This is a genomic window from Peribacillus frigoritolerans (assembly GCF_004358755.1).
Lineage (GTDB): Bacteria > Bacillota > Bacilli > Bacillales > Bacillaceae > Bacillus_P.
Map to the genome: position 1 here is coordinate 172,435 of NZ_SMZY01000002.1, position 230,686 is coordinate 403,120.

General features: G+C 41.7%; 231 protein-coding genes, 1 other RNA gene, 2 pseudogenes and 5 riboswitches (2 of these 239 running past the window's edge). Of the genes and pseudogenes, 69 read left to right on the forward strand and 165 right to left on the reverse strand.

All coding sequences use genetic code 11. From position 1 onward, the window contains the following. From lpdA to E2R53_RS08395, 5 genes are all read right to left on the reverse strand, one after another. A protein-coding gene (lpdA, locus tag E2R53_RS08375; protein WP_133311338.1) for a dihydrolipoyl dehydrogenase crosses the window boundary here: on the reverse strand, positions 1-46 show its 5' portion. The gene continues 1,367 nt to the left of window position 1, outside the view; only the first 46 of its 1,413 coding nucleotides appear in the window; it begins with the start codon at positions 44-46; the stop codon falls past the left edge of the window. Between the two features lie 3 nt (positions 47-49). Further along, a complete protein-coding gene (locus tag E2R53_RS08380; RefSeq protein WP_133311339.1) occupies positions 50-1,417 on the reverse strand; it encodes a dihydrolipoamide acetyltransferase family protein in 1,368 nt (455 codons plus the stop codon). A gap of 171 nt (positions 1,418-1,588) precedes the next feature. Further along, positions 1,589-2,566: an alpha-ketoacid dehydrogenase subunit beta gene (locus E2R53_RS08385; RefSeq protein ID WP_133311340.1), complete on the reverse strand. Its 978-nt coding sequence runs from the start codon at positions 2,564-2,566 to the stop codon at positions 1,589-1,591. Positions 2,567-2,569: 3 nt separating this feature from the next. Then, the gene (pdhA, locus tag E2R53_RS08390) at positions 2,570-3,685 is read right to left on the reverse strand and encodes a pyruvate dehydrogenase (acetyl-transferring) E1 component subunit alpha (protein ID WP_133311341.1); all 1,116 of its coding nucleotides are present in this window, start codon (positions 3,683-3,685) and stop codon (positions 2,570-2,572) included. Positions 3,686-4,193: 508 nt separating this feature from the next. Then, positions 4,194-4,871: a YkyA family protein gene (locus tag E2R53_RS08395; RefSeq protein WP_133312224.1), complete on the reverse strand. Its 678-nt coding sequence runs from the start codon at positions 4,869-4,871 to the stop codon at positions 4,194-4,196. Between the two features lie 438 nt (positions 4,872-5,309). On the opposite strand from E2R53_RS08395, the gene E2R53_RS08400 reads away from it, so the two are divergent. Continuing rightward, on the forward strand, positions 5,310-5,435 hold the full coding sequence (locus E2R53_RS08400) for a YjcZ family sporulation protein (protein WP_133311342.1): 126 nt from the start codon (positions 5,310-5,312) through the stop codon (positions 5,433-5,435). Positions 5,436-5,700: 265 nt separating this feature from the next. Then, positions 5,701-6,255 carry a peptide deformylase gene (gene def / locus E2R53_RS08405; RefSeq protein WP_133311343.1) on the forward strand — a complete coding sequence of 185 codons (555 nt, stop codon included), beginning with the start codon at positions 5,701-5,703 and terminating at the stop codon, positions 6,253-6,255. 77 nt (positions 6,256-6,332) lie between these two features. On the opposite strand, the gene E2R53_RS08410 is transcribed toward def, so the two are convergent. Then, positions 6,333-7,103: a Cof-type HAD-IIB family hydrolase gene (locus tag E2R53_RS08410; protein ID WP_133311344.1), complete on the reverse strand. Its 771-nt coding sequence runs from the start codon at positions 7,101-7,103 to the stop codon at positions 6,333-6,335. Between the two features lie 444 nt (positions 7,104-7,547). Here E2R53_RS08410 and E2R53_RS08415 point away from each other — a divergent pair, with 444 nt between their 5' ends. The 3 genes from E2R53_RS08415 to E2R53_RS23175 all read left to right on the forward strand — a co-directional run bounded on the left by E2R53_RS08415 (position 7,548) and on the right by E2R53_RS23175 (position 9,736). After that, entirely contained in the window at positions 7,548-7,757 is a 210-nt protein-coding gene (locus tag E2R53_RS08415; protein WP_133311345.1) for a DNA-dependent RNA polymerase subunit epsilon, read from the forward strand. A 5-nt stretch (positions 7,758-7,762) separates the two neighbouring features. Beyond that, positions 7,763-9,430, forward strand: a complete 1,668-nt coding sequence (gene rnjA / locus E2R53_RS08420; protein ID WP_133311346.1) for a ribonuclease J1 — start codon at positions 7,763-7,765, stop codon at positions 9,428-9,430. A 156-nt stretch (positions 9,431-9,586) separates the two neighbouring features. Next, complete coding sequence (locus E2R53_RS23175; protein ID WP_165970927.1) at positions 9,587-9,736, forward strand: hypothetical protein; 150 nt, start codon at positions 9,587-9,589, stop codon at positions 9,734-9,736. A 79-nt stretch (positions 9,737-9,815) separates the two neighbouring features. Here the strand turns inward: E2R53_RS23175 and ade are convergent, their stop codons facing one another. The 8 genes from ade to E2R53_RS08460 all read right to left on the reverse strand — a co-directional run bounded on the left by ade (position 9,816) and on the right by E2R53_RS08460 (position 19,113). Further along, the gene (gene ade, locus E2R53_RS08425) at positions 9,816-11,543 is read right to left on the reverse strand and encodes an adenine deaminase (RefSeq protein WP_133311347.1); all 1,728 of its coding nucleotides are present in this window, start codon (positions 11,541-11,543) and stop codon (positions 9,816-9,818) included. 55 nt (positions 11,544-11,598) lie between these two features. Next, positions 11,599-11,700, reverse strand: a riboswitch (purine riboswitch). Positions 11,701-12,172: 472 nt separating this feature from the next. Beyond that, positions 12,173-12,835 (reverse strand): potassium channel family protein, encoded by a 663-nt coding sequence (locus tag E2R53_RS08430; protein WP_070878984.1) that lies wholly within the window; start codon positions 12,833-12,835, stop codon positions 12,173-12,175. A 77-nt stretch (positions 12,836-12,912) separates the two neighbouring features. Next, on the reverse strand, positions 12,913-13,926 hold the full coding sequence (locus tag E2R53_RS08435) for a cytochrome d ubiquinol oxidase subunit II (protein WP_133311348.1): 1,014 nt from the start codon (positions 13,924-13,926) through the stop codon (positions 12,913-12,915). Between the two features lie 15 nt (positions 13,927-13,941). Continuing rightward, on the reverse strand, positions 13,942-15,270 hold the full coding sequence (locus E2R53_RS08440; RefSeq protein ID WP_286166113.1) for a cytochrome ubiquinol oxidase subunit I: 1,329 nt from the start codon (positions 15,268-15,270) through the stop codon (positions 13,942-13,944). A gap of 132 nt (positions 15,271-15,402) precedes the next feature. Further along, positions 15,403-16,263, reverse strand: coding sequence for a gamma-glutamylcyclotransferase (locus tag E2R53_RS08445; protein ID WP_133311349.1), 861 nt, complete (start codon positions 16,261-16,263; stop codon positions 15,403-15,405). A gap of 15 nt (positions 16,264-16,278) precedes the next feature. After that, on the reverse strand, positions 16,279-17,586 hold the full coding sequence (locus tag E2R53_RS08450) for an ATP-binding protein (protein ID WP_133311350.1): 1,308 nt from the start codon (positions 17,584-17,586) through the stop codon (positions 16,279-16,281). 82 nt (positions 17,587-17,668) lie between these two features. Then, positions 17,669-18,121 carry a DUF6884 domain-containing protein gene (locus E2R53_RS08455; protein ID WP_133311351.1) on the reverse strand — a complete coding sequence of 151 codons (453 nt, stop codon included), beginning with the start codon at positions 18,119-18,121 and terminating at the stop codon, positions 17,669-17,671. Between the two features lie 476 nt (positions 18,122-18,597). After that, positions 18,598-19,113 (reverse strand): acyl-CoA thioesterase, encoded by a 516-nt coding sequence (locus E2R53_RS08460; RefSeq protein ID WP_133312226.1) that lies wholly within the window; start codon positions 19,111-19,113, stop codon positions 18,598-18,600. 150 nt (positions 19,114-19,263) lie between these two features. On the opposite strand from E2R53_RS08460, the gene mreBH reads away from it, so the two are divergent. Both mreBH and E2R53_RS08470 read left to right on the forward strand, forming a co-directional pair. Next, the gene (gene mreBH / locus E2R53_RS08465; protein ID WP_070878977.1) at positions 19,264-20,271 is read left to right on the forward strand and encodes a rod-share determining protein MreBH; all 1,008 of its coding nucleotides are present in this window, start codon (positions 19,264-19,266) and stop codon (positions 20,269-20,271) included. Between the two features lie 285 nt (positions 20,272-20,556). Continuing rightward, a complete protein-coding gene (locus E2R53_RS08470) occupies positions 20,557-21,414 on the forward strand; it encodes a VanW family protein (protein ID WP_133311352.1) in 858 nt (285 codons plus the stop codon). 143 nt (positions 21,415-21,557) lie between these two features. On the opposite strand, the gene abc-f is transcribed toward E2R53_RS08470, so the two are convergent. From abc-f to E2R53_RS08485, 3 genes are all read right to left on the reverse strand, one after another. After that, positions 21,558-23,318: a ribosomal protection-like ABC-F family protein gene (gene abc-f, locus E2R53_RS08475; protein ID WP_133311353.1), complete on the reverse strand. Its 1,761-nt coding sequence runs from the start codon at positions 23,316-23,318 to the stop codon at positions 21,558-21,560. Positions 23,319-23,604: 286 nt separating this feature from the next. After that, positions 23,605-24,483, reverse strand: a complete 879-nt coding sequence (locus tag E2R53_RS08480) for an aminoglycoside phosphotransferase family protein (protein WP_133311354.1) — start codon at positions 24,481-24,483, stop codon at positions 23,605-23,607. Further along, positions 24,480-25,652, reverse strand: a complete 1,173-nt coding sequence (locus tag E2R53_RS08485; protein WP_206197369.1) for an acyl-CoA dehydrogenase family protein — start codon at positions 25,650-25,652, stop codon at positions 24,480-24,482. Before E2R53_RS08485 ends, E2R53_RS08480 begins: the two co-directional genes overlap by 4 nt. A gap of 161 nt (positions 25,653-25,813) precedes the next feature. Here E2R53_RS08485 and E2R53_RS08490 point away from each other — a divergent pair, with 161 nt between their 5' ends. Further along, positions 25,814-27,043, forward strand: coding sequence for an aminopeptidase (locus E2R53_RS08490; RefSeq protein WP_133311355.1), 1,230 nt, complete (start codon positions 25,814-25,816; stop codon positions 27,041-27,043). Positions 27,044-27,091: 48 nt separating this feature from the next. On the opposite strand, the gene E2R53_RS08495 is transcribed toward E2R53_RS08490, so the two are convergent. Continuing rightward, positions 27,092-27,949: a DegV family protein gene (locus E2R53_RS08495; protein WP_165970928.1), complete on the reverse strand. Its 858-nt coding sequence runs from the start codon at positions 27,947-27,949 to the stop codon at positions 27,092-27,094. A 279-nt stretch (positions 27,950-28,228) separates the two neighbouring features. Here E2R53_RS08495 and E2R53_RS08500 point away from each other — a divergent pair, with 279 nt between their 5' ends. Beyond that, entirely contained in the window at positions 28,229-29,140 is a 912-nt protein-coding gene (locus E2R53_RS08500) for a CobW family GTP-binding protein (protein ID WP_133311357.1), read from the forward strand. Between the two features lie 383 nt (positions 29,141-29,523). On the opposite strand, the gene E2R53_RS08505 is transcribed toward E2R53_RS08500, so the two are convergent. The 3 genes from E2R53_RS08505 to E2R53_RS08515 form a co-directional block, all read right to left on the reverse strand. Continuing rightward, positions 29,524-30,459 (reverse strand): ketopantoate reductase family protein, encoded by a 936-nt coding sequence (locus E2R53_RS08505; RefSeq protein WP_133311358.1) that lies wholly within the window; start codon positions 30,457-30,459, stop codon positions 29,524-29,526. Positions 30,460-30,547: 88 nt separating this feature from the next. After that, a complete protein-coding gene (locus tag E2R53_RS08510) occupies positions 30,548-31,390 on the reverse strand; it encodes an ABC transporter permease (protein WP_133311359.1) in 843 nt (280 codons plus the stop codon). Continuing rightward, positions 31,383-32,588 carry a quaternary amine ABC transporter ATP-binding protein gene (locus E2R53_RS08515; protein ID WP_133311360.1) on the reverse strand — a complete coding sequence of 402 codons (1,206 nt, stop codon included), beginning with the start codon at positions 32,586-32,588 and terminating at the stop codon, positions 31,383-31,385. The genes E2R53_RS08510 and E2R53_RS08515 overlap by 8 nt, the downstream gene beginning before the upstream one ends. 227 nt (positions 32,589-32,815) lie before the next feature. On the opposite strand from E2R53_RS08515, the gene E2R53_RS08520 reads away from it, so the two are divergent. After that, positions 32,816-33,688, forward strand: coding sequence for a glycine betaine ABC transporter substrate-binding protein (locus E2R53_RS08520; protein WP_133311361.1), 873 nt, complete (start codon positions 32,816-32,818; stop codon positions 33,686-33,688). Between the two features lie 54 nt (positions 33,689-33,742). Here E2R53_RS08520 and E2R53_RS08525 read toward each other — a convergent pair whose 3' ends face one another. After that, entirely contained in the window at positions 33,743-35,362 is a 1,620-nt protein-coding gene (locus tag E2R53_RS08525; protein ID WP_133311362.1) for an ABC-F family ATP-binding cassette domain-containing protein, read from the reverse strand. A gap of 195 nt (positions 35,363-35,557) precedes the next feature. Between E2R53_RS08525 and E2R53_RS08530 the strand changes: the two genes are divergently transcribed. Beyond that, positions 35,558-35,818 (forward strand): hypothetical protein, encoded by a 261-nt coding sequence (locus E2R53_RS08530; RefSeq protein WP_133311363.1) that lies wholly within the window; start codon positions 35,558-35,560, stop codon positions 35,816-35,818. Positions 35,819-35,961: 143 nt separating this feature from the next. On the opposite strand, the gene E2R53_RS08535 is transcribed toward E2R53_RS08530, so the two are convergent. The 3 genes from E2R53_RS08535 to lepB all read right to left on the reverse strand — a co-directional run bounded on the left by E2R53_RS08535 (position 35,962) and on the right by lepB (position 37,968). Then, entirely contained in the window at positions 35,962-36,357 is a 396-nt protein-coding gene (locus E2R53_RS08535) for a DUF1499 domain-containing protein (protein ID WP_133311364.1), read from the reverse strand. Positions 36,358-36,414: 57 nt separating this feature from the next. Beyond that, positions 36,415-37,353, reverse strand: a complete 939-nt coding sequence (locus tag E2R53_RS08540) for a DUF4349 domain-containing protein (protein WP_286166117.1) — start codon at positions 37,351-37,353, stop codon at positions 36,415-36,417. A gap of 69 nt (positions 37,354-37,422) precedes the next feature. Beyond that, positions 37,423-37,968 carry a signal peptidase I gene (lepB, locus tag E2R53_RS08545; RefSeq protein WP_133311365.1) on the reverse strand — a complete coding sequence of 182 codons (546 nt, stop codon included), beginning with the start codon at positions 37,966-37,968 and terminating at the stop codon, positions 37,423-37,425. 206 nt (positions 37,969-38,174) lie between these two features. Here lepB and E2R53_RS08550 point away from each other — a divergent pair, with 206 nt between their 5' ends. Further along, on the forward strand, positions 38,175-38,813 hold the full coding sequence (locus E2R53_RS08550; RefSeq protein ID WP_133311366.1) for a LysE family transporter: 639 nt from the start codon (positions 38,175-38,177) through the stop codon (positions 38,811-38,813). On the opposite strand, the gene E2R53_RS08555 is transcribed toward E2R53_RS08550, so the two are convergent. The 11 genes from E2R53_RS08555 to E2R53_RS08605 all read right to left on the reverse strand — a co-directional run bounded on the left by E2R53_RS08555 (position 38,781) and on the right by E2R53_RS08605 (position 50,332). Continuing rightward, positions 38,781-40,085 carry an alanine/glycine:cation symporter family protein gene (locus E2R53_RS08555; RefSeq protein WP_165970929.1) on the reverse strand — a complete coding sequence of 435 codons (1,305 nt, stop codon included), beginning with the start codon at positions 40,083-40,085 and terminating at the stop codon, positions 38,781-38,783. The genes E2R53_RS08550 and E2R53_RS08555 overlap by 33 nt on opposite strands. A gap of 161 nt (positions 40,086-40,246) precedes the next feature. Continuing rightward, entirely contained in the window at positions 40,247-40,855 is a 609-nt protein-coding gene (locus E2R53_RS08560; protein WP_133311368.1) for a YdcF family protein, read from the reverse strand. A gap of 244 nt (positions 40,856-41,099) precedes the next feature. Continuing rightward, the gene (locus E2R53_RS08565; RefSeq protein ID WP_133311369.1) at positions 41,100-42,293 is read right to left on the reverse strand and encodes an ABC transporter permease; all 1,194 of its coding nucleotides are present in this window, start codon (positions 42,291-42,293) and stop codon (positions 41,100-41,102) included. Beyond that, complete coding sequence (locus E2R53_RS08570) at positions 42,290-42,976, reverse strand: ABC transporter ATP-binding protein (RefSeq protein ID WP_133311370.1); 687 nt, start codon at positions 42,974-42,976, stop codon at positions 42,290-42,292. The genes E2R53_RS08565 and E2R53_RS08570 overlap by 4 nt, the downstream gene beginning before the upstream one ends. Next, the gene (locus E2R53_RS08575; protein ID WP_133311371.1) at positions 42,973-44,100 is read right to left on the reverse strand and encodes an efflux RND transporter periplasmic adaptor subunit; all 1,128 of its coding nucleotides are present in this window, start codon (positions 44,098-44,100) and stop codon (positions 42,973-42,975) included. Before E2R53_RS08575 ends, E2R53_RS08570 begins: the two co-directional genes overlap by 4 nt. Further along, a complete protein-coding gene (locus tag E2R53_RS08580) occupies positions 44,097-44,786 on the reverse strand; it encodes a Yip1 family protein (RefSeq protein ID WP_133311372.1) in 690 nt (229 codons plus the stop codon). The genes E2R53_RS08575 and E2R53_RS08580 overlap by 4 nt, the downstream gene beginning before the upstream one ends. 425 nt (positions 44,787-45,211) lie before the next feature. After that, positions 45,212-47,032 carry an ABC transporter ATP-binding protein gene (locus E2R53_RS08585; RefSeq protein ID WP_133311373.1) on the reverse strand — a complete coding sequence of 607 codons (1,821 nt, stop codon included), beginning with the start codon at positions 47,030-47,032 and terminating at the stop codon, positions 45,212-45,214. 9 nt (positions 47,033-47,041) lie between these two features. Then, a complete protein-coding gene (locus tag E2R53_RS08590; RefSeq protein WP_133311374.1) occupies positions 47,042-48,796 on the reverse strand; it encodes an ABC transporter ATP-binding protein in 1,755 nt (584 codons plus the stop codon). Between the two features lie 226 nt (positions 48,797-49,022). Continuing rightward, positions 49,023-49,571: a flavodoxin family protein gene (locus E2R53_RS08595; RefSeq protein ID WP_133311375.1), complete on the reverse strand. Its 549-nt coding sequence runs from the start codon at positions 49,569-49,571 to the stop codon at positions 49,023-49,025. A gap of 13 nt (positions 49,572-49,584) precedes the next feature. Next, positions 49,585-50,172, reverse strand: coding sequence for a GrpB family protein (locus E2R53_RS08600; RefSeq protein ID WP_165970930.1), 588 nt, complete (start codon positions 50,170-50,172; stop codon positions 49,585-49,587). After that, complete coding sequence (locus E2R53_RS08605) at positions 50,162-50,332, reverse strand: DUF6440 family protein (RefSeq protein WP_133311377.1); 171 nt, start codon at positions 50,330-50,332, stop codon at positions 50,162-50,164. Before E2R53_RS08605 ends, E2R53_RS08600 begins: the two co-directional genes overlap by 11 nt. Positions 50,333-50,582: 250 nt before the next feature. Between E2R53_RS08605 and E2R53_RS08610 the strand changes: the two genes are divergently transcribed. The 4 genes from E2R53_RS08610 to E2R53_RS08625 all read left to right on the forward strand — a co-directional run bounded on the left by E2R53_RS08610 (position 50,583) and on the right by E2R53_RS08625 (position 52,101). Next, positions 50,583-50,798 (forward strand): hypothetical protein, encoded by a 216-nt coding sequence (locus tag E2R53_RS08610; RefSeq protein ID WP_133311378.1) that lies wholly within the window; start codon positions 50,583-50,585, stop codon positions 50,796-50,798. After that, the gene (locus E2R53_RS08615; RefSeq protein ID WP_165970931.1) at positions 50,798-51,058 is read left to right on the forward strand and encodes an Hsp20/alpha crystallin family protein; all 261 of its coding nucleotides are present in this window, start codon (positions 50,798-50,800) and stop codon (positions 51,056-51,058) included. Before E2R53_RS08610 ends, E2R53_RS08615 begins: the two co-directional genes overlap by 1 nt. Positions 51,059-51,099: 41 nt before the next feature. Next, the gene (locus E2R53_RS08620; RefSeq protein WP_133311380.1) at positions 51,100-51,507 is read left to right on the forward strand and encodes a hypothetical protein; all 408 of its coding nucleotides are present in this window, start codon (positions 51,100-51,102) and stop codon (positions 51,505-51,507) included. 183 nt (positions 51,508-51,690) lie between these two features. Next, positions 51,691-52,101: a VOC family protein gene (locus tag E2R53_RS08625; protein ID WP_133311381.1), complete on the forward strand. Its 411-nt coding sequence runs from the start codon at positions 51,691-51,693 to the stop codon at positions 52,099-52,101. Positions 52,102-52,131: 30 nt separating this feature from the next. Here the strand turns inward: E2R53_RS08625 and E2R53_RS08630 are convergent, their stop codons facing one another. The 10 genes from E2R53_RS08630 to E2R53_RS08675 all read right to left on the reverse strand — a co-directional run bounded on the left by E2R53_RS08630 (position 52,132) and on the right by E2R53_RS08675 (position 64,687). Beyond that, complete coding sequence (locus tag E2R53_RS08630; RefSeq protein WP_133311382.1) at positions 52,132-52,692, reverse strand: maltose acetyltransferase domain-containing protein; 561 nt, start codon at positions 52,690-52,692, stop codon at positions 52,132-52,134. 101 nt (positions 52,693-52,793) lie between these two features. Beyond that, on the reverse strand, positions 52,794-54,158 hold the full coding sequence (locus tag E2R53_RS08635; RefSeq protein WP_133311383.1) for an aspartate aminotransferase family protein: 1,365 nt from the start codon (positions 54,156-54,158) through the stop codon (positions 52,794-52,796). A gap of 18 nt (positions 54,159-54,176) precedes the next feature. Next, complete coding sequence (locus E2R53_RS08640; RefSeq protein ID WP_133311384.1) at positions 54,177-55,637, reverse strand: CoA-acylating methylmalonate-semialdehyde dehydrogenase; 1,461 nt, start codon at positions 55,635-55,637, stop codon at positions 54,177-54,179. A gap of 359 nt (positions 55,638-55,996) precedes the next feature. Next, complete coding sequence (locus tag E2R53_RS08645) at positions 55,997-57,619, reverse strand: PucR family transcriptional regulator (protein WP_133311385.1); 1,623 nt, start codon at positions 57,617-57,619, stop codon at positions 55,997-55,999. A gap of 127 nt (positions 57,620-57,746) precedes the next feature. Further along, positions 57,747-57,962, reverse strand: a complete 216-nt coding sequence (locus E2R53_RS08650; protein WP_133311386.1) for a hypothetical protein — start codon at positions 57,960-57,962, stop codon at positions 57,747-57,749. Between the two features lie 14 nt (positions 57,963-57,976). Continuing rightward, positions 57,977-59,452 (reverse strand): NCS1 family transporter, encoded by a 1,476-nt coding sequence (locus E2R53_RS08655; RefSeq protein WP_133311387.1) that lies wholly within the window; start codon positions 59,450-59,452, stop codon positions 57,977-57,979. Positions 59,453-59,494: 42 nt separating this feature from the next. Further along, positions 59,495-60,913, reverse strand: a complete 1,419-nt coding sequence (gene hydA / locus E2R53_RS08660) for a dihydropyrimidinase (protein WP_133311388.1) — start codon at positions 60,911-60,913, stop codon at positions 59,495-59,497. Between the two features lie 17 nt (positions 60,914-60,930). Then, on the reverse strand, positions 60,931-62,217 hold the full coding sequence (preA, locus tag E2R53_RS08665) for an NAD-dependent dihydropyrimidine dehydrogenase subunit PreA (protein ID WP_133311389.1): 1,287 nt from the start codon (positions 62,215-62,217) through the stop codon (positions 60,931-60,933). 196 nt (positions 62,218-62,413) lie between these two features. Beyond that, the gene (locus E2R53_RS08670; protein WP_133312229.1) at positions 62,414-63,730 is read right to left on the reverse strand and encodes an NAD(P)-dependent oxidoreductase; all 1,317 of its coding nucleotides are present in this window, start codon (positions 63,728-63,730) and stop codon (positions 62,414-62,416) included. Positions 63,731-63,796: 66 nt separating this feature from the next. Next, a complete protein-coding gene (locus tag E2R53_RS08675; protein ID WP_133311390.1) occupies positions 63,797-64,687 on the reverse strand; it encodes a nitrilase-related carbon-nitrogen hydrolase in 891 nt (296 codons plus the stop codon). 273 nt (positions 64,688-64,960) lie between these two features. Between E2R53_RS08675 and E2R53_RS08680 the strand changes: the two genes are divergently transcribed. Continuing rightward, the gene (locus E2R53_RS08680; protein WP_309191351.1) at positions 64,961-65,251 is read left to right on the forward strand and encodes a DUF6509 family protein; all 291 of its coding nucleotides are present in this window, start codon (positions 64,961-64,963) and stop codon (positions 65,249-65,251) included. Between the two features lie 171 nt (positions 65,252-65,422). Here the strand turns inward: E2R53_RS08680 and E2R53_RS08685 are convergent, their stop codons facing one another. The 5 genes from E2R53_RS08685 to E2R53_RS08705 all read right to left on the reverse strand — a co-directional run bounded on the left by E2R53_RS08685 (position 65,423) and on the right by E2R53_RS08705 (position 68,794). Further along, positions 65,423-65,818 carry a cytosolic protein gene (locus E2R53_RS08685; RefSeq protein WP_133311392.1) on the reverse strand — a complete coding sequence of 132 codons (396 nt, stop codon included), beginning with the start codon at positions 65,816-65,818 and terminating at the stop codon, positions 65,423-65,425. A 96-nt stretch (positions 65,819-65,914) separates the two neighbouring features. After that, the gene (locus E2R53_RS08690; RefSeq protein ID WP_133311393.1) at positions 65,915-66,532 is read right to left on the reverse strand and encodes an acetate uptake transporter; all 618 of its coding nucleotides are present in this window, start codon (positions 66,530-66,532) and stop codon (positions 65,915-65,917) included. Positions 66,533-66,684: 152 nt separating this feature from the next. Then, a complete protein-coding gene (gene cspD / locus E2R53_RS08695) occupies positions 66,685-66,888 on the reverse strand; it encodes a cold-shock protein CspD (protein ID WP_070878053.1) in 204 nt (67 codons plus the stop codon). Positions 66,889-67,587: 699 nt separating this feature from the next. Next, positions 67,588-68,046 carry a TlpA disulfide reductase family protein gene (locus E2R53_RS08700; protein ID WP_133311394.1) on the reverse strand — a complete coding sequence of 153 codons (459 nt, stop codon included), beginning with the start codon at positions 68,044-68,046 and terminating at the stop codon, positions 67,588-67,590. Between the two features lie 205 nt (positions 68,047-68,251). Beyond that, positions 68,252-68,794 carry a peroxiredoxin gene (locus E2R53_RS08705; protein WP_133311395.1) on the reverse strand — a complete coding sequence of 181 codons (543 nt, stop codon included), beginning with the start codon at positions 68,792-68,794 and terminating at the stop codon, positions 68,252-68,254. Between the two features lie 330 nt (positions 68,795-69,124). Here E2R53_RS08705 and E2R53_RS08710 point away from each other — a divergent pair, with 330 nt between their 5' ends. Beyond that, complete coding sequence (locus E2R53_RS08710) at positions 69,125-69,982, forward strand: mechanosensitive ion channel family protein (RefSeq protein WP_133311396.1); 858 nt, start codon at positions 69,125-69,127, stop codon at positions 69,980-69,982. Between the two features lie 144 nt (positions 69,983-70,126). On the opposite strand, the gene E2R53_RS08715 is transcribed toward E2R53_RS08710, so the two are convergent. The 7 genes and pseudogenes from E2R53_RS08715 to E2R53_RS08745 form a co-directional block, all read right to left on the reverse strand. Beyond that, positions 70,127-70,369, reverse strand: coding sequence for a YkuS family protein (locus E2R53_RS08715; RefSeq protein WP_133311397.1), 243 nt, complete (start codon positions 70,367-70,369; stop codon positions 70,127-70,129). A gap of 55 nt (positions 70,370-70,424) precedes the next feature. Then, positions 70,425-71,552, reverse strand: coding sequence for an N-acetyldiaminopimelate deacetylase (locus E2R53_RS08720; RefSeq protein WP_133311398.1), 1,128 nt, complete (start codon positions 71,550-71,552; stop codon positions 70,425-70,427). A 72-nt stretch (positions 71,553-71,624) separates the two neighbouring features. Next, positions 71,625-72,335 carry a 2,3,4,5-tetrahydropyridine-2,6-dicarboxylate N-acetyltransferase gene (gene dapD / locus E2R53_RS08725; RefSeq protein WP_070878041.1) on the reverse strand — a complete coding sequence of 237 codons (711 nt, stop codon included), beginning with the start codon at positions 72,333-72,335 and terminating at the stop codon, positions 71,625-71,627. Between the two features lie 79 nt (positions 72,336-72,414). Then, on the reverse strand, positions 72,415-72,873 hold the full coding sequence (locus E2R53_RS08730) for a flavodoxin (RefSeq protein WP_133311399.1): 459 nt from the start codon (positions 72,871-72,873) through the stop codon (positions 72,415-72,417). 17 nt (positions 72,874-72,890) lie between these two features. Beyond that, a complete protein-coding gene (locus E2R53_RS08735; protein WP_133311400.1) occupies positions 72,891-73,787 on the reverse strand; it encodes an exo-alpha-sialidase in 897 nt (298 codons plus the stop codon). Positions 73,788-73,905: 118 nt separating this feature from the next. Beyond that, positions 73,906-74,222: pseudogene (locus E2R53_RS08740) on the reverse strand (flavodoxin domain-containing protein); the annotation flags it as partial. A gap of 254 nt (positions 74,223-74,476) precedes the next feature. Then, the gene (locus E2R53_RS08745) at positions 74,477-75,355 is read right to left on the reverse strand and encodes a LysR family transcriptional regulator (protein ID WP_133311401.1); all 879 of its coding nucleotides are present in this window, start codon (positions 75,353-75,355) and stop codon (positions 74,477-74,479) included. 121 nt (positions 75,356-75,476) lie between these two features. On the opposite strand from E2R53_RS08745, the gene E2R53_RS08750 reads away from it, so the two are divergent. Then, positions 75,477-76,208: a sulfite exporter TauE/SafE family protein gene (locus tag E2R53_RS08750; RefSeq protein ID WP_133311402.1), complete on the forward strand. Its 732-nt coding sequence runs from the start codon at positions 75,477-75,479 to the stop codon at positions 76,206-76,208. Between the two features lie 12 nt (positions 76,209-76,220). Beyond that, positions 76,221-76,586 carry a VOC family protein gene (locus tag E2R53_RS08755; RefSeq protein WP_133311403.1) on the forward strand — a complete coding sequence of 122 codons (366 nt, stop codon included), beginning with the start codon at positions 76,221-76,223 and terminating at the stop codon, positions 76,584-76,586. Positions 76,587-76,627: 41 nt separating this feature from the next. Here the strand turns inward: E2R53_RS08755 and E2R53_RS08760 are convergent, their stop codons facing one another. From E2R53_RS08760 to E2R53_RS08780, 6 genes are all read right to left on the reverse strand, one after another. Continuing rightward, positions 76,628-78,142 (reverse strand): MDR family MFS transporter, encoded by a 1,515-nt coding sequence (locus E2R53_RS08760; RefSeq protein WP_133311404.1) that lies wholly within the window; start codon positions 78,140-78,142, stop codon positions 76,628-76,630. A gap of 177 nt (positions 78,143-78,319) precedes the next feature. After that, on the reverse strand, positions 78,320-78,766 hold the full coding sequence (cbpB, locus tag E2R53_RS08765) for a cyclic-di-AMP-binding protein CbpB (RefSeq protein WP_206197370.1): 447 nt from the start codon (positions 78,764-78,766) through the stop codon (positions 78,320-78,322). A gap of 348 nt (positions 78,767-79,114) precedes the next feature. Then, the gene (abbA, locus tag E2R53_RS08770; RefSeq protein ID WP_070878022.1) at positions 79,115-79,306 is read right to left on the reverse strand and encodes an antirepressor AbbA; all 192 of its coding nucleotides are present in this window, start codon (positions 79,304-79,306) and stop codon (positions 79,115-79,117) included. A 74-nt stretch (positions 79,307-79,380) separates the two neighbouring features. Further along, positions 79,381-79,899, reverse strand: a complete 519-nt coding sequence (locus E2R53_RS08775) for a ribonuclease H-like YkuK family protein (protein WP_133311405.1) — start codon at positions 79,897-79,899, stop codon at positions 79,381-79,383. 385 nt (positions 79,900-80,284) lie between these two features. Then, positions 80,285-80,434, reverse strand: a complete 150-nt coding sequence (locus E2R53_RS23180) for a hypothetical protein (RefSeq protein ID WP_165970932.1) — start codon at positions 80,432-80,434, stop codon at positions 80,285-80,287. A gap of 13 nt (positions 80,435-80,447) precedes the next feature. Further along, positions 80,448-80,684 carry a YkuJ family protein gene (locus tag E2R53_RS08780; RefSeq protein WP_101564785.1) on the reverse strand — a complete coding sequence of 79 codons (237 nt, stop codon included), beginning with the start codon at positions 80,682-80,684 and terminating at the stop codon, positions 80,448-80,450. A 203-nt stretch (positions 80,685-80,887) separates the two neighbouring features. Here E2R53_RS08780 and E2R53_RS08785 point away from each other — a divergent pair, with 203 nt between their 5' ends. Together E2R53_RS08785 and E2R53_RS08790 are read left to right on the forward strand one after the other, a co-directional pair. Beyond that, positions 80,888-81,871 carry an MBL fold metallo-hydrolase gene (locus E2R53_RS08785; protein WP_133311406.1) on the forward strand — a complete coding sequence of 328 codons (984 nt, stop codon included), beginning with the start codon at positions 80,888-80,890 and terminating at the stop codon, positions 81,869-81,871. 104 nt (positions 81,872-81,975) lie between these two features. Further along, entirely contained in the window at positions 81,976-82,221 is a 246-nt protein-coding gene (locus E2R53_RS08790; protein WP_133311407.1) for a glutaredoxin domain-containing protein, read from the forward strand. A 37-nt stretch (positions 82,222-82,258) separates the two neighbouring features. Here the strand turns inward: E2R53_RS08790 and E2R53_RS08795 are convergent. The 5 genes and pseudogenes from E2R53_RS08795 to fadH form a co-directional block, all read right to left on the reverse strand. Then, positions 82,259-82,798 (reverse strand): annotated as a pseudogene (locus E2R53_RS08795) (manganese catalase family protein); the annotation flags it as partial. A 60-nt stretch (positions 82,799-82,858) separates the two neighbouring features. Further along, positions 82,859-83,548: a DUF3993 domain-containing protein gene (locus E2R53_RS08800; protein ID WP_133311408.1), complete on the reverse strand. Its 690-nt coding sequence runs from the start codon at positions 83,546-83,548 to the stop codon at positions 82,859-82,861. A gap of 203 nt (positions 83,549-83,751) precedes the next feature. Further along, positions 83,752-83,991 (reverse strand): hypothetical protein, encoded by a 240-nt coding sequence (locus E2R53_RS08805; RefSeq protein WP_133311409.1) that lies wholly within the window; start codon positions 83,989-83,991, stop codon positions 83,752-83,754. A 152-nt stretch (positions 83,992-84,143) separates the two neighbouring features. Then, positions 84,144-85,370, reverse strand: a complete 1,227-nt coding sequence (locus E2R53_RS08810) for an EAL-associated domain-containing protein (protein WP_286166123.1) — start codon at positions 85,368-85,370, stop codon at positions 84,144-84,146. A 112-nt stretch (positions 85,371-85,482) separates the two neighbouring features. Further along, positions 85,483-86,247: a 2,4-dienoyl-CoA reductase gene (fadH, locus tag E2R53_RS08815; RefSeq protein ID WP_070878009.1), complete on the reverse strand. Its 765-nt coding sequence runs from the start codon at positions 86,245-86,247 to the stop codon at positions 85,483-85,485. Positions 86,248-86,466: 219 nt separating this feature from the next. Here fadH and E2R53_RS08820 point away from each other — a divergent pair, with 219 nt between their 5' ends. Beyond that, positions 86,467-87,276, forward strand: coding sequence for a metallophosphoesterase (locus E2R53_RS08820; protein WP_133312231.1), 810 nt, complete (start codon positions 86,467-86,469; stop codon positions 87,274-87,276). Between the two features lie 11 nt (positions 87,277-87,287). Here E2R53_RS08820 and E2R53_RS08825 read toward each other — a convergent pair whose 3' ends face one another. From E2R53_RS08825 to ppx, 3 genes are all read right to left on the reverse strand, one after another. Then, positions 87,288-89,387, reverse strand: coding sequence for a sensor domain-containing protein (locus tag E2R53_RS08825; protein ID WP_133311411.1), 2,100 nt, complete (start codon positions 89,385-89,387; stop codon positions 87,288-87,290). A 113-nt stretch (positions 89,388-89,500) separates the two neighbouring features. Continuing rightward, complete coding sequence (locus E2R53_RS08830) at positions 89,501-91,612, reverse strand: RNA degradosome polyphosphate kinase (RefSeq protein ID WP_133311412.1); 2,112 nt, start codon at positions 91,610-91,612, stop codon at positions 89,501-89,503. A gap of 205 nt (positions 91,613-91,817) precedes the next feature. Continuing rightward, on the reverse strand, positions 91,818-93,347 hold the full coding sequence (gene ppx, locus E2R53_RS08835) for an exopolyphosphatase (RefSeq protein WP_133311413.1): 1,530 nt from the start codon (positions 93,345-93,347) through the stop codon (positions 91,818-91,820). A gap of 142 nt (positions 93,348-93,489) precedes the next feature. Here ppx and E2R53_RS08840 point away from each other — a divergent pair, with 142 nt between their 5' ends. The 4 genes from E2R53_RS08840 (at position 93,490) to E2R53_RS08855 (ending at position 97,763) form a co-directional block, all read left to right on the forward strand. Then, a complete protein-coding gene (locus E2R53_RS08840) occupies positions 93,490-93,987 on the forward strand; it encodes a L,D-transpeptidase family protein (RefSeq protein WP_133311414.1) in 498 nt (165 codons plus the stop codon). Between the two features lie 99 nt (positions 93,988-94,086). Next, complete coding sequence (locus tag E2R53_RS08845; RefSeq protein ID WP_133311415.1) at positions 94,087-95,382, forward strand: MFS transporter; 1,296 nt, start codon at positions 94,087-94,089, stop codon at positions 95,380-95,382. 246 nt (positions 95,383-95,628) lie between these two features. Further along, the gene (locus tag E2R53_RS08850) at positions 95,629-97,137 is read left to right on the forward strand and encodes an HD domain-containing phosphohydrolase (protein WP_133311416.1); all 1,509 of its coding nucleotides are present in this window, start codon (positions 95,629-95,631) and stop codon (positions 97,135-97,137) included. 155 nt (positions 97,138-97,292) lie between these two features. After that, the gene (locus tag E2R53_RS08855; protein WP_133311417.1) at positions 97,293-97,763 is read left to right on the forward strand and encodes a YkyB family protein; all 471 of its coding nucleotides are present in this window, start codon (positions 97,293-97,295) and stop codon (positions 97,761-97,763) included. Positions 97,764-97,829: 66 nt separating this feature from the next. Here E2R53_RS08855 and E2R53_RS08860 read toward each other — a convergent pair whose 3' ends face one another. From E2R53_RS08860 to E2R53_RS08870, 3 genes are all read right to left on the reverse strand, one after another. After that, positions 97,830-98,378, reverse strand: a complete 549-nt coding sequence (locus E2R53_RS08860; RefSeq protein ID WP_133311418.1) for an HD domain-containing protein — start codon at positions 98,376-98,378, stop codon at positions 97,830-97,832. An 18-nt stretch (positions 98,379-98,396) separates the two neighbouring features. Continuing rightward, positions 98,397-99,299, reverse strand: a complete 903-nt coding sequence (locus E2R53_RS08865) for a chemotaxis protein (protein ID WP_133311419.1) — start codon at positions 99,297-99,299, stop codon at positions 98,397-98,399. 253 nt (positions 99,300-99,552) lie between these two features. Further along, positions 99,553-100,872: an MFS transporter gene (locus E2R53_RS08870; RefSeq protein ID WP_133311420.1), complete on the reverse strand. Its 1,320-nt coding sequence runs from the start codon at positions 100,870-100,872 to the stop codon at positions 99,553-99,555. 230 nt (positions 100,873-101,102) lie between these two features. Between E2R53_RS08870 and E2R53_RS08875 the strand changes: the two genes are divergently transcribed. Then, positions 101,103-102,386 carry an NCS2 family permease gene (locus E2R53_RS08875; protein ID WP_206197371.1) on the forward strand — a complete coding sequence of 428 codons (1,284 nt, stop codon included), beginning with the start codon at positions 101,103-101,105 and terminating at the stop codon, positions 102,384-102,386. Positions 102,387-102,541: 155 nt separating this feature from the next. Here the strand turns inward: E2R53_RS08875 and E2R53_RS08880 are convergent, their stop codons facing one another. After that, the gene (locus tag E2R53_RS08880) at positions 102,542-103,021 is read right to left on the reverse strand and encodes a DinB family protein (RefSeq protein ID WP_133311421.1); all 480 of its coding nucleotides are present in this window, start codon (positions 103,019-103,021) and stop codon (positions 102,542-102,544) included. A 50-nt stretch (positions 103,022-103,071) separates the two neighbouring features. After that, positions 103,072-104,319 (reverse strand): ATP-binding protein, encoded by a 1,248-nt coding sequence (locus E2R53_RS08885; protein ID WP_133311422.1) that lies wholly within the window; start codon positions 104,317-104,319, stop codon positions 103,072-103,074. 220 nt (positions 104,320-104,539) lie between these two features. On the opposite strand from E2R53_RS08885, the gene E2R53_RS08890 reads away from it, so the two are divergent. The 4 genes from E2R53_RS08890 (at position 104,540) to E2R53_RS08905 (ending at position 107,143) form a co-directional block, all read left to right on the forward strand. Continuing rightward, on the forward strand, positions 104,540-105,097 hold the full coding sequence (locus E2R53_RS08890; RefSeq protein ID WP_165970933.1) for a PadR family transcriptional regulator: 558 nt from the start codon (positions 104,540-104,542) through the stop codon (positions 105,095-105,097). Continuing rightward, positions 105,087-105,551 carry a GNAT family N-acetyltransferase gene (locus tag E2R53_RS08895; protein ID WP_165970934.1) on the forward strand — a complete coding sequence of 155 codons (465 nt, stop codon included), beginning with the start codon at positions 105,087-105,089 and terminating at the stop codon, positions 105,549-105,551. The genes E2R53_RS08890 and E2R53_RS08895 overlap by 11 nt, the downstream gene beginning before the upstream one ends. Positions 105,552-105,684: 133 nt before the next feature. Beyond that, positions 105,685-105,882 (forward strand): hypothetical protein, encoded by a 198-nt coding sequence (locus tag E2R53_RS08900; RefSeq protein ID WP_070877110.1) that lies wholly within the window; start codon positions 105,685-105,687, stop codon positions 105,880-105,882. Between the two features lie 844 nt (positions 105,883-106,726). Continuing rightward, the gene (locus E2R53_RS08905) at positions 106,727-107,143 is read left to right on the forward strand and encodes a collagen-like protein (RefSeq protein ID WP_133312233.1); all 417 of its coding nucleotides are present in this window, start codon (positions 106,727-106,729) and stop codon (positions 107,141-107,143) included. Between the two features lie 207 nt (positions 107,144-107,350). On the opposite strand, the gene E2R53_RS08910 is transcribed toward E2R53_RS08905, so the two are convergent. The 3 genes from E2R53_RS08910 to corA form a co-directional block, all read right to left on the reverse strand. After that, complete coding sequence (locus tag E2R53_RS08910) at positions 107,351-107,968, reverse strand: TIGR00725 family protein (protein ID WP_286166124.1); 618 nt, start codon at positions 107,966-107,968, stop codon at positions 107,351-107,353. Between the two features lie 12 nt (positions 107,969-107,980). Then, positions 107,981-108,181 (reverse strand): hypothetical protein, encoded by a 201-nt coding sequence (locus E2R53_RS08915; RefSeq protein ID WP_133311425.1) that lies wholly within the window; start codon positions 108,179-108,181, stop codon positions 107,981-107,983. Between the two features lie 70 nt (positions 108,182-108,251). Then, positions 108,252-109,223 (reverse strand): magnesium/cobalt transporter CorA, encoded by a 972-nt coding sequence (corA, locus tag E2R53_RS08920; protein WP_133311426.1) that lies wholly within the window; start codon positions 109,221-109,223, stop codon positions 108,252-108,254. A gap of 144 nt (positions 109,224-109,367) precedes the next feature. Here corA and E2R53_RS08925 point away from each other — a divergent pair, with 144 nt between their 5' ends. After that, the gene (locus E2R53_RS08925; protein ID WP_133311427.1) at positions 109,368-110,519 is read left to right on the forward strand and encodes an aminotransferase A; all 1,152 of its coding nucleotides are present in this window, start codon (positions 109,368-109,370) and stop codon (positions 110,517-110,519) included. Positions 110,520-110,574: 55 nt separating this feature from the next. Here the strand turns inward: E2R53_RS08925 and E2R53_RS08930 are convergent, their stop codons facing one another. The 4 genes from E2R53_RS08930 to E2R53_RS08940 all read right to left on the reverse strand — a co-directional run bounded on the left by E2R53_RS08930 (position 110,575) and on the right by E2R53_RS08940 (position 115,779). Next, positions 110,575-112,404, reverse strand: coding sequence for a PAS domain S-box protein (locus E2R53_RS08930; protein WP_133311428.1), 1,830 nt, complete (start codon positions 112,402-112,404; stop codon positions 110,575-110,577). A gap of 267 nt (positions 112,405-112,671) precedes the next feature. After that, positions 112,672-112,845 carry a hypothetical protein gene (locus E2R53_RS23185; RefSeq protein WP_165970935.1) on the reverse strand — a complete coding sequence of 58 codons (174 nt, stop codon included), beginning with the start codon at positions 112,843-112,845 and terminating at the stop codon, positions 112,672-112,674. A gap of 53 nt (positions 112,846-112,898) precedes the next feature. After that, positions 112,899-113,558, reverse strand: a complete 660-nt coding sequence (locus E2R53_RS08935; protein ID WP_133311429.1) for a carboxymuconolactone decarboxylase family protein — start codon at positions 113,556-113,558, stop codon at positions 112,899-112,901. 103 nt (positions 113,559-113,661) lie between these two features. Next, the gene (locus E2R53_RS08940) at positions 113,662-115,779 is read right to left on the reverse strand and encodes a peptidoglycan D,D-transpeptidase FtsI family protein (protein WP_133311430.1); all 2,118 of its coding nucleotides are present in this window, start codon (positions 115,777-115,779) and stop codon (positions 113,662-113,664) included. A 385-nt stretch (positions 115,780-116,164) separates the two neighbouring features. On the opposite strand from E2R53_RS08940, the gene E2R53_RS08945 reads away from it, so the two are divergent. Further along, entirely contained in the window at positions 116,165-116,923 is a 759-nt protein-coding gene (locus E2R53_RS08945) for a CAP domain-containing protein (RefSeq protein ID WP_133311431.1), read from the forward strand. An 86-nt stretch (positions 116,924-117,009) separates the two neighbouring features. Here E2R53_RS08945 and E2R53_RS08950 read toward each other — a convergent pair whose 3' ends face one another. The 13 genes from E2R53_RS08950 to E2R53_RS09010 all read right to left on the reverse strand — a co-directional run bounded on the left by E2R53_RS08950 (position 117,010) and on the right by E2R53_RS09010 (position 128,674). Then, a complete protein-coding gene (locus E2R53_RS08950) occupies positions 117,010-117,492 on the reverse strand; it encodes a GNAT family N-acetyltransferase (protein ID WP_133311432.1) in 483 nt (160 codons plus the stop codon). Beyond that, positions 117,480-118,355: an NAD(P)-dependent oxidoreductase gene (locus tag E2R53_RS08955; protein ID WP_133311433.1), complete on the reverse strand. Its 876-nt coding sequence runs from the start codon at positions 118,353-118,355 to the stop codon at positions 117,480-117,482. The genes E2R53_RS08950 and E2R53_RS08955 overlap by 13 nt, the downstream gene beginning before the upstream one ends. A gap of 26 nt (positions 118,356-118,381) precedes the next feature. Continuing rightward, complete coding sequence (locus E2R53_RS08960) at positions 118,382-118,882, reverse strand: hypothetical protein (RefSeq protein WP_133311434.1); 501 nt, start codon at positions 118,880-118,882, stop codon at positions 118,382-118,384. Next, complete coding sequence (locus E2R53_RS08965; protein ID WP_133311435.1) at positions 118,879-119,352, reverse strand: hypothetical protein; 474 nt, start codon at positions 119,350-119,352, stop codon at positions 118,879-118,881. Before E2R53_RS08965 ends, E2R53_RS08960 begins: the two co-directional genes overlap by 4 nt. Before the next feature lie 76 nt (positions 119,353-119,428). After that, a complete protein-coding gene (locus E2R53_RS08970; RefSeq protein WP_133311436.1) occupies positions 119,429-120,214 on the reverse strand; it encodes an SDR family oxidoreductase in 786 nt (261 codons plus the stop codon). A gap of 112 nt (positions 120,215-120,326) precedes the next feature. Then, the gene (splB, locus tag E2R53_RS08975) at positions 120,327-121,355 is read right to left on the reverse strand and encodes a spore photoproduct lyase (protein ID WP_133311437.1); all 1,029 of its coding nucleotides are present in this window, start codon (positions 121,353-121,355) and stop codon (positions 120,327-120,329) included. A 746-nt stretch (positions 121,356-122,101) separates the two neighbouring features. Further along, positions 122,102-122,344 (reverse strand): transcriptional regulator SplA domain-containing protein, encoded by a 243-nt coding sequence (locus E2R53_RS08980; RefSeq protein ID WP_133311438.1) that lies wholly within the window; start codon positions 122,342-122,344, stop codon positions 122,102-122,104. Between the two features lie 38 nt (positions 122,345-122,382). Beyond that, entirely contained in the window at positions 122,383-122,712 is a 330-nt protein-coding gene (locus E2R53_RS08985; protein ID WP_286166125.1) for a sensor histidine kinase, read from the reverse strand. 32 nt (positions 122,713-122,744) lie between these two features. After that, on the reverse strand, positions 122,745-124,460 hold the full coding sequence (gene ptsP / locus E2R53_RS08990) for a phosphoenolpyruvate--protein phosphotransferase (protein WP_133311440.1): 1,716 nt from the start codon (positions 124,458-124,460) through the stop codon (positions 122,745-122,747). Continuing rightward, entirely contained in the window at positions 124,460-124,726 is a 267-nt protein-coding gene (locus E2R53_RS08995) for a phosphocarrier protein HPr (protein WP_133311441.1), read from the reverse strand. Before E2R53_RS08995 ends, ptsP begins: the two co-directional genes overlap by 1 nt. 99 nt (positions 124,727-124,825) lie before the next feature. Further along, on the reverse strand, positions 124,826-126,922 hold the full coding sequence (ptsG, locus tag E2R53_RS09000; RefSeq protein ID WP_133311442.1) for a glucose-specific PTS transporter subunit IIBC: 2,097 nt from the start codon (positions 126,920-126,922) through the stop codon (positions 124,826-124,828). A 224-nt stretch (positions 126,923-127,146) separates the two neighbouring features. Next, positions 127,147-127,989, reverse strand: coding sequence for a glucose PTS transporter transcription antiterminator GlcT (gene glcT / locus E2R53_RS09005; protein WP_133311443.1), 843 nt, complete (start codon positions 127,987-127,989; stop codon positions 127,147-127,149). Positions 127,990-128,284: 295 nt separating this feature from the next. Then, positions 128,285-128,674, reverse strand: coding sequence for a DUF6843 domain-containing protein (locus E2R53_RS09010; RefSeq protein WP_133311444.1), 390 nt, complete (start codon positions 128,672-128,674; stop codon positions 128,285-128,287). Positions 128,675-128,810: 136 nt separating this feature from the next. On the opposite strand from E2R53_RS09010, the gene E2R53_RS09015 reads away from it, so the two are divergent. Beyond that, a complete protein-coding gene (locus E2R53_RS09015; protein ID WP_133311445.1) occupies positions 128,811-129,230 on the forward strand; it encodes a hypothetical protein in 420 nt (139 codons plus the stop codon). 173 nt (positions 129,231-129,403) lie between these two features. After that, entirely contained in the window at positions 129,404-130,213 is an 810-nt protein-coding gene (locus tag E2R53_RS09020; RefSeq protein WP_133311446.1) for an HAD family hydrolase, read from the forward strand. A 52-nt stretch (positions 130,214-130,265) separates the two neighbouring features. On the opposite strand, the gene E2R53_RS09025 is transcribed toward E2R53_RS09020, so the two are convergent. Then, positions 130,266-132,665: a putative bifunctional diguanylate cyclase/phosphodiesterase gene (locus E2R53_RS09025; RefSeq protein WP_133311447.1), complete on the reverse strand. Its 2,400-nt coding sequence runs from the start codon at positions 132,663-132,665 to the stop codon at positions 130,266-130,268. Between the two features lie 177 nt (positions 132,666-132,842). On the opposite strand from E2R53_RS09025, the gene E2R53_RS23190 reads away from it, so the two are divergent. Continuing rightward, positions 132,843-132,980 carry a hypothetical protein gene (locus E2R53_RS23190; RefSeq protein ID WP_165970936.1) on the forward strand — a complete coding sequence of 46 codons (138 nt, stop codon included), beginning with the start codon at positions 132,843-132,845 and terminating at the stop codon, positions 132,978-132,980. A gap of 240 nt (positions 132,981-133,220) precedes the next feature. Here E2R53_RS23190 and E2R53_RS23760 read toward each other — a convergent pair whose 3' ends face one another. The 6 genes from E2R53_RS23760 to E2R53_RS09050 all read right to left on the reverse strand — a co-directional run bounded on the left by E2R53_RS23760 (position 133,221) and on the right by E2R53_RS09050 (position 135,498). Beyond that, positions 133,221-133,304, reverse strand: coding sequence for a putative holin-like toxin (locus E2R53_RS23760; RefSeq protein ID WP_223443286.1), 84 nt, complete (start codon positions 133,302-133,304; stop codon positions 133,221-133,223). Positions 133,305-133,466: 162 nt separating this feature from the next. Further along, a complete protein-coding gene (locus E2R53_RS09030; protein WP_070876755.1) occupies positions 133,467-133,721 on the reverse strand; it encodes a hypothetical protein in 255 nt (84 codons plus the stop codon). 142 nt (positions 133,722-133,863) lie between these two features. After that, positions 133,864-134,727, reverse strand: coding sequence for a cation diffusion facilitator family transporter (locus E2R53_RS09035; RefSeq protein ID WP_133311448.1), 864 nt, complete (start codon positions 134,725-134,727; stop codon positions 133,864-133,866). A gap of 60 nt (positions 134,728-134,787) precedes the next feature. Next, positions 134,788-134,925 carry a YvrJ family protein gene (locus E2R53_RS09040; protein ID WP_070876757.1) on the reverse strand — a complete coding sequence of 46 codons (138 nt, stop codon included), beginning with the start codon at positions 134,923-134,925 and terminating at the stop codon, positions 134,788-134,790. Between the two features lie 99 nt (positions 134,926-135,024). Further along, positions 135,025-135,243: a DUF2922 domain-containing protein gene (locus E2R53_RS09045; RefSeq protein WP_133311449.1), complete on the reverse strand. Its 219-nt coding sequence runs from the start codon at positions 135,241-135,243 to the stop codon at positions 135,025-135,027. A gap of 36 nt (positions 135,244-135,279) precedes the next feature. Further along, on the reverse strand, positions 135,280-135,498 hold the full coding sequence (locus E2R53_RS09050) for a DUF1659 domain-containing protein (RefSeq protein WP_133311450.1): 219 nt from the start codon (positions 135,496-135,498) through the stop codon (positions 135,280-135,282). A gap of 182 nt (positions 135,499-135,680) precedes the next feature. Between E2R53_RS09050 and E2R53_RS09055 the strand changes: the two genes are divergently transcribed. Together E2R53_RS09055 and E2R53_RS09060 are read left to right on the forward strand one after the other, a co-directional pair. Further along, entirely contained in the window at positions 135,681-136,151 is a 471-nt protein-coding gene (locus E2R53_RS09055) for a hypothetical protein (RefSeq protein WP_435796786.1), read from the forward strand. Positions 136,152-136,482: 331 nt separating this feature from the next. Further along, entirely contained in the window at positions 136,483-137,559 is a 1,077-nt protein-coding gene (locus E2R53_RS09060) for an FAD-dependent oxidoreductase (RefSeq protein ID WP_165970937.1), read from the forward strand. 105 nt (positions 137,560-137,664) lie between these two features. Here the strand turns inward: E2R53_RS09060 and E2R53_RS09065 are convergent, their stop codons facing one another. The 8 genes from E2R53_RS09065 to E2R53_RS09100 all read right to left on the reverse strand — a co-directional run bounded on the left by E2R53_RS09065 (position 137,665) and on the right by E2R53_RS09100 (position 146,127). After that, a complete protein-coding gene (locus E2R53_RS09065) occupies positions 137,665-139,089 on the reverse strand; it encodes a dihydrolipoyl dehydrogenase family protein (RefSeq protein WP_133311453.1) in 1,425 nt (474 codons plus the stop codon). A 12-nt stretch (positions 139,090-139,101) separates the two neighbouring features. Further along, positions 139,102-139,683, reverse strand: coding sequence for a CDP-alcohol phosphatidyltransferase family protein (locus tag E2R53_RS09070; protein WP_133311454.1), 582 nt, complete (start codon positions 139,681-139,683; stop codon positions 139,102-139,104). Positions 139,684-139,692: 9 nt separating this feature from the next. Further along, positions 139,693-140,346, reverse strand: a complete 654-nt coding sequence (locus tag E2R53_RS09075) for a TVP38/TMEM64 family protein (RefSeq protein ID WP_133311455.1) — start codon at positions 140,344-140,346, stop codon at positions 139,693-139,695. Then, positions 140,343-141,329, reverse strand: coding sequence for an ABC transporter ATP-binding protein (locus E2R53_RS09080; protein WP_133311456.1), 987 nt, complete (start codon positions 141,327-141,329; stop codon positions 140,343-140,345). Before E2R53_RS09080 ends, E2R53_RS09075 begins: the two co-directional genes overlap by 4 nt. Positions 141,330-141,336: 7 nt before the next feature. Continuing rightward, positions 141,337-142,998 (reverse strand): ABC transporter permease subunit, encoded by a 1,662-nt coding sequence (locus E2R53_RS09085; RefSeq protein ID WP_133311457.1) that lies wholly within the window; start codon positions 142,996-142,998, stop codon positions 141,337-141,339. After that, positions 142,976-144,205: an ABC transporter substrate-binding protein gene (locus tag E2R53_RS09090; RefSeq protein WP_133311458.1), complete on the reverse strand. Its 1,230-nt coding sequence runs from the start codon at positions 144,203-144,205 to the stop codon at positions 142,976-142,978. The genes E2R53_RS09085 and E2R53_RS09090 overlap by 23 nt, the downstream gene beginning before the upstream one ends. Positions 144,206-144,415: 210 nt before the next feature. Continuing rightward, positions 144,416-144,604 carry a hypothetical protein gene (locus E2R53_RS09095; protein WP_133311459.1) on the reverse strand — a complete coding sequence of 63 codons (189 nt, stop codon included), beginning with the start codon at positions 144,602-144,604 and terminating at the stop codon, positions 144,416-144,418. Between the two features lie 8 nt (positions 144,605-144,612). Further along, positions 144,613-146,127, reverse strand: coding sequence for a methyl-accepting chemotaxis protein (locus tag E2R53_RS09100; protein WP_165970938.1), 1,515 nt, complete (start codon positions 146,125-146,127; stop codon positions 144,613-144,615). A gap of 157 nt (positions 146,128-146,284) precedes the next feature. Here E2R53_RS09100 and E2R53_RS09105 point away from each other — a divergent pair, with 157 nt between their 5' ends. Next, positions 146,285-147,304: an EAL domain-containing protein gene (locus tag E2R53_RS09105; protein ID WP_286166126.1), complete on the forward strand. Its 1,020-nt coding sequence runs from the start codon at positions 146,285-146,287 to the stop codon at positions 147,302-147,304. A gap of 24 nt (positions 147,305-147,328) precedes the next feature. Here the strand turns inward: E2R53_RS09105 and E2R53_RS09110 are convergent, their stop codons facing one another. The 4 genes from E2R53_RS09110 to E2R53_RS09125 form a co-directional block, all read right to left on the reverse strand. Beyond that, complete coding sequence (locus tag E2R53_RS09110; RefSeq protein ID WP_286166127.1) at positions 147,329-148,204, reverse strand: thermonuclease family protein; 876 nt, start codon at positions 148,202-148,204, stop codon at positions 147,329-147,331. A gap of 88 nt (positions 148,205-148,292) precedes the next feature. After that, positions 148,293-149,396, reverse strand: a complete 1,104-nt coding sequence (locus E2R53_RS09115) for a M24 family metallopeptidase (RefSeq protein WP_133311461.1) — start codon at positions 149,394-149,396, stop codon at positions 148,293-148,295. A gap of 36 nt (positions 149,397-149,432) precedes the next feature. Further along, positions 149,433-149,975, reverse strand: coding sequence for a glycosyl-4,4'-diaponeurosporenoate acyltransferase (locus E2R53_RS09120; RefSeq protein WP_133311462.1), 543 nt, complete (start codon positions 149,973-149,975; stop codon positions 149,433-149,435). Then, entirely contained in the window at positions 149,975-151,075 is a 1,101-nt protein-coding gene (locus E2R53_RS09125; RefSeq protein WP_165970939.1) for a glycosyltransferase, read from the reverse strand. The genes E2R53_RS09120 and E2R53_RS09125 overlap by 1 nt, the downstream gene beginning before the upstream one ends. A gap of 144 nt (positions 151,076-151,219) precedes the next feature. Between E2R53_RS09125 and E2R53_RS09130 the strand changes: the two genes are divergently transcribed. The 3 genes from E2R53_RS09130 to E2R53_RS09140 all read left to right on the forward strand — a co-directional run bounded on the left by E2R53_RS09130 (position 151,220) and on the right by E2R53_RS09140 (position 154,417). Beyond that, positions 151,220-152,740, forward strand: coding sequence for a phytoene desaturase family protein (locus E2R53_RS09130; RefSeq protein WP_133311464.1), 1,521 nt, complete (start codon positions 151,220-151,222; stop codon positions 152,738-152,740). A 130-nt stretch (positions 152,741-152,870) separates the two neighbouring features. Further along, positions 152,871-153,983, forward strand: coding sequence for a glycosyltransferase (locus tag E2R53_RS09135; RefSeq protein ID WP_133311465.1), 1,113 nt, complete (start codon positions 152,871-152,873; stop codon positions 153,981-153,983). Positions 153,984-154,081: 98 nt separating this feature from the next. Then, positions 154,082-154,417: a DUF3243 domain-containing protein gene (locus E2R53_RS09140; protein WP_133311466.1), complete on the forward strand. Its 336-nt coding sequence runs from the start codon at positions 154,082-154,084 to the stop codon at positions 154,415-154,417. Between the two features lie 54 nt (positions 154,418-154,471). Here the strand turns inward: E2R53_RS09140 and E2R53_RS09145 are convergent, their stop codons facing one another. Beyond that, positions 154,472-156,625 (reverse strand): GDYXXLXY domain-containing protein, encoded by a 2,154-nt coding sequence (locus E2R53_RS09145; protein ID WP_133311467.1) that lies wholly within the window; start codon positions 156,623-156,625, stop codon positions 154,472-154,474. A 154-nt stretch (positions 156,626-156,779) separates the two neighbouring features. Here E2R53_RS09145 and E2R53_RS09150 point away from each other — a divergent pair, with 154 nt between their 5' ends. Further along, on the forward strand, positions 156,780-158,102 hold the full coding sequence (locus E2R53_RS09150) for a short-chain fatty acid transporter (RefSeq protein WP_133311468.1): 1,323 nt from the start codon (positions 156,780-156,782) through the stop codon (positions 158,100-158,102). A 216-nt stretch (positions 158,103-158,318) separates the two neighbouring features. Then, complete coding sequence (locus E2R53_RS09155; RefSeq protein ID WP_133311469.1) at positions 158,319-158,522, forward strand: hypothetical protein; 204 nt, start codon at positions 158,319-158,321, stop codon at positions 158,520-158,522. 35 nt (positions 158,523-158,557) lie between these two features. Here E2R53_RS09155 and E2R53_RS09160 read toward each other — a convergent pair whose 3' ends face one another. Continuing rightward, positions 158,558-160,468: a heavy metal translocating P-type ATPase gene (locus E2R53_RS09160; RefSeq protein WP_133311470.1), complete on the reverse strand. Its 1,911-nt coding sequence runs from the start codon at positions 160,466-160,468 to the stop codon at positions 158,558-158,560. A gap of 426 nt (positions 160,469-160,894) precedes the next feature. Here E2R53_RS09160 and E2R53_RS09165 point away from each other — a divergent pair, with 426 nt between their 5' ends. Together E2R53_RS09165 and E2R53_RS23535 are read left to right on the forward strand one after the other, a co-directional pair. Then, complete coding sequence (locus E2R53_RS09165; protein WP_286166128.1) at positions 160,895-161,449, forward strand: GNAT family N-acetyltransferase; 555 nt, start codon at positions 160,895-160,897, stop codon at positions 161,447-161,449. Positions 161,450-161,514: 65 nt separating this feature from the next. After that, positions 161,515-161,649: a hypothetical protein gene (locus E2R53_RS23535; protein ID WP_286166129.1), complete on the forward strand. Its 135-nt coding sequence runs from the start codon at positions 161,515-161,517 to the stop codon at positions 161,647-161,649. Positions 161,650-161,688: 39 nt separating this feature from the next. On the opposite strand, the gene E2R53_RS09170 is transcribed toward E2R53_RS23535, so the two are convergent. The 7 genes from E2R53_RS09170 to E2R53_RS09200 all read right to left on the reverse strand — a co-directional run bounded on the left by E2R53_RS09170 (position 161,689) and on the right by E2R53_RS09200 (position 169,523). Beyond that, complete coding sequence (locus tag E2R53_RS09170) at positions 161,689-162,051, reverse strand: cytochrome-c oxidase (protein ID WP_133311472.1); 363 nt, start codon at positions 162,049-162,051, stop codon at positions 161,689-161,691. A 129-nt stretch (positions 162,052-162,180) separates the two neighbouring features. Next, entirely contained in the window at positions 162,181-163,374 is a 1,194-nt protein-coding gene (locus E2R53_RS09175; RefSeq protein ID WP_133311473.1) for a NupC/NupG family nucleoside CNT transporter, read from the reverse strand. Between the two features lie 150 nt (positions 163,375-163,524). Continuing rightward, a riboswitch (purine riboswitch) is annotated at positions 163,525-163,626 on the reverse strand. An 82-nt stretch (positions 163,627-163,708) separates the two neighbouring features. Then, positions 163,709-165,037, reverse strand: a complete 1,329-nt coding sequence (locus E2R53_RS09180) for a polysaccharide biosynthesis protein (RefSeq protein ID WP_133311474.1) — start codon at positions 165,035-165,037, stop codon at positions 163,709-163,711. 89 nt (positions 165,038-165,126) lie between these two features. Beyond that, entirely contained in the window at positions 165,127-166,197 is a 1,071-nt protein-coding gene (locus tag E2R53_RS09185; protein ID WP_133311475.1) for a Ger(x)C family spore germination protein, read from the reverse strand. After that, positions 166,187-167,287, reverse strand: a complete 1,101-nt coding sequence (locus tag E2R53_RS09190; protein ID WP_133311476.1) for a GerAB/ArcD/ProY family transporter — start codon at positions 167,285-167,287, stop codon at positions 166,187-166,189. Before E2R53_RS09190 ends, E2R53_RS09185 begins: the two co-directional genes overlap by 11 nt. A gap of 19 nt (positions 167,288-167,306) precedes the next feature. Beyond that, positions 167,307-168,782, reverse strand: coding sequence for a spore germination protein (locus tag E2R53_RS09195; protein WP_206197382.1), 1,476 nt, complete (start codon positions 168,780-168,782; stop codon positions 167,307-167,309). 150 nt (positions 168,783-168,932) lie between these two features. Beyond that, positions 168,933-169,523: a cell wall hydrolase gene (locus E2R53_RS09200; protein ID WP_133311477.1), complete on the reverse strand. Its 591-nt coding sequence runs from the start codon at positions 169,521-169,523 to the stop codon at positions 168,933-168,935. A 315-nt stretch (positions 169,524-169,838) separates the two neighbouring features. Between E2R53_RS09200 and E2R53_RS09205 the strand changes: the two genes are divergently transcribed. Next, a complete protein-coding gene (locus E2R53_RS09205) occupies positions 169,839-170,330 on the forward strand; it encodes a sigma-70 family RNA polymerase sigma factor (protein ID WP_133311478.1) in 492 nt (163 codons plus the stop codon). A 75-nt stretch (positions 170,331-170,405) separates the two neighbouring features. Here the strand turns inward: E2R53_RS09205 and E2R53_RS09210 are convergent, their stop codons facing one another. The 3 genes from E2R53_RS09210 to E2R53_RS09220 all read right to left on the reverse strand — a co-directional run bounded on the left by E2R53_RS09210 (position 170,406) and on the right by E2R53_RS09220 (position 172,261). After that, positions 170,406-170,600, reverse strand: a complete 195-nt coding sequence (locus E2R53_RS09210; RefSeq protein WP_133311479.1) for a hypothetical protein — start codon at positions 170,598-170,600, stop codon at positions 170,406-170,408. A 68-nt stretch (positions 170,601-170,668) separates the two neighbouring features. After that, on the reverse strand, positions 170,669-171,316 hold the full coding sequence (locus E2R53_RS09215; protein WP_133311480.1) for an SDR family oxidoreductase: 648 nt from the start codon (positions 171,314-171,316) through the stop codon (positions 170,669-170,671). Positions 171,317-171,394: 78 nt separating this feature from the next. Further along, positions 171,395-172,261 (reverse strand): patatin-like phospholipase family protein, encoded by an 867-nt coding sequence (locus E2R53_RS09220; RefSeq protein ID WP_286166130.1) that lies wholly within the window; start codon positions 172,259-172,261, stop codon positions 171,395-171,397. Between the two features lie 184 nt (positions 172,262-172,445). Here E2R53_RS09220 and E2R53_RS09225 point away from each other — a divergent pair, with 184 nt between their 5' ends. Continuing rightward, positions 172,446-172,634, forward strand: a complete 189-nt coding sequence (locus E2R53_RS09225; protein WP_029281718.1) for a YkvS family protein — start codon at positions 172,446-172,448, stop codon at positions 172,632-172,634. A gap of 150 nt (positions 172,635-172,784) precedes the next feature. Further along, complete coding sequence (locus tag E2R53_RS09230) at positions 172,785-173,291, forward strand: GNAT family N-acetyltransferase (protein ID WP_133311481.1); 507 nt, start codon at positions 172,785-172,787, stop codon at positions 173,289-173,291. A gap of 163 nt (positions 173,292-173,454) precedes the next feature. On the opposite strand, the gene E2R53_RS09235 is transcribed toward E2R53_RS09230, so the two are convergent. Both E2R53_RS09235 and E2R53_RS09240 read right to left on the reverse strand, forming a co-directional pair. Then, on the reverse strand, positions 173,455-174,252 hold the full coding sequence (locus tag E2R53_RS09235; protein WP_133311482.1) for a peptidoglycan-binding protein: 798 nt from the start codon (positions 174,250-174,252) through the stop codon (positions 173,455-173,457). A 133-nt stretch (positions 174,253-174,385) separates the two neighbouring features. After that, complete coding sequence (locus tag E2R53_RS09240; RefSeq protein ID WP_133311483.1) at positions 174,386-175,177, reverse strand: ATP-binding cassette domain-containing protein; 792 nt, start codon at positions 175,175-175,177, stop codon at positions 174,386-174,388. A gap of 91 nt (positions 175,178-175,268) precedes the next feature. On the opposite strand from E2R53_RS09240, the gene E2R53_RS09245 reads away from it, so the two are divergent. Then, on the forward strand, positions 175,269-175,943 hold the full coding sequence (locus E2R53_RS09245; protein ID WP_133311484.1) for an SOS response-associated peptidase: 675 nt from the start codon (positions 175,269-175,271) through the stop codon (positions 175,941-175,943). Positions 175,944-176,108: 165 nt separating this feature from the next. Here E2R53_RS09245 and ssrS read toward each other — a convergent pair. Together ssrS and E2R53_RS09255 are read right to left on the reverse strand one after the other, a co-directional pair. After that, a non-coding RNA gene (gene ssrS, locus E2R53_RS09250) (6S RNA) lies at positions 176,109-176,296 on the reverse strand. An 84-nt stretch (positions 176,297-176,380) separates the two neighbouring features. Next, a complete protein-coding gene (locus E2R53_RS09255) occupies positions 176,381-176,707 on the reverse strand; it encodes an MGMT family protein (protein ID WP_133311485.1) in 327 nt (108 codons plus the stop codon). 383 nt (positions 176,708-177,090) lie between these two features. On the opposite strand from E2R53_RS09255, the gene E2R53_RS23540 reads away from it, so the two are divergent. Beyond that, complete coding sequence (locus E2R53_RS23540) at positions 177,091-177,222, forward strand: hypothetical protein (protein WP_263596909.1); 132 nt, start codon at positions 177,091-177,093, stop codon at positions 177,220-177,222. Between the two features lie 341 nt (positions 177,223-177,563). On the opposite strand, the gene E2R53_RS09260 is transcribed toward E2R53_RS23540, so the two are convergent. The 5 genes from E2R53_RS09260 to queC all read right to left on the reverse strand — a co-directional run bounded on the left by E2R53_RS09260 (position 177,564) and on the right by queC (position 180,288). Further along, positions 177,564-177,764, reverse strand: coding sequence for a cold-shock protein (locus tag E2R53_RS09260; RefSeq protein WP_070876230.1), 201 nt, complete (start codon positions 177,762-177,764; stop codon positions 177,564-177,566). 184 nt (positions 177,765-177,948) lie between these two features. After that, positions 177,949-178,446, reverse strand: a complete 498-nt coding sequence (gene queF / locus E2R53_RS09265) for a preQ(1) synthase (RefSeq protein ID WP_070876276.1) — start codon at positions 178,444-178,446, stop codon at positions 177,949-177,951. Positions 178,447-178,466: 20 nt separating this feature from the next. Next, a complete protein-coding gene (queE, locus tag E2R53_RS09270) occupies positions 178,467-179,195 on the reverse strand; it encodes a 7-carboxy-7-deazaguanine synthase QueE (protein ID WP_133311486.1) in 729 nt (242 codons plus the stop codon). Beyond that, entirely contained in the window at positions 179,192-179,629 is a 438-nt protein-coding gene (gene queD, locus E2R53_RS09275) for a 6-carboxytetrahydropterin synthase QueD (RefSeq protein ID WP_133311487.1), read from the reverse strand. The genes queE and queD overlap by 4 nt, the downstream gene beginning before the upstream one ends. After that, positions 179,626-180,288, reverse strand: a complete 663-nt coding sequence (gene queC, locus E2R53_RS09280) for a 7-cyano-7-deazaguanine synthase QueC (RefSeq protein ID WP_133311488.1) — start codon at positions 180,286-180,288, stop codon at positions 179,626-179,628. The genes queD and queC overlap by 4 nt, the downstream gene beginning before the upstream one ends. Before the next feature lie 143 nt (positions 180,289-180,431). After that, positions 180,432-180,476: riboswitch (PreQ1 riboswitch) on the reverse strand. 93 nt (positions 180,477-180,569) lie between these two features. Between queC and E2R53_RS09285 the strand changes: the two genes are divergently transcribed. After that, positions 180,570-181,865: a DUF2254 domain-containing protein gene (locus E2R53_RS09285; protein ID WP_133311489.1), complete on the forward strand. Its 1,296-nt coding sequence runs from the start codon at positions 180,570-180,572 to the stop codon at positions 181,863-181,865. Positions 181,866-181,977: 112 nt separating this feature from the next. Here E2R53_RS09285 and E2R53_RS23545 read toward each other — a convergent pair whose 3' ends face one another. From E2R53_RS23545 to E2R53_RS09295, 3 genes are all read right to left on the reverse strand, one after another. After that, complete coding sequence (locus tag E2R53_RS23545; RefSeq protein ID WP_223441513.1) at positions 181,978-182,103, reverse strand: DUF6254 family protein; 126 nt, start codon at positions 182,101-182,103, stop codon at positions 181,978-181,980. Positions 182,104-182,192: 89 nt separating this feature from the next. Beyond that, positions 182,193-183,536 carry a hemolysin family protein gene (locus E2R53_RS09290; protein ID WP_133311490.1) on the reverse strand — a complete coding sequence of 448 codons (1,344 nt, stop codon included), beginning with the start codon at positions 183,534-183,536 and terminating at the stop codon, positions 182,193-182,195. Positions 183,537-183,892: 356 nt separating this feature from the next. Beyond that, positions 183,893-184,945 carry a YkvI family membrane protein gene (locus E2R53_RS09295; protein WP_133311491.1) on the reverse strand — a complete coding sequence of 351 codons (1,053 nt, stop codon included), beginning with the start codon at positions 184,943-184,945 and terminating at the stop codon, positions 183,893-183,895. Positions 184,946-186,375: 1,430 nt separating this feature from the next. Between E2R53_RS09295 and E2R53_RS09300 the strand changes: the two genes are divergently transcribed. Continuing rightward, positions 186,376-188,448, forward strand: a complete 2,073-nt coding sequence (locus tag E2R53_RS09300) for an ATP-dependent Clp protease ATP-binding subunit (protein WP_133311492.1) — start codon at positions 186,376-186,378, stop codon at positions 188,446-188,448. A gap of 27 nt (positions 188,449-188,475) precedes the next feature. Here the strand turns inward: E2R53_RS09300 and E2R53_RS09305 are convergent, their stop codons facing one another. Both E2R53_RS09305 and E2R53_RS09310 read right to left on the reverse strand, forming a co-directional pair. Then, complete coding sequence (locus E2R53_RS09305; protein WP_133311493.1) at positions 188,476-189,117, reverse strand: VOC family protein; 642 nt, start codon at positions 189,115-189,117, stop codon at positions 188,476-188,478. A gap of 126 nt (positions 189,118-189,243) precedes the next feature. Continuing rightward, a complete protein-coding gene (locus E2R53_RS09310) occupies positions 189,244-190,938 on the reverse strand; it encodes a M3 family oligoendopeptidase (RefSeq protein ID WP_133311494.1) in 1,695 nt (564 codons plus the stop codon). Between the two features lie 163 nt (positions 190,939-191,101). Here E2R53_RS09310 and motA point away from each other — a divergent pair, with 163 nt between their 5' ends. Both motA and motB read left to right on the forward strand, forming a co-directional pair. Further along, entirely contained in the window at positions 191,102-191,893 is a 792-nt protein-coding gene (gene motA, locus E2R53_RS09315; protein WP_133311495.1) for a flagellar motor stator protein MotA, read from the forward strand. After that, on the forward strand, positions 191,886-192,641 hold the full coding sequence (gene motB / locus E2R53_RS09320) for a flagellar motor protein MotB (protein ID WP_133311496.1): 756 nt from the start codon (positions 191,886-191,888) through the stop codon (positions 192,639-192,641). Before motA ends, motB begins: the two co-directional genes overlap by 8 nt. Before the next feature lie 550 nt (positions 192,642-193,191). Here the strand turns inward: motB and E2R53_RS09325 are convergent. Both E2R53_RS09325 and E2R53_RS09330 read right to left on the reverse strand, forming a co-directional pair. Continuing rightward, positions 193,192-193,641: a MarR family winged helix-turn-helix transcriptional regulator gene (locus E2R53_RS09325; RefSeq protein WP_133311497.1), complete on the reverse strand. Its 450-nt coding sequence runs from the start codon at positions 193,639-193,641 to the stop codon at positions 193,192-193,194. 90 nt (positions 193,642-193,731) lie between these two features. Then, positions 193,732-195,297: a bifunctional metallophosphatase/5'-nucleotidase gene (locus E2R53_RS09330; RefSeq protein ID WP_133312239.1), complete on the reverse strand. Its 1,566-nt coding sequence runs from the start codon at positions 195,295-195,297 to the stop codon at positions 193,732-193,734. 178 nt (positions 195,298-195,475) lie between these two features. Between E2R53_RS09330 and E2R53_RS09335 the strand changes: the two genes are divergently transcribed. Further along, positions 195,476-196,981, forward strand: coding sequence for an ATP-binding protein (locus E2R53_RS09335; RefSeq protein WP_133311498.1), 1,506 nt, complete (start codon positions 195,476-195,478; stop codon positions 196,979-196,981). A gap of 40 nt (positions 196,982-197,021) precedes the next feature. Here E2R53_RS09335 and E2R53_RS09340 read toward each other — a convergent pair whose 3' ends face one another. Continuing rightward, positions 197,022-197,969 carry an aldo/keto reductase family protein gene (locus tag E2R53_RS09340; protein WP_133311499.1) on the reverse strand — a complete coding sequence of 316 codons (948 nt, stop codon included), beginning with the start codon at positions 197,967-197,969 and terminating at the stop codon, positions 197,022-197,024. A gap of 281 nt (positions 197,970-198,250) precedes the next feature. Here E2R53_RS09340 and E2R53_RS09345 point away from each other — a divergent pair, with 281 nt between their 5' ends. After that, a complete protein-coding gene (locus E2R53_RS09345; RefSeq protein WP_133311500.1) occupies positions 198,251-198,982 on the forward strand; it encodes a ZIP family metal transporter in 732 nt (243 codons plus the stop codon). A gap of 47 nt (positions 198,983-199,029) precedes the next feature. On the opposite strand, the gene E2R53_RS09350 is transcribed toward E2R53_RS09345, so the two are convergent. The 7 genes from E2R53_RS09350 to E2R53_RS09380 form a co-directional block, all read right to left on the reverse strand. Then, a complete protein-coding gene (locus E2R53_RS09350) occupies positions 199,030-199,278 on the reverse strand; it encodes an aspartyl-phosphate phosphatase Spo0E family protein (protein WP_286166131.1) in 249 nt (82 codons plus the stop codon). A gap of 402 nt (positions 199,279-199,680) precedes the next feature. Next, a complete protein-coding gene (gene cbpA / locus E2R53_RS09355; RefSeq protein WP_070876000.1) occupies positions 199,681-200,337 on the reverse strand; it encodes a cyclic di-AMP binding protein CbpA in 657 nt (218 codons plus the stop codon). Positions 200,338-200,508: 171 nt separating this feature from the next. Then, positions 200,509-201,042 carry a 1,2-dihydroxy-3-keto-5-methylthiopentene dioxygenase gene (locus E2R53_RS09360; protein WP_133311501.1) on the reverse strand — a complete coding sequence of 178 codons (534 nt, stop codon included), beginning with the start codon at positions 201,040-201,042 and terminating at the stop codon, positions 200,509-200,511. Positions 201,043-201,059: 17 nt separating this feature from the next. Next, a complete protein-coding gene (locus tag E2R53_RS09365; RefSeq protein WP_133311502.1) occupies positions 201,060-201,698 on the reverse strand; it encodes a methylthioribulose 1-phosphate dehydratase in 639 nt (212 codons plus the stop codon). Then, positions 201,695-202,357, reverse strand: a complete 663-nt coding sequence (locus E2R53_RS09370; protein ID WP_133311503.1) for a 2-hydroxy-3-keto-5-methylthiopentenyl-1-phosphate phosphatase — start codon at positions 202,355-202,357, stop codon at positions 201,695-201,697. Before E2R53_RS09370 ends, E2R53_RS09365 begins: the two co-directional genes overlap by 4 nt. Continuing rightward, on the reverse strand, positions 202,354-203,592 hold the full coding sequence (mtnW, locus tag E2R53_RS09375; protein WP_133311504.1) for a 2,3-diketo-5-methylthiopentyl-1-phosphate enolase: 1,239 nt from the start codon (positions 203,590-203,592) through the stop codon (positions 202,354-202,356). The genes E2R53_RS09370 and mtnW overlap by 4 nt, the downstream gene beginning before the upstream one ends. A gap of 235 nt (positions 203,593-203,827) precedes the next feature. After that, positions 203,828-203,936: riboswitch (SAM riboswitch) on the reverse strand. 89 nt (positions 203,937-204,025) lie between these two features. Further along, positions 204,026-205,198, reverse strand: a complete 1,173-nt coding sequence (locus E2R53_RS09380) for a pyridoxal phosphate-dependent aminotransferase (protein ID WP_133311505.1) — start codon at positions 205,196-205,198, stop codon at positions 204,026-204,028. A gap of 101 nt (positions 205,199-205,299) precedes the next feature. Here E2R53_RS09380 and E2R53_RS09385 point away from each other — a divergent pair, with 101 nt between their 5' ends. The 6 genes from E2R53_RS09385 to E2R53_RS09410 all read left to right on the forward strand — a co-directional run bounded on the left by E2R53_RS09385 (position 205,300) and on the right by E2R53_RS09410 (position 212,335). Next, positions 205,300-206,088 (forward strand): carbon-nitrogen family hydrolase, encoded by a 789-nt coding sequence (locus E2R53_RS09385; RefSeq protein WP_133311506.1) that lies wholly within the window; start codon positions 205,300-205,302, stop codon positions 206,086-206,088. Between the two features lie 108 nt (positions 206,089-206,196). Continuing rightward, a riboswitch (SAM riboswitch) is annotated at positions 206,197-206,357 on the forward strand. Positions 206,358-206,454: 97 nt separating this feature from the next. Beyond that, positions 206,455-207,645 (forward strand): S-methyl-5-thioribose kinase, encoded by a 1,191-nt coding sequence (mtnK, locus tag E2R53_RS09390; RefSeq protein ID WP_133311507.1) that lies wholly within the window; start codon positions 206,455-206,457, stop codon positions 207,643-207,645. Between the two features lie 12 nt (positions 207,646-207,657). Then, entirely contained in the window at positions 207,658-208,716 is a 1,059-nt protein-coding gene (mtnA, locus tag E2R53_RS09395; RefSeq protein WP_133311508.1) for an S-methyl-5-thioribose-1-phosphate isomerase, read from the forward strand. A 1-nt stretch (position 208,717) separates the two neighbouring features. After that, the gene (locus E2R53_RS09400) at positions 208,718-209,845 is read left to right on the forward strand and encodes a sugar ABC transporter substrate-binding protein (RefSeq protein WP_133311509.1); all 1,128 of its coding nucleotides are present in this window, start codon (positions 208,718-208,720) and stop codon (positions 209,843-209,845) included. Positions 209,846-209,847: 2 nt separating this feature from the next. After that, the gene (locus E2R53_RS09405) at positions 209,848-211,392 is read left to right on the forward strand and encodes a sugar ABC transporter ATP-binding protein (protein WP_133311510.1); all 1,545 of its coding nucleotides are present in this window, start codon (positions 209,848-209,850) and stop codon (positions 211,390-211,392) included. Beyond that, a complete protein-coding gene (locus E2R53_RS09410) occupies positions 211,328-212,335 on the forward strand; it encodes an ABC transporter permease (RefSeq protein ID WP_133311511.1) in 1,008 nt (335 codons plus the stop codon). The genes E2R53_RS09405 and E2R53_RS09410 overlap by 65 nt, the downstream gene beginning before the upstream one ends. Positions 212,336-212,694: 359 nt before the next feature. Here E2R53_RS09410 and E2R53_RS09415 read toward each other — a convergent pair whose 3' ends face one another. From E2R53_RS09415 to E2R53_RS09440, 6 genes are all read right to left on the reverse strand, one after another. Further along, positions 212,695-213,147 (reverse strand): helix-turn-helix domain-containing protein, encoded by a 453-nt coding sequence (locus tag E2R53_RS09415; protein ID WP_133311512.1) that lies wholly within the window; start codon positions 213,145-213,147, stop codon positions 212,695-212,697. Between the two features lie 292 nt (positions 213,148-213,439). Continuing rightward, positions 213,440-213,937, reverse strand: coding sequence for a GNAT family N-acetyltransferase (locus E2R53_RS09420; protein WP_133311513.1), 498 nt, complete (start codon positions 213,935-213,937; stop codon positions 213,440-213,442). 11 nt (positions 213,938-213,948) lie between these two features. Further along, positions 213,949-214,530 (reverse strand): metalloregulator ArsR/SmtB family transcription factor, encoded by a 582-nt coding sequence (locus E2R53_RS09425; RefSeq protein WP_133311514.1) that lies wholly within the window; start codon positions 214,528-214,530, stop codon positions 213,949-213,951. A 166-nt stretch (positions 214,531-214,696) separates the two neighbouring features. Continuing rightward, positions 214,697-215,527, reverse strand: coding sequence for a tryptophan 2,3-dioxygenase (kynA, locus tag E2R53_RS09430; protein WP_133311515.1), 831 nt, complete (start codon positions 215,525-215,527; stop codon positions 214,697-214,699). 237 nt (positions 215,528-215,764) lie between these two features. Continuing rightward, complete coding sequence (locus E2R53_RS09435) at positions 215,765-216,259, reverse strand: methylated-DNA--[protein]-cysteine S-methyltransferase (protein ID WP_133311516.1); 495 nt, start codon at positions 216,257-216,259, stop codon at positions 215,765-215,767. 11 nt (positions 216,260-216,270) lie between these two features. Then, entirely contained in the window at positions 216,271-218,457 is a 2,187-nt protein-coding gene (locus tag E2R53_RS09440) for a PAS domain-containing sensor histidine kinase (RefSeq protein ID WP_133311517.1), read from the reverse strand. 322 nt (positions 218,458-218,779) lie between these two features. Here E2R53_RS09440 and E2R53_RS09445 point away from each other — a divergent pair, with 322 nt between their 5' ends. Further along, positions 218,780-219,799: an acyltransferase family protein gene (locus E2R53_RS09445; RefSeq protein ID WP_286166132.1), complete on the forward strand. Its 1,020-nt coding sequence runs from the start codon at positions 218,780-218,782 to the stop codon at positions 219,797-219,799. A gap of 119 nt (positions 219,800-219,918) precedes the next feature. Next, a complete protein-coding gene (locus E2R53_RS09450) occupies positions 219,919-221,685 on the forward strand; it encodes a B12-binding domain-containing radical SAM protein (protein WP_133311519.1) in 1,767 nt (588 codons plus the stop codon). Positions 221,686-221,740: 55 nt separating this feature from the next. Here the strand turns inward: E2R53_RS09450 and E2R53_RS09455 are convergent, their stop codons facing one another. From E2R53_RS09455 to E2R53_RS23200, 3 genes are all read right to left on the reverse strand, one after another. Next, a complete protein-coding gene (locus E2R53_RS09455) occupies positions 221,741-221,920 on the reverse strand; it encodes a hypothetical protein (protein ID WP_133311520.1) in 180 nt (59 codons plus the stop codon). Next, positions 221,917-222,093, reverse strand: a complete 177-nt coding sequence (locus E2R53_RS23195; protein ID WP_165970940.1) for a hypothetical protein — start codon at positions 222,091-222,093, stop codon at positions 221,917-221,919. Before E2R53_RS23195 ends, E2R53_RS09455 begins: the two co-directional genes overlap by 4 nt. 86 nt (positions 222,094-222,179) lie before the next feature. Next, entirely contained in the window at positions 222,180-222,317 is a 138-nt protein-coding gene (locus E2R53_RS23200; RefSeq protein WP_165970941.1) for a hypothetical protein, read from the reverse strand. Between the two features lie 90 nt (positions 222,318-222,407). Between E2R53_RS23200 and E2R53_RS09460 the strand changes: the two genes are divergently transcribed. Further along, a complete protein-coding gene (locus E2R53_RS09460) occupies positions 222,408-222,743 on the forward strand; it encodes a DUF3905 domain-containing protein (RefSeq protein ID WP_133311521.1) in 336 nt (111 codons plus the stop codon). A 56-nt stretch (positions 222,744-222,799) separates the two neighbouring features. Here E2R53_RS09460 and E2R53_RS09465 read toward each other — a convergent pair whose 3' ends face one another. Beyond that, positions 222,800-224,350 carry a bifunctional metallophosphatase/5'-nucleotidase gene (locus E2R53_RS09465; protein ID WP_165970942.1) on the reverse strand — a complete coding sequence of 517 codons (1,551 nt, stop codon included), beginning with the start codon at positions 224,348-224,350 and terminating at the stop codon, positions 222,800-222,802. Positions 224,351-224,646: 296 nt separating this feature from the next. Here E2R53_RS09465 and E2R53_RS09470 point away from each other — a divergent pair, with 296 nt between their 5' ends. Continuing rightward, complete coding sequence (locus tag E2R53_RS09470; RefSeq protein WP_133311523.1) at positions 224,647-225,582, forward strand: LCP family protein; 936 nt, start codon at positions 224,647-224,649, stop codon at positions 225,580-225,582. 106 nt (positions 225,583-225,688) lie between these two features. Here E2R53_RS09470 and E2R53_RS09475 read toward each other — a convergent pair whose 3' ends face one another. The 3 genes from E2R53_RS09475 to htpX all read right to left on the reverse strand — a co-directional run bounded on the left by E2R53_RS09475 (position 225,689) and on the right by htpX (position 230,366). Beyond that, positions 225,689-227,701 (reverse strand): penicillin-binding transpeptidase domain-containing protein, encoded by a 2,013-nt coding sequence (locus E2R53_RS09475; protein ID WP_435796787.1) that lies wholly within the window; start codon positions 227,699-227,701, stop codon positions 225,689-225,691. A 125-nt stretch (positions 227,702-227,826) separates the two neighbouring features. Then, complete coding sequence (locus E2R53_RS09480) at positions 227,827-229,173, reverse strand: TrkH family potassium uptake protein (RefSeq protein ID WP_133311525.1); 1,347 nt, start codon at positions 229,171-229,173, stop codon at positions 227,827-227,829. A 314-nt stretch (positions 229,174-229,487) separates the two neighbouring features. Continuing rightward, positions 229,488-230,366 carry a protease HtpX gene (gene htpX, locus E2R53_RS09485; protein ID WP_133311526.1) on the reverse strand — a complete coding sequence of 293 codons (879 nt, stop codon included), beginning with the start codon at positions 230,364-230,366 and terminating at the stop codon, positions 229,488-229,490. A 150-nt stretch (positions 230,367-230,516) separates the two neighbouring features. Here htpX and E2R53_RS09490 point away from each other — a divergent pair, with 150 nt between their 5' ends. Beyond that, positions 230,517-230,686, forward strand: the beginning of a protein-coding gene (locus E2R53_RS09490) for a DUF1836 domain-containing protein (protein WP_133311527.1). 520 nt of this gene lie beyond the right edge of the window; only the first 170 of its 690 coding nucleotides appear in the window; its start codon is at positions 230,517-230,519; its stop codon lies beyond the right edge, outside the window.

Genomic DNA, 230,686 nt, shown 5'->3' on the forward strand with positions numbered 1-230,686 from the left:
CAATGACAAGAGTATCTGTTTCAATAGGGAAATCTCCTACTACCATCGATTACGCCTCCATTAAAATAAGTTGTGGGTCGTTCAATAAACGCTTAATGTGATTTAGTGCATTTTGTGCTGTAGCGCCATCGATCATACGGTGATCAAAGCTTAATGATAAAGCAAGCACTGGAGCAGCAACAATTTCACCGTCAACTACGATTGCTTTTTCAGCAATGCGGCCGATTCCAAGGATAGCAACCTCTGGATGATTGATTACCGGAGTGAACCATTGTCCGCCAGCTGAGCCGATGTTTGTAATTGTACAAGATGCGCCTTTCATTTCCGCAGCAGAAAGTTTACCGTCGCGTGCTTTAGTTGCTAAGCCGTTAATTTCATCAGAAATGTCAAAGATTGATTTGCGTTCTGCGTTTTTAACAACTGGAACCATAAGTCCTTTTTCTGTATCAGCAGCAATACCGATGTTGTAGTAATGCTTTTGAACAACTTCTTCCGTTTTGTCGTCGATAGAAGTGTTTAGAACCGGATATTTCTTAAGCGCTGATGTAAGAGCTTTCACTACGTACGGTAAATATGTTAACTTAATACCCTGCTCGGCTGCAACACCTTTGAACTGTTTTCTGTGAGAAACTAGTTTCGTCACATCCACTTCATCCATTAATGTTACGTGTGGAGCTGTATGTTTGGAGTTAACCATCGCTTTAGCGATCGCTTTTCTCATCGGGCTCATTTTTTCGCGTGTTTCAGGGAAGTCGCCTTCTGGAACAGCTTGTTTAGCCGGTGCTTTTTGCTCTGCTTTTTCTTCTTTAGCTTCTGCTTGAGGAGCTTCAGTTTGTGTTTCAGCAGGTTTAGAGCCGCCTTCTAAGAATGCATCAATGTCTTCTTTAGCAATGCGTCCGTTTTTGCCTGATCCTGATACTTGGCGGATTTCAACGCCTTTTTCACGAGCATATTTGCGGACAGAAGGCATAGCGATGATGCGTCGGTTTGGATCAACGTCTGCCTGATCCTGTGCACCTGCACCAGTAGCTTCTGTTGTTTCTTGTTTAGGAGCTTCTTCTTTTTTCACATCTTGGCCAGCTTCAGCAGTTGCCTGTACTTGAGCTTCTTCTTTTTTCGGCTCTTCTTTAGCAGGCTCATCCCCATGGTCATCACCTTTAAATTTAAGGTTTTCGTAACCTGGAGCATCAAATGTGATAAGAGTTTGTCCAACTGTCGCAACTGTTCCTTCTTCAACTTTAAGCTCAATAACTTTTCCTTTTACAGGAGAAGGAATTTCAACGACTGCTTTATCGTTCTGGATTTCAGCCAGTACATCATCTTCATTTACTTCATCGCCAGGCTTGATAAACCACTTTACAATTTCACCTTCGTGGATACCCTCACCGATATCCGGCATTTTAAATTCGAAAGACACGGTATATTACCTCCTATTTTTCATATGGAAAAGAAACCAGTTTGCAGGTTTCAAAAGAAAAAACATTTGATGTTTGTTCAAGTGCTTTCACGCGGCCGCGCCGCGCTGATCATGGAACATAAACACGCCATTCTTCCTGGACCCTCTGATTTCTTTTCTCAGAATGTATAATTAGAAATTCATTACTTTTTTAGCTGTTTCAATCACATCTTTAAAGTTTGGCAGCCATACACCTTCAGCTTGAGAGAAAGCAAATACAGTGTCAGGAGCTGTCACGCGAAGTACAGGAGCTTCTAAGCTTAAGATTGCACGGTCATTGATTTCAGCAACAACGTTAGCTGCAATTCCCGCTTGCTTTTGAGCTTCTTGTACTACAATCGCGCGGCCTGTTTTTTCAACAGATGCAATGATTGTATCGATATCTAACGGGCTGATTGTGCGAAGGTCAATTACTTCAGCAGAAATTCCGTCTTTTTCAAGCTCTTCTGCTGCTTTCAATGACTCATGCACCATTGCGCCGTAAGTAATAATAGAAAGGTCAGAACCTTCTCTTTTCACTTCAGCTTTGCCGATTTCAATTGTGTATTCTTCTTCTGGAACTTCCTGACGGAAAGAACGGTAAAGTTTCATATGCTCAAGGAAAACGACAGGGTCGTTATCGCGGATAGCAGAGATTAAAAGTCCTTTAGCGTCGTAAGGAGTTGAAGGAATAACAACTTTCACACCAGGCTGCTGAGCCATAAGACCTTCTAAGCTGTCAGCATGAAGTTCAGGTGTATGAACGCCTCCGCCGAATGGTGAACGGATTGTAACCGGAGACGACCAGCGTCCGCCAGAACGGTAGCGCATACGGGCCATTTGGCCAGAAATTGAATCCATTACTTCGTAAACGAAACCGAAGAATTGAATTTCAGCAACAGGACGGAATCCTGTTAATCCAAGACCGATCGCAAGACCGCCGATTCCTGATTCAGCAAGAGGTGTATCAAATACACGGTCTTCGCCGAATTCTTTTTGTAATCCTTCAGTAGCACGGAATACGCCGCCGTTTACACCAACGTCTTCTCCGAACAATAAGACGTTAGAATCATTTTTAAGTTCTGTGCGCAGCGCATCAGTGATTGCTTGAATCATTGTCATTTGAGCCATGGCTTACTTCGACTCCTTTGCTTTGTAGATTTCATATTGCTCTTTCAGATTGAATGGCATTTCTTCGTACATGTTATCCATTAAATCTGTTACTTTTTGTTTTGGATATTCATCTGCTTTTTTGATTGCTTCTTTAATATCTTCTTTAGCTTGTTCAATTGCTTTGTTCTCTTCTTCTTCGTTCCAGATTCCTTTGCTTTCAAGGAATTTGCGGAAACGTACAAGAGGATCTTTTTCTTCCCATTCGTTATCAAGCTCTTTTGTACGGTAGCGTGTTGGATCATCGCCGGCCATAGTATGAGGGCCATAACGGTAAGTAAGTGTTTCAATCAATGTAGGGCCTTCGCCATTAACAGCGCGCTCACGTGCATCACGCACAGCAGCATACACAGCAAGTGCATCCATGCCGTCAACTTGAATTCCTACGATACCTGCAGCAGCAGCTTTTTGAGCGATTGTTTGGGCAGCAGATTGCTTTTCAACAGGTGTAGAGATCGCAAATCTGTTGTTTTGAACAACAAAGATAGCCGGTGCTTTATAAGCGCCTGCAAAGTTGATTCCTTCGTAGAAGTCGCCTTGAGAAGCTCCGCCGTCACCAGTGTAAGTGATTGCAACTGTTTTAAGGTCTTTCTTTTTCATTCCAAGAGCTACACCCGCAGTCTGGATGATTTGCGCACCGATGATGATTTGCGGAGAAATCGCATTTACGTCTTCAGGGAACTGGTTTCCGTGGAAATGTCCGCGTGAGAATAAGAATGCTTGATATAATGGAAGTCCGTGCCAGATGATTTGAGGAACGTCACGGTATCCAGGAAGTACGAAATCTTCTTTTTCAAGTGCAAAATGAGAAGCGATCTGAGATGCTTCCTGTCCTGCTGTTGGAGCATAAAATCCTAAACGTCCTTGACGGTTTAGTGAAATAGAACGCTGATCCAAAATACGCGTATAAACCATGCGGCGCATTAATTCTTTTAATTGATCATCTGACAAATCAGGCATTGCAGCTTCGTTTACAACCTCGCCCTGTTCATTCAGAATTTGGAACGTTTCAAACTGCTTTGCAATTCCTTCGAATTGCTTTTTGCTGTCAACTACAGCATTTTTAGTCTTAGCAGCCATATTTAGTCACCTATCCTTTCTCTTATAAAAAATAGTTCTAGATAATTACTGACACATACAGCATTAGCCTACCCAAAATGAGTACGCCTGACACATTTTTTTAGGCTATCCTCTATATATCTTTATACCACCTGAGAGAATGCCGAAACGTTCTCTATGTATTGGACAGTACAAATATCTGTACTAATTTAAGTGATGAAAGAAATTAATACAATTCGTTTCAACATGTATTAGTGTACACCATGAAAAATAAGTTCGTCAATTGATTTATACCGATATTCTGAAAAGATATCTACTGTTTTCATTTTACTTTTATTCCCTTTTTAACAATCTGTACTATAACTAATTGTTCATCTGTATTATAAAAAACGGTACAGAGATTTATAGGGAGCAGCCGGTCGAATATACGGATGCGCGCTCTCTTTAACCATCAGTCTGAATGCAGTATACAAAAAACCTGCAGAGAATCGTTCTCTGCAGGCCATACGGTATTATACGAAGCTGTTTTTCAGGATTTTGAAGCATTTTCTTCCGGCTGCTCTACCTCGATCTCTGCTTCCTTGTAAAAGTCCATTTTTGCCTGATTGTACTGTTCTGTATACTCATTGAATTTTTTATTTTCAGCTAATACTTTTTCATAGGTGCTGTTAATTTCAGTAATTTTAGCTTCAAGCTCCTCTAGTTTTAAATCCTTTTTTTGAAACATTTGATACAGTTCTTTATCTAAGGCAATGGCTTCTTTATATGAAGCATAAAGGGCATCATAGGATTCGTAGCGATTCTGCATCAGCTCCTGAAGTCTTTCCGCCTTCTCTTTCGCTCCGTCTTCTTTAAGTTCCTTTGAAATTTCTGCAATGTTTTTAAATTCTTCTTTGGAGTCAAGAATGCTTTGCTTTTCATCCTCTACCCGCTTTTCTCTTTCCTCGACTACTGAGGCTGCTTCCTTTGAAAGAGAAACAATCTTATCGTACTCTTTCATTCCTAAAGAAATGATTTCTTCATAAAGTTCATTTTCTTCTTTTTCAAGCTCAATTAAAGGTTTCTGCTGCTGCTCAAATGTATCCTCAAGAGAAACCAACTTCTCAAGAGCCGTATACATTTCTTCTTCTGGCGAAGAGCCGGAACAGCCAGATAATAATACCGATCCAATCAAGATTGCCGCCGCCGCGGAAATTGCTTTAGACATTTTTTTCACCGTGGGTCCCCCTAACCATTCAACACTTTAACTATAAGACGTTCTCGCGTTATTTACAATATCTTCTTTTAATAGAAAAGGAAACACCCGTTCAGCTCAGACAGTCAGATTAGAATTCACTCCAAAAGTCGGAGTTTTCCTTTTTTGAGCTTTCGGCCGGTTCGGGCATGAATGAAGATTCCGATTTCAATTCATATGCAGTTTAATTCTAATAAGCATATATGACAACTTACATCCAGTTAATAACTATTAGAGGCAATTTTACGTTTTCTCCCTGTGTCGGCTGTTCCTTCTCCACGCTAATTGCCCGCCTCATTTTTTTATTGTATCTGGGCTTTTGTCTATACACTTTCCATGCCGTGACATAGTTTATATTAGACGCTCAGGCAAATGCACAGAAGATGAGGGTCATAAAAAGGAGGTTTTTACATGTACGGATGTTACCCTGGATACGGTTACGGCTACGGTGGCGGCTGTGGACGCACTTTCGCTTTAATCGTCGTATTGTTTATTCTATTAATTATCGTTGGTGCTGCTTTTGTAGGCCACTGCTAATGAATGATTGCGGCCGATGATGCCCACATTTTATGTGGGCAAGCCGCATGATTGATGCCGCATATTCTGAATGGACAAGCAATACTTTTCGTTTTACAGAAATTCCATTATACTTATATAGATGATTTAGGATCAAAAGCGCAGGCGCCTTGTTCTGACCGAGGATCCAGGCGCCGGAGATGGACGCAGAAACAGCTTTTCCATATCCACTGCCTTTTGACTTTTATACTTTCCCGGCAAGACAAGAAATGGAGTGTGAGTCCCCGTGATTACAATGGATGATATTATAAGGGAAGGCCATCCGGCACTTCGCAAGGCGGCAGAAGAAGTTGCCATGCCTCCTTCTGATGAAGACAAAAAAACATTGCAGGATTTACTTGATTATGTTTCTAACAGTCAAAATCCTGAAATGATTGAAAAATACGGCTTAAGACCTGGAATAGGACTTGCTGCACCGCAAATAAACGTTTCAAAACGGATGATTGCCATTCGGCTGACAGATGAAAAAGGAATTTTGCACAGTTATGCATTATTTAATCCGAAAATTGTCAGCCATTCTATTGAAAAAAGCTACTTAACAAGCGGTGAAGGCTGCCTGTCTGTTGACCGCCCTGTACCGGGATATGTGCCCCGCCATGCAAGAATCCGCGTGAAAGCCGTATCGCTTGAAGGCGAAGAACTCGATTTAAGGCTCCGCGGTCTGCTGTCTATTGTGTTTCAGCATGAAATTGATCATTTAAATGGCATTATGTTTTATGACCATATGAATGAGAAAGATCCTATGCAGGAACCCGAAGGCGCCATTGCCATTGAACGCTGAAAAAACCTGTCTGCATGATGAGCAGACAGGTTTTTTAGTTAAAAGATTTTAGTGCGGGACAAAGCTAAAACACAGTCCTACAGCAGTCCCACTTTTTTCAGTCCATTTAGGATGCCGTCCTGATTTACATCAGTCGTCACTTCATCTGCAAGCTCTTTCAGCTCAGGCACCGCATTACCCATCGCTACTCCTGTGCCGACATATTTAATCATTTCAAGATCATTCAATCCATCACCGAAGGCATATACATCTTGCTTCTCGATCTCAAGGCGCTCCATCAGCTTTTTGATGCCTTCAGCCTTTGAGCCTCCGAACGGAAGAATATCAGTGGCAAGCTCGTGCCAGCGGATAATATGAAAATCTTCATATTTTTTATAATCTTCTTCTTCGCCTTCTTTACAGAAAAGAAGCGTTTGATAAATTTCGCGATTGCGGTAAAAATCCGCATCCTGCTCCGGATGCATAAACTTCAGACTGCCCATGCTTTCGTGAATATAAGGGTGATCTGACTCTGTTGACATCATAGTATCATCACTCATAAAGACTAACGGATGATTTGAAGTGCGTGCAAATTCATATAATTCTTCCAGTCTTTCTGTATTAAGCGGATTTTTATAAATGACTTTTCCTTCAAATACAACAAACTGTCCATTAAAACTGACAAAGGAATCGATTCCAAGCTCTTGTCTAAGATCCTCAAACATGAAAGGCGCCCTGCCTGTTGCGATGGCAACATGGTGACCTGCTTTTTTTAAATCTTCGATGGCTGTCCGTGTCGAATCCGGTATTTCTTTATCATGATTTAATAAAGTGCCGTCTATATCAAAAAATATGACTTTTCCGTTCATAAAAAACGTCCCCTAACCTGTTTGAATTAATCAACCATAACTAGACTCATAATAAAGGAAAATTTTTCGCTTCTCAACAGAAAACGTTTAACCTCTTCACATTTAACCATGAAAAACAATTATTTTCCACAAATATCCATGTTAACTTTCCTTTTTATCACATATACTAAGTCTGGCAGATTCACGAGGGTTCGGCACACATCTAATTGGACAAGATAAGGAGTGAGACAGAAATGATGAAAAGATTGCGACGCAGAATAAGATCTCAATGGAATAATATTCTCGGCAGAAAAACAATGGCTTAACAAAAACCCCTTCTATAAATAGAGGGTTTTTTTTCTAATAGAAACAGGCCCAGCGCTTATGAGGGTTGGCTTAGGGAAGATTATCGCATATAATAGAACAAGTTAGTCTAACATACGGCAGTTAAGGAGAGATTTGGCAATGCTATACAAAGTTTATTATCAGGAGAAATTAAATCAGGTTCCTGTCCGCGAAAAAACGAAAACCCTTTTTATTGAAGCTAAAACAGAGGGTGACGCAAGAAATAAACTAAAAGACCGCTTTTACAATATTGAATTTATTCAATCGGTTGAAGGCGCTTTTCTTGAATACGAAAAACAAAACGAAAACTTTAAAGTATTGGAGATTTGATTTTTATGAAATTTGTTAAAAATGATCAAGTTGCGGTATTTGCACTTGGTGGACTCGGAGAAATCGGAAAGAACACGTACGGTGTCCAGTTCCAGGACGAGATCATTATGATTGATGCCGGCATTAAATTCCCTGAAGAGGAATTGCTTGGAATTGACTACGTCATTCCGGATTACACGTATTTAGTAAAAAATGAAGATAAGATTAAAGGTCTTTTCATTACACATGGCCATGAAGATCACATCGGCGGCATCCCTTATCTTCTCAAGCAAGTAAATGTGCCTATTTACGGAGGCAAGCTTGCACTCGGCTTAATCCGCAACAAGCTTGAAGAGCATGGTTTATTGCGTCAGGCTAAATTATATGAAATAAAAGAAGATGACATCATTAAATTCAGAAAAACGTCCGTTACCTTCTTCAGAACTACACACAGCATCCCGGATTCGTACGGCATCGTTGTAAAAACACCGCCTGGAAATATCGTACATACAGGAGATTTCAAATTCGACTTTACACCAGTTGGAGAACCTGCAAACTTGACGAAAATGGCTGAAATCGGCAAAGAGGGCGTGTTGTGCTTGCTTTCAGACAGCACAAACAGTGAAATTCCTCACTTTACAATGTCAGAGCGCCGCGTAGGCGAAAGCATCCAGGAGATCTTCCGAAAAGTAGATGGCCGCGTGATCTTCGCCACATTCGCATCAAACATTCACAGACTTCAGCAAGTAGTTGAAGCAGCTGTTCAGCATAACCGTAAAATTGCCGTTTTTGGCCGCAGTATGGAATCTGCGATTGCAATCGGTCAAGATCTCGGATACATTCAATGTCCAAAAGAAACATTTGTTGAACCCCATGAAATTAACCGCCTTCCTGCTAATAAAGTGACTATTTTATGTACAGGAAGCCAGGGTGAGCCGATGGCCGCTCTTTCCAGAATTGCAAATGGCACACACCGCCAGATTCAAATCATTCCTGGAGATACAGTGGTATTTTCTTCTTCTCCGATCCCTGGAAACACGATCAGTGTAAGCAGAACGATCAACCAGCTTTTCCGTGCAGGTGCTGAAGTCATCCACGGTCCTTTAAGCGATGTTCATACATCAGGCCACGGCGGACAGGAAGAGCAAAAGCTGATGCTTCGTTTAATGAAGCCGGAATATTTCATGCCGATTCATGGTGAGTACCGCATGCAGATTATGCACTCAAGACTTGCCAAGGACTGCGGTGTAGCTGAAGAAAACTGTTTTATCATGGATAATGGCGAAGTTCTTGCCCTCAGCGACCGCGAAGTATCGGTTGCCGGAAAAATCCCTTCTGGCTCTGTCTATATTGACGGAAGCGGAATTGGCGATATCGGAAACATCGTATTGCGTGACCGCCGCATCCTTTCAGAAGAGGGATTAGTCATTGTCGTAGTGAGCATTAATATGAAAGAATTTAAAATTTCTGCAGGCCCTGACATCATCTCACGCGGCTTCGTTTACATGAGAGAATCAGGAGATCTTATTAATGATGCACAAGTGCTGATTACGAAACATTTAAATAAAGTAATGGAACGCCGCACAAGCCAATGGTCTGAAATTAAAAATGAAATTACAGACACGCTTGCGCCTTTCCTTTACGAAAAAACGAAACGCCGTCCGATGATTTTACCTATCATTATGGAGGTGTAAGCAGACAGGCTGCCGGTATTCCGGCAGCTTTTTTGGATAAGAAATTCTGTCATAAAGTGCTCTCTATCATATTGAAGAAACAGAAACTATACTGTATAATGAACTGTACTGACCGTTCAGTCAAATTTGAAGATGATAGAAAGGTAGTGCCTATCAATGAAAAAGCCATCCTCTCTTGAAAAATTCGTACAGCGTTTAAAAGATACAGGGGTCAAAGCAGAGCTCATCAGCCCTGCCACAAAAAAAGTTGTGACTCTCCTGCATTTAGACGGCAAGCAAATGAAACAATATCCATTAGAGCAATAAGCTTTATTCGCATGAAGCTCCTTCATGGTCATACATAAATGCAAACAACCGGCCTCATTATGAGACCGGTTTTTCATATTCAGTATTCTAAATGGGCAAAAGAAGTTACATCAAAGATTCCCTGACAAGTTATTTTTAATTCCGGAATAACTGGAAGCCCAAGAAAAGATAACGTTAAGAATGGATTAAAAGTGTCAGGCAAGCCTGCCTTTTTTAATGCTTCATTTATAGAATGCAGGCCGAGCAGCACTTCATCATATGACTTATCAGACATTAAACCAGAAATGGAAAGCGGAAGCTGTGCGAGAATGTTTCCATCCTGTACAACGGCCAATCCTCCTGCACTCGATTTCAGCACTTGGAGAGCAAGCAGCAAGTCTGCATCATTCGTACCTGCTGCAATAAGGTTATGAGAATCATGCGCGATCGACGTTGCGATCGCCCCTCTTTTCAGCTGAAACCCTTTTACAATGCCTTTTCCGATCAATCCCGTTTTCTTATGGCGTTCAGCCATGATCAGTTTTAAATGATCAAGCTTAGTGGAAGGATGGAAAATCCCGTCGCTTACATTTGTTTGATCGTATATTTTTCTAGTCACAAGCTGATTGGGAATGATTTCAATAATGGGCACCGGCTGATCTTTTGTAATAAGCAGTTCCAGGTCAGAAGGCTGTAATTCATGGAGATGAACTGTATTTAATAAGTCAGCAGGTGTTGTCAATGATTGATGCTCATCCGCTTTTACCTTACCATCGCGCGCAGCTAATTTCCCAGCTTTATATACTTGCTCGATCTGAAAATCGTTTAGGTTATTTACTACCAGAAGATCCGCTTCATAACCAGGTGCGACAGCTCCCTTATCTTTTAAACCGTAGCATTCAGCTGCATTTAATGTTGCCATTTGTATGGCTGCAGCAGGATCAGCTCCATGCTGCACAGCAAGCCTTATATTATGATCGATGCTGCCTTCTGCTGCTAAATCATCCAAATGCTTATCATCCGTGCAAAATAAAAATCGTCTGGAATTGTGCACATTTACAGCACCAATGACATTGGGAAGATCTTTTGCAACGGAACCCTGTCTAATCAGCACATACATACCGCGCTGCACTCTCTCTATTGCCTCTTCCGCATTCGTCACTTCATGATCTGTCATAATTCCCGCTGAGCGATAGACATTGATCATATCTGCCGGGAGCCCTGCCATATGTCCGTCGATCACTCGCGAGTGGCGCGATGTCATCTCGAGCTTATTCAGCATGCTTTCAGAAGCGGTTTGGACAGCGACATAATCCATGACTTCTGCCAGGCCAATGACTCGATCATGCTTAAAAAGCGGTTCTAAATCATCAGCTTCCAATCTTGCCCCTGCATGTTCAAAGCTTGTGGCAGGCACACTGGACGGCAGCATCACATAAACATCAAGCAATAGTCCGTCTGAGCTGTCCAGCATATATTGAATCCCTTTAACACCTGATACATTCGCGATCTCGTGCGGATCGGCAATGACCGTTGTTACGCCATGAGGCAGAACCACTTTTGCAAACTCATGCGGAGGAACCATCGATGATTCAATATGAACATGGCCATCAATTAATCCTGGACAAAGATATTTCCCGCTTACATCAATTTCCTCCATTCCGTCATAATTTCCTATGCCGACAATTGTTCCATTTGTGACGGCAACATCGCCCTTTAAAATGTCGTGATTGAATACATCCACAATCTGCGCATTTTTAAAAACGGTATCTGCTTTTTTTCTTTTTGTACTTCCTTCAATTGATTGTCTGATTTCTTCTTTTTTCATTAAAAAACCCCCTCGCTATTTGGAGGAGTGAGATAAAATAAGGCAACGGAAAAAGCCCTTTTTATTCATTCCTCGTAGTCAAACTTTTTACGGCAGTTCGGTAGAAACTCTTGGACCATATTTCCAATATTATACGAGTGCATGAAATTAAGTATTTAGTAACATATAGTAAGGGGTAATAAGCTATCAGTCAACGGTTTTAGTTTCCGTTTTAAATTTTTTTATTATGTGGTATGATAAACAAAAAGTTGAATAACATAAAAATGACCGCAAGTGCAGCAACACTTACGGCCATGCATACATTCGGTCCCGCGTCCGGGGTCGGCCATTTTAATCATTCAAATAAAACAGACCTCACCCGCAACTGACAAAGCTGGGAGGTCTATTTTTTCTGGTCAAACGACATAATGGCTATGATAAGCGTAGCAAATGAAATCGCAAAAGTTAAACTCTCATAGACTGTCACCCGGGCATCACCCCCTTTTCCTTGCTTCACAGAGAAAAGAGACAGGGGCTAGCCGACCACCCATATGTTCACGAATGTATACATCTTCCATTATACCACAATCCGCAAAGAACAAACGTTCCATTGCTCATCAAAAAAAGACACCTAAAGTGTCTTCTTCTGATCAAGATTCTAAAACCCGTTTTTCAAACCTGTCGATATCTGTATCTGCACCAATCACAATTAAAATATCATCTTTTTGAATCACTTCATCTGCCTGAGGAGTTACAAATATTTCTTTGCCTCTTTTGATGGCAACGATGTTTATTCCGTATTTAGCGCGAATATCAAGGTCAATTAATGTATTTCCAGACAGTTTATTGTTGACAACAATCTCGACAATACTGTGCTCGTCGGAAAGTTCAAGATAATCAAGGACATTATTCGAGATCAGATTATGCGCAATTCTTCGGCCCATGTCTCTCTCTGGATGAACGATCTGATCGGCTCCAATTTTCCGTAAAATCTTCTCATGATAATCATTTTGTGCTTTAACAGTGATGAATTTCACTCCGAGTTCTTTCAGCATCAGAGTTGTTAAAATACTTGACTGAATATTATCTCCAATCGCGACGATAACGTGATCGAAATTGCGGATGCCAAGGCTTTTTAACACAGCTTCGTCAGTTGAATCGCCGACAACTGCATGGGAAGCAATATTGGCATATTCATTCACTTTATCTTCATCCATATCGATGGCCATTACTTCCATGCCCTCTTCACTCAATTCACGGCATATACTGCCTCCAAAACGCCCAAGCCCAATAACTGCAAAATCCTTTTTCATATGTACGTTCCTCCAGCCATCATACTATAAACAATTTTTAACATAACTTTATTCCTAATTTAAAAAAATTACAAGCTTTACTTTTTGCCCTTTACATATTCTGCATCAAATAAAAACAGGCGCAAGAGTAGAACAAGCGATGGAATCAAAAGCAGCAGCCCGGCTATAAAAACGATAACAAGTGTAATTCCCATCGTTTCATTCGTATATCCGGAATAAATGGTCACAAACGGGTCCAGAATGTACGGCAAATGAGACGCCCCATACCCGAAAAAGGCAAAGAAAAATTGCAGCATCACCATTATAAAGGCCGTACCAAGATTCTTTCTTTTATAGATTAACCAGACGGATGCCATAAAAAACAAGAGAGACAATCCGAACGTCCACCAAAGATCGAGCGCTTGGCTAAAATGACGGGGATTGTGCTGCTGCAGAGAAAGAAAAACAAGAAAACTTGCAAGGATTGTAGGCGGTGCCCAAAACAGCGCAAACCTTCTTAGCAGCGACAAAGCTTTGCTGTCCGAAGCACGATCTGCATAATAGGTTAAAAAAGAAGCACTGATAAACAGTACGGAAACAATGGCAAGAAACACTACACTCCATGAATAAAAACTTGTAAACAACTCGTGTGCGAGAAAGACGACAGTGCCATTTCGCTCTTCTAAAAATCCCCCTTCTGATATAGAAAGAGCTGTAGACAGGGAAGCGGGAATCAGAAGTCCTGTGGCCCCATATATAAACGTATAAAAAAGACTGTCTTTAGCTCCGTAGTTCCCAAATGCGTAAAACGAGCCGCGGATAGCTATTAAAACCAGCGCTATGCTTCCCGGAACGAGCAGCGCTGTGCCATAATAATAGGCTGTTTGCGGGAAAAAACCTACGATTCCAACAAAAAAGAAGACGAAAAAGACATTTGTCACTTCCCACACTGGAGATAAATAGCGGCTGATTAAGTTATTCACGATATCATCCCGCTTGGTCAGCTGCGCATAAAAAGCGAAGAAACCAGCTCCAAAGTCTATAGAAGCAACAATTAAATATCCGTACAGAAAGATCCACAGAACCGTCATGCCAATGATCGGAATATCCATTTAGACTTCTCCCTCCTATTTAAACCGGTACTCAAGCTCCGCTTCTGCCGGGTTTTCTTTGAACATGCGCCTTAGCACAATGATGCACAGTGTTCCAAGCAGAGTGTAAAGTCCGAAGAACATCAGAAACATTAATCCTACATGGTCAGATGTCGTCGCTCCTTCAGCTACCTTCATATACCCTCTGAGAATCCATGGCTGACGCCCTACCTCAGCAAAAATCCAGCCCGCCTCGATCGCAATCATGGAGAGCGGTCCGGCTGCTACAATCGGCCATAATAGCCATGACTGAAAGCCGCGAAGCCTCTTTATTTTTCCAAATAGAACAAACAGCATGGAAAGTCCCAGACCAAACATCCCAATGGTTACCATTACATCAAACATATAGTGAATCCAAAGCGGGGGTCTTAAGTTTTCTTCAATTTCATTTAATCCCGTTACTTCTGCATTAAAATCATTGAACGATAAAAAGCTGAGCATTTTAGGAATTCTGATTTCATTGCTTATTTCTCCGTCTTCATTCAAGGTGCCATATAAAATCAAATCAGCTCCCGCTTCTGTTTCGAAATGCCATTCTCCCGCTGCCAGCTTTTCAGGCTGATGCTCTGCCAAAAATTTTGCAGACAGATCACCAGCAAGCGCTGTTCCCAGTGAAAAGACAAGTGCCGAGACCATCGTCACCTGCAGAGCTTTACGGTGATAGTCTGTTCTTCTTCCTTTAAGAATCATAAATGCTGTTATAGCAGCGAGCACAAACGCTGAAGTCATGTACGAAGACATCAGCACATGAAAGACTTTTGAAGGCGCCGCAGGGTTAAACATGGCCGCAATCGGATCAATTCCGGTAATTGTTCTGCCATTCAGCGTAAATCCCTGAGGAGTATTCATAAACGCATTAACTGTAGTGATAAAAACGGCCGACATAGACGATCCTATAATAATCGGAATGGAAATCAGCCAGTGGTAAATCGGTTTTTTAAACCTGTCCCATGTATAAAGATAGATTCCCAGAAAGATTGCCTCAAAGAAAAAAGCGAAGGTCTCCATAAATAGCGGCAAGGCAATAACCTGTCCGGCTATTTCCATGAAACTCGGCCAGAGTAAAGATAACTGCAATCCAATACATGTTCCGGTGACCACCCCTACTGCCACTGTTACAACAAACCCCCTTGTCCAGCGCCTGGCAAGCAGGATATAGTGGGGATCTTTTTTTCTGATACCCATCCACTCGGCTATCGATATTAAAACAGGCACTCCGACTCCAATCGTTGCAAAAATAATGTGAAAGGCAAGTGTCAATGTCGTAAGCATCCGGCTAAGTATGACGCTATCAAGTTCAGCCAAAGGGCCACATCTCCTTTTTAGTGTTCTAATGCTCTTATATCACAGATTCTAAACTCCAAAACATGCAAACTTTGTGATGCGCTGAACATGTTTTTGAATGATGATAGGCAAAGAAGATTTCTCTTCTGCCTATCAAGGTTTATATTCGGGAAGAGCGTTCATATATGCACGGATTTTTTCGACATAATCATCTCCAAGTCTTCCTTCAGCACCTCTCAGTATTTCTGTGGAGTAATGGCTTGGAGGACGGAATTCTTCTTTCTTCTGAATAACAGTAAAGGTAAGGCACTGTTCATACACCTTGCCTCCTATTTCCACACGGATGAAGGCTGGACGATACATTTTAGAGTCTACACCTTCACGCATGTATAGATAGTCCACAGCTTCCTCAGGTACACGATATAAAATGCCTTCAGCACCTCCGCCGTCTTCAACTAAATCAGCCCGGCCCCCGTCTTCCATCGTGACAGTGAATTTAACAGAGTACTTTTCTGATTTTCCGCCGCCGATAACATCTGCAAAATGATCCTCAACAGCCGCTTTTTGAAAACGTTCTGTATCCATGCATGAGCCATAGGCAAAATAAAACGTTTCAGCCGGAGGATTCAAGATGAATTGATATTCTTTCCAATCTCCGCTCTTTATTTTCTTCATCCCTTCAGCCTGCTCAGGCTTTATCACATAACAAAATGCATCATGTGCCAATGTATCGGTATAGACCCGGACAGGAACAAATTCAAACAGGCTGTCATTTGCTTCCGGTCCCCTGTACCCTTCTAATTTATGAATCTCAGGAAGAAGATCCTCATCAATTTCATAGAGCTCTCCGTATACTGTATCCTGGTCTACAGTCATCGCTGGATAACCTTCATTCGAATCAAACAGCGAACCATTTGTCCAGGCTTGTTCGGCAATGCACGTTCCCTGCTTTATATAATGATGATTTTTCTCCATATAACGCAGTGTCCCATAAACAAACAAATGACAGTTCATCTTACCAATCTCCTCTTAAACGGGTTCTAATATAGATTTTCGATTGACAACAGGCAGGACAACTTCAAAGGTGGTCCCATTATTTAAGCTGCTGTTTACATTGATATGGCCGTAATGGTCTTTTATGATTCTTAAGCATACGGTCAGGCCAAGACCAGTTCCTTTTTCTTTTGTAGAATAGAAAGGTTCGCCAAGTTTTGAGATTTTTTCTTTAGGAATACCCATCCCGTCATCTTCAATTGAAATGATCACAGCCTCGCCTTTAAGTCTGCAGCTCATGTGGATATTCCCTCCATTTGGCATTGCTTCAATGGCGTTTTTGATCAGATTGATAAATACCTGCTTAAGTTGATTTTCATCACAATCAACAATAATTTCTTCGGCAGGAAAGCTTTTTTGAAGCTGAATATTATGTAAAATGGCATTAGATTCAATCAGCACAGCCACCTGCTCCAAAATGGAAACCATATTCTTTTCTCTGAAATGAATCGCCTGCGGTTTAGCCAATACAAGCATCTCGCTTAAGACCAGCTCAATTCTCTTGATTTCTCCAAAGATAATATCAAAGTAGGAATCTTTGTCAGGAAATTCATTTTTAATAAGCTGCAGAAAACCGCTGATGGATGTAAGAGGATTCCTCACCTCATGGGCAATTCCGGCAGCAAGCTGTCCGGCAATCGACAGTTTTTGGGATTTCAGTGCAAGATGCTCATTCATCTCTCTCCATTCCCGCTCTTCAAGCTTTCTGTCTGTAATGTCCTGGATTGTTCCGACTGTTCCAATCAAATAGCCTTCATTATCATAGTACATTTTAAAATGAACATAAGCATAAAATTCCCCGCCGCTTTTCTTGCGATAGGATGTTTCGAGCCTTCCCTCTACCCGTTTCGAAGCCGTATAGTCAGCAAGCGTGCTTCTCACTCTCTTTTTTTCCTCAAAAGTGATGTAATGATAAAAGCTTGTATACAAACTTTCAGAACGTTCATAACCTGTTACATCCGTCCACGCAGGGTTTAAGTAGATAAAGTTCCCTTCACCATCAGTTTGAAACACCACTTCCTGGATGTTCTCAAGGACCATCTTTGTCTCGTCAAGCAGGTTTTTATAGCGGCGCTGGCTTTCGCTCAGCTGCTGAATCAACAGCTTGGAATGGTCAAAATAAGTTCCCAGTTTCCAGACAACAGCCAAGATGATGACACAGAATAAACTGCTGTACAGCAGCGGAACGGACTTACTTCCAAAGATAAAGTCAAAGATATTCCATAAAATCAGAAGACATACAGCCAGTAAAGTTATTATTATTCTGCCCGCATATTTGTTCATCGCAGCACCTTTTCGGGTTCTATTTTTTTCAGTATACCATTTTCTGATTTATCAGCATATTCTGACGCTTGTTTTACATCTATTAATCATGCAGACTATGTTCAGTCAGTACTGCTTTTTTCAGCATTTGCTGCATATAACCGATTCCTCTGCAATCCTGAAGCGGATAAATGAATTTTCCTTTAAGCGTATTTTCTGCAATAGGCTTGAATTTCTTCCCTCCAAGTACAACAAACTCTTCAAATTGATGAAGGTTCTTTTCATCTGCCTGCATCTGAAGTTTATCAAGTTTTATTACTTCTTCTGTTTTCATACTGAAAGAGACATTATAATTGCCGGGTACTAAATCCTCAGGAAATAAAAATCCATGTTTCGCAGAAAGAATAACCCAGTCATCAAAAAACATTTCTGCATACTGGCGGCAGAGCAAATGAAAGGTCCCTGTATAGGCATTTTCAGCTTCAACATGTCCAAGATGGGGCTCCTTATCCCAAATTTTTTTATTTCCGCATGGTATTATGCATAGCTGCTTCAATTTCGATTCTCCTTTTTTGAGAGATAAGAAAGTATAAAATTTTACCTTGCGATGGTTAGCGAAATCGCCCAGGCTCCTTGGCCAGAACGGATCCGAGAGTATTGGCAAAAAGCGCCTTTTCTGTAGGATCCTAATCTGTCATGCCTGCGTTAAACGGGCAATTCCGCTTTTCTTATAATGATGCTGCTTCCTAATAGCCTTTATAGGTTTATAGACAAGTCTACTAGTTGAATATATTTCTTTTTTAGCAGAAGAAACCGTTTTCTGTCCGCTGATTATCACAGATTAAGATTATTAAATAAATACCCCCCTTTAAGCTATATCTATACCTACATTTAAATATTATTTTAGGGCATTTATGAAGATTTCATTTCTGCATAATAAAAAGAGTCAAGTTCTATCACTTTTAAGCCTAAGGATCAGGGTATCCCTGCTCCTATAGGCTCTGATTAAATCAACTTTCATTCTCCATTCCCTTACAGCCAAGGATAATCTGTTCCGAATGCGGCGGCCATTGATTTCGTTTCTTCTTTTCGCTTTTTCCGGATGGCTGCCCGCTTGAGCGCTGAGTCATTCAGCGTCTTTTCTGTTTCTGACTCTGGAACAACTTTCGGGACGGGAGTTGGCTTATTATGTTCATCTACTGCAACCATTGTTAAGAAAGATAGAGCACATACATTTCGATTTCCGTTTAGAAGATCTTCTGCTATGACCTTTACAAAAACCTCCATAGATGTTCTCCCCGTGTATGTTACAAATGCTTCAAGACATACAGAGTTTCCTTCATAAATAGGATGCAGAAAATCAACAGAGTCCGTCGATGCCGTAACAACATGCGAGCGGGCGTGCCTGATGGCTGAAATGGCTGCTACGTCATCAATATAAGCCATCAGCTTGCCGCCGAATAAAGTTCCGTAATTGTTTGTATCAGACGGCAGAACGATGCTGGTTTTTACAACAAAAGAATGCCGGCAGAATTTCACTTCCACAATAAATGCACTTCCTTTTTTCAATTCTCTCTTTCTTATTCCCTGAAGTTCAAAAAAAATACATCAAAAAAAAGACTGGTACCCCCATAAATCGACACTGTTTGCAGAATGAATATAAAAGACTCGAAATCTATGAGGATTGGGTGAAAATATATGTTTTCTACTTCTGAAATTGGAATTGACTTAGGTACAGCAAATATTCTTGTATACAGCAAGGAAAAAGGAATCGCGTTAAATGAACCGTCCGTTGTGGCGATTGATACAGTAACAAAAAATGTTTTGGCTGTAGGGACGGAAGCAAAAAGCATGATTGGCAAAACGCCGGGTAAAATTGTGGCGGTCCGCCCGCTTAAAGACGGTGTCATTGCTGATTATGATGTAACAACTGAAATGCTTAAGCAGATTATGAAAAAAGCTTCGAAAAAATTAGGATTCTCGATCAGAAAGCCTACTGTTGTCGTATGTACTCCTTCAGGTGCAACAAGTGTTGAACGCCGTGCCATTCACGATGCAGTAAAAAATGCAGGTGCTAAAATTGTCCATTTAATTGAGGAACCTGTTGCAGCTGCAATTGGTGCAGATCTTCCCGTAGATGAACCAATTGCAAATGTCATTGTTGACATCGGCGGCGGGACAACAGAGGTTGCCATTATCTCATTTGGCGGCGTGGTATCTTGCCACTCCATCCGAATCGGCGGTGATCAGCTTGATGAGGATATCATTGGATATGTCCGTAAAAACTATAACTTGTTAATCGGTGAGCGCACGGCTGAGAACATTAAAATGGAAATCGGCTATGCTCTTGTCAAGCATGACGAGCTATTGATGGAAGTCAGAGGGCGTGACCTTGTTACTGGCCTTCCAAAGACAATCACTCTGTCATCAACTGAAATGCAGAATTCGATGAGAGAATCATTGCTTCATATTCTAGAAGCGATCCGTGCTACCCTTGAAGACTGCCCGCCAGAACTAAGCGGGGATATTGTAGACCGCGGAGTGATTCTGACAGGCGGAGGCGCTTTAATGAAAGGCATGCAGGAATGGCTCAGTGAAGAAATTGTTGTTCCTGTCCACCTTGCACCAAGCCCGCTTGAATCAGTGGCAATCGGAACTGGAAGATCTCTTCAGGTCATTCACAAGCTGCAAAAAGTATCAAAATAAGATGGTAAGAACCGATGGTAAGAACCGCATTCAGTTGCGGTTCTTTTTTTCACAAATAATAGAACACACGTTCTGTAATCTATTCTACATATTTCTTCAAAATAAATCAATCATTTGAAAAATATTCTGTTTTTATCCATATTTTTGAAACTTTTCTCTTTTCACATGCGTCTTACCTATTGTATGATTCACATAAAATAATCTGCATTTTTACTGGGGGAGAACGAGATAAAACGCTTATTTTTGTTCGTGTCAATTATTTTTGTTGTAAGCGGATGCGGTTTAGTGGAAAAAGAAAGCCTTATCATGACGAAAAATGCGGTGAGCGCAAAAGCTGTTTCTTCAAAGGCGATGGAAATGAATCGGGAGTTTGCTCTGATTGACAGCAGAGATGGCAGTACAGCAGCAACATTCTCTACAGCTGACGATAAAGATAAAGAGCAGCATGAAGAGGATATGAAGGCTCTGGTCCGGCAAATGGCTGATAAATTTGATCAGCCAATGACTCCTTCAAAAGTCAAAGACGGCAACCTTTTACCGGGGCAAAGCCGTGTGGTGCTTGATGAAGAAGCTCTATTCAATCAATTGCTGAATCTATCTGCTTTCAATCACGAAATTCCGCTGCCAATTACGGAAACAGCTCCAAATATTACACAGGAAGCGTTAAATGGCGCTGCGCAAACAGTGATCGGAAGCTACAAAACAACGTTTAATCCTTCTGTAGCAGGAAGAAGCACCAACATTGCCCTTTCGTCGAATGCAATTGATGACATCGTTTTGGGGCCAGGAGACAGATTTTATTTTAATTTGACTGTCGGGGAGAGAACAACTGCACGCGGCTACCAAAAAGCGCTTGAGATTGTAAATAAAGAGTTTGTTGAAGGAATTGGCGGAGGAATCTGTCAGACATCAAGCACTTTGTACAACGCTGTCGCAAAAGCCGGCCTTGAAATAATCGAACTTCACCACCATTCCAAAGAAGTCGGTTATGTCCCTATTAATCAGGATGCGACTGTTTCATGGGGCGGCTACGATTTTAAATTCATGAATAATAAAGATTTTCCTGTCATTATTAAAACGATAATCAATCAAAAAAGCGGCAGTCTTGAAGTTCAAATTTTAGCAGCTTCAAAAACTAAATAGATAATTGAAGGCTGAGTCACCGCGACTCAGCCTTTTTTAAAAGATACAAATCGCTCAGGCTCCTTGGCCAGAACGGATCCGAAAGTTTTGGCAAAAAGCGCGTTTATTCTGACTGCGCTAAACGGGCACTTATGCTTTTCTTGTCATCTTATCAGCTTCCTCTTATCTTGAAGAAGTCTGCTGTACTCTGCATCAAGCATTGCAAAAGAAGGATCTTCTCTGCTTATTACACTTAGTTTGCTTAAAACAGCTGTCAGCTGATGATCGATTTTAAGCAGCTCTTTTTCACTATCGGTTTCATTCCATTCATTTCTCTCCTTAGATAAATAGTCATCAAGCTTCATTTCAACTCTTCTTACCATCGCGTCTTCAAATACGAGCAGTTTATCACACAATTTGTTCATAAAATACTGATCGTGAGACACAATGATGATGGTCCCTTCAAACTCATCAAGCGTCTCCTCAAGCTGTTCCCGGCTCGGGAGGTCCAGATGGTTTGTCGGCTCATCAAGTATGAGAACATCATATTCTTTCAGGATCATAGACACAAGCTTGACCCTTGTGCGTTCACCGAGGCTTAGTGAACCAATCGGCTGCTTAAGCTTCTCCTCAGTCAGCCCCATGTTTGCGAAAGTGGTCCTCGCTCTTAAAATCTGTTCCCTCTCATGAAGATCCAGAGCTTCAAGAACGGTTGCATCTTCCCTTAAATCATTTACGTCCTGACTTAAATAGGCGATCTTCATCGTTTCGCTTTTCCATAGCACGCCGCCGGTTACGTCCTCCAAGCCTTGAATCATCCGAATGAGCGTCGATTTGCCGGCTCCATTTTTTCCGATAATGCCTATTCTTTCTCCATGCTTAATATAAAAATGACTTTTCTTAATCAGGGAAAGCTGCCCAAACGTTTTTTCAAGCGCTTTTGCTTCAAGTACGCGCTTGCCCCTTTTTCCGCTTGAATCGAACTGAAACATGACTTTTGCTTCTTCCTGCGGTTTTTCTTTTTTATTCTTTTCAAGTTCAGCGGTTAACCGCTTCATCTTAGAGCGGACCTGAATGTCCATTTTTTTCGCCTTTACCCGGTTGTATTCTTTAAAGCCCATTTGTTTCCGTTCGGAAGGACTCCCCTGTTTGGTTGATTCCCGGTGCGCTTTTTCTGACCAATTCTTTAAATTCTCCATTTGTCCTTCAATTTTCGCTTTATAGCGCTGCTGCACTTCATACTGATGCTTTTGTTCTTCCGCCAGTCTTTTCTTCTCATTTCTGTATGCCGTGTAATTCCCTTTGAACTCCTTTATCTGCTTATTTTCCAATTCGAAAATATGAGATACGGTCCTGTCAAGAAAGTAACGGTCATGGGAGATTATCAGCACGGCGCAAGTATTGGTCCTCAGCTGATCTGCAAGCCATTCTATTCCATGGTAGTCCAAATGATTGGTCGGTTCATCCAGAATCAGCAGATCCGGGTTTGTGGTCCATACATGAGCTAGTGCAAGCTTCAGCTTCTCCCCGCCGCTTAAATGATGAAGCCGGTCTTCCTTCCAATTCTGCACTTTTTCAAGCCCTAATTTTTTTGTTGTTTCAAAAATTCTTTCGAAGCTTTGATCTTCTAGAACCCCTTTAAAATCATGTACGGTGTAATCAACTGATTGCAGCAGATATCCGATTTTCAGGTCTTTTTTTCTCGTAATGCTCCCTTCATCAGGAGGAAGCTTTCCAAAAATCAAATTGGCGAGCGTCGTCTTGCCTGCACCGTTGTAGCCGACTAATCCGGCACAATCTTCTTGTTTCAATTCAAGCTGTATGTTTTCAAGAATGACTTGATCTCCATATTGTTTTTTTACATCTTTCACTTTAAGGATTGTATTTGCATGCCGCTGTTTTACATATCTTTCATTTTTAGCCATAAAAAAACCTCCCAAGTTCGCCTAGAGAGGATTTCAAACCATATGAAATAAACGGAATACCCGCTAAAAATGCAGAAAAATGCATAGATTTGGGCCTTCAGCTGGAAATGGTATGAAAAATGAGCGCACTCATCCTATTCTCTAGGTCTCGTTTTTTTGCTTATTCAAAAAACGTTTAGAAAATAAGATTAGTTCCACATGTCTCCAGTACCTTTTCCTTTCCGATATTAGAATGATATTAGTATATGATAAAAAAACAAAATTTGTCAACAGCATTTGTAAGCAGTTACATCATGGATTCGTATATTCCGGCCAGTTCAAGATTCTCTTCGCAGGAAGCCCCATCCTCGAGACACCAGCATGCACTCAGCACAGCCTGGCAAAAGCCCCAGCCAATTATACGGCTCCTCTCCATACCTAATTCTTTTTCAAACTGCTTTATTCTCGTTTCAAGCAAGTCCCGGGGATTTTTTTTATCGAATAAATAATTTTTACAGAAGCTTGTGACTTCAAATTCAGCTTCACCTATTACTCCCTTGGGATCTATGGCAATCCATTCCCCGCCGCTTTTTAAAATATTGTCCTGATGGAGATCTCCATGCAATAGAATGGGTTTAGAAATGGTGTTTATTAATTGATCAAAAAGAGCCTCAGCCTTATGTATACATTTTTCATCTATCATATTTTTCTCCACTCTTCTTAAGCCAGACATCCAATCTGACAAGTGAGGAAAAGGATGGCCACCTTCATACGGCTGCCAAATTCTCTGCATAACAGAAGAAGCAGCTAAAACAGCTTTTTCATCCCTTTCAACCTCTGAAAGCATGGTGCCCGGGTTTACTTTTTCCAAGATTAAGAGGCCGTCGTTTATATGTTCACCAATCAGTTTAACCATGCCATTTCCCCTGCCCAGTACCTTTAATGCGATGCTCTCAGCAATCAAATCTTTATGGTTTGGGAGTCCGATTTTAACAACTGCCTCTTCCCCATTTGCTTTAATAGCCTGAGCTACATAGTGATAAGACAATTTATAAGGATCGCCTATTTTCAGGCCGCAAGTCTGCTCGCACCTGGCAATGGTAAAAGGGAGTTCACGGAGCCAGGCTTCCCCTTTATCTCCATGAACACCGATTATCGTTTGTTTAAACTCTCTTGGAAGGTTCATTTTCCCTTCCCCTCACTAAATGCCTGGTCTGCAAGGATGCCAAATGTAATTTCATCCGCCGGAGGATTATGGAGCCCTGCTCTTACATCTCTGTAATACCTTTGCAGAGGAAGAGAATTAAAGATACTTTGTCCGCCAACTACACGCATAGCTTGATCGACCACTTCGACTGCTGTATTTGTAGCAACTGTCTTGGCAGCTGCGAGCTCTGCTCCGAGTTTATTTCGTTCGTTTGGAGCAGTGTCCCATTTTTCCGCTGTTCCATATAAGAGGTGTCTGGCAGTCAGAAGCGATAGGTCCATGTTTGCAATCTTTCTTCTCACTTCAGGCAGATCTTTAATGGGATGATTTAAACTGTTTGGCTGATGTTTTTTTGCAAATTCGACAGCAAAATTCCTCGCTGCTATGGCAATTCCCAAATAACATGCAGGTATATGCAGCAGCCAGCCTTGCGGAGACGCTCCTTTAGAAGGTTTCATTTTCAAACCTGTCATCGCTTCTAATTCAAGTTCCACATTTTCAAGAATTAAATCATCGCTTCTTGTTCCTCTCATTCCAAGCGTGTTCCATGTTTCTTCAATGGACAGCCCGCGAGATTCCTTTGGTATAATAAATTCCCCTACTTCTCCAGTATCCTCTATCGTTGCAGTAATCAGGAAATAATCAAGTGCAGGAGCAAGGGATGTGAATATTTTCTTGCCGTTAATAATCCACTTATCCCCGCTCCGCTTTGCTGTCGTTTCAGGCTTGCCGCCTCTTGCAGGACTTCCTCCATTCGGTTCGGAAGCGGCGCTGTTCAGTAATTTGTCGAACTGTATGATTTCTCGGGAAATCCGGGCATGCGTTTTTTCATCCCACTTTTCAGTTTCCCGGATGTTCATGAGGATTCCCAGATGCCAGCCAAGCGATAAAGCCGTTGCCCCGTCTCCCTGTGCCAGTTTTTCCTGTATCAGCACAAATTCATAAAGAGACAAATTGTCTCCGCCATATTTTTCAGGGATTGATAATTTCAAGAATCCCGCTTTTTTTAAATCATGAAAGTTTTGAAAAGGAAAAAGAGCCTCCCGGTCATAATAATCTGCCCGCTCAGAAAACTGCTCTGCAAGCTCAGAAGCTTTTTCCAAAAATACTTTTTGCCGGTCTGTTTTGATGAATTGCTGATCAAGCACGATTCCACCTTCTTTCACCTTATATTCTATCTTTTCTCGCCAATTTGATAAAGTATTCCGATCTGATAGCTGTTTGTATATAGAATACTCAGTCTTTTTTATTTCCTAATGTTAGCAGTTCTGATAAAATAGAACTAATTCTGTTTAAAGGAGATAAACTAATGACTTCTTTTCAAAAAAATCTCGAAAAATATGCGGAGCTTGCTGTTAAGGTTGGGGTAAATGTTCAGAAAGGACAAACTCTTGTCATCAACGCTTCACTTGATGCAGCGGAATTTGTTCGCTTAGTTGTAAGAAAAGCCTATGAAACAGGTGCAAAACATGTGCAGGTAGACTGGAATGACGATGAAGTAACCCGCACTAGGTTTGAGCTTGCACCGCAGGAAGCTTTTGAAGAATTTCCTGAGTGGCGGGCAAAGGGTCTTGAAGCGCTTGCCGAAAATGGCGCAGCCTTCATGTCGATCGTTTCTTCTTCTCCGGATTTATTAAAAGGCATCGACTCAAAGAGAATTGCTGCTAATTCCAAAGCTGCAGGCACTGCATTATCTACATACAGAAATTATGTTCAGGCAGACAAAGTAAGCTGGTCTGTAATTGCGGTTCCATCTGAGAAATGGGCTGCAAAAGTATTCCCGGAAGCTGGCGAACATGCAGTTGAACAGCTGTGGGATGCAATCTTCAAAGCAACGCGCACAGATCTCGAAGATCCTGTAGCTGCATGGAAAGAACATGATCAATCCCTGAACAGCAAGGTAGAATATTTGAACGGCAAAAAGTACAAAAAGCTTCATTACCGTGCAGAAGGAACAGATTTAACAATTGAACTTCCTGAAAAACATCTTTGGATTGGCGCAGGCAGCGTTAATGAACAGGGCAATGACTTCATGGCCAATATGCCGACAGAAGAAGTGTTCACAGTTCCTGAAAAAGAAGGCGTAAATGGAGTTGCAGCAAGCACAAAGCCTCTAAGCTACGGCGGTAACCTCATTGACAAGTTCTCCATAACATTTGAGAACGGCCGGATCACAGATGTAAAGGCAGAAGAAGGGGAAGAAATATTAAAAGAGCTTGTGGCAACAGATGAAGGCTCCCATTACCTAGGGGAAGTGGCTCTTGTTCCGCACGATTCACCTATTTCGATGTCTAATGTTTTATTCTATAATACGCTTTTTGATGAAAATGCATCCAATCACTTGGCAATCGGCAATGCCTATGCTTTTTGTATTGAAGGCGGAAAGAAAATGTCGCGCGAAGAATTGGAGAAAAACGGCGTCAATTCGAGCATCACGCATGTTGATTTTATGATTGGCTCCGCTGAAATGGACATTGACGGAATCCTCGAAGACGGCACGAGCGAGCCGCTGTTCAGAAAAGGTACTTGGGCCATTTAGGCTATAATCTAAAAAACCGCCTGGAGATATACTCCAGGCGGTTTCTGTTTATTTCTCAGATGGCATCTTTTCAAACCACATCAGTCCTATTGTTCCTTCACCAACATGGGCGGAAATCACTGGACTTAAATCTCCAACTTCTATTTCCAATGACGGGTCGATTTGCGAAAGTCTTTCCTTCCACTCACCCGCTTTTTCAGAGAGATTGCTGTGAATGACAGCTACTCCATAAACACCCTTTTCTGTATAGGATGCTTTAAATAGTTCGAAAATGCGGTTTTCAGCTTTTTTGGTCGTTCTTACTTTTTCAAGCTGAACCAATTCACCATTCTGAAATTCAATAATCGGGCGTATTTGCAGCAGATTGCCGATCACCATGCCCACGCCGGAAACACGTCCTCCTTTGTGAAGCTGCTCGAGGCTGCCAATCAAGTTAAGTCCTCTTACCCGCTCAGGGAGCTTCTGCAAATGTTCGGCTATTTCCTTGCCTGTATACCCTTCCCGGTCCATGCGGGCACCCTCAAGCATCATGTACTCCAGAGCTTTTGCGCCAATTCTAGAATCAATATGAACCATATTAAACCCGGCAATTTCTGCAGCGAGCATGGAAGCATTCAGGGTACCGCTTACTTTTGAAGTCACATGAATGGCAATTCCCATTTCGTATTCCTGTTTCATTTTTTCATATAATTCAACGAATTCACCGACAGCCGGCTGACTTGTTGTTGGCGAAACCTTTGATGCTTTTAATTTTTTATAAAACTCTTCATTTGTCAGTTCAATGCCGTCTTTATAACTATTGCCATCAAATATGATCGAGAGCGGCACAACATATATCCCGTATTTTTCAGCAGTATCTTCTGAAATGCAAGATACACTATCTGTTACCCATGCAATTTTTTTCAACGTATCGTTACCCCCAGGCGTTTTCACTAGGCTCTTTAGGAAGACATTGTTTTCTAATCTCAGTCTTGGAAAAAACAGCCTTTCATTAACACATACTACCAATTCCTACTAGATTGCTAGGAAAAGTGTCAACATTTTTCATTCTATAGTGAACTAAAGGAATAAACAATAGAAAGATTTACATGTTCATTGAATTTTCTTATTTCATGAAGAAGATTGACGGAAAAAGCAGAATTCATGTACGATGAGACATATCAACCTGAACGGGAGAGTAAAACGATGAAATCTGTTGAAGTCTACATCTTATCCGGATTTTTAGGAGCGGGTAAAACAACGCTATTAAAAAACATTTTAAAACAAGAACAAGATAAGAACCGGAAAATTGCCGTCATTATGAATGAACTCGGGAAAGTATCCATCGATTCTGACGCTGTCTCGGATGATATTCCTTTAAAAGAGCTATTGAATGGATGTGTATGCTGCACAATGCAAGGGCAGTTAGAAGCACAACTCCAGGGAATGCTCTCACAATACGATCTTGATGCGATCTATATTGAAACAACAGGTGCGGCACATCCGATAGAAGTGCTGGACGCCTGCTTATCGCCTGTTTTTGCTGAAAAGTTAGCCATTGGGTCGATCGTAACGCTTGTTGATGGCGCCCGCTATCATGATCGCTGCGCTTTGAGTATTCAGCTTCAAAAGCTCCTGCAGGAACAAATTCATCATGCTGACATTGTTCTTTTGAATAAAGTGGACAATCTCTCAGAATCAGAACAAGCATCCCTAGTCTTTGACATTCAGAACATTGCCGCTGATTCCAAAGTGCTGCTGACTCAATACGCCAATATAAGATTAAGCGATTTTCAGCATTTAGCCCGCAAGCAGCAGAAGGAGCATCAAAAAACACATGTACAGCTTGATCTTCATTTAAAAACATATGTTCATACCTTTACAGAACAAATTGATTTTGACGCTTTTGAAGATTTTCTGAGAAACATGCCCGATACGATCTACCGCATTAAGGGTTACCTGTCCTTTACACATTCCCGGGATACGTACTTGTTTCAGTATTCTTACGGCATGCCGCTCTACTTAAAAGAGCCTGTTAAAATGAAAAAGACGCTTGTTTTTATCGGCGAAAATTTAGATCATGCCTGGCTGAAGGATCAGCTGGAGGCATTGCAGTAATAGCTTTCGTAAAATGGCCTGCAATATTAGCAAGCAGGTTCCGCTTTAAGACAAACTGCAAAATAGAGAAGAAAGCGGGTAGTAAATTGCACAGCAATTTGTACCCGTTTTTTTGTTTTTTGGGATAAAGCTTTGTACTTTTGGAGTATCCAGTACACTTCAGTCATCCATTTCGGTCATTCAGTTGTAAGATCATACGTCCCCTTTGATTCCACATAACCCTGAGTTTTCTCCAATTGTGGAATCATTCGGCCTCTTTGATTCCACAAAATGAACCTTTATCAATTCCTGACAAAATGAAAATAACGCCCAACTGGAAAATTGGGCGTTTTCCTAATGCTATTCAGTTAGATTAAAGTTTTCTCCTCAAAGGGACACTGTTATCATATACCAGACCGATTCTCTGAGCGATTCTTCTCGTATATCTTCAAATTCGCATACACCATCGATAAAACCTGCGCTTCTGTTTTATGTTTTTCAGCAAGCTTCAATAGATACCCCTGCAGATGATCTGCTTCGACTTCTGCCAGTTTTTCCATATCCCTCTGCATGGAGGATTTCATTCCATGTGTCATGTTATGTATTTTTTCGAGCTGAATATCTTCAATTCCATCAGCAATTGGCGCACCTTCCGCACGCATAATCGATCCGATTTCGTAAAAGAGTTTCTGTGTAACACTCAATCCAAATTTATTTTCGCGGATGGTCCCGATAGGTGAGCGGAACAGCGTTGTGACACCGGACAAGCCGGAGATAAACATATATTTATGCCACATATCAGCGAGAATCCTGTCACTCTTTCGAATCTCAGCATTTGAGCCGGCAAATAATGCTTCCAGTTTTTCAACTGCTTCAGCCTGCTTACTGTTTAGTGCCCCGTAGACGAGCTCATGGATCGGACTGGTCTGCACGATTGCCCCATTTTGATCCACTGTCGATTCAATAAAACATAAACCTCCGATGACACGATCTTCAGAGAATCTCTCCTGCAGCATGTCCAAATGAGCAACCCCATTCAAAAGCGGCATGATGAGAGTCTGATCTCCCGCAAATGGCGACAAATCCCCGATTACTTTTTCCAGATGATAAGCTTTCACAGATAACAGGATGAGGTCGAATGCTTCCCTTTTCTCTCCGGCAAGCATGACTTGCGGAGAAAAGTGATAATCACCGTGAATGCTTTTTACTTGCAGACCTTGTTCATTCAGCAAATGTGCTCTTTTTTCCCTGACTAAAAACGTGACATCTTCCCCTTTTTCAGCAAGGCGTGCACCAAAATATCCGCCCACCGCTCCTGCGCCAACCACTAAAACTCTCACTTTTCCATCCCCTTCCCTTCATATATAAGTTTATAGAAGCTTTTAAGAAAAGACAAAAAATCCTGCTCGGAATAAGCAGGATTTCTTGTTAACCTTCTTTTTTCTTTGTCCCAAGATGTTGAGTAATGCGGTCTAAAATAATGGCAAGGATGACAATGGCGATACCCGCTTCAAATCCGCGTCCGACCTCAATCCTTGTAACAGCTCTGTAAACATCCACTCCAAGCCCAGGAGCGCCTACAAGTGATGCAATAACGACCATTGAGAGCGCAAGCATGATGCTTTGATTGATTCCCGCCATAATGGTTTTAGTGGCAAGCGGAAGTTCAACCTTTATAAGTTTCTGCATGGTAGTCGATCCAAATGCATTGGCTGCTTCAACCAGATCTTCAGGAACCTGGCGAATCCCAAGGTTTGTCAGTCTGATAGTCGGCGGCATAGCGAAGATAACAGAAGCTATAATCCCTGGAACGACTCCAATGCCAAAGAAAAGAATCGCGGGAATTAAGTAAACAAATGCAGGCATTGTCTGCATTAGATCCAGGATTGGCGTCATAATTTTTGAAAATGTTTCATTCTGCGAAGCAATAATCCCAATCGGCACTCCAATGATAATCGAAATAATAACGGAGGTTAAGACAAGTGACAGGGTATCAATCGTCTGTTCCCAATAGCCAAGGTTAACAATAAACAGCAGTCCGACAAAAGCTAAAACCGGCAATGACCAGCTTCGGCTCACATACCATGCTATGCCTGTTACAATCAAAATCAGCAATAAAGCAGGTATAGCCATTAATCCGTATACAATTAGATCGGTAAAGCCTTCAATCCCGTCTGAAAGCCAGCCGAAAAAACCTTCAAACGTTTCATTTAAATAGGTGACAAATCCATCAACCCATCTGCCGACTGGAATTTTAGGAATGTTATTCATGGATCGTCACCTCTTTTTTTTCTTTTCCCGCAAGAGCCTGAATCACTTTCTCGCGTTTAATAATTCCCTTAATTCTCATGTTTTCATCTACTACCGGCAATGGATACTTGCTCGATGCCATTTTTTCATATAGATCATCGAGTACGGTATCCATCGTCACAAACGGAATATCTTTTACAACATATGTTTCTGTCGGGACATCTTCCTGAATCGCTTTAACGGCGTCATCAGCTGATATAAGTCCCATCAGTGTTTGTTTTTTATCGACCGTATAGACACTTGAATATCCCGCATCTCTCATAAGCTTGAGCGCAACACGCGGGCCTCTGTCAAGCAGGATCGTTTCCGCACGGCTCATAATCGAGCCTGCCGTAATGACTTTAGATAAATTGACGTCTTCAACAAATCGTTCCACATATTCGTCAGCAGGATTGGTCATGATTTCTTCCGGAGTTCCAATTTGAACAATCGATCCGTCTTTCATTAGGGCGATGCGGTCTCCAATCCTAAGAGCCTCATCAAGGTCATGAGTTATAAAGATAATCGTTTTCTCCATTTTTTCCTGAAGCTCAAGCAATTCATCCTGCATGTCCTTGCGAATAAGAGGATCGAGGGCACTGAATGCCTCATCCATTAAGAGAACATCAGGTGCATTGGCCAAAGCCCGCGCAAGTCCCACACGCTGCTGCATCCCTCCGCTTAGCTCGCTTGGATAGCTGTCCATATATCCTGTTAACCCTACAAGCTCCAATGATTCTTTGGCAAGCTCGTGTCTTTCTTTCTTGTCCATTCCCTGTACTTCTAGTCCATATTCCACATTCTCGACGACAGTACGATGAGGAAACAGGGCAAAGCGCTGGAAAACCATGCTCATTTTTTTTCGGCGCATTTCCCTTAAGGATTCGCCTTTTAGCTTCATAATATCTTCATTATCAATGTAAATATGGCCTGATGTAGGATTAATCAGCTTATTTAACAGTCTTACAAGTGTAGACTTCCCGCTTCCTGACAGTCCCATGATGACAAAAATTTCACCTGCATAAACTTCAAAGGTTGCCTGGTTAACTCCTACAGTCATCCCTGTTTCCTTTAAAATCTCTGCTTTTGATTTGCCTTTTTTCAGCAAATCTACACCCTTTTGCGGGTTTTTTCCGAATACTTTTGTAATCTCATTCACTTTAAGCTTCACTTTTCTCAAGTACAAAACACCTCTCACTCACGACTTCTATTGTTTCAGTTTTCACATCATAAAAATAAAATATGTAATTTTCCCGCTCTAATAGGAAGAATATATGATGGACGGCTTCAAAAACGGAACTGTTATCTTTACCCCCTCTAACAGAAATTGAAACAAATTAAATGTTTCCAATACATTTTTATAGGGAATAACATACTTGTTACATAAAACGGCTGGAGGTTTTACTGGTGAAAAAAAGCTTTTACGCAATAACAATGGCAATCTTATTTTGTTTTGTTTTATCTTCATGCACTCCTGGAAATACGGATAAAAAAATTAAGATCGGCATGGTAAACTGGATTGATAACATTTCCACTGCTTATTTGTGGAAGCTGATTCTTGAGGAAAAAGGATATGACGTTGAAATCATTGAGCTTGAAAAAATCGCACTTTGGACAGGTCTTTCCAGGGGAGATATTGATGTGACCGGACAAGTTTGGCTCCCGCTTACCGACAAACCGCTCTATGATAAGTTTAAAAAAGACGTTGAAATCGGAGAGCCATGGTTTGAAGGGACACGACTTGGACTTGCAGTGCCCCAGTATATGAAGGATGTTAACAGCATCGAAGACTTGAACTCTAAAAAAGCTGAATACAATGGTGAAATCATCGGGATCGATCCAGGCTCAAGCTTGATGCAGCTGACAACAAAAGCGAAGCAGGAGTATGGCCTTGACTATGAGCTTGTTGAATCTTCCGAGGCTGCCATGCTGACAGAATTTAAAAAAGCATACAAAAAGAAAGAACCAATTGTTGTTACACTGTGGAGCCCTCACTGGGTTTTCGCTGATTACGGCATTAAATACCTGGAAGACCCTAAAAATGTGTACGGTGCTCCTGATAAAATTCATTCAATGTCAAGAATCGGATTTACGGAAGAACATCCTGAGATTGTGAAATGGATGTCAGATTGGAAAATGAATGATAAACAATTAAATTCTCTGATTAAATATGTTCAGGAAGAATCCCTGACACAAGAACCTGATGCCTATGAAAAAGGCGCAGAAAAGTGGATAAAGAAGAACAAAGATCTTGTCGACAGCTGGATCGAGGAAAAATAAAAAACCGCCGATTGGCGGTTTTTTGTATGAATGACGAAATGCGCGATTCCGTTTTTATGCATACATAGTTTGAATCTGCTTTTGAACATCCTCATTTTCAAGGTACTCATCATACGACATTTGTTTGTCAATCACGCCATTTGGTGTAACCTCAATGATGCGGTTTGCAATCGTTTGAACAAACTGATGGTCATGTGATGTGAAGATCATTGCACCCTTGAATGCGATTAATCCGTTATTTAAGGCTGTAATTGATTCTAAGTCTAAATGGTTCGTAGGCTCATCTAACAGCAGAATGTTTGAGCTTGAGAGCATCATTTTAGACAGCATGCAGCGGACTTTTTCTCCACCGGATAAGACACTTGCTTTTTTAAGAACTTCTTCACCCGAGAAGAGCATTCTTCCGAGGAACCCGCGCAGGAAGCTTTCGCTTTGATCGTTCGGCGAGTATTGGCGAAGCCAGTCAACAAGGTTTGATTCAACGCCTTCGAAGAATTCGCTGTTGTCTTTAGGGAAATAAGCTTGAGAAGTGGTTACTCCCCATTTGAATGTTCCGCTGTCTGCTTCCATTTCGCCCATTAGAATTTTAAAGAGAGTCGTAATCGCGATTTCATCACGGCCGACAAGGGCAATTTTATCTTCTTTGTTCATAATGAAGCTAACATTATCAAGAACTTTTACCCCGTCGATTGTTTTTGAGATGCCGTCAACGCGGAGAACATCGTTGCCTATTTCACGCTCAGGTGTAAAGCCGACCCAAGGATAGCGGCGTGAAGATGGTCTGATATCATCAAGGGAAATTTTATCAAGCAATTTCTTTCTTGATGTAGCCTGCTTCGATTTCGAAGCATTTGCACTGAAACGCGCAATAAACGCTTGAAGTTCTTTGATTTTCTCTTCTTTTTTCTTGTTTGCATCAGATGCCATGCGGCTTGCAAGCTGGCTTGATTCATACCAGAAATCATAGTTTCCGACATAAACCTGAATTTTCCCGTAATCGAGGTCCGCAATATGCGTACAAACTTTGTTAAGGAAGTGACGGTCATGGGATACAACAATAACGGTATTTTCAAAGTTGATCAGGAATTCTTCAAGCCACTGAATCGCTTTGATGTCCAAGTGGTTCGTAGGCTCATCGAGAAGAAGAACGTCCGGCTTGCCGAACAAGGCTTGAGCAAGCAATACTTTCACTTTGTCTCCGCCTGTTAAGTCTGCCATTTTCTTGTCATGAAGCTCATCGGTGATGCCAAGCCCTTTTAATAGAATGGCAGCTTCACTCTCAGCTTCCCACCCGTTAAGTTCGGCAAATTCGCCTTCAAGCTCAGCTGCACGCATGCCGTCTTCATCTGAAAAATCAGCTTTCATGTAGATGGCATCTTTCTCCTGCATCACTTCATAAAGGCGGGCATGGCCCATAATAACAACTTTCATCACTTCATAGTCTTCATATTCAAAGTGATTTTGTTTAAGAACTGCGAGACGTTCGCCAGGTCCTAAGCTGACGTTTCCTGTCTGTGCTTCAATCTCGCCTGAGAGAATCTTAATAAAAGTAGATTTCCCTGCACCGTTTGCTCCAATTAAACCATAGCAGTTGCCAGGGGTGAATTTTATGTTAACATCTTCAAAAAGTTTGCGGTCACCATATCGTAATCCAACATTGCTTACTGTAATCATTAAAGTTAGTCCTCCATCTATACATAATCTACAAAATTATAACACGAACTGGCGAAAAAAAATAATAAATGAAGGTTTGCCGTGAAAATAAACGGGGCATTTATGTAAAGTCCATCTAATGTTCACATTCCAAACGTTTTGAACGGTGCATTTTTATGGTAGGATTATGTGTATTACATCCCGGAGGTTATCCCATTGAAATTACTTACACTTCTAGAATACTCTCTCTATATTCTATTTACCGGACTGTTCCTTGCTTTTACAGGGTTTCAGACGAGCAATGTCACTTTTTTTATCGGCCTTGTCGTCATCTATCTCATCGTCCACTATTTCAGCAAAAAAATCTTAACTAAATATGGAAAAATAGATGCGAAGGTATCTTTTGGAAAGTCCATTCTTGGCATTATCGGAGCGGTTTTTGTCACGATGCTCGTCTTGACGCTGATATACACATAAGAAAAGCGCAGGCATGACAGCCAACAGAAAAGTCGCTTTTTGCCAATACTTTCGGAGCCGTTCTGGCCGAGGAGCCTGAGCGATTCCGCTCGCCACCGAAGCGCAAAATTTTATCCTTTCTTATCTCTTAAAAACAGACATCCTCATCGGATGTCTGTTTTTTCGATTCTGCGCGTTTCTCTGCCGAATCGATCTCTTATTTCCTCCATACGTTTTCGATTGACGCCAAAATCGTAATAGCCGATCCGTGATGCTGACCTGAAATGAATCTTCTTTTCTCTCGCTTCGAGGAAAAACTCCACATCATCCTTAAATTTCAAGACTTTCGATCTAAACACAGCATGCAGGCGATTATTGCTTTGCTCAGCAATTTCCGCATGCTCCATTGAGTGAAGAGCATTTCTTAGATGATTCATTGCTGCGCTTGCATCACATTTAAAAGAAATCGGTTCCATTTGGTGGTAGCTAGAAGTATTTACTGTTGATACACAATTTTTTTTCGACTTAGAGCAAGCTTTTATATTCATAGTATCCTTCATATTTGCATCCCGCCTTTTTCTTCTTTTTCCCAATCATGGAAAAAAGAAAACCGGAGATTATTCTCCCATATCAGTTGGAGGCGCTGAATTGCCTTTATTCATGTATTTTTTAATTCCAAGCCACAGCGCAAAACAGATTAAAAATAAAACGAGCAGAACAGGAAGATTTCCAGCTGTAAAGACAATTAGAGCAGAACCGGCTGCAAGCAGGGAGTTCAAGCTTTCCATGAACTGTTTTTTCGTTTTATCCCATGTATTCAAATCTTTATTTTCAAGTCCCGGCACAGTAACCTTATCCTCTGAGATCTGCATCGTAATCGTTGCGAAAGAAGTTTGGTTTTTTAAGTAATTGATTCTGCCAGTAATCTGTTCCATTTCCTCTTGAACGGCACTTAAATCGGAGGATATTTTCAGCAGATCCTCTGTTTTTTGAGCATCTTTCATAAAGCTTAGAAGACGTTCCTCTACGGCATTTTTCGCTTTAAGCCTTGATTCTAAGTCTACGTATTCCTCTGTTACATCCTGGCCTGTGACTGTCTGCTGATTCACTTTTACGCTTCCCTTTTCAACCGTTTTTAAGAAGCTCTGAAATTTATCCTGCGGCACCTTGACTGTCAGGGATCCTTCTTTCGGCATATCATCGTCGTTTGTATAGGTGTTTGATTCAATGACATATCCCCCTAATGAGGCAATGGTACTTTGAAAAGAAGAAACAGCTTCATTAAAGTTTTTCACTCTAATAGACAGATCAGCCGTATAAATGACTTTTCGGTTCTCAGGTGCAGAAGGGACAGCTTTGTTTTCAGGTGAAGATATTTCTGCTTTGTCAGCCTGCCCGCCTTCTGAATTCATGGTCATATCAGAGTCTGCCATCTCTTTTGCAGATTCCCCTCCTGAGCTTTCCGCACTTTTATCTGATCCGCTTTCTGAACTGCTGCACGCTGCACTAAATAATGCGAGAAATAGGATAACGATGATCGTTCCCATCTTTTTCATTTTCAACACACTCCCCTTTTATATAATCGATTAGACGAGCGTGTTTTCCATTCCGTTACATCTTTAGCATTATTTTGTTTTTCTTATTTTTTCAAATGGAAAGAATACAAATTCTGCCTTTCCGGCTATGCGGTCCTTTGAAATGAATCCAAGACCATTCCTCGAATCCATGCTGTCTGTCCGGTTATCTCCCATGACAAAAACGTCATGTTTCGGAACAATGAGAAGTTCAAAATCATCCATCAGAAACATCCCATGTTTTTCCGCCTTCTTTTCATTTGAAAGCAAATACGGCTCCTCAAGCTGCTTTCCATTTATTTTCAGCTTATGACCTTTAACCTCCACTGTATCGCCAGGAAGCCCAATGACTCTTTTCACATAATGAACACCCTTTTCATCACCTTCTATGATGACGATATCTCCCCGCTTCACTTCACCGATCATAGATTTGTTCACAAACAGGCGATCACCGTCATGGAGAGTTGGATCCATCGATGATCCTTCAACTAAATATGGTTCAAATAGAAATAGACGGATGATCAAAGCCAGTCCCACTGCAAGCAAAACCGCCTTGCCCCATTCCAGTAATGAGTGTGACTTCCGTTTTTTTGACATATCAGATCCCTCGTTTGCCGGAAATTTTTCTCCTTAAATAGTTAACCGCAGACGATTCAAAACCCTTTTTCCACAAGCAAAAAAGAAAACAGTACACACCTATCCGTTTTTTCAATTTATTGCAGCTTAGAAGAAATTATGATCAAGAAATACCCCCTGTCCGAATACACTTAATGGACAAGGAATCGAAAGGCAGATGAATCTGGATGGAAAGCTTATTCTTTATCGTGAAACCGATTGTGCTTGGTATAAGTCTGGCTGCACCAATAGGTCCGATTAAATTGGAGATGATCAAGAGAGGCATCATGGGAGGTTTTTGGCCTGCGATGCTAGTAGGAATCGGAGCCATCACAGTCGATATGATCTTAATGTTCGGCATCTTTCTAGGGCTTGTGACATTTCTTGAAAGCACGGTGTTTTCTGCAATCTTAAGCGCTGTCGGAAGCTATCTTTTAGCGAAGCTCGGCATTAACAGTATTCTCCGCTCGCTGTCTGCAGAAAAAATGTTAAAGTCAGATGATGAAAAAAAGATCGGTGCGGGATCCTATTGGACTGGCTTTTTCATTGCTCTCGGCAACCCGTTTATTTTTATTTTCTGGCTCGGGGTTTATGGCTCTGCGCTGACAAGCCTCGGCCCGCATCATACATTTCTCTATTTGCTGATCTACAGTTTGCTGATCATAGCGGGTGTTACTCTATGGAATTTAAATATCGCACTGACGGTTCATTTTATCCGGGATTATATTAAAGATAGAATGCTAAAAGCCATTACCTTCGCTGCAGGTGTTATCTTACTTGGTTTCAGTATAAAATTATTCATTCAAATGGTTGGATTTATTACGTGAATGTTCGAGCAGGGCTTTTTTGACAGCCGGACTCAGTTTTATGACAGCTAGAATATTCGGTATGACAATCAAAATAAGGAAGAAATCAAGCAGTGTCCAGACAAGCTTTACGCTGCATACAGCCCCGGCAAGAATCGCGGATAAATAAAAGAGGCGAACTGCAGGCATTTTTGTTTTTGGTCTAAGGAACTCCATTTGTTTTTCCCCGTAATAGATCATGATCATAATTGTCGAAAGAACAAATAAGGTAAGGAAAAAAGAAAGCATGTGCGCCGCTGCCCTTTCAGGAATAAGAGTTGCAAAGGCATAAGCGACCAGCGATGATACCTCCTGCTCACTGTGCTCTTTCCAAACCCCGGAACAGAGCACGGTCAGTCCAGTAAGGGTACAAATGACAAGAGTATCCACGATGACCGCAAGCATTCCCCAATAGGCTTGTGTGAGCGGTTTTTTTACATCTGTGGCAGAGTGAGCGATAGCTGATGTACCAAGTCCAGCTTCACTTGAATAAAGTCCTCTTGATAAACCCCATCTAAGAGTACCTGCAATGGCAGCACCAGGGAAAAGTCCCAGTGCCGCAGACGGAGTAAACGCATGGACAAAAATTTCTTTAAATATAGCCCGCAGCTCAGCTGTATGACTTAAAATGACCCAAAAAGTTGCTGCTATGTAAAGTCCGGCCATTAAAGGAACGAAAACACTCATGACCCGGCTGATACGTTTCATTCCGCCGAAGACTACGAGAGCCGTTACAATCATTAATGCCACCCCGGTTATTAATTTCGGCATCCCTGCTGAATGCCCCAAGGAAACGGAAACTGCATTTGACTGCACCATAATACTTACAAATAATTGAAGAAATAAAATCAGGGCATAGCAAAAAGCAAGCTTCTTCCACTTCAGCCCATTTCTCATATAATAAGCCGGTCCGCCCACCCATTCACCTGATTGGTTTTTCTCTTTATACATTTGTCCGAGCATGATTTCAGTGATCATCGTTGCCATCCCGATCAATGCCACAATCCACATCCAAAAAAGCACTCCCGGACCTCCAAAATAAATGGCCAGAGGAATTCCGATAATATTATTTGCACCGATTGTACCGCCGAGTGCAGAAGAAAATGCTGCAAAAGGTGTAATTTGCCCGACCGTTTTGTTTTTGGTGAAAACAGATCCGATGGTTTCTTTAAGCATCTCACGAAAGATCCGGAATTGAATAAACCTTAAACGAATGGTTAAAAAAAGGCCTCCGCCAAGCAAAACAATGATCATAGGATAGCCCCAAAGCCATTCACACACTCTAGTAAACAAAGCAACCACACTCTTCTCTTTGAACTTAACACTTTGAGTAGTTTGTGCTTCTATAAGACATTCCATGTTAATGCATTAAAAAAAGAGGATTCATCTAAACGACGATCCTCTTTTTTCTCTAATTATTCAAATAGTGCCGTTACCAGATATCCAGCATAAAAAAGCACTTCTTTTGTATATACAGGCAATTTCGTTTCCAACGTTTGATACGCTGAAGTCGCAGTAGGTGAAGAATAAGCATTCATCCCAAGCTGTTTTGCAAGAAGGAAAGACCTCTTCATATGATAAGGATCGCTTACGATCGTGTATGAATTCAATCCTGCTTTTTTCCCTGCTTCATATGCGTTCTTCAGATTATCTTCTGTCAGTCTTGAGCTTGTCTCAAGTAAAATATCTGATTCTTTCACACCGTGCTTGACCGCGTAGTTTTTACCGACAACCGCTTCAGGCAAATCCGTTTTGATCGCTTTGCCTCCTGTAAAGATAATCTTATCAACGTCGTCCTTTTTATATAGCTTGATTGCATGGTTGATCCGTTCTTTAAAGACGGGTGAAGGATTCTCTCCCCATGCAGCAGCTCCGAGCACTATGGCTGCATCGGTCTTCACGGTTTCCTGCTTATTGCCGAAATGCCAGATGCTGACCGAAGAATAGACCATCAGCAAAAGAACGGCAAGCATGACCGTTTTAAAAAGAAATGCGGCAATTTTTCCAAGTTTCATTGTAATCATTCCAATCTCATCTGCACATAAAATACCTATACCCTTTTTACCATCATCACCAGCATGGGGCAAGAGTTTTTTTATGAGAAATGAGGAATCGGCTGTTCTGACAGCTTCTATGATCCTATATCTAATTACATCCGATTACAGCCTAAGCAGTCCTGTTTCATGCGAAGAGACTTCACAGTGGAATTTGAATATTAATGTGAGCAGTCTAAATAAGCTCATCTAAATAGATGAGCTTACCTTATCCTTATTCATACCGAAGAGCATCAATCGGATCAAGCCGTGCTGCTTTGTTTGCAGGCAGCATCCCAAAGATGACGCCGATGATCATGGAGAATCCGAGTCCGCCGAGTACAACCTGCCACGAAACAAGCGATGGCCAGCCTGCAAAAACGGAGACAAGCGACGCCCCTCCGGCCCCAAGCAGGATCCCGATGATTCCTCCAATCAATGTCAGAGTAATAGACTCAATTAAAAATTGAGTGAGTATTTGTCTTTTCGTCGCACCAAGCGCCTTTCTGATGCCGATTTCCCGTGTTCTTTCAGTGACGGAAACAAGCATGATATTCATGACCCCGATGCCGCCGACAAAGAGCGATATCCCTGCAATGGACCCGATGATTAATGTCATAATTCTTGTTACCTGTCCGATCCCTTCAGCGATTTCTTCCATATTGAAAACTTGATAAGCATCCTCTTTATCATGTTTCTGATTCAAGAGCGCGGTTGCTTTTTTTCCCGCTTCCTGAAGTTCTTCTGCACTTTCTGCCTGAAGAGTTACCTGATTAAAATCAGATTTGCCGAAGGAAGCACGATAGGTATTGGAAGGCAGGTAAATTTCCATGGATCCAAAAGAAAAAAGACCAGTCGGCTTTTCAAGCACACCGACAATCTCAAACGGCTGTCCATTAACCCAGATTACTTCACCAATAGGGTTTGTCTCTTTAAATAACTCCTTTTTCGTCTCCTGACTGATAACGCCAGCACGGCGGCCGCCGATAAAGTCGCCTTCAACAAGATTTCTTCCAGACTCAATTTTCAGTTCGTTCACTTCAATGTAAGCTTGATTAATACCAAAAATGGAAGTATCCGCTGTCTCTTCCCTGTACCTGGCAGGCATGAATTCCGAGCTTGAAGCCACTACTTTAGAGACTTCTGGGATACCGGATAAATCATCTATATCCGACTGCGTAAAGGCTGTTTCCATATAAGCATTGGGATTGGATTGCATTTCTTCATCACTTGGCTGGTAAAACACTTCAATCGTGTTGCTTGAACCGGTAAATTGCGATTTCAGCATTTGCTCTCCGCCCTGTCCGATAGCCACAACAAGTATGACAGATGCAACACCAATAATAATCCCAAGCATTGTTAAAATTGACCTCAGCTTATGAGCAAGAACAGAAGCGAACGCCATCCGCAGGTTTTCCATTATGCTCATGCGTTTCTCCTTTCTGCCCCATGAGCCTGAATTTCCCCGTCTCTTACCATGATGATGCGCTTCGTGCAGTCCGCTACTTCCTGTTCATGTGTGACAATGATCACTGTTGTCCCCTCAAGATTAAGAGCTGCAAATTGTTCCATAATGGAGACGCTAGTCTTTGTATCCAGAGCACCTGTAGGCTCATCTGCAAGGATAAGACGGGGCTTGTTGACGATGGAACGGGCTATAGCTACACGCTGTTTTTGCCCGCCTGAAAGTTCATTCGGGAGATGGTTCATCCGGTCTGCAAGCCCGACTTTCTCAAGTGCCAGCATCGCCCGTTCTTCCCGCTCTTTTTTCTTTACCCCTGCATAGACCATTGGAAGCTCTACATTTCTTAACGCCGTCAGTCTCGGCAGCAGCTGAAACTGCTGAAAGACAAAACCGATGGAGAGGTTCCTCACTTTAGCGAGATCAGTGTCCTGATAGGCGGCAACGTCTTCGCCATCGAGAAAATAATGTCCGTTTGTCGGACGGTCCAAGCAGCCGATAATATTCATTAGCGTCGATTTCCCTGAACCTGATGGGCCCATTATGGAAATGAATTCGCCTTCTTCGATGGTTAAATGGATGTCTTTTAAAACGTCGAATGATTCTTTTCCGACTTTGTAGCTTTTCGTAATGCCGGAAAGCTGGATCATTTAACCGTCACTTCCGTCCCGCTCTGAAGATCGTCTTTCGGCTTTGAAACAATCGCATCATCTGCTGTTAATCCACTTTTAACTTCCATATAATCAGATGAAGCTGTTCCAATTTCAATCGTCTTTTTCTTCGTTTTGCCATCCATAACGGTATAGACAAAATAGTCTTCGCCATCCTGTTTTACAGCATCAACAGGCACCGTCTCCACGCTGCGCTTTTCCGTTTCAATTTCCATGATCAGTTTAAAGCCGGGTTTTGCCTTCATTTCGCTGCCCTCAATGGATACCTCTACCGGATATTGTACAGCCGCATTTTCCGTACCAATTGAATTTTGCGAAGCTTCAGGAAGCAGTCCGATTTTGCTGACTTTCCCTTTCCACTTTACGTCAGGGACAACATCCGAACTTAAGGTAACAGGCTGTCCAACTGCCACTTTTAAAGAATCATATTCAGACAGCACTCCGCTGACAATAAATTGATCAGTTTTTGCAATATGTATAACTGCTTTTATGCCGCCCTGTTCTGCTGCTTGTTCAGGATTTTCATCAATGGTCATGACAATGCCTGCCATGTCGCTTTTCACTTCGAGAGCACTAAGCTGTTTTTCTATCGTTTCTTTTTGCAGCAAAAGCTGGCGAAGTTCGATATCAGCCATCTTTTGCTCCATTTTCAGCTGATCACGCTCTGCATCAATTGTTTTTTCAGCTTCCTCTTCTCCAACTTGTTTGCTTAAATCTTTTTCTTTTTCGTTGAGATCGTCCAGCTGATTTTCAAGCTGATTGATTTTAAGATAACTAGATTCGATGGAAAGAGCATTTTGTTCTTTTTCTAGAGAAAACTGCTGATTTTCATAGCGGAGGAGGGGAGTTCCCTCTTTCACGGCATCTCCCTCTTTTACTAGAATTTCAGCAATGTCCCCTTTTTCCGGATCTTGATAAATATACTGTTCATTTTGGAATTTCAGTGTACCCAGGACCATCACATTTGAAGCAATTTCCTGCTGAGAAAGCTTCACTGTACGGACGGTTACTTCCTCTTTGCTCATCGCACGATAGACGTTTACACCCACTAGCAAAGCGATGATTGAAACGACACCGATTGAAATCCAGATTTTTTTCTTCATGCTGCAGGGAACATCCCTTCAAGCACGCCTCCTGCAGCTGCCAGCACTGCACCGATGACGAAGAAAATGATCGCAATTGTCCAGGCTGCTGCTTTTGATAAGCCTGCAACGCGCTGAAGTCCGATTGCCGTTAGAACCGTTCCCCAAATCGTGAAAACTTCAAACGTCATGAGCAGTCCGCCCAGGCCGCCTTCAGCACCGACAATGCTGTTCAAGCTTGTGTAAGGATTGATATAATTTTCTTCTTTTACTAAAAAGGCAATAAGTCCGTTTAAAAGCGTTCCGATTGATGTGACAAATGCAATGTAAATCGTCATGGAAAGAATTTGTTTAAATTTAACGGCAGACCCAACCATTTTCGTAAACGCAAGTGTGATGGCAGCCATAATAATAAGAACGATAATACTGCCAATTCCACCGACTACGATGCTGACTGCGCCCATGATTGTTCCAACCATAGCGGCTTCTTCTGATGTTAGATCACCTGTAAGTTCAGGAGCATTTACAAATGATAAGAAAGTACCTATTAAAACCATCAATGTAACAAGGAGAAAACCAACAAGCACTTTAGGTTTTTGACGAATGCGGTCAAATTGCTCTCCCGGGTTCATGATCATGCCGAATAAAGACGGTTTAGGCGGCTCTGGTGAGTTTCCTTCAACTGCAGGATTTGTTTGCTGTTCCATATCCAATTACCTCCACTTTTTATATGTTCTGTAAGTAATACGATTGTCATAACAATAGGTTTCATCATTTCTATCATTCTTAGAAACTATTTTATATTGAAACAATAAAAAGAGCTGTCCAGAAAGTCTGTTTTCGCAAAAAAATGTTGTTTTCGATTTTAAATGTTGTCCGTTCCTTTCCGTTCCAGGAACTTGCTTTCCGCGGGGAGCGTAGAAGCTTCATCGGCAAGCCTGCGTGGTCTCCCATTTCGCTCTATTTCCCGCAGGAGTCAAGTTCCTTCCGCTGCAATCCACTTAAGATTTTTAACATGCAGTCTAAAAACAACAAAGTTTACGAAAAGAACATACAGAAAAAAGCAGAGAGGAAATAACATTTGTTTTTCCTCTCTGCTTCATTTTAGAGACTTATTGGACAATCCCTGCGTTTACCCTGCATCAAGCATTCTGAATTGAGCTTTTACAAGCTCAAAATAGATTCCCTGCTGCTTCATAAGCTCTTCGTGATTTCCCTGCTCCATAATATTCCCATGATCGAGTACAATAATATTGTCCGCCTCGCGAATCGTCGATAAGCGATGGGCAATCATAATGGCGGTTCTGCCTTTTAAAAGCGTTTTTAGGGCCTGCTGGATTTTCACTTCTGATTCTGTATCAATACTTGCGGTTGCTTCATCCAAAATTAATATTTTCGGATCGGCAAGTATGGCTCTTGCAAACGAAAGAAGCTGTCTTTCCCCAACAGACAGCACGTTTCCGCGTTCTTCGACCTCTGTCTCATAGCCATTTACAAGATCTTTAATAAATTCATCTGCCCCGACTGCTTCAGCAGCAGCGATGACTTCCTCGTCTGCTGCATCCGGTCTGCCGAAACGGATGTTTTCCATGATTGTTCCAGAGAAGATAAAGGTATCCTGCAGAACGACGCTGATTTGCGACCGCAGGCTTCCGATTGATAAATCCCGGATGTTATAGCCGTCGATCTTTACCTCTCCTCCTGTTGCGTCGTAAAAGCGGCTGATTAAGTTTGCAATGGTGGTTTTTCCGGAACCGGTGTGTCCTACAAGTGCGACAGTCTGCCCGGATTCAATTTGAAGGGAAACTCCGTTTAATGCCTTGCGGTTCCCATCATATGAAAATTCCACTTTATCAAACTCGATATCCCCCTTCATATCTTGGAGAACGACCGGGTCATCGGTCTCTGAAACGATAGGCTTTTCATCTAAAAATTCGAAAATCCGTTCAGATGAGGCCATCCCCATCAGCAGCTGATTATACACTTGACCAAGTCTTGAAATCGGCTCCCAGAACATTCCGAGGTAAAAAGCAAAGGAAACAAACTCTCCAATGGTAATCGAGCCATTTGCAATTAATGAAGCACCAAACCAAATAAGAATGGCAGTGCCTATTGCATTTGTCATTTCAACAAATGGACGGAAGACAGCATTCTTTTGGGTCGCATCCTGCCAGCTGCTGAAGTTTTCCGTATTGATGCCGTCAAAGAACTGAATATTCTCCTTTTCCTGCGTGTAAGCTTGAGTAACCCGAATGCCCTGTATGCTTTCATTCAAATGAGAATTCAGCATAGACTGCTTCAGGCGGACGGTCTGCCATGATCTCCGGATTTTCTTGCGCAGGCTTGTTGAGATAAAAAACATAATCGGCAGGATAATCATAATAGCAAGGGCAAGCGGCGGACTGATCGTAAACAGGATGACAATAACCCCGATAAGCAAAAGGAAATCCATTAATAGATTGATAACCCCGCTTGTAAAAAGCTCCTGCAGAGAGTTAATGTCATTCATGATCCGGACGAGAATCGATCCCGCTGACCGGGAATCAAAAAAACGGTGGGACAGAGATTGAACATGTGTAAACAAATGCTTGCGCAAATCATAGATGACATTTTGCCCTAGCATGTTCATCCATCTGATCCTGAGCGTATTGGCCACATATGAAACGAGGTAAAGTCCAAAAATGGACCCTACAAGCACCCACAGCAAATCCAGGTCTTTCTGAACGATTGCTTTATCAAGCGTGTATACCCCGATTAAAATTGGCACAATTAAACGGACAATGGTCGTCATAATTACGGTAAGAAAAGATAGAGGCAAGAGGTTTTTCGAATACGGCTTAATGTACCCCATTAACCTCCCCATCTGTTTCCAGTTAAAAGGCTTTTCAATAATTTGATCCGTAGAATAGTAGAATCTCTGCTTAATTAAATCCTGCTTTTCTTTCTTTGGCATCTATTTCACCTACCCTGCGTTTGACTGTACAACAGCTTTTTGGTCTTTATATTGAATGTCATAAATTCGTTTGTAAGGGCCGCCTGTATGAAGCAGCTGCTCATGTGTTCCTCTTTCGGCAACCTCGCCATCCTGTAGCACGATGATTTCATCGGCATGTTTTAATGAAGAAATCCGGTGAGCGATAATAATCGTCGTTCGATCCTTCATGACGGCTTTTAAGTCTTTTTGGATACGGAACTCTGTGTCCATATCAACCGCACTCGTTGAATCATCCAAAATCAGAATGCTCGGATCCACGCAAATGGCGCGTGCAATGGAAATCCTCTGCTTTTGTCCCCCTGACAGACCCATGCCCCGTTCGCCAAGCATAGTGTCGTACCCTTCAGGAAGTTCCATAATAAATTCATGTGCCTGAGCGCGTTTGGCCGCATCGATGATTTCATCCATCGTGGCATTTGGTTTTCCATAAGCAATATTTGATTTAATCGTCGTTGAAAAAAGGAAAGATTCCTGCAGCACCACTCCGATGCTTCCTCGCAGGGATTTTAAAGAATGATCTTTAATATCCTTTCCGTCCAGCAGAATCTGGCCTGAGGTCGGCTCATAAAAACGCGTCATTAATTGTGTGACGGTTGTTTTTCCTGATCCCGTAGCCCCAATCAGCCCGACCGTTTTTCCAGGAGGCGCATCAAATGAAACATTTGTTAAAGCGGGAACATCTTCTTCATTGTATTTAAGCGAAACATTTTTAAATGTGACGTGACCTGATAATTTGTCTGCCGTCAAATCACGGTCTTCATCACTGATTTCTTCGTCCGCCTCTAAAATTTCGAGCAGCCGCTCGCCTGAAGCTTTGGACTGAGAAAACAGGTTGATCACAAATCCCAAGTTCATGATCGGCCACATGATATACCAGACAAGGCTGTAAAAAGCCACAAGCTCACCCGGCTTAAGACTGCCGTTAATGACCATGTATCCGCCGAAAGCAAGTAATGCAACGACGCAAATATTTCCGATGAACTCCATAAGCGGAAAATACTTCGCCCATACATTCGATGTATCTAAATATTTCTGTTTGTAATCGTTGTTTGATGAATTAAACTTTGATATTTCAAAGTCTTCTCTGGATAAAGATTTTACAGTATGAATGCCGCTGATATTTTCCTGAACATTCGTATTCAGTTTCCCAAATGATTTGCGGATGCCTCTGAATGCAGGGTGCACTCTTTTATCAAAACGATAGACGGCAACAGCGAGGAACGGCAAAGCTGCAATCGTGACGAATGTCAGCGGCACAGAGTAATAAAACATGACGCAGAGACTGATGACAATCAGAATAATGAAGCGAATCAGCTCCGCAATTCCGAATGACAGGAAAAAACGGAAGCCTTCCACATCCGCTGTGAGCCTTGACATCAAGTCTCCAGTTTTTGCATTGTCATAATAGCGAAAAGGGAGGCGCTGAAGTTTTTCATAAAGTTCATTTCTCATTCGGTAAACGGATTTAATTCCAAACATATCCCCTAAATACTGATGAAAATAAGTCGCTACTCCCTTTACGGTCATGATGCCGACAAACCCAAGCGCAATCCAGGGCACAAGTGAAAACTGTTCTTTCAGCACGACATCATCAATGGTAAACTGCAGCACCATCGGATACACAACGGTGATGACTGTCATAATCAGCAGAAAACCCATTGACCATAAGAAATCATTTTTGTAAGGCATATAAAAGGCCCTTAGTTTTTTGAATGTTTCCAATGAAATCCCTCCTTCGGCCTTTGCTTTTTTTCTTAAGCTTTCAAAATATTTACAACGTATTACTTAATATATCGGGTTTCGAAATATATTTCTAGTCATTTTACGCAATTTTTATAAAATTAATGCTAATTAATGAATTCAGACTCCTTCCTTATTATGAGCCTTCTCCGTCATAAGTCTGATAACTGAAAAAGCACGGAATCAAAGATCCATGCTTTAAAACATACTATCTATTTTTATGTTTCAGCGAGTCATTCATGACCTTTGCTTCAGAAATCGCTTTGGAATCTTTTTCAATATCTCCTGGTGCGTTTGCTTCGCCTACTACATATCCTTCAAATTTCATGCCAACAAAGTCAAAAATGTACTGAAACTGCTGAATGAGCGGAAGTGCCTTAATTTTAGGCGAGTCTCCCCCGGCAATAACTACATAAGCTTTCTTATCTTTTGTATTTTCTTTAAAAGAGATCCGTTCATCTCTCAGTGCCTGTGACCAGCGATCAAAGAAATCCTTCATAGAACCAGACATCCCGTACCAGTAGAGCGGGGTTACAAATACGACGGAATCTGCTTTTAGAAAAGTTTCAATAAGCTCAGTAAAATCATCTTCCACCGGCTGAAATCCATTTATATCATGGCGCTGATCTGTAATTGGTTTGATTGTCATTTCTCGAAGATGCACGGCTTTATGGTTAATATCTTTTAATAGATAGCTTGCTAATTTCTCCGAGTTGCCATATTCACGGCTGCTTCCATAGATGGCTAAAACGTTCATGCTGACACTTCCTTTATTTAGTGTGATTCCGTTTTGCTTTATTCAAAATCTGCAAGACACATTCCGTCTTTGAATCTGCATACTCATTTCCTGTTTTCCAGTCTTTCTTTGAAAGATCCTGCTTTACAGCCTCATACATCAGGCGATCTTCAGGATGCTCGCGGAGATGATCACGGAAAAGGAGATGATCCTCCCACCATTGATGAGTGACTGGCACTGTATGTATATGTGCTGTCCGGTGGTTATGCGGAATATTTACTTCTTCTTTTTCAATAACAGTTGGATAAAGCTGCAGGTACTCGTTTTTCACCCCAATAAAAAATCGCCTGAATGGCAGTGCATCGTTGTAAACCTTTTTATAAATATATGGTGAATCTTCTAAAGCAACTACTACTCGAGACAGCTCTTCAATGGAGGATACACCGATTAAAATATCAATGACCGGCTTGGCTGAAAGACCTTCAACCGAGGTGCTTCCGATATGTTCAATTTTAATGGAGGGATCATTAAGGGCTTTTTTCAGCCTTTCCTCGTGCAGGCGGAATTGCATGGTCCAATCCGGATTATATTCTGATAGATGGATTTTCATTTCATTTACCAAGCAATGGCTTTCCTTCGGCATCAACAAGCAAGGTAATTCCCACCCCGCCGCCGGAGATCGTCTGCAGATATTGAACCCCAGTTTCTGTATCCTTAATGACCCTTATTACATCGAGGGTCCCTTGTGACTGAGTTACTTCAAAGCGTTTATTTGCTGCCATCCAAATCACTCCTTGAGTATTTTCAGGTTTATAGTATCATATTTAGGTTTCAATCTTGGTTTTTTAACCAATTTTTAAGGTAGTAGATTTGCTTTTTCTTTTCAATGCTGTTTTTGCTTTTAGCTCCCAGCTGGATATCCGCCCATTTAATCGCTCCTGATTCATTCGCCCACCCATCCCATCCAAATATGCATATGATACCACTGTGTAGGAAGGTTAGGTTGCTAATAATTTTCAAGGAGATATGCATATGGCTAGCAGGCAGGAATTAATTGATGTAAATGATACGAGAAGACCGTTTGGCTTTGGACGTCCTTTCGGGTTCGGCTTGAATTTACAAACAAAAACCAAAATAATGACTTCTGGCAGCGGATTTTTGATCATCAGAAACCCGAGCAGTTTTTTGACACGGATGACTACAAACCCAATTATGATATTTACAGGAACGACACACATGTTTGTGTAGTGCTTGAACTGCCGGGAGTGGCAAAAGAAGATGTGAAGTTTTCATTAAAATCCCATGTAGACTTAATTGTGAACGGTGTAATAAGAGCACTCTATCCTATCGAAATGGAAGTTGAAAAACTGAGATACTATGGCGATTTTGAACGGGTCGTCCGTTTGCCGGAACCAACAGAAGCTCAGTTGATCAGCCTCCATTTTCAGCATGGCCTTGTCTATGTTACCTATCCGATTCAAGTTGGAGAGAATGTGAAACAGATATAAAATCTGCCATGTATCACAATTTCAAATAAGTGTGTGATAATATGCTATTTAATTATTTCAAGAAAAAGCTGCTGTCAAGTCTGATTGAGGAAACCCTTAATGAACGGGTCAAATTAATGAAAAAAGTGGATTTTTTAGAAAAGGAAGTAAGCAGTCTCGTCAAACAGCTTGCCAAGGAACAAGTAAAAGACGTCTTTCAGTCAGAATCCCGATCGATTATTATTGAAAATGTAACGATTGAAAACTTGAATATCGACAGTGCCGATTTAAGCAGCAATTTTGGCCAGCTCGGAATCAAGGAACTCAGCGGACAATTGAATATTGGGACAACGTACCACTCTAAGCACTCTGATAAATCAGCGAAAAAATTAAATGATTGGAACGATCAGACTGTGGATTCAAAGCCAAAAACAACGATTAGAAAAAGACAGGAAAACGCTAATGAATAGGGATATTTTAATAGGAATACAGAATATCCTTTTTCTCTACATAATGCTGTAACAAAGACAACGTGTTGTTTTGGTAATTTTATTTAGCTTCCTTCCTTTTTTCAATTTTTTTAAAGATAAAAAAATGGTAAGATGATATATATTAGCACCAAAAAATTTTTATTCAAGGAGTGATTATGTACTATGTCAGTAGACGTTTACCTTAATTTCAATGGCAATTGCCGGGAAGCAGTCGAGTTTTATGCAAAGGTTTTCAAGACTGAAGAACCTAAATTTATGACGTTCGGCGAAACACCGCAAAATCCCGAATACCCTCTGCCGGAGGAAGCGAAAAACTTGATCATGCATACAAGACTTTCTATTGATGGAAGCAATGTCATGTTTTCCGACACTTTTCCGGGGATGCCTTTTGTGGAAGGGAATAATATCACTCTTGCGTTGGTAAATAAGAACATCGAAGATCTGACTTCTATTTTTAATCAGCTTAAAGATGGCGGCACAGTCGTGATGGATCTTCAGGAAACATTCTGGAGCAAGCTTTATGGACAAGTCACAGATAAATTCGGCATTCATTGGCAGATTAATTACGAGTAAGGGACAAAAGAGGCCATGCTGGCCTCTTTTTTAATTCTCAATATGCTTAATGACTCTTGCTGGATTTCCTCCAACGACAACATTGTCAGGAACGTCCTTCGTCACGACCGCGCCGGAGGCAATGACTGCATTGTTTCCGATTGTTACGCCAGGATTAATGACCGCTCTGCCGCCAATCCACACGTTATCGCCGATTGTGACAGGTTTTCCGAATTCCGCTCCGCTGTTTCTTTCTTCCGCATTTAGTGGATGGGTGGCTGTATAAATGTGGACTCCAGGAGCAAGCATGCAATTGGCGCCGATTGACACCTTGCACACATCCAGAATCACACAGTCAAAGTTGGCATAGAAGTTTTCCCCAACGTGAATGTTTGAGCCGTAATCACAGCGGAATGTCGGTTCTATGTAAATGTTTTCTCCAGTCGTTCCAAACAGTTCCTTAAGTATTTTTTTACGCGCATCATCATCCGTTTCCATTGTCTGGTGGAACAGCCTTGTTAATCTTCTGGCGCGGGCACGTTCACTTACTAAATCTATGTCCCAAGCTAAATAGAGTTCTCCGGCCAGCATCTTTTCTTTTTCAGTTTTCATGATGAACATCTCCTTGTCATAAATCCTTCAATCATTATACCCTCAGCCATTTCTTTTCCACAAGAAAAAACAGCGCGGTCCACCATGCGCTGTTTTTTCATTTAATTCGTTTCTGCGATCCCATTCAGCTCCCCAACAACAGTATCCACGATAAACACGGCGTCCTCTTCTTCCAGATTAAGAGGAGGAGAGATGGCAAGGACGTTGTTGTAGCCTGCTACAGTAGCGCCATTTTTCCCAATAATCAGCCCTTTTTCCTTGCATCCGGCCATTACTTTATTCACAAGACCTGCATCCAGCGGTTTTTTCGTCACTTTGCTTTCTACAAGCTCGATTCCGATCAGGAGACCTTTCCCTCTTACACTTCCAACATAACGATTATGCTGGAGCCGTGATGTGAGTTCGGATTTCATTTGGCCTCCAACCTCGTTTGAACGTTCGAACAGCTTTTCATTTTCAAAGATTTCGATATTTTTGAGTGCAAGTGCACAGGCGGCAGGATTTCCTCCAAACGTGTTCACATGGCGGAAATAATCATATTCCTCTGTTCCTTTAAATGCTTCATAGATTTCTTTTTTAACAGCTGTAGCGGATAACGGCAAGTAGGCGCTTGTAATACCCTTAGCCATCGTTATGATATCAGGCTTCACTCCGTAATTCATAAATCCGAATGCTTTACCGGTTCTGCCAAAGCCGCAGATGACCTCGTCAACAATGAGCAGAGCCCCATGCTTTTTACAGACTTCTTTTACGCCTTTCATATAACTCTCAGGCGGCATCAGAATGCCTCCGCCAGTTATGATCGGTTCCATGATCATCGCGGCAATTGTTTCGCTGAGCTCCCATGTCATCGTCTGGTCAATGGCCTGAACCGATTTCAGCTCAGCCGGGGCTGCATTTTCGTCTTCTGGATATCGGTAAGTGTCAGGCGGCGGCACATGTATAAATCCTGGTGCAAGCGGCTCGTATTTATATTTCCGCTGCGCCTGCCCGGTGGCAGCTAAAGATCCCATTGTATTGCCATGATAGGCCCTGTACCTTGAAATGATTTTATAGCGTTCATGGCTGCCTGTTTGCTGATGATATTGGCGGGCAATTTTGAATGCTGTTTCATTTGCCTCAGATCCGCTGTTTGAGAAAAAGATGACATAGTCTCCGCCAAGCATGTCATTCAGCTTTTCTGAAAGCTGAATGGCAGGCAGATGACTTTGTGTTAACGGGAAATAAGCAAGTTTTTTCAGCTGCTCGTATGCCGCTTCCGCAAGCTCTGTTCTTCCGTAGCCTGCATTCACACACCACAAACCGGCCATGCCGTCCAAATACTTTTTCCCGTTTGCATCACTGATCCATGCGCCCTTTGCTTCCTCTGCTATAATTGTCGCCTCTGGATTGAAAGGCTTCATAGAATGCCAGAGATGGGCCTCATCTTTTTGCAGAGCATCTCTTACATCTGTACTCTTTTGCATAGTCATCCTCCTTGTCTATTAAAAATCAAATCTGGATGTAATCATTTTTTTGCGTGTATAGAAGTTTACGCCGTCTTTGCCGTTAACATGTAAATCTCCGTAGAAAGAATCCTTCCAACCCGAAAATGGGAAGAAAGCCATCGTCGCCGGCACCCCTACATTAATTCCAAGCATTCCTGCATCCGCTTCTTCTCTGAACGTGCGAATGGCCTGAGCATCCTTAGTATAGATAGTAGCTCCGTTTCCATAACGGGATTTCCGGATATAATCAAGACCTTCATCTAAATTTTCCGCTCGCAGGACACTGAGCACCGGTGCAAAAATTTCATCCTTTGCAATGGTCATTTCAGGTGTAACCTTGTCAAAAATCGTTGCGCCCAAAAAATAGCCTTCCGTTTGATTTTCCATATCCCGTCTTCCGTCTCTTAAAAGTGCTGCACCTTCCTCAATGCCTTTTTCAATATAGCCAATGACCTTATTCAGGTGCGTATCACGAATCACCGGAGTCAGAAGCACTTCCGCGTCCAGACCATTTCCCATCACTAAGTCATCCGCTTTTTGCTTTAAGGTCTGCATAAATTGATCCCCGTCTCCAACAACGACAACTGCACTGCAAGCCATACAGCGCTGGCCGGCACTGCCAAATGCAGAGCTGATAATATGCTGTGCCGCTTTGTCAAAGTCTGCATCCGGCATCACCACATGATGATTTTTTGCACCTGAGAGAGCCTGAACCCTTTTACCCTTCGCAGCAGCTTTTTCATACACATATTTTGCAACAGGCTGAGATCCTACGAATGAAATCGCTTTAATATCAGGATGCTCAAGTAACCCGTTCACCACATCATGACTTCCATGCACAATGTTCAAAACACCGTCCGGAGCACCTGCTTCCGTGAACATCTCAGCAAGCTTATTGGCCAGCAGCGGTGTCCGCTCAGATGGTTTTAAAACGAATGTATTTCCGCATGCAACCGCAAGAGGGAACATCCACAACGGCACCATCATCGGAAAGTTAAAAGGAGTAATTCCGCCGACAACGCCAAGCGGGTAGCGGAACATTTCAGAATCCATCTCTTCTGCAATTCCGGATAAGGATTCACCCATCATTAAGCTTGGTGCTCCCGCTGCAAACTCCACGCATTCTATCCCTCTTTGAACCTCGCCATATGCCTCTTTATATGCCTTGCCATTCTCAGAGACAATTAATTTGGCAAGCTCTGCATGTTTTTCTGTCAGTAAATGATGATATTTAAATAGAATTCTTGCTCTTTTCGGAACCGGCATCAGCTTCCATGTTTTAAATGCCAGTGCTGCCGCCTTTGCCGCCTGGTCTACATCTTCGGCAGTTGAAATCGGTACAGCTGCGATTTTTTTCCCCGTTGCCGGGTTCATTACGTCGAGTACTTCATTCCCTGCTGCACTCACCCATTTTCCATTGATAAAGTTTTTAATTGCTGCTTCATTTGCAACCGTCATTGTCATCCCTCCGCATATTCTGGAAATTCTACTAATTATGTTCATTATCTCTCACAAAGGTACGGCAATCATTAGACACTATGTAAAAGATACGGAGGGAAAAACGCTACAGTTTGAATAGAAAAGCGGAGCCGACTGTTCAGACCGAGGAGTCAATACCGAATTGATGGGGTTTCCAATTTAATTGGAGGGGTTTTGGAATTAATTCATGTGGTTTCAGAATTATTTAGAGGGGTTTCCAAATTAATTGGAGGAATTTGTTCTGGCCCGATATGAAGATAACAATTCACCCGAAAAGTCCTCGTTTCAAGCAAAAACTAATAAAAAAAGAGCACTCTTCAAAAGAGCACTCTTTCCTGCTATTCGATCTTATGCTGCAGCGGAATGGTTCCTTCTGTATTCATGATGAAATCGTGAGCCATCAGCATAAATTCAAGGGCCAGTCTTCTGTCTGAGTTCATGAAGTTTTCGCCAAGGAGCAATTCAAGCTTTTCTATGCGATGGTAGAGTGTCTGCCTGACGATAAATAATTTTTTGGAAGTCTCTTGTTTAGAGCCGCTGCATGCCAGATAGGTTTTTAAAGTAATCAGCATGTCCCCGTTATATTTTCGGTCATATTCTATGACAGGAGCCAAATATTCTTGAATGGTTTCTTCGAGATCGCCATGTTTTTTTAACAAAGACATCATCCGGTACATATGCAAATCCTGATAAAAATAGCTTTTGCCTTCTTTAGAAAGGGAATCTTGCAGAGCAAGGGTTTCTTTAGCTGTTTGATAGCTTAAATGAATACTGCCGAGTTTGTCGGCAAACTTCCCGACTCCAATAGAAATAGATGAGGATCTGATCCGTTCGGAACCGTTTCCTGAATGAATTCTTGAGATGGCCCCATCCATCCTCTCTTTCCAATCCTGCTTGTTCCGTTTGTTCCCCACGATAAAAATAAGATGATGGCGGACTTCAACGGTAAACAAGTGAAATCCAAATTGCTCAAATACCGTTCTGAACAGCAGCTTGAAATAAGTGCTGTCGACGTTTGTAGCCTGCCCCCCTGAATCAGGCGAAAGCTTGCAGATGCAGACTGTTCCTCCGTTTAAACGGAGCTTCGGATCAATGAACGAGAGCTGTTCTTTGATGACTTCATCTGTGTATTCTCCTTCAAGCCAGTTTGTCAGCCACTCGCTCTCTTCTGCCATCTTTTTTTCTTTGACATATAAATCCCGCAGCATATGCTGGGCAAATGCGTTGGCTGTTCTGTCTAAAATGAGAAGATCAAATTCATTCAGTTCGCGGCAGCCGGCGACAATCAGCAGCTCAGCGTAGGTTTCTCCAAGAATCTGCACAGGCTGACTTGCGATATTGGATTTATTGTATTCATCTCTATTCCCTATTTTCAAAAGCATCGCTTCTTTTTCATCTGCCTTTGGCTCTGGGAAAAAATCGGCTTTATTGCCGCTTAATACAGCAATAACCTGAACTTCTAAATAGGCCTGCAGAAATTTCATGATTTGCTGGCAGTCTTCAATTTCAAGCAGCATTTTGTTCAGCTGCTGCGAATATTTTTCTAAATCTGAGAGAAGTTGATATTGTTTATTGATGATGAGGGAATGCACATCTTGAGTAATTTCAACAAAGGGAACCTCTTGATGAAACAGAATGATAGGAAAATGGTGGTGATCTGCAAGTTTGGTAACTGCATCCGGAATAGTGTGAATGTGTGTGCCCATTTCGATGCACAGTCCGGCAGCATGCCTCTCGATCAATTGCCTTAGAAAGGAGACAAAGTGTTGGGGATCATCTTTAAAGCCAAGACCTGTTGTTAGAATAAGCTCATGGCCATTTAAGAGATTGCTGATTTGAACCGATTCTACAATATGAACCCATTTCAATTGACGGTGCAATCCTTTAGCACCAGCGATTACGTCTGTTTGGGCAAAATGCTTTCGATTTAAAATCTCATCAATCGTTATGTATGATTTCATCCGCACACCCCTTTTTTGATGTCGCTACAGTCTATTATAAAGAATGGCCTGTTTGAACACTATACGTTTGTCAGTTTTTCTCACAAAAAAGATAGGACAAATTCTGCCCTATCTTCGTCGAACTATGTCATTTTCGGATTTGAGCCAGCAGCATGGCTGAAAAATACTTTCTGGCATCCGCCGTTTTTACGTGCATTTCAGCTGAGTCGTTTTGATTCTTGTGATTTCTGAATGTTAGATAAGCACCGCTTAAATTTTCAGTCACGCTTGTTATTTTGTAGCCCTGACTCAGATAATAATCAATCTTATCTCTTTCAGACAGATACTCCTGGTAATCAGACATAACGAGCCTCCTTCTTATAATTGCTCTGTTTGCGCCGGGGCAATGGCAACATTCGGCACTGCTTCATCTTCGAAATCGATTGTCCAGTCATTTCCGACTGAGATACCCAGATACTTTTGATCATCGGGATCTATTAATTCAGCCTGGGCATAAATCTGAAACCACCAGTATTTCGCTAAAATGTAATAGACAAAGCATCCGACTGCAAAGCCGACAATAAATGAGTATGAAGGAACAGCCACTGCAGCTGCCCCGCCAATGATCCATGCGATAAAGCCTGCAGCATTAACACCTTTCATATATTTATATTGTCCATCTGATTCAAAGAGGTCTTTTACATTAACCCTGCGCTTTCGAATTAAATAATAATCAGCTACTAAAATCCCGCAAATGGCAGATAAGATTCCTCCGACTATTAATAAAATTCCAATGATGACTCCAAATAAACTCCACGGCTGAACGACGATTCCAATAAAACCTGCAACTGCTACTCCCGCCCAAAAAGGAAACTTCGGCCCTCCCACGTTAGAGAAAATGGTTGCTGCAGGAATCAGGTTTGCAGAGGTATTTGTGGACCACTGCGCAAGCACAATCATAACCAATAAGATACCAAGTATAATGCCAGATGCAGATTGCTGGAGGGCAACGACCGGATCATAGTTAGTTACAGCGATATAAGAAACGGCGCCAATCACGACCATAAAGGTTTGCACGATTGGATAGGCAATTAAATTGCCCGCAATTTGGCCTTTGTTCCGCTTGAACCAGTTCTTTTCCAATTTAGGTGCTTTTACAAAACGGGATAGGGATGGCATATCCGCAGCGAGGGTTCCCCAAAATCCCATGTTGGACATAATGACAACCATAAACGCTGTAAATGCCGCTCCTCCAGTTGCCGGATTTTCAACCCATGACCACACGTTTCTGCCTTCCTGCAGTGCCTGATCTGATAGAGTAAAATACATCCAGCCTGAAATAATGATGATGACAGGTGCCGCTAAATCAGCAAATCGTTCAATCGCCTTCATTCCCAGTGCTGTATTGACGACTTGCAAGAGAGCAAAAATAAAGAAACAGACAATCCAATTATCAAAACCGAATAAAGTAGCAAGAATGGCGTTCATGGCACTGGCGCCAAAGAATGTATTTACACCAAACCAGCAAGAAGCTACAAAACCGCGTACGACGGAAGGGATGTGCGTCCCGACTGTTCCAAAAGGCGCTCTCATATAAACAGGGAAGGATAAGCCATGTTCAACACCAATATCCCCTGTTAACGTCATTATTAGTCCAAGGGCAATTGAACCAATTATTGTTGCAGCAATCACCCATCCTAATGGAAGACTCTGAACACCTGATCCGCCGATGGCAAATGCAGCAAGCACAACGGCCATCCCAACCCAGATTAAAGCAAAGCCAAGCGAACCAATGTTTTTCTTATGATGAGGAATCGGCAGCAAATCAGGAGACTTCAGATAATTTTTAGCCACTTTCGCATTTCCCCTTCCAAATGGTTATCTCTTCGGTTCTATTCAGATCGAAATCGGTGCGCTTTTGCTCTCGTCAAGCAGCTCTCCGTATTTAGCTCTCTTCTGATAGCTGCCTCTGCCTGCCCGGCCGGCAAATTGCTTATCCTTTACGACAAATTCACCTCTTGATAAAACGGAAACAGGTTCTCCTGTTACTTGCAGACCCTCAAATGCGTTATAATCAACCGCCATGTGGTGAGTTTCAGCAGAAATCGTCCGTTCTGCAGATGGATCGAAAAGGACTAGATCCGCATCAGAGCCGACTGCAATTGTTCCTTTTTTAGGATAGAGGCCGAATAGTTTTGCTGTCTTTGTGCTAGTCATATCAACAAATTGGTTTAAAGAGATTCTTCCTTTGCTCACGCCTTCTGAAAAGAGAATGCTTAGACGATCTTCAATAATAGGGCCGCCATTTGGAATTTTTGTGAAATCACCTTTTCCCAAATCCTTCTGTCCTTTAAAATCAAACGAGCATTGATCAGATCCGATAGTCTGCAGCACTCCTGTTTTTAACGCATTCCACAATACATCCTGATGCTTTTTATCTCGGAGAGGAGGTGACCAGACATATTTTGCCCCTTCAAAATCAGCCTTTTCTAAATATGTTTGATCAAGGACCAAATACTGAGGACATGTTTCTCCCCAAACATCAAAGCCCTTGCTTCGCGCTTCAGCAATTTTTTCAACAGCGTCTGCACATGAAACGTGCACAACATACAGCTGTGAGCCCGCAAGCCCCGTTAATTGAGCCGCTCTTCCAGTTGCTTCGCCTTCAACTTCAGGAGGGCGTGTTAACGCATGATAAATGGGATCTGTCTTTCCTTCAGCAAGTGCTTTTTTTGTCAGATAATCAATGACATCTCCATTTTCAGCATGGACCATGACAAGACCGCCAAGTTCTTTAGCCGTTAAAAGCGTCCGGAATAATGTTTCATCGTCCGCCTGAAAAACATTTTTGTAGGCCATAAAGACTTTAAATGAAGAAATGCCCTCTTCATTAATGACAGCTGGAAGCTCTCCAAGTACATCATCATTTATTTCAGAAATCATTAAGTGGAAACTGTAATCAATTACGGCTTTATCTTTGGATTTTTCATGCCAAGTCTGAATGGCATCCTTAAGTGGTTTCCCTTTTTCAGTTAGACAAAAATCAATAACCGTAGTTGTTCCTCCAAAGGCTGCAGCCATTGTTCCGCTCTCAAAGTCGTCTTTTGTCACGGTACCTCCAAATGGCATATCAAGGTGTGTATGCGGATCTATTCCGCCGGGAAATACGTAGAAGCCCTTTGCATCAACGATTTCCGCACCTTCTTCAGGCAAATCGCAGCCAATCGCTGCAATTTGTTCCCCATCTACTAAAATATCTGCTTTATACGTATCTGAAGCTGTTACAATTATGCCGTTTTTTATTATTTTTTTCATTAGTCCGTGCCCTCCCTTTACTTCACAAAGTCTGCACTTGAAGTTCCAAGTGCTCCAATCACCGACTGCCTTTCATTCCATGTCATCGGAGGCAGTTCATTAGCAAGCTCGACCATATCGATGGCTCCATCTACCGGACATACAATTGAACAAAGGTTGCAGCCGACACAATCTTCTTCACGCACTTTTAAATAGGACTGGCCGCTTGCATCCTTCAGCATGTCAATGCACTGATGGGAAGTATCTTCACAGGCAATATGGCATTTATTGCAGTTGATGCACACATCTGTATTAATTTTCGCGACAACTTTATAATTTAAATCAAGCTCTCCCCAGTCTGAATATCTCGGAACAGACTTGCCGACCAGATCCATAACGGAGGTTAAACCTTTGTCATCTAAATAATTGGACAGGCCTTCAATCATATCTTCAACAATTCGGAATCCGTGATGCATGGCGGCTGTACATACCTGGACGCCCATTGCCCCCATCAGCATGAATTCGACGGTATCCTTCCAGTTTGAGATGCCGCCGATGCCTGAAATCGGCACATTGATGCGCGGATTCCTTGCACATTCCGCTACCATGTTTAACGCAATCGGCTTAACGGCGGGACCGCAGTAGCCCCCGTGAGCTCCTTTTCCAGCTACATGGGGAATGGTATTCCAGGTATCAATGTCAACGCCGGCGAGGCTGTTTATCGTATTGATCATGGAGATGGCATCCGCTCCGCCCGCAACGGCTGCCTCAGCTGTTACCGTAATATCGGTAATGTTTGGAGTGAGTTTGACAATGACAGGTGTTTTCGCCGCTTCTTTAGCCCAGTAAGTTTGCCTCTCAACCAGGTCCGGCACTTGACCGGAAGCCGCTCCCATGCCGCGCTCTGCCATGCCGTGGGGACAGCCGAAATTAAGCTCAAGGCCATCTACTCCGACATCCTCCACCCGTTTTACGATTTCATGCCATTTCTCCTGCTTCGGTTCTACCATCAGCGACGCAATGATCGCATGGTTCGGAAATCTTTTTTTCGTTTCGTAAATTTCCTTTAAATTCACCTCAAGCGGACGGTCTGTAATCAATTCAATATTATTAAAACCCGCTACACGCTGCCCATTAAAACTGACGGCGGCAAATCGGGAAGAGACATTTAATATCGGATCTCCGAGCGTCTTCCATACAGCCCCTCCCCAGCCTGCTTCAAACGCCCTTTGAACCTGATAGCCGGAGTTTGTCGGAGGGGCGGATGCAAGCCAAAAAGGATTCGGTGACTTTATCCCTGCAAAATCAATTCTTAAATCAGCCATGTTTGTACCTCCCTATAAGAAATGCGGAATCGCCCGTTTATCGCAGGCAGACAGATAAGGATCAGCCAGTGAAGGCGCTTTTTGCCAATGCTTGCTGACCCGTTCTGGCCGAGGAGCTGGGCGGTGAAGCTTATCAACTGGAAATGCGGAACCGCCAGTTTAGCATAGAGGCGGATCCGTTCAAATCGAGTGTAAATCAGGCAAGCTTCAGTTCTTCAAAAGATATCTTTTTATGAATCTCATAAGCTGTCAGCTTTCCTTGCTGCGCAGCTGATACGACCATCGCATCTCCCTGGCCCTTGCCGAATATCACATCTCCGCAGGCAAAGATTTTCTCATTTGAGGTTTGGTACGATTTCTCTGAAATACGCACTACCCCATCTGAGTGTTCGACGCCGAATTGCTCAATTAAATGAATGTATCTGGATTGACCGATTGCACGGATGACAGCATCGGTTTCGATGATAAACTCAGAGCCCTGCACCGGAACAGGACGAGGGCGCTGCCCATCAATCCCTGCAGAAAGCTCCATTTTGAAGCATTCAATTCCTATTACTCTATTATCCTCATTTGTAACAATCCGTTTTGGGGCAGTAAGCCATTTGAATGCTACGCCGTCCTGTTTGGCGAATTCATATTCAAAGTCGTAGGCAGTCATTTCCGCCTGAGTTCTGCGGTAAAGAATGCTTACATCCTCTGCACCAAGTCTGACGGAGCAAGTAGCCGCATCGATTGCCGTATTTCCGGCTCCTATAACAACGGCCTTCTTCCCTATGAGGTCCATCGTTTTTGCCGTTTTTGTCTCTTTCACAAAATCAATTGCATCAAATACTCCATCTGCATCTTCGCCTTCAATGCCAAGCTTGGGAACAGATGACATACCGACAGCAAGAACAACGGCATCATAATTCTCTATTAATTCAGAAGCCATGACATCTTTTCCTACCCGTGTATTCGTCCTGATTTCAACATCAAGGTTTTTCACTTGCTCAACTTCCCAAAAAGAAATGGATTGCGGCAGCCTGAAGGAGACGATGCCATACGTATTTAAACCGCCGGCATATCGTTCCGCTTCAAAAATCGTTACGGTATAACCCAGCAGAGCAAGCTCCCTTGCAGCTGATAATCCTGCAGGACCTCCGCCAACAATGGCTACAGTCTTCCCATTCTTTTCACCTGCTTTAAACAGGACTTGTTCATTATGAATCGCCCAGTCGGTGGCATAGCGCTGCAGATTTCCTATCATGATCGGCTTAGTAGATGAATTAAGGACACATGCTCCTTCACACAGCTCCTCTGTCGGGCAAACACGGGAACAGCTTGCTCCCACAGGATTGGCTGTCATAATGGTTTTAGCGGATCCCTTCAGATTTCCAGAAGCAATTTTCTTAATAAAAGAGGGGATATCAATACCAGTCGGACAAGCCTGAATACAAGGGGCGTCGTAGCAATATAAACATCTGTTGGCTTCCTCGAACGCTTCCCTGTTTGACAGGGCCTGCTCTACCTCCATAAAATTCCTCTCTAAATCTGTTAAAGAAATTTCCCTAGTCAAGATAAAAACCTCCTTTTCAAGCGATTAAGGCAGCAAAGCCGTCATTTCCTGATACGTTTCCGGACGTCTGTCACGATAAAACTGCCACGTATCCCGGACTTCGCGGATTAATTTTTTATCCATCTCACCGATAACGACCTCGTCCCTGTCACGGCTTCCTTCGGCCACAAAGCGCCCTCTTGGATCCGCAAGATAGGATTGTCCGTAAAATTCACCCATGTTCCAAGGCCCTTCGTAACCAACACGGTTGATGGCTCCAATGTAATAGCCATTTGCAACGGCATGTGCCGGCTGTTCAAGCTTCCATAAATACTCTGAAAGACCCGCTACTGTAGCTGAAGGGTTAAAGACAATTTCAGCCCCATTTAAACCTAGGAGCCTTGCACCTTCCGGGAAATGGCGGTCATAACAGATATAGACCCCAATTTTCGCAAAAGATGTGTCAAAAACAGGATAGCCGAGATTCCCCGGTTTAAAGTAAAACTTCTCCCAGAAACCGCCTCCTTCTTTGCCCACTCCTACATGCGGAATATGATGTTTTCTGTATTTCCCTAAGTATGATCCATCTGCATCAATGACAGCAGCTGTATTATAATAAGTAGCAATTCCTTCCCGTTCATAAATGGGCAGGACAATGACGATGCCCAGTTCACGTGCCAGCTCCTGAAACCGTTTAGTAGTCGGTCCATTTGGAATTTCTTCTGCTGCATCGTACCATTTCGTGTTCTGTTCCGTACAAAAGTACGGGCCATAAAAGATTTCCTGGAGACAAACAATCTGTGCACCCCGGTCGCTTGCTTCTTTCACAAGCTTAATATGTTTTTCAATTGCTTTTTCTTTGTGAACTTCGACAGCCTCATTTCCATCCACATCATTGCTGGCCTGAATTAATCCAATCACTACTTTGTCTGACATGCGACAGCCTCCTTAGGACAATTCTGCAAAATAAATAAAAATATTCTAAATATTAAAAATTCAAACTTTGTATCTATTTTACTTTCAATTCCCTCCGTTTACATTGTACAAATTGTTAAAAGGTTTCTTTCATTTCTCTTGCACTATGTAAAAAAGGAGCCATTCTATGTGAGATTAAGTAACATTTTTGTGTAAAATTTGTGTTATCTCCTTTTTTTCGTTAGGATAAGGAAGAGACAATTGAATTAAATTGAGAGATTGGAATGATACATATTGAATATTGCAGCCTTCACGGTTGAAAAATTGCATGATCCATTCGGCATTCTATCAGGAGATCGTTACGAATTCTTTCTGGAGCTTGATGTGGATGAAGACGATGAATTATATACAGAGAAGGGCCTGCTGTTAAAGGTTATATACTTAGTCGATGACAGCGGCGGAAGAATCTCCGTTTATCACCTCATGGAAAAAGAAACAAACACATTTCTTGATTTCGAGCTTGATGAAGAAGAAGAGGCCATGATCAAAGAATTTTGCCAGGGGCATTATTCAGAAGAAAATTAAGAAAGAGCAGGCGGTTAGCCTGCTCTTTTTTTATGAGATAAGAAAGTGCTTTGATGTCTAGCTCCATCGCCCAACTCCTCGGCCAGAACGGATCCGAAAGTATTGGCAAAAAGAGCCGTTTCTGACGGATCCTTATCTGTCTGCCTGCGCTAATCGGGCGCTTGCGCTTTTTTATGCTTCTATTTTTTTGCCTTCTTCCACGATATGAAACAGAAGATGCGCCAGATGATGGATCGGTCCGTGTGCTTCTTCCTCTTCGTTCGTTTCTTCATTAAATTCCAGATCATTTAAATAAAGAGCCGTAAATTGATAGAAATCCTTCAGCTCAAATGAATAACATGCACTTGGATCTTCCTGTTCTTCTTCATAATGAAGAACGAGGTACCACTCTTTTCCGTCTTTATCTTCCCCGTCAAAGAAAATGAAGAAGCCGACGTTAGTATCAAGCTCGAACAAATGGCGCGTACCGCCTTCTGTTACAAGGTGGAAATCTTCCTCGTTCAGTTTTTGAACGGTCATTGCATCTGTTTGATCTTCTTTATGAAATTCTACTGAAAATGAATTCATGCTATCTCTCCTATGTATTAGATTCTTCCCTATCGTATACCACTTTTCACTGAAAAACAAAACGAAGGCCCCTTTTTCAAAAAAGGAGCCGTTTCATTACTTTTTAAAAATGCCAAAAGGTTTTCCGATCGGCAGAAAAACACGTCCAAAATGTGCATTCAGCACTGCTGCCGCTGAACCGTAGAACGATAAGAGAGCAATCAGCATTTCAGAAACCGCCGCAAGCATATGCGTCGCTTCGTGCATGATGCCGAAAGAACTTAAAGAAAGTCCGATAAATAAAAAATCAATAAGGACGAAAATAAAAAATAATACTTTATGCGTTTCCATGGCACCAACTGTCATGAATAAGCTGAAGATTAAATAGCCTGCAAAAGCAAAGCCAAGCTGTTTTGGATCAACGCTTCCTGCAAGCTCTTCTCCGAATACACCTAATTGAATAAGCCAAGAACCTCCGACACCAAGCCAAAAAAGGCCAAATGCACCAAAAGCAGTCGTTCCGAACGTGTTGTTGTGCTTTGCATCATTGATGCAGGCAAACAGCTGAGCAAATCCCCCTAAAAAAATCGCCCACGGTAAAATAAATGAAAGACCCTCTGTTAACCCAAGCTTTTGCGAAGAAGCAACGAGTGTAACCATTGCAAGTCCAAAAAGTCCAAGCGCTGAAGGATCTGCGGTTGTCATTTTTACTTGTTGTACATTCTGATTGTTCATGATGAACCTCCTATATTTTAAACACATACTTGAACAAGATACAGGATTGAAATAGCGGTGTCAATGAGTTTTTAAGGGATATAAAATAGTAAACGATTACATTTTCTCCGGAGAAAATAAAAAAAGCTGCCATCAGGCAGCTTTTTAGTTCATTATAATTTTACAACGTTCTCTGCTTGAGGTCCGCGGTTGCCTTCAACGATGTTGAATTCAACTTCTTGGCCCTCTTCTAACGTTTTGTACCCCTCGCCAGTGATCGCGCTGAAGTGAACGAATACATCGTTTCCGCCTTCAACTTCGATAAATCCAAAGCCTTTTTCTGAATTAAACCATTTTACTTTTCCAGTTGCTTGCATGAGAAAACCTCCAAAAATTTTTTAATATGTCCTACTATTTACAACATGGTAAATAAAATATTCACATATTATAAAGAGTATCAATAGAGGAATAGATAGTCTTTATAACATGTGAATGCTAAACCCCATATGAATTCATCTTAAAAAGATTTGACTGATAGTCTGACAATATTTATTGGTCATTCATTTATTTAACTGTGAACACAAAGCAACGAAAGCCCTACCTCTCTCTCGTCCTTGCGGCTCCGATGACCGCGCCAGCTTGAATTGAGCTAACAAAAATCAAAGGATTTGAACTTGAAAAACTAGATTATCCAATAAGGATAATTGAATGTGAAACTCTATTATTTCTTGGTAGAAGGGTATTTATATTATGAACTAACTTTTTTATTATACATTGTTTGAAGAAGGAAATCAACTTTTGGGCATGTTTTAGCCGACTTTTTGTCGAATACTTTAGAGAAAGTTTTTAAATCGCTTTATTTCAAGCACAATCTTAATTAACCAGTTCAGTTCGAACTCATTAATAATTATCAATAGGATGTTTTCGCATCGATTGTTGTTGTTTTTGATTATTAATGTTGTCCGTTCCTTTCCGCTGCAATCCACTAATGGTTTTAAACATCTAGTCTAAAAGCAACAAAGTTTATGAACAGAGCCTATCAAAAAAAGCGCCCCATTATCCGGGGCACTCTTCGCTTATTCTGCTGCGTTTTCTGTTTCAGCCAATACGCGGTTTACGCGCTTTTCAAGCATTTTCATGCCGCTTCCGCCTGCCTGGAAATGACGAAGAGCTCCAGTTTTATCAAATACATAGTACGCAGGCACATATTGATTATCAAATGCATCTGTCAGCTTGTGTTCGCTGTCAACGAATATCGGCTGTGTGATGTCATGCTCTGCTGCTGTTTTTTTAATGTCCTCTAAATTAAGATCGTCCTCTGATCTAGGCATGTGAACGGCAACCACGTTCAGTTTGTCTTTGTACTGATCTCTGAATTCATTAACCTGAGGCATTGCTTCCTTGCAGAGATGGCAGCTTACAGACCAAAAATGAATGAGTGTTGGTTTTTCACCAATTAAATCTTCTTTTGTCTGCTGGCCGTTCAGCCATTCCGCTGCACCGTTTAACTCCGGCATTTGTTCGCGTAATTTCATTGTGAACCCTCCAATACTTGTTTAAGAAAAGCTCTAGCGCCCGTTTAGCGCAGGAAGACAGGTAAGGATCCGACAGAAAAGGCGCTTTTTGCCAATTCTTTCGGATCCGTTCTGGCCGTTCGCCATCAAAGCGCCAAAATTTTATACTTTCTTATCTCTTAAAAAAGGCCTAACCGAGAGTTAGACCTTCTTTTTCTTTTAAAACTTATAGAGTTGCTTGTCCTGGCTTCCAGTTAGCCGGGCAAAGTCCGCCAGTTTGCAATGCTTGAAGCACACGAAGTGTTTCATCTACATCGCGGCCGATGTTGTTGTGGTTTACAACAGCATACTGAAGCTCACCGTCTGGATTGATGATATATAGTCCGCGAAGAGCAACACCTTCTTCTTCGATTAACACGCCGTACTCGCGTGATACAACGTGGTTTGTATCAGCTGCAAGCGGGAATTTCAAATCGCCAAGACCGTTTTCTTTGCGGTCTGTGTTGATCCAAGCCAAGTGAGTATGAATTGTATCTGTTGAAACGCCGATAACCTCAGCATCAAGGTCTTCGAACTCGTCAGCGCGGTCAGACATTGATGTAATTTCAGTTGGACATACAAACGTGAAATCCATTGGATAAAAGAATAATACTGTCCATTTGTCGTTTTTCATGTTTTCTTCAAGACTTACTTTACCGAATTCTTTGTTAGCCATTACAGCATCCATTTCAAAGCGCGGAGCTTGTTTTCCTACCATGCGTTCTGCCATTATGTATCCCTCCAAAATGTATTTTGATATCTGGTATCGATATCAGCTTAATTGAGAATAATCAAATGATTTTCTCAACTGGTGACTTATTCTTTTCACATTGAACATTATAGAGCAATCCATATTTTTAGTCAATGTTAAATAATAATTAATTTAATATAGAGAGCTAGGTTCAAATGAATACATCAATTGGTATTCCCTTTTCTGCACCATATCAATCATTAAAATTCTGCAAAATGCGATTGATTTCTACAAATTAAGTTTAACATGCTGAGCAGCGGGTAACCAAATAATTAGTCTTGGTTTAATTACACAGGAAGGATGTTGCAGATGGAATTTTTTGATTTACTGAACAAAATTAATTGGGCAGGTCTTATGACCACTGCAGGAATTATCACCTTAAAGCTGATTGGGATCCTGATCGCTTTCGTTGTGGTGAAGGCGATTGGCACACGGGTTGTTGATAAGACGTTTACACGCGTGCAGCAGCGCCAGTCCATTTCAATCGGCCGGTCTAGAACCCTTCAAAGCTTAACATTAAATCTCTTTTCTTATCTTTTAATTTTCATTTTTGTTGTAATGGTGTTCGAGGTATTTGAATACGATGCGACAGCACTCCTTGCAGGTGCCGGAGTTGTCGGACTTGCGATTGGTTTTGGAGCTCAGGGCCTTGTAAGCGATGTTGTAACAGGTTTCTTTTTGCTTCTCGAAAAACAAATTGATGTGGAGGACTATGTGACGACAGCCGGTTATTCAGGAATAGTTGAACAGGTTGGGCTGAGGACAACTCAGATCAGAAGCTTTGACGGTACATTGAATTTTGTGCCGAACCGTGAAATTGTCAGTTTAAGCAACCATTCGCGCGGAAACATGAGAGCGCTTGTTGATATAGGTATTTCATATGATGATAATATTGATGAAGCCATCTCCGTTCTTCAGGAAGCGTGCGACCGCATTGCTGCTGAAGATCCTGCGATTGTTGACGGACCAAGCGTCATAGGCGTTCAAGGATTAGGAGCTTCAGATGTTGTCATCCGCATCATTGCCAAAACTGAAAACATGATGCAGTGGGGAGTCGAAAGAAATCTCCGCAAGAAATTAAAAGAAACACTTGATGCCCACGGGATTGAGATTCCGTTTCCGCACCAGGTATTTGTTGAAAAGAAAGCACATGAAGTACAAAACTAAAAATATCATCTAAAAAAGCTGCCGAACGGCAGCTTTTTTAGAAAGAAGATCGCACAAAAAATTTGCGCTTCAATGTCTAGCTCCACCGCCCAACTCCACGGCCAGAACAGGTCTGCCTGCGCTAACCGGGCGATTCCGCTTCTCTTATTGCATTCTGCTTTCAACATGCTGGCAAATTTCATCTGCCGTATAACCGCTTGCACTGAAAACAGACCCATTTGTCACCGCATTGCTGATCCCCATGATATTGGAATCTTGACCGGTAATGATGCAGAAGTCACAGCCTTTTGCATCCTCTTCATTTCGCAATTGAATGACCTCATAGCCTTTTTCCTGAAGAGCTGCTGTTACATCTGATAATGATTGTTCAACACCTATTTTTGGCATTTCATCCACCTCCTATCACTAATGTGTCACATGGAGGGGACGTTTATTCTTGGATTCAATTTGCTTTATAGAGAAAATATTTGCACATCAGCTGAACAGCCGTTTCAATCGCTTCTTCTTTAGGCTGCAGTTTAGAATGGTGAAGTCCGTATGGGGATTCCACTCCGAGCCAGAACATAAAGCCCGGGATTTCATCGAGCATATAGCCGAAATCCTCGCCTGTCATTGCTTCACGGCATAATACAACCTCTGTATCCGTGTTTCCTTTTGTGAAATCCATGAATTCTTCAGTAAGCTCGTGATGGTTATATACTTGGTGATACATTGAGCCATAGTCAATAACCGCCTTGCATGCATAGCCAATCTCTAGCCCATGAACAAGCGCTTCAATCCGTTCTTTCACTTTTTCCATGGATTCAACAGAAAGCGTTCGGATGGTTCCTTCAAGTCTGGCATTTTCTGCAATGATATTTTGCACAGTCCCTCCGGTAATTTTCCCGAAAGTAATGACTGCACTGTCCAATGGGTCGACATTCCTTGCAACAACAGACTGCAGCTGTGTGACAAGTGAAGCTGCCGCAACGATCATATCCTGTGTTGTATGCGGATAGGCCGCATGTCCGCCCTTGCCTTTTAGGTCAATAAAAAGTTCTGACGTATTGGCAAAGAGCAAACCCGGACGGGTGGCAATTGTGCCTACCGGATATTCAGGCGCAATATGGAGTGCGGTAATTAAGTCTGGCTTCCACTCTTTCATGACTTCACTCTGCAGCATAGGTTCAGCTCCGCCTGGGCCCTCTTCAGCAGGCTGAAAGATAAAGAGCAGATCATCTCGAACTTGATTTTGAACAAAATAAGTGATAATGCCAAGTGCAATCGTCATATGAAAGTCATGACCGCAGGCATGCATGCGGTCTGTGTGCTCTGATTGAAAAGAATAATCCGTTTCTTCAACAATCGGCAGCCCATCCATATCTGCACGATAAGCAATGGTTTTCAATGGATCGATCCCTTTTACTTTAACAAATATTCCAGTCTTCCACGTTTTGATTTCAAGTCTTTCAGATGGCAGTGAACTTAAATAGTTCAGAAGGTATTCCTGCGTCTTAAACTCCTGAAAGCCAAGTTCTGGGATACGGTGGAGATCCCTTCGAATCGTAATTAATGATGGCAGCTGATCCATGACACTTCCCCCTTTTACCTATAGAGAAGGCGCGGATGAAAGTCATCCACGCCTTAAAAACAGAAACTCGTATTATAGCTGTCTTAATTCTTGTTTGATTTCTGTTTTTGATTTTGTTTTTTCGTCGATATCTTTAATTTTTCGTGCAGGTGTACCAGCTACCACTGTATAAGGAGCTACGTCATCAATAACAATCGCTCCTGCAGCAACAACCGCTCCTTTTCCGACAGTAACGCCCTCAAGGACAACTGCATTCGCTCCGATTACAACGTCATCTTCAATGACAACCGGTTTAGCTGATGGCGGTTCAATAACTCCAGCAAGAACAGAACCTGCTCCGATATGACAGTTTTTTCCGACTGTAGCGCGTCCGCCAAGGACAACATTCATATCGATCATTGTACCTTCACCGATTACAGAACCGATATTAATAGAAGCACCCATCATAATGACAGCATTATCCCCGATTTCCACTTGATCACGGATGATCGCGCCTGGCTCGATGCGGGCTTTGATGCCTTTCATGTCAAGCAATGGAATCGCTGAATTGCGTCGGTCATTTTCCACAACGAAATCTTCAATTTTAGCTTCATTTTTTGTTAAAGCCTCTTGAATTTCAGCCCATTCACCGAAAACAACCCCGCTGTTTCCATTTAAAAATGTTTTTGAAGAAGAACCAAAATCGATGCCTTCTACGTCACCTTTTACGTAAACTTTTACAGGTGTTGATTTCGTGCTATTTTGTATAAATGAAATAATCTCATTTGCATCCATCATTTTCATATGTATTCCTCCTTCAGACTATGTACTTCATTACTGTATCAAAGGAAGTGTTTGTTGACAAGCCGATTGTCTGCACAAATTATGAGCGCACAGCCGATTGGATGCAGCGGGTAAATTGGCGGCCGAATTCCAGACATGCTTCTTCCTGATCACCATCCGGAAAACACTCAATCTTAAGGCTTTCCATAATAAGAGAGCCACTATTCTGCTGAATTTTTTCAGCGATCAGGTCCACTGCACCGCAAAAAAGATCATAAGCTGTATCACCGGAACCAAATAAAGCAATCGTCTTATCTTCAAAATCATAATCGTCCATCTCATCATAAAGATCCAGCATTTCATCAGGCATCTCTCCGTCTCCCCATGTATAAGCACCAATTAAGAAGTGATCATACTCTGTGAAAACGGTGCCGTCAATATCCATTGCTTCAAACTTTTTTGCTTCTGAGCCCGCTTCTTTTAAGCCTTTCTCAATTAAATCGGCAATGGCTTCCGTATTGCCTGACATGCTTGCATAAATAATGGCTGTTTTCCCCATTTATTCAATCTCCTTTCTTAATGAACCACTGTTGAATAACCGTACAAGTCACCCCGTTTGCTTTCATGAAGGCCTGCTGCAAAAAATGAACGTCCGCTGCCTGCAACTCTGAACGCATGCCCTTTAATTGTTTCTGCAGGAAAAAGGGCCATAGTGTCCTCATGTAATGCATATATCCTGGAAAATCCGTACTTATCTTGACTTGACGCGGCATATGTGATTGTTTCATCACAAAAAACATCCAGAAATGCTTTTTCGCTGTAGATATTTTGACAGCTGGTCCAGTTAAGGGCATGTCCATCATTCAGGTTAGCCATTTCAATACTTCCTGCATGTCCTTTAGCTGAGCCTCTGCAGACCAGCAGATTTCTATTTTTATCAACGGCTATTGAAGAAATCATGGAGTGTGCTTCTTTTTTAATCCTTGTAAAGGAACCTAAATGATAATCATATCTCCACAAGCCCCCATGCTCAGCATGAATCTGTGTACCGATAAAAAGCTGATTATCATGGAGATAGAGAGATCTGATAACAGGTTTCGAGGAAAAGTGCTTAAACGGCTTAAATCCGTTCCATGATCTCCCGCTGTCATTTGACTGATAAATCGTATGTTTTCCGTGAATGATGACCGTTCCATCATCATTACCCGCAATGGACCAGATGGCTGCTGTTGTCGGAAGGTACGCTTCAGTGCTTGAGAAATCCGAAGTATTCATACGGAAAATAAAGCCTTCTTCGCCGACTCCGAATAAATAAGAACCAAGTAATTTTAAGCAGCGGATTTTCTTATCAATTCGGAGAAGCATTTCCCATTGATCATCGCCGTCAAAAAAATAAAGCCCTTCATTTTTTATGGCAACAAAAAATCCGTTTCCCGCAACATTTTCGACTGCTGTTGCACCTCTATGAAACATTTAATGTCACCTTCCCGTTTTTGGCACACCATGCAGAAAAAGCTTCTGCAAACTGGATGCATTCTGAGGTTTCCTCTTCTGATTCTGGTGAACCCTCTATTTTCAGCAAGTCTGCAAAAACATCCGCCCCTGTTTCCGTAAATCTTTCATGCAATAGGTCGACTGCTTCACAAAATTTCGGATACGTGTGATCCCCTGATCCAAAGCAGGCAATATGTTTGCCTGTAAGATCAGCAGCAGCAAGTTCTTCATAAAAGTCCTCTGCTTCATATGGAAGATCCCCATCCCCCATGTATAGGATCCAGCGAGTATATGATCGTACTCCTTGATACTTTCACTATCACAAGCATCCATTTCTTCATATGTAACTTCCATCTCATCTTCCTGCAGTCTTTTTCCGATCAGTTTAGCAATATCTTCTGTATTTCCTGACATACTTGCATATATAATAAGAGTTTTTTTCAACAAAGCCACCTCTGTAATTGATAATGATTTTCATTTTCATACGTTTACTATAATTGAAATTGATTCTCATTGTCAATGGGGTTTTATAAAATTAGTCTGTTTTTGATTATTACTATGGTCCGTTCCTTTCCGCTTCACTAAGGTTTACAACTTTTAGTCTCAAAGCAACTAAGTTTAAGAAAAGAGCCTTTAAAAAAGAAAAAGCAGCTCCATTTGAAAGCTGCTTAATGAATCTCTTTCTCATTCTCTTTTAATACATCCAGAAATGCCTGAACTTGCTTTAATTTAAACGAAGATTCAAATCCAAGCAGCCAGGTATCTCTGACAATCGGCTCGCCGTGTTCATTCAGCAGCGGTATTTTATAGATATCCCGTTCATCATCAAGAAGCGTAACGGATGGCAGGATGGCGTAGCCTATGCCATTATAGGCCATTTGTTTGCACGTTTCGATCTGATCCACTACAATGGTGCGTTTCGGACTGCTTTGAAAATGTTTGTGCCACCAATCCTGAATTTCCTGATAGTAAGATGAATCGCTTTTAAATTGGATAAATGGCCTTTCTGTTTCAATAAGGTCCTCAACCTTCTGAATTTCAGTATCTACTAAATATAATGTATCTGTGAGCAAATGCTGTTTGACGCCTTTCCACTCGGGGTTTCCCCTTATGATTCCGATGTGAACATGGTCCTCGTACATGCTTTTTAAAATTTCGCTGCTCCAGCCTGTAATAAGTGATATTTTCGCATGAGGGTATTTACTGACATATTGCTTTAATATGTTAGGCAGCCAGTGCTGTCCAATAATTGAAGCGACGGCTATCTTGAGTGTTCCATGAACCTCTCCTTCAAGCTCTGATATTTCCTCTCTCAGTTTCTCTTCTTTTTTCGTTACCTCTTTTGCAAAAGCCACAATTTTTTCTCCGGATGGAGTAAGAGTAAGTCCTTTTTGAGAGCGGATGAAAATCTGAAACCCCCATGATTTTTCAATCGACTGCAGTCTTTGAGACAGCGCAGGCTGCGAGACAAACAGCCGTTCAGATGCTTTCCGCATATTCATTTCCTCTGACAGAACAACGAGCATTCTTAATTCCGTTAACTGCATCTGCATTCCCCTTGATAAGTTTTTCTTATATTATAAGCTAATTTTTTCAACATTTCATAATCATTAAAGGAAGAATATACTAATTTTAAAGAAACATTTTCATATAGGATGTGATAACTTCATGGAATGGCCGATTTTTTTCATTGGAATTGCAGCTACTTTTATCGGAACTCTTGCGGGCAGCGGAGGCATGATCAATATGCCGCTCATGCTCCTTTACGGCTTGCCAGTTCATACAATCATCTCCTCTAATAAATTTGCCAATACGCTGAGCTCTTTTTCAAGTTTTTATGTGCTGCTGAAAAAACGGGAGATTCATTTTAGAGAAATTTTGTATACAGCCCCTTTTACGATATCAGGAGGAATTACCGGTGCTTTTTCCACGAGCAGGATTAACGAGAACACAATGACGTATATTGCTCTTTTTCTGTTGATTTTCGCTTTAGGATTAAACTTTTTAAGAAAGCCGAAGGAACAAAACTCTGGGGAGAGCAAAATAAAAAAAAGACTCTATCCTATTGTCTTCGGGATTGGCGCTTATGACGGCATGTTCGGACCAGGCCAGGGTACTCTTCTGATGTACACATTTCTTCACCAGGGTTTTACTTATATTAAATCTGTTGCTTTTACGAGATTTCAAACGTTTTTAAGCTGTTCAGGGGCATTTGCCACGTATGCAATGGCGGGAGTTATGAACTGGACGATCGCCCTGAGTCTGGCCGCCGGAAGCATTATTGGAGCTCAGCTTGGGGTAAGGTTTGCAAGTAAACTCAGTTTTGCCCACGCCTCTTGGCTGATCCGGCTGATTACCGTTCTGATCATCATACAGTTATTTTATAATCTTATTTTTTAGGAGGAAAAGGACATGAGTTTATCTATCGTAAAGCTGCATCATATCCAGCTGTGTGCACCATTTGAAGAAGAACAAAAAGCGCGTGAATTTTATTTAAATACATTGGGATTTGAAGAAATAAAAAAACCCGATTCTCTTTTAAAGAATGGCGGGTTCTGGTGCAAAGCCGGAAACGCAGAGCTCCATATCGGTCTTGAAAAAATGGAGCAGGCGAAAAGCAAACGTCATCCTGCCTTTCAGGTAGAAGATCTTGAAGCTGCCAGGGCCTTGCTTGGAAAATATAAGATCAAGATTCAAGAAGAAACAGAGATTCCCGGGGTTCAGAGGTTTTCCTTTTTTGATCCGTTCGGGAATAGGATTGAATTGCTGGAGATTTAGAACTTTTTTCAAGTTTAAAAAAGCGTAAGAGGGATTCCCTCCTACGCTTTTTTACTTTCTTTAGGCAAATTTAAAATCAGCAGAAAACTGATGACGGCGAAAGCAAAAACAACCATGTACACACCGTGCAGAGACTCTGTCAAACCGGCCTTTAACGCCTGGGTCGCCTCGTTTGAAAGCTTATCTGCAGACTCGGAGCTAAGTAGCTGATTGACAGTATCTAAATTGACTGATTCATTGATTCCCTGCTCCTTAAAATAAGACTGCAGCCTTGTATTTAAAATCCCCCCCAGAAGGGCAGCTCCAATCGTATTGCCAAGCGTTCTCATAAACATATTCGCAGCAGTCGCGGATCCGCGCTGCTCCCAGCTGACTGTGCTCTGGATTGAAACAATAAATGCTGTTGTCGTCATCCCCATGCCAATCCCGACTATAAACGACCCCAGGGCTGCCCACAGCGGACCGTCATCTGGGCTTAAATTAAAAAAGACAAGACTTCCTGCAATCAGGGCGATTCCCCCGATGACAGAGGTTGTCCGGAAACCGATTTTCAAAAGCAGATTGCCGGATACAGTTGCAGCTATCGGCCATCCAATCGACATAGCAGTCAGAGTGAAGCCTGCGACAATTGGTGTTTGTCCCATTACTGCCTGGACGAACGCAGGTAAAAATGAAGAAATGCCTATCAGCATGACACCCGTAGTCAGTGATGTCATATTCGCAATCAAGATGCTCTTTTCTCTCCAAATTCCAAAAGACATCATAGGCTCTTTTGCACGTTGTTCTTGTCGAATAAATAGGACAAAAGAAAGAAGGGCTGCAGCAGACAGAAAAAGAACGGGAGCTGACAGCCACGGCCACCTGATGCCGCCTTCAACTAGGACAATCATTGCTGTACTTATAGATGCAAATAACAGGAAAGCGCCTGTGTAGTCAATCGAATGCTTTTTCCGCTCCACATCCTCATGCAAATACAGCACCAATCCAGCGATCGCCAATAATCCAAGCGGAATGTTAATCCAAAACACAAAGCGCCAGCTGACGAATTGGACAAGCAATCCCCCTATTGCCGGACCCATGATGGCAGAGATTCCCCAGACACTCGATAAATAACCTTGGATCTTTGCACGTTCTTCCTTCGAATAAATGTCCCCGACAATCGTTGATGCTACCGGCATTACAGCACCTGCACCAAACCCTTGGACAAATCTCGCAGCAATCAGCCATTCCATAGAATTTACCAGCCCGCACAAAATCGAGCCGACTAAAAAAACGGAAATGCCAAAGATCAAAACTGGCTTTCTTCCGAATAAATCCGAAAGCTTGCCATATATTAAAACCGTCACGGCATTCATCAGCAAATAGGAAGAAAAAATCCAGCTGTAAAGAGAAAAGCCCCCAAGTTCGCCTACAATTGCCGGCATCGCAGTGGATACAATCGTTGCCTCAATTGCTGCCATAAACATTGCAAGCATAACAGCCGCGAGAACGAAGGGGCGCTTCATATTGGATGATTGTTTCTTGATTTGTTCTTTTTCAAGCACTGCCTGAGTCATAAGAATCCCCTCCCGTTAAACAGTAAATAAGAAAAGCGCAAGCGCCCGTTTAGCGCAGGCAGACAGATAAGGATCCGAGGAGCCTGAGCGATTCCGCTTGCCATCTAAGCGCAAAATTTTATCCTTTCTTATTTTCAAAAAAAAGAAGGAGGCAGGCATGCTCTCCTTCTCTCACCATTATCTGTCTTTGATGTTTATTTGGTTTTTCAGTTCTTTAAGAATTGCCCGTCTTGTCAAAATCCCTTCAAACACGCCTTCCGCGTCTACTACGCAGACAAAAGAGTGGTCGATGACCAAATCTAACCCTTTGGAAAGAGGATCATTCAACAAGAGACGCGGAATATCAGAGTTCATCGCTTCTTCTACTTTCATTTCCTCAAGCTTTTCAAATTCAATTCTTTGGAGACCAAGAATCGCATCCATCATCATATTAGTGCCGAGCAGTCCGTGAAGCTTGAAAAAAGGATCAAGCACAGGCACCGCTGTATACCCCGTTTTTGTCAGAACAAGCAGGGCGTGCTCAAGATTATTCCCCACCTGCACATGCGCAACTTTATCTGCTGGAATCATATACTCTTCTATTGTTGATTCATTTAATAATTTGGTTGTATGTAGACTAATCAATTTGTTCTTCCTCTCTAAAAAAGTTCAGACCGAACAATAATACCCCTTCATGTCTTTTTTGAAACATCCCTTTATATTTTACCACAAAGAGCCTAAGAAATGCGGAGCCGGCTGTTTAGCTATTATACACAGCAAGTGATTTCAATTCTTTTAGATACTTACTGAGTAAATCCTTTAATTTTCCGAATTTATTCCTGAGCTCTTTCCCGTATAATTCCAAGAATTTACCCACAGTTTTAGTGCAAAGAGTCTGACCGACAACCAATCCTCTTTAAAAGAAAGCGCATACAGACAAAACTATACCACAAAAAAAGATACTCTAACGCAGAGTATCAAACATATGTACCTTTATAGTTCAAATCTGATTCGGTCATACAGGCTTACCAGCTTCTGATACGTTGCGTTATCTGTTTGTTTAGTCCCGCTCTCGATGTCATAAATTTCGCTGCTGATCAGCTCGAGAGCATATTGCTGTTTAAGTAAAAGCTCCACTAAAAATTTTTGATCGTCTGATGAGAGTATTTCAACTGCAGAATTCATTTTTTATTGCCCCCTTATGATTTAGAGTAATCAATTTTTGAGTGTTGCGTCAACCGCAAATTCCGACACTTTCTTCACTTAGTGAATCGATTGGCATAGCTGAATGCTGTATATGAATCAGGCTTTATTTTTGCTTCAATTCCCATAGCCTGTATTCTGCCTGTCATCTCCTGAATCAGGTCTTTGGTCAGTCCTTTTCTCCCAATATCAAGGTGAATTTCAAACATCAAATCTGCCCCTTCATCTGAATAAGGAATCAGAATTTCTGCCAGTTCTGCGAGATAGTTTGTTGTAAAAGCGTAAGCCAGCTCCTGACTTAATGTTGTTTCCATTGATATTTTTTCATGCAGGCTGTTAATCGGCCTTGGGATAACCATATTTTTCAAGCAGCCCCATGCCCCTTTGCCAATGCGGTGCACATGGACAGCAGTAATAAACTTCGTATCAAACTGGTGTACTTGAGAATCTGTTCCAATGGACAATATATATTCAGCACGCGGATCATTTGAAATGAACGTTTTAATTCTTTTGATCATAGCTTCAAATGACATACTTCCTTCAGACACATTATAAAAGATAAAGTGATCAGTCATATGACAGCTCCTTTTAAGAAAAAAATACGGAATCAACATATTATATGCTTGGCTCCACCCAGTGTTGAGTAAAATTGGCGTAAATTTTATAGTATATTTTTTCCTCACAATGCCATTTTTAAACAAGCATCCGCAGGTTTAACTTTTCTCTTGCAAAGGAGCTTTTTTTCATCGACCTCTTTTCTTCCATTCCATTTAATGATAAGACGCCCGTTTCTCCATGAAAGTTTCCGATATTTTAAAAATCTTCAAAAAAAACTCTGATGAGGATTTTTTATCGCTGTTGGGGATTATATGTGGTTATTTCATGAAGCATGTTTTCAGGTTTGCACCATTCATCCGCTTAATCTCGCATAAAAAAAAAACAGCCAATAAACTTGGCTGCTTAACCTTTTTTCGTTTGAATATTACGCATATGATAATTGCAGTTGGAACACGAATAAATGACATTTTGATTGGACTGGGCAGTCAGTACCTCATCAAGAGGCCGCTGCTCATGACAATTTGGACAAATGACGCTTGGTTTCGTATTCATCAGTTCCCTCCTATTATTGGAGCAAATCAAAAATTTCAATTGCGATCATATCGATATTGTCAAATTGATAAGATTGAGGCTTTTCATCTTTTTGAAATACTTCTAATTCGAACGTATCGGTTTTATCAAAGTATTTAACACTGCAACGTTTTTCACCCTCCACTTCAAAGAAGCGCTGGTTGGGTTCATTTGAAGTCGCGTTTTCTTGCAGACTTTGAAGTCTAGTAATGATACCTAAAAGCTGTGACATTAGTATCACCTCCAACAGAGTGAGTCAACTTGAGGTCCGCCTTCGCCTCTAGTTTGTGCGTCCTTATTTATTCTATCCATCCATTTTAGCCTGAAAATAAGTCAGAATATTCGCATCTCCTTTACATTAAGAGTCTGCAAATTTAAAATGGTAGTGATGGGAGAAACCAATTTTTTTATCGATCACAAGGGGGTTTAAGATAAATGTCGCTTGTAACCAAAATTGATGAACGTTTAGCAATCATTGATAGTCATGATTTAGGGATGACGGGTCGGACAAGTTCCTATGTATTACTTGAAGAGGATATCACACTCTTTGAGCCTTCATCAAGTCCTTCTGTCCCGTATATTAAAAATGGGTTAAAGGAACTTGGCATAAAACTAGAAGATATATCCAATATCATCGTTACACACATCCACCTTGACCACGCTGGGGGCGCGGGTTTACTGCTTGAAAGCTGTCCAAATGCAAAAGTGATTGTCCATCCGAAAGGCGCAAAACATTTAATTAATCCTTCTCGTTTAATTGCAGGGGCAAAAGCTGTATACGGAGAAAAATTTGAAGAATTGTTCTCCCCGATTATACCGATTCCAGAGGACCGGATTTTAATAATGAATGACGGCGAGTCACTCAGGATCAGCCAGGATTCTGTTCTAACTTTTTATGATACACCTGGACATGCCAACCATCACTTCAGTATCCTTGACCATAAAAGCAACAGCATGTTCACTGGTGATACAATCGGAATTTTTTATCAGGAGCTGCTTTCTGACGGGCTTGAATTTTATTTGCCGTCTACTTCGCCTAATCAATTTAATCCGGAAGCAATGGAGAAGTCAGCTGCTTTTTATGAAAGCTTAAAATTAAATGCCCTTCATTTCAGTCATTACGGTGTCAGTCCGAATCCACAGCACGCCATAGACGCTATGAGACGATGGCTGCCGATCTTCCTGGAATGTGCACAAAAAGGCATGGAGCAGTCCAAACCATTCTCCTTAGAAAATGCGTCAGAACATGTTAAAATAGAGCTTCAAAATCAAGTTTTTTCTTATTTAGATGAGCAAGGAATCCCAAGGTCACACCGGGTGTATGACATATTAGCTTTAGATTTATCCGTCTGCGCCATGGGTCTGGCTGATGCTTTTTATAAGAAAAGCGCAAGCGTCCAAGCGCAGATAGACAAATAAGGATCTGGCCGAGGAGCCTGAGCGATTCCGCCCGCCATCGAAGCGCAAAATTTTATCCTTTCTTATCTTATAAAAAATGAAATCCAGTACTTAAAGGAGTTTTTATGTCACAGAGCAAACGTGTTGAAGTCTACACACAGCCTGACTGCCCGCCATGTCAGATTGTCAAGCAATTTTTAGATCATCACAAGATTGAATATAAGGTATTTGACGTTTCTAAAGACGCCAATGCCAGAAGCAAAATGATAAACGAATTGAAGTCTTATTCAACCCCTACTGTTACAGTTGATGGAGAAATTGCAGCAGGATTTGATCTGCAAAAGCTTGAAAAGCTGCTGGAAATTTCGTAAGACATATAAAAGCCGGCCACCTGAAATGGCCGGCTTTCTATATGCCTGCTGAACGCATCAGTCTTTTAGCAATTTCATCAAAATCCTCTTTTGAGATTCCCGGGGCAAATTCTTCGGGAATTTCGTTTAATTCAGGCATCGGATCTCCCGCAGGCATTCCGTCGAATACTTTCAGAGGCTGGCCATCTATAGGATGCGTGCCTTTCCAAATCTTATCAATGTCTCTATAATCCGTATCGCTGAATGTATATAACCGCAGATGCACCCCTTGATCTTCAAACTTTTTTGCATGGACAAATGCTTTATTATCAAGATTCGGAATTGGAAGCATCTTTCCCAGATCTACTCCTGTTATCACTTCGAGAGCTTTTGCATACACAACGACATGCACTCCTCCACGTAAGAGCAGGTAGCCAATCATCTCTCTTGCTACAGGATGCTCGGTCATTTCATAAACACGCATTTTATGTGTCCTTGCACCGCACTCCAAAAAGAAGTTATGCAGCAAATCAAGGACTAAGTTTCCGCTGTTGAACACGTTCTCTCACGTCCACGGTTTTCCCATGGAAACAAATGGATTTACGAAAAGATCCATTTTTCAGACTCAAAAAAACACAGGGGCAGCGATCCCTGTGTTTTACTCACCGTAATAGGCAAAATCCATTTGCTGATCTGGCTGGTAATAAGCAGTTAAAAAGTTCTTGGCTTTAAAATAAGATGTCCATAAAAACGAAAGATCCTGTTTATTTTGTAAAGGTTCAGCTTCATTTATATCTTCAAGAGTATTTGAGAAAAGCATGCTTACGTTGATTGCTGAATCATCTTCTTTTTTTTCTTCAGCTGCTTCTGCTTTGGGCTCTAGATCTGAATATTGAATGGAAGAAATTTTGTAGCTTCCGTCTTCCTCGGTAAATTCAACTGTTTCAAAATGATCCTCATAACTCACAGGTCCTTCGTCTTCAGCAGGGAAAAACTGATAAAGCTTCAGCTTGCTGTTCTCACTGCCGAACTTCATGGTTTCATCGTAATTAAAGAACGGAATGCCGTATGGTGTGAAATCACTGCCATACACAATATATTTTTCATTACCTTTGTGTACATTTTCTTTCATATATCCATCAATAAATTCATCTGTAAAGTAAGGATCCAATGTTTGTTCGATTTCTTCAAGGGAGCGCTCATTTTCCGTCAGAGTGAGCTGTATCTGCGCTGCTTCACGAGTCAGTTCAGCCGCGTCGTCTTTGTTAAACGATGACTGAGCAAAGCCTGCATGTCCAAAACCCAACAATAGAATAAGTGCGGCGAATGTGCTTGAAATGAATTTCATTTTTAATCCTCCCACCTTTTTTTCGTATCTTATGTCTTAGTCTCTAAATTTTATCAGACTAATTGTCGTTTCTGCTCCATTTTCATCCACAAAATACCATCATTTTCTGACAATTTCTCTTATATAATTCATTACCCTTATAAAAAAAGGATAATCCTGAAATTTCAAATCAATAAAAAAACAGCGGCAAATGCCGCTGTTTTTCACCAAGATCTTGTAAAGGCCAGATAGAAAACAAAGAGTAATAAGAACCCTAAAAAAAAGATCCATGTAAGAAAAACCGGGTTTCGAAGGTATGGATGCTTTTGAATCTTTTCATTAATTTGTGTATCCATTTCACTTCTTCTTGCATCTACCAATCTTCCCACGCTGATCGTATAGAGAAGTCCCCCCGCAACAATCATGAAAGCAACAATAGCAAGTGCCATCGTGAATTTATCCATTGTGTCACTCCTTTTAGTAAGAACAAGTACGAAGCAGATTTAGGATGCACTTGTGGTGTATCCGCTTTTCTTATTGTCCAGCTCCATCGCCTAACTCCTCGGCCAGAACGGATCCGCTTTTCTTATTAGAATGACACAACCAAAAGAAATTATTACAAAAGGGCTTCATTTTCGTAAAGGTAAGAGTACGGCAAATCCAAGAAAAGATAGTGCTGCTGATCGATTGGGTAGGAGAAGGTCCGGATGGTTTCGCCTGTTTCGATGTCGCTGTATAAATCGCTGAAAAATCCTTTTTTCCTTATTTGCATTTTCATAATATTTTCAAGAAAATACGGTCTCCAGCTCCAGTTTTTCATGTAATAGCCAGGCTGAAATTCCCATGCTCCGTCCAGTTTGAGAATATTTCCTGATTGCTGAAATCCGTCGCCGTCACAAATGTAGATTCGAAAGCAGCAGTCTGACAGCTGCTGTGATAGCTTTGTGATCAGTTCATCAAATTCAATTCCCGGTTTATTCTCTTTTGAAATCAGCACATGCACTTTTTGATGAAACGCTTCTGAGATTTCATAAAATTGCTGAAGCTTCTTTTTTTCATATTGGATAAATCCATGAAATTCCCGTGTCATTTTTTCTTTTATCATATATGGTTCAATAAATTCTTCTTTAGGAGTCTGAAGATAATCCCCTTGGAAGTAGCGGCCGCCATTTTTCCAGGCATATTGAAATTGAAAGTTGACTTCAATTTCTTCGTACAGAATGGTAGCCCCTATTTTCCTCGCCAGAAGAGAAATGGAGTACAAAACGTCATGATACGTCTGCAGGGGTGAAGTTAATCTGAGGGGCTGAATATCAATTTTCAGGATATTGGGCATCAGCATACCGATGCGGTCAAGATTGCTGCTTGCTTTTCCGACGTTGTCCACAGCTATTTTAATGCCGTATGTACGATAATAAGTGAATACGTGTGTCAGCTGACGAATGTCCCCTGTGAATGTGTGCTCTGTTATTTCTATAACGATCCTCTCAAGGTTGCCGCCTTTTTCTTTCCATGCAAATAATTGCTCAAGCAGGCTTTCTCCGTGATCAAGCATTAGTAAATTTGCATCACGGTTAAGGAAAATAAGCGTGTCATCGTTCGTTAAGAGAAAAGCATCAAGTGCCATATGTAAAATGTGATTATCTGCTTCTAGCCGGTATTCATCGGGAATGGATTCATCCTTAAAAAAAGGCCCTAAACTTTTCGTTTCCTCTTCCAGATGGATTCTCCCGAGTATTTCATACCCGATCACTTTTTGTTCGTCTGCGCTGAAAATGGCTTGATAGAACGGTTTTACGTGCTCTAAGTTTGTCATAATATCTAAAGGATCCATATATGCCATTCCCCACTTTCTCTCTCTGTTTTTGTATGATTATACCACATTTGGATAGATTCGAACGTGAAAGTAAAAATGGATTCTCCTGTAAAAAAGAGAATCCATCGGCATTAAGATATTAGAACGGATGCTGATTCAGCCACTGGCCGCCATCCATTGTAATGCACTCGCCATTTATATAGCCGGCTGCATCTGATAAGAGGAATGATGCAAGGGAAGCGATTTCCTCCGGCGTGCCTAACCGGCCGAGAGGTACACTTTGAAGCGTTCTTTTTGCAGCTTCTTCTGACTGCCAGAGTTTGTCTGCTCCGCCTGTTCTTTCAATCGGTCCAGGTGCGATAGCGTTAACGCGGATTCCATATTTCTTGCCCCACTCCACAGCAAGCGTTCTTGTCATGGACAGGACACCTGCCTTTGCTGCAGCAGAATGGATAACTCCCGCACCTGCGCCCCATGCATATGTAGCAACCATATTAAGGATGGCACCTTTCTGCTGTTTCTCAATCCAATACTTGCCGGCAGCACTGCTGCAGTAAAACGTACCATTCAGCACGATATTAATGACTGAGTTCCACCCATTAACTGAAAGCTGTTCAGCCGGACAAATAAAATTACCTGCTGCGTTATTAACAAGACCGTCAATACGTCCAAATGCTTCATCTGTTTTTCGGATCAATTCCTCAGACATTTCCGGTACTCGGACGTCCATTTGAAAGGGAATAATCTTTCCTTCCAATCCTTGCATCTCTTCCTTGGCAGCCTCTAATTTCTCAATCGTTCTGCCTGTAATCACCACATTTGCACCCTGTCTGGCAAAGCTTTCTGCCATCGCTTTACCCATCCCGCTTGAACCGCCTGTTACAATCAACACTTTATCCTTCATCAACAACACCCCCAAAATGAATGACCATTCATATTTTATCATATAATTCTTCTATTTTCTAACTATTTCAACTATTATTTAGTAATAGGACACGATTCGAATCTTCTATACGCTCAAATTCTTTAGATTCAATGGATTAAAATAGAAAGTTTGCGGAGGAGGACCAATGTGTCAAAAGATATTTCAAGAAGAGCCTTCCTTAAAGGGTTAGTCGGAACAATGGCAGGAACTTTGATTGCAAGCATCGGCGGCTACGTTTATGCAAGATATATTGAACCAAAACTCATTCAAACAAAAACAGTTGAAATTACAAGCAGTAAATTGCCGTCCTCTTTTGCTGGAACAAAAATTGTCCAATTCAGCGATACACATCTTAGCGGGGACTACCCGATCAGTCAGCTCGTTAAAATTGTGAACAAAATAAATCAGCTGTCCCCAGATCTTATTTTTTTCACGGGGGATCTTGTCGATAAGCCGAATCAATTTGGCTATTTGCATCAAATTGCACCAGTTCTAAAAAAATTGAAAGCAACGTTAGGGAAATTTGCCATCTACGGGAATCATGATCATGGGGGATATGGAACAGCTGTTTATGAAACAATCATGAAGGATTCGGATTTCAAACTGCTTAAAAATAATGGAGAAAGAATCTCTTTGCTTGATGGGGCTTCCATCTTTGTTGCAGGACTGGATGATATGATGCTTGGAAGACCTAACTTTGACCAGACGCTGCGCGGTGCTGACAGCACTCTCTATACCATTCTGCTTGCCCATGAACCAGACGCTGCCCTTGAGGCAAAAAAGTATGCTGTTGATCTTCAGTTATCAGGACATAGCCACGGCGGACAAGTCCAGCTTCCTTTATACGGCCCGCTCATCACACCTCCTTTTGCATCCATTTATACGGAAGGCCTATATGATCTGGATTCTATGAAGCTTTATGTGAACCGGGGACTTGGTACGACCAGGCTTCCTTATCGCTTTTTTTCAGTGCCGGAAATTACTGTTTTCACAATAATAAAAAGCTAAAAGGCGCAAGGTTAAGAACCTGCGCCTTTAGCTTTAAGATATGTCTGCTCAATTTCATCCGGAGGCAATGGCTTCGAAAAGAAAAACCCCTGTCCTTTTTGACAGTTTAATGCTTTTAGATGAGAGTATTGCTCCTTAGTTTCGATTCCTTCTGCAACCACTTCAAGTGAAAGGCTGTCTGCAAGATGAAGAATTGTTGTGATAATTGCTGCGTCCTTTTCATCTGTCATGACATCTTTGATAAACGATTGGTCGATTTTCAGGGAATCAATCGGAAATGTTTTAAGATAGCGAAGGGATGAGAAGCCCCGTCCAAAGTCATCGATGGAAATGGAAACACCAAGACGTTTTAACCTCTGCATGGTTTCCAGAGCTTCTTCCGGATTTTGCAGGGCACCCTCCGTAATTTCAAATTCGATTTGATGGGGCGGAATGTGATACGTCTGAAACAAAGATTGAATCATATCTGCCAGATAGTATTGCTGAAATTGCTTTGAAGACAGATTGATGGCAACTTTTACAGGACAGTGCCCCTTATGGTTCCATTCTGAAAGCTGTTTGCACACTTCTTCAATAATCCATTCACCTATCGGAATCATCAGACCTGATTCTTCCGCAACCGGAATAAATTCAGAAGGCGGAACAGAACCCAGCGCCCTGCTGTTCCATCTAAGCAATACTTCAAAGCTTTTTGTTTCCATCGTTTTTAAAGCAACCTGAGGCTGATATAACAGTGAAAATTCGCTGTTTTCAAGTGCTTGCCTGAGACCCGTTTCAATCGCAAGCAATCCGCGGGAATTCTGGTTCATTCCGGCGTGATAGATCTGAAAGCGGCCTCTTCCTCTTTGCTTGACGTCATACAAAGCCATATCTGCATTTGTAATCAGCTGAGCTTCTTCTCTTCCGTTTTCAGGATATAGGCTAATTCCGATGCTTGGGCTTATAAAATATACAAGGCCGCCAAGATGAATTGGTTCGGCAAATACGTCAAGAATCTGCTGTGCATACTGTTCCGCCAAGGACTTGCCCGCATTTTTGAACAGGAGGATAAATTCGTCTCCTCCTTGCCTGTACACTTTATATGATGGTATTTCAAGCGACTGCAGACGGATACTGACTTCTTTAAGGAGCAGATCGCCAATCGAGTGTCCCATTGTATCATTCAGCATTTTAAAGCGGTCAAGGTCGATATACATAAGTGCCAGTTCCCGGGTGGTATGGTCTTCAAGCAGTCTGTCCAGATCCTTTTTTAACGCTGTCCGGTTTAACAGGCCTGTAAGCGAATCATGATAGGCCATATGCTTAATCAGGGAATGATGGCGTTTTTGCTCAGATGTGTCCTTAGCGATTAAATAAATACCCTGTATATGGCTGTTTAAGATAATTGGAATGGTCTTAACATGAAGATGCACTTCCTGATTTTTCATCTTGAGCTTTGATTCGTCCTCCACTGCTCTTCCCTTAACTGCCTGCGAAAACAGGGAAGCGATCTTCTCCCTGTCCTCTGCAAACAAGTCAAAAACGGACTTGCCGATGAGCGAAATCGTGAACGCTTTTGTTAAATCGATTGCTGCCGGATTGGCTGAGACAATTGTCCCATTTAAATCCAATGAAAAGATGCTGTCTATATTATGATCAAACAGTGATTTGTATCTCTGCTGACTTTCAATCAGCTTCTTCTTTTCTGACATCCTTTCAGAAATATCGCGGGTGACGGAAATAATGTAAATGACATCTCCCTTTTCATTCATTATCGGGGTAAGAACAGATTCACCGAAAATGACGGACCCATCGATGAGCTGCACTTGATCCTGATAGGAGAACGGCTGCTTTGTCTGCATGACGACCCTGTACATTTCGAGCAAATGATCGGCCACTTTCTTATCCATTACATCTGACAAAGATACACCTTCATAGCCTTCCCCAAGCCCTGCATGCTTCACGCCTTCCTCATTTACAAAAACATAGCGCACTTGGTCCTGATCAACCTTCATTAAAAATACGAGGTCTTTTATATGTTCTAAAATGATCGTAAAAATAATCGATTCGATTTTTTCAATATATATCTCTGACTGAAAGTCTTCTATGATTGCTTTCTTTAATTTGTTCATAAACCCTCGTCCTACTTTTATCTCATTTTTCCTAATAGTAACACAAGGAGTTCTTTAAAACCTCCCTCTTTTTTTTATCAGAAAAAAGAGTGCTGTTTAAGCACCCTTAATCATTATTCTTCGTCTTCTGATACCCTGTATGAAAGCTGTGCAAGGATTGCCTGGCTGTCGATTTCAGGTTCATCAGCTAGTCTTGAGACATATTGATAGTTCCCGGAAGGATCTTGCTCCCGCGCTTTTACATTGTCTGTCAGCATGATGGACAAGAGGTTTGAAATTCTTGATTTTATGCTGCCGTCAAAAACAGGAAAGAGAATTTCGACACGCTTTTCCATATTTCTGGTCATCATGTCTGCAGATGAAAGGAACATTTTCTCTTCTCCGTTATGATGAAAATAATAGATTCTGCTGTGCTCAAGAAACCTGCCTACAATGCTCCGCACTTTAATATTTTCGCTGATGCCTTTAATACCCGGTCTTAAACAGCAGGTGCCTCTTACAATCAAGTTTATATTCACACCTGCATTTGATGCTTCATAAAGCTTCATGATAATGACTTTGTCTGTAAGTGAATTCATCTTGGCAATGATTCTGCCATTTCCGTGGTGCTTGTGATAATCAATCTCATGATCGACAAGCTCTAAAAAGTCGCTGCGTATGTCAAACGGGGCTACAGAAATATGGTGAAATTCCGGTTTTTCAGTATAACCGCTCAAATAATTAAAGAAGTTGGTGGCATCAATTCCGTACTTATGGTTGGAAGTGATTAAACTCATATCCGTGTAAATTTTTGCAGTCTGATCATTGTAATTGCCTGTTCCTAAGTGGACAAACCGCTCAATTCGGCTGTTTTTCCGTCTTACAACCAGTGTAATCTTGCTGTGTGTTTTTAAGTAGGTCATTCCGTAAATCACATGGCAGCCTGCTTTTTCAAGCTCTTTTGCCCATTGGACATTATTCTCTTCATCAAAGCGAGCCTTCAGTTCAACAAGCACGGTCACCTGCTTACCTTTTTCCGCTGCACGCTTCAGGGCCTCAATAACAGGCGAACCCCCGCTTACTCTATAGAGAGTCTGCTTGATAGCAAGGACATCCGGATCATCTGCAGCATCCAAAACAAAATCAATAACAGGCTCAAATGATTCATATGGATGATGCAAAAATAAATCCTGAGCAGCAGCAACTTCAAAGATATCATCATTTGAGGATAAGTCCTTCGGAGGCTGGGGGATGAATGTTTCATATGTAAGATGATCAAATTTTGTACTTAGCTCTTTATAAAAACCAAATAAAAAAGTAAAGTCAAGCGGCCCGTCAATCTCATAAACATCATTTTTATGAATTTCTAATTCTTCCAGAAGATAGGACATCATTTGAGAATCATAGAAATCCTTTCTCACTTCAAGTCGGACGGCAGCTCCCCATTTTCTTTTCTTCAATTCCTTTTCAATTTCCTTAAGAAGGTCCCTGGCGCCTTCTTCATGGATCGTCATATCCGCATTGCGCGTGATTCTGAACGGGGTGACGGAAAGCACGTCAAATCCGTGAAATAGTTTATAAATATAATAGGCAATAATATCTTCCAGAAGAACATATTCATGTCCTCCTTCAGGCGGAGAAATGGAAACGAAGCGTTCTAATACAGCAGGCACTTGAACGATAGCGGTTTTCGTGCGGTATTCAATTGATTCGTTTTGATCTTCGAGTTTAATGACAAGGTTGAGGCTCTTGTTCAGCAGCATCGGAAAGGGACGATATGCATCAACAGCCATTGGGGTAAGAACAGGAAAGATATGTTCGTCAAAATACTGCTCTATGATCTTTTTTTGGTGAGGAGATAAACTTCTGACGGTTGCAAACGCAACGCCTTCTTTTTTTAAAGCAGGCACGATCATCTCGTTGAATGTGCGTGTTTGCAGCTCTACAAGTGAATGATTCTGTTCGGCTATTTGCGACAGCTGCTGCTTTGGGGTAAGTCCTGCTTTGTTTTCAGGCTTACTGAAGCCTGCTTTCACCTGGTCCTTAAGCCCTGCGACCCGGACCATGAAAAATTCGTCTAAATTAGAGCTGAAAATCGCGAGGAACTTCAGCCGTTCAAGCAGGGGATTTCGTTCATCAATGGCCTCTTCTAATACTCGTTTATTAAAAGCAAGCCAGCTTAATTCGCGGTTGTTGTAATAAAGAGGGTTACCAAGCAATATCTGATCGATGTTTACTGTGCTCATGTAAAAAGTCACCCTTTTAAATTAGTCATTTGGATTCACCTGTTATGATAGCACTTTAAAGAAAGGGAGATGTAAATTTATTGTAAATATTGTATGTGGTTTTTGTAAAAATAAGATCAAGAAAAGTACTGATTTTGCTGAATCAGCCAGATTGAATCGTACGCGACAATTTTTGTGATTTCAATCTGGCCAGTGAATGCGGCTCTCAGCTTTTCTGAAAATGAAACACAATGTTTTTCTTTAAGATCTTTTCTAAATTCTTTTTTTGCTTCTCTGCCTGGTATTGCTCAGGACTGTAATTCCCATCACAAACGACAGTGTATTTTACACGATCATGATCTTCTTCAAGTTTCAGCGCATTAATGATATTTCTTCTCGTTGCATTTAAGCTGTACGCGAGCTTAATGATCGCGCCAAGCAGCATCATATTCCTCTGTTCCACTTTAGAGAACCAGTGTTTATATGGCGCACCATATTGCTTAAACGCTGATTTGCTTTTAAAAGAAGCAATCAGTGCGAGCTGCAGCCGTTCCTTGTGAAGAAGTCCGTCGATTGTCCGGTTGGCAATTAAATAAAATGTATGCTGGCTGCTGGATTCAGAATCAATGTACTGGCCAAGATTATAGACAAATGATGCTCTTCTGATTAAGATAATATCGTCATCTGACGAGGAAAGCAGTCCTTTTTCAGCAAGGTCTTTATACAGCTTTATCGCGATCTTGGTTACATACTGAACATGATGAAGGTCGATATCATAATCACTGAGCAGCTCATGAAAGCTTTCTTCAATAACACTGGGGAATATGGCCGAGCCAGTTCCCTTCCTCAAGTCTTCATAAAAAACACCGTCTCTCAGTCCTTTTCTGCTTAAAATAAAATTGTCGGCACGGACGATTTCATACAGTGCTGTAAAAACATGAGCAGCAGGGATGATTGTATCCGCACGGTCTTTTGACAATCCGTCTGCTCTTTGCAGTTCATGCAGCGATAAAGTAGATAAAAAGTGCTGAACATCTGTCAGATTTCTATGAGTCATTTCATAAAGGTGAACCCCTGCAAGCGGATATTCCTGCATGGCCTGATGAATTTGCACGATGTTCCTGGCACTGCCCCCGATTGCTATAATCGGCAATTCTTTATTTGAGAGCCATGGAAGCGTATGAAATTCCCTCGAGAGGAACTGCTTTAAATCATCCACTTCTTTCTCAGTCGGAATTTCCTGTTTCACAAAATATTTTTTAAGGGAAAGAGCGCCAAACGGAAAACTGTGATAATGAATCAGTTTTCTATTTTCAAAATATGTAATTTCTGTGCTTCCCCCGCCGATGTCAATTGTAATTCCGCTGCTGATCTGAGTGGAATTGACAACAGCCAAAAAGCCGTAATAGGCTTCCTCATATTCAGACAGAATGCGGATTGAAAAATCTGTTTCTTGTTGCACCTTCTCCAAAATGGCTTCTCTATTTTCTGACTGTCTGATTGTTGCAGTGGCAACACATTTTACGTTTTTCAGGTCATGATGTCTTGTCACTTCCTGAAAACTGTGAAGAGCTGAAACTAAAACGCTGATTCCTTCGTCATTTAAGAAGGAGTCATCATTTAAATAATTTCGGAGCCGTGCGGCAATTTTCACATTCTCAATTTCTTTTAAACGCTGACTTTTATCTCTCTGGTAGATAACGAGCCTCATTGTATTTGAACCAATATCGATGATTGCATATTTTTCTTTAATCAAATTCGTTCAACTCCTCTGAATATACAAAAAATTATACCACAGCATGCCAATTCTCATCTATTCGGACGGGGCAACAAACACCCTGTTCAGACATAAGCTGTAGCACAGTCAGTCAAAATTATGGTAAAGCGGTGAGTTGTCTATGGTCCATCTAGTAAAACCAGGTGAAACTCTGAACACAATTGCGCTCAACTACCGGGTCAGCCCTGCTGTTCTAATCAGAGTCAATCATCTGACTGATCCAAATGTGCTGCTCGTCGGACAGCCAATTATTATTCCGGGTCTGCCCGAACCTGCTTCTATCCCGTATACAATTTCAGTCTCAGTCGGCAAGAGAACGCTGACTCTTTATAACAGCGGACAAGTAATGAAGGTTTACCCGATCGCTGTAGGGAAAATAGTAAGCGGAACACCCATCGGCGATTATGTCATTGTCAACCGGGAACCGAACCCGGGCGGCCCTTTCGGAGTGCTCTGGCTGAGTCTGTCTAAAATTCACTACGGCATTCACGGAACAAATGATCCAAGCTCCATCGGCAAAGCAGTTTCAAGGGGATGCATCCGAATGCAAAACCGGGATGTGCTTGAACTGGGGTCGATTGTTCCAAACGGTACAAGGGTTATCATAAGACCTAATTAAGAATCAGCCATTTTTTTACAAAAACTTCATATTAATATAAACTTTTTTCTATTATAATAACTACTGTGACCGATACCCTGCAAAATAAGGAGCTGTGTGATGAAAATCTTTGAAAATAGAAATTTTGTGAAGCTCTTTTTTGCTGCTTTGGCATCACAAATGGGCACGACAATCGGTAATATGGCTTTTGCCTTTTATTTGCTGGACCGATTCAGCCATCAGCCCTCTTTTGCAACAATGGCTGAGCTCATGTATTCCCTTCCGACTCTATTTGTTTTCTTCTTAGTCGGTGTCGTAGCTGACAGGTTTGACCGGAAAAAAGTAGCTGAAAATTGTGATTGGATCAGAGCTTTTCTTACCGTCCTTCTTTTTGGCTCATTATTCTTAAATTCCATTCCGCTCGTGTTTTTCTTATTATTCCTGCGGAGTGCGGTTACGAAGTTTTTTTATCCTGCAGAAGCAAGTCTTGTACAGAGTATTTTGAACAAAGATCAATATGCCCAGGCAGCAGGCCTGAATCAGATGCTGTTCAGTATTTTCATGGTATTTGGTGTCGGACTCGGAGCTCTGGCCTATAAAACGATCGGACTGCAGGGAGCTGTAGCTGTTGATTTTTTCAGTTTTGTCATCTCTGCCGTTCTGATACGCAGATGCAAAATCCCGATGGAAGCAAGGCTGCCAAATGGAAAAATAAAATGGAAAGATTTCAGCATCGGGGCCTCTTACAGAGACTTCAAAGATGGAATCCTTTATATTGCCAGAAATAAATTATTAGCATCTCTGATTTTCGGATTTTTTGTGTTTGGATTTGTAAACGGAGCATTTGCCATATTGCCAATCTTTACGATGAAGTATGAGCTGTCACCTGATAACTACGAAAAATACGCTTCATACTTTGCGATTTCACTTGGAATCGGACTTCTTGCCGGAAGCGGAATCGGGACGTTCATTTCCTCTAAAATCAAACCGCATCAGATGATGATTTATCCGATTTTCCTGAGCGGCATTTTGATATACATATTAGGTTTGACAGATCATACGGGTATCTTTTTAGCTGTTGTTTTTATGATTGGGACATGCATTGGTCCTATAAATATAGCCATTGGCGGCTGGATGCCGAAAATTGTGCACCCTAAGCTGATGGGCCGGGTCAGCGGCTGGATTGATCCTCTCATGATGTTTGCACAATCGATCACCCTCGGGATGATAGCCATACTTTTCCCGAAAATCATCAGCAATGTTGAGTATCTCTATTACGGAATGGCGACCGTAATTCTTCTTGTCTTCCTTTTTTACGCATTTACCCTGCCGAAGCTGAGCAGGGAGCTTGAATATTCAGAGGCTAAGAGACCGCATCTCGCTTCAAACAGGAAAGGACAAGTTCATATCTCTTAACCTCCAATAAGATAAGTGCAAGCGACCGTTTAGCTCAGGCATGGCAGATCCTTTCTGTCCGAGGAGCCTGAGCGATCCCGCTGCCATTGATGCGAATATTTTATCCTTTCTTATCTCTCAAAAAAGACAGCGCGCGCTGTCTTTTTTGATTCCCCTCTTTTACCTTTTTAAACTAAAACCTGTTAAATTTTCGGATAAATGGCCGATATAATTGAGGAAGTCTGACTTTAAAGGTTGTGGCACTGTTTGAACACATATAAAGATTTCTTAAAAAAACTCCTGGTTAATTATTTTATTGGATCTTTCATCGCTGTTTTTGGAATCGGCTCTTTATTCATGTTTTCCACTTTAGTCATCACTGCTTTTGAAATAGGCATTCTGGTATTTATATTATGTATATCCATTGTTTGCATGGGGCTTTGTGAATGGTTTGCATTCAGAAAGCATATAGATCCCATCAAGCGGGTATTTAAAAATGGAGATCTTTCCATTGAAGCCATCGAGAATGCATTCAGACAAACACATCGCTTTCCACTGCTTACGGTTTACCGGATTTTCGGACCCCATCTTTTCGGTCTATCAATTCCCGCCGTCTTAATGGCAGCATTGTTTATCCGGTATGATTTGCTCAGTCTGCCGCTTTACTATACTCTTCTGGCGTCAGTGGGAGCTGTCCTGATTGCCGGAATGCACAGCATCATTGAGTTTTTCTTATCTTCAAAAGCGGTTAAGCCTATGCTGATCAATCTTCGGAACAAAGCGCTGATGCTCCACGGTGCAGATTTAACATCAGAAGCGGAAATCCATATATCCATTCAGCAGAAGGTGCTGTACAGCGCGATTTATATTGGGGTCTTTCCCCTTCTCTTATTTACATTGGCCACACAAATTCGTTTTCAGGAAAATGCCGTTCCGCTTTTATCTGAATATTGGAGCTGGGCCATTTTAATCTTAATGGTGTCTGTCTTGTTCGCAGTGTTCGGTGCATTTTTATTGTTTAAAAATATATCGGAACCAATTGAAAAGCTCCAGGATGGCATGTCAGAGGTTGAGCAGGGGATCCTTTCCTACAGAAATGAAGTGTATTCTGATGAATTTTCGAAATTGATCGCAGGCTTTAATAAAATGATCCGCGGACTTAGAGAAAGAGATCAGATTAACAGTCAGCTTCTTGAAAGCCTGTATACAACGCTAGCATTGGCACTCGATGCAAGAGATCCTTATACAGCCGGCCATTCAGTCCGCGTAGCGGAGTATTCCGTATTAATCGGCAGAGAAGCAGGATTATGTGAAGAGAGCCTGGACACCCTCCGGAAATCCGCCCTGCTCCACGATATAGGCAAAATTGGCATAAGGGACAGCATTCTGCTTAAGGAAGGACGGCTGACACACGCGGAATTCGAAGAAATTAAGAAGCATCCGGTCATTGGAGCCGGCATCTTATCGAATGTGCAGCCTGGCGAAATGATGGAGCCGCTCATCCCCGGTGTGAAGTACCATCATGAACGCTATGACGGCATGGGGTATCCTGAAGGACTGACGGGCACTGACATTCCATTATACGGGAGAATTATGGCCGTTGCGGATGCCTATGATGCCATGACATCTGACCGCCCCTACAGACGCGGCATGGCGCCTGAAAAAGCGATGTCCATTATCAAGGAAGGAAAAGGCACCCAATGGGATCCGGTGTTTGCAGAACTATTTCTGAATGTATTGAACGGCCAAAACGGTGAAGAATCAAAATCAGTATAAGCGGTTTGGGGGAGACATCCGCTTATACTGAACGATCTTATCCCTTTCTTTATTATGATCATCCAGTTCATGCACTTTTTTCGAATAAGTTGCATTTTACACATGAAAACGTATAATTTAGAGTAAGCATAAATAACCAGCAAAGGAGAGAAAGAATGGACGATCATAATCGAAACCAGCCATTGAAGCCGACAACTGAAAATATTGCCAAAGCGATTTATATTGTGAACCGCCATGCAAAAACAGCTCCGGACCCTAAGTTTTTATATACGCTTAAAAAGCGTGCACTTCATAAACTGCTGAGTGAGGGAAAGGCAAAAAAGGAAGGTCTCCACTTTTCCAATAATCCCAGAAACAGCAAACAGCAATCAGATGTACTTGTCTCTGCAGGAGAATATTATTTTCATATGCCTCCCACAAAAGAAGACTTCGAAAACCTCCCACATCTTGGTTCACTGAATCAAACATACCGGAACCCAAAAATACATTTATCTTTAGCAAAAGCTAAAGCGCTGCTGCAGCAATATGTTGGCATAAGGGAATCAACGCCTGCTGGATCAGCTCCTAATAAACCTTCTCCTACATACAAAAAACCAGTCTTTAAACGTTTAGGCGAAAGCTACTGACCGTTACGGAATAAGAGCATGATCCATTTTGGACCATGCTCTTTTCCCTGTTATCCGGCATCTATCCTATTCGCTGAAAAACTCCTCAACCAGGCGTTTGTATACGAAGAAAAAACTCGGAACCTCTTTAGGTTCAAGGTTCTTAAAAAGGTTTTCGGCAATTGAACGGTGATACCATGCCTGTTTGTCTTTGCCGCGGTTAAACATTCTCCAGATATCATCTCCATGCTTCTTGTGTTCCTTCATAAGGCTTTCAAGGTTATCCAGTTTATCTGCCGCTAAAACCGCTTTTTCCTCAGCGCGGGCATGCAGGGCCGAATGTATGGTGTGCTGCTTCCTTTCTTCCCATTTCAATGATTTATCTTCGGTATTAAAAGCAACAAGAGAGGCAACATCCGCACCAAACAACTCTTTTATTTGCTGGAGTGATGTTTCCGTATCCTCTACTGTATCGTGCAAGAATCCAGCTGCAACAACCTCTTCTCTGAAATCAGCTTTAAAGAGAATGAGCGCTGTGTTCTCCACGTGTGTGAAGTATGGACCTCCGTTAAGTCTCCGGACCTGCCCTTCATGGGCGGCTTCTGCAAATCGTTTTGCTCTATCTGTTAGATTCATTTTGATCACCTGCTATTTTTAAAGAATATATTGATCAATCTTAGTAACCAGTTCAGCAATCTCAGGCTTGCTGACTTGTGCATCGGCTCCTACTTTTTGACCCTTATGTTTCAAGTCGTTTGTGATTAAAGACGAAAAGATGATAACCGGCAGGATGGCGAGCTTATTATTTTCTTTCATTCGTTTCGTCAAATGATGGCCGTCCATTTGCGGCATTTCAATATCCGTAATCACAAGCTGAACTTCATCTTTCACTTCCTTGCCCTCTTCAGACAATGAATACAAATACTCGTATGCATCTTTTCCATTTTCAAAAAACTCAAGATTTACAAAGCCTGCCTCTTGCAAGGTATCATGAAGAAGACCTCTCAGTAAAGGAGAATCCTCCGCAATCACAATTCTTTTTGCAGAACGTTCCCGTGTTCCCATTTTTTTCACTTGATCAATATGAATGCCTGATTCGGGATTTAATTCCACCATCATTTTCTCAAAATCAGGCAGCAGAATCATCTCGCCCATCCATTTCACAACACCTGTTATTTGGCTTTCCAGCCCCTGATAAAGCCTGGATGGCTTTTCGATTAAACTCCATGAAATCCGGTGAATTTGTGTCACACTGTGAACATGAAAAATAACTTTTTGCTGATTAAACTCGGTTACAATCAGCTTATCTGAATGAGGATTTTCACTTTGATCAAGACCGAGCGCTTTTGCTGCATCGACGACTGGCAGTACTTCTCCCCTAAGCTCAGTGATTCCTTCCACATTTGGATGAGCATGGGGAACCTTTGTGATGCTTTGGAGCTGGATAATTTCTTTTACTTTTATCACATTAATGCCAAATTTCAGCCCTGCCACTGTAAATTCGACGATTTCAAGTTCATTTGTTCCGCTTTCTAATAAAATCTCGGTTTGCTGCATTGTATTCTTCCTCTCTCCGTAAAAAATAACCCATATAGGTTTATTATCGGACTGTCTTCTTTTTTATAAAGGAAACCAGATAAAAAGCTTGAGACGGGTCTCAAGCTTTTTCTTAGAGAGTGTGTTTGCATTGAATGATAATTTTTTTCATCTGCAAGTCCTGCAGAGTCAGCTCCCCAGCGGCTCCTTGTCATGGGATATTACATAAGCATCTCACCCATAAATAGAACAAAGGCATTGATAATGGATTTTGCTATCTATCTTCATGCGGAACGAATGAATGAACAATCAGACCAATTAAAGCAAGGACCATCAGAGATCCAATGGCAATTCGGCTTGCGATATCGCCGTAATCTGCCAGTACAAGCGTAATTGTCCCGTACAGTAGGGGTCCTGCAATAGATGAGACTTTGCCGGAAAAAGCAAAAAGTCCAAAAAATTGACCTCTCTTCTCTTTTGGAGTCAATTCAACAATAAAAGTTCTGGATGTAACCCACATTGAACCAAGGGATACACCAAATAAACTTCCCGCTATCCAGAACATCAGCGGATTGACAGCAAATGCCGCGAAAGCAAGAGCTATCAGGAGTATAACTGCCACAAGCGTAATGCTTCTTTTCGTCCCGATTGACTTTGTAATATAACCAAAAACAAATGATCCTGCGATGCTTGCAACTGTAGAGACGAGATAGAGAAGGATAAACTCGCCTGATGAAAAACCGACAATAGCTTTTGAATAAATTGCCATCATTGTTATGGCTGTGGCAATCGCATCGTTTAAAAAGAAGTAAGCAATCATGAACAAAAACGCAGCCCTATGTGTACGTATATCTTTAAATGTTTGATAAATTTCCTTATAGCCGCTTATGAAAGAAGACTTTTTCTGTTCCTGCAAAATCGGCTCTTCTTTTACAAAAAGAAATAATGGCAGTGAAAAAAGAAGAAACATCAGAGCTGTCGGAATGAAAGCATGATGATAGCCCGAGTCTTCGATAAAAGGATACACTGTTAATCCAACCAGCGTTCCTACATAACCAACCGCAACTCCAAAACCTGAAATTAATGGAATTTCTTTCTGTGTTCCTAGATCCGATATCATGGAATCGTAGAAAATCAAACTTGAATGGTAAAAAAATTTCGCAATGATAAACAGCAAAATAACAAACACTAATGCCAGGGGAAGGCCAAATATGGTCTGGGAAAAATGTGTCATAGCGAAGACTCCCATTAATATGGTGCAGGCAACTGTTATTAGGGTGAATGGAAGAATATATCGTTTTTTTCTGCCCGATCTGTCAATCATCACGCCGAACAGCGGTGAAAAAAGAACAAGGAAAAAGCTTGCAGCAGCATTGGCGTACGAGATAAATGTGCTTGCTATTTGATCGAGGCGTTCGTTTTCACCGATCACTTCCTGAAGATAAAAAGGAAAAAAGATGGTCGTAATGTTTGAAGAAAAAATGGTGTTGGCAAAATCATAAAGCGCCCATGACAGGATCGGAAGGGAAAAATAAAGATGCCATGCTCTCTGCTGTTTTTTTAACGCATCCGGCTGTTGATCTATTTGGGCCATATAAGTTCCCCCATACTTTTAATTAGTTTTATTCCCATATAAATTCTTTACCTGAACTGGAACTCCCTGCTTATTTACAAATATTTAACACCAGCGCGGGTACAGCCTAAAAATAACAAATAAAGATAATGCACAAAGTCTCCCGGCTTGATATAATGCTATATGTGAATCGGCGTTTGCCGATTGTACGGGTTGGGTCGAGGGTTACTTTACAAGGAAGGTTTTAAAAATTGCATAAGTACTTTCAGCTTAAGCAACATGACACGACGGTCAAAAAAGAGCTGCTTGCAGGAATGGTTTCCTTCTTTACCATTGTGTACATTGTTGTCGTAAATGGAGCGATTCTCGCTGACGCCGGCATTCCGATTGAAGCAGGAATCATTGCAACCATCTTAACTTCATTTGCAGGATGCATTTTGATGGGCTTTATCGGCAATACTCCCATCATTCTAGTTCCTGGAATGGGTGTTAATGCATTATTTACGTACACAATCTGCGGATCGATGGGACTTTCATGGCAAGAAGGACTTGCAGTTGTCTTTATATCCGGCATTCTTTTTGCCATCGTTGCGTTTACAAAGCTCTCAGGCATTATCAGCGCTTCTATTCCAAATTCGCTGAAAGAAGCCATTACTGTTGGAATCGGTATTTTCCTTACATTCATTGGTCTTCAAAAAGGCGGCATTGTAACAGGCAGCGACACGACATTTGTTAAATTGGGCGACTTTACAGATCCCCATGTGATTGTCACACTGATCACCCTGCTTATTACGATTACTTTGTTTGCGCGAAACATTCCAGGCAATTTCTTAATCAGCATTCTGCTTGGTACAGCCATTGCTGCAGGGTTCGGTTTGATTAACAGCACACAAGGTCCTGCATCTGCATTTTCAATGGGTTCTTATTTTGAAATCTTCGGTGCGATGTCTTTTGAAAAAATAGCGGATCTCGCCTTTTGGACAGCGACTTTTTCATTGACGATGGTCATCGTTTTTGAAAATATCGGACTTGTTCACGGGCATGTTAACATGATAAACAGACCTGACAGATACATTGGCTCGCTTCGGGCAAATGCGATATCTGCCATTACAGCAGGACTATTCGGCACAAGCCCCACTGTGAGCACAGTGGAAACAGCAGCTGGAATTTCAGCAGGGGGCAGAACAGGCTTAACAGCAATAACAACCGGTTTGCTGTTTTTAAGTTCATTGTTCTTTTTGCCTTATATCAAAATGATTCCAGACAGTGCCATTGCTCCTATTCTCATTTTAATCGGCGGATTGATGATTCAGAATATCCAAAACATCGATTTGAAAGATTTTACGGAAAGCTTTCCGGCATTCCTGATTATCGCGCTCATTCCACTCACGTACAGCATTGTTGATGGAATGGCTTTTGGATTTATTGCTTACCCGATTTTAAAACTGGTCATGAAGCGGACAAGAGAAGTAGCGCTGCCTTTATACGTCATTGCGCTTTTGTTTCTTGCAAACTTTATTACACATACAATATAGTAAGGCGGAAATCGTCCGCTGAATACAAGAAAACCGCTCAGGCAACTGAGCGGTTTTCTTCTGCTTATTTTTTAATTTTTATCAAGATCAAAACAGCACTGAACAAAAAAATCGCACCGGCAGCCGCGAGTGCCTGGATCAGAAAATCTGTCATGCTATCCCGGTGCTTTCGTTTTTTCCAGGAAGGCATCAATTTGAGCTTTATGATGGAGATCATGACCAATAAAATCCTCCATGTAGCTTGCAATCGTAAATGGATGATCGCCAATTTTAAAATGAAATTGAAGTTCTTCCCCTTCAAATTTCAATAAACCATCAACTGCTGCAGAGCGAACCTCCATAAATTCAGCAATAAGTTCATCCTTAGTTATCCCGCTTTTTGCATATTCCGCTGCCCTGTCATTCACACTCTGAAAATCAGGAAATGGATCCAGTACGGCATTTTCCTTAAGCTTACCAAGTCTCTGATCTAACGTAAAACGGTCCCAGGCAATCAAATGAGAAACGATTTCTGCAGCAGACCATTTTCCTTCTTGGATAGGCTGAAACCATTCTTCATTTCTCATTTGCTTTAAAGACAGGATCCAGGAATCAAAGCTGCTATAATGATTTTTCATTTCTTCCATTGTTTTCATAGAAATCCCCCCTATTCCTCACTTCTCCGCGAACGTACGTTTCTCCTTCCTTACTGAAACAAATGAAGACTGATTGTCACAGTTGTTCCTTTGCCAATCTCGCTTTCATATTCAACCGTGCCCTTCATTTCACGGATAAGCCGGTTCGTAATCATGGAACCAAGGCCAGTCCCCTTTGATTTTGTTGTATAAAACGGCAGGCCTAAATGCTGCAGTTCCTCTTCTGTCATTCCTTTTCCAGCATCTTTAATAACAATGATCACAGTGCCGTTCACATAATTTGTTTTTTTAGTAATTTGAATATCACCGCCGTCCTCCATGGCTTCTATTCCATTTTTAATCACATTCATTAATGATTGCTTCAAAAGTGCAATATCGCCATATACTGAACTTTTTTCTTCGCTTTCATAAGTTAAAGTCACATTTGAATAAGATCCCAGAGGTTTTAATAGCTCTATGATGTCTTCTAAAACTCCATCAATTTCTATTTTGGTCAATTCATGATGATGGGGCTTGGCAAGCTGTAAATAGTCTGTGATGATTTTATTCGTGCGGTCTAATTCATCCAGAATTAAAGGGGAAAATTTTCTTAAATTTTCATCCTTTGTATCCTGCTGGATATATTGAATAAAACCTCTGACCGTTGTAATTGGATTCCTGATTTCATGAGCAATGGCAGCTGCCATCTGACCGATTGTCGTCAGTTTATCGACATAAACCATCTCATCAAATTGTTTATTGGTTTTAATCAAGCTCTCAATAATAAAAATCATCGACATGTAGGAAAGATAAAACGCTAAAAAGTAAACCAAGTAAAATTGAAATTCCAGAAAATTTATATACGTATAGATGATTGTAATGTAGACGAGAAAATAGGTGCCTACTATAGCCGTCCCGCTTATGTACTTCATTTCTGTTTGAATAAAATACTTTCTGAACAATAACCCCATTACGTAAGCTGCCAGAGTGATGATAATCCCGATCAGGTAGAAGTCTCCCCCAATTAAATATCTTGCAAGACATGTTACAATAAGGACAATTCCTCCTGAAATCCAGCCTGAATAAAGGGTTACAATCAGGACAAACACCATTCTTAAATCAAAGTAAGTTTCACCAAGCGTTTCAATAGGATAGGCCATGCAAAGCAAGGCCCCAAATGCACTGATCAGCCCGTAAATGACCCTTTGTTTTACAGAAGGCTTTTGCTTTGTATTAAAAGGGAAAAATAGATTTGCGTTAAAGGTCAGCGAAAATAAAATCGTAATGTTGACAAGTAAAGGTTTAATAATAGATAACACTTAGTTTCCCCCATAAAGGAAATAATTTTTTCAAACACTTTATTTTACCTGATACATTCAATAATTGAAAGATTTATAAAAAACATTCATAATCTTTTCATTCCCTGTCTTTTAAAACATGAATCACGAAGTAAAATCATTGCTAAATGGTCAAACTAGACTATATAATTTAAGTAAGCTGAAAAGAGCTGCATCAGCTTCGGTAAAGCGAGGGTACACGATGTCCATGAAATTAGTTATTCTCGGTCTTTTAATGGAACGGGATGCCCATCCTTATGAAATGAAACAAACGATGGAGCAAAGACATATGGATCATTTTATGAAACTGCAAAAAGGGTCACTCTATTACGCCGTAGAGCAGCTTCACAAAAAGGAGTATATAAAAGTAGTGGATGTGATCAAGGATACAAACAGACCCGATAAAACCATCTATCAAATTACCGATTCCGGGAAAAAGCTGTTTCACAAGCTGATTCTTGATGAATTGTCCACCGACTCCAATTTATATCATCCGCTGTTTACAGGCGTAGCGTTTGCCTTGCATGGAAATCAGCAGGAAATAGCAGATATCCTTGAAAAAAGACTGACGTTGACCGAAAAAAGAATTAGAGAGCTTTCTGGCATTTTAGACTTTTATAAACAATTGCCAAGGGCAGTGATCCATTTAATTAAAGGGTCCATTCTTCACGGAGAAGCTGAGCTTGCCTGGCTGAAGAATTTAATTGCAGATGCCCGTGCAGAAAAACTACAAACACTCGGTGGTGCTGATGAAAATTAGATTATTCGAACCAAAAGACCTGAACACCATTGTCAATCTTTATATAGGGACTGTACATGAAGTCAACCGCAAAGATTATTCCGATATGCATTTGAATGCGCTCGCTCCCAAAAACATGGATTATTACTCAAATTGGAGCGATTTGCTGACGGCGAATACAACTCTTGTAGCCACCAAAAACCAAAAGATTATTGGATTTGGAACCCTGTCACATGTCGGAGAAATTCACTTTCTGTATTCTCATATGGATTATCAGGGAAAAGGAGCGGCATCCGTTCTGCTTCAGGCGCTCGAAGAAACAGCAAAGGAAGCGGATCACAAGTGCCTGTCCGTCTGTACAGGTATTACCGCTAAGCCCTTTTTCATTAAAAAAGGATATACACTTATTACAGAGCACTACGTTTCAATCGATCCGATGCTTTTTATCAACTACAAAATGAAAAAACAACTGTAAATTTCCTGTAAACGATTTCGTTTTGGCGATTTTATGACATCTTCTTATATTTGTTAGATCAGGGCTGCAAACATGGTAAAATACAATCTGTGTTTTCAGCTGTTCTATCAATAAAAAAGAAGGTGTTTTTTCGGTGGGAACCGTTTTATTGTTTCATCATAATCAAGAAATGACAATCTTAGAGGATGTAACAGAAGAGAAATATGCAGACTTAAAAAAGCAATCAGCATGCGGGACATGCAGCTATAAAATAAATGACCGTGAAATCAAGTTCTCAGAAATTCAATTTACCGTCTGGCAGGAACAGATGGATTGGGATTTTGGGTATTGATAGAAAAGCGGAGCCGACTGTTCAGACCCGACAGACAGATAAGGATCCGGCCGTAAAGGCGCTTTTTGCCTTTGCGGACGGATCCGTTCTGGCCGAGGGGCTAGGAGGTGGAGCTGGACAATGTGTGAAGCTGAAATCCCTGTTTAGCTCCGACAGACAGATAAGGATCCGGCTGAAAAGGCGCTTTTGCCTTTACAGACGGAGCCGTTCTGGCCGAGGAGTTAGGCGATGGAGCTGGACAATGAGAAAAGCGGAATCGCCTGGTTAGACTCGGGCAGACAGATAAGAATCCGGCAGTAAAGGCGCTTTTTGCCTTTACTGCCGGATTTGTTATGGCCAAGGGGCTAGGAGGCGGAGCTGGACAATGTGTGAAGCTGAAATCCCTGTTATCGCAGGCAGAAAGATAAAGGATTAGCTTCGGGATTGGGTACTCATAGAGTCCGTTTGATTCCTCTGTTCTCACTCCCAAAACCGTCTTCGGTAAAAGAGCATTTTACAAAGGTTGTGATGTGAATTTAGGAGGCAGCTGGAAAAAAGAAAGTAAATCCGCCAATCCGGCAAGTAAATGAAAGATTTCCGCTAGTAAAAAAGGCATTCTGGACAGTATTCACTCTGAATTGGAAAGTAAGCTGCAAAATCTAAACGTCCTCCAAGTTCATAACTGAATTTAGAGATTAAATACCTTCATAGAGTCCATTTGATACCATTTTTCTTACTCAATCCTCAAATGTTGTCCTCATCGCGTCTGCCAAATTTAATTTGTCTGCAGAATATTCCACTATCACTCCCTCTTCTATTCCTGCATATGGTGTATGTGTAGGCTAATGAGGAGAGGAATGTGAATATGTATTATCCATATAATCGTCAAATATTCATTGGAACGCCAGGCGGAGGATTTGGACCAGGAGGCGGATTCGGACCGGGAGGATTTGGTCCCGGAGGTTTCGGACCGGGAGGCGGAATGCCGCCAGGACCGCCGCCAGGATTTGGAGGAGGAGGACAGGGTCAGGCGCCAACAGGACCGCCGCCAAGTCAAATCCCCCAGCAGGGACCATCCCTTTTTGCGGTTGATCCAGGTGCCATCAGCGGCTGTTTATTCCGTTTTACGTACGTCTGGCTTAACAACGGCAGAAGCTTTTGGTTTTACCCAACCTTTGTCGGCAGAACATCTGTAGCAGGATACAGATGGAGACCGCGCCAATTCAGATGGGATTATTTCGGCATCGATACACAAAGAATAGCTTCTTTTTCTTGCCGTTAATCCGAAAAGCGGAATCGCCCGTTTAGCTCCGACAGACAGATAAGGATCCGGCTGAAAAGGCGCTTTTTGCCTTTACAGACGGAGCCGTTCTGGCCGAGGAGTTGGGCGATGGAGCTGGACACCCGAAAAGCGGAATCGCCCGTTTAGACAAGGCAGAAATTAGAATTCACTCCACGAAAAAAATCAGACCCCACAAGGTCTGATTTTTTAATCTCCAATGATACCGGTATTCTTTCCTTCGTCGAGAGGATGTTCAATTCGCAGGAACGCTCTGTCTACTGCCATTTTAGCTGTGTTTGCATAGTGAATTTCAACGGTCCTTCTCTCGTCAAGATAGGCACCTTCGAAAGCGACTTCCTTTACTTTGGTCGCCCATCCGCCTGATGTTTCGATGACGACAACCGGCTTTTTATTCATGTAGGCGGCTGACAGTTCTCCAAGCGTGCCGTTTCCGCCCCGAATCATAATGATGGCGTCTGATGAATGAATTAAGATCAAGCTTCGGTAATCAAACGACATGCCGGTTGTGATGGGAACATCCAGATAATCATTTGCAACATGCGTTTCATCTCCTGCGAGAATGCCAATGACGAGTCCGCCTGCCTGTTTTGCCCCTTTTGATGCAGCTTCCATCACTCCGCTGCCGCCGCCAGTCAGGAGCACGGCATTTCTCTGCGCAATTTCTGCTCCAACCTCTTCACTTATTAATTGAATGTCTTCGGGAATATCTCCAGATTGGCCGATTACAGCTATTCTCTTCACGTTTATCCCGCCTTTTGATCCTTTTTCCCTTATTATACTATGTATGACCTGAATTTTTCTCAAAAAAAAACCGCCTTAGAGGCAGCTTGGTTCTTTTAAACTATTGTTCGTTTGCATCAAAAACGAATTTCTTCTTGAGGCTTGATTCATTATGGCATTAATTTCATTTTTATAAAAGGAAAGATGTTCGTAGGATATGGCAAAGAACATCTCCTCCTTCAATTTTTTCACGATCTGTATTTCCTTATCTGTCAGCAAAGTTTCATCAATCAGCATAGAATCACTCCGGTTGCTTTCATTCTATAGGATAGAATTCGAATACGCACTGAGAATTATGACGGCATTTTTAAAGTTTTGTTCCTTTGTGATACCTGAACCAGCCCAACTTGGCAAAAAAGTAAATCATGCCGGCTGCAATAAATACCATGATGGCAACGACAATAAAGTAATTATATTTTCCTGTCAGCTCCGGCATATATTGAAAATTCATGCCATAGAGCCCGGCAATAAATGTAAGAGGGAGGAAAATGGACGAAATGACTGTCAGGGTCATCATAACCCTGTTCATTCTGTCAGAACTGATGGAAAGATAACTGTCGCGTATATCCGCACTAAGTTCACGGTTTGCGTCAATCATTTCAACTAATTTCAGAAGATGGTCATAAATGTCCTGAAAGTAAATCTCATCTTTAATATAAGCTTTTAAACCATTTGAGCTGATCATACGGTACAGTAAATCCCGCATTGGAATAATCGTTCTTCTCAGTTTGTATAAATCTGTGCGGATGTCAAAAACGCCTTCCATCAGTTCACTGATGGTTAAGTCTTTTGTGTTTTCCTCTATTTCATTTAACTGGTCTTCAAGCTGGTATACAGGCGGGAAGTATTCATCTACAAGCTGGTCCATCAGCTGATGCATTAACAGCGAAGGGCCGCCTTCCTGAAGAAGATTGTCTTTTTTTAGTTTGAACCATATATTATTCAAATCGCGAATTGATTTTTTATGAAAGGTTACTGCGTAATTTTTGGCTACAAACAGATCCAGTTCTTCAGCATCTAACGTTTTTTGATGAATGGAATGCATGACGACAAATAGGTATGTATCATATGTATCAATTTTTGGTCTTTGAACAAATTCTACACAGTCTTCAATGGCAAGCGGGTGAAATTTAAAAAATTTGCTTAACAGCTTAATCTCTTCTGCTGTTGGATCCTGAAAATCCACCCAATACCATTTAATATCAGGATTTTTCAATTCTTTTAATGGCAGGTCATAAGTAACTGCACCTGATGATTGAACGGCAAGTGTACGTATCATTATGTCACATCTTTTCTGTTTGCTTTGAATTTTATTCTTCTTCTATTCCCCCTATTCTATGTTCCTAAACAGAGAAAGAAAGGATGATATAGGCGAAAGAATTGTGTATGATGGAACAATAACTACATAAAAAGGATGAACAAGATGGAACATCTCATAAATAAAAACGTGAAAAACATTCAAATTTCGGGAATACGGCAGTTTTTCAATATGGTTTCGCAGTTTGAAGACACAATCTCGCTGACAATCGGACAGCCTGACTTTTTTACCCCTGCTCATGTAAAAGAAGCTGCTGCTGCAGCAATAAATGAAAATTTCACTACTTATACTCATAATGCAGGATATATTGAACTCAGAAAAGCCGCTGCTGAATTCGTTAAAGTGAAATATGACTTAGTCTATAATCCTGAAAATGAAATAATCGTCACAACAGGTGCAAGCCAGGCTATTGATATTTCCTTTAGAGCCATCCTTGAAGAAGGCTGTGAAGTCATCCTTCCGGGCCCCGTTTATCCAGGCTATGAACCCATCATCTCCCTGTGCGGGGCAGTGCCTGTACATATCGATACAGCAGGACATGATTTCCGGTTAACTGCTGAGCTGATCAACCAAAAAATAACGAAAAAAACCCGCTGCATTGTCCTTCCCTATCCTTCGAATCCGACGGGAGTGACTTTGCACGAGGATGAGCTGAAGAAAATCGCCGATGTTATCAGGGGCAGAGATATCTTTGTTCTATCAGATGAAATTTACAGTGAGCTTGTGTTTAACGGAACACACAAATCGATTGCCAAATACTTGCCGCAGCAGACCATCGTCATTAATGGATTATCCAAATCCCACAGTATGACAGGATTTAGAATCGGTCTTTTATTTGCGCCTGCTGTAATTGCGAAGCATCTTTTAAAAGTACATCAGTACAACGTATCCTGTGCCTCATCTATCTCTCAAAAAGCGGCAATTCAAGCACTTACGGCAGGAATCAATGATGCTGTTCCAATGAATGAGGAATACGAAAAACGAATGAATTATGTGTATGAGAGATTAGTAAGCATGGGTCTTCCAACCGTTAAACCCGATGGTTCCTTTTATATTTTTCCAAGCATCGGTCAATTTAACGTATCTTCGTTCGATTTCGCTTATTCTTTGGCAAAAGATGGAGGCGTTGCGGTCGTTCCCGGTTCCGCATTTTCAGAGTTTGGGGAAGGATTTATCAGGATATCCTATGCCTGCAGCTATAAGCAGCTTGAGGAGGCTCTGAATAGAATGGAGAAGCATTTGCTCTCTATAAAATAGGCTGTCTATCCCTTAATGAAAAACTAGCCTGCGAATGCTTTAAGTGCTTCGCCGGCTAGTTTTTTCCGGCTTCAGCCGCCGGCAGCTTTAAAGTAAAGACCGTGCCGCGTCCAAGCTCGCTCTCAATAGATATGCTGCCTTTATGGTTTTCAATAATTTTATACGTGATCATTAAACCCAGACCCGTTCCCTTCTCCTTGGTTGTATAAAATGGCTCACCTATTTTTTTCAGCGCTTCCGGCGGAATGCCTTCACCCTCGTCTATTACGCGGACAAGAATATAATCGCCTTCTTTACCGGAGGACAATGTCACTTTTCCCCCTTTAGGCATGGAATCAATTGCATTTTTTAATAAATTGATAAAGACCTGTTTGATTTGATTCTGATCACACTTGATCCACATCTGATCCTGCGGGTGCTGATGCACAATCATGACGTTATTCATGATTGCCTGTGTTTCAAGGAGGGTTGCAACATCCCCAATCAGCGTATATAAATTCGTTTCCTTTAAAATTCTTTCCTGGGGTTTTGCAAGCATAAGCAGTTCGCTCAAGATGAGTTCAATCCGGTTTAATTCAGAGAAGACAATGTCAAAGTAGGTCGCTTCCCCTTTTCCTGCTGAACGCATCAGCTGAAGAAACCCTTTGATGGCTGTCAGAGGATTCCGGATTTCATGGGCTATTCCAGCTGCAAGCTGACCTGCCACGGACAATTTTTCAGAACGGAGCATCAGCTCTTCTGCTTTTTTCCGGTCTGAAATGTCTCTTAAAATCACCTGTACAGCAGGTTCACCAAAATATGTAGTAGGGATGCAGACCATTTCTGTATAGATTGTGCTGTTTTTATATGTATGCCATGATTGCTTAGTTATTTCAACATCCGTTCTTAAATGGACGATATTATGCATTTTTTCTTTGACCTGTTCATGATATTCAGGGTCCAGGGAGGAAAAGATGCTTTTTCCGAGCATATCTGGATAATCTTCTGCTTCAAAAAGCTTCACCCCTGATTCGTTGATAAACACCCATTTTTCCCGATGTATAACAGCAATCGTATCAATGGAATTTTGAATGAGAAGCTGATACCTCTCCCGGCTTTTTTGCAGGATTTTCTGGAATTTTTTTCTGGATGAAATATCAATTAGAACAACCAGCTCTGCCGGCTGGCCTTTGAATAGCGTCGGAGCTGCTTTAATTTCTACTTCAACAGGAGTACCATCAAGTCTTCTCCACGTTTGTTCAATAAGCCCTACATACGAGCCTCTCTGCATTCTTTGAATGCGGTTTTTCACAATATCATGATAGTCGTGATCAATAATATCGAGCACATCTAATCCAAGCAAATCTTCCTTTGAACTTCCCCCAAGCAAATCGATCAGTGCCTGATTCACATAGCATAACTGGCCTTTTTGCGAGATGAATAAGGGACAGGGCATCCTCTTAAGCAGTTCCTCTGCATACAGGTTTATTTCTTTAGCTTCATCAATTAAAAGCGGATTATTCAATTGAACAGGTTTAGACCTGTTCTCCTGTTCACTGGATTTAAGCAATTTGATTTTTAGAACGATTTGATTTTCCATTTTCGCAGAAGTCGTTTTAATAAAATCAACCGTTGCTTCAAGCCAAATAAACGTTCCATTCTTCATTAAAAAACGAAACGTGCACGGATGAAGGTGGTGTTCGTTGTAAAAATAACTCTCAACTAAAAATAAATCGTCTTTATGGACATAATCCTTCATGGATGTTCCTATAAATTCTGCACTGGTGAAGCCGAGATGCTCTTCACTGTTCAGTGACATAAACTGGAATCTTCCACTCTCATTCATAACTGCAAATAATTCAGCCTGCGGCAATACTTGATTTTCGGTATCTGTCTCTTGCTTCATGCATTGCCCCCCTTTTTATGTTCTTTTCACATTTTATACGTGCCTGCTGTTGGGATTGACCGGCTAAAATGAGCGTAATGCGGCAATGACGAGGAATTTAGTGCAGATCAGTCATTCAATGAGGATAGTCTTCGTCTACAGAACGTTCGATTTTACTTAACAAAATTCGATTTTCTCATCCGAAATTCCTCTCTTATTTCCTGAAAAAGTTAATTTTTTTCATAATTAGATAAAAATAAAAGAAACCGGGGATGTCCCGGCTTCTTATTATTCTTTATATTCGCCAAAATTTTTGGCTGCTTTTTCTTTTTTTGCTTTCTCTTTATGGGCAAGGTTGGCTGCTGCGCTGCCGAATTCCCCGCTGAATTCAGAATCAATTTTACTTGAGTCGAAGCCTTTTTTGTTTTTTTGATTGGCATCGTTTTTGTTCGTTTTTGACATTTCATTCACTCCTTATCTAAGATTATCCTTAGTGTTTTCAACTCATGGTGCGGCTATTCTTCACTGCTTTGCTCATAAGACTGCAGCATATTAACAGCATGAGTAACAGCGCCGCCTGATCTGAGCAGGGCTGCTGTCATAACGGCTTCCGCCAGTTCTTCCTTTGAACAGCCTTCATTTTTGGCTTCAGCTGTATGCGCCGCAATGCAATATGGACATTCAGATGTATGCGCAACAGCAACACCAATTAATTGCTTCAGCTTAGCAGTAAGCTTTCCTTCCTCTGAAGCTTTTGAAAAAAATGCCCTTGCTGTCTGCTGTATTTCAGGTGAAAGATCCTGTAATGTATTGATATTTGCTAAATCATCACTGCTGTAAAATGATTCTGCAAGCTTGCCGTCGTAAGCACGATGCATCTGAGTACGGTGAGCATAAGCGCCGCCTGCTTCAATAGCAGCTGCAACCATGACAGCTTCAAACAATTCCTCGAGTGAAGCTCCTGCTTTTTTCGCTTTTTTTGTATGGAAATCAATGCAATAAGGACATTCAGTTGCATGCGACACAGCAACTGCAATGATTTCTTTTTCCTTTCTTGTTAAATGGCCCTCGCTTAAAACTGCTTTGCTGAAGGCAATATACGATTGATAAAGATCAGGCGCAAGCTCGGGAAACCTCTTCATGAGCTGGATATTTTCTATTGCGTAGAACCCCATGTTATCCCTCTTTTCTGATGATGAGTTTATTTTTTCCTACTATATAATGGGTTACTCACGAAATAAAAAAAAGCTTCCCTATTAAGGAAAGCTCAAGTCTTGCTTATTCTTCTGTATTTTCTTCAGTTTCTGCAGGTGGTTCCGATACAGCATTCGGATCTTTTGGTTCGAGGTTTGCGTATGCTTCGATTGCTCGTTTTGCGATGTATTTGTTTACAGGATGCGAGGCTGTTTTTCCTGTGTAGGGAACAATCACACTGATTGCGACCTCAGGTTTTGCGGCAGGATAATATCCAACAAACGCTAGGTTATTTGTTTCTGTTCCCCAGTATGCGCGTTTGCTTTGCTCTCCATAGTAGTTTGTCTGTGAAGTTCCTGTTTTTCCTGCAACATCATAATTGCCAAAGATGCCTGCAGCTGTACCGCCCGTTTGTGTAACAGCTTCAAAGCCCCGTTGAACTTGGCGAATGTCTTCTTCTGAATTATTGACGCGATTTAAAATCCGCGTTTCATGCTCGGTTACAATCGAACCTAGCTCATTATTATCTACTGGTGAATGAATGCTTGTGACGATTCTCGGTTCTACACGATAGCCTCCATTAGCGATAACTGAAACATACTGTGCCATTTGAAGCGGTGTATACGTATCAAACTGTCCGATAGCCATGTTCAAAAGAATACCTCCATCTGGAGGAACAGCCTGCTGTCCTATTGCTTCATTAGGGAGGTCAATGCCCGTTGGCACTCCCAATCCAAACTGACTGTAATAGTTTCGCATTTTTTGGAAATCAGCTGAAGATGCATTGAATGTCCTATTAGGAATGTACGTTTCACCTGCTATATCGTAAGCAACTCTGAACATATAGACGTTGGAACTTCTTTTTAGTGCAGTAATATCATTTACAGGCCCCATATTGCGCACTGACTTTTTGGGTTTAGTGTCTTTTATTAATAACGGGGTGTCATTATAAACAGTTCCACGAGACATTCCATTCTGATATCCCGCTAAAACTGTAGCCCCTTTAATGGTAGATCCTATTTCATACTGAGAAGTAAAATTGCCGATTATATAATCATTAATTTTCCCATCTTCAAAATCATACTTCTTGCCGGACATCGCAAGAACGTCGCCCGTATTCGGATCCATCATCACGGCAAATGCTCTGTCTGCAAGATGATTTCCCGTTTTGCCCCGAGCCACTCTAAGCTCTTCTTCTACAATCGTATCTAGCTGCTTTTGCAGCTCAAGATCAAAGGACAGTTTCAGGTCATATCCGCGGCGGCCTTCATCGATCATCGTTTCTGAAATAACCTTGCCGCTGCTGTCGGTTACATATTGCACTTTCGCTTTTCGCGGATTCAGATAGTCTTCATATTGATATTCAAGATTGCTCCGGCCCACGCGTTCATTTCTTGCATAGCCGCGCGCTGTGTAATATGACTTTCTTGCTTCCAGAATTCCCTGCTTAGGAGTTGTAACACTTCCGAAAATGCCGGTTAAAAGGTCTCCATTCGGATATGAACGCTTCCAGTCGGTAATGACATCGATTCCCGGGAGAAGTTCAAGATTTTCTGCTACACGAGTCAGTTCTTCTTTTGTCAGCTCTTCGCCTTCTGTCAGACCTGTAGCAGTGACAATCTGAGGCTCGTAGGCATAGCCCGCAGAGAAACGTGTATATAGGGCAACTACTTCAAGTTCTTTTTTATCGCCTTTTAGTTTGTTCAGAGCAGTTTCAGGAACACGATCAATTTGAAGCTGATACGTTTCGCTCCCCTTCTTCTCTTTTTCTTTCTCTTTAATAAGCTTTGCCGCTTCTTCAGGGTTTGCAGCAACCCAATAGTCTTTTAAATCTCTGTCTTTTAGAAATTCGGTTGGAATTTCAATGAGAGATGCAAGTACTTTTGCTGTTTCAATTTTATCTGATGCTTTCGTTGTTTTTTCTACTGTATATGTGATGGCCTCAACACCAATATTTTCAACAAGAACATTTCCGTTCCGGTCATACATCTTTCCGCGCGGTGCAGGAAAGCTTGCATAGTTTGACTCAGTGCGGCTTACTTCCTTTGAAAATTCCTCACCCTGAACAATTTGAACAACACCCAGCCGAATGATTAGCGCTACGAAAAGTAAAAACACAAAGAAAAAGAAAACATTGATGCGGATTAAACGTGTTTTCTTCAATTTTCGCAGATCAGCTTGACTATTACCTGGCTCAGTCAACGAATTTATTCCCCTTTCAAAATCGATCTTCGGTTATGAGATCATTTTAACGTTTTTCAAATTCTATTGTAACACTTGTGTAATACTTGTTACATAAAAAAGGGACTTAAATTTATGTCAAGAAACAATTCAATGAAAAAGTTAGTACCACTGGATAATAATAGGAAGATTTTTTGGCGGCAGAGAATGAGGATCATTCTATTCTTGTTGCTATAAAACTAGTGATATTAATGGTTTGTTAACGCTTACTTAATGTAAGTTACATAGATTAAAAGACTGTGTTCTGTCAATGGAAAGCAATGGCTGATATATTACGAAAAACGTATGTTAAGATGTTGTTGTAGCAAGAAACACACCAAAAAAAACTCTTAGGAGGAATTTTTTCATGAAGAAATCTTTCGTACTTTCAGTAGCGGCAGCAGCCACTATTTTCACATTCAATGCTGGGGGCCCATCAGCAGATGCAGCAGCTCCACAGCAATCAAATATGCAAGTAAAAGCTTACCAAATTGCTGGTCAAAACTGCAATTTAAATCAAGATCAACAACAAGATCTATTAAAGAACATCAACAATTCTGAGCTTCAAAAAATGGTTGAACAGCAATTAAACCAATTTAAAGCACAGCAAGGCGAAGCTGCAGCTCCAGCACCACAGAAAGAGCAAGCTGAAGCTCCTAAACAAGAAGCAGCACCGGCACCAGCTAAGCAAGCACAGCCAGAAGCTTCTAAAGAAGCAGCTCCAAAGCAAGAGCAAACACAGGCATCTGTAAGTGAATTCGAGAAAAAAGTAGTTGAATTAACAAACGCAGAGCGTGAAAAACAAGGCTTAAAACCACTTCAATTAGATGAAGAATTAAGCAAAGTAGCTAAAGAAAAATCAAAAGACATGCAAAGCAAGAACTATTTTGACCACAACAGCCCAACTTACGGATCACCATTTGACATGATGAAGAAGTTTGGCGTTGAGTATACTACAGCTGGAGAAAACATTGCTAAAGGACAAGCTTCACCAGAAGAAGTTGTACAAGCATGGATGAACTCTGAAGGCCACCGTAAAAACATCATGAACGGAGACTTCACTCACATTGGTGTAGGCCATGTAGCTGAAGGCAACTACTGGACTCAAATGTTCATTGGTAAATAATAGATTTTCATATTACGAGATAGCTAGAGAATTCTAGCTATCTTTTTTTGTTATTGCATTTGCGTTTCAATGTCTAGCGTCAGCACCTAGATCTGCAGTGCTTCCAATGTTCTTACGTTCATTTTTAACCTGACCATATCCATGCACTGGATTCCATTCTCATAAATAGGTTCCTCGTAATGATCAATAAAGTAATTTTCAATCACTATTCTCATGCGAAAACCACATTTTTGATAGAGAGCAAGCTGATCTAAGCTTGAGTTTCCGGTACCAATTTCAAGGTTTTCGATATTTTGGTCAGCACACACTTGCTTTGCATGAGCAATCAGTTTTTTCGCTATCCCTTTACCTCTAAAATGGTCATTAACCGCAAGATTCATTATTTCCATAGATGAATTCCCAATCTGCATCAGCACCAGCACTCCTACTGTTTTCTTTTCATGCTCCGCAAGATAAATATTCCCGTTTTTGAGATAGTCATTGATCTTTTCTTCAGAAGGATCTGCCTCAAGCAAAAGATCCATCGGTGCTTCACTCTTGCAAGGCAGCTTTTTGATTACGATTTCCATAGCTTGTACAAGGCCTGTGTCCCGCTGTCACCTTCGCCTTTTTTCTGAAGCTCAGTGTATAGGGAATGAGCGAGGGTTAAGCCAGGCGCATCCATTTTCATCGTTTCTGCCTCTTCAATGGCAATGCTCATGTCCTTTAGGAAATGCTTTACATAAAAACCTGGGTCAAAGTCCCCTTTCAGCATTCTTGGAGCAAGGTTGCTCAGTGACCAGCTGCCTGCTGCACCTGCTGATATGCTTTTTAAGACATTTTCAGGATCGAGACCTGCGTGCTCCGCATAAGCAATCGCTTCACTGACACCAATCATGCCTGCTGCAATCGCAATTTGATTGCACATTTTCGTATGCTGTCCGCTGCCTGCTTCTCCCTGATAGACAATATTTTGTCCAATCACAGAAAAAATCGGCATGCAGGCTTCAAACGCTTGTTGATCTCCGCCAGCCATGATGGATAATCTTGCTTCTCTTGCCCCGACATCCCCGCCTGAAACAGGTGCATCCAAGGCATGGATCTTGCGCTGCTTTGCAAGTTCATAGATCTTCTTTGCAAGACTTGGCTTTGAGGTAGTCATATCAATGACATATGTACCTTCTTTTGCAGAGTTCAAAATGCCTTTTTCGCTTAAATATATTTCTTCTACATCAGAAGGATAGCCGACCATTGTCAGGATATAGTCCGATTGTGAAGCAAGCTCTTCAATTGTTTCTTTCCACACTGCACCTGATTCTATCAGTTCAGCTGCCTTTTCTTTCGTTCTTGTATAGACAAGCACCGGATATCCGTCGCGAAGCAGATGCCCTGCCATGCTTTTCCCCATTACGCCAGTCCCGATAAAACCGATTACACCTTTTTTCTCAGTCATTAGATCCTCTCCAATCAAAAAGCCATCTAAACGATGGAAGACTTTTCTTTTAGCTTATCATATTCTTTGATGACAAAATGAAAAAAAATGATAAAGAACGTTTGAATAAAGAGATAAACCGGAAAGGAATATTGCATTTTATATCCTTTGCTGAAATCAAAAATACCGACTAATACGGCAATCCATTCATAAAAAACAGAAAACACCGACCAGATAATGATATAAACGATCGTAAGGATGCCCCTGATTCTCCACTGCTCGTAGAGATACAGAAAAAAATAGCCGAAAAAACCATACATGCTGTAATAAATAAAATCCCAGATCTCAAATTTCGGAGAATCATTTACATCATAAATATCATAAGGCGGAATCGCTAAAATATGGTCGGCCGTCAATCCAATAAAGGCACTGAATGTGAAAATAAGAATCGTCACAGCAGCCGGAAACTTTTTTGGAAGCTTAACAGCTAAGAATAATCCTGCTGCTAATGTCATGATAATATAGAGTTCATTTATGAAATCCTTCATCTCATAGTGACCCCCTTTTTCAGGATCGGCCGGAATAAACGGATACCTATAATCCCCGAAAAATAGAGCAGAGCAGAGTGGAGAACAGGGATCAGCCATCTATTTTCTTCATAGTTCATTACGCGGAAATAAGAACAAAGTTCCTCCATTGATATGATCAAAGTAAAAGAAAAGAGCAGCAGGACGAGCTTTGCGCCTGTCCTTTTCAACATAAAATTCACATGAACAACCATTAGAAACAGAAGGGGAATAATGATAATTCTCTGTAAAATAATGACCGTCATGGCAGTAGGTGTTTCGTAAGCCGATGCCCATCCTAAATTCACAGTGACGATGGAACAAAAGGCGTTATTTGCAATCGACAAAATCATAAAAACGAAGACGGATTCTAAGTGGTTTATTTTTTTCGGAAAATACACATACAAATGAATTGCAAACCAGACCAAGATCACAGCGAAGACAATCGCCATTATTTATGCCACCCTTAGCTTTAAATTCTCTGGTTTAGTGTACTTCCGGCATGCTATTTATATACAGATTTAGAGCCTAAACGGATTTCACCATTCCCCCGTCAATTAAATGTGTCTGACCTGTCATATAGCTGTTGGCATCTGAGAGCAGGAAAAGAACATACGCAGCAAATTCGGAAGGTTTTCCGTAGCGCCCTGAAGGAATTTTCCGCTTCGCTTCTTCTTCCACCTCACTGACGCTGATTCCCTGTCTGTCTGCTGCTGCCTGATCTAAAGACGCAACTCTGTCGGTTGCAATTCTGCCTGGTGCCGCTGTATTGATCAAAATTTTATAGGGAGCAAGCTCTGATGCAAGGGTCTTTGTAAGACCAACTATTCCAAGCCGGAATGTATTCGATAAAATTAATCCCGGTATAGGTTCTTTTACCGAGGACGAGGCGATGTTTACAATCTTTCCGCCCTTGCCCCTCATATATGGAATCACTGACCGGATAAGCCGGACATGACTTAAAAGATTTAATTCAAACGATTTTTGCCAGTCCTCATCACTCATTTGCTCAAAAAGGCCTGAAGGCGGCCCGCCTGCATTGTTCACGAGCAAATCAATTGTTCCAAAGCGCTTCACCGTTTCTTCTACGAGCTGATTAATCTCATCTGCATTTGATAAATCGCATGCTTTATATTCAACAAGGCCTGAATATTTTTCAGTAAGTTCTTCTTTCACCTTATGCAGCTTATCAGGGTTTCTGCTTGTAATCATGACATGAGCGCCTTCTTTTACAAGTTCTTCAGCAATAGCCCGTCCCAATCCCTGACTTGATGCTGCTACAAGTGCCACTTTTCCTTTTAATCCGAGTTCCATTACTACCACTCCCCTTATTCTTTCTTATTTTTATAGTAACAGGACTGAATGTATTTTGCTTTAATAAGGATTCAGAAAATAGAAAAAACAAGGGATGGACAACCCCTTGTTTTTAGGTGAAGTATTCAATTTTCGCATTTGGAAAGAAGTCGTCAATATACGTCTCCAGAGTTTCTCTTAAATCCGCTTCCTCATCCTTTTGATAAATGTATTTGCCGATTCCATATCTTCCCCATTTGTAGCGGCGGTCATCTTCATTCATTTCAAGCTTGGATTTTGGATAATTTTTTTCAATAACACGCTTGGCAGGTTTAGTAAACCGGTGCTGTATCATTTCGAATGTAATGTCATCACGGGCTTCAGGAGGCAGAAGCTGATCAAGTTTTGAAAATAATTCGTAATATCCTTCGCGCCATCCTTCATGAATATATATAGGCGCTACGATAAAACCAAGCGGGTATCCTGCCCCTGCTACTTTGACGGCCGCTTCTAAACGCTTATCAAGCGGTGAGGTGCCAGGTTCAAAATTTTTAATGACATAATCCGCATTGATGCTGAAACGAAAACGAGTTTTCCCTTTATGATCGGCATCCAGCAAATGATCCACATGGTGAAACTTTGTAACAAAACGCAAGCGCCCCATGTCCGAATTCCCGAAGAATTCAATCGCTCTTTTTAACGAATGAGTTAAATGATCGATTCCAACAATATCAGACGTACACGAAGCTTCAAACCTTGTGATCTGAGGGTTTCGTTCATCCATATATTCCTGCGCCTGCTGAAAAATTTCTTCTGTATTAACATATGTCCGGATATAAGGTTTAGAGCCCATTGTTGTCTGCAAATAACAGTAATGACAGTGTCCCATGCAGCCTGTCGCAAGAGGAATGGCATATTCAGCTGATGGTTTGGAAGAATCGAATTTAAGTGTTTTACGCACCCCTACAACAAGAGTGGATTTTGCATTCCGGTATTTCTGCAGGTCATTTTTCCCGGGAATATTCCGCACCTGATTATGTGAAGTCGTTTCCCTGATTTCAAGACCCATCTTCTCAAATTTTTCTTTCAGCTCCACCCCAAGAGGATATTCCAGCGCCCTCGGTTCAATATAGACAAGCTGCGGCACAAATGGTTTTACCATGACGTCACTTCCTTTAATTCAAAACGGTATATCCTTAAGATTTGTTTCAGGAATGGTTCGTATGCTTTTTAAATATTTCCTATACAGAAAAGCGGAATCGCCCGTTTTAGCTCCGACAGACAGATAAGGATCCGACAGAAAAGGCGCTTTTTGCCTTTACTGGCGGATCCGTTCTGGCCGAGGAGTTGGGCGATGGAGCTAGACACCACGAAAAGCGGAATCGCCCGTTTAGCTCCGACAGACAGATAAGGCTCAGCCAGTGAAGGCGCTTTTTGCCTTTGCTGGCTGAGCCGTTCTGGCCGAGGAGTTGGGCGATGGAGCTAGACACCACGAAAAGCGGAGCCGACTGGTCAGCACTCAAAGGCCGCATATTATTCCACATAACCATGATTCAGCGTGAAAAGTGTACTCAAAGATCATCTATGATTCCACAAAACCATGATCCAGTGTGAAAAGTGTACTCAAAGGCCGTATATGATTCCACAAAACATTGATTCAGCGTGAAAAGTGTACTCAAAGATCATCTATGATTCCACAAAACCATGATCCAGTGTGAAAAGTGTACTTAAAGGCCGTATATGATTACACAAAACATTGATTCGGTGTGAAAAGTGTACTCAAAGATCACCTATGATTCCACAAAACCATGATCCAGCGTGATAAGTAAGGATCAGTCAGATAATCTGTCGAGAAATATCCCAAAACACAGTCATTAACAAAACCTCCGCAGAGGCTGCGGAGGTTACCTACTCATACTGCTCATAATCAAACAACTTATTATACATATCTTCCGCCTCCGAGTAAGACGGAAAGATAGCGTCTTCTTCATCTAATAAATGATAGGAATCATGAATAAACAAAGCTTTTTGTCCAGGCTCTGTCGGATGATCGACCACTTCAGCTTCCTGAATATTAGCTACATTTGCAGCATGCGGATTTCGGTAGATGACATACACCTTGTCCCCAGCATTCACATCTTTCTTTTCCATTTTGCATCACCTTTCTTTTGCGCTTGATGACGTTAGTTTCACCTTTTTAGCGAATGTGATACTGGAAAAGTGATCAGGACGGCTGTTCCTTTACCCTTTTGGCTCGTGATCGTTAAGTTCCCCTTATGCTGGCGGATGATTTTTTCCGTAATGACAAGGCCTAAGCCTGTTCCTTTTTCTTTTGTGGTAAAGAAAGGTTTTGTTACTTGGCTTATCATATCAGCTGGAATGCCCGGTCCTTGGTCTGAGATTTTGATTTTAACGGTCTCATTATCCGCATTAGCATCCACCATGATTTTCCCGCTTTCAACACGTGAAAAAATGTGATGTCCATCATTACCAGCGGGGAAAAAGTCCTTTTCCCACAAAAAAAGACCTGCATATGCAGGTCTTTTCTCACTTAAAGATTGAACTTCGTTTTTACAAACTCAACAACTTCATCTGTTGTGCTCATAGAAAGAATTTCTTCTTTGAAGCTTGCAGCTTCTTCTTTTGAAAGGTTTTTAATAAGTGAACGTGCCGGGAGAATCGATGTAGCACTCATAGAGAACTCATCAAGTCCTAAGCCAAGAAGCACTGGAATGGCAAGCGGATCGCCAGCCATTTCTCCGCACATTCCAACCCATTTGCCTTCTTTGTGAGCTGCTTCAATAACAAGAGACACAAGACGAAGAATAGCAGGATTATATGGCTGGTACAGATATGAAACGCGCTCGTTCATACGGTCGGCAGCCATTGTGTATTGAATGAGGTCATTTGTTCCGATGCTGAAGAAATCTACATCTTTAGCAAATTGATCTGCAAGAACGGCAGTTGAAGGAATTTCAACCATCATTCCAATTTCAATGTTCTCTGAAACGTCAGCGCCTTCACTTACAAGCTTCGCTTTTTCTTCTAAAAGAATCGCTTTAGCCTGTCTGAACTCGTCCACAACCGCAATCATCGGGAACATGATTTTCAAGTTGCCGAATGTGCTCGCCCGAAGCAATGCACGCAATTGAGTGCGGAAGATTTCCTGCTCTTCTAAGCAAAGACGAATCGCGCGGAAACCAAGGAATGGATTCATTTCTTTCGGAAGATTCAAGTATGGAAGCTCTTTGTCTCCGCCAATATCCAGCGTGCGGACAACAACAGGCTTGCCTTCCATGCGCTCAAGCACAGCTTTGTATGCTTCGAACTGCTCATCTTCTGTCGGAAGCTGATCACGTCCCATGTAAAGGAATTCTGTACGGTAGAGGCCAACTGCTTCTCCGCCGTTCTCAAGAACGCCGCGAACATCGTCAGGCGTGCCGATATTGGCTGCAAGCTCAACGTGCTGTCCGTCTTTCGTTACCGTTTCTTCATTTACAAGCTTCGCCCACTCCGCTTTTTGAACTTCGTATTGAGCTTTTTTCTTTTCAAAGCCTGCAATAACATCCTCAGAAGGATTAGCGATTACATCTCCATCGATTCCATCAACGATGACGATGTCGCCATTTTTGATGTCGGATGTAGCTGTCTTCGTTCCTACTACAGCAGGAATCTCCATTGAACGCGCCATGATCGCTGAATGTGATGTTCTGCCGCCTATATCAGTTGTAAAACCTAATACATACTGACGATTCAGCTGTGCCGTATCAGAAGGTGTTAAATCTTCTGCAACGATGATCACTTCTTCAGAAATCATGCTCGGGTTTGGAATTTCAACGCCAAGCAAATGTCCAATCACGCGTTTTGTTACGTCACGGATATCAGCTGCACGTTCTTTCATATATTCGTTGTCCATAGACTCGAACATACTTACAAACATATCAGCCGTTTCTTTCATTGCAAATTCAGCGTTGACTGCTTCGCTGCTGATTTTATCTTTTACCGGATTAAGTAATTCTGGATCGCTTAAAACTAAGATATGAGCTTCAAAAATTTCAGCTTTATCTGCACCTAATTCTCTGAATGCATGCTCTTTAATTTTTTCAAGCTCTGATTTTGATTTTTGGATGGCTTCATCAAAACGAAGGACTTCAGCAGTTTTATCTGCTACTTCTTTTTTGGATACTGTAAGATCTGGTTCTTCTAAGCGGTAAGCTTTTGCAATCGCGATCCCAGCTGAAGCTCCAATCCCTCTTAATTCGAGCATTATTCGCCTAAGCCTTCTTTTTTCATTGTTTCTTCAAGAGCTGCGATTGCATCGTTTTCGTCTGAACCAGCTGCAGAAATCGTGATTTCTGAATCTTTAGCGATACCTAATGACATAACGCCCATGATTGACTTCAAGTTAACTGTTTTGCCGTTATATGCTAAGTTCACATCTGCATCAAACCTGCTTGCTGTTTGAACAAGCACTGTAGCCGGACGTGCGTGGATTCCTGATTCTGCTGTTACTTTAAATGTTTTCTCTGCCATAATTAATCAATCTCCTTCATATTTAAATAAAGCTAGTACACAATACCTTATCATAACAGCCGCATCACGTGATTGACAAGTGATGCGACTACATTCCTTTTATTTTTCTATAGAAATGATATGCTCTTCTCCTGCTTTAACGCTGCCGGAAGATTTAATCACGATTGATTCGCCTTCGTTTAAGTTAGTGAAGACAATCGGCGTCATGATTGACGGGGCATTAGCTTTAACGAAATCTAAGTCCACTTGAAGCAGTTTTTGTCCTTTAGTGACAATGTCACCCTCTTTAACAAACGCTTCGAAGCCTTCCCCTTTAAGGTTTACAGTATCAATTCCAACATGAATCAAGATCTCGTTTCCGCTTTCTGATTCAAGGCCGATTGCATGCTTAGTAGGGAAAACATTTAAGATTTTGCCGTTTACTGGTGAAACGATTGTGCCGTCTGTTGGCGTGATTGCAATTCCATCACCCATCATTTTTCCTGAGAACACTTGATCAGGTACTTCTGTGATTGGGTGAATGTCACCTGTTAATGGAGAAACGAACGAAAATTCGCTTACTTCGTTTTTAATAGGTTCAGCAACAACGTCTTCGACTTGCTCCTGCACTTCTTTTTCAGCTGAAACAGGTTTCGCAGGACGAGGCGTTTTGCCTGACATAACGTCTTGAATTTGTGATTTTAAGTTATCAGATTTAGGTCCGTAGATAGCCTGAATGTTGTTTCCAACTTCAAGGACACCTGCTGCTCCTAAACGTTTCAAACGGTTTTTATCAACTGCTTTTACATCATTAACTGTAACACGCAGACGAGTGATACATGCATCAAGGTGTTTAATGTTTGAGCTTCCGCCTAGTGATTCAAGGATGTTATATGGAAGATCTCCTGCACTTTCAGAAACTTTATCATCTTCTTCTTCCTGTGCATCTTCGCGTCCAGGTGTTTTAAGGTTGAACTTGCGGATGGCAAAACGGAATCCGAAGTAATAAATCAGTGAGAATACTAAACCTACCGGAATAACAAGCCACCAGTCTGTTCTGTTAGGAAGGATACCGAACAGGAAGTAGTCAATGACCCCACCTGAGAACGTCATCCCGATTTTAACATTCAGCAATTGCATGGTCATAAATGAAAGTCCTGCAAACACTGCATGGATGGCAAATAGAATTGGTGCTACGAATAAGAATGAGAATTCAAGCGGCTCTGTAATCCCTGTTAAGAAAGATGTTAAAGCAGCTGAACCCATGATACCAGCAACAAATTTTTTGTTTTCAGGTCTTGCTTCATGATAAATCGCAAGAGCAGCAGCAGGAAGACCGAACATCATGAACGGGAATTTACCTGTCATAAATGTACCTGCCGTTAATTCTGCGCCGTCTTTAATTTGAGCCATGAAAATACGCTGATCTCCGCGGACAATTTCTCCTGCTTGAGTTGTGTAGTTTCCAAACTCATACCAGAAAGGTGAGTAGAAAATATGATGAAGACCAAAAGGAATTAATGAACGTTCAATTAATCCGAAAATGAACGCTGCCAATGTTTTATTGGATTCAAGCAGCCCTGTTGAGAATGCGTTTAATCCGTTTTGTACTGGCGGCCAGACAAACAGCATGATTAAACCTAAAGCTACAGCAGAAACAGCTGTCATAATTGGAACGAAACGCTTTCCTGCAAAGAAACCTAAGTATTGAGGCAATTCAATTTTAAAGAATTTGTTATACATGTATGCTCCGAGAACCCCAACGATAATACCGCCAAAGACTCCGGTCTGCAAGGTCGGCATGCCGAGGACTCTCGCATATTCAGGATGAAGCTGCTGGAAGAATTGTGCAAGTTCTACAGCATCGCTTGGAATTTTTCCTGTTTGAAGCAATACAGCACTCATTGTTGCATTCATAATTAAGTATCCGATGATCGCTGCAAGACCTGCAACCCCGTCTCCATTGGCTAGGCCAATTGCTACGCCGACTGCAAATAGAAGCGGCAGATTTGCAAAAACAATGTCCCCTGAGGATTCCATTACTTTTGCAATCAGCTGTACAATTTCATTTGTTAAAAATGGCACTTTTGATGTAAGCTCCGGATTTTGCATGGCATTACCGAATGCAAGCAGGATACCTGCAGCAGGCAAAATCGCTACTGGAAGCATTAGAGCTTTACCAATTTTTTGGAGTACTCCAAATAAATTTTTAAACATGTGTATGACCTCCTTGTAAAAATAGTTTGTGTAAGCAGCAAGCAAAAAAAACATGAAAGCAAATACAAGCGTTTACATTTCTCACCTAAAAAGAACAACAAAAAAAGCATGGTGCAACAAGGACGACCGTGCACAAAGGGTATATTCCCCCTAATTGCCGGTTTCAACACGTACTTGTTCACTCATGCCTGATCGTATCAGTAACACGTAAGGTACTTTTCTCATTAAGTTTTGTTTGTTAAACGGTATAAATGCAATGTAAGGTAAACAGCCTCAGCTTCATAGACTGGTTTTTTCAGAAATTGCTGCATCACTTTTATCATTTTCCAAGATGTATTGTAGCATAGCGGATATTCTTTTTTCAACAATAAAGTAAACTTTTCTGGTTCTTCAACTGTTTCACCGGAAAGAACCCTTTCAATCGTGTATCTTAAGTGGCGGACAAGCCGCAGATAATTGATGCTGTCATGATTCACTTTTATCTTCATTGAATCTTCAATGACACCTACGAGCTGATTAATCAGCTGTGAAAACTGATTGACATCTGCTATCGGCTTATTCGTGATCGCACTGTGAATATGAAGGGCAATAAACCCTATTTCCCCTTCCGGCAAGTTCACCTTAAGCCTGTCATTAATCATATCAATAACTTCTTCAGCAATTGAAAATTCTTTCGGATAAAGCGTTTTTGTTTCAATCAGAAACGGATTTTTAATGTCCATCCCTTTTTGAAGCCTTTTAATCGCAAATGTAATATGATCAATCAGTGCAATATGAATATGTTCATTTAATGGCAGTTTCACCCGCTCGGCAATAAAATGAATGACATCACTGACAACTTCAATCATGTCTTCATCGACAAAAGGAAGGAGCATTTTAAATTGTTCCTGCTCTTTTTGATTCGTGAGAACAAACATTTTCTCATACGAATCCTCCTGCATCATGTCTCCGCGTTTCTTCCCGAACCCTATGCCCTTTCCAATCAGAACAACCTCTTCATAAGTATCATGATCGGCAATAAGGACATTATTATTTAAAACCTTTTTTATTGTAAAGGACTCCTTCACGAAATCCTCAGCTCCTTTTATCTCTCAATGCTTCATATCGTACATAATAGCATGCGATTACGTCAACTGCGAAATACTCCGGCTTGGATCCTAAAGGAAGAAATAGATCCAATTTCTGCTCACACTGCAAATAAATTTGGCGGTTTTTTGCAAGGCTGTTTTAGCATAGATTGTTGGTTAACATTATAAATGTTGTCCGTTTCTTGCAGCGAGAGGAACTTGCTTTCCGCGGTCCGCCTGGGAGCTTCCTCGGCGTTGCCTGGGGTCTGCCATTTGGCTCTATATCCCGAAAGATTTATTGATCTTCTGGCACATATTCGGTCGTCTCAAACTTTTTTTTATCTCCTACAAAAAAGTAAGCTTCTCCGTCTTTGCCGGTTTCATCACCGCTTGAGGCGCCGTGAATCATTTTTCCCGGTGAAAGCTCTTTTCGTTCCCCATTTTCATCGACGTAAAAATAGTTTGTGGCAGCCCAGCCATCGTGGATATTTTTTTCGTTAACGGATGTCTCTCCTTCTTTATTCACTTTGTACTCTTTCTTTTCCTCTGCAGAAGGATCGTTATGAACCGTAACCCACCCTGTATAGCCATCCGGGATTAAGAATGTGCGCTGAGACTCATCCTGCTGCTTTGGGCACCCCGCAAGGAAAAAAGCTGCTGTTAAAATAATGACAAATCTTTTCATCTTATTTCCTCCAAACGAATGAATTATTCGTTAGCATCAACCAATGTTCTGATTCTATCCCTTTCTGATTCAAGCTTGTAATTTATACCAGATGTTCACTGTTTCTATTTGGGGAAAGTAAGTGTGAGGTGTTCATATGAAGCTAAAAAAAATAAGTATCTGTCTTCTGATCCTTTTTCTTTATTTGCCTATTCATGAAGGTAGTGCACAAACAAAGGCCGTCAAAGTAATTGACGTTGAAACAGGCGACGTGGTGAAAGATCTTCCATCTTCCGCTTATTTTACAAATGAACTGAAAATGGCGATTCAGTCAATGAAGGGAATTACCGTCAAAGTGAACCCCCTGCCAAAAAAAGGGTATTTGATTTTAATTCAGCCTGCAGAGTCACTCAAAGTAAAAAACAAATGGTATGACGGGATTGTCTCTGAAGGTATGATTGTCTACAGCAAAGAGGATTCTCCGAGACTCATTTTGTTTACAGATGAAAACAAGCCGTTATTTTTTGAAATATCATACGATCCTAAGAATCTGATTCAGACACTTGGTATTCAGTAGGGGGCTTTTCCGGGCTGCCGGGCTTCGCTTCTCATGGGGCGAGGCCTGTTTAGACTTCTTTAACCCCTTAAACTGAACCAGACCAATCAATTGCACCGTCTGGGATCTAACCCTATAATGAAACAAGTCAGGGGAAACCCCCGCAGAGAGATTCATCAAGGAGGAGATCAGAAATGATAAAACTATTTGTAAGTGATCTTGATGGAACATTATTAAGCTTCGAAAAAAAAGTGACGGAGCAGGATATTTCCGCTCTTAAGGAATTAAAGAAAAATGGCGTCGATGTATGTTTAGCTTCAGGAAGAATGGATGTGGAAATTGGAGAAATTTTGACGATGGTTGGGGAAAAGTATCATCGAATCAGTCAAAATGGAGCTTTCATCAATACAGATCAAGATGAATCGCTGCATGCCCTCACCTTTGAAAATGTGATTGCGAAAGAAGTGTTTGAACAAGTCCGTTCTACAGATTTAATCACAATCATCGCAGACTACAGCAAAAATTATACAGAACGCCGTGATGAAGTCATCACGGGCATCGAATCGAGAATGTTCTCTCCAATTGAAGAGAACATCAATCTCATCCATGCTCTTGGACAAGAGGTCAAAGCATCCAAAATTTCTATTTTAGGTGAATATGAAGCCATTTCTGAGCTGCAGAAAACATTGCAGGAACGTCATCCTGAGACAATTGAGACATACATATCCGATAAGCAGTGCCTGGATGTCATGCCTAAAAACATAAGCAAGGGAAACGCACTTAAGATGCTGATTGAACATCTCGGAATAAAGCGCGAAGAGGTTGCATGCATTGGCGACTCATTCAATGATATTCCCATGTTCAATATGACCCCTCACAGTTTTGCCATGGAAGATGCTCTCCCAGAAGTGAAAAAGGAAGCCGCATATACGGCCTCCTCTGTAAGGGAAGCCATTAAGCAAGTTTTAGAAATGAACAAAAAGCAGCTGCAGGTAAAAGCTTAATAAAAGACAGAACAAAAAAGGGCGATCTTGTCGCCCTTTTTCTGTTTTATTCCTATACAGCTTTGCTGCCTGTTAAATACATTTCTGAAAATTCTTCTGCAGGAATCGGTCTTCCGCCCAGGTATCCCTGAAATTCAAGGCATCCTAATTTTGCAAGAAGATCCTTTTGTGTTTTCGTTTCAACCCCTTCAGCAATCACTTTCAGCTCGAGGTGATTGGCCATCGAAATGATCATAGAGACGATCGCTTCGTTACCATTATGCTGTTCCATTTCTCTTATAAACGATTGGTCAATTTTCAGCCTGTCGATGCTGAGCTTCTGCAAATAACTCAGAGAGCTGTAGCCCGTGCCAAAATCATCCATGCTGATCTCAATTCCCCTGCTCCGCAGCTTTGATAATTTCATGTTCGCCTCAAGCTCATTGTCCATCATAGCTGTTTCTGTGATTTCAAGCTCAAGACTTGATGCATGAATTTGATAAGAAGACAGAATCTCATCAATGGTTTGAATCAAGTCATCCTGGTAGAGATGAAGGTGTGAGATATTAATTGAAACCCGGCCGAAATTCAGGTTTTGACGTTCCCATATCTGTACATGGCTTGCAACTTCACCAAGGACAAAACGTTCCAGCTCAAAAATCAAACCCGTCTCTTCTGCAATCGGAATAAAAGTTGCGGGTGAAATAAAACCAAGCTCGGCATGCTTCCATCTGACCAAAGCCTCTGCACCAATGACCGTAGCGAGGTTTTCTTTGAACTTCGGCTGAAAATAAACGCTGAGTTCTTTATATTGAAGAGCTTTGCGCAATTCATTTTCAATCCTTATTTTTTCAATTAATTTATCATTCATTTCGGGCTTATAGATGCCGAAACTGTTTGAACCGTTCATTTTCACATCGTACATTGCAATATCTGCGAATTTCATCAGCATTTCAGCGTCAGTGCTGTGTGCAGGATAATGGGCGATTCCAATGCTTGCGGTAACTAAACAGTCATTTTCCCTGATCTTCATCGGCAAGCGAAAATGATGAACAATATCATTTGCCGTTTCATTTGCTGCCTCATAATCATCAGAAAGCAAAATAATGCTGAACTCATCACCGCCAAGCCTAGAAAGAATGGACTTTTCAGGGAGAACGGATGTAAGTCTTTCTGCTATCTTTACAAGCACCAGGTCACCGAAAGCATGCCCAAATAAATCATTTAAACGTTTGAATCGGTCGAAATCCAGATTTAATATGGCAAAGGCCTGATTTTCTGCTTTTAGATCTGAAAGCTTCTGAATAAAGAACCTGCGATTTGGAAGTCCTGTGAGTTCATCATGAAAGGCCAGATAATTGATGCGGTTCTGAGCTCTTTTGCTTTCAGTGACATCTTTTACAACGCCATATACTCCTACAACTTTATGATTAACAACTTGCCTCACGGCTGTAATTAAAACATCAAGTGATTCTCCATTTTTTCTCTGCAGGGAAACAGACAGCTCATTTTCACTGAAGTCCCCTTTTACAATTTCAGAAAAGTAAAATAAGGCTTTTTGATGGTCCGATTCTTTAATTAAAGTCAGAAAACTTAGTCCGATCATATTCTTTTCCGGCAGCTGGGTCATGGCTGCGGCTACTTTGTTAACGGAAGTAATAACTCCATGCAAGTCAGTTGATATCACTCCATCAGGACTGTGATGAAACAAAGAGCGAAACCTCTCTTCCTTTTCATTAATCCGCTCAGACTGTTCATTCATCATCGTATGGCTGTACAAGTCAGGAATAAATGTGAGAATAAGGTTCAATAAAAAGACAAATAGAAAAGGAATCAAATAGTGATACGGTCCGCCATCTGCAAGCTGATAGTCTATAACTGAAGTCATAATCACATATGGGATACCCGCAAGTGATACTCCCCCAATGATGCTTCCTGCTGTCCGGTAGTATTTCGCCCGGCGCTGATTGACCAAACTGTCCTCTAATGCGATTAATAATAGTCTCAGTGCAGAAAAACTGAATGCAGCAGACAATAGCACAGCAAAGAAAATCAGCAGTGGCTTCACTTCAATCTGACCGTGAAATAAGAGTGCATACCCAATAAAATCAACCAAAACAATTCCAAGAGACAAACCGCATCCCGTTAAAAAATAACCTTTTGAGCTCATTGACGGAATGCCTCCTGTTCTTAAGGAGAAAAAAGCAACAGTACTGCAAACAGCATAGCTGACCAGAAAGTAAAGGAAAGGCTGCTGAAGCGTTACTTCCAAATGAACGGAATAAATGGCAAGCAGGTGAGTCAGCCAAAACAAGAAACCAAGGGTTAAACTGAGGACTCCTATGATTTTGGGCTGTTTATCTTGAGTTTTACGACTGTATATAGTTGTGAACACCGGCGTCAGGTGGTAACTGATAACCGATTGAACGAGAACAAGGAACAATAAAAACAAATCTGCATTCAAGTTAAACAATCAAAACTCCCCCTTATCTCTTATATCGAACAAAATTCAAGATGTTGAAGAGGGAATTCACTATTTTTTCAAAAAAACTTTCTTCTGCAAAAAATAGCAAAATATAGGTTTAAAAATTGTATGTTTGATGCAAACTATCCAACGAAAGGAAAATTCCCTTGAAAGGAGGAATGAGCGATGAACAAGAACAACCAAAACAACAAGCAGCAAAACATGCAGCAGCAGCAGCAAAATCAACAACAGCAAAACCAGCAAGCTGATACTGAGTTCTCTCAAGAAATGAACCAGCAAAAAGCGAACAAAAAACAAAAATAAGGTTTACATACACGTAAGCTAAAGTAAGACGGTTCTTTGACCGTCTTTTTCTCTTTTATCTATTTGAAACGTTTTGTAAAAAATCAGCTTTATGACGGGAATTCCCCTGTCATTTTATGATATACTATTTCCATAAAGCTGCAGATGATGCCACATCTACAGCCAAAGCAGTCAAACAGCACTCGAACGGATCAGCTTAATAAACAAACGATTTACTGTGACCTCCTGAGATGCAGAGGTCTATTTTTTTTGCCCAAAACCGAGCACTGCCACAATTAACGTAGCAAAAGAAACCATTACAACTAAACTTTCAAAGATTGTCACATGTCATCCCCCCTTTCCTAGGGGTTCAAACTGATCCATTAAAGATTGACCTGCAAGTCCATTATATCATTAATCGAACAAAACAGGAACATACGTTTGTATTTTGAGCCAAATCTCCTAAATGATGCAGTTAAGAAAAAAAGAACACTCAGAGTGTTCTTTTTAAGGTGTTTTAATTCGGTTTTGATCCACTGTATTACAGGCAATTTTCATTTTTGCCAAAGTGCCTTTGAGGGTTTCTTCATGATTGCATTGATCATTCAGATACATTTCTGATAAATCATAGACAGATCTTGACAGCAGCTCGACGACATTTTTTAAAGAATGAGCATCCGGGGAGTATTCATCATGCAGCACTTTACGAACGATATCATCACTGAACTCTTTGATTTTCAAGACTTTTTCCTTCTCAGGCATTTTGAAATCCTCCTTTTTTTATCATATATAATACATTCGCCAATTCAGGTCAGATCCCCTTTGTATGATTCTGTCGAGACATCGGAACTTTTAAATAGAAAAATGACTTCCAGCGGAAGCCATTTTGAATGATTATTTTAAATCAAGACGGTTCAATATGAACATGCACATGAGAAATGCGATGTTCTTTCTCCATTCTTTTTTCCACTTCATCTGTAATTTCGTGGCTTTCGGTTACATTCAGTCCGGCATGAACTTCAATAACGACATCCACAAGGACACTGCTCCCCAGGTAGCGTGCTTTAATATCCTTGATCCTGTCTACTCCCGGAGTTGATTCTACGGTTGCTTTAAAGTTCAGCAGCTTCTGATCATCAAAACCGTCTGTCAGGGAATGAGCCGTTTCTTTAAAAATATCCCATGCTGTTTTACAGATAATGAAACCGATTGTGATCGCTGTAATCGTGTCAAACCATGCAACGCCAAATTGAGACGCGACGATCCCCGCAAAAGCTCCAACGCTTACAAGTGCATCAGAACGGTTGTCGTGGGCTGCTGCGATCAGTGCTTTTGAATTGATCTTTTTTGCCAATGATTTGTTGTAGCGGTAAACTCCATACATGATGATGGCACTGATGATGGCTGCCCATGCGGTGATTAAATTGGGTGATTCTGTTTTGGGCTCTATGATGGATTTAAATCCTTCGAACAACACCTGAATCCCGACAGACATGATAATAAATGAAGCAACCAGTGCCGCAATTGCCTCCGCTTTAAAATGTCCGTATGGATGATCATGATCAGGCGGTTTTTGGGAAATTTTCAGGCCGACTAAAACGGCTGCCGATGCAATCACATCCGTCCCGTTATTCAGGCCGTCTGCCAGCAGGGCCTGAGAAGAATAAACATAGCCGATGCCAAGCTTTGCTGCAGCAAGAATGACGTAAGCTCCAATGCTCAGCCAGGCACCGCGTTCTCCTTTTTTTAAATCCTGGTAAACGTCCAATGATTTCACTTCCCCATTTAAAGGATCCATTTCCATAAGCAGAGAAGCTTTGCTGTCAGGCTACTGATTCCACTGCTTCGGAAGCATTTGAATGGACGCATTTAAAGTGTCCAGTTTGCTTTCGATCCGGTGCAGCAGATAGAGAGTAACCATGATCGGAAAACCGACATCGCTTATTAATTGAATCCACTGTTCCATAATAGGTTTCCTCCTTTTCCAGTTTTTATGTTGACTATTTACTTATCCCTTTAGAGAGGAAGGGCCAGATCCCGAACAGAGATCTGACCCTTATTTCCATTATCCGATTGTTAGGTCAGTTAAATTTCTCTCAACGACACGCGCTCCTTTTTTGCTGATCAAGTTTCCGCCTGGAGATGTGAAAGCATTAGAAGCAAGGATTAGGTCCATCGCATTTGACACATCACTCTCAACAACCGGTTCTTTTGGAGAATCGATGTTGATTTTCACCTGCTTGCCTTCTTCATTTAGAAATTGAAGTTCCAGCGTTTTCGCCATTTACATTCCCTCCCTTCTTCTATATTTTCAGGTGGATTAAGCTGTTACCTGATGTGAATCGTTTCGTTCGACATGAGATAGAATCTGGGTTTGCAAATCTGTGATTGCAGAGGCTGCCTGAAGCAGCTGTTCAGCGGTTGCTGATGTTTTCACGTTGTTGTAATTCTTGTATTTGTAAACCTGCTCTCCCAATTCATCCATCCCCATATCGAATACCAGGCGAAGCTGTGAATCAAGAATGATTGTTTCTGCCATGCTGATCACCTCCTTTCGTATACGTTATACAAAGAAACGGTCACCAAAGTAGCAGATTTCATGAACTTTTTTGAGAATGGAGAAGCAGGATTAAATTTATTGTATGTTCTGCGGTTTTTTACAAAAAATAACATCAGATTGATTCGTTGAAATCACACGAATCCTGATAGGTAGGTATGAATGTGAAAACAAGTAAACTAGAAGTTCTGTTATGGAGCATAGCGTTCCCGGGGTTTGGGCAGCTTATTAACCGTCAGCTGATTAAAGGAATCCTGTTTATAACGCTTGAACTGTTGATTAATACGTATAGTCATTTCAATCAGGTCATCATGCTCAGTTTTTTAGGCGAAATTGATGAGGCCGTTCAAACGGTGGAATTTGGATGGCTGATGTTTTATCCGTGCGTATACATGTTTGCGATGTATGATGCTTATAAAAATGCGGATGGTCCTGAGCCTCCCCTGTCTTTTTTGCCTTTTGCCTTCGGCGCTTATTTTGTAACGGTGGGATTAATGTACTCTCCTAAACTCAAGCTGTTCGGCGTGCTTTTTGGACCGATTTGGCTTCCGATGCTTTCCCTTATTCCAGGATTGCTGACCGGATTTCTTATCCGATTTATTATTTTGAGAATTCATTCGTTTCGAAAAAGATAAACTCTTTTCTATACGTTTTAACGCCTGAAATTCGGGTAAATAAAGCTTAGAGGCAATGATTCGGGCACATCTGAGATTCACACTTACTCTAGCTGGCGCGGGCTTGGAACCGCAAGGACGTATGAGAGGCAGGGCTTACGTTGTTTAAGTGTCCCAAGATGGGCTGAATCAAGCGTACCTACTCAATTACATACTCGACTTAAAATATAAAATTAACCTTGCACATGTGTTCTGTTCAGGCTTCATCAACAGAAACATGTGCTTTTCTCATTTTGACTGCTTTAATAACATCAGTCCGCTAGAAGACTGGTGCATTTTGGGAGGGATTGAATTGAAGCATATCCTATTACTCGGCGCCGGCCATGTACACGCTGCTTTTTTAAAAAATCTGGAAACAGAAGAACTGGACTGCAGCATTACTTGTCTCTCTCCATCCCCTTTTCAGTATTATTCCGGCATGTTTTCGGGGTTTACAGAAGGACTGTACGAAGAGGAGGAAATAAGAATAAGTGTTGAAGAGCTATGCAGCAAAACAGGTGCATCTTTTTTAAAAGGAGAAGCAGTCAAAATCGATCCTTGTCTAAAGCAAGTGGAAACCAGGGCCGGGAAAATGATCTCCTTTGATATCCTTTCTGTTGATATCGGTTCTCTGACAAAATTCAGCAGCTTATCCGCCCATGGGGTAATTAGTTTAAAACCGACTTATACGGTTCCTGAAAGGATTAAGGAGCTGAGAAGTGAGGCAAATCCCGTTATTATTGGAGGCGGTGCCGCAGGGGTGAAGCTTGCACTTTCAGCTGCTTCATTTCGCAGAAAATATGGACTTCCCTCCAATCTGATCCTTTTGAGCAAGACAAGTTTAATGGATTCATTTGGCGAAAAGCTTTCCAGTAAAATCTCTCGTATTCTGATTGAAAACGGCATACGAGTCATTGAACATCAGGAGATTTCTAAAATTGAAGAATATGCCATTTATACGGATGACCTGCATGTTAAATATGACATAGCCCTTGCAGTAACTGGGCCAAAAGCTCATCCTCTTTTAATAGAGAGCGGCATGGAATGTGATGAACATGGCTTTTTGCTTGTGAATGCCAAGCTGCAGGTTCCCCGTTTTCCATTCATTTTCGGAGCAGGTGACTGTGTCACTTTGAAGCAGCATTCGGCTCTCCCAAAAAACGGTGTATATGCCATCCGTCAGGCACCCGTATTATTTGAAAATATCAGGAGATTTCTGTCTGAAGATGAGCTGACAGCCTTCAATCCTCAAAAGCGATTTATCAGCATTCTTTCAGCGGGTAATAAAAAGGGATTATTCTTATATGGAGGATTTTCGTTTTATGGGTCTCTCGCATGGAGAATCAAGCATTTGATTGACAGAAGATACATGCGGAAGATGGGAAGCTGAGTGAAAATAACCTGTTATTGGCAAATACATTACTTGTAAACTTCAAACCCATTCAGGTCTAAAGAATATTAACCATCAAAAAAAGCATGGACTTCTCCATGCTTTTTAAGGCTTCACTTTGATCCATTTTTCAGTCAGCTTTGGCAGAATGCCTGAAAACAGTTTTTCTCTCCAATAGAGATCAGCCGTTTTTTGCACAGCTGCTGCATGATTCGGATACGGGTACACCATTTGAGAGAGATCTCCGATTTTTTTCCCGTTTTGTTTTGCAAACACTACTGTCTGCATCCAGTCTCCCGCTCCTTTGCCAATCGCATGTGCCCCGAGGATTGTTCCTCCTGCGTTTGTTATAATCTTCACAAAACCATCTGTTGCTCCATCCGCAATAAATCGATCGACTTCATTGAGCGGAGCTTTAAATACTTGTATCTCTTTATGCGCTTCTCTTGCCTCTTTCTCTGTCAGTCCCAGATGGAAAACTTCGGGACTTGTGTATGTGACCCAAGGCATATGATCATATTTCACTTTATTCGGCAATCCCAGAACAGCTTTCTGTACAACAGCTTTGCCTTCCATTCCGGCTGCATGCGTGAATAGATAGTTTCCATTCACATCACCGATGGCATATATATGTGACAGGCTGGTCTGCATCGAGTCGTTCACTTTAATAAACCCTTTCTCATCGCATATAACTCCAATTTCATTTAAGTTCAGTTGATCTGAATTGGGCTTTCTGCCTGCAGCAAGCAAAATCTCATTTACTTCTAATGTCTTCAGCACACCGTCCTGACTGATCACAAGTTCTTTGCGGTCTTCAAAAGCTGAAGCAGATTCAATGCTTGCCTCTGTTAAAATCGTCATCTCTTTCCCCAGTAAATCCGTTGCAAGCTCCCTGATTTCATCATCTTCTTTGGATAGAAGCATGGATGATCTTTCAATGATGGTAACTTCAGAGCCAAGTCTTGAAAAAGCCTGTGCTAGCTCGACGCCGATCGGTCCGCCTCCGATCACAGCTAATTTTTCAGGAAGACGATCCAGCTGAAAGACGGTTTGATTCGTTAAAAACCTGGAATCTTTAAGTCCTTCAATATCCGGCACAGCAGGTCTTGATCCTGTCGCAATCACAATCTTTTTCCCCTTAATGACCTGTTCTCCGACTTTTATTTCATGTTTAGTCTGAAAAGCTGCCGTTCCATGGATGACATCGATTCCAAGTTTCGTAAAGCGTTCATCGTCATCATGCTCCTGAATGGCTGCTATTGCTTGATGAACATGATTCATGATCTGCTTCATCTCGGTGCTGCCGCTCACGGATAAGCCGAATGATGCAGCTGTCTGTTTTGCCTCATAAACGTGATTTGCGGCAGAAATCAGCGCCTTTGATGGCACACAGCCAACGTGAAGACAGTCACCGCCTAAATTTTCATCTCTTTCTATTAAGGCAACGTGAGCACCAAGACTTGCAGCTCCTGCCGCCACGGTCAGGCCGCCTGCGCCTCCGCCAATGACAATCACATCATATTCTTCCATGTTTCTCTCCCCCTATTTTAGTATTTTTTTTGCCTCAAGCAGCCGCTGCAATGCGGTGAATAATTCAATCGCAAAGAATAAATAGGTGATGAGAATCAGCTGATCGGTAAACATAATCATCAGCGAAAACAAAATAAATCCTTCCGTTCGCTCGGCAAGTCCTGCCTGATAGTAGAATGATTTGACACCCTGCTTTTCACTGATTGCTCCAACCGTCAAAAAGATCGTCATGGAAATAATGATGGAAACAGAAAGCAGCAGCAGCGGCAATTGCGCCTCAGGATACGCTAATGCAAGACCGACGATGACACTGATCTCAACGACTCTGTCAAACGTTATATCAAGAACCGTTCCAAAACCGGATGGCTTCGTCAGTCTTGCCATCGTTCCGTCAACAGCATCCAGGTAGCCTGAAAACCATAAAACAAATAAGGCCAAAATCGGCTGTTCCAGATAAATGAACACACCTGAAGCGGATCCGATCATAAAAGCAAGGACAGTTACCTGATTGGCTGATAAGCCAGCACTTAACAGCTGAACAGCAGACTTTTCAATAATAGGCTGCACATACTTGCGTGCATGAGTATCTAGCATAATGTGTCCTCATTTCCCGTTGTGAATGATCATTTTTTTTAGTTGTTTTTTGAAAAAAAGCGGCACAATGAGCAATAGCAGAAAGATCACGCAGGCTGCCGCTATAATCGCTGTGTCGCCTGCAGCCAAACTCGAACCAAGAAATGTAAAGGCGAATGTACCTGGAATAATCCCTATAAAAGTAGCAGACGCAAATGGAATCAGCTTTACCTTAGAAACACCCGCGGAATAGCTGATCAAATCAAAATGGAAAAGAGGAATAAGCCTTAAAATAAGAACATAGAGAAACCCATTCTGCTCAAGCTGGCGTTTCAGCGCCGCCGCTTTATCGTTTTCTTTGGTTTTGAATAGATCAATTTTTAATTTCCCTGCAGCCAAATAAGCAAGTATCGCTCCAGCCGTCGCACCAATCATAGTGTACACCATGCCAAAATAAGGACCGAATGCAAGTCCTCCTGCTATAGAGAGAATCGATGCCGGGAAAAGCACTAGCGGCCTGATTGAATAGAGAGCTATATAGAGCAGCGGTGCCCAAAGACCAAAGGATAGCATCCATTCTTTGATCAGCACCGGTTCTATTTTCAAAAAACGCTGATTGATCCATAGAAGCACTAGAACCAGACAAATGACAAGGAGTAGTTTCATTATGGTTTGTTTCTTCATCCTGTCTCTTCCTTCAGCATGTTTTCATTAAAACAGCAAAGCATATCCGGATCTATTACTTCAATAAATACGGAATCACCAATGTCCGCTTTCAGATCAGAATGCAGGGTCAGCAGTTCGCCGTTCAGGTTTAAGAAGAGCGTGTAAAACGTCATGCCATGTTTTTGAACAATGTGCTTAACTTCCGCTTGAAAAGAAATCAGCCTTTGATCTGACTCATTTCGAACCATCCGCAAATTTTTAACATGGGCAAAGGAGGTTTCATCAATCATCAATCCTTCGCTGAAAAAGGCCGCTGCAGCCGGATTTTCCGGATGATGATACAGCTGCTCTGGAGTGCCCATTTGCTGAATGCTACCATTTGCTATGATAGCCGTCATGTCTCCCATATACATCGCTTCCTCCATATCATGGGTGACAAACAGAGCGGATGTGTGCTGTTCCTTCAGCAAATTTCTGACCCAAGTTCTAAGGCGGCTTCTAAGGGCCGGATCTAGACTCGCGAAAGGTTCATCCAGCAAGAGGAGTTTAGGCCTTGTGATTAAAGCCCGCGCTAATGCAATCCGCTGCTGCTGCCCCCCGGAGAGTTCGTGGGGATATGCGGACTGAAATTGAATCATATCCACCTTGTTCAGCATCTCACCTACTCTTTCTTTGCGCTTTTTTTCTTTCATGACTTTTAATCCATATTCCACGTTTTCAAAAACCGTCATATGAGAAAATAAAAGAGGCTGCTGAAACATCATGACAACTGGTCTTTTTTGAGCACGCACTTCTGTCATGTCTTTGCCATCAATCCAAATTCCGCCTGCATCAGCCGTCTCTAATCCGGCAATGCATCTTAAAAGGGTTGTTTTCCCTGTTCCTGATGGTCCGACTAAAGAGACAATTTCGCCTTGCCTGATGGTTAAGTTCACATCTTGGAATATGGAAGATTTTTTAAATCTTTTCGTTAAGCCTTTTATCTCAATCATGTCATTCATAGATCAATCACCTTTTCTGATAAGGAGTTACAAGCCGGATAAATCCTTCAAAAAGCAGCCATATAAGGACTGGAATGAGGGCAAACAGGACAGAGAAGCTTGCAATGACGGCATCATCTGCGCTGCTGAAATAAGGAAAAAATAAACTTGCGAGTGTCACAACCAATCCTCCGCCAATGAGTGCTGTCAGCAAATATTGACTGAGAGAAATCGTGCAGGCCAGGAAAATCACGCTGCGGATACTGGGTATCAGCTGAGGCAGAAAGATTCGGTAAAAAATAGACAGACTGCCCGCTCCAAGAGTTTTTGCCTGCTCTTCCCACTTCACTCCTATTCTTTCAAAACCCGACCGCATCACTTTAATGGTATAAGGAAGAGTAGGCAGCATGTGAATCAAAACCACTCCTGCCATACTGCCCGCAAGTCCTGCCCGAATAAAAACAATATGAAGCCCTAAAGCAATCGTTAATGCAGGGACAATAATCGGAGTCAGGAGAAGTGTTTCGATAGCTGCCTTTCCTCTGAAGGATTGATGTGCAAGCACTTTAGCTGCCGGAGTCCCTATCAAAAGGTTTAATCCTATGACCCATAGAGCAATTTCTGCTGATTGAATGACTGCTTCAAAAAGCTTTGGCTCTTGAAAGAGAGTCATGTAGCTGCGCATTGAAAATCCATCAGGCAGCACATTCCCCCACTTCCAGCTGACAGCAGCACTTTTAAACAATACAAATACAACAGGAAGAAGAAACAAACCAAGTGTCATAAACATAATGGCCTTTGATCCTTTTGCTGAACCCTTGAACTCAATCGTGCTTTCCTTCGTTATTCTTTCACGCTGTCTGTTAAGGATCATATAAACGGTGAATAAACAGATGAGTATAATGGCGGCTGTGGCGATCATAGCCGCAAAAGCAAGAGGCCTCCTGCTCCAATCACCGGAATAAAACCATTGGAATGTCAGCACAGAAATCATCTTAGGGTACGTAGCTCCAAGCAGTGCCGGAACTTCATAGGCGGCAAAAATAAATGAAAACAAAATCACAAAAATTTCAAGGAAAGATGGAAGGATAACAGGCCATTCAACTGTTTTGAATGCCTCCCATTTTGAACCGCCTAGCGTGTAGACAGCTTCTTTTTTAGCCATGTTTAACTGCTGATAAACCGGAAGAAGAACTAAAATAACAAACGGAACCTCTTTCCATAGATAGGTCAGAATCATTCCAGCTCCGCTTTCGCTCTTCATGATCTCTGGAAAACCTTCAGGAGATTCTATGAATCCTCCCAGAAAAAAGAGGGTAGAAAACCATCCGCTTTGCGAAAATAAAAGATAAACCATGTAGCCCCAAACGAAATGGGGAAAAAGCATCGGAATCCATGCAGCCAGCCTGAGATGTTTTTTTTGTAAAAGAGGATAAGTGCTCCGAACGATAAGCAGTCCGATGATCATAGACAGGATGACTGAAACTATTGTAATTTTAAGACTATATAGAAAAGATGCCTGAAAAGACGGATTCTTCAGCAATTCTGCATAAGCGGCTGTATTTATAGTCCCGCCCGGACTTGTAACGCTCTCAATTGCTGCCATCCATAGTCCTGCTCCTGCCATAATGGCAGTAAACAGGACAGCAGGCAGCAAAGGCCATAGCTTATTTTTTGCCTGCAACTTCATTTATCCAGTTCTCCTTTAGCCAGTTCACATATTGTGCATCAACCTCTGGAACTAGCGCCTCCTGCAGGATTTCCTGAGACAGCACTGATTCTCCGCGTTCTATTTCCTTCAGCTGATTTTTTTCTTTTTCGTTAAAGGTTGAAGGATCGACTGCAAGCCCTTCCCCCCAGTATGTCTGATCATGCTTTGCAAGCTGAGCTTCGGGAGACATAAAGAAATTAATCGCCGACATTGCCCCTTCAGGATTCTGTGAATTAAAGGGAATCCCCAGGAAATGTGTATTTCCGAGAGAGCCGGATTCTAAGACGAATGAACGGGTCGTTTCAGGGAAAATTCCTTTTTCAATCATGCTCTCCGCTCTTGCCTCGTTATACCCCATCGTCATCCAGACATCTCCGCTGCTGTATAGCCTATCGAGTTCGGCAAGAGAATTCGGATAGGTTTGCCCCTTTTTCCATAAGGATGGTTTGATGACGTTTAGGTAATTCCACATCTCCTTGCTGTTTAAAGCCGCAAACTCTTCATTGAATCCTTCTTCAAGCAGTGCATCTGCTCCGCCTGCAGATTCGTAAAAGACATGCCTTAAAAACGCATTGCCAGTAAAATCATTGGCGTCCGGATACGTAAATTTACCCGGGTTTTCTTCAATCCAGCTTTTAAGATCATTTAACGTTTTTGGAGGATTTTTCACCTTTGCTTCATCATACAAAAAGACAAACTGCACCTTTCCCCACGGTGCTTCAAACCCTTCTGTCCTTTCACCAAAATCATATTGAATATCGAGAGCATTCTGATTTACATGCTCTTTAAAATTAGGCAGCTTTTCTGTAAATGGTCCAAAAAGCAAGCCGCTGCTTTTTGCATTTTTGAAATTCTCACCGTTGATCCAGATAATATCCGTGCTTCCTTCTGACTGTCCTGCTTTTTTCTCATTTAATAATTTTTGCAGAAATTCGGGAGCATCCATTGGAACACGTTCAAGCTTAATGCCATATTGCTCTTTAAGCCTTGGGGCAGCCCAGTCGTCAATGTACTGATTAATTCCCTCATCTCCGCCCCACATAAACATGCGGACTGTACTGCCGTCTGCTTTTTTCTCTATTTCTTCCCACGATCGATCAAGTGCGCCCAAATTCTCGTTTGGAACGTTGGATTGTGAGCAGCCCGCTGCCAGTATCAGCATAAAAAATAAAATAAATGGCTTCATGGTATCCTCCTGTATTCTCTTTTCATTTTGCACTGATTTTATAATTAATCATGCTATGCCTTCCTCATTGTTTCAAGTAGCAATATGCTGGCAGAAGGTAAACGGTGGAAACAGCATTATGGATGAATGGATTTATTGGAATTAGAAACTTCACCTTATAACAGCATCAAAAAACCGAATCAGCGTTTGATTCGGTTTTTAAATCATCTATTAAATGCGAAATGCGCCAACAAGCATTGCGAGATCATCCGATAAATCTTTTAACATTTTTGAGGAGTCTGAAACATCCCTGATACTGACCGAAGATTGATGAACGGAGGCAGAAACTTCTTCTATTCCCGCAGCTGATTCCTCTGAAACGGCAGCCACTTCTTCCACTGCCCTGTTCACTAGTGTCATACCGTCCGCTATCCTATGGACATGCCCGCCCACATTTTCAATTCTCTCATCAAGCTGTTGAATGGATTGACTATTTGCTGAAAAGACTGACCTGTCAGGTGAATGGAATGTGTAGAATCTTTCACTCTAATTTGTCCGCTGCCAAGTGTTTCGGCAACGTGTTTTGAAAGGTTCTTAAACTCATCAACAATTTTAGTGATATCCGTGATTGATGACGTTACCCCAATTGCCAATTTCCTGACTTCATCCGCAACTACTGCAAATCCTCTTCCATGCTCTCCGACTCTGGCAGCTTCTATCGCTGCGTTTAAAGCAAGTAAATTGGTCTGATCGGCAATTTGTTCGATGACCGTTACAAGCGATGCAATCTCATTTGTTTTTTCTTCTAAAATCAAGACCTCCCGTGCGGAAGAATCCATCACCTTCATCATTTCATCCATATAGCTGACAGATGACCTCATTTGATGGGTTCCTGAAGCAACAAGCTGCAAAACCTGTGCAGATGATTGCCTCATTGCCGTCCCTTCCACGTTTGCTTTATCAATTTGTTTTGCGAAGTCATCCAATTGTGCGGCAATATCCGAAGAAGCATGAGATTGTGCCGATGAACCGGCTGCAAGCTCCTGCATCGTTGCGGATACGTGCTGACTTCCTTCGTTCACTTCAGATGATGCTTTGTTAAGCTCTGCACTCCTTGCCTGAAGTTCCTTTGAAGCCTCTTTTATATGCATAACCATAGCATTCATTTTATTTTTCAAGTTGTTTTGAGAAGCTGTCAGCTGGCCGATTTCATCCCGGCCGCCATACTCCATATCCGGTGTTGCCAGATTCCCGGCCGCCACTTCTTTAGAAAAATCAATCACACGCTTTATGTGCATCATAATTAATTTTTGAATAAGAAGCGTAATCGCAGCTGAAATCAAAATTGATCCAATAAGGGCGGCGATCAGCGTGAACGCGATTTGTGCCATATACTCCCGGGACTCATTAACTGAATCATTCCGCTCTTTCATTTTCATCTCCCGAAGTTCATCAAGCGCGGCAATCGTTTCATCACTGAGAACCTTTGCCCGTTCTCTGACCCCGCTCAGTATCTGAGTATTTTTTTGTTCAACAGCCGGAATGACCGTAATGTAAAAGAGATCGTTCAGCATTTTATCATTTTGAATTAATTTTAGAAAAAGTGCAGTTTCCTCTGCATCATTAAATTCCTTTTTGCTGTCTTCACCAGCTTGAAGCAAGGTTTTCCGTATCTCAAGGTATGCCTCCTTATTTTCTTCAGTTGGATGAATGATATAGTCTGCAATCGCGCTATCCATTGCAAGAAAAATGGAACCTATTTCAGTCATTTTTCCGGCGCTGCTGCTCAGCTGATCCATTTTAGATAATTGATCATTGAGACCGCCCAACTGTGCAAACGTTACCATTGTTGAGATCGCAAAAAGCAAAATACAAATAAAAACAGAAAAGCTGAATTTCCAGCCGATTTTAATATTCCTCCATGCACCCGCAAGTTTTTTCATTCCGCTGCCCCTTTTATTTTTTCTAAGAGTATTATCGACAAAAACTAGTAAATGTTTACTATCATTCCACATCTTTAAAATATAGGTATATTTATTCATATACTGTTAAATTTTTGATATAATAGATTTATTATTTTTCAAAAGAGGCGATATTTTTATGGAAGCTTGTTCATTTTGTTATCAATCATTTAACGTTTACGAAACTGGCTTCTTAACATTGAGGACTGCTGATGCTTCAGATGAATTAATTCGAATGGGGTTTTATCTATCAGCAGAAAGGTTCGCTCGTTTCCCTTATTCTTCAAAGAATCAATTAAAGGAAATCTTGGTGAAAGTGAACCTTTTATTTACTGGCAGACAGTTGGATGCTGCCATTCATAAGGTAAAAGATCCTGCTCCCTACCATTATCATTCTTTACAAGTCATTTATCAGCATGTCATAAATGAGGAAACCGTAAGTCTGATTCAGACGGGTGCATTTGTCAGTCATCTTCAGCCAATCTTACATGCGCAGTCCGGGGAGCTTTACGGGTATGAATCGCTGCTCAGATCTGCAGATCATGAAATTTCTCCGTATCACCTTTTTCAGACTGCCCAGAAAACGAATATGCAGTCCGTCTTGGATAAAAAAGCGAGAGAAGCTGCCATTAGAGCCCGAGTCAGCCAAGTTCCGGATGGCATTAAGAGTTTTATCAACTTTCTTCCATCTACTATTTATAATCCGGAATATTGCCTGAAACACACATTTGATATTGTAAAAAAATACGATGTCTTACCAGAAGATCTAGTATTTGAGGTTGTGGAAACAGAAAAAATTGGGGATATGAACCATTTGAAAAATATCCTTGATACATACCGCAAGAATGGAATGAAAGTAGCTCTTGATGACCTTGGCGCGGGGTTTGCAACTCTTGAAATTTTGCGTGAGCTTCATCCGGATTTTGTGAAAATCGACCGGAATTACATTTCGGATTGTCATGAAAACCTTGAGAAACAGGACTTTCTTGCAAACGTCATAAACCTTGGCCGCAAATTGGATATTCAAGTTCTCGGCGAGGGTGTTGAAAAAGAAGAAGAATTTGAATTCCTAAAGGGACTCGGCATTGATTTTGTTCAGGGGTATTTGTTCGGAAAGCCTGCATTGAAACCGTCTGTACACCTTGTCAGAGCAATATAAAAAAGCGAGGGTCATCTCCCGCTTTTATCTTTTAGAGGCTCTGTATCCAGCACCAACTGCTTCTTCCTCAGTACAGAACATTTCTTCTTCTTTTGTTACGTCATAATATTGTCCTTCAGGCATATGATAAATCTTGTCTCCTGATGAAGAAATATTCCCTTTAATCGTGCAGGCTCCGGCTGGTTCTCCTTTTGGAGCTTCTGCTTTTGGAGCTTCTGCTTTTGGAGCTTCTGCTTTTTCTTCCCCGCCGTTAAAGCCTTCGTCCTCTGTTGCATAATTTTCAATGCTCCAGATTCCGATCTCTTTTTTCCTGGCAGCTTTTTGAAGCTCATATAACTCATCCACATGCTTCGTATTTGGCGCATAAACATAACCTACACGCGCTAGCCCATTTTCAATGAGAAGTTTGTTGAACATTTTTCCGTCAACATGAAGATAAACAAGGAGCCTTCCGTATTTATCCCGTTCTCCTACATCCAGCTCAAGCTCTACCTCTTTGCCAGAAAGCGTGCTTTTTGCAAAGCTGCTTGCTTCAGGCCCAAACGGCTGGACAGGTTTGTTTGGATGAACCGTTTCAGGTGTGTCGACAAGCAGCAGACGCAGCGTCTCTTCTTTTCCTTCAACAAGAACTTTGACTGTATCACCATCGATCACCCTGACTACCTTGGCCGGAATGAAATGTTCATTTTCAGCGGCAGCTTCTTTTTCTGATTCAGACGGAGCTGCTTCCTCATTTTCTTGTAAGGCTACTTTCTCCTTTTCTGCTTCAGCAGCAGTTGGTCGATCTTCTTCTAGTGCTGAATTTTCCTTTTCAGTTTCAGCAGGAGTTTCATCCATTGTTGTTTCTGAACAGGCTGTTAACATAAAGGCTGCAAAAAACAGCAGGAACCATTTTTTCATTTTCTTTATCCCCTTTTTTTCCTCAAAAATCAAACCGCACGATATTCTTGCATGTGCGGTTTGATTCGGTGCTTTATTTATTTTATCTCTATTTGATGATTTGGAGCTGTTTCGGGAACTTTGTCAATGTTTCATGCCCGTTCTTCGTAATATAGACGTCATCTTCTATGCGGACGCCGCCGATTTCAGGTACGTAGATGCCTGGTTCAATTGTATAAACCATGCCTTCTTGAAGAAGGTCATTGTTCGTATGGCTCATGGACGGGAATTCGTGCACGCTGATGCCAAGGCCATGTCCCAATCGGTGTGGGAAGTAATCGCCGTAACCAGCATTTGTGATAACATCGCGGGCAATTTGATCCAATTCCCCGATTCTCTCGCCTGGTTTGCTTGCATCCAGCGCTTTTAATTGAGCTTCGAGCACAGTATCATAGATTTCTTTTTGCTTATCACTGATTGATTGGTAAGCAAACGTCCGCGTTATATCTGAGCAGTACCCATCAAGCACGACACCAAGATCAAATAAAACGAAGTCCCCTGATTTTATGGCAGTCAATCCAGGATTGCCATGCGGCTGCCCTGATTTTTCACCGAACAGAACCATCGTAGAAAAGGACATTTCGCGAATTCCTTTTCGTTTTAGTTCATATTCGATTTTTGCCAGAACGTCCATTTCGCTGACACCTGACCCTAAAGCCTGAACGCCTACCTCAACTCCGAAATCTGCAAGCGCTGCTGCCTGCTTTAAAATCTGAATCTCTTTATCGTCTTTAATCAGACGCAATTGATTCATGATCTCTTCCGCTGAAACAAGTTCTGCCCCAGTCAGTATGGTTTGAAGCTGCTCCGCACGGGCAAAGGATAGAAGTTCTTTTTCAACCGCTGCTTTTTTCACGTCATGCTGCCCTCTTTTAGCAATGGCATCTTTTACTTTATCCCATGGATTTTCGTGATCGGCATAACCGATGATTTCTCCGTCAAAACCTGCAGCTTTCGCTTGTGAAACTTCCATTCCCGGACAGATAAAAAACGGCTCTTCTTCTTTAAAAACAAATAAACCCATCAGTCTTTCATGGGGATTTGTGTGAAAGTTCGTTAAGTAGAAAATGTTTTCTGTTGATGAAATAAACGCAGCATCTGTATCCTGCTGCTTCAGCCAGTCAGTAAGCTTAGTTAATCTTGCTTTTTGCATGCAATCTCTCTCCTTCATCTGCATAAGTCTTCTCTATCATACGCCAAATTCATCAGAACTTAAAGATGAGTGACGGACTTCTTCTGACAAGCATCCTTCTTTTTTGGCAGATTGCTTTTGCAGAACCCGGTTTAGCCTTATGCGGTTATACCGCTGAATCAAAATAAATGGACTATTAAACGCGAAAGCATACAGAACATTAATTAATCCGGCCGCAGGCGTGTTCCAAATAAAAAAGAAAAGACAAGGGACAAGCTGCAGCCAGTGTGATAACTCGCCTCTCTTTGTTTCAAGAAGAAACCTTTCCATCTCGGACCGGCGCTTTCCTGTCAGAGTTTTTTTTGAAAAACCGCCTTTAAAGAGATTTCCCGCTTCCGGCAGACGGTCCTTCCATTTTCTAATTTGGATTTTTTCATAGAAAATCCCGGACCGCTCCCAGTTGAACGCTGCAAATATCCCGTTAACCTTTCCTATAAACCTCTCACTCATTCTTACGGAAAAAAACGAAACGGAAAGATGAATCAAGAGCCAGGCAGCCATATTAAGAAATAGAGCAGCCCCGTTTGTCAATTCAATCATTATGCATCTTCACGGACTATAATGTTCCGTCCTTTCCACGAAGCAGATTTCCTGACGAACGTTTTCCAAAGGGATGCAAGAAAAACAACCATAAAAAAGAGGGCGTAAACCGGAAAAAAACAGACTGTCCAAAGGCCAAAACGTCCGATTTCTTTAACGGAGATCCAAATTTGAAGCATCGCGGCGATATACAGCAGCACATATAAAAACCACCATTTGCTGAAAAGCACACCGATTTCTGTAAAAAAACTCAAACATCCTGTCAGCCAGATGATAATTGCCAAAAGCACATGCCATTTTGTCGCTTTGGCCCCGCTCGCAAAGGTCTTGCTGAAGCCGCGGATGAGCGACATGACTCCATCAGGATACATTCTCATGGAGATGGCGCCTTTCCCGCTTGCACAATATACAGGTGCGCCTTGTTTACGAACATGTTCGGCAAATGCCATATTCTCAACTACTTTGTTTTTAATGGCTTCATGCCCGCCCCAAACAAAGTAGTCCTTTTTCGTACAAATCATACACTGCCCAAACCCTCCGGCTGACCTGCCTTTTCCCTGCATGATATGAAAAGCGCCTGTTGCCGCAAACGTAACGAGGTGAAAAAAAGCAGAAAACGATTCATATGGTTTCCGTGTGCTGTGAAAAGGGTGAACAGACAACATCCCTTCTGCTCTCTGTTTTAAAAATGCAGCAGCACACTGAGCTGCTCCGTTCTGTTCAAAGAAAGTATCAGCATCAATGAACATGAGCCATTCTCCCTTTGCTTGCTCAGCTCCCGTGAAGCATGCCCATGATTTTCCAAGCCAGCCCGGCGGCAATTCTTTTGCTGCTATCACTCTCGCACCAAGAGATGCCGCGATTTCAGCAGTTTTATCTTCAGATCCGTCATCTACAACCATGATTTCACCGATCTCCTGCTTTTCTTTTTCCAATGAGGTTAAGAGTCTGCTTATATTTTTTTCTTCGTTTCTTGCTGGAATAATAATTGACAGATTACTGAGCACTTTACGCCCATCTGAATGTTGTCCGCTCTGAAGTGATGGAATTTTATATAAAAGCATGAGTCCTGTAAGAATTCCGATCATAATTGTAATCATAGAGACCTCACTCTTCCTTATGAATTTGGCCGGCACTTCTCGTTTCTTTGTTATAGAAAAAAACGAAAAGGGCAGAATGAATTGCTGAATAGAGATATTCTGCAGTTTAGACATAAAAGGACAATCTCATAAGGAGGCATTCTTTTGAAAAAGAAAGTGATTATCGTTGGAGGCGGACTTGGAGGCCTCTCTGCAGCTATCAGGCTTTGTGCAGACGGATATGAGGTAACGGTTGTTGAAAAAGGAGAGCGCGTTGGCGGCAAATTAAACATGCGCGGCGGACTCGGCTATACGTTTGACACGGGACCTTCCATACTGACGATGCCGTGGGTGCTTGAAAAATTATTTAAAAGCGCAGGACGCAGCCTTGCCGATTATCTCACCATCAAAAGAGTTGAACCTGGCTGGAGAACATTCTATGAAGACGGGACAACCATTGATTTAACAAGTGATTTGCCTGCTATGCTTGAAGAATTAAAAAAAGTTTCAGAGGAAGATGCAAACGAATTCTTTGATTACCTTCAGTATTGCAGTAAAATGTATGAGTACAGCATGAAAAGCTTCTACAGCAAAAGCCTTTCAGGTCTAAATGATCTTAGGTCCCTGCACAGTGTGAAAGAACTGCTGCAGATGGAACCATTAAAATCAATGGACGGCGTCACCAGAAAGCACTTTAAAAATAAAAAAATCAGGCAGCTTTTCAACTTCCTGATCATGTATATTGGCTCCTCGCCCTACCATGCACCTGCTGTCCTTTCTCAGCTTACGCATGTACAGCTTGGACTCGGCGTTCATTATGTCGAGGGGGGCATGTATAAAATCGCACTTGCTATGAATAAGCTTCTCCATGAGCTTGGCGCTGAAATCATGCTCAATACAAAAGTGGAGCGCATCCTAACAACCGGGAAAAGAGCTTCCGGCGTAGAGCTTGAAAATGGAAGAATTCTTGAAGCAGATCTTGTTGTATCGAACCTTGAAGCCATTCCGGCGTATCGCACTCTGTTAAATGAAAACCCTCAATCGCAGCAGAAAGCAGCTGAACTTCAAAAATATGAACCAACCGTCTCAGGCCTTGTTATGCTGCTCGGTGTAAACAGAACATATGACAATCTTGCCCATCACAATTTCTTTTTCTCAGAAAATCCGGAGGAGGAGTTTCAGCAAATTTTTAATGAAGGCAAGCTTGCGGACGATCCGACCGTGTATGTGGGCATCTCTTCAAAATCAGACTTTACTCAGGCTCCTGAAGGTAAAGAAAATCTTTTCGTACTGACGCATGTTCCTCCGCTTAAAGAAGGAGAAAACTGGGAATTCAGAAAAGAAACGTACCGTGAACTCATCTTATCAAAGCTTGAGCGCATGGGAATTCCTGATTTAAGAAAGCATATTGAGTTTGAATATACCTTTACTCCAAACGATTTGGAGCGCCTGTACGGAGCTAATGGCGGATCGATCTACGGTGTTGCAACAGACCGCAAGAAAAATGGCGGATTCAAAATCCCGAGCAAAAGCACCATGCTTGAGAATCTTTATTTTGTAGGCGGATCCACTCATCCAGGGGGCGGTGTTCCGATGGTTACCCTCTCAGGTCAGCTTACAGCTGATTTAATTGCTGAACATGAGAAGGATCTGAAAGTATTCAAAGAAGAGAAGGAAATTTCATAATGATAGTAGAGCGTAAGCACTGAAGCGAAACATCGATGCGCAAAAATTTCATTAATAATCATATTACTTAATAGAAGGATAAGATCGCCTCTTATCCTTCTTTTTTCAATCCAACTAAAGGAGAACGTTTATGCTTAACTATCAATTGGTCCTGCTGCTTCTTTTAGCGTGGACCGTCTTCAATTCTTTTTTTATGCCTAAGTTAAAAAACCGCAGCTCTGCCAATAAACCGCTTGTTTCAATTCTTATTCCCCTGCGCAATGAAGCACGCAATGCACGAAGCCTGGTTCAATCTTTGATAGGGCTGTCCTATCCGAATTTGGAATTCATCCTGCTTGATGATCAATCGGCTGATCAGACAAAAGAAATCCTCCTCTGCGAAACAAAACATGATGCCCGTTTCACCATCTGTTCCGGTACGGAGCTTCCGAAGGGCTGGTCGGGAAAAGTACATGCATGTCATCAATTGAGCTGCATGGCAAATGGAGATTATTATTTATTTTTAGATGCTGATGTAAGAGTTCATAAAAACACGATAGAAAGCTCCCTTTCTCTTATGAACGAGAAGAAAGCTGCCATGCTTTCAGGTTTCCCCCGCTTTCCAGTGAAGCATGTGCTCGAAAAACTGCTTGTTCCGATGCAGCATTTTCTGATTTATTTTCACCTTCCGCTCTTTTTTGCCAATTACACGCCCATGGTTTCAGCATCTGCTGCACACGGAGCGTTTATGATGTTTGAAAGAAAAGCCTACAAACAATTCGGCGGCCATGCAGCCATTAAAGATTCCATCGTAGACGATGTTGCGCTTGCAAGAACGGCCAAAAAGAATCATCATCGCGTCCTGCTGGCAAATGTCACAGATTTTGTAACGTGCTATATGTATGACAGCAACAAAGAAGTATGGGCTGGCTTCAAGAAAAATATTTTTCCGGGATTTGGGCGTTCTATCCTCATCGTCATCATGTTCACCTTTTTTTATAGTGTGTTTTATATTTTCCCGCTTCTATTAGCCATTTACGGCATTATTTCCTTGATATCCGGAGAATTTCTGCTTTTTTCCTTTATTCCGCTTTTGCTGATTATCTTGCAAAAAGCATTTATCGATTTTCGCAGCGGGCAAAAAATCAGCCTATCCTTCGCGGTTTCCTTTTCAGCAGCTGCTTTTCTTATCCTGCTGTATTCCTCGATGATTGCTTCTTTCAAAAAAAGCGGATACAGCTGGAAAGGCAGAACCTATCATTAATAGTTTTATAGTTTTTGCACATTCAACTCTCTGGAAAGGTTTACCTTCATCCTTAACGGGAATGTAACAAATAACTTTATCAGGAGGTGCCAGAAAAAATGTCAAACCATCAAGTGAAAGACGAGTCCATTCAAACAGAAAAGATTGAGAAGAAACTAGATTCAATGAATAATGAGAAAATGGAAGCAATTCTTCGGGATTTCGAAGAGTTCAAATCGTATTTAGGTGAAAAAGTGGAAGCAGGAAAGCGTTTAGGTTTAAGCGATGAAATGCTTGCCAAAGGCGCTGAAAAAGTGGCAAACTATCTGGCTAATAACGTTGAACCGCGAAACAGCGAAGAGAATTTATTAAATGAACTCTGGAAAGTCGGCAATGATGAAGAAAGACATTTCCTTGCACATATGCTCGTGAAATTAGCCAATGAAGCCAATTAGGGTAAGATTATAGGTTCATAGAAAAAATCCATCCTGCGGCGGATGGATTTTTTCTTATTTGAACGAAGATAAATCACTTTTCACATCTACAAGCAGAGCATTGCCTTCATCCGAAACCATCACTTTTGCATATTTAGCCGTTCGTTCAAGTTCCAAACCTGTTCCCTCTTCAACAAAGAAAGATTCAATTCCAAAGATAAGCCCGTCATAGCCGTTATATTTACCCGTCAAATAGGCTTCGTCCGCTTGAGGCTTTTTAAAAACGTCCCCTGCTCTCCCTTCAGCCGTTTCTCCGGTTGGCCTGTAAATGCCATTGCTGTCTTTTTTCACCTTAACGGTGAAGACAGTTCCGCTTTTGGTGTCATCTTCCGGCTTAAATCTGCCAGCCTCATATTGCAGCTGTACATAATCCCCCTGCAGCATAGATCTTGGGTCCAGCGGCTGCAGTTCAAGCACCACTTCTTTTCCCTGCTCCAGTGCCTGTTCGTTTGAAAAGCTCTGGTAGCCTGTAAAAGCAAGCTGCAGGATAAAAACACCCGCAATCATAGCCCATGTCCTGTTTGTAAAAATAGTTATTCCAGCAGGCTTTTCTTTATCAAAAATTCTGACTGCTGCAAAGATCACCAGGCCAAGCAGGAGGAAGGTCAGCGATTTATGAAGCAGCTTCCAGGCAAAATCGTAATAAAGTCCAATGAAAAACAGGATAAAAAATGTCCATGTGATGTTTCTCTTAACATGGATCTCTCTATTGTGATAGAGGGCAAGCATTGCTGCATTCAGTCCGAAATACAGAATCTGATAGATGAGCGTTTCCTTCCAGTCCGTTCCCCAAAAAGCGGCAGGATAAAGAAGCAGAAAGCCGTAAAAGACACAAAAGCTGCTCAGCTGTCTCACTCTGTCCACCGGCACGAGCAGCATCAAAAATTGCGCAATCGCTAAAACCGCTAAGACAAGGCGGAAATTTTCCATCCATTGAAGATGCACAGAAAACAGACTGATGAAGCATGCAAGCATAAAAGTATAGGCAAGAAACTGGAGAAACTTTTCCCGCTCAATCAGGATAATCACCAGGCTGACTGCAATAAAGAGAATTGCTGCGCCTGCATTAAGCATGAAAAGAACACCTAATGCTGTTAAAATCCCTGTGATGAATAACGTGTACCTAGCAGCCGTATAGAGCTTTTTCCAAAAAACAGCTGTGCCGATGAGAAGAAGACTGAACACAGCAAGGCTATATTCCGATTGAAAGATCAGAAACAATAAGCCGCCAAGGCTGAATGAAAGCAATAGAGATGACGTAAAGGTTATGATTACGATTAAAATGTTTTTAAACACTTTATACGTCAGCGAGTCATCCGGCGCTCTTCTCGTTACACGTACGGCAAGGTAAATGCCTCCTCCCAAAAAGAGCAGTGTCCCGAGGATGGAAAATAAATAAAAGCTGTATGGTCCAATTTTGTCTGCCACCCTTATGCTGACTTCGGCATATTTGGAGAGAGCAAAAACCCCAAGCATAACAAATGTAATAATGGTCAGCGTATGCTGACTGTCTTTTTTCATGAACAGGATATAGCTGATTATGATGACAGCCAAATAAACGATGTTCATCCAGGAACTGTACGGTTCAAATACATCGTAAAATGACATGATGATCAAAAAGAGATGAACGACAGCAAAAGATGCATATTGCAGCGGTTTAAGCTTTAAAAAATAGGCTAAGCCAAACACCAATGCATTTAGTAAGACCATGCCGACATAAATCAGCCATTCTTCAAAATCAGAGCGATTGATTGAGACACTTGCCGGAAACATGTAAAACCAGTACGTAAGCAGCAATAACCCATAGCTCAGGATGGCAAACGGCTGATAGCGGGTAATAATGGCGAGTGCAATGGAAGGCACCATCCAGATGAAAAATAAAAGGTAGCTGTCTGCATGCGAATTATAGATCTGGCCGATCAATGCGGCTGCAGCGCCAAACGAGACAGCGGCTCCGACAAGCAGCCACTTCGGCAGATCCTCCCTGTTGGACAAAATTTTTCCGCTCATAAAGCTTGCCGCGTAAAATAAAACCATCATCCCGATTGCAAGAGCTACCTTTTCCAATCGTTCAAAACCGCTCCAGTTGGAGGCGAAAAAATAAAGTATGCCCGATAAAATAAAAATAATGGCACTGAGATACCCCAGCGGAATGAGTTTGCTCAACATGATCACCTGACTTCCTAAAATAACTGTAAATTCATATCATTTTAACATTTTTTTACTTATTCATATAGCCAATTTCTAAAATCAGGTATAAAAAAGGAGAATCTCTTTTGAAAGCGAATACATTTAGAGAATAACTAGATTGGAGGGAAGCAGCTTGAAAGCAGTGATTTCTTTTTCAAACAGGATTATGCAGCGTTACTTGCCTGATCCATACTTGTTTGTCATCATTCTAACATTCGTCGTCTTTGCTCTGGGGCTCATATTCACCCCTTCCTCACCTCTTCAAATGGTCGAATACTGGGGCGGCGGCTTCTGGGGACTTCTCAGCTTCGCCATGCAAATGGTGCTCGTTCTGGTGACAGGACATGTTCTTGCAAGCAGCCCGCTCTTCAAAAAGGGATTAAGCGCCCTTGCGGATGCTGCTAAAACACCTGGCCAGGCAATCATTTACGTTACCATTGTTTCGATGCTTGCAAGCTTTATTAACTGGGGCTTTGGGCTTGTCATCGGCGCATTGTATGCCAAGGAATTAGCCAAAAAAATCGAGAATCTTGACTACCGTCTCCTGATTGCAAGCGCCTACAGCGGATTTGTCATCTGGCATGGCGGAATCTCAGGCTCCGTCCCGCTGACTATTGCGACAGAAGGTCATTTTGCGCAGGATATGATTGGTCTTATTCCGACCAGCGAAACGATTTTCGCACCGTTTAACTTAATAATTGTCGGCGTCCTTTTCATCACCTTGCCGCTCGTTAACCGATTGATGATGCCAAGAAAAGAAGAGACCGTTACCGTTAATCCGGAACTGCTGAGAGATCCGCGGATGGAAGCTGCTGCTCTTGAAAGAGAAGCACTTACTCCTGCCGACCGTCTTGAAAACAGCAGAATCATTTCTCTATTGATCGGAGTCATGGGCCTTATCTTTCTTATATCCTATTTTATGTCCAATGGATTTAAGCTGAACTTAGATGTGGTGAATTTTTTATTTTTATTTTTGGGAATCCTCTTTCACGGAACACCACGAAATTTTTTAAATGCTGTGTCAGAAGCTATTAAAGGGGCTTCAGGAATCATTATTCAATTTCCTTTTTATGCAGGAATCATGGGAATGATGGTCACATCAGGTCTTGCGGCCGTCATTTCAGAAGGGTTTGTATCCATTTCCAATCAGCAGACGTTTCCGGTGTTCGCTTTTTGGAGTGCAGGAATCGTAAATATATTCGTTCCGTCGGGCGGAGGGCAATGGGCTGTTCAGGCGCCTGTCATGCTCGAGGCTGCTAAAGCACTTGACGTTCCTATGGCAAAAACGGCCATGGCAGTAGCATGGGGAGATGCCTGGACAAACATGATTCAGCCATTCTGGGCTTTGCCTGCTTTGGCCATAGCAGGGCTGAAAGCGAAAGATATTATGGGGTATTGTGTATTTATCCTGCTGATTAGCGGGGTCATCATTTCTCTTGGATTCTTTTTCTTATAAAGCGGCAGAGGGCATCAGCATGAAGAGCTGATGCCCTACTTCCAAATGCCTTCATTTTCATCCCCTGTTTTCGAATTTTATCTACTTATTATCCTAACCTAACACGGCCAACTGCCCTTTTTTCCAAAAAAGGAAATCTTGATTTTCAATGTGTTTTCTTTTTATGTATAATGAATGTGGGATTCCGTTCTTTACCTAGTTAAGGAGATGTTAGCATTGCTGAAGTTGGTGAAACGAAATATAGTCCTCATCTTATGTATAATCGGTTTTGCATCACCTTTTATTTTTATTCAATTAACAGATTGGTTTTACTATAGCTCCCTGATCGGGTGGATCATAGGCTTCATTTGTATTGCTGCAGCTTATGTGATCGTGAGTAAAAGACCTGATGATGAATCAACAGGGGAAAGAACGACATAGAAAAATGGACGAAAGAAATCTTTCGTCCATTTTTTTTATCTTAATAACCGCAGTCCATTTAAAATTACAAGAATTGTGCTTCCTTCATGCCCGATGACTCCAAGCGGCAAATCAAGCACCTGCAGGAAATTCGAACAGATCAGCAGGGCAATGACTGACATTGAAAAAACAATATTCTGTTTGATGATTTTATCCATTTTCCGTGAAACCTCAATCGCTTTTTTCAGTTTCGTCAGATCATTTTTCATCAGGACAACATCGGCCGTTTCAAGAGCAACATCCGTCCCTTCACCCATGGCAATTCCTACACTTGCAGCAGCCAGGGCAGGAGCATCATTAATGCCGTCTCCGATCATGGCTGTATGTCCGTACTTCTTCGCAAGCTTCTTCACTTCTGCCACCTTATCATCAGGCAGGCATTCCGCAATAAATTGGTCTACTTTTGCTGCATTTGCAATAGATTGTGCTGTGGACTCATTATCTCCTGTCAGCATCACTGTATGAATTCCAGCTTGTTTCAGCTCATCAATCGCTTGAACGGCATCGTCTCTCAGTACATCCTGCAGACTAAGAACGGCCGCGATCCCGCTCTCGTTTTTCACATAGACAATGGTTTTTCCCTCTTCTGCTTTCTCTAAACCAAAAGCCGTCATCATGTTCTCTTCGTTATTTTCCGAAGCGGGCTTCCCGACACTCCACATTTCACCCTTCCATTTGGCCGTTACGCCAAAACCGGATTGCTCTTGTACATCAAGCATTTCGGGATGAAGAGCAGAATATTTCTTTTCAATATAGCCAACTATTGCCTTTGCAAGCGGATGATTGGACTGCTTCTCAATCGACAGCACCGCTTTGAAAACGTCCATTTCATCTGCATTTTCGCTGATTTTCACATCTGTTACAACAGGCTCCCCTTTTGTAAGTGTGCCTGTTTTGTCAAAAGCGATTACCTTCAGCTTGCTTAATCTCTCTAAGTGAACACCGCCTTTGAATAACAGACCGTTTCTTGCCCCGTTAGAAATTGCTGACAGAGTTGCAGGCGTAATCGATGCGACCAATGCACATGGTGATGCCACTACCATCAGAACCATCGCCCGGTAGAAGCTCTCATTGAAGCTCCAGCCAAGCAGATAGTGCGGCAAAACCATCATCAGCGCAACTGCAATCAATACCCCTTTTACATAAGTGCCTTCAAATCGTTCGATAAACTGCTGGGAAGGCGACTTTTCAGACTGAGCAGATTGAACAAGCTTGATGATTTTCTGGAAAAGAGTCTCATCGCTGTTTTTTGTTACTTTGACTGTAATCGAACCATTAATATTAACCGTACCTGCAAATACTGTGTCTTCCGTCTTTTTCTCCACTGGAATGGATTCACCTGTTATGGCAGCCTGGTCAATACTTGTCGTTCCAGACGCTACTGTCCCGTCTGTCGGGATGCGCTCCCCTGGTCTAACAGCGATCAAATCTCCAATTTCAAGAGAAGACACATGAACTCTTGTTTCTTTGCCGTCCTTAAGCAGGGAAGCTTCATCCGGCTGCAGCTCCATCAGCGCAGAAAGCTCACGCTGGCTTTTATTCATTGTAAAGGTTTCAAGCGCTCCGCTTAATGCAAAAATAAAGATTAAGATGGCCCCTTCAATCCAGTATCCAATAATTCCTGAACCAATGGCTGCAAAAACCATCAGCAATTCAACATTTAGCTTTCTCTCTTCAAGTGTTTCTTCAATTCCCTCTTTTGCTTTCGCATATCCGCCGATTAAAAAGGCTGATATAAATAAAGCGACAGCTGCAGGCGAGTCCCCCTGATTCGTTTGAATGGCCCACCCTATTAAAATCAGAATCCCAGAGAGGATGGCCGCAATTAGTTCCCCGTATTCTTTTAGTCTATCAAATTTTGTATTCTCATCATCTGTCTGATGAAAAGCATTTTCATTTACAAGCATTGTATACCTCCCTAATTGAGAAAAATAATCATCTTCAGTAAGCTTAAGAAAAAGATAAATGCTGCTGATGGCCAGCAGCAAATCCCCATATATCCGCTATGTCGAATCAGTATATGTCTCATTATACCAAACTGTACGCAAAACTCAATTAAAAATTATTATTATTTCTATTTAATAATAATTATCAATAAAATCTAGTAAAGTTCCATTTTCGTCTGCCATCAAGAGTTTAAAGTATAAAAGGTTTTATACAGATTTCCGGAAAGGAGTTCTTTTCCGAATGATGATGTGGTTATTAAGGTCGGTTTTTTATTCATCTTCCCTATTTACAGTTATTGAATTCATATTTTACAAAATACTCTTACTGAGGAAAAGGAATCCAACTAAAGGAGGAGAATTTTTTAAGAAAGGAGTTGGATGAACTATATGCTTCGTGGTGAAAGAGTAACTTTAAAACAATTAAGTACAGATGATATCCCTAAATTATTTCATTTTGTATACGGCGAGGCAGAGCCTGAATGGAAGAAATGGGATGCTCCTTATTTCCCCTTAGGCATGATGACAAAAAAAGATTTCGAGAAGCAAAAAAAGAAAGAAATCAAAGATCCTAACCCAAACAGACTTTATATATATGAAGATCAGCGGCTGATCGGAATGGTCACCTACTACTGGGAGCATCAGCCATCAAATTGGCTTGAAGTTGGCATCGTCATCTATGAGCCGTCAAATTGGCACAGCGGAATTGGCACAGAAGCTATGAACCTTTGGATTCAGCACTTATTTGAAAAATACAACTTGATTCGCATCGGTTTAACGACATGGTCCGGGAACGTCAGAATGATCAGAGTGGCTGAAAAAACAGGAATGAAAGAAGAAGGCAGAATCCGCAAGTGCAGACTTTATAAAGGTGTCTATTATGATTCTATCAAGATGGGCATGCTGAGAGAGGAATGGATCTCAAGACATAAGCAAGATGTATAAAAACATCCTTTTTTCCCGAAAATAGATGCGAAGTCAGCTTGTCTATTTTGAGAGGAGGACATGTGATGGCACTTGTCGTCATCTGCAGACATTGCAGCGGAGCAGGCAAAATCAGAACAAATCCTTTTATTCCGCTTACGAAAAAATGCCTGCAGTGCAATGGCACTGGGAAGTATCAGGAATACACTTATAAAAATTAACCAAAAAGGAAGCATGATGACGTGCTTCCTTTTTTCGTTTCATTTTAAATTCGCCAAAACATTCCAAACGAAAAACAAAAGCCCAATCACTGTTGCGAAGGATCCAGTGATGGTAAAAAGCACAAGACTGTTATTTCCCGAAACTGTAAACGCAAGCCCAATCATCATTACGGGAAGTCCGATATTATGGAGCCAAAAGTGAGCCTTTGCCAAAAAGTGGTCGGTTAACTCCGGAAATGCATAATATAAGATACCGGCAATCGTAAGTGTCGTAAAGCCCAATAAATTAATGTGCACGTGAACTGACGTCAATGTATAGTCATGGGCAATCGACATAAACAGTCCGAGCAGAAGACCAACAGCCAAATACAGAACAGACAGCTTAATCATTTTTATTCCCAACTAAAACCCTCCCGCCTTTTTGACATACAATTTAATTTACGCTTACCGGCCGCACTTTTAGAAATTGTCCGCAGAAAAAGGGACCTTGTTCCATAAGAAAAAGCACCCTGATGAAGGTGCTTTTCTATCTTACATGAACATTCCGACTAAAACTGCGGTAATAAAACTTGCCAATGTTCCGCCGACAATCGCTTTTAATCCAAGCTTTGAAACGAGGGGGCGTTTTGTTGGTTCAAGTGACCCTAATCCGACAATCAGCTGACCGATTGACGACAGGTTCGCAAAATTGCAGAGAGCAATTGAGAGGATGGCAACAGTTTTAGGATCTAACTCATCAATCATTTTACTTAAATCAAGATAAGCAACAAATTCATTGACTGATAATTTCGTACCGATAATAGAAGCTGCTCTGAAAGCATCCTCAAACGGAATACCGATCATGATGGCAAATGGATAAAACACATATCCGAAGATCGTTGACAGGTCCGTTCCGATCAGTCCAAGTCCTCCATTGATCAGAGCGAGAATACTGATAAACGCTATTAGAAGTCCTCCTATGTTCAGGGCAAGAGTTACGCCGCTGACTGCTCCTTCAGCGATCGCTTCAAAAACATTCGCATGCTTCGTTTTTTCCATCGCCACATTGTCATTTGTTTTGGAAACCTCTGTTTCCGGCTCTAAAAGTTTCGCAATGATTAAAGAAACAAAAGGTACACTGAATACAGAGATAAGAAGATACTTCATATCGATTCCCATCAGTGAATACCCGACAAGGATTGCTCCGCTTGCTGAAGCCGTACCGCCAACCATCACCGCAAATAATTCTGATCGTGTTAAATCCTTTAAATACGGACGAACAAGCAGCGGTGCTTCAACCAGCCCCAAAAAGGAATTTCCGACAGCACTGAACGTTTCAACCTTGGTTGTTCCAAGCAGTTTCCCAATTGATAAACCAATAATTCTTACAACAAAAGGGATAATTCTCAAATAATAAAGAGCCGATATAAGTGCAGAAATAAAGATAACAACTGCAAGTACATTTATCGCAAACACAAACGTAATGTTTGTGCCTTCTCCGTAAAACCCGCCAAATACAAATTCAATGCCTTCACTGCTGAAATCAATTATCTTTTGAACAGCAAAAGCGGCTTTCTCTAAGATCATCTCTCCCGCTTTAACCTTCATGACAAATAAAATTAAAGCAGCTTGAAGCAATAACCCTATGCCGATAGTTTTCCAGGGAATGCTTTTGCGATTGCTGCTTAGAAGCCAGCCGAGAAATAAAATGCCTGCAAGTGATAAAATTCCATATATAATACTCAAATGAATGCCCCCATCTATTAAAGTCATCAGTCGTTTTCCAATCATGAACGGACGCGGTCAGATGTCTGACGTCTAAAAAGAAATAAAAAAAAGAGACCGCTGTTCAAGACTTTATAAAGAAAGCTTGAACAGCGGTCTCTTCATCAGACTGCCTGTTCGTACTCTCCTTATAGTCCGGCACTTTAAGGCTGCCAGGTAGAAACTTATGGACCATATCTCCATGATTATATAAGGAAAACGTATGAAGTTATCTTCGTATTTTACAGCGGGTCAAGGGCTATTTCAATCCTTTTTCTTATTATCGGACTAGCAAGTGTATTGCGAGCTTTCAGAATCATCGGTAAACACTGTCCCTGCGCTCTGTGAGCCACAGCGTAATCCCGATCTTCTGGCAAATTGTCACATAATGCATGAGCGTTAAAAGCACAATGCCTGTATTCATCCCAAGAATAATTCCTGCCATTTGCAGCGAGGGCTGTGAACCAAGCAGAAACATCATCCCAAAGGAGACAATATGCGACCAGACAGTGTGGTAAAAAGCATCCTTCACTAGCCCAAGTCCTATTAAATAAGCCTGCATGGGAATGACGAAAAAATGAAACAAAAAGTATGGCCACAGCAGCTTCAGATAAAAAGCTGCCTGATCAGATGAGAAGAACAGCGATGTCAGCGGTTCTGCAAAAAGATAAATAATAAATACGGCCGGTATTCCGTAAAGCATGGTAAAAGACATCGATTGCTGGAGAAGCACCCGCAATGTCTTAGTATCCTGCCTGGCGTATGAATCAGAAACGTTTGGAATCAGCATAATCATTAATGAATGGGCAATAAATGCCGGAAAGAAGCCAATGGTCATTGCTACACCCGTCAGCATGCCAAAATGCTCAGTTGCTGCAACCGTGGTGAATCCTGCCGTAATGAGTGCTGTCTGGATTAAAAAAGGCTGGATCGCATTTGTGATGGCATGAAAGATCCTCAAGCCTGTAGTCGGGAGGGATACAGACAGCAGCTTTTGCCTTGCGTGTTTACCGGTTGTAAATGTGTTGTTTTCATATTTCAGAGCATGCATATGTATCATAAACACACTGATCAAATAAACAAAAACAATCAGTTCACTGCCAATAAAAGCACAGAGCGCAATCAGCAAAGCATGTTGATCGAACTTAAAGATGGTGAAAATAAGCAGAAGCACACTGAATTGCACCGCTTTTCGCAAAAAATTTGAAAAAGCAATCTTTCCCATCTGCTGCACACCCATAAAGTACCCCCTCGCAATCGAGGAGAACGATGCAATCGGAATGAGCCCAATAATCAGCCATTTAATCATTGGATGAAATCCGTCAAGCAAAGACGTAGCTGAAAAAAGGATGATGCTTGCCATCAGCACAGCAAGTGTAACAATCATTGTCATCTGCAGTGCGTGGCGCAGCATGCTGTAATGCAGGACCCGATTGTTTTCAGCGATGTATTTGGAAATGGAAATCGGCAGTTCAAGACTTGCAAGAACAGCAACTAAAAAGATGACAGGCAAAATGGACATATATCTGCCCATTCCTTCTTCTCCAAGTTCTCTCGCCAAGATCATGTTAACGAAAAATTCAATGCATTCACTGAAAAAAGCGGCTACGATCAATAAGAGGGTACCTTTGAAAAAAGAATTCATGCTGACTCACTCCCCGGGAAGAACTTTCTAAAAGGATATGAGACAAGTCACCCAAATATTTTATAATTTGTTTTAATGATCATTTTTCCCTACTCTATTACCCCGGTTTCCGTAATCATGACTTCAGGTTTAATTTCTACGGATAATTTTGGATAAATCTCTTTCCATTCTTTTTTATGAAAGCCGCGAATATGACTTTGCACCAAATCCTGCAGTCCCAGCGGATCGATCTCAAGTTCTTTAAACTGTTCAATCATTTGTTTCGATTCTTTTATAATCTCTTTCTCAAAGGCTTTCTCCATTTCATGTTTGATTTTAGGCGTGATCATATCCCCAGTATACTGCTGAACAAACCCGCTCAGCTTAACCTTTATCGTCAATTTGGATGGATCCTTTTTATTCACTTCAATTTTGCGGTCAGATGCAATCGCTTTAATGGCCACCTGTTCTTTTTTTGGCAGTTTGAGAGCATAAGTTCCTTCCGTATATTTATCAGCAATCAGTTTAAAGAAAATCAGTTTCTCATTTGAAATTTCACTGATCATTTTGTCTCCTTTAAATAAGGCCAGGCCATCAATTTCAACCTTGCCTCCTTCGCCTTTTTTTAAAATCGGCAAAAAGGGATCACTGTCTTTTGAATAGAGATCATATAGGAAAAGGTGCAGGTTTGTTTTAGGAACGTCCCTGCTTTCAATGTTATGGCGAATCAGGTTTGAAATATAGGCAGCTGCACCTCTATTTCCGAATTTCGCTTTCATTATGGAATTGGCATCCTCTCTGCCTACCGTCAAATAGACGCGGGAACCGACACTTGCATCCCTTTGCAGCGTATCCACAAGGTTGGTCAGTCCTTTTTCAGCAACACCCTCTGAATAGATAACAACAGAAATTTTCCCAAGGACGAGGGGATCAGATGATTTACGCTGCAGGTGCGTTAAAATATCTTTGCTGACCTCAGTAGATGAAGTAGATTCGATGATTTCACTTTCTACAGGGGCATCCTGCGTATAAACCGGAATGACAACCGTTCCTTTCATTTGATCTGCGCCCTCCATGTCATAGCCTACGACTGTAATAATATTAACATCGTCCAATATTTCTTTTTCAAGACATCCTGTCAAAAACAGCGGAATGAGAAGAACAAGCAATTTACGTTTCAATCTTTTTTCCTCCCTTCCATTTACGGTAGATCAGAGTGAGCAAATACAGAATCGGAATGTAGGCTATATAAATATAGAATCCTGCCTCCCCTAAAAATGTGTTAATCGTATTGATCTGTTCGCGGTCTTTAATGACATTAACAGCCGCGTAACTGACGGCAAGTACAATCAGAATCGTATATTTCTGCTTTATTTTCACAAGCTGCTTCATGCCTCTGCTTGCACACCAGAGGGTTAAACAAACGTTCGGCAAAATGACAAGGTTCCAGTTTGCGATTCCGATATATTCAAACCTTTCCACAAACGGCATTTCGACGATTTTCCAGATCGTAAGTGTTGCCCATACGTTTTTCTGAAGCTGCTCTTCACTGAAATAAATGATGCTGAACAGCATAATAATCACATAGATGAAAGTTGTAACTGCTGCACCAAAGTGCGCCCACTTCTTCGATTTTTCGGGATTTTTCAGAAAAGGATAATACATAAACAGCGCTTCAAAACCAAGCACTGTCAGCGACATATTCTTCGTGCTTTTTAAAAGGTCACTGATGGAGTGATCAAAAAAAGGCATCAGGTTATTATAATTCGCAAATTTCAGTGTGAACAAAAAGGTGAAAATCAGGTATCCCGGGAGCACCACACCAAAAAAACAAATACCCGCCACTACCCTAAAACCGCCATTTAATATGTAATAAGCTAGCACCAGAAAAATAAAGCTGTAAATCCAGACATTGAGATCTGGAAACATCCATACTTGAATAACTTCGATAAAGGTTCGGAGGACGTTAATGGCAAGAGCGGCAAAGTAAATTATGACAATGGCATTTAACCCATTGCCGATCCACTTGCCAAAAATCTTTTTATGAATATCAAGGATGTTTCCCTCTTGGTCCTTTAAAATCTGATAAATCAAAAAAATCGATATATGAACAACGACTCCTGAAGCAAGCACAGCTATCCAGGCATCATGACCGGAGTCCAGTGAAATAAAACGCTGAAAGCCAAGCACTCCGACACCAAACTGAAGGGAGTGAATAAGAAAAAACACAAGAAATGGCGAAACTTGATATCGTTCTGCGATCTTTTTCATCTGGACACCTCACAATCTGCTATTCATCTATATCATGTCTCTGTCTTGCTTTCTTCGCTGAAAATTTATCTGGCTGTTTCGTCCGCAGGGCCAAAGGCCTTTTGTTTAATGTTGAGAAAGGGAAACGGATAATCGCATCTTTAAGATCCCGGCTCCGGGGCGGATAGATCGGCACTAAAAAGGGCCTTCCGAGAGATGTCAGCCTTAAGAGATGAGTGGCTAAAAAACAAAAACATAAAACTATGCCGAGAAGCCCATAAATTTGGGCGAAAATTAAAAATGGAAAGCGAAGCAGCCGAATCGTATTACCCATCTTGTAAACCGGTGTTGTAAACGATGCAAGTGCCGCCAAAGCGACGATGATCAGGAGAACGTTACTGGTCAGACCCGCTTCAACCGATGCCGTCCCAATAACGATCCCGCCTACGATACCGATTGTCTGTCCGACCTTTGTCGGCAAACGTGCACCCGCTTCCCGAAGGAGTTCAATCGTCAGCTCCAAAAACAGCGCCTCAAGTATTGGGGGAAGCGGAATCTCGCGCCGCGAGGTTACGAGCGTGCTCAGCAGATCCTTTGGAATTAATTCATAATGATAGGTTAGGGTCGCTACGTATACAGGCGTTACTAAGATAGAAAAGGCTACGGCAAATACGCGGATCAGCCTGAAAAATGATGACAGTACCCAATTTAGATAATAATCTTCAAAAGAAGAGAAAAATTCTACAAGGGTTGTCGGGCCGATTAAAACCTGCGGCGAGCCATCAACAACGACGGCGACCTTCCCCTCTGAAAGAACGGCTGCCACCCTGTCAGGCCGTTCTGAATCAAGCACCTGAGGAAACGGAGAGTTATGGTTATCAGATATGAACTGAGCCACATAGCCGCTGTCGCCTATTTGATCATAATTAATATCTCTTAACCTCTGGATCATGGTATTTACATTTTCTTCATCTGCTATACTGTCGATGTAGAGCACAGCCACTTTTGTTTTGGACAGATCACCTATTTGCATTTCTTTTATCCGCAGCTGCGGCACTTGTATTCTTTTGCGGATCAAATTGATATTAAATTCAATCGCTTCTACAAAAGCTTCCTTCGGTCCTACCACACTGAATTCAACTTCTGGGAGGGAGATGTCTCTTGCTTTATTTAAGGTAGCTCGTAACAACGTACATGGACTTCCATACTCAGAGAATGAAATAATGATATAGCCTTCAAGCAATTTCTCCGAAACAATATCCGTGTCAATCGTGACAATGATTTCTTCAATGGGCACAATTTCTTTCAGCTGATCAAGGGTATTCCATTTTTCATTCAGCAAAGGAGAGAGAATGCTCTCATGTAAAAGCGTCGGATCTACAACTGTCCGTATGTAAGACACCCAAAAATTGATCTCTTTTGCATGATGCTCATATTGAACAAAATCAGACGAGGCCTTAAAGCAAGTAATCACTTCAGCCATTGACTGCTTTGGTTTTCCATTCTCCTTATACATCTTGTTCACGATTTCCACCACGCTTCACGATCATACTTTCCCTTATATTTCCTCCCATTTTGTAAATTATTCAAAAAGAAAAAATGGAAAATGTCATACTTGGGAGACAGCACAAAAAACTCCCATCCAGATGGAAGGGAGTTTTTTTCATTATTTTGCAAATGTGTGTTTTCCGATTGTAAGCGTGACTTCTCTAGTACGAATCCAGTCGCTTTCAGCTGTTACAGGATTATAGAAATAAACAGAATCATTACCCATACCCTCATAAGCCAAGGCTTCTTGGACTGCTTCTTTAGCTTTATCATCAGCAGGTTCATGAATTGCGCCATTTTCTACTGGAGAAAATGCGTAAATCCCTGATTGCTTTTGATAAATAACATCTTTAATGGTATCAGGGAACCGGTCATCTTTTACACGGTTTAAGACAACCGTTGCCACAGCCACTTTACCTGCATATGGCTCGCCTTTTGCTTCAGCGTGAACAATTCGCGCCAATAAATCCTTATCTTCATCTGAAATGGATTGAGGGACCTCCAGTTTTTCGCCTACATATAATAATTGACCGCTTTTATGATTAAGGGATTGAATCTCTTTAATAGATACACCGTATTTTTTGCCGATCAGCCATAAAGTATCGCCTGTTTTAACCTCGTGCTTTGTTGCTGCCTCTGCTTTTTCAAACCCAAATAATGATAAGGTAAGTGCAGAAATGATCATAAAAGTAAAAAATGCTTTCTTCATTTATAAACCTCCCAATTTTTCATTTGGATTCGCTTGTAAGAAGTACAAGTAATAGCCTAACAGCTTTATGCACTGAATTCATTGCTTAAAAAATGGAAGGTATCCCAATTCAATATTCAAAAAAATGAGGCATATCAGGCTTTTCACTGTAAAGAAAAATAGAAAACAGACCATTTCCCCCTGGGAAAACAGCCTATTTGACGCACCTAAGCGCCTATATATACCTTCTATACTGCTTTTAGGATTTCCGGCATCGCCATTATGATGAATTTACCGCGGAATATTTAAGTGGAGCGCTCCTAATCGGAGAATTCGATGATAGAAGATAAAAGTTTTGAGGAACTGGTTGAGAAGCATCAAAGTATGATTTATTTTCATATTAAACATTTAAACATCAGGCAGCATCATGAAGAATACTATCAAATCGGACTCATCGCCTTATGGCACGCTTCAAAAACTTATGACGGCTCAAAAGGCGCATTCAGCACTTATCTATATCATTGTATAAAAGGAAGGATGCTGAATGAAATGAATAAACAAAATATAAGGCACGAAAAAGAAGAGCTTCGCGATCAACATGACGATTTCGGCACGGAAGACCCTATAAAGGAAATAATGAGCGAGCAAATGGTCCGATCCTACGGCGACATCCTCACACCGATGCAGAAAAAATGGCTGATTGGCTATTGCATTGAGAAGAAAACGCCAACTGAAATTGCTGAGAGTGAAAATGTCAGTCCTGCGAGTGTGAAATCGTGGAGAAGAGAGGCAATCAAGAAGATTAAAGCGATAACAGAAAAATCATAAGGATGATGTGGATAAACATTCTCTCAATTCCTAAAAACAGAAAAACGGCCGTCATATATGACAGCCGTTCTGTTTTCAGCTCCGGGGAACCTGCAAATATTTGTAGATGACGCTTCCGCCCTGCTGTGCAATTCCGCGGAAATGCTTGAAATCCTCACGTTCGACAAGAACCGTTCTAAAGGTAAGAAAAACATCTTTCGGAACATGATATTCATGGATTTCGCCATTTTTTAAAGAATCCAGCATTTCGTTTGCCAATTGATTATCCATGGAACGAACTTCCCCCAAATCTTTTCATATATGCAAGTTTACTAAGGAGAAGCCCGCTTGTCCATGACTTAATAAACAAATTTTAAAGCTTCCTCAATGTCTGATTCGCCAGAGAGGATTTCAAACGTTTTGTTTTTCACTTCTTCACCAGTAAGAGACGCTATCAGAACCGCCGCCACATCTTCACGGGAAATGCTGCGTTTTTCTTTGTTCTCGATTTTTTCTGAAGCTTCAATCTTTCCTGTGGCGCTGTCGTCCGTCAGTGCGCCAGGTCTGACAATCGTATAAGAAAGATCTGATCCCCGCAGATATTCGTCAGCAATTGCCTTTGCTTTGAAATACTGTTCCATTGATTCAGGACCTGCTGAAGGGTTATCTGTTCCCATTGAGCTCAGCATAACGAAATGCTGGATCCGATGTTCTTTAGCAGCGTCTATCAGATTTTTAGCCCCTTCCTGGTCAACAGAAATCGTTTTATCAGGTCCTGTTTTTGATCCAGATCCCGCAGCAAAAATGATGGCATCTGCTAAATGCACGGCATGGGATACATCCCCTTCAAGATCGCCGACGACTGTTTGGGCACCCAGCTTTTGAAGCTCTTTTTCCTGCTTCGGATCCCGCACCATTGCGATTGCGCGGTGCTCGCCTCCGCGTGCTATTTGTTCAATTATATGTCTGCCTGTTTTTCCGTTAGCTCCTGCAATTAATACATTCATTCTAAACAACACCTTTATAAGTAGTATGACTGTACTCTTCCCCCAGGAAACTCTCTTCAAACGTATGGGTATGTTTTATCAGGATAATACGTGATGCGGCTCATGCCACTTCTGCAGAGCCTCAAAACAGGCTTCTGCATCCTGTAAGCCCTGCTCATAGAGCCGTTCAAGTTTAACCGGATTTCGTTCAATCCGGTCAACCTCAAGCTTTCTGGATGGACGGATGACAAACACATTTCCGAGCTTTTCCTGCTCCTCAATATAATCAAGCGTCTGATTGTACTGCTCATAGCGGTTCAGCATGGCATCTGCAAGCAATGGATACGCTCTGAATGACCGTCTGACCATCCACTCCATGCTGCTCTTTTTCTTTCTGTATCCTGCATTTCTGGTTAAGATCACCACATTGCGGGCATTGCCGTCTGATTGAGATTTTCTGATCGGGATCGAATCGACAATCCCGCCGTCAAGCAGTTTCCTTCCTTCATAGTCAATCATTGGGGCTATAAACGGAAGGGAGCTTGAGGCTCTTAATATCGTTAAAATATCCTTGCCGATATCATTTTTATTATAGTAAACAGGCTCCCCTGTCTTGCAGTCTGTTGTTCCCACTAAAAATGTCTGATCACTTTTCAAAAAGGAATCAAAATTAAACGGAACAAGCTTGTTTGGAATTTCATCAAAAATGAAGTCCATCCCAAACAGCTGTTTATGACGGATATAATTGCTTAACGATAAATAGCTTTTATGATTGGCGTAATTGATGTTGACCGTTTTATTTCTTCCTTTTTGCCTGGAAACATAGGAAGCACCCATGCAGGCACCTGCTGAAACCCCGATGACATAGGGGAAATAAAGATCTTTTTCCATGAAATATTCTAAAACACCTGCTGTATAAACCCCGCGCATTCCTCCGCCTTCGAGGACAAGACCTGATGAAACCAAGCTGATTCGCCTCTTTCAAAATCAATTTTATCTTACTATAACATGCTTCATCCACCTGCTTCATCTAATCTGTTTGGCCTTTTTTCAAAATTATTACACAATTTTAACTGAAAGCCTTTACTTAACGGAAAAAATAATGTTAAATAGTCCTAATGGGGGATCTGTATAGAGAAGGAGAGAGGAAATGAAAATCGCTAAAGTTGGCAATGTGATTGAATTCAGAGACGGTTTACGTGGCATCGTGGAGAAAGTTAATGAAAATTCAGTGATTGTAGACTTGACGTATATGGAAAATTTCCGAGATTTAGATCTTGAGAGACGGACGGTCGTCAATCATAAAAACTATAAAATTGTAAAAGAACAGCTTCATTAATTTTAAAAACAGCAGTCTGAAGGAGGATTCTCCATCAGGCTGTTTTATTTTTTACTCACAATAGATTTTACATTGCTTTATGGAAAATGAACCATACTAGATAATGAAGTCCGGATTTGACTTCTAGATCAAGGAAAAGAGGTGCCTCAAATGGAGTATCGGCTGCTGACAGAAGAAGACACAGAACAGTACCGGGCACTGCGGCTGCAGGCCCTGAATGAGCTGCCTGCAAACTTTGCTTCAAGCTTTGAAACGGAAAAGAAAAAATCAATTGAAGAATTAATTCAGGAAATCACTCCTTCTGCATCCGCTTTTGTAATGGGCGCATTTGCAGACGCAGAGCTCGCAGGGATTGCTGCGTTCAAACAGGAAAATCTTGAAAAAATGAAGCATCGCGGTCAAATTCTGGGCATGTACATCTCTCCTGTCATGCGCGGCAAAGGTTTAGGCAAAAAACTGCTGAGCTCTCTAATTGAACGAATAAGAGAAAATGCTGCCATTGAAAAAATCGATCTTGCGGTTGCGGTTGATAATCATGGCGCCAAAGCTTTGTATGAGTCTTTGGGCTTTGTCCAGTTCGGCGAATACACAGAAGCGCTGAAACTTGCAGATGATTATGTAGATGAGGCGTATATGTGTTTGGAGCTTCAACGGTGAATTGGCAGCTTTCTATAGTTAGTCTGGCTGTCGGAACAGGGCAAGCTGAATGAATATAACTCGAAAAGACTACGGTCCAATTCACGAGAAAAATCTGGTGCAGCCTATAAAAAAATCCGCTGCAGGCAGCGGATTTCTCATTTTCTATGTAACTGATAAGCTATTATTGATAAACTTTAATGTTGACTGTTTTTCTGCCCCAATTGATGGCACTGTTTTGTCCTGCAATAAAGACATCAATTTTGCTGCCTGTAATGGCGCCGCCGATATCAGCTGCAATAGCTTTACCGTAGCCTTCAACTTCTACAGTTGAGCCAATTGGAATCACATTCGGATCAACGGCAATTACTTTCGCTTCAGGGTATTTTTTTAAATCCACACCCATCTTCGTCACTCCGGAACAGCCATCGCATGAAGCCGTATAAGCTGTGCTTGTAACCGTTAACTCTTTTACAGTCCCTGAAACACTGCTTGATTTTTGATTTAACTTACTAAAGGTTTGCGGTCCAGCGATACCATCACTTTTCAGTCCTTTTTGCTGCTGAAAATTGGCAACTGCACTTTTCGTGCCGTTTCCGTACATTCCATCAACAATACCAGTATATGCTCCCCACTCTTTCAGCAGACGCTGAAGCTTGATGACTGGTTTTCCCATATCGCCATAGCGCAACACTTTAATTTTTTGATTCGTTTGCGGTCCAGCTATCCCATCAACTTGGATACGGCTGTTTTCCTGAAAATCTTTCACCGCTTCTTTTGTAATTGGTCCATAATAGCCTGTCTCTTCAAAATATGGATACACACTTTTTGTTAAAAGATGCTCCTGCAGTTCTTTCACATCTGAATGGCTCATTCCCTGTGAAAGTGTTCTGTCTCCCAGTGCCGCTTCCCCGCTCAATGGAAAAATTACGCTTACACTGAGTACAGATGCGCCGATTAAGCCCATAAGCTTTTTCCTCATATTGCCCCTCCTCAAGTATTAGTAATACATCACACTATACGTGAAAAAGATGGGAGTGTTGGTGTAATAAGGATAAAACGAAGCGGAAGAACTAGAAAACTGGCATTTATTAGTCTAAATTTCGACAAATTACTCATAAGTGTTTAAGGTATCTTTCAGGCGAATTCAGAAATCCTTTCGTGATTTTCACATGTTCTAAATCATCATATTGCACGCTTTTTAACGGCAAGTCATCAAGGGAATAAATAACAGCATCCGGAAAAGCCATTAGGATAGGAGAATGAGTCGCAATGATAAATTGCGATCCTTCTTTGATCATTTCAAGCAGCATGCTGATCAAACTCAGCTGTTTCATCGGAGACAGCGGACCCTCAGGCTCATCTAGCAAGTAAAAGCCATTTGAACGAAATCTGGTTTGAAAAAACGACAAAAACCGCTCTCCATGTGACTGGTTATCGAGCCCTCTCCCGTACAATTCCTCTATTTCTCCTATTGTCTTATGATAAGGAGACGCCGCAAGCTGCCTTGCCAAAATCGATTTCCCCCGGTACTCCTCTTCAACTTCTTCTAACCTTTTTTCCGCCTCTGCCCTCATGCGCGAGACATTGCGTGCATAAGTCAGAAAGTCATCCGCTTTCAGGTAAAAACCTTTTTTTGTTTTCGCACTCCATGAAAGCTTCAACTCGCGGGAAAATTTCCTGATCTCTTCATTTATATCGTCATCTTCTGCTGATGCAATCCGGATTAAACCGGATTGCTCTGCGATTGCTTCAAGCAGAGTTGTCTTGCCTGTCCCATTTTCTCCCGCAAGAATCGTTACCTGTGCTTCAAACGACAGAGTGAGAGACTCTTTAAAAAGGGGAAGTCCATATGGATACTCCTGCTTTTTGTGATCAGGAATAAAGCTGACTCTTTTTAAGTGCACCTGTGATCTCTCCTTTTTATTTTATTATACGGCTTCACCTTGTTTAAAGGGAATGATAACGGTATTATTTTACATAAAAAGGAGAATGCCCATGTGCGGAAGATACACTTTATTCGCAGAATATGCTGATCTTGTAGACCGATTTCAGATCGGCGCAGCCATTGAAGAAGATGAATATGTATACAGCTACAACATTGCTCCTTCCCATGAGGTCCTGTCCGTGATTAATGATGGGACTCAAAATCGAATGGGGTTTTTAAAGTGGGGACTCATCCCTCCTTTTGCAAAGGATGAAAAAATCGGATATAAAACCATCAATGCCAGAGCAGAAACATTGGCGGATAAACCAAGCTTCAGAAATGCTTTCAGAAAAAAAAGATGCCTTGTACTGGCCGATTCGTTCTATGAATGGAAACGGCAGGCAGGCGGGAAAACCCCGATGAGAATTAAATTGAAAACAGGTGAACCCTTCGGCATGGCAGGGTTATGGGAAACATGGAAATCGCCAACTGGCAAAACCATCTATTCCTGCACGGTAATCACAACCGAACCAAACAAACTGATGAGCTCCATTCACGACAGAATGCCGGTCATCCTGAAGCCTGAAGACGAAGCAAGATGGCTCGACCCCTCCATTCATGATCCAGATGATCTGCATCCGTTCTTGAAGCCATTCGACGAGACGCAAATGGAGGCATTTGAAGTATCGTCTGAAGTAAATTCTCCTAAAAATAATGGTGTACATTTGATTCGGGAGATTTGTTGAATAAAGGCAAACTTCAAAATCTACCCTGCTAAACCGAATAACGGTATTGGAGGGTACGGAAGCGCATGAATCGCAATCGGATTAAGGAAATTAAACTCTGTTCAAAGACTGCCAAATATAAAAAAACCAGCTCCTGAGGCAGGAACTGGTTTTAAATGTTTAAAGAAAGAAGCCACAATTGCCGTAACTTACGTAAGAAAGTTTTAAACCACCACTTCTCAAAGTGGGTGTTTGCAGCAGCTTTCCTGTCTTCCTCAGCAAATGGAGGCATGACATTTCAGATGCGATATAAAACTCCCTATTACAGCTTAAAGGTTAAAACTTAATTATCATTACGTACAATGCAGCTTGTATTAGTATATTACAACATTATGCTGCAGCGGTCAACCGGAAAGTTTCGCTGCTCAAAGAAAACTTAACAGCAGTTTTCAGCTCATTTACCATGCGTCTTCTTCCGTCCCGGGATCATAGATCCACCGCTCCAGATGCAGGTGATAATCACTGATAAAAGAAATGCCTTCATCTTCTAATAATTTTTTCTGCAGTCTGCAGGATTCTGTTCCCTTCATGCCGATTCCCCCTTTGGAATTGATAACACGATGCCATGGGAGGTGATGCTTTTCACTCATTGAGTGAAGAATGCGGACAACCTGCCGCGCCCCTCTGGGCTGGCCTGCGCACCTGGCAACTTGTCCATACGTCATCACTTTGCCGGGAGGTATCGATTTTATGATAAATACCGCTCTTTGCGTAAAAGTCTCCATACAAAATCCCCCTGTGTACTTATTTTCTTATATGATAAACTAAACACAAAATACATTTCACTACAAACAGAGAGGGTGCTGATCATGGCGAAAAAAATCCAGATACCATCAAATCTCTTAACCCATCACTATAATCAGAACGAAAAGTCCGAAGTGAAGATTGTTACACCTTAATATGAACTGAATCCAGATGAATATTTTTCTGAAGAACTGTCTAAGCATTTAAAACAGAAGCGATGGAGCTTTTTTATTCATATGTACGCAAAGCAAACCGCACTGCAGGCGAGAATGAATTTGTATTTAAGTAAAAGCATGTTGTCCCGCCTCGTTTCGAGTTATAATAGAACCAAGGTCGAATCTCTATGAAATAGGATGGTGACTATATGAAAAACCGAGACAAGCGTCAAAAACGCAAGCGTGACATGCTGAAGGATTATATTAAAAGCAGGTTAAAGAATTTAAAGCCAAAAACGAGCAAGTCACCCGTATCAAATCACCAATCAGGACGCAAATAATAAATAATCATTTTTTATTAGGTTATCCTGCTTAGCTGTGCTAAAATGAAAGCAACCATTTAACAAAGCTTGTAACATGATACCTCCCCCTGCTCAGAGAATCTGAGCGGGGGTTTTTAATGTTTGGGCCGCTTCACAGCACTTCTCTATTGACCGTTCTGCTTTATAAGCCTTCCGCTTACCGCTTCTTATTAACCGTATAGCCGTTTTCACCGCACATTCAATGCTCTCGCATTAAAATCTGATTAATACTCTCACACGTTTACATCCTGCGTTACTATAAAAATGCATACAAAAAAACAGCCTCTATAAAAGAGACTGTTTTATATGTCAGCTTAAAATTAAGCTTTTTGAACGTTAGTTGCTTGAGGTCCGCGTTGACCTTGCTCTACGTCAAATGTAACTGCTTGGCCTTCGTCTAAAGATTTGAAACCTTCGCCTTGAATAGCTGAGAAATGAACGAATACATCTTCTCCGCCTTCGCGCTCGATGAATCCGAATCCTTTTTCTGCGTTAAACCATTTTACTGTACCTTGTTCCATTGTTGTTGCCTCCTCGTATGCTTCAGCATACATTGTGTTACTATCCTTGCTCTCATTGATAACAAAAGGTGAAAAGTTTTAGCACTTGTTCTTTCCTTGCGTACCGAACAAAAATAATTCTTAATAAATATAACATGGATTAATTTAAAAAGCAAATTATGCCCGAAAATAATTTCGGAATTTATCAGCGATTGTCGATTTTCTCCGGATACATATCATGATTCATCATGCGGTGCTCCGCCATTTGTTCGTATTTTGTACCTGGTTTTCCGTAGTTTGTATACGGATCGATTGATATTCCGCCGCGCGGAGTGAACTTGCCCCATACTTCGATATATCTTGGGTCCATCAGTTCAATCAGATCGTTCATGATGATGTTCATGCAGTCTTCATGGAAGTCTCCGTGATTGCGGAAGCTGAATAAATAAAGTTTCAATGATTTGCTTTCCACCATTTTTTTATCAGGAATATAGCTGATATAAATAGTTGCAAAGTCAGGCTGTCCTGTTTTTGGACAGAGGCTTGTGAATTCCGGGCAATTAAACTTTACAAAGTAATCGCGGTTTTCGTGTTTGTTATCAAATGATTCTAATATGTCAGGGCTGTATTCGAATAAATAATTTGTTCCCTGATTGCCAAGTAATGTTACATCGGTTAATTCTGAATCTTGTCTTCCAGCCATAATCAGCCTTCCTTTCTTAATTAAACTCCTCTTTTATTTCCCCATACAAGGGTGTGCAGCTGCGGCAGTACGCGCGCATTATTTAAGCCTTCTTCTGATACAGCCCGGTCAATCAGCCACTCATACCTTGTCAGCAAATGAGAAATTAACTTTCCATCATCCGGTTCGTGAACCAGATCATTTCCCACCTGAAGGTAAAATGGGATTTCCGGGTATTTCAGGTGCACCATTTTTGCAAACTCCAGATCCTGCTCATCAAAGACAACTACTTTTAAACTTGCATGATAAAGACGGTTTTTTCCCCTTAGATAGAGAATAATTTCATCTAATTTAGTGAAGTCAGTCTTCATGCCTGAGCTTGGCGGCTTTGGAGAAATCGTTAAATCATCAATTTGATCGAACCAGGGCTGCAGACGGCTGCCCTGTGTTTCAATCGCCACTTTTACATTCTTTTCGTGAAGAAGATCAATCAGTTCATTCAGGTTCCCAAGTAAAGCAGGATTTCCGCCTGAAATGGTCACGTGAGAAAAATGGCTTCCGCCAAGTGCGAACAGCTCTGTCCAAATTTCTTCGGCTGTTAGTTGTCTAATGTCATCTTTAGCAGATCCATCCCATGTGAAAGCAGAGTCACACCAGCTGCAGGAATAATCACACCCTGCCGTACGGACAAACATTGTTTTTTGGCCGATAACCATCCCTTCACCCTGGATCGTCGGGCCGAAGATTTCTAATACAGGAAACTTTTTCATCCGTTTTTCACCTGCTTTGGACGGTACATCACATAGCTAGTTGGTGTTTCACGGACGAAAACACCGACACATTTTGGCTTGTGTAAAAGGGTATCCAAATGCTGCTGAATGATTTCATAGATCGTGCGCGCCACTACTTCAGTAGTAGGGAATTTATTTGGATCCTTGTCATCAAATACTTCATTTTCATTGAGAATCGTATGGTCAAAGCGGTCGTGCACGAGCTGCTTGATATGGGCAAAATTAATGAGGAACCCGGACTGATCAAGCTCATCGCCCGCAACCGTGACATTTATAAAATACGTATGCCCGTGCAGACGGCGGCATTTGCCCGCTTCATCATTCGGCACATAGTGAGCCGCAGATATCTGCATATCCTTGTTCAGCTCATAAGAATACGGGTGGAGAGTTTGCGGATACATTTGCTGAATCATTGCGCCTCCCCTCCTTTTGCGGACAAATATTCATCAAGCCCTTTTTTCCTTAAGTGACATGCTGGACATTCTCCGCAGCCTTCTGCGATAATACCGTTGTAGCATGTGAGCGTTTTTTCTCTTACATAGTCCAGTGCACCGAGTTCATCTGCAAGCTTCCAAGTTTCCGCTTTATCGATCCACATTAGCGGTGTATGAATGACAAATTGATCATCCATCGCTAAATTGATGGTGACGTTGCATGATTTCACGAACACATCGCGGCAATCGGGATATCCGCTGAAATCTGTTTCACAGACTCCTGTCACGATATGTTTTGCACCGATCTGTTTAGCAAGCACAGACGCAAACGTCAGGAACAGAAGATTTCTGCCCGGTACAAAGGTTGAAGGAAGTTCGCCTTCCTTATGTTCAATTTCAATATCATCTCTTGTAAGAGCATTAGGTGCCAGCTGATTTAAGAGGGACATGTCCAAAAGATGGTGCCTCACTCCAAGATCATCTGCAATCGCTTCTGCCACTTCTATTTCAAGCTTGTGGCGCTGATTATAATTAAATGTAACCACTTCAACTTCTTTAAATTGCTTCACGGCCCAAAATAAGCATGTCGTGCTGTCCTGACCGCCGCTGAAGACAACGAGCGCTTTATCATTTTTCATCTATATGTCCTCCTCATTCGAAGAGAGCATTCTTTCACAACCCCGATGTGAAAATCGGCATAAGAAAAGACACCCTGAACTTTTTCAGAAGTGTCTAGCATGTAAAATCCCCAACTAAAAACTATATCTCACTCGGATACAGTTCATACTTAGTTTTTTATAGAGGGTTGTGCTAGAACCTCTCCCGCACAAACTGCGCGGAATTTATCAATTTTTTTACCGTTCATACTATACCACGAACGGCCAGACACTTCAATCTATTTTATACAGGGGGACAGCTCATGCCTATTAAAAAGATTCTCGTCAAAGTGAAATCAAATTTTTGGATCACACCGGCAATCTACGCCGTTCTTTTTTTCATTCTTGCAGTACTGAGTATAACAGGAGACAGATATCTTGCAGAAAACGGTTATTTCAAGTATATTCCATCTGTCTTTTTAACAGATAAAGAACTTGCTCATACCATTCTCAGCGCTACTTCGACTTCGCTTTTAACGATGACAACGATTACGTTTTCGTCGGTGCTTGTCGTCCTGACAACGTTCCTTGCTAATTTTTCGCCGCGGACGCTGCACAATTTCAACTCAGATTCCAAAATCCAGCGGGTGCTTGGAGTTTTTATCGGAGGCTACATTTATTCCCTCGTCCTCCTGAATCAAGTGAGGGAAAATGAAACAAGCAACGATTTTATCGTACCGACCCTGGCGATTATCGTCGCCTTTATATGTGTCGGCATGTTCGTTTTTCTCATCCACCATATGACGGAATGGATAAAAGTCGGCAACGTGATCTCCAATATCACAAAAGAAACCCTTTCTTCTATAGAAGACAAAAAAAGAACAGACGATCCTGAAGAAGATTTCTCATTAGATAAAGAAAAAACAGTTGAAGTAAAAAGCAGGTATGAAGGCTACATTCAGGATATTGCCATGTCAGAACTGATTGACTTTGCGGAAAAAGAGCAGCTTGTCATCTCGTTTACTAAAGATCAGGGGGATTATGTCGATGTGGATACACCTTTGCTGCTGGTCTCATCAGAAAGTGAGTCTTTAGATGAGGATGAACTTCTTAAATTTATCACCTTTAACACAGATCATGAGTCCAAAAATGATATTGAGTTCGGCATCCAAAAAATTGCCGAGATTGCGCTTAGAGGCATTGCACCCGGGAAAAATGACCCTGAGACTGCGATTGCATGTATGGAACACCTGGCCCAGATTTTGACGAAGATCGGAAAAAATCATTCCCCTTCGCCTTATCATCGCGACAGCGGGAATCAAATCAGGATTGTTCTGCCTAAACCAACATTCACCGACTACTTATATGAAAGTTTTTATCAGATCCGTCACTACGGAAAAGAGGATGTCTCCGTTATGGCTTCTGTACTGAAAGCATTAATTTTGGTGGCAGAAACGAACCGGAATGAAATAAAACAAGAGGTTTGGGAGTTTTCAGCCTACATTTATGAAGGTATTAAACAGGAGGATTGGCTCAGCCTTGATAAAACCATGTTAAATAAACAGCTGAAAAAGCTTGCGAACGCATGCGGCAGAGAAGAAACAGAACGAATCTTATAAGAAAAGCGCAAGCACACTCCTCAGTCAGAACGGATCAGTTAGACAACGAAGCGCAAAACCTTATTGTAAGCGAAGAGAAGGAATCCGCAATATTCGGATTCCTTTTTTCTGGCTACTTTTTGTTGTTTTGCGTGCCTTCCTGTTCGAGCTCTTTAAAAGACTTTACTTTGCCATGCTCATTTTGTGATTCTTTGCGGATGTCCCATTGTCTCTGCTTTTGGCCTTTTGATTGAGTCATATTAACGGTCTCCTTTAATTATGAGATTCAGGCTTATTTTATCCTCAGACGCTGATTTTTACGCAAAAAAAGATGCTGGAAAAAGCATCTCATTGTGAGGCAGCGATCCCCTTTTGAAGGATAGGGGAACTATCCTCCTTTTTTTTTCGGGTCATCTCGAGATAGCGGATATGGTGGTTTTCCATGTCCTTCACTTTAAACGTAAAGGATCCGTATTCAACCCGTTCCCCTTTTTTTATATCGTATTTCTCAGTCAGCATCCATCCGCCGATTGTATCTACATCTGTGTCTTCCATTTCAAGTCCGAATAAATCGTTCAGTTCGCTTATTAATACCTTTCCATCGATCACATATTGATCATCCGTAATTTTTTGGACTAGCGGCACTTCATCAGCATCAAATTCATCCCTGATTTCGCCTACGATTTCCTCTAATATATCTTCAACTGTTACAAGCCCTGCGGTTCCGCCGTATTCATCAATCAGAATGGCCATATGAATGTGCTCTTTTTGCATTTTAAGCAGAAGTTCTTGAATCGGCACGGAATCGATTACTTGAATAACAGGCCTAATATACGTTTTTAATGAAAAAAGATCCGTTTGTTTTGATTGAAATAAGTCCGTAAAAATTTCTTTTATATTCACCATTCCGATAATATGGTCTTTATCGCCGTCAACAACGGGATATCTTGTATATTTTTCACTTTTGATGATCTTCAAATGCGACTGCAGCGTCTCTTCAATATCAAGTGAGACGATTTGCGTGCGGGGCACCATAATTTCTTTCGCTATGCGGTCATCAAACTTAAAAATTTTATTCACATATTTGTATTCCGATTGATTGATCTCTCCGCTCTCATAGCTTTCAGACAGGAGAATTCTTAGTTCTTCCTCACTGTGTGCAAGCTCATGCTCTGAGACCTGCTTCATTCCAAAGAAGCTCGTCAGAAGCCGTGCAGAGCCATTTAATACCCAAATGACTGGATACATGAGACGGTAAAAAGCCATTAACGGCTTCGAAAAGGTGAGCGTAATTCGCTCTGCTTTTTGAATCGCTACTGTTTTTGGCGCAAGCTCCCCCACCACTACGTGAAGAAATGTGATGATGGCAAAAGCGATGGCAGCTGAGAAAAAATGAACACCTGAACTCGGCATGTCGAACCTTTCAAAAACAGGATGCAGCAGTCTTCCAATTGCCGGTTCCCCAAGCCACCCGAGCCCGAGTGCTGTAATGGTGATCCCAAGTTGGCAAGCTGATAAATATTCATCCAGGTTATCCGTTACTTTCTTAGCTGATAATGCCTGCTTATTTCCTTCTTCAATCAGCTGATTAATGCGGGAACTTCGAATTTTTACAATTGCGAACTCCGATGCTACAAAAAAAGCAGTGGCAGCAATTAAAATCGCAATAATGAACAAATTCACTATGTCCAAATAAATTCCCTCTTCCGCCAAAGACGAAAAAGGAGTCACCTCCTATATAGAAAAGCGGAATCGCCCGTTTAGCCCCGACAGGCAGATAAGAATCCGGCAGAAAAGTCCGGGTTTGACTTTTCTGCTGGATTTGTTCTGACCGAGGGGCTGGGCGGTGGAGCTAGACAACGCCCACTTTGTAAGAGCCCATTCAGTCATGACAATTTTTTTAAAAACACAAAACAGATTTTTAAAATTCAGATAATATTAAAAACATCATAATATGAACAACTTCAGCAGTCAAACTGGAAATATGTCAGTTTTCTTCATAATTATGATGATAATCAAGCCTTTATGTTTAAATTGTTTGATTATTCTTACTTTTTCAGCGTTTTATTATCAGGATGCGGGGTTTTCCTGACCATCATTAACACCAGAAAGATGATGCTCATATAGCCAAAGATCGGATAGAGAATGGCAATCAGAGAGCTGTAGCCAATTTGACTGACGAAATAAGCTCCGCTCAGCAGGATGAGGATAATGACCATCCTTGGGATTGGAATCACCCGGACCAAATGGCGTTCAAGACCGAATAAATTACCGATGACTGACGTGAAAACTTCCCCGTAAATGACCATTATATATATGAAGAAGAAGGAAAACACAGAGGCTTTCATCACTTCAGCCATTGGGATATCATACGTAATCACATCAGGAAGCGTAGACAGAGCAAAATGGCTGCTGAGCAATATAAATGTGAGGGTTGCCCCGCCAACGATTCCACCCCACTTTACAACACTCTCATCTTCAATCTCCTGAGCAAGGGGAACAAGAACGGCCTCAGCCATCGCAAGATTAAAAGCCGCATAGGAAATTGCTGAAATGATCCATTTAAATGAAGGAGAATGGTGAAGCTGAAAAGATGAAAACGTATGGGCATCAAAAGATGATGCCGCCACAAGCACACTGAAGAGAATTAAAAGCGGCACGACAATAATATTGACGCTAAACAGCCCTTTGGATCCGAATGACATGGCGATGAGTGTCAGCACTATGGTCAAAAGAACGCCAAACTGCCTTGAATATTCGAGCTGCTCCTCAAAAATAGCCCCTGCACCAGACAGCATAACGGATGTTACACCGAATAAAACAATCAGCATAAAGAGATTAATAATAAATCCAAACGATTTTCCAAATAGAAACAGATTTAAATCCTGGTACGATTTTGCCCCGATCCGTTTTGAAATAATCATCATCTTTGCACCAAGATGCATAAAAAAATAGCCGCATATTAAAATACCGAGTATGCCAAACAGACCATACTGCGTAAAAAATTCTACTATCTCCCGTCCAGTTGCAAAGCCAGCCCCGACAACCGTTCCGACATATACAGCTGCGATTTGAACAACCTGAAACCATCGATTCTTCATCTTCTACCCCCGTTACGATGAATGCGTTAGCTGAACTCTTACCTATGTATATGAGACAAGGTGTTAAGAAAGAAGTACAACCTGAATGCGGTTCAGTCGGGTTTGCAGAAGCCTTCAATAATTGCCGCATATGCGATTTTGATGCACTTGCCTCGTGTTGAAGTTTATAGTAAGTGCTGCATATACAGTTTTGGAGCACTTGCCTCGTGTTGGAGACTATAGTAAGTGCTGCATATACGGTTTTGGAGCACTTACCTCGTGTTGAAGTTTATAGTAAGTGCTGCATATACGGTTTTGGAGCACTTGCCTCGTGTTGAAGTTTATAGTAAGTGCTGCATATACGGTTTTGGAGCACTTGCCTCGTGTTGAAGTTTATAGTAAGTGCTGCATATACGGTTTTGGAGCATTTACCTCGTGTTGGAGACTACAGTAAGTGCTGCATATACGGTTTTGAAGCACTTGCCTCGTGTTGGAGCTTACAGTAAGTGCTGCATTCGCAGTTTTAAAGCACTTGCCTCGTGTTGGAGCTTACAGTAAGTGCTGCATTCGCAGTTTTAAAGCACTTACACCTCGTGACGGAGCCTATAGTAAGTGCTGCATTCGCAGTTTTAAAGCACTTATTTCGTTACGGAGCCTATAGTAAGTGCTGCATTCGCGGTTTTGAAGCACTTACACCTCGTGACGGAGCTTATAGTAAGTGCTGCATTCGCAGTTTTAAAGCACTTACCTCGTTACGGAGCCTATAGTAAGTGCTGCATTCGCAGTTTTAAAGCACTTACCTCGTTACGGAGGCTACAGTAAATGCTGCATTCGCAGTTTTAAAGCACTTACCTCGTTACGGAGCCTATAGTAAGTGCTGCATTCGCAGTTTTAAAGCACTTACCTCGTTACGGAGGCTACAGTAAGTGCTGCATTCGCAGTTTTAAAGCACTTACCTCGTTACGGAGGCTACAGTAAGTGCTGCATTCGCGGTTTTGAAGCACTTACACCTCGTGACGGAGCTTATAGTAAGTGCTGCATTCGCAGTTTTAAAGCACTTACCTCGTGACGGAGGCTATAGTAAGTGCTTTATATACAATTTTGAAGCACTTACCTCATGCCGAAGCCCACATTTAGTGCGGCAAACTTGGTTATGTTGTACTTATCAAGTGTCGGAGCCCAGATAATGTGCTGCCTATGCGGTTTGAAGCAAAATAGATTGTGGGTCACCTTTATTGTAGTATTTACTTTTCAGCCCTGGTCCTAGCGTTGAAGCAGATCAGATTATCAACTTGTGAACAGGTAACTTGAAAATTTTTTAAGCAAAATACTTGAAAGTCAAATAAGGTCAAACTATAATATGAATCAAGATCATCCAATGAGGTGATTTTTTACTACCTTAATTAGTCAAAGATAGTCAAATTCAAATTATCTATCAGGAGGTTTTCACTATGCTATGTCAACATTGTCAAGCTAAGAAAGCATCTGTTCATTTAACTCTTCAAATTAATCAGGAGCGTCACCAAGTAATGATTTGCTCTGATTGTTATGGACGATATAGAAGCTCTGTTCCAAGCGGAGGATTTGGTCCAGTACCTCCATCACAGCCGTTTCAGCAAGGAAATGCGGAAGGTCAAATCCAAAAACAAGGCAGCGGCGGTCTGCTTGACCAGCTTGGCCGCAACTTAACGCAGGCGGCAAAAGCCGGAGTCATTGATCCTGTTATCGGCAGAGATGCAGAGGTCGAACGATTAATTGAAATTCTGAACAGAAGAAACAAAAATAACCCCGTTCTAATCGGTGAACCGGGTGTCGGCAAAACAGCTGTAGTTGAAGGCTTTGCCCTTAAGATTGCAGAAGGCGATGTGCCTGCCAAGCTGAAAAACAAGGAAGTTTACTTGCTTGATGTGGCTTCGCTTGTTGCAAACACAGGCATACGCGGTCAATTCGAAGAAAGAATGAAGCAATTGATTTCTGAGCTTCAGCAAAAGAAAAATATTATCCTATTTATCGATGAAATTCATCTTCTCGTTGGCGCAGGTTCAGCTGAAGGATCAATGGATGCCGGCAATATTTTAAAACCTGCCCTTGCACGCGGCGAGCTGCAGGTTGTCGGTGCGACGACGCTAAAAGAGTACCGCCAAATCGAGAAAGATGCAGCGCTTGAACGCAGATTCCAGCCTGTCATGGTGTCTGAACCGTCTCTTGAAAAAGCCGTTGAAATCTTAAAGGGCATTCAGGATAAATATGAAAAATACCATGAGGTGACATATACCGAAGAAGCCATTAAAGCGACTGTCACATTGTCAAACCGCTACATTCAGGACCGTTTCTTGCCTGACAAAGCGATTGACCTGCTGGATGAAGCCGGGTCGAAAAAGAACCTTCAAGCAGGCGGCGGCGAAGACATCAGCGGACAGTTAGCTGAAATCGCCAGAAAGAAAGCTCAGGCTACGAAGGAAGAAAATTACGAGCTTGCTGCAAAATTGCGCGATGAAGAGGTCAAGCTTGAGAAAATGCAGACACCTGTCAAAGCTGTAGTCGATCTTGCAGATATTCAGGCAATCATTGAAAAGAAAACAGGCATTCCAGTCGGGAAGCTGCAGGAAAACGAGCAGGCTCAAATGAAGAACCTTGAGGCCAAGCTTTCCGGAAAAGTAATCGGCCAGGACGACGCGGTTAAAAAAGTAGCCAAAGCGATACGCCGCAGCCGTGCAGGATTGAAATCAAAAGAACGGCCAATAGGATCCTTCCTCTTTGTCGGACCAACAGGTGTCGGTAAAACAGAGCTGACGAAAACACTTGCGTCTGAACTATTTGGTTCCCGCGACTCTCTTATCCGTCTTGATATGAGTGAATACATGGAGAAGCATTCGATCTCTAAAATCATTGGGTCCCCTCCCGGCTACGTCGGCCATGAGGAAGCTGGACAATTATCCGAAAAAGTCCGCCGAAACCCTTACAGCATTATCCTGCTTGATGAAATTGAAAAAGCACATCCTGATGTGCAGCACATGTTCCTTCAAGTGATGGAAGATGGAAGATTGACAGACAGTCAGGGCCGAACTGTCAGCTTTAAAGATACTGTTATTATCATGACGAGCAACGCCGGCATCGGCCACAAGAAAGTCACAGTCGGATTTGGAAACAATGAAGCCTTAAACGAAAGTTCTTTATTAGACTCTCTGGGCTCATTCTTTAAACCGGAGTTTCTGAACCGTTTTGACAGCATCATTGAATTCAAATCACTTGAAAAAACGCATCTTCTTGAAATCGTCGACATTATGCTTGATGATCTGAAAGCAACATTGGCTGAGCAGAAAATAACGCTCATCATCACAGAAGATGCAAAAGAAAAAATCGCTGAACTCGGCTATCACCCTGCATTCGGCGCACGTCCGCTCCGCAGAGTGATTCAAGAGCATGTAGAAGATTCCATTGCTGACGTGCTGCTTGAAAGCAATGAGATGACAGAACTTGTTGTAAAGCTTTCAAATGATAAAATTTCTGTAGAAGCTAAATAAGCTTAAAAGAGTGCTGATTCCGAGAATTCAGCACTCTTTTTTTGCACTAATTTTATATGGATAAACAGGATGGCTGTACTCAAACTCTGCCTTATCCCCGACTTCAAGAACTATCGGATGAATCTCTGAACCTCTTTGTGTCGGATACCAATGCCTTCCTTCTTTCACCACCACGAGAGAACCGTCAACATTCCCGTGAAAAGAGAACAAATCAGATTCACACTCAAACTGATTCGCCAAAAAAGCCAAGCTCCTCCGCATTTGTTCAACGTTGTCACACGGCAGCCCGACTTCCACGATGTCCTGCCATTCTAATAGATGATCCGGGACCTCATCCTTCCTTTCAAGCATTTCAAGCACATTGCCTTCCGGATCATGAAAGTACGCCTGCTTTCCTTTCCAGTACAAGCTCACTTCCCCTTCTTCGGAAGGGAGCAGAAGACTCTCCAATTCCTGAAACATGACATCAAAAAAAGGTTCATTCGTTCTAAAACATAAATGATAATAGGACCGATTCTCTCCTTTAAGAAAGGTTAATCTGCTTAAACCAGCTTTTACAGTAAAACGATCCCTTTTTTCATCTATCAATCTCATTTTCAGAATATCCGAGTAAAATGTTTTCATTTCTTCAAGATGTTTGCACTCTAATATGACATGCACAAATTTCATTTTCATTTCTCCTTTCTTTTCTTCATTTTAAAAGAAGAGCCATGATTTGAATTCAGTCTTTGTACGGATCATTTATCCATCTTACCTACGAAAAAAACCGCCAGCATATGCTGACGGCATTTTCCATTATAGGTTTTTGTCATCCACGTTCTCAAGCCACTCTCGAATGTCGCCTGTGACAGATTGCACACATCCATCTTCGAAAGGTGAGATCAGGTTTGCAGTCTTTACTAATTCAAGGAAAGACTGGCTTCCCCCCTGTTTGCACAGGTGCAGATAATCTGCCCATGCCTGTTCTTTATTTTCATGCATCTTTTTCCAGAACTGCAGGGCACAAATTTGAGCGAGTGTGTAGTCAATATAATAGAAGGGAGAATTAAAGATATGTCCCTGACGCTGCCAGAATCCGCCTTCTTCCAGGAACTCGTTATCCTCGTAATTGCGGTGAGGCAAGTATTTCCGTTCAATCTCTCTCCATGCCTGTTTCCGTTCCTTCGGTGTGGCCTCAGGATTTTCATAGATGAAATGCTGGAACTCATCGACCGTTACGCCATACGGCAAGAATAAAAGTGCACCGCTTAAATGGCTGAATTTATATTTCTCTGCATCTTCCTTAAAGAAAGTGTCCATCCACGGCCAAGTGAAAAATTCCATGCTCATAGAATGAATTTCACACGCTTCATGCGTCGGGAAATGGTATTCAGACAAATTAAAATGACGGCTCATATATACTTGGAATGCATGTCCTGCTTCATGCGTCAAAACATCTATATCCCCGCTTGTTCCGTTGAAATTTGCGAAGATATAAGGCGCTTTATAATTCTCAATATATGTGCAGTATCCTCCGCCTGCCTTTCCTTTTTGAGCAAGCAGATCCATAAGGTTCCGTTCAATCAGGAAATCAAAGAACTCATTTGTTTCAGGAGACAGATCTTCGTACATCTTTTTCCCGTTTTCGATAATCCACTCTGCATCTCCTTTAGGAGTAGCATTTCCAGTTGTAAATTGAAGCTTCTCATCCGGGAAAGCAAGAGTATCAAGTCCTAAGCGTTCCTGCTGGCGTTCTCTTAATCTAGTTGCCATCGGAACAATGTGTTCTTTAATCTGATCACGGAAGTTCTTCGCCATGGCTGCATCAAAATCAATGCGCTGCATTCTTTCATAGCCAAGCTCTACAAAATTCGCAAAGCCTAATTTCTTTGCAATGAGTGTCCGGACTTTTACGAGCTTGTCAAAAATCTCATCCAGCTTTTCTCCATTTTCAGCATAAAAGCCGAAGTATGCATCAGATGCACGTTTTCTTGTGTCGCGCTCTTTAGATTCCAGCAGCGGTTCAAGCTGGGCAAGTGTGTACTCTTTTCCATCAAACTCAATTTTTGCGGAGGCAACAAGCTTCGTATATTCTGATGCAAGTTTGTTTTCTTTCTGCAAATCTTCAAGCACTTCAGGAGAGAACGTTTTCAGCTGTGCATCAGCAAGCGCAAAAAGCTGTTTTCCGTATTTCGCTTCCAATTCATTGCGGAAGTTTGAGCTGACAAGCGCTTTGTAAAACTCGGTATCCATTGCTTTGAAATGCGGTTCAAATTCGTCAAGATAGTCCTGTTCTTCTTTGTAAAACTCATCATTTGTATCAATCGTATGGCGGATGTAGCAGAGATTGAAGGCTGTTGAAAGATTGCCGCGGATGACATTCAGCTGATCAAGCGCCTCTTCCTGCTTTTCTAAGCTATCTGCCTGCTTAAATAATTCAAGCGCCTCATGAAATGCTGCTTCAACCTCTTCCTTAACAGGTCTTTTGTATTCGTATTCCTGAAATTTCATATGTATTTCCCCACTTTCTTAAAAAAATGACTTGCCCCTCCTCTTTATTCGAGAAAAAAGTCCTGATTCCTCTCTTTCTCTTTTCATTCTGCTCTTAAAGTTCATAAAAAGATGACGATATAAACAGTAACAAAACGTAACGAAAGAAAGATTTGGTGAGAGTATGGATAAAACGTCGCTTATTGGATTAATTTTAGGCCTTGTTGCCGTTGGTGTCGGCATGTTTATGAAGGGTGTAAGCCCTGCTGTTTTATTAAATCCGGCTGCTTTGCTGATTATAATTGCGGGTACCATTGCAACAGTAGTTACCGCATTTCCCACAAGCGAGATTAAAAGAGTGCCAAAGCTGTTCGGCGTCATTTTTAAAGAACAGCAATCACACAGCATACAGGAACTGATTCCGATGTTTTCCGAATGGGCTCAGGTTGCTAGAAAAGAAGGACTGCTTGCTCTTGAAGCGAAGATTTCAGATGTTGAAGATCCTTTTTTAAAGAACGGGCTGAGCATGGCTGTTGACGGACAAAACGCTGAATTTATCCGCGATGTCATGACGGAAGAAATAGATGCCATGGAAGAACGCCATTTAGCTGGCGCCTCTATCTTTTCACAGGCGGGCACGTACGCTCCTACTCTTGGGGTACTTGGAGCAGTAGTCGGATTAATCGCCGCTCTTTCCCATATGGATAATACGGATGAATTAGGAAAAGCAATTGGAGCCGCCTTTGTGGCAACGCTTATGGGGATTTTTACCGGTTATGTCCTTTGGCACCCTTTTGCAAATAAACTCAAAAGAAAGTCGAAGCAGGAAGCAAAAGTAAAATACGTCATGATCGAAGGAGTGTTATCCGTACTAGAAGGGCAAGCTCCAAAAGCGATTGAACAAAAGCTTGCCACCTATCTTCCGGCACACGAAAGAAAACAGCTTTTCGCGGAAGGAGAGAGTCTGGATGGCTAGAAAGAAAAAAAAGAAACATGAGGAAGAGCATGTTGATGAATCCTGGCTTTTGCCCTACGCCGATTTATTGACGCTATTGCTTGCCCTCTTCATTGTCCTCTTTGCCATGAGTTCAGTAGACGCCCAGAAATTCCAAATGCTTGCCCGGGCTTTCAACAGCACATTTACAGGCGGAACCGGCGTCCTTGAATACCCAAGTCCAACCCCTGACGGTGAAATGGAAAAACTTGATCAGGAAAAAGAAAAGAATCCGGACAAAGAAAAACAGGAAACTCTTGAGCAGGAGAAATTAAAAGAAATTCAACAAAAAGTGAATGCCTACATAGCGGCAAACAGTCTTGAAATGAAATTAAAGACCACGCTGACAGATGAAGGACTTCTGATTACCATTTTAAATGATATCTTTTTTGACTCAGGCAATTCTGACATCCGCAAAAAAGATGAACAGCTGGCGAAGGAAATTTCAAAACTTCTGATCATGAATCCCCCGCGGAATATCATCGTCAGCGGCCATACAGACAACGTGCCGATCCAAAACGCGGAATATGAATCCAACTGGCACTTAAGCGTGATGCGCGCTGTCAACTTCATGAAGCTTTTGCTTGAAAATGAAAAGCTTGATCCAAGAGCATTCTCTGCAAAAGGATTTGGTGAGTACAATCCAGTTGCAGACAACAAGACGAAAGAAGGCCAGCAGAAAAACCGCCGCGTTGAGATTTTGATTCTTCCGATTGAACAGAACCAGTGAAAAGTGTCCGTTAGAGGACGCTTTTTTTGTTTGCTTAATTAAGTGTAATTGCCGGTGAGCAACCCAATTAAACGGGGTTTTGTATCCCCATTTTCCAGAATTGAACCGAATTGTGGATTCATACAGGGGTTTTGATTCCTTTTTTTCAAGTGGAATCATATGGGGGCTCCGTTTCCCCTTTTTCCAGAATGGAATCGAATTGTGGAATCATACAGGGGCTTTGTTTCCTCTTTTTCCAGAATTGAACCGAATTGTGGAATCATATGGGGGCTCTGTTTCCCCTTTTTCCAGAATGGAATCGAATTGTGGAATCATACAGGGGCTTTGTTTCCTCTTTTTCCAGAATTGTTCCGAATTATGGAATCATATGGGGGCTCTGTTTCCCCTTTTTCCAGAATGGAATCGAATTGTGGAATCATACAGGGGCTTTGTTTCCTCTTTTTCCAGAATGGAACCGAATTGTGGAATCAAAAAGAACAGAAAAAAGCAGCACGGAAAACTGGTCGTTTTTCTGTGCTGCTTTCATTTTAAAAACTTATCGGACAGTCTCTCAATCCTGAAGATCCCGGGCATGATAGCCGACCTTTTTGATTAAATCAATGACAGTCTGCTTTTCTTCTGATGTGAGGACGCCGACAATTTCGTCTAAGCGCTCTTGATGCGATGGGAAAATACTCTCGATCAGCTGCTTTCCTTTATCCGTTATTTGGGCAAAGGTAACTCGGCGGTCTTTGTCACATGCTTTTCGGACCAAGAGTCCTTTTTGTTCAAGCTTGTCGACCACATATGTGATGCTCCCGCTTGCTAAAAGAATCTTCCCGCCGATTTGCTGCAGGGGCTGTTCTCCCTTATGATAAAGAAGCTCAAGAACGGCAAATTCAGTCGGATTGAGCCCGAAGCTTGAGATGTGCTTGTTTACTTGATCATTAATCGCGCGGTGCGCACGGGATAAAACAATAAATAATTTTAACGATTGTTCAATTTGCTGTTGATCTTTCATTTTCATCAATCCTTCGATAACTAAATATCTTGAATTCTAAATAATAATGATACAAAATGGATGCTGAAATGTCAATATGACCAATGAATCTTATGAGCATATGACCTTCCAATTCGGATTTAGAGATGCTTGTACTACTTTTTTCTCCAGTAAATAGTTCGCGATCAGCTCAGACATATCAACAGGTACTTCTTTGATGACTCTTTTTCCTTTAAACATGGTGTATTCTCCTCCGCCTGAGGCCCGGTAGTTATTCATCACTACGTCATAGTCGCCCTCAAGATCAAGCGGTTTCCCATTTTTCAGAAGAACCACGGTCCGTTTGCCGATTGGTTTTGAGACATCAAGTATGTACTCAATTCCGTCCCACATGTCATAGTTATAATGCTGGGGCTTCGGGTCCTGAAACTTCGGATTCACAATGACTGCGCCGTCCTCCCCGCACATAAAGTATGAAGCTGAACGTTCAAGTGCCGCTTTAATATCGCTTCCTTTTAAACGAAGGACCTTTAATGTGTTTGGGTAGATATAGTTTGATACAATATCCCGCATGGTCGGGTTTTCAGGAAAGCCTCTTGATGCATTGTCAAAAAGAGCCGTGTTTGAGATATCAGTACCTGCTGCATCCATTTGTACCTTATTAATAAATTCAATAAAAGCTGTTTTCTCCATCCGGGCAGCGAAAGGGTCTTTAATCTGCATATTCCCTGTGATTTTTCCAATTGGCTGATCCAGCCACTTTTGTGTTTCTTTTTCGAAAGGCTGAATCAGCTCAACGATACTCTGATCAGTTTCAATCAAGCTCAGGTCTACAAGCTCTGGCTTTTTCGATTTAATACAAACTCCGTTGTTATCAATTTCAAAGGTTACGTCAATCTTCCCGGCAAATCGCCCATTAAACCCAGGCTGTATAACTGTTACTCCATTTAATTCCCCAGAAATGGACCGGTGCTGATGTCCGGTGAGCAGCACATCTATCCCATCAATCTCATGGCAAAACTGATAAGCCTGATTTTCGCCGGTCAGTGCTTCTGTCGGCTCTCCAGTTTCAAGATTTCGTTCAAAACCGCCATGGTATGAGACAATCAGCAGGTCAGGCAGCTCATTCTTTCTTATGTAATTGGTCCAATACTTGGCTGATTCGAAGGCATCGTGAAAGGAAAGCTTTTCAATATGCTTCGGGTCCTCCCAGTTCGGGATATAATGGGTTGTTACCCCAAGCACTGCGACCTTTACGCCGCTGTATCTTTTCACTATATATGGTTTGCCGAATAGAGGCTCGCCGTTTTCTAAGATATTAGCTGACAGCCATGGGAATTCAGATTGCCCGGCAGCTTTTTTAAAAAAATCACTGCTGTAATTGAACTCATGATTGCCGATTACTGCCGCATCATATCGGGCCGCATTCATTGCTGCAATGACAGGATTCTGCTGATCTGGAGCTTTTTTTGCATAATAATACGTAAGCGGGGTTCCCTGGATGCAATCTCCATTATCAATGAGAAGGACGTTTTCACATTCGGTTCTCTCTTTGTTAATGATGGTTGAAATTTTTGCAAGACCCAGGCATTCTTCCTCGTTTGTACTGTAAACAAGCGGAAGAATATGACCATGTAAATCACTTGTCTGCAAGATCGTCAATCTCACTGTTTCTATGAGAAACCCCTCCCTTTTCTTTCCATCATACCTAACTTTCAGGTTCTCTACAATAGAAGAAAATAGGTTTAATGGCAAAGCGTTTTCTTTCCTTCTCTCCTAGTACATTCCAATTAAATGGTTTATAATTCGTATAGTATGCTCATAACCGGGCAATCTCTTATTTGGGGCGATAACTTTGCTGAAAGATCCTAATAGATTTAAAAAAGCATCGATCTACTTTATGATCGTGCTGATTCCATCCTTATTTATCAATACATTCATTTATTATTACCAAAAAGATAAAATCATGGACTCCCATCGCTCTGAAGCAGCTTTTATGATCAACGTTCATAAAAATCAGATTGATAGTTTGATTCAGGATACCAAAGCAAGACTGGAATCAATGGCGCTTGTTCTTGAAGAAGAAACGGACATGGATAAAATTCAGCGTGTGCTGACACAGGCTCATGATCAGGAGCCCCGTTTTTCAGGTCTTTATTTTGCCCATGAAAATGGCGACATTTCAGCAGGTTCCTCGCAATTGAGGAAAACCGTCAACCTAAAGCACCGCGCTTTTTTTAAGAGTGCTCTGGCCACAAAACAATCGACAGTATCAGATGCCTACTTCGGAAATATTACAGGTGATTATATCGTTTCGATTTGCACACCGATTTTAGATGAGAATGGCGAAGTGGCGAACTTATTAGTCGCAGCGCTAAAAGTAGATTATCTGCAGAATATCATCAACGTCATCAGTCCGAGACTGAATATTAAAGTAGTAGATGACAGCAATCAAGTTCTATTTGCGACCAGTAACGAAAATGAAGCATCCAAAATTGAGCCGGTGCGGGTTTACCTTGATCAGATTTCCTGGAGGCTTGAGGGAACGCCAGATTCGGAGATGAGCCGAGATCATGTAAAAGACATCATGATTTACATGCTGATCACGTTCGGAATTTTAAACATCATTTTTATTCTCATTCAAAATTTCCTTTTAAAAAGAAAAGCTCAGATTGAACAAAGTCAAATGGATGCTCAAAAAGTGGAACTTGTCGGAATGTTGGCAGCAAGCACTGCCCACGAAATAAGAAATCCGCTGACAGGTGTAAAAGGGTTTATTCAGCTTTTGCAGGAAAAATACCAGGACTCTGAAGATCAATTTTATTTCTCTGTCATCGATAAAGAGATTCAGCGCATCAATGAAATTGTCAGCGAGTTTTTAGTGCTTGGAAAACCGACTGCGCATCACCACGCCGACCACGATCTAAATGCGATTGTGCTGGAACTATCCCCTCTTCTCGGGTCAGAAGCCAACCTTTATAATGCAGAAATGGATATCCGGTTATATAAAGAACCCCTGTTCATCAATTGCACCAAGGATCATATTAAACAGGTGCTGCTGAATTTAGCAAAAAATTCATTAGAAGCAATCGAAAAAAATGAAGGCAAATTAACCATTGAAGTGCAAAAACAGGGTGATTTCGCGGTGATTAAAGTAACCGACACCGGAAAAGGCATACCAGAGGATGTCATCTCAAAAATCTTTCACCCCTTCTTTACTATGAAAGATACCGGTACAGGCCTTGGACTAGTTGTGTGCAAGCGCATCATCTCCATGTACAAAGGGACAATTGCCATTGACAGTGAATTAAATAAAGGGACAGAAGTGACTATTACTCTTCCATTATCCGAAAAAGAGTGAAAAGCATCTGCTTTTCACTCTTTTTGTTCATATGTAAACCTCAGCTTGTGATGATCTCTTCAATACGCTGCAGTGCACTATACCCTAATGCAACGTCCGAAGCCTTCGCGTTTTCGATGATCTGCTCAGGGTGAGAAGCACCGACAAGCGTGCTTGCCACGTTATGCTGCCTGAGCGTCCACGCAAGGGCAAGCTGTGCAAGTGTGATGTCGTGTTCCTTTGCTAGCTGATCGAGAAGCTCCACTTTTCGGTTCACCATGTCATTCAGGATTTTTTTCATCCAAGAATTCATGTTTTCACCTGATGCACGGCTTCCTTTAGGGATTAACCCTTCTTTATACTTCCCAGTTAAAATCCCTTGGGCGAGCGGTGACCACACGACTTGTGATACTCCTGCGTTTTCGCACATTGGAATGATTTCTTCCTCAATATCCCGGTGAAACATATTGTACTGCGGCTGATTGACGACAATCCGGTCGAGCAGATAGCGGTCAGACACACTCATAGCTTCCTGTATCTGCGCAGCTGTCCATTCACTTACTCCTGCATACAGAATCTTTCCCTGGCGGATAAGATCATCAATGGCCCTCAATGTTTCATCAAGCGGTGTCTCCTGATCATATCTGTGACAGTAAAAAATATCGACATATTCGAGATCCATCCGCTTTAAGCTTGCATGAACCTGTTCCATAATATGCTTTCTTGATAACCCCTTATCGTTCGGACCGTCACCCATTGGCCAGAATGCCTTTGTCGTCAGAACATATGAATCCCTCGGAAACGATTTAAGTGCCCGCGACATAACAATTTCTGCTTTTCCGCGCTCATACACATTGGCGCTGTCGAAAAAATTAATTCCTGCTTCATATGCCTTATGAATAATTTCTGCCGCTGACTTCTCATCAACTGTTTTTCCGAATGTCAGCCAGCTTCCAAGACTGATTTCACTTACCTTTAACCCCGATCTGCCTAGCCTTCGATAGTGCATCCCTATTCCCCCTGCTGTACGTGATGAAATACCTTTGTCTTTAACTTATCAGAAATTTCAAAAATCGTAAAGGAAGAGAAGTGTTCACCTTTCGACAAGAAGCGACATGTCGATACATTTCCTTCTTAATCTTTTTCATTATTAACAGAAATCCATCCTATTGCTGAAAATAATGGCCACATATGGCGAAAAAACAAGAATGAATGCTTTTCCTATCTTTTTTTGTTTTTTTTCGGCTATAATATGGCTAATACATACCATGCAGGAAAAGGAGTTCAACCATGACTGAGGTTTTAATCGGAAGTACATTATCAGCTCTGGCAACAGGAATTGGAGCTCTTCCCATTTTGTTTCTTCAAAAATCCATTACGCACAGATGGAGAGATATCCTGCTCGCCTTTACAGCTGGCATCATGATGGCTGCATCTATGATGAGCCTGCTTCCCGAAGCATTGAGCCAGGGAGGCGTTTTTCAGGTTTGTGCTGGTCTTTTTCTGGGAGTGCTCGTCTTGACAACACTTGAAAAGAAAATTCCCCACATCGACCTTGAGCATTCAAAATACGGGATTGAGTTTGACCAGAAAGCCATGCTGATCATTGCTGCCATCACCTTGCATAATTTGCCTGAAGGGTTATCTGTCGGGGTAAGCTACGCATCTGATCAAAGCGAAACCGGAAATTTAATTGCTTTCGCCATCGGGCTTCAAAATGCTCCAGAAGGGTTTTTGGTCGCCCTGTTTCTTATACACCAGAATATCGGCAAATTCAAAGCCCTGCTTATAGCGACAATGACAGGGGCTGTCGAAATTGTCACTTCCCTGCTGGGTTACTACTTGACTTCAATTGTAGAAAACCTCGTTCCTTATGGTCTTTCTTTTGCAGCGGGAGCCATGCTGTTCATCATCTATAAAGAGCTCATTCCTGAAAGCCACGGGGACGGGAACGAGAGGAATGCGACCTATTCATTTATTCTCGGTATTCTCTTTATGATTGTGTTGATTGAGACTTTATAAAATGACATCTTTCAAAAAAAACCTAATACTCCATGAGTATTAGGTTTTTATATCGTCAAGCCGTCCCTTGCTGTCCATTTCTTCATAGACTCAATAAATTGAAGGAAAGGGGGATTTGTTCTGTTTTCTTCTTCAAAAAGAATTTGCTGATATTTATTTAGGAGCATGTCCAATTCCTGACTGCACTGAACGGCGCTATCACACGTATACCCGCCTACTCTTGCTGAATCGATCATTTCCTTGCGTTTAGAGTCAATACTCGCCAATAATTGAGACTTGCTCATTTCAATTGTCATTTTCTTCCCTCCGCCTCATCTCTTAAGTATCTATATTGGGAATAAATATACTTATAAAGTATTACAGATACTTCTAAACTTGTAAATAGATTAGCAATACTCGACAATATTCACGCCTAAAATTATGACAATTTTGTTAAAAATAGATAAGATACCTCGTTTTACCCGATTTAAAAAGATATAAAACCACGAAAAACATATTTTTTCATGTTTTTATAAAAAGCTGTTTTCACATAAATTGTTGTTTTTGATGATAAATGTTGCCCGTTCCTTTCCGCTCCACTAATGGTTTTAAACATCTAGTCTAAAAGCAGCAATATTTATGAAAAGAGCCATATAAAAAATAAAAAACAGACCAATATTTCCGGTCTGCTTTTCACAATTTATTATTTAAAAATAATCTTACTGCTTCGTCAGCACTTTTTCTCCTAAGTTCACATCATCTACAGAAGTTACCCGGAAATCTTTATCTTCCAGCTTCTTAATGATTTTGTTCAGCTTTTTTTCTGAAACGTCATGTGAGAGATTGATGATGATTCTTCTTAAGTATGTATCCCCGTTGTCGAGCGTAAGCAAGCCTTCGATGTTTACATCTTTAATAGTTGAAACAAGCTCCTTGATGGCTCCTTTATGCTCTTTCGTGCCGACTGTCAGAATATATCCGCCTGTCTTCATGCCAAACGAATCCTCAAGAACATCCATGACGTTGCCATGCGTAATAATGCCGGAAAATTCTTCTTTCTCATTCAGCACCGCTAAAAATGGAAGACGTCTGATGGTAAGGAATGTCTTAAAGAAAGAATCCTCTTCATAAATAAATGCATCCGGATCCTGAATCAGAGACTCAATCGAATCCTCGTCCTTGCCCTGCTTTTCTACATAATGATCAAGAAGATCCACCTTATAGATTAACCCGGCAAAAGCTGTGCCATTCTCTTTGAGCACCGGAATGCTCCGGTATCCTGACTCCTTCAGCAATTCATAAGCTTCCTTTACAGTGCTTTCTGCTTTACAGTACCTGACATCCTCTTTTTTTACGAAATTGTAGCGAATCTTCATCTTTGCAATCCTCCCTTTAATGCTTATTTATTGTTGAAAATTTACCATACAATCAGCAGAGAGTAAAGAAAATTAAAATTATTTCGGTATTTTAACGGTCTTGCTGATTTTTCAGTCTTGCAGCAGCAAAATAAAAACCCCCTCCACCATACAGGTGAAGAGGATTTCAACTTAAGCCTGCTGTTCTTCTTTTTCGTAAATCGGCACCCAGCCTTCAGATGTAACGAAGATGCGCACGGCGACAACTTTACGGTCCTCCTGAAGAGTGAAATAGTGACGGATGTTCGGCGGTACGGAGATCAGGTCGCCCGGATTCAGTTCCACATCGAAGAACGAGCCATCTTTACCCTGAATGATGAAAATCCCGTGGCCGCTGACGATGAAGCGCACTTCGTCATCTGTGTGATGATGCTCCTGCTGAAAGTTTTGCAACAGCTGATCCAAATTTGGAGTGCTGTCAGACAGAGAGATGACATCCTGAGCCTTGTAGCCGCGGCGCTCTGAAATATCCGCAATTTCATCCTTGAATACTTGCAGAATTTCCTCTTTTTGCTCATCTGACAGACTGTAATTTTCTCTTAAAGCTTCCGGCAGTTTTTCGATATCCCAGTGTTCATAAATAACTTCCTGAGACACAAGAAAGGCTGCTACCTCCTTTTGATCAGAGATTCTTTCATTTGTTTCCTGTAATCGTATCGTTGCCATCCTGATTCCTCCTAAAATTAAGCTCTTAATGAGAGCGATTTAGCTTGTTTGAAAGAGAGTACTTTTAAATGATAGGAAAATAAAAATTCGCATGCTTCAAGGATTTTTTTCGCTTCAAAAGCATCTTTACCCCACACCGTGATGCCATGATTGCGGATTAATACAGCGCCAGAGTCTTCCTTAACATACTGGCCAAAGTCAGCAGCGAGCGCCGGAATATGAGCCGCGTTTTCAATAATCGGAATACGCCACACTGCATCTTCTTCCCAAAGTCCAAACGCTTTGATGATTTCCTGGCCTTTAAACGCAACACCGCCCTCATCGCCGTAGAGCTCTGAGATCACATTGTTGTCAACTGTATGGACGTGGAGGCTGCAGCCTGCGTTTGTACGAGTATAAATTTCCACATGAAGAAGGGTTTCTGCAGAGGGCGTAAGCTTTGTTTCTTCAAGAGCTGCCCCGTCTCCATCGACCAGCAGGAAATCCTCGTCTGTCTCGATTCGTTTATCCTTGCCGCTGGATGTGACTAAAAATGAAAGCGGCTCTGTGTTCACTTTAATTGCCAAGTTTCCGCTGGTGCCGGGAAACCAGTCACGCTCTGCAAGCTCGCGTTTGACCGCAGCAAGCTCAACCCATCGCTGGTTTAATATACTCATAATACCGCCTCCTGCTTTTCTTTAAGGCCCTCTATCACATCAAAGAATGTAGTGAATTCCTGATGCGGAAGATTCATAGACCTGCACTTTTCCAGAAGAAAATCTCTCGCAAATACAAAGTCTGCAAGCTTTGAAGCCTCTAAGTCTGTAACAGAATCACCGATGACAACGACTTCCTGACCTGGATCTGCAAGCTTCCTGATCAAACTCGGCTTGCAGCAGCCGCAGTCATTGCTGCACTGCGCGTCGCATGTGTTTGGCCATAAGATTTCAATTGTCTCGCCGCTGAAATCACCTTCATTGCAGTAAACCCGGCTCCGGTCTACAAGACCATTCAACAAGGGGTGGACAAAGAAATCAATTCCTCCGCTGACGATATAAAGCGGAATTTCTTTCTCCTCCGTAAATTGAACAAATTCCCTGAATCCATCCCGAAGCTGAGCCGTAAACAGCAAGTATTGAATGATATCGTATTTGAGCTCGGATGGAATCAGCTGAAACATCTTCCCTACTCCTTCGCGGACAGAAATCCGCTGACTCAGTACATCATCCTTCAAAACGTCCCACTCAGGCGGAGCAAACTTTTTCATGATGGCAATAATGTTGTCATTATTTGTGATGGTTCCGTCAAAATCACAGATGATGATCGGCTTGCTCATTTGCTCACCTCCACCTGCCCCCACAGATCGAGTGCGATTCTCAAATCAGCATCTGCTTTAGCTTTTTCTGTCAATGAGATGCCTTGTAAAGAAGCATCGATCGCTGCACGGAAAGCTTTTCCTCCTGCAGCAGCGCCATTTGGATGGCCATGAACGCCTCCGCCGGCATTGATGACACTGTCTAATCCGAAGTCCTGGATTAAAACAGGGACGAGTCCCGGATGAATCCCTGCTGAAGGGACAGGGAATGTTTCCTTCAGACGCACGTTTTCTTTACAGGCTGCCCCGATGGAGAGGGCTGCTTCCCGTTCAAGCGCAACACTGCCGTATGGTGAAGGGAACAAAGAAAAATCCGCCCCGCTGTATCTCAGCAATTTTCCCAGTAAAAGAGAATGCGAGATTCCATATAGGGATGATGATGCCAATGCACCGCTGACAGCAGGATGAGCCATCAATGGAATGCCGATGTCTTTGTCCTCAGCCAGGCTTTGAAGCACGTCAAGGCCGTAAGCAAACACATTGAACAGCAGCGCATCTGCTCCAAGCTCTGCCGCACGCTTTGCTTTTGCTTTCAAATCATATGTTTTGCCTGATAAATGAACCGCGTACATTGCCTTATGACCCGTCTGCTCATAAACCTCGTTCAGTACTTCTTTTCCCGCAGAGATCCGCTGTTCAAATGGTGTCAGCGGATTTTCAAACAGTATCTCATCATCTTTTACTAAATCGACCCCGCCAAGCACCTGATCTTTAAGCTGATTCTTTAAAAATGAGAGATCCCGTCCTATGACGCCTTTAAAGATACTCATCAATAAAGGTCTGTCATACACGCCCAGTTTTTCACGGATGCCGCTGATCCCGAATTTAGGACCTTGAAACTCCGCAAGAAGATCATCTGAAAAATCCAGATCCAGCAGCTTCACTTCGCCGTCTAAGGAAAGCTTTCCGAACACGGTCGCAAGAATCGCCGGCAAATCATGGCTGAAATTTACCCCTGGATAAAAAATTTTCACGATGCCTTTTTTGACGCGTTTGTTTAGAAATGCTGAGACTTTATCTTCTGCGTCGAACTCTTCAATGGATATTACTTTCCCCTTGTGCTGCTGCAATTGTTTCTGCGTCAGTTCCGGAAGATCCGTCCATGAACCAACGGTTAAGCCAAGAGCAATCCCCTCTGCTTTTTTTTCTAAATTTTTCTCATCATGGATAAGATAGGTTGCTGTAATTCCGCTCATGTTTGTACCGCCTTCCATAACAATATTAGAAAATGCACACGCGCCCGTTTAGCTCAGGCATGGCAGATAAGAATTCGGCAGAAATCCGGGATTTGACTTTTTTGCCGAATTTGTTCTGGCCGGGACCCTGAGCGACTCCGCTTGACATCTATGCGCAAATCTTACGATTCCTTAAACATATAAAAAAGGCCCCTTTCCGCTAATCGAAAAGAGACCTTATCTGACATGGCTAAGATCCTTATCTATCAGCGAATGCTGCAAGATTTAGCACCGTGCTTAAACCTTGGTTTAAGTCGGTTGCCGGGCTTCATCGGGCTAGTCCCTCCACCTGCTCTTGATAAGAATGGCTTATTTATTTTATGTTCTGAATATCTGAATAACCTGAATTTAATTTGGATTATGACAGTTTTTCAAAAGACTGTCAACCGCCAATTCAAAATAAATTCAGAGATTTTATCCGCTGGGCGGCTTCTTTCAGTCTTTCTTCTGAGGTCAAAAGCCCTGCCCTTACATAGCCTTCTCCGAACTTCCCGAAACCGACACCCGGTGCAACACAGACATGTGCGTGCTCGAGAAGATATTCGGCAAAGGATTCGGACGTATAGCCTTCCGGAACAGGCAGCCAGGCAAAAAACGAACCAGGAGGCGCTTCAACCTTCCAGCCGATCTCATTCAGAGCAGTGATGAATGCATGGCGTCTGCTCTCGTACCGCTCCACCAGTTCATCCACACAGGCCTGCGGCTCAAGCAGGGCAACTGCAGCCGCTTCTTGAACAGCACTGAACACACTGACAAACATGTGATCCTGCAAGAGGTTAATCGCCTCAATTACACTTTCATTGCCTATCGCAAAGCCTATTCTCCAGCCTGCCATATTGTAAGTCTTAGAGAGAGTATAGATTTCAATCCCAGTTTCTTTTGCCCCTTCAATTTCTAAAAAGCTGACTGGTTTTTTACCTTCAAACCCAATGGCGCCATAAGCAAAATCATGGACAACGCAAATCTCATTTTCTTTTGCAAACGCAACGGTTTCTTCAAAGAATTCTTTTGTGGCAACTGCACCTGTAGGATTGTTGGGGTAATTCAAAAACATAAGCTTTGCTTCTTTCTTCGCTTCTTCAGTAATCTCACCGTAATCCGGCAAAAACTGATTTTCTTGTACAAGCGGCATAAATTCCATTCGGGCGCGGGCAAGCTCTACCCCGGACCAATAGTCAGGATAGCCCGGATCCGGTACGAGAACTAAATCATCAGGATCGAGTAAACATTGCGGAATTTCAACAAGTCCTGCTTTTCCGCCGAACAAAATCGCAACTTCTTTGTCAGCATTCAGTGTCACACCGTATTCCCGCTTGTAAAATTCCGCAATCGCCTCTTTAAGAAATTTCTGACCGCGGAACGGGGAATATTTGTGGTAGTCCGGTTTTTCTGCCGCCTTTTGAAGCGCCTTTACAATATGGGGCGGTGTCGGCTGATCAGGATTCCCCTGTCCAAGATTAATTACGTCATGCCCCGCTTCAATGCTTGCATTCACTCTTGCTACGAGACTTGCAAAAAACTGCTTTGGAAGCTTATTTAATAACTGTGATTGATTGAAGTTTTTCATGTTTTACACCTTCTCAAAAAATTCTTGAAATTCTAGTGAAAAATCATATATTGTTAGAGTCAGCTTGTAAAGAAAAATTTTTAAGGCGGAGATGACGAGTGATGAATCCAAAAGTGGCTTGCCTGCAAATAGACCTTGTATTCGGTGACCCTGAAGCAAATATTGAAACGGTTAAAAAAGAAATAGAAAAAATAGCAGCAGCTGAAAAACCGGATGTGATCGTTCTCCCTGAACTGTGGACGACCGGTTATGATCTTACTCGGCTTGACGAGATTGCAGATCCAGACGGAACCAGCACAATCGCTCTTGTAAGCAGTCTCGCTAAAACACATGAAGTCAATATTGTGGCTGGTTCTGTTGCGAAGAAAACGGAATCAGGCGTGACTAACACGATGTATATTTTTAATAGACATGGTGAGCTTATCCATGAATACAGCAAGCTTCATCTTTTTAAACTGATGGATGAGCACCTGTATTTAAACGGCGGAACTGAAAAAGGCCTGTTTCAGCTTGACGGTTTGCAGAGTGCAGGCGTCATTTGCTATGACATCCGCTTCCCTGAATGGATCCGTGTTCATACAACACAAGGAGCAGAAATTCTTTATGTAGTGGCGGAATGGCCGCTCCCAAGACTTCATCACTGGAAATCGATGCTGATCAGCCGTGCGATTGAAAATCAGTGTTTTGTTGTAGCCTGCAACCGCTCAGGCAGTGATCCGAAAAATGTGTTCGCCGGCCATTCGATGATCATTGATCCATGGGGAGAAATTTTGGCTGAGGCCGGGACAGAACAAACCTCCATTACAGCAGTGCTCCAAATGGAGAAAGCGCATGAAATCAGGAAACAAATTCCTATTTTCAAAGACAGACTTCCTCATTTTTACTCTTAAAAAAAGTATTGACAGTTTTTCATTTTACCTGTTAACATTCAGAACAAGTGATAAATTCCAAATTATGCGAATACATTTTCATATCGCGAAACGTTAATTTCATACTATCTCTTATCAAGAGTAGGCTGAGGGATTTGGCCCGATGACGCCCAGCAACCGACCGTAAAACCATTGTAAAATGGGGCGCAGTTTTTTATGCGCGGGGAGATTTCTCCCACAAGGCACGGTGCTAATTCCAACAGAAAGAATTACTTTCTGGCAGATAAGAGGTGCGAAGCCTATGACTTCAAGCCTCTTTCACTGTGGAAGAGGCTTTTCTTATTGCCTGAAAAGCCTCTAACTATTAAAACTGGAGGGTTATAAACTATGTCAAACTATCGATCATCTGCTTATGAACCGTTAACTGAAAGTGCCGCTGTCGCACTAGCCATCAGACTTGGATTGTTTGAAGAAAAAAGTGTCCTGACGTGCAGGGAAATTGGCGACGGCAACTTGAACCTTGTTTTTCACATTGTGAATCAAAATCAGAAAGGCATCATCATCAAACAGGCGCTTCCATATGCCAAAGTTATCGGGGAAAGCTGGCCGCTTACTCTTGACCGCGCCAGAATTGAAAGCAGCGCCCTGCTGAAGCAGGCAGAAGTGGCAAGCTCGTATGTGCCTAAGATTTACTACACGGATGAAACTCTGGCAATCACGGCAATGGAAGATCTTTCTCATCTGCAGATTGCAAGAGCCGGTTTGATTGAAGGCAGGGACTTCCCGCTTTTAGGAAGACACATCGGTGAGTTTTTAGGAAAAACATTATTCTACAATTCTGATTTCGCACTGAATCCCCAGGTAAAAAAACAGTTTGTCAAACAATTTTCGAACCCCGAGCTTTGCAAAATAACTGAAGATTTTGTCTTTACAGATCCGTTTTTCGACTATGAGTCAAACAGCTTTGAAGAAGAGCTGAGACAGGATGCAGAAAACATTTGGAACGATGGTCAGCTAAAACTGGAAGCGGCTAAATTAAAGCATAAATTCCTGACAGAAGCTGAAACGCTTATTCACGGCGATCTTCATACAGGCAGTATTTTTGCAAGTGAAACAGAAACGAAGGTGATTGACCCAGAGTTCGCCTATTATGGTCCGATCGGATTTGACCTTGGACACTTCTTCGCAAACCTATTAATGAATGCCATTTCAAGAGACGAAGAGAAACAGCAGGTTCTTCTGAATCATATCGAAACAGCCTGGACTGTTTTTGAAAAAGAATTTTCTGAAGCATGGAAGAATGACAGTCTGGAAGCCTACTCAAAAGTGGACGGCTATCTTTCTTTTATTCTCGAAAAAGCATTTGAAGATGCAATTGGTTTTGCAGGCATTGAAATCATCAGACGGACTATCGGCCTTGCCCACGTAGCAGATCTTGATTCTATCGAACCTTACGAGCGCAAAATTGAAGCAAAACGGCGTGCACTTGATTTAGGAAGCAAGCTTGTAAAGAACCGACAAGCTATTAAAACAACTGGAGAACTTGCAGATTATTTTAAACAAGTACCTGTCAGATAAGGAGAAATCATCATGTCATTTACAAATACCGTCATTCCCCGTTCTGTTGAATGGAAAGAAACATATATCCGCCTGCTTGATCAGCAAAAGCTCCCTGCTGTGACAGAATATATAAAACTTGAAACGGTCAGAGACGTATGGGAAGCGATTAAAGCATTAAAAGTGCGCGGTGCTCCTGCGATCGGAATAACCGCCGCCTTTGGCCTTGCTCTTGCTGCCAAACAGTATGAAACCGATAATTTAGACGAATTTCACAGCCAGCTTACCCGCGATCATGATTATCTTGCAAGCTCAAGACCGACAGCCGTTAATTTATTCTGGGCCCTTGGCAGGCTGGTAAAAAGCGCGCAGCGTGCCGTTTCTGTTAACGAAGCGAAAACCAGCCTTCTTCATGAGGCCATACAAATCCAAGTAGAAGACGAAGCGACGTGCCGCAGAATCGGCGAGAACGCCCTCCCGCTTTTTAAAGACGGCGATTCTGTCATGACGATCTGCAATGCCGGTTCCATTGCTACTGCCCGTTACGGCACGGCTCTTGCACCCTTCTATCTTGCTAAGGAAAAAAACATCCATCTATCCGTTTACGCATGTGAAACACGCCCTGTTCTGCAAGGTGCTCGCCTGACAACTTGGGAGCTCATGCAGGCAGATGTCGATGTGACGCTGATTACCGACAGCATGGCTGCACATACGATATTCAGAAAAGGCATTTCCTCCATCATCGTCGGGGCAGACCGCATTGCGGCAAATGGGGATACCGCCAATAAAATCGGGACGTATAATCTGGCTCTTTTAGCCGGCGCCTTTCAAATCCCGTTTTATGTTGCAGCCCCGCTTTCTACGTTTGACCCTGAAACGAAAAGCGGTGCAGACATCCCAATTGAGGAACGCGATTCCAAGGAAATTACCCATTTTGGCGGGCAGCAGATTGCCCCTGATTATGTAAAAGTGTTCAATCCTGCTTTTGACGTAACTCCCCATCATTTGATCACGGGAATCATTACAGAAAAAGGCGTTTTATCCGGTGATTATCAATCAGAAATTCAAAAAATATTCAAGGGGGAAGCTTAAATTGAAAGGGTTCCGGCACACATTTATTTTACTGACATTGTTTGTATTTATATTAGCGGGGTGCACAAGTGAACAGGATGCTGCTGTAGGCACTGAGCCGAAAGCTTCTGAAGAAAAGAAAGAAGAATCGGCTGCAGCTGTTGCTTCCGGCAGCACAGAAGTACCTGAAGCCGTGCAAAAGCCGCTCAAAATTGCAGCGATTATGCAGATGTCAATTGGCACGTTTTCTTCTCAATACATCTCCGGTGTTCAAGAGCAAGTCGAAAAGTTCGGCGGATCTGTGCAAATTTACAACGCAGATAACGATCTATCAAAAATGGCTACATATGTAGAAACGGCCATCACGCAAAATGTGGATGCGATCTTAATTGACCACGGCCGTGCAGATGCCCTTCAAGGCCCTGTTGAAAAAGCTGTTGCCAAAGGCATCCCTGTTGTAGCCTTTGACAGCGACATCAATGTAGACGGCGTAACCGTCATTGATCAGGACGATTACAGCCTTGCCTGGAAATCACTTAAAACATTAGCTGAAGACTTAAATGGCGAAGGAGAAATTGTTACAGTCTGGGTCGCTGGATTTACTCCAATGGAAAGACGCCACACCATTTATGAAGCGTTCAAGCAGCGTTATCCAAACATTAAAGAAGTAGCGAAATTCGGGACGGCAAGCGCCAATACAGCATTAGATACCCAAACACAGATGGAAGCCATCTTAAAAAAGTATCCGAACAAAGGCGAAATTGATGCTGTCTTTGCAGCATGGGATGAGTTTGCAAAAGGTGCCACTCGTGCTATTAAGCAGGCTGGCCGTGATGAAATTAAAGTGTATGGAATTGATTTAAGTGATGAAGACCTTGAGCTGATGCAGCAGGAAAATAGTCCATGGAGAGCAACTGCGGCCACGGATCCTGCCGAAGTCGGACGCGTACAGGTTCGTTTTGCTTATCAAAAGATTGCAGGAGAAGAAACACCTAATATTTATTCACTGGAACCGCATCTTGTCGAAGGATCCAATCTTCCGGAGCAATCTATTAAAATGGACTCTCTCTCAGAATATGTTCCAGGATGGGGCACATCCACTGTTGCTACATCGCCATGGATGAAAACACTTGAAACGAAGGGGGAATAAACATGAGCTCCCTCATCATGGATGACATCTGCAAATCCTTCGGTGAAGCAGACGTCTTAAAAGGCGTTTCCTTTACTGTCAAAAAAGGAGAGGTTCATGCGCTTCTAGGCATGAATGGCGCAGGCAAAAGCACGCTGATGAAGATTCTGTCGGGTGATTACAAACCAGATCAGGGTACCATTTCCATAGACGGAAAGGAAGCTGTCTTTCAGGATCCAACAGACGCTAAAAAAGCTGGAATCGGATTTGTTGTCCAGGAAGTGGACACTGCCCTCTTCCCTACTCTCACAGTCTATGAAAACGCGGCAAACATCCCTGATCAAAAGTCAGCAGTTATTTCTTACAAAAAGCTGAAAGCGGACGCAGAAACCGTTCTGCAGCGGGTCGGCCTCAGGATCAATGTCAACAAGCTTGTTCAAGATTGCACGCTTCAAGAAAAACAGCTGATCTTACTTGCCAAAACCCTTTCTGCATCTGCAAGCTACATCATTTTAGATGAGCCGACAGCTCCTCTAAGTGATACAGAAACCAACATTCTTTTTACCATCATCAGAAAACTGCGCGCAGAAGGTGCAGCGATTATCTACATTTCTCATAAGCTCTCAGAAGTAAAAGAAATCTGCGACAGAGTGACCATTTTACGGGATGGCAGCGTTGTTCACAGCGGGAATACTGCAGACATCGAAATTGAAGAGATCGTCAGGCATATGATTGGTTCCGCTTTTCAAATCGAGAAAAGAAAAACAGGTAAGACATTCGATAAACCTTTATTTCGTGCAGAAGATGTAGTGGTTGAAAAGTTCGGCAGCAAATTGAGCATCCATGTCCATGAAGGAGAAATTGTCGGAGTAGCAGGTCTTGCAGGAGCTGGAAAAACAGAGCTCGCCGAAGCGTTATATGGGTTAAGCACAACCAAAGCCTCTGTTGAACTTAGAGGGAAAAGAGTTAAACTCAGCTCCCCTGCAGCCGCCATTCAATCAGGCATTTGCCTGATTCCTGAAGAGAGAAGAAAACAGGGCTTGTTTGTTCATGAACCTGTATCGGTGAATTTATCGATGCAGTCGCTAGGCTCCATCACAAAGAGCCTTTGGATTTCAAAGCAAAAGGAACAAGCATTAGCAAACCGGCTGATCAGCCGGTTAAATATTTCAGCTGCCTCCCCTACCATCTCCACAAGTCTGCTGAGCGGAGGAAACCAGCAGAAGGTCGTCATTGGAAAATGGCTGAATACTGATTCCTCTCTCTTTCTTTTTGATGAACCGACAAAAGGGATTGATGTCAGCGCCAAAAAAGAAGTCTTCCAGCTGATTCAGCAGCTTGCTGCGGAAGGCAAAGGAATTGTCTATTTTTCAGGTGAATGGGAGGAACTTCTGGAGGTTGCCGACCGCATCATTGTATTAAATAAAGGCAAAGCGGCCAAAGTCCTCAAACATGAGGAAGCAACGATAGAAAAGCTCATTTATTATGCATCAGGAGGTGAAGATGATGGAGGAAGCCGTCGTCATCAAGACAAAAAAACAAAGGAGCATTCTGCCCTTTCTGTATAAACACGGCACAATGCTCGTCATTCTAGCTGTGACCATCTACTTCAGCATCGCAGTGGACGAATTTTTAACATATTCAAATTTCAGTGATATCCTGCGGTCGATTTCAATTGTCACATTTGTTGCAATCGGTATTACTTTTTCACTGATTGTTGATGGATTTGATTTATCTGTAGGATCGACTGTCAGTCTTGCCACGATAGGAAGTGCGGCTGCTCTCGTTTTATTCAGACAGGAATTGCTTGTCGCGCTGCTTGTCCCGATCGTAATCGGAATCGCAGTCGGATTAATCAATTCTTTTTTAGTTGTAAAAGTAAAACTTCCTGATCTGCTCGCAACACTTGCAGTCATGTATATCGTAAACGGAATTCATTTGACGTACACAAAGGGGTACTCAATTTACAACAGCATGCCGCTTGAAGGCGGCGGAACCGCGACAGGGAAGTTTATTCCTTCGTTTCTTTTCATCGGACAGGGCAGCCTGTTTTCAATTCCCTTTTCAGCTCTGCTGATGATCATCACTGTCATTCTTGTACATTTATTTTTGCAGTATACAAAGCCCGGCCGGCTGTTTTATATGACCGGCGGAAACCGGGAAGCTGCAAGACTGTCCGGTATACCTGTTAATCGTTACCGGACATATGCCTATGTGCTGAGCGGCGTTTTTGCAGCGATCGCAGGAATTATCCTTGCATCACGGATCGGAACAGGACAGGTTTCAGCCGGTGCTCCCCTATTGATGGACGGAGTGGCTGCTGCGTTTATTGGGATTTCCGTCTTTGGAGCGGGCAAGCCAAATGTCATCGGCACGTTCTTTGGCGCCATCCTGATCGGTATTTTGCTCAACGGCTTAACCATGCTGAATGTTCCTTATTATGCTCAGGACATCATTAAAGGGGCCATCTTGGTTGGGGCGCTGGCATTGTCACATTTACAGAAAAAGTAGAGCGGAATCATTATTGGCTGGAATTGCAAAAAGAGGCTGGGACATAACGATCATTTCCTGAATGAAAGCTGAACATTGAATAGTGCGAAAACCATTAAAAGAAAGGGCTATTTTCGCATACTTGTTGTTTTTCATGATAAATACTGTTCGTTCCTTTCCGCTCCACTTAAAGTTTCTAACATTTAGTCCTGTAGCAACAATATTTATGAAAAGAACTAAGAAAAAAATCCGAACTAAAACGAAATTCAAGTTGGAATTTCATATAATAGTTCGGATTTTTCTTTGGCTGAAAACCTTTTATCGCAGCCTCTTTTTATATCCTCGTTTCTTCATTTTACATAAATGTAGATGATCAGTATTCAATCTTCTTTATATTTTTCTTTAATAATACTTGAACCAAGCCCTGCACCGATCATTAAAATCAGTGATCCAAAATTAAGAAAAAATGAACTTCCATACAAAGTAAAATCTAAAGCAGTAAATTTGTTTAACATGACAATCCCTATTTTTATCACCAAAAGAGAAACACCTATCAAAAACACAACATCAAACATAAATTTCATATTCGGATGTGCCAATTGCTTACTATCTTTAATTACTTTCTCTGTCAATTCCTCATCACTCCTTAACAATTCATCAATTGTTACACCAAAGAGATCACTTAATTTAATTATGATTTCAATACTTGGATAATTCTGACCTGTCTCCCATTTTGAAACGGACTGACGGCTTACAAAAAGTTTTTCGGCCAATTCTTCTTGAGACCAGCCTTTATTCTTTCTCTCACTTTTTAATTTCTCACAAAAAAACATTTCACTAATCACCTTTCTCTAATCTATAATCCATTATTGTTAAACCAAAAGCTAAAAGTAAAGATAACTGTAGTTGCACTGCCCCGCAACCACAAGTTGCCATCTACTTATCCCAGTTTAATAACTATGTAAAAACCAAAACATTTCTATTCTGACACTCCTGCACATGCGCTTGAATTATAAACTTCAACTGAGTCTACATGATTCAGGTTGAGGTTTTTATACATATACGCCATTTAAAAGAAAACGACTCGTGTCTATTCACAAGTCGTTTCTTATTCCTTTTCATTTATTAGCATCCAGTAACAAAATTCTGCTGCTTTATTTTCTTCTCATAATGATAGATTGGTCTATTCTCATACATTCCTTCTTTAAAAGCGGTATATCCCATCCGCTGCCAGAATAAATTGCCGCGTTCATTATTTGTCAGCACCCCGAGCCTGACTTCGCTGAACCCTTCCACAGAAAGGAGTTCCTCTTCTGCTGTTTCATAGGCAAGCTTTGCAAGTCCCTTGCCCTGAACATCGCGGTGAATGATAAATAAGCCAATCCACGGTTTCCCGTCATTTGGATTCAGCGGGCAATATTCAATGATTCCTATGATTTGATTCTTTTGTTTAATCATAAACCGTTTTGCATCAACTGCTTTTCCTTCTTCGCGTTCTTTCCGTAAATCTTCTTCCGTCAGATGAGGTTTCCCGCATGAAATAAGATTAAAATCCGGATTGGAATTCATGATTTCCAATTCAGCAGGAAGGTGTTCTTTTTCTCTTGGCTCCAGTTTAATCATAGCATCCGCTCCTATTCAATTTTCGCCCACAATTCTTTAGGGTTCAATTCGTAAATGGAGTTTTCCCGGTACATGATGTGATTAACGATAAATTCTCTTCGAATCGTCGCAAAATCCTCATGAAATCTCTTAATGTATTCATTGATCTCTTTTTCCGGGTATTTCTTGCCTGCTTCAAATCCCTTTGCTAAATGATAGAGAACAATCAGCCTTCTTTTCCGCTGCGGCGGAATGGTTTTCAGCTTGCCGTCCTTCGTTAAGTAATTCCCAAGTATCTTTGTATGCTCTGCTGTTTTTTCCTGATTCACTTCAAGCTCCCCTTTGCCAGTTACAATTTCCATCATGCCAAGTGACAGCTGCTGCAGCAGTTTTTCATTCACCTGAAAATAGATGGTGTTTTTTACCCTTTTTTCAGAAATCAGGCCGATTTCTCTAAGCTTCGTTAAATGGTGTGTAATGGTCGGCGGTGTCAGTCCGAGAATCCCCGATAGCGCCTGACCGTTTTTGGGACCTTTGGATAAAAGGGCCAGAATGCGGATCCTGGTCGCATCTCCCATAACTTTATGAAACGTGACGAGTTTGTTCAGCTGCATGAATTTCTCCTCCGATTAGATGATTGTCTAATTAGATGATAATCGAATTGTTAAATTGGTGTCAATTGAAAAATTGGAATTTTTTATGATTATTTGGGCAAAACTCATGAGTTGAACAATTTACAACAAAAAATGCCCAATTCCAAATGGAATGGGCATGCAATCCTTACAGCTTCGTCCGTATATCCCAAAGCTCCGGAAAAAAACGATGGTCGAGCACCTTCTTTAAATACGTGACACCTGATGAGCCGCCTGTTCCTTTTTTGAAGCCGATGATGCGTTCAACTGTTTTCATGTGCCTGAAGCGCCATTGCTGCAGCCAGTCTTCGATATCAATCAACTTTTCAGCAAGTTCGTATAAGTCCCAGTACGTCTCTGGGCTGCGGTAGACTTCAAGCCACGCAGCCTCAACTGCCGGATCACCTTTATAGGTAACGGTTACGTCCCTGTTCAGTGTTTCATCAGGAATAGGAAGGCCCGCTGCTGCCAACGCTTGAATTGACACGTCATAGATGCTTGGCTTATGGAGCGCTTCAGTCAGTGCGCGGTGCAAATCTGGATCTTTTTTATAGATTTCCAATACATGTGTAGTTTTGTATCCCAATGCAAATTCAATCATCCGGTATTGATGAGACTGGAAGCCTGATGCTTGTCCAAGCTTGTCGCGGAACTGGACATATTCTGATGGTGTTAAGGTTGAAAGAACGTCCCAGGCTTCAATGATTTGAGATTGAATTTTTGATACGCGTGCCAGCATTTTAAAGGCCATCGATAATTCCCCTTTTTCAATAGCTTCAATGCTTGCGCTCAGTTCATGAAGGATCAGTTTCATCCACAGCTCGCTTACTTGATGAATGATGATAAACAGCATTTCATCATGATGGCCGGACAATCGCTTTTGGCTGCTGAGCAGCGGTTCTAAATGAAGGTACTCCCCGTATGTCATCCGATTGATAAAATCGGTGTGTATCCCCTTTTCGTCTTTTGGATCTTTCATTTGTTTCTCCCCCTCACAGCAAAAGAGCTCAGACTGCTGCTGAACTCCTCTATTTCTTGCTCAGTATCGTTTTTTTCTGCTCTTCCGTAATCACATTCATTTTTGAAAATAAATCAGCATAGAATGCGAGTTTATTTGGACGTTTCCACACTCTCATCACACACCTTTTTTGCGCCGGGGCAACTTTTTTAACTATACTAAATAATATGTCGCGCGGTTAAGTATGTGACAAGCAAATTAAGAATGATAAGAAATTTTTTCAAGGTCAAGCAGAACTGCTTTTAAATCCGTCTTTGTGCCTGCATATCCTGTCAGCATTCCTTTAGCTCCAATCACGCGGTGACAGGGGATGAAGATCGGCAGGGAATTTTTCTTGTTGGCCTGTCCTACTGCCCGGACCGCTTTTGGGTTGCCGATTTTAACAGCGACATCAAGGTAAGTACGTGACTCACCATAAGGAATCTCTGAAAGAGCGGACCACACTTGTTCTTGAAAAGCCGTTCCTTCCTGCTTGAAAGGCAGCTGAAAAGTGGTTCTTCCTCCTTCGAAATATTCGGTTAATTGTTTTTTTGCTTCCTTTAATAAATATTGCTCATCTGACTGCTGCATCGGATGTTTGAGCAAATGTTCTTCAAATTGTTCTTCTGTAAGGAACACCTTTGTAATAAAGTGATCATCAGCTGTTACGATTACTTTGCCAATTGGTGTGTGAACTGCTGTGTATGAGTGCATATGGATTCCTCTCACATGGTTTGTCTGATCGGCAGTGTGATGTGAAACGCTGTACCATTTCCGACTTTGCTTTCAACCTCCACTTTGCCGCAGTGCTCTTCAATAATTTTATAGCTGACCATTAAACCAAGGCCAGTTCCTCTGTCTTTTGTAGTATAGAACGGCTCTCCAAGACGCTTGATTTTATCTTCAGGAATTCCTGATCCTTCATCAATAATTGAGACTTGAAGTTCATTTTCATTTTTCATGATAATATCTACTTGAATCGTGCCTCCGCTCGGCATCACTTCAATCGCATTTTTCAAGATATTAATAAATACTTGTTTCAGCTGGTTTGGCTCACAATAAACAAGCGGGACAGACCCATTGTGATTCAATTGGATCTGTACATTTACAAGGATTGCCTGGGCATTCAGCAGATCAATCGTTTCCTTCATAATGGTGACCACATCTTTTTCCTGATAGGAAATCGCCTGGGGCTTTGCAAGGATCAAAAACTCGGTAATGATGGATTCAATCCTGCTCAGCTCAGATGTTATGACATTAAAGTACATCGAAAAATCTTCTTTGACATTCGCTTCAAGAAGCTGAATAAATCCCTTTAAAGCAGTCATCGGATTGCGGATTTCATGAGCAATTCCGGCTGCGAGTTCACCGACGACACTCAGAGTATCTGATTTGCGAAGCCGTTCTTCCAATTCTTTCTTTTCGGTAATGTCGCGGAAGATCGCAAGGTTCATGTTTTCAATAATGTTCCGCTTTAATGAAAACTCCAGGATTTTTTCTTTATTATTTTGAAGCTTAAACGGGATTTCCTCTGTTGTTTCATCGATAAAATACATTGAATTCCCTTCTATTTTATCGTAGGAAATCAGCTCGTGCAGGTTATATTTATGAATTTCGAGAAGCGGAATTTCAAGGATATGGCTTGCTGTCGGATTCGCGTCGATAATCGTGTAGCTGTCATCAATCAGCACAATGCCGTCCATCGCTCCGTTAAAAATCTTCCTGAACTTCTGTTCGCTTTCGCGGAGCTCTTTTTCCATGCGTTTTCGATCGCTGACATTCCTGAGAATGGTCAAATGATGGCCGTCTGTCACGTCCATTTTTGATGTGAATTCAAGCTGTTTGCATTGTCCGTTTGGCATGTAAAACAATAATTCCTCCCGGATGGCGCCTTTTTGCACATATTCTTTTTTAGCGGCTCTGAACTTCAGATCGCTTAAGTCCATGAAGTCGTAAATACTGCTGCTGATCAAATTCTCTATCGACAATTCAAAGGTCCTGGAGGCGGACTGATTGGCACTGATGATTCTGCCGTCATTGTTCCAGATAATGATGGCATCGATTGCATTCTCAAAGATCTCCCTGAAGCGTTCCTCACTTTTAAAGAGCTTCATTTCCATATTCCGTTTTTCGGTAATATCCCGCATAATCGCCATATTAAATCCGCTCAGCACATTTGATGTTGAAGTGAATTCAAACACTTTTTTTCTTCCTGACTGAAGGAGAACAGGCATTTCGCCTTTGGCACGGCCACCCTCATTCAGGATCGACCACAGCTTATCCAGTTTAAACTGATTTTCCCCTTCAATAAAATCATCCAGTTTAAATGAACTCAGTTTGCTTTTATCAATTTCAAAGTTTTGACAGAACGAACCGTTTGCATCGATAAACTGGCCGCTGCCGTCAAAAATGACAATGCCGTCCACAGCCCGGTGAAAAAGATCTTTAAAGAGCTGTTCATTGATTGTCCGTTCCCGCTCAAGCATTTTATTAGAGGAAATATCGCGCATTAACGCTAAATGCTTCGTTCCAAGTGCATTTTTCTGGATGGAAATCTCGATGAATTTCACTTGTCCATTGTCAAGCTTGATAATCAGTTCATCTGAGGTCTGATCATGATCCCTCAGTTCTTCCACCTGCTTATGAAGCTGCTGATGAGGAACCAGTGATAAAAAATCGCACATTTTTCGCTTCTGCATTTCTTTTTTTGTCAGTTGAAAAAGGTGGCATGCTGATTTATTGCAATCTATAAAATGAAATGACTCATCAATAATAATGATGGCTTCCATTGCACTTTCAAAGACGATTTCATGTTGACGGCTGTTTTCCAGAAGGCGTTTGTTTTCCATTTCCAGCAACTTAATCTGTTCCTGCAGCGATGTGATTTCACATTTATTGATAACTTGGCTCATGCTATTTTTCGCTCCTTGCCGCCGGGCAAATTTTCATCCTTTTTAAATTCAACATGAAAATGAATTGTCCTTCATCATTTTCTGTTAAGTGACAATTTTACTCCATAGTACCTACACAAACAGTTCAATTCAGACAAAAAATGCAAATATTTTAACATTTTACATATACCTTACATGTTCTTTACAATCCTTTTAAAATAGCTTATATTCCAATCTGGCTGTTTTAAACTCTTTGTAAGATGGGTAAAAGGGTAACAAATACTGCTTGTGGGGAAACTAAACTCTGAAGCCTCTTATGACTTCTGTGAAAATGGGTGATTGTATGAAAAATCGTGAGAGCTATTTCGATAATGCGAAGTTTATTCTGATCATACTTGTTGTGTTTGGTCATGTGATTCGCTCATTTATTGATGATAATGAATTTATGCTGAATGTTTACAAATTTGTCTATACCTTTCATATGCCGGCTTTTATTTTGATTTCAGGGTTCTTTGCCAAAGGATACAACAAAAAGGGCTATGTGCAGAAAATTTTTAAAAAACTGATCATCCCTTATTTAATCTTCCAGGGAATTTACTCTGTGTATTATTTCTTAGTGGAATCCGGAAACACACTTGCTGTTGATCCATTAGATCCGCACTGGTCGCTGTGGTTCCTTATGAGTTTATTCTTTTGGAATCTGTTCTTATTCGCTTACACTAAGCTTGACAAGCGACTGGCGATGCTGATTGCGATTGGACTTGGCGTAGCAATCGGCTATGTGGATTCAGCCAGCAATTACTTGAGTGTATCAAGAACATTTGTGTTCTTCCCGCTCTTTTTAGCTGGATTCTACCTTGATAAATCACATTTCAAGAAATTAACAGCGGCGAAGGTCCGTTTAGCATCCATTGCATTATTGCTTGTAACGTTTATTGCCTATTTCAATCTTGATTTTGATTATGAATGGCTGTTTGGATCGAAGCCCTATTCTGCAGTAAGCAATGCAGATGCGGCAGATGCATTTATCCGATTAGGATTTTACAGTCTGACATTTATTCTGACTTTCAGTTTTCTGTCCCTGATCCCGAAGAGAAACTTTTTCTTCACTCATTGGGGAACAAGAACATTCTATGTTTATCTGCTGCACGGTTTCATTGTCAAATCGTTCAGAAACAGTGAGGCTCTTGATTGGCTTAAGGATTATCAGAGCGTCACGCTGATTATTCTTCTGTCCATACTGCTAACGTTTATCTTATCAACAAACTTTGTCAAAACTGTGACACAGCCGATTATTGAACTGAAGGCTACGAATTTAAAGAAATACTTTAAGAACAGAGAAGAAAAGGTTCAATACAGATAAAGAAAAACCATCACCATCAGCGGTGATGGTTTTTTCCATGTTTTTTACTCTCCTTCTTTTATGGCTAAAATGTGATAGAATAGATTGATTCAAAAATTAAGGTAGAAGTGGTGTTTTAAATGAAAGTTGTACTGAGTACATTAAATGCAAAATATATTCATACCAGTCTTGCCCTCCGCTGTTTAAAAGCACATGCACAGCCTGAATTCGATGTCACGCTTGCTGAGTATACGATTAAAGATCCTGCTATGAATGTCGTAACAGATCTTTTCCGCATGCAGCCTGATGTTGTCGGTTTCAGCTGCTATATATGGAACATAGAAGAAACAATCAAGATTATTAAAATGATGAAAAAGATAAATCCATCGCTGATCATTATCCTTGGCGGTCCAGAAGTGACGTACGATACAAGGGAATGGATGGAGCAGATTCCCGAGGTCGACCACATCGTCATCGGTGAAGGAGAAGAAACGTTTAAACAGTTTCTAAAAGAGCTGCAGGCCGAACAAAATTTCAAAAACGTAAGCGGAATTGCCTATAGAGAAAATGGCAGCATTATGATTAATCCGCAGCGAAATAAAATCAATCTGGCTGAACTCGCTTCTCCCTTCCGTTTCGAAGAAGATATTCCCCATCTCTCAAAGCGCGTCACTTATATTGAAACGAGCAGAGGCTGCCCGTTCAGCTGTCAGTTCTGTCTTTCATCAATTGAAGTAGGCGTACGTTATTTTGATCGCGAAAAAGTAAAAGACGACATTCGCTACTTGATGAAAAACGGAGCAAAAACGATTAAATTTGTGGACCGCACGTTTAATATCAGCAGAAGCTACGCAATGGAAATGTTCCAATTTTTAATTGACGAGCACCTTCCAGGAACCGTGTTCCAGTTTGAAATTACCGCAGACATCATGCGTCCAGAGGTCATTCAATTTTTAAACGACAATGCTCCAAAAGGATTGTTCCGTTTTGAAATCGGCGTACAGTCTACAAACGATGCGACAAATGATCTTGTGATGAGACGCCAGAACTTCAGCAAATTGACACGCACTGTCACAATGGTAAAAGAAGGCGGAAAAATTGATCAGCATCTGGATTTAATTGCGGGACTTCCAGAGGAAGATTATACGTCATTCCGTAAAACCTTTAATGATGTGTTTGAAATGCGCCCTGAAGAAATGCAGCTCGGATTCCTGAAAATGCTTCGCGGCACTGGCTTGCGCTTGCGAGCTGCTGATCATGACTATGTCTATATGGACCACTCTCCATATGAGATTTTGAAAAACAATGTGCTTCCGTTTGAGGACATTGTGAAGATCAAACAGGTTGAGGATGTTTTAGAGAAGTATTGGAACGACCATCGCATGGATGCAACGATTGAATATTTAATTAGAGACGTCTTTGATACTCCGTTTGACTTTTTCCAGGCATTTGGAACATATTGGGATGAACAGGGCTGGGTCCGAATCGGACATCAGCTCGAAGACTTATTTAAACGTCTATACACCTTCCTGTCCACTCATTATAAAGAGCAGGCAGCCCTTGCTGAAGGCTTTATGAAGTTTGATTATCTGTCTTCTCAAAAACATAAACCTCGCAAGCCGTGGTGGGATGATATGCTCTCAAAAACAGAAAGAAGCAAGCTCTATCAAACCATTCTTTCAAACCCTGGCCTGCTTGGCGAAGAATTTGAAAAGAAAGCATTCGCTGAAAAAGATTTATACAAGCATACTGTACTTGATAAAGTGCCGTTCCAGCTTGATGCCTATTTAAGAACGGGCGAACTGATCATGGGAGAGAGCATTGTCCTTGTTCATTACGATCCAATCACGCTGAAGACGACTCCTTACGCAGTGACAGAACGAAAACTTGAAGAGAAAGTCAGTTAACAAGAAAAGCGGAACCAGCTGCACAAGCATCAGCGGTTCCGCTTTTCTTTTTCCCTTAACTCTCTTGTTTGCCGCTTTTTTTACATGCCTTTGCTTTTTTCTCTGCAAATGCATCTATAAATTTGGCTGAGTTGTAATCGCCCATTTCGGTTCCAAACTCTTCTTCAAGAAGACTTGGCTCCATCGGCTTTTTATGCTGTTCGCTGTGTGCGCTTTTGTTTGTTTTTTTTGTCATGAAAATGAACCTCCGGAGCGCCCTTTGCTTCCGTTTTTGCTGTTGCGATTTGCGCCTTTAGCCGGATTTTCCTGACTGTATACAGCCTCGCTTGAAAATTCCGTATCAGGCAGGCTTTCCTTCGGTGTGAAATTGTTTTTTAGCGCTTGATCTCTTGCAGCTTTTCTTTTCATGAAAATCCCCCTCAGGCAGATGTGTGAGAATTCCTCACTACATTTAGTGTGAGCTTTACCTTTCATCTTATGAGAGGGAAAACGAGTCAATTATGGTCTTGTTTGTGCTGATAAGCGATGAGAACGATCTCTTCCCCAGTTTCAGCGCGAAGCTCATTTTCCATTTTCTTCACTTTTTCCAAGTACTCGTCTTGAAGCATGGCGACTGGAAATTCCTGATTCATGATGATCACTCCTTTTTTAGTAGCATAGCCAGAGGCATTCTTTCATATCCGGGCTTTTAAAAGAACATACTAAAAATGGAGGTGAACAGGATGAGCAAAAAAGATGAGAATTCTTTAGACGATACCCTTCCCCATCAAGCCAGTGCCCCGTCATGGAAAGGCACAGGAATCAGCATGCAAAAGCCCTTCATCAACGAGCACGGTGTTGTTATTGGAGACAGTTTTTATGACTCCAAACAATCTCCATTAAACAAATGGAGTGATGAGATCGATCCTGCGATCATGTCAGGCGATCAATGGGTTCACCCAACAAACGACATCGGCTGGAATACTAGTGAGAACCGAGAGCTGATAGAAAGCAAAAAAAAGCCAGAGGGCTTTCCTTTTACGCATCCGGATAAAGATGCAGGATATGGACAGGATTGACTGGTCATCTTTATAAATAAGCCGAAGCAGCATATTGGGCTTCGGCTTATTGTCAATTATTCATCAAGATTACGAGCTAGTATATCTGATAATTCTGGTCCCTTTTTCATCAGTTCTGTTTGTTTAAACCCCTTAAATCCGTCACCCCCTGATGCAAGGTAGTTGCTTGTTGCGACAGTATAAGTGCGGTGATCCACAATTTGTTCACCCTTTATGGTCTTTATATCACTGATTTTTACACCTAAAGGAGCATTTCGGTTAATGGAATAGGTGATTCCTTCTGTCTGAAGCAAATTTTCAGCCTTTAAAGCCCACTGCTGTTCAAGGATTGTTTTTACTTCTTTTCCCGTCATTTTTACCTTTACCGCGTAATGTTGAAAAGGAAGAGCGGCTATAACCTGCTGCTTTGTTATCTCTCCTGCTTTTAAACTCTCTCGTATACCGCCATGGTGAACCATGGAAATCTCTGTGTTCATTTCCTCATTCAGAGCGCCTGCTATGAAGGCTGCTAAAGGAGACTCACCGTGATTATTCTTCTTTCTGGAAAGATTTTGAGGAAGACTTCCAACAGGAGTGCTGTATTCTTGTCCAATCCTATCCTCATATTTCTTAATCAGCTGAAGGGCAGATTGGTCAGGCTTGACGGTATTGTGGTCAGTTAAGACAATTTCAGCCTCTTTTTGAACGATCTCTTTCTTTTTGCGGTCAATCGTTAATGTCACGTCTGATAGAGCTTTACCATACGAGTAGCTTTGAACGATCAGCTTGTTATCTACAATCGTATTGGCATGCTGATGACTGTGCGCTCCGAAGATTACATCGACTTCGTCACTGATGTTGGGAGCCATCTCCGTTAAAGCTTCGCCTGGATTCTCCCCGTTTTCATCTGAATTCGCTCCAACATGCGCTAGAACGACGATCGATTTTACCCCTTTTTTATTTAATTGATCGACTGTTTGATTGATAGCTTCTGTTTCATCAATGATTTCAATTTGATCTTGATTTTCCGGCAGCAGAAATTGATTCGTTTCTGTCGTGACGACACCGATAAATCCAATTCTGACACCATCTATTTCTTTTATGGTATAGGCGGGAAACATCGGTTTTCCTGTTTTTTTATTGATGACATTTGCTGAAATATAATCCGAATGAGTGCCTTTAAAGAAACCTGTTTTAGGATGGAATCCGCCGCTTACAAGACGCGTGAGTTCGTCTGCTCCCTGGTCAAATTCGTGGTTTCCGGGAGTGCCTACATCTACACGAAGCTGATTTAAGAATTCTGCGGTCGGTTCATCTTGAAAAAGAGAAGAAATGGGAGGACTTCCGCCTGTCATATCGCCTGCATGAACAAGCAGTGTGTGTTCGTGTTCCTGTCTAAGTCTGTTTACATGAGCTGAAAGATATTCTGCACCGCCAACTTTTTTTCCAGAAAGCACAGAATGCGTATTCAGCTGCCCATGCAAATCATTCATGCCAAGCAAATGAATCTCCGAAAGCTGATTTTCATCTGTACCGGCGCGTCCCTCACTCCCGCCATATACAGACGCAAGAAAAAGGATAAACACGACTAAAAAGAACATAGATGCCATTTTAACAGTATGCTTCAAATCTGCTTCCCTCCTTTTGATGCTTCTAACGTAGCACGCCAGAATGAAGGGCATCTAAAGTTCAGGTAAAGGATTGTTAAGTTTTGTAAAGAATAGAAAAAAGAATCGAATTCATTCCTTTTCGCGCGATCCTGCTTCATTTCCCTCTGTTCAAGCGCTATGAAATCCTTTACAATAGGATACCTGAGCCTCTAAAGGCAACCATCCAATCAATTCCAAAAACTAACATCCCACATATCCAAAAAAAGCAAGTATACTAGTAGTCAGTTCCAATGTTTTAGAAATGAGGGTTTACTATGCGTTCAGACAAACATCTGCAAAAGAAAAAAAGCGGCAAAAAGAGAGTCCTGATCTTTTTCTCTATCTTTACTCTTCTGTTTGCGGGACTTAGCTGGTTCGCCTATGATCAATTTCTCTCAGGCGTGAATAAAACAGCTGCAGAATCAACTATAAAAAAGAAGGATTATACCTTTAACGGCCAAAAAGATGAAAATGGAAATACAAATGTTCTTGTGCTTGGCAGTGATTCAAGAGGAGAAAAACATCCGCGCACAGATACAATCATGATTGCTCAATACAATGAAAAAACAAATAAACCAAAGCTGCTTTCGATTATGCGGGATTCCTACGTGGAAATTCCGGGTCACGGCCAGAATAAAATTAATGCCGCATTTGCCATAGGGGGTCCTGACCTGCTGCGCAAAACCATCAAGCATAACTTTGATATCGATATTCAGCATTATGCAATCATTGACTTTAAAGGATTCGAAAGCATGATTGATACAGCCTTTCCAGAAGGCGTAGAAATAAATGTCGAGCAGCAAATGTCAGAAAAAATAGGTGTAACGATAGAACCTGGACTGCAGAAGCTGGACGGTGAGCACTTATTGGGATACGTGCGCTACCGCGGCGGAGCTGACAGTGACTTCGGCAGAGTAAGGCGACAGCAGCAAGTGATGAATCTATTAATGAAAGATATGCTCACTGTAGAGGGCGTAACAAAACTGCCTAAACTGGCTGGAGTCATCACACCTTATATTAATACCAATGTGGATACGTCCACTGGGATTTTCATTGCAAAAGACATGATTACAAATAAATCCGATTTAGAAACAATGCGCATTCCTGTCGACGGCACCTTTGAAAATGCACGATATGACGGAGCGGGATCTGTGCTGGATCTAAATATTGAGGAAAACAAAGAAGCGATTCGAACGTTTATGAATTCATGAAAAAAAGCTATTGCCGCTGGCAATAGCTTTTTTCAATATGAGAGGCTCATTATAGGCATATCACTTACGATCGTGAGGGTAACATCCTGTCTATTTACTATTACATTCACTTCAAATAGCTTGAAAATACATTTTTGACCTTCGGAACGACGTAATGACTGCCTCCGCGGTCTTTTACATCTTCAATCATCATCGTAATTAAGAGTTCAGGGTTATCGGTGTTCATTCCGACAAACCAGCCATTTTCTTTCCCGACCTCTTCCTTAGTCGTTTTCAGTTCCGCGGTTCCTGTTTTGCCGGCAAGCTTGATATTCGGCAATTTCGGCTTGTGAGCTGTTCCGTTTGGATCTTCTACAACTTTGACCAAATCAGAAAAAATAATCGAGTTCTGCTCAGGGCTGATAATGCCTTCCTTCCAAATTTCAGGTGCAGTCTGTTCTTTTTTCTCCAGATACGGCTTCAGCATGCTGCCTTCGTTCAAAAAGACGGTATAGGCTGCTGTAAGGTGCACAGGGCTCATCAGAACTTCCCCTTGTCCGTAGCCTGAGTCTGCGAGCAGAACTTCATTAGCTGCTAATTCAGAATTTGAAACAGATGAAGCTGCAATTGGAAATGCATAATCAATGTCTTCACTGAATCCAAATTCCTCTAAGCCCTTTTTGAAAGCTTCAGGTCCTATAGCTAAAGCTGCTTGCGCAAAATAGATATTATCGGATGTGACAAGTGCACGTTCTAAGTTTACAGACGAATACTTTTCTGAAACTCTCGTTATCGTATATTTGCCCCACTCCGGTCCTTTTTTCCATGTCAGACCATTAATTTTCTTAACAGCTTCAGGATCAATGCTTCCGGTCTTTAACCCAACGGCTGCCGTAATAGGCTTAAATGTTGAACCCGGTGAAAAGGTTTTGTTAAATTTCGCGCTGAGCGGTTTTTGCGGATGTTCAGCCAGTGTCTTGTAAGCCTCGCCAGACATTCCAAAAACAAAGGCATTCGGATTATAGGATGGACTGCTCACCATCGCCAGCGTCTCTCCTGTTTTAGGGTGGAGGGCAACAGCCGTGCCCGAGTCCCCTCTCAGCTGATCATACAGCTGTTTTTGCAGGGAGGCATCAATGGTGACTGTGATATCTTCCCCATTTTCAGCAGGCGTTTCTGCAATCGTCTCATTGGAAGCTTCAATAAAGATTCTGTAACCCGGCTTTCCTCTCAGGCGTTCCTCATACACATATTCAAGGCCTGTCTTTCCGATTTGCGAGGTGCTTGTATAGCCTTTATCCTTTAGCTTCTCAAGCTGCTCAGCTGTGATGCTGCCGACATATCCGGACAGATGGGCAGAACTTTCTCCCTGCGGATAATATCTGCTGTCAACATCTGCTTTTTGAAAGCCAGGCAGAGAGGTTACTTTTATGAGAAGCTCCTTATTGGCAGGATCCACTTTCACAATTGGCACAGAAACATCAGGCTTGACCCAGTTGGCTGAAAGCTTGGCGTCGATGTCTTCTACGGAAAGATTCAGCAATTTAGCTGCTTCCGCTTTTACCTTTTCAGGCTCATCGCCAAGCTGGCCGGGAACAACTTGAATTTCAGGAACTTTGGCCTGTATGGCGATTCCTTTTCCGTTTTTATCAAAAATACTTCCCCGAAGCGGCTTTAGTTCAGAAACGCGGACTGCATCCCCTTCCTTCAGCTGAGGAAAAATCATGGCTGGATTCCATGCTAAAAACCAATTTTCTTCTTTCTCTGTTTCTTCCTGGACAAAAACAGCATCCTGTTCAAACTCCACCGGACCTGCAATTGTGTCCATTTTTAATGCATATGGCAGAGAAGCTTTTTTCTCATCTCCCCTGTCTGCATCCTCTTCCGGTTTGTCATATGTAACATTCAAATTGCTGACTTCAATGGATTCATAGATTTTTTTGTACCGGTCTGTAAACTCTTTTTCGGTCATTTTGCTTTTTGCGTCTGCTGATAAGAAATCGTACATCTCGTTAAATTTTTGCTTGTTCCACAGGCTGACATATTCCTGAAATCTCTCTTCAGGTGACGGCCCTTTTGAACAGCCGCCTAAAACGATGAGCAGCAGTACGATTGCAGCGAGTATAGGACTTTTCTTCACAATATCTGATCTCTCCCGTTTGTTGATACCTTAAGTATAGCATAGACAAGGGATTATTTTCCTGAACGAAGCACATCCTTGAACCATAAAAAAAGCAGGTGCATTCACACGCCTGCTTCTGCTAATTATCCAATAATGACTCGTTCCTTTGGATAATGATAATTTGGTTTGACTTCTTTTGAACCGATAATGTAGATAAAGGTAACAATTCCGATCCGGCCAATAAACATGAGCCCCATAATGATGCATTTTCCGATGATGCTCAAATCAGGTGTAATCCCCATGGAAAGCCCCGTTGTTCCGAATGCAGAGCAAACTTCAAACAGAATCTCGATGAAGGTAAACCTTTCAGTAATGGTTAAAATAAAGACAGATGTGAAACAAAGAACGAAAGCCATCAAGGTAACCACCAGTGATTTTTTCACATCGTCTTCATGCAGTTCTCTCTTAAAGATTTTGATTGTCTTGTTCCCTTTTGCAAAGTGATAAAGCGCCAGTAAATTAAGCGCGAATGTCGTAGTCCGGATTCCTCCGCCAACTGAGCTCGGTGAGGCACCAATAAACATCAGGGCACATAAAATCAGCAGCGTTGCTTCAGAAAACAGGCTGACATCCATGGTTGCGAGCCCGCCGCTTCTCGTTGCGGTTGACTGAAACAGCGAGTAGAAAAAGGTCTCATGCCATGATTTATCCTGAAAGAAAAATTGAAATTCGAGCAATGCAATCATGATCGTGCCGCCAATAACGAGCAGCGAATATGTAACCGTTGTAAGTTTCGTAAAGAGGGTAAAACGGTATTTCCCTTTTTTGCTGAACAGAAAAGTTTTCACTTCTATTAAAACCGGGAAGCCAATGGCCCCGAGCGTTATTAATAGGATGATGACAAATTGAATGAAGTAATCATGTGAATAGGGAATCATCGAAGCACCCGTAATGTCAAACCCGCCATTGGTGGTTGCACTGACAGAGTTAAAAAAGCCGTGCAGGAAAGCTTCCTGCCATGTCGGATAATATTTTAGAAAATAAGTGCCAAGGATCATGCCCCCGCTGAACTCGATTATCAGGACCAAAAGCAAAATTTGCTTCATCAAATTCACGATGCCAGACAGAGCGTATTGATTTTGATCAGCCATGATCAACCGTCTCTCTCTAAGGCCGATTCGTTTTCCTACAATCAGCCAGACAAAGGTACCGAGCGTCATGACTCCAATTCCGCCGAATTGAAGAACAAACATAAGGATAAAAATGCCTGGTACGGTTAAGGTATCCGATATATTGACAACACTTAAACCAGTCACGCTTACTGCGCTGACCGCTGTAAAAAGACCGTCCATAAAACTCCAGTCCACCCCTGGCTGATGGGCAACAGGCAGGCTCAATAAGGCAACCGAAACACTGACTGCAATAATATAATAGGCTGCTATCAGCTGAAACGGAGTTAATTTCTGCAAGAATAATTTAAATCGTTTCATTGGTTATGTTCATTCCTTAAATAATGGGGTTAACTGCATGGTCTCTATCATAATGAAAAGCAGAGCAGATGAAAAGGGGTATTGCGTAATTTCCAAAAGAAAGATTTCGCATATGTTTCATTTTCAACATGACCCCAATAAAACATACCTGACTGAGTTTCAGAAACAAACGATCATCATGAGTTTCTATTGTTGGGGAGGAATATGATTCACTAATCCACGCTTTGATGATTTTTCTTCAGTAATGCACACAGTTCTTGGCATACCTGCATAAAAAAACAGATGAGATCTTAGTCCCATCTGCTTTTCCCTGTTTATTTCGCTTCTAAACGGCGAATTCTCTCATCTAAGTCAGGATGTGTTGAAAAGAGAGCAAGCCCGCGTTTCCCGCTGATCTTAAGTGTGGCAACAGACGATTGCTCGTTGTTGATTCGCTGTGTGTATCCTTTAAGGGCACGCAGTGCATGAACCATTTTGTCTTTGCCCGCAAGATCCGCTCCGCCGTTGTCGGCATGGAATTCGCGGTGGCGGGAATAAGCAAAGACTACAAGGCTTCCCAGGATAGAAAACAGCAGCTGGAAAATCAAAATCGCAATAAAATGAACAATTGGCGCCATATCTTCTCTGACAAATCTAGATGCAATCCATGCTGCAATTCTGGCAAGGAAGACAACAAATGTATTGACAACACCTTGAAGCAATGTCATTGTCACCATGTCACCGTTTGAGATATGCGCTACCTCGTGGGCGAGCACACCTTCAACCGCTGCATCATCCATTTCCTCAAGCAGGCCTGTAGATACAGCCACAAGCGAGTTGTTCTTAGAAGGACCTGTTGCAAAAGCATTGACCTCCCGTGATTGATAGATCCCCACTTCCGGCATCTTCCTGATTCCGGCAGCTCGCGATAATCTGTGTACACGGTCTACAAGATTTCTTTCATAGGCAGATAATGATTGATCAGGTTTTAACACCTTCACCCCCATCATCATTTTTGCCATCCATTTAGACATCAGGAGAGAAATAAATGACCCGGTAAAACCGACGACTGCACTGAACACAAGCAGGCTTATGAGATCGATTCCACCTGAAGCAGTCACATATGAGCCAACTCCTAACAGGGAGAGGACTGCCCCTATCGTAATGAGCACAAGAATATTTGTTAAAATAAAGAGGAAAATCCGTTTAGCCATCTTGCACCTCCAACATTTTGAGTTCAAGTGAACTTGTATTATAATCATATTATAATTAAAATACATTGTGTAAAGCAAATAAAAACACTTTGGTAAACGCAGGAAAAGCGGCTCATCCATTGGGCTAATACATCAGAAAAGAGGTGTGCGATGAAAACAATTCAGTTAAAGCGATCTGATATGGCAAGGCTGCTGCTTGCATTAAAAGGAGAAAGCGGACAAACGCCGCTTGAATTGCTTAACCAATTAGGCTTCGGTCACGACGGTCCTGAAAACGCACTGCCTGGTATTATTAAAAATCATAAACCATTCCCAAGAGG

Coding starts and splice junctions, on each gene's coding strand:
- E2R53_RS08775 (WP_133311405.1), bottom strand. CDS start 79,899: ATGACTGATCACTTTATCTTTTATAATGTGTCTGAAGGAAGTATGTCA.
- E2R53_RS09105 (WP_286166126.1), top strand. CDS start 146,285: ATGGAAGCTTGTTCATTTTGTTATCAATCATTTAACGTTTACGAAACT.
- E2R53_RS08645 (WP_133311385.1), bottom strand. CDS start 57,619: ATGAAATCATACATAACGATTGATGAGATTTTAAATCGAAAGCATTTT.
- E2R53_RS09295 (WP_133311491.1), bottom strand. CDS start 184,945: ATGAAGAATCGATGGTTTCAGGTTGTTCAAATCGCAGCTGTATATGTC.
- E2R53_RS08905 (WP_133312233.1), top strand. CDS start 106,727: ATGTATTATCCATATAATCGTCAAATATTCATTGGAACGCCAGGCGGA.
- E2R53_RS08750 (WP_133311402.1), top strand. CDS start 75,477: ATGGAATGGCCGATTTTTTTCATTGGAATTGCAGCTACTTTTATCGGA.
- E2R53_RS09210 (WP_133311479.1), bottom strand. CDS start 170,600: ATGGATAATCAATTGGCAAACGAAATGCTGGATTCTTTAAAAAATGGC.
- E2R53_RS08710 (WP_133311396.1), top strand. CDS start 69,125: ATGGAATTTTTTGATTTACTGAACAAAATTAATTGGGCAGGTCTTATG.
- E2R53_RS09225 (WP_029281718.1), top strand. CDS start 172,446: ATGAAAATCGCTAAAGTTGGCAATGTGATTGAATTCAGAGACGGTTTA.
- E2R53_RS08595 (WP_133311375.1), bottom strand. CDS start 49,571: ATGAACGTTTTAGCCATCTATGGAAGCAGCCGTGAATATGGCAACTCG.
- E2R53_RS08785 (WP_133311406.1), top strand. CDS start 80,888: ATGTCGCTTGTAACCAAAATTGATGAACGTTTAGCAATCATTGATAGT.
- E2R53_RS09205 (WP_133311478.1), top strand. CDS start 169,839: ATGATAGAAGATAAAAGTTTTGAGGAACTGGTTGAGAAGCATCAAAGT.
- E2R53_RS09285 (WP_133311489.1), top strand. CDS start 180,570: ATGCCTATTAAAAAGATTCTCGTCAAAGTGAAATCAAATTTTTGGATC.
- E2R53_RS09245 (WP_133311484.1), top strand. CDS start 175,269: ATGTGCGGAAGATACACTTTATTCGCAGAATATGCTGATCTTGTAGAC.
- E2R53_RS08565 (WP_133311369.1), bottom strand. CDS start 42,293: ATGAGCATAATGGAAAACCTGCGGATGGCGTTCGCTTCTGTTCTTGCT.
- E2R53_RS08570 (WP_133311370.1), bottom strand. CDS start 42,976: ATGATCCAGCTTTCCGGCATTACGAAAAGCTACAAAGTCGGAAAAGAA.
- E2R53_RS09120 (WP_133311462.1), bottom strand. CDS start 149,975: ATGATTGAATTGACAAACGGGGCTGCTCTATTTCTTAATATGGCTGCC.
- E2R53_RS09405 (WP_133311510.1), top strand. CDS start 209,848: ATGAGCTCCCTCATCATGGATGACATCTGCAAATCCTTCGGTGAAGCA.
- cbpA (WP_070876000.1), bottom strand. CDS start 200,337: ATGAAGATTCGCTACAATTTCGTAAAAAAAGAGGATGTCAGGTACTGT.
- E2R53_RS08540 (WP_286166117.1), bottom strand. CDS start 37,353: ATGAAAAAGATGGGAACGATCATCGTTATCCTATTTCTCGCATTATTT.
- E2R53_RS08970 (WP_133311436.1), bottom strand. CDS start 120,214: ATGGAACTCGGATTAAAAGGAAAAGTGGCACTTGTAGCAGCATCAAGT.
- E2R53_RS09080 (WP_133311456.1), bottom strand. CDS start 141,329: ATGAATGACATGATTGAGATAAAAGGCTTAACGAAAAGATTTAAAAAA.
- E2R53_RS08845 (WP_133311415.1), top strand. CDS start 94,087: ATGAAAATCTTTGAAAATAGAAATTTTGTGAAGCTCTTTTTTGCTGCT.
- E2R53_RS08860 (WP_133311418.1), bottom strand. CDS start 98,378: ATGAATCTAACAGATAGAGCAAAACGATTTGCAGAAGCCGCCCATGAA.
- E2R53_RS08700 (WP_133311394.1), bottom strand. CDS start 68,046: ATGAAATTACGCGAACAAATGCCGGAGTTAAACGGTGCAGCGGAATGG.
- E2R53_RS09165 (WP_286166128.1), top strand. CDS start 160,895: ATGCTTCGTGGTGAAAGAGTAACTTTAAAACAATTAAGTACAGATGAT.
- E2R53_RS09425 (WP_133311514.1), bottom strand. CDS start 214,530: ATGCAGCTGAACAAACTCGTCACGTTTCATAAAGTTATGGGAGATGCG.
- E2R53_RS23175 (WP_165970927.1), top strand. CDS start 9,587: ATGAAAAAGCCATCCTCTCTTGAAAAATTCGTACAGCGTTTAAAAGAT.
- E2R53_RS09090 (WP_133311458.1), bottom strand. CDS start 144,205: ATGAAGCCATTTATTTTATTTTTTATGCTGATACTGGCAGCGGGCTGC.
- E2R53_RS09135 (WP_133311465.1), top strand. CDS start 152,871: ATGCTTAACTATCAATTGGTCCTGCTGCTTCTTTTAGCGTGGACCGTC.
- E2R53_RS08535 (WP_133311364.1), bottom strand. CDS start 36,357: ATGAAGGATACTATGAATATAAAAGCTTGCTCTAAGTCGAAAAAAAAT.
- mreBH (WP_070878977.1), top strand. CDS start 19,264: ATGTTTTCTACTTCTGAAATTGGAATTGACTTAGGTACAGCAAATATT.
- E2R53_RS08760 (WP_133311404.1), bottom strand. CDS start 78,142: ATGACTCAGGCAGTGCTTGAAAAAGAACAAATCAAGAAACAATCATCC.
- E2R53_RS08720 (WP_133311398.1), bottom strand. CDS start 71,552: ATGGATCAGCTGCCATCATTAATTACGATTCGAAGGGATCTCCACCGT.
- E2R53_RS09160 (WP_133311470.1), bottom strand. CDS start 160,468: ATGCTTGTAAATGAAAATGCTTTTCATCAGACAGATGATGAGAATACA.
- E2R53_RS09190 (WP_133311476.1), bottom strand. CDS start 167,287: ATGAAAAAGATCGCAGAACGATATCAAGTTTCGCCATTTCTTGTGTTT.
- splB (WP_133311437.1), bottom strand. CDS start 121,355: ATGGTAAAACCATTTGTGCCGCAGCTTGTCTATATTGAACCGAGGGCG.
- htpX (WP_133311526.1), bottom strand. CDS start 230,366: ATGGCTAAACGGATTTTCCTCTTTATTTTAACAAATATTCTTGTGCTC.
- E2R53_RS09230 (WP_133311481.1), top strand. CDS start 172,785: ATGGAGTATCGGCTGCTGACAGAAGAAGACACAGAACAGTACCGGGCA.
- E2R53_RS08925 (WP_133311427.1), top strand. CDS start 109,368: ATGGAACATCTCATAAATAAAAACGTGAAAAACATTCAAATTTCGGGA.
- E2R53_RS09045 (WP_133311449.1), bottom strand. CDS start 135,243: ATGGCGAAAACGCTGGAACTTCAATTTCTAAATGAAGAAGGCAAGCAG.
- E2R53_RS08830 (WP_133311412.1), bottom strand. CDS start 91,612: ATGAGCACAGTAAACATCGATCAGATATTGCTTGGTAACCCTCTTTAT.
- E2R53_RS08630 (WP_133311382.1), bottom strand. CDS start 52,692: ATGAAAACTGAAAAAGAAAAGATGCTGGCCGGAGAACTCTATTTAGCT.
- E2R53_RS09255 (WP_133311485.1), bottom strand. CDS start 176,707: ATGGAGACTTTTACGCAAAGAGCGGTATTTATCATAAAATCGATACCT.
- E2R53_RS08675 (WP_133311390.1), bottom strand. CDS start 64,687: ATGTCAGACAAAGTAGTGATTGGATTAATTCAGGCCAGCAATGATGTG.
- E2R53_RS08790 (WP_133311407.1), top strand. CDS start 81,976: ATGTCACAGAGCAAACGTGTTGAAGTCTACACACAGCCTGACTGCCCG.
- E2R53_RS09070 (WP_133311454.1), bottom strand. CDS start 139,683: ATGCTAGATACTCATGCACGCAAGTATGTGCAGCCTATTATTGAAAAG.
- E2R53_RS09445 (WP_286166132.1), top strand. CDS start 218,780: ATGAAAAATCGTGAGAGCTATTTCGATAATGCGAAGTTTATTCTGATC.
- kynA (WP_133311515.1), bottom strand. CDS start 215,527: ATGAAAGATCCAAAAGACGAAAAGGGGATACACACCGATTTTATCAAT.
- E2R53_RS08685 (WP_133311392.1), bottom strand. CDS start 65,818: ATGAATTCATTTTCAGTAGAATTTCATAAAGAAGATCAAACAGATGCA.
- E2R53_RS09010 (WP_133311444.1), bottom strand. CDS start 128,674: ATGAAAAGATTTGTCATTATTTTAACAGCAGCTTTTTTCCTTGCGGGG.
- E2R53_RS09460 (WP_133311521.1), top strand. CDS start 222,408: ATGAGCAAAAAAGATGAGAATTCTTTAGACGATACCCTTCCCCATCAA.
- E2R53_RS09450 (WP_133311519.1), top strand. CDS start 219,919: ATGAAAGTTGTACTGAGTACATTAAATGCAAAATATATTCATACCAGT.
- E2R53_RS08755 (WP_133311403.1), top strand. CDS start 76,221: ATGAGTTTATCTATCGTAAAGCTGCATCATATCCAGCTGTGTGCACCA.
- E2R53_RS08825 (WP_133311411.1), bottom strand. CDS start 89,387: ATGAACAAATTAAAGAAAGCAATCATAGAAGACTTTCAGTCAGAGATA.
- E2R53_RS08605 (WP_133311377.1), bottom strand. CDS start 50,332: ATGGCAGCAAATAAACGCTTTGAAGTAACTCAGTCACAAGGGACCCTC.
- motB (WP_133311496.1), top strand. CDS start 191,886: ATGGCTAGAAAGAAAAAAAAGAAACATGAGGAAGAGCATGTTGATGAA.
- E2R53_RS08415 (WP_133311345.1), top strand. CDS start 7,548: ATGCTATACAAAGTTTATTATCAGGAGAAATTAAATCAGGTTCCTGTC.
- E2R53_RS08560 (WP_133311368.1), bottom strand. CDS start 40,855: ATGATTACAATGAAACTTGGAAAAATTGCCGCATTTCTTTTTAAAACG.
- E2R53_RS08880 (WP_133311421.1), bottom strand. CDS start 103,021: ATGAAAACAATGGAAGAAATGAAAAATCATTATAGCAGCTTTGATTCC.
- ptsP (WP_133311440.1), bottom strand. CDS start 124,460: ATGCTCGAATTAAGAGGGATTGGAGCTTCAGCTGGGATCGCGATTGCA.
- E2R53_RS09095 (WP_133311459.1), bottom strand. CDS start 144,604: ATGACACTAGTGAACAGGGCAGTGGAAGAAGTGGCTGCCGTTTCAGAG.
- E2R53_RS08575 (WP_133311371.1), bottom strand. CDS start 44,100: ATGAAGAAAAAAATCTGGATTTCAATCGGTGTCGTTTCAATCATCGCT.
- E2R53_RS08730 (WP_133311399.1), bottom strand. CDS start 72,873: ATGGGGAAAACAGCCATTATTTATGCAAGCATGTCAGGCAATACGGAA.
- E2R53_RS09325 (WP_133311497.1), bottom strand. CDS start 193,641: ATGAAAGATCAACAGCAAATTGAACAATCGTTAAAATTATTTATTGTT.
- E2R53_RS09015 (WP_133311445.1), top strand. CDS start 128,811: ATGAAGCTAAAAAAAATAAGTATCTGTCTTCTGATCCTTTTTCTTTAT.
- E2R53_RS09200 (WP_133311477.1), bottom strand. CDS start 169,523: ATGAAGAAAGCATTTTTTACTTTTATGATCATTTCTGCACTTACCTTA.
- E2R53_RS09420 (WP_133311513.1), bottom strand. CDS start 213,937: ATGATTAAACTGGAGCCAAGAGAAAAAGAACACCTTCCTGCTGAATTG.
- E2R53_RS09480 (WP_133311525.1), bottom strand. CDS start 229,173: ATGAAACGATTTAAATTATTCTTGCAGAAATTAACTCCGTTTCAGCTG.
- E2R53_RS08965 (WP_133311435.1), bottom strand. CDS start 119,352: ATGGCGATTGTCTTCGCTGTGATCTTGGTCTGGTTTGCAATTCATTTG.
- rnjA (WP_133311346.1), top strand. CDS start 7,763: ATGAAATTTGTTAAAAATGATCAAGTTGCGGTATTTGCACTTGGTGGA.
- E2R53_RS08450 (WP_133311350.1), bottom strand. CDS start 17,586: ATGAACAAATATGCGGGCAGAATAATAATAACTTTACTGGCTGTATGT.
- E2R53_RS23535 (WP_286166129.1), top strand. CDS start 161,515: ATGGCACTTGTCGTCATCTGCAGACATTGCAGCGGAGCAGGCAAAATC.
- E2R53_RS09380 (WP_133311505.1), bottom strand. CDS start 205,198: ATGAAAAACTTCAATCAATCACAGTTATTAAATAAGCTTCCAAAGCAG.
- E2R53_RS08500 (WP_133311357.1), top strand. CDS start 28,229: ATGAAATCTGTTGAAGTCTACATCTTATCCGGATTTTTAGGAGCGGGT.
- E2R53_RS08635 (WP_133311383.1), bottom strand. CDS start 54,158: ATGCAAAAGAGTACAGATGTAAGAGATGCTCTGCAAAAAGATGAGGCC.
- E2R53_RS09040 (WP_070876757.1), bottom strand. CDS start 134,925: ATGGAACAGTGGATTCAATTAATAAGCGATGTCGGTTTTCCGATCATG.
- hydA (WP_133311388.1), bottom strand. CDS start 60,913: ATGAAAAAAATAATAAAAAACGGCATAATTGTAACAGCTTCAGATACG.
- E2R53_RS08945 (WP_133311431.1), top strand. CDS start 116,165: ATGAAGAAATCTTTCGTACTTTCAGTAGCGGCAGCAGCCACTATTTTC.
- E2R53_RS09370 (WP_133311503.1), bottom strand. CDS start 202,357: ATGAGCAAGCCGATCATCATCTGTGATTTTGACGGAACCATCACAAAT.
- E2R53_RS09415 (WP_133311512.1), bottom strand. CDS start 213,147: ATGTTTTTTTGTGAGAAATTAAAAAGTGAGAGAAAGAATAAAGGCTGG.
- fadH (WP_070878009.1), bottom strand. CDS start 86,247: ATGAAGGATAAAGTGTTGATTGTAACAGGCGGTTCAAGCGGGATGGGT.
- E2R53_RS09050 (WP_133311450.1), bottom strand. CDS start 135,498: ATGGCAGAAACAATCATTCTTGATTCACAGCTTCGCCTGGTATTCGAT.
- E2R53_RS08445 (WP_133311349.1), bottom strand. CDS start 16,263: ATGAACTGTCATTTGTTTGTTTATGGGACACTGCGTTATATGGAGAAA.
- queF (WP_070876276.1), bottom strand. CDS start 178,446: ATGGCTGGAAGACAAGATTCAGAATTAACCGATGTAACATTACTTGGC.
- pdhA (WP_133311341.1), bottom strand. CDS start 3,685: ATGGCTGCTAAGACTAAAAATGCTGTAGTTGACAGCAAAAAGCAATTC.
- E2R53_RS09235 (WP_133311482.1), bottom strand. CDS start 174,252: ATGAGGAAAAAGCTTATGGGCTTAATCGGCGCATCTGTACTCAGTGTA.
- dapD (WP_070878041.1), bottom strand. CDS start 72,335: ATGAAAATGATGGATGCAAATGAGATTATTTCATTTATACAAAATAGC.
- E2R53_RS09440 (WP_133311517.1), bottom strand. CDS start 218,457: ATGAGCCAAGTTATCAATAAATGTGAAATCACATCGCTGCAGGAACAG.
- E2R53_RS08610 (WP_133311378.1), top strand. CDS start 50,583: ATGGCTAGCAGGCAGGAATTAATTGATGTAAATGATACGAGAAGACCG.
- E2R53_RS08980 (WP_133311438.1), bottom strand. CDS start 122,344: ATGGAAAAGAAAGATGTGAATGCTGGGGACAAGGTGTATGTCATCTAC.
- E2R53_RS23180 (WP_165970932.1), bottom strand. CDS start 80,434: ATGAATACGAAACCAAGCGTCATTTGTCCAAATTGTCATGAGCAGCGG.
- E2R53_RS09115 (WP_133311461.1), bottom strand. CDS start 149,396: ATGCAAAAAGCAAGATTAACTAAGCTTACTGACTGGCTGAAGCAGCAG.
- E2R53_RS08585 (WP_133311373.1), bottom strand. CDS start 47,032: ATGCCAAAGAAAGAAAAGCAGGATTTAATTAAGCAGAGATTCTACTAT.
- E2R53_RS08955 (WP_133311433.1), bottom strand. CDS start 118,355: ATGACTGAGAAAAAAGGTGTAATCGGTTTTATCGGGACTGGCGTAATG.
- ade (WP_133311347.1), bottom strand. CDS start 11,543: ATGAAAAAAGAAGAAATCAGACAATCAATTGAAGGAAGTACAAAAAGA.
- E2R53_RS08950 (WP_133311432.1), bottom strand. CDS start 117,492: ATGGAAATCGTAATCAAAAAGCTGCCTTGCAAGAGTGAAGCACCGATG.
- E2R53_RS09435 (WP_133311516.1), bottom strand. CDS start 216,259: ATGCACTCATACACAGCAGTTCACACACCAATTGGCAAAGTAATCGTA.
- E2R53_RS09065 (WP_133311453.1), bottom strand. CDS start 139,089: ATGGAAGAATATGATGTGATTGTCATTGGCGGAGGCGCAGGCGGCCTG.
- E2R53_RS08935 (WP_133311429.1), bottom strand. CDS start 113,558: ATGGGGTTCTACGCAATAGAAAATATCCAGCTCATGAAGAGGTTTCCC.
- ptsG (WP_133311442.1), bottom strand. CDS start 126,922: ATGTTTAAAAATTTATTTGGAGTACTCCAAAAAATTGGTAAAGCTCTA.
- E2R53_RS09410 (WP_133311511.1), top strand. CDS start 211,328: ATGATGGAGGAAGCCGTCGTCATCAAGACAAAAAAACAAAGGAGCATT.
- E2R53_RS08800 (WP_133311408.1), bottom strand. CDS start 83,548: ATGAAATTCATTTCAAGCACATTCGCCGCACTTATTCTATTGTTGGGT.
- E2R53_RS08810 (WP_286166123.1), bottom strand. CDS start 85,370: ATGGCATATATGGATCCTTTAGATATTATGACAAACTTAGAGCACGTA.
- E2R53_RS08995 (WP_133311441.1), bottom strand. CDS start 124,726: ATGGCAGAGAAAACATTTAAAGTAACAGCAGAATCAGGAATCCACGCA.
- motA (WP_133311495.1), top strand. CDS start 191,102: ATGGATAAAACGTCGCTTATTGGATTAATTTTAGGCCTTGTTGCCGTT.
- E2R53_RS23195 (WP_165970940.1), bottom strand. CDS start 222,093: ATGAAAAGAAAAGCTGCAAGAGATCAAGCGCTAAAAAACAATTTCACA.
- E2R53_RS23185 (WP_165970935.1), bottom strand. CDS start 112,845: ATGTCAAAAACGAACAAAAACGATGCCAATCAAAAAAACAAAAAAGGC.
- E2R53_RS08435 (WP_133311348.1), bottom strand. CDS start 13,926: ATGGATATTCCGATCATTGGCATGACGGTTCTGTGGATCTTTCTGTAC.
- E2R53_RS09030 (WP_070876755.1), bottom strand. CDS start 133,721: ATGCCTGAGAAGGAAAAAGTCTTGAAAATCAAAGAGTTCAGTGATGAT.
- E2R53_RS09350 (WP_286166131.1), bottom strand. CDS start 199,278: ATGACAATTGAAATGAGCAAGTCTCAATTATTGGCGAGTATTGACTCT.
- E2R53_RS09020 (WP_133311446.1), top strand. CDS start 129,404: ATGATAAAACTATTTGTAAGTGATCTTGATGGAACATTATTAAGCTTC.
- mtnW (WP_133311504.1), bottom strand. CDS start 203,592: ATGAGCGGAATTACAGCAACCTATCTTATCCATGATGAGAAAAATTTA.
- E2R53_RS08430 (WP_070878984.1), bottom strand. CDS start 12,835: ATGAAAAAGGATTTTGCAGTTATTGGGCTTGGGCGTTTTGGAGGCAGT.
- E2R53_RS08525 (WP_133311362.1), bottom strand. CDS start 35,362: ATGATTACAGTAAGCAATGTTGGATTACGATATGGTGACCGCAAACTT.
- queC (WP_133311488.1), bottom strand. CDS start 180,288: ATGAAAAATGATAAAGCGCTCGTTGTCTTCAGCGGCGGTCAGGACAGC.
- E2R53_RS23190 (WP_165970936.1), top strand. CDS start 132,843: ATGAACAAGAACAACCAAAACAACAAGCAGCAAAACATGCAGCAGCAG.
- E2R53_RS08480 (WP_133311354.1), bottom strand. CDS start 24,483: ATGAACCTTCCAAGAGAGTTTAAACAAACGATAATCGGTGTTCATGGA.
- mtnK (WP_133311507.1), top strand. CDS start 206,455: ATGTCAAACTATCGATCATCTGCTTATGAACCGTTAACTGAAAGTGCC.
- E2R53_RS09310 (WP_133311494.1), bottom strand. CDS start 190,938: ATGAAATTTCAGGAATACGAATACAAAAGACCTGTTAAGGAAGAGGTT.
- E2R53_RS08870 (WP_133311420.1), bottom strand. CDS start 100,872: ATGGCCCAAATAGATCAACAGCCGGATGCGTTAAAAAAACAGCAGAGA.
- E2R53_RS09305 (WP_133311493.1), bottom strand. CDS start 189,117: ATGAAATTTGTGCATGTCATATTAGAGTGCAAACATCTTGAAGAAATG.
- E2R53_RS08840 (WP_133311414.1), top strand. CDS start 93,490: ATGGTCCATCTAGTAAAACCAGGTGAAACTCTGAACACAATTGCGCTC.
- E2R53_RS08395 (WP_133312224.1), bottom strand. CDS start 4,871: ATGTCTAAAGCAATTTCCGCGGCGGCGGCAATCTTGATTGGATCGGTA.
- queE (WP_133311486.1), bottom strand. CDS start 179,195: ATGAAAAAGTTTCCTGTATTAGAAATCTTCGGCCCGACGATCCAGGGT.
- E2R53_RS08410 (WP_133311344.1), bottom strand. CDS start 7,103: ATGAACGGAAAAGTCATATTTTTTGATATAGACGGCACTTTATTAAAT.
- E2R53_RS08670 (WP_133312229.1), bottom strand. CDS start 63,730: ATGGAGGTAGAGCAGGCCCTGTCAAACAGGGAAGCGTTCGAGGAAGCC.
- corA (WP_133311426.1), bottom strand. CDS start 109,223: ATGATACGTACACTTGCCGTTCAATCATCAGGTGCAGTTACTTATGAC.
- E2R53_RS09455 (WP_133311520.1), bottom strand. CDS start 221,920: ATGACAAAAAAAACAAACAAAAGCGCACACAGCGAACAGCATAAAAAG.
- E2R53_RS23545 (WP_223441513.1), bottom strand. CDS start 182,103: ATGACTCAATCAAAAGGCCAAAAGCAGAGACAATGGGACATCCGCAAA.
- E2R53_RS08580 (WP_133311372.1), bottom strand. CDS start 44,786: ATGGAACAGCAAACAAATCCTGCAGTTGAAGGAAACTCACCAGAGCCG.
- E2R53_RS09470 (WP_133311523.1), top strand. CDS start 224,647: ATGCGTTCAGACAAACATCTGCAAAAGAAAAAAAGCGGCAAAAAGAGA.
- E2R53_RS08930 (WP_133311428.1), bottom strand. CDS start 112,404: ATGAAGCAAGAGACAGATACCGAAAATCAAGTATTGCCGCAGGCTGAA.
- E2R53_RS09100 (WP_165970938.1), bottom strand. CDS start 146,127: ATGAAAAAACTTGCGGGTGCATGGAGGAATATTAAAATCGGCTGGAAA.
- E2R53_RS08820 (WP_133312231.1), top strand. CDS start 86,467: ATGGCAGGAACTTTGATTGCAAGCATCGGCGGCTACGTTTATGCAAGA.
- E2R53_RS08400 (WP_133311342.1), top strand. CDS start 5,310: ATGTACGGATGTTACCCTGGATACGGTTACGGCTACGGTGGCGGCTGT.
- queD (WP_133311487.1), bottom strand. CDS start 179,629: ATGATTCAGCAAATGTATCCGCAAACTCTCCACCCGTATTCTTATGAG.
- E2R53_RS08490 (WP_133311355.1), top strand. CDS start 25,814: ATGACTTCTTTTCAAAAAAATCTCGAAAAATATGCGGAGCTTGCTGTT.
- E2R53_RS09360 (WP_133311501.1), bottom strand. CDS start 201,042: ATGGCAACGATACGATTACAGGAAACAAATGAAAGAATCTCTGATCAA.
- E2R53_RS09125 (WP_165970939.1), bottom strand. CDS start 151,075: ATGATTACAATTATGATCGGAATTCTTACAGGACTCATGCTTTTATAT.
- E2R53_RS09215 (WP_133311480.1), bottom strand. CDS start 171,316: ATGAATGTATTAATTGCAGGAGCTAACGGAAAAACAGGCAGACATATA.
- mtnA (WP_133311508.1), top strand. CDS start 207,658: ATGTCATTTACAAATACCGTCATTCCCCGTTCTGTTGAATGGAAAGAA.
- E2R53_RS08555 (WP_165970929.1), bottom strand. CDS start 40,085: ATGATCATTGTTTTGCTTGGCGGAGGCCTTTTTTTAACCATTCGTTTA.
- E2R53_RS09345 (WP_133311500.1), top strand. CDS start 198,251: ATGACTGAGGTTTTAATCGGAAGTACATTATCAGCTCTGGCAACAGGA.
- E2R53_RS09085 (WP_133311457.1), bottom strand. CDS start 142,998: ATGAAGTTGCAGGCAAAAAATAAGCTATGGCCTTTGCTGCCTGCTGTC.
- E2R53_RS08510 (WP_133311359.1), bottom strand. CDS start 31,390: ATGAATAACATTCCTAAAATTCCAGTCGGCAGATGGGTTGATGGATTT.
- abc-f (WP_133311353.1), bottom strand. CDS start 23,318: ATGGCTAAAAATGAAAGATATGTAAAACAGCGGCATGCAAATACAATC.
- E2R53_RS09260 (WP_070876230.1), bottom strand. CDS start 177,764: ATGGAACAAGGTACAGTAAAATGGTTTAACGCAGAAAAAGGATTCGGA.
- E2R53_RS08960 (WP_133311434.1), bottom strand. CDS start 118,882: ATGAAGGATTTCATAAATGAACTCTATATTATCATGACATTAGCAGCA.
- E2R53_RS09300 (WP_133311492.1), top strand. CDS start 186,376: ATGCTATGTCAACATTGTCAAGCTAAGAAAGCATCTGTTCATTTAACT.
- E2R53_RS08650 (WP_133311386.1), bottom strand. CDS start 57,962: ATGTCTGATTACCAGGAGTATCTGTCTGAAAGAGATAAGATTGATTAT.
- E2R53_RS09075 (WP_133311455.1), bottom strand. CDS start 140,346: ATGAAGAAACAAACCATAATGAAACTACTCCTTGTCATTTGTCTGGTT.
- E2R53_RS08550 (WP_133311366.1), top strand. CDS start 38,175: ATGGAAAGCTTATTCTTTATCGTGAAACCGATTGTGCTTGGTATAAGT.
- lepB (WP_133311365.1), bottom strand. CDS start 37,968: ATGTCAAAAAAACGGAAGTCACACTCATTACTGGAATGGGGCAAGGCG.
- E2R53_RS08705 (WP_133311395.1), bottom strand. CDS start 68,794: ATGGCAGAACGCATGGTAGGAAAACAAGCTCCGCGCTTTGAAATGGAT.
- E2R53_RS09180 (WP_133311474.1), bottom strand. CDS start 165,037: ATGAATTCTTTTTTCAAAGGTACCCTCTTATTGATCGTAGCCGCTTTT.
- E2R53_RS08745 (WP_133311401.1), bottom strand. CDS start 75,355: ATGCAGTTAACGGAATTAAGAATGCTCGTTGTTCTGTCAGAGGAAATG.
- E2R53_RS09140 (WP_133311466.1), top strand. CDS start 154,082: ATGTCAAACCATCAAGTGAAAGACGAGTCCATTCAAACAGAAAAGATT.
- E2R53_RS09195 (WP_206197382.1), bottom strand. CDS start 168,782: ATGTATAAGGAGAATGGAAAACCAAAGCAGTCAATGGCTGAAGTGATT.
- preA (WP_133311389.1), bottom strand. CDS start 62,217: ATGGCTGATTTAAGAATTGATTTTGCAGGGATAAAGTCACCGAATCCT.
- cspD (WP_070878053.1), bottom strand. CDS start 66,888: ATGCAAGCAACTGGAAAAGTAAAATGGTTTAATTCAGAAAAAGGCTTT.
- E2R53_RS08385 (WP_133311340.1), bottom strand. CDS start 2,566: ATGGCTCAAATGACAATGATTCAAGCAATCACTGATGCGCTGCGCACA.
- E2R53_RS08855 (WP_133311417.1), top strand. CDS start 97,293: ATGGACGATCATAATCGAAACCAGCCATTGAAGCCGACAACTGAAAAT.
- E2R53_RS08620 (WP_133311380.1), top strand. CDS start 51,100: ATGCTATTTAATTATTTCAAGAAAAAGCTGCTGTCAAGTCTGATTGAG.
- E2R53_RS08625 (WP_133311381.1), top strand. CDS start 51,691: ATGTCAGTAGACGTTTACCTTAATTTCAATGGCAATTGCCGGGAAGCA.
- E2R53_RS23200 (WP_165970941.1), bottom strand. CDS start 222,317: ATGAATCAGGAATTTCCAGTCGCCATGCTTCAAGACGAGTACTTGGAA.
- E2R53_RS08640 (WP_133311384.1), bottom strand. CDS start 55,637: ATGACGGTTGCAAATGAAGCAGCAATTAAAAACTTTATCAATGGAAAA.
- E2R53_RS08890 (WP_165970933.1), top strand. CDS start 104,540: ATGTCCATGAAATTAGTTATTCTCGGTCTTTTAATGGAACGGGATGCC.
- E2R53_RS08865 (WP_133311419.1), bottom strand. CDS start 99,299: ATGCAGCAAACCGAGATTTTATTAGAAAGCGGAACAAATGAACTTGAA.
- E2R53_RS08715 (WP_133311397.1), bottom strand. CDS start 70,369: ATGCCAAAAATAGGTGTTGAACAATCATTATCAGATGTAACAGCAGCT.
- E2R53_RS08690 (WP_133311393.1), bottom strand. CDS start 66,532: ATGAACAATCAGAATGTACAACAAGTAAAAATGACAACCGCAGATCCT.
- E2R53_RS09110 (WP_286166127.1), bottom strand. CDS start 148,204: ATGAAAAAATGGTTCCTGCTGTTTTTTGCAGCCTTTATGTTAACAGCC.
- E2R53_RS09385 (WP_133311506.1), top strand. CDS start 205,300: ATGAATCCAAAAGTGGCTTGCCTGCAAATAGACCTTGTATTCGGTGAC.
- E2R53_RS23540 (WP_263596909.1), top strand. CDS start 177,091: ATGAAAAACCGAGACAAGCGTCAAAAACGCAAGCGTGACATGCTGAAG.
- E2R53_RS09365 (WP_133311502.1), bottom strand. CDS start 201,698: ATGAGTATATTAAACCAGCGATGGGTTGAGCTTGCTGCGGTCAAACGC.
- E2R53_RS08805 (WP_133311409.1), bottom strand. CDS start 83,991: ATGGATAAATTCACGATGGCACTTGCTATTGTTGCTTTCATGATTGTT.
- E2R53_RS09340 (WP_133311499.1), bottom strand. CDS start 197,969: ATGCACTATCGAAGGCTAGGCAGATCGGGGTTAAAGGTAAGTGAAATC.
- E2R53_RS09145 (WP_133311467.1), bottom strand. CDS start 156,625: ATGTTGAGCAAACTCATTCCGCTGGGGTATCTCAGTGCCATTATTTTT.
- E2R53_RS08915 (WP_133311425.1), bottom strand. CDS start 108,181: ATGCTGATTGATGAAACTTTGCTGACAGATAAGGAAATACAGATCGTG.
- E2R53_RS08895 (WP_165970934.1), top strand. CDS start 105,087: ATGAAAATTAGATTATTCGAACCAAAAGACCTGAACACCATTGTCAAT.
- abbA (WP_070878022.1), bottom strand. CDS start 79,306: ATGAATTCTGCAGTTGAAATACTCTCATCAGACGATCAAAAATTTTTA.
- E2R53_RS08735 (WP_133311400.1), bottom strand. CDS start 73,787: ATGTTTCATAGAGGTGCAACAGCAGTCGAAAATGTTGCGGGAAACGGA.
- E2R53_RS08780 (WP_101564785.1), bottom strand. CDS start 80,684: ATGTCACAGCTTTTAGGTATCATTACTAGACTTCAAAGTCTGCAAGAA.